Origin of the sequence: Actinomyces sp. oral taxon 171 str. F0337 (assembly GCF_005696555.1) — a bacterium.
GTDB lineage: Bacteria > Actinomycetota > Actinomycetes > Actinomycetales > Actinomycetaceae > Actinomyces > Actinomyces oris_E.
In genome coordinates this window covers 2,526,027-2,756,712 of sequence record NZ_CP040005.1, presented here as the reverse complement: position 1 = coordinate 2,756,712, position 230,686 = coordinate 2,526,027, and the positions used below count along the sequence as shown (strand labels likewise).

172 protein-coding genes, 2 tRNA genes and 3 pseudogenes (2 of these 177 only partly in view) are annotated in these 230,686 nt (G+C 68.4%); 94 read left to right on the top strand and 83 right to left on the bottom strand.

Features of this window, described 5'->3' with window-relative positions; genetic code table 11:
• The 3 genes in view from FBF36_RS11750 to FBF36_RS11740 are tightly spaced (each overlapping or abutting the next) and all read right to left on the bottom strand, a layout consistent with a single transcriptional unit that may run on beyond the window.
• A protein-coding gene (locus tag FBF36_RS11750) for an RDD family protein (RefSeq protein ID WP_138137601.1) crosses the window boundary here: on the bottom strand, nt 1–1,661 show its 5' portion. Its footprint begins 1,495 nt before the window's first position; 1,661 of the gene's 3,156 nt are visible here — the first part of the coding sequence; its start codon is at nt 1,659–1,661; its stop codon lies beyond the left edge, outside the window.
• The gene (locus FBF36_RS11745) at nt 1,658–4,243 is read right to left on the bottom strand and encodes a transglutaminase-like domain-containing protein (RefSeq protein ID WP_138137599.1); all 2,586 of its coding nucleotides are present in this window, start codon (nt 4,241–4,243) and stop codon (nt 1,658–1,660) included. The genes FBF36_RS11750 and FBF36_RS11745 overlap by 4 nt, the downstream gene beginning before the upstream one ends.
• The gene (locus FBF36_RS11740) at nt 4,240–5,370 is read right to left on the bottom strand and encodes a DUF58 domain-containing protein (RefSeq protein WP_225792362.1); all 1,131 of its coding nucleotides are present in this window, start codon (nt 5,368–5,370) and stop codon (nt 4,240–4,242) included. Before FBF36_RS11740 ends, FBF36_RS11745 begins: the two co-directional genes overlap by 4 nt.
• A gap of 1 nt (nt 5,371) precedes the next feature.
• On the opposite strand from FBF36_RS11740, the gene FBF36_RS13565 reads away from it, so the two are divergent.
• Nucleotides 5,372–5,614 carry a hypothetical protein gene (locus FBF36_RS13565; protein ID WP_225792361.1) on the top strand — a complete coding sequence of 81 codons (243 nt, stop codon included), beginning with the start codon at nt 5,372–5,374 and terminating at the stop codon, nt 5,612–5,614.
• A 13-nt stretch (nt 5,615–5,627) separates the two neighbouring features.
• On the opposite strand, the gene FBF36_RS11735 is transcribed toward FBF36_RS13565, so the two are convergent.
• The 4 genes from FBF36_RS11735 to FBF36_RS11720 all read right to left on the bottom strand — a co-directional run bounded on the left by FBF36_RS11735 (nt 5,628) and on the right by FBF36_RS11720 (nt 14,864).
• Entirely contained in the window at nt 5,628–6,593 is a 966-nt protein-coding gene (locus FBF36_RS11735) for an AAA family ATPase (protein WP_034493568.1), read from the bottom strand.
• A gap of 80 nt (nt 6,594–6,673) precedes the next feature.
• Nucleotides 6,674–12,970: a fibronectin type III domain-containing protein gene (locus FBF36_RS11730; RefSeq protein ID WP_009398612.1), complete on the bottom strand. Its 6,297-nt coding sequence runs from the start codon at nt 12,968–12,970 to the stop codon at nt 6,674–6,676.
• Nucleotides 12,967–13,407, bottom strand: a complete 441-nt coding sequence (locus FBF36_RS11725; RefSeq protein WP_009398611.1) for an adenylyltransferase/cytidyltransferase family protein — start codon at nt 13,405–13,407, stop codon at nt 12,967–12,969. Before FBF36_RS11725 ends, FBF36_RS11730 begins: the two co-directional genes overlap by 4 nt.
• Nucleotides 13,407–14,864: a sugar transferase gene (locus FBF36_RS11720; protein WP_009398610.1), complete on the bottom strand. Its 1,458-nt coding sequence runs from the start codon at nt 14,862–14,864 to the stop codon at nt 13,407–13,409. Before FBF36_RS11720 ends, FBF36_RS11725 begins: the two co-directional genes overlap by 1 nt.
• A gap of 710 nt (nt 14,865–15,574) precedes the next feature.
• Between FBF36_RS11720 and FBF36_RS11715 the strand changes: the two genes are divergently transcribed.
• The 3 genes from FBF36_RS11715 (at nt 15,575) to FBF36_RS11705 (ending at nt 18,713) form a co-directional block, all read left to right on the top strand.
• Nucleotides 15,575–16,834 (top strand): oligosaccharide flippase family protein, encoded by a 1,260-nt coding sequence (locus tag FBF36_RS11715; RefSeq protein WP_009398608.1) that lies wholly within the window; start codon nt 15,575–15,577, stop codon nt 16,832–16,834.
• A 168-nt stretch (nt 16,835–17,002) separates the two neighbouring features.
• Nucleotides 17,003–17,737: a CDP-alcohol phosphatidyltransferase family protein gene (locus FBF36_RS11710; protein ID WP_009398607.1), complete on the top strand. Its 735-nt coding sequence runs from the start codon at nt 17,003–17,005 to the stop codon at nt 17,735–17,737.
• Between the two features lie 70 nt (nt 17,738–17,807).
• Complete coding sequence (locus FBF36_RS11705) at nt 17,808–18,713, top strand: NodZ family protein (protein WP_009398606.1); 906 nt, start codon at nt 17,808–17,810, stop codon at nt 18,711–18,713.
• Between the two features lie 170 nt (nt 18,714–18,883).
• Here FBF36_RS11705 and FBF36_RS11700 read toward each other — a convergent pair whose 3' ends face one another.
• Nucleotides 18,884–20,044 (bottom strand): glycosyltransferase family 4 protein, encoded by a 1,161-nt coding sequence (locus FBF36_RS11700; RefSeq protein WP_009398605.1) that lies wholly within the window; start codon nt 20,042–20,044, stop codon nt 18,884–18,886.
• Nucleotides 20,041–21,174, bottom strand: coding sequence for a DUF1972 domain-containing protein (locus FBF36_RS11695; RefSeq protein ID WP_009398604.1), 1,134 nt, complete (start codon nt 21,172–21,174; stop codon nt 20,041–20,043). The genes FBF36_RS11700 and FBF36_RS11695 overlap by 4 nt, the downstream gene beginning before the upstream one ends.
• Before the next feature lie 681 nt (nt 21,175–21,855).
• On the opposite strand from FBF36_RS11695, the gene FBF36_RS11690 reads away from it, so the two are divergent.
• From FBF36_RS11690 to FBF36_RS11675, 4 genes are all read left to right on the top strand, one after another.
• On the top strand, nt 21,856–23,394 hold the full coding sequence (locus tag FBF36_RS11690) for a hypothetical protein (protein WP_034493564.1): 1,539 nt from the start codon (nt 21,856–21,858) through the stop codon (nt 23,392–23,394).
• Nucleotides 23,395–23,534: 140 nt separating this feature from the next.
• Nucleotides 23,535–24,212 (top strand): hypothetical protein, encoded by a 678-nt coding sequence (locus FBF36_RS11685; RefSeq protein ID WP_225792360.1) that lies wholly within the window; start codon nt 23,535–23,537, stop codon nt 24,210–24,212.
• Nucleotides 24,213–24,669: 457 nt separating this feature from the next.
• Complete coding sequence (locus FBF36_RS11680) at nt 24,670–27,705, top strand: LamG domain-containing protein (protein WP_009398599.1); 3,036 nt, start codon at nt 24,670–24,672, stop codon at nt 27,703–27,705.
• A 191-nt stretch (nt 27,706–27,896) separates the two neighbouring features.
• Nucleotides 27,897–28,868: a diaminopimelate dehydrogenase gene (locus FBF36_RS11675; RefSeq protein ID WP_138137595.1), complete on the top strand. Its 972-nt coding sequence runs from the start codon at nt 27,897–27,899 to the stop codon at nt 28,866–28,868.
• 81 nt (nt 28,869–28,949) lie between these two features.
• On the opposite strand, the gene FBF36_RS11670 is transcribed toward FBF36_RS11675, so the two are convergent.
• Nucleotides 28,950–30,029, bottom strand: a complete 1,080-nt coding sequence (locus FBF36_RS11670; protein ID WP_009398596.1) for a glycosyltransferase family 2 protein — start codon at nt 30,027–30,029, stop codon at nt 28,950–28,952.
• A 208-nt stretch (nt 30,030–30,237) separates the two neighbouring features.
• Here FBF36_RS11670 and FBF36_RS11665 point away from each other — a divergent pair, with 208 nt between their 5' ends.
• Both FBF36_RS11665 and FBF36_RS11660 read left to right on the top strand, forming a co-directional pair.
• Nucleotides 30,238–31,293 (top strand): glycosyltransferase family 2 protein, encoded by a 1,056-nt coding sequence (locus FBF36_RS11665; RefSeq protein ID WP_138137593.1) that lies wholly within the window; start codon nt 30,238–30,240, stop codon nt 31,291–31,293.
• Nucleotides 31,290–32,342 (top strand): glycosyltransferase family 2 protein, encoded by a 1,053-nt coding sequence (locus FBF36_RS11660; protein ID WP_138137591.1) that lies wholly within the window; start codon nt 31,290–31,292, stop codon nt 32,340–32,342. The genes FBF36_RS11665 and FBF36_RS11660 overlap by 4 nt, the downstream gene beginning before the upstream one ends.
• A 181-nt stretch (nt 32,343–32,523) precedes the next feature.
• On the opposite strand, the gene FBF36_RS13560 is transcribed toward FBF36_RS11660, so the two are convergent.
• The 7 genes from FBF36_RS13560 to FBF36_RS11625 all read right to left on the bottom strand — a co-directional run bounded on the left by FBF36_RS13560 (nt 32,524) and on the right by FBF36_RS11625 (nt 41,017).
• Nucleotides 32,524–32,718 carry a DUF6301 family protein gene (locus FBF36_RS13560; RefSeq protein WP_232272248.1) on the bottom strand — a complete coding sequence of 65 codons (195 nt, stop codon included), beginning with the start codon at nt 32,716–32,718 and terminating at the stop codon, nt 32,524–32,526.
• A 152-nt stretch (nt 32,719–32,870) separates the two neighbouring features.
• Nucleotides 32,871–33,482, bottom strand: a complete 612-nt coding sequence (locus FBF36_RS11650; protein WP_192574972.1) for an Imm5 family immunity protein — start codon at nt 33,480–33,482, stop codon at nt 32,871–32,873.
• A 28-nt stretch (nt 33,483–33,510) separates the two neighbouring features.
• Complete coding sequence (locus FBF36_RS11645) at nt 33,511–35,691, bottom strand: hypothetical protein (protein ID WP_050792638.1); 2,181 nt, start codon at nt 35,689–35,691, stop codon at nt 33,511–33,513.
• Nucleotides 35,692–36,633: 942 nt separating this feature from the next.
• The gene (locus FBF36_RS11640; protein WP_009394759.1) at nt 36,634–37,983 is read right to left on the bottom strand and encodes a hypothetical protein; all 1,350 of its coding nucleotides are present in this window, start codon (nt 37,981–37,983) and stop codon (nt 36,634–36,636) included.
• 114 nt (nt 37,984–38,097) lie between these two features.
• Nucleotides 38,098–38,757, bottom strand: a complete 660-nt coding sequence (locus FBF36_RS11635; RefSeq protein ID WP_009394758.1) for a chain-length determining protein — start codon at nt 38,755–38,757, stop codon at nt 38,098–38,100.
• Between the two features lie 242 nt (nt 38,758–38,999).
• The gene (locus FBF36_RS11630; RefSeq protein ID WP_138137587.1) at nt 39,000–39,794 is read right to left on the bottom strand and encodes a TetR/AcrR family transcriptional regulator; all 795 of its coding nucleotides are present in this window, start codon (nt 39,792–39,794) and stop codon (nt 39,000–39,002) included.
• 2 nt (nt 39,795–39,796) lie between these two features.
• Nucleotides 39,797–41,017 carry an acyltransferase family protein gene (locus FBF36_RS11625; protein WP_138137585.1) on the bottom strand — a complete coding sequence of 407 codons (1,221 nt, stop codon included), beginning with the start codon at nt 41,015–41,017 and terminating at the stop codon, nt 39,797–39,799.
• 199 nt (nt 41,018–41,216) lie between these two features.
• Between FBF36_RS11625 and FBF36_RS11620 the strand changes: the two genes are divergently transcribed.
• From FBF36_RS11620 to FBF36_RS11605, 4 genes are all read left to right on the top strand, one after another.
• Nucleotides 41,217–41,288, top strand: a tRNA-Gln gene (locus FBF36_RS11620).
• 190 nt (nt 41,289–41,478) lie between these two features.
• On the top strand, nt 41,479–42,471 hold the full coding sequence (locus FBF36_RS11615; RefSeq protein ID WP_087944015.1) for a bifunctional N-acetylglucosamine-1-phosphate uridyltransferase/glucosamine-1-phosphate acetyltransferase: 993 nt from the start codon (nt 41,479–41,481) through the stop codon (nt 42,469–42,471).
• Between the two features lie 146 nt (nt 42,472–42,617).
• A complete protein-coding gene (locus FBF36_RS11610; protein WP_009733989.1) occupies nt 42,618–43,610 on the top strand; it encodes a ribose-phosphate diphosphokinase in 993 nt (330 codons plus the stop codon).
• A gap of 421 nt (nt 43,611–44,031) precedes the next feature.
• Nucleotides 44,032–45,936, top strand: a complete 1,905-nt coding sequence (locus tag FBF36_RS11605; protein WP_009733990.1) for a hypothetical protein — start codon at nt 44,032–44,034, stop codon at nt 45,934–45,936.
• Between the two features lie 121 nt (nt 45,937–46,057).
• Here FBF36_RS11605 and FBF36_RS11600 read toward each other — a convergent pair whose 3' ends face one another.
• Entirely contained in the window at nt 46,058–48,166 is a 2,109-nt protein-coding gene (locus FBF36_RS11600) for a YveK family protein (protein WP_225792359.1), read from the bottom strand.
• 198 nt (nt 48,167–48,364) lie between these two features.
• The gene (locus FBF36_RS11595; RefSeq protein WP_034491823.1) at nt 48,365–48,568 is read right to left on the bottom strand and encodes a hypothetical protein; all 204 of its coding nucleotides are present in this window, start codon (nt 48,566–48,568) and stop codon (nt 48,365–48,367) included.
• A gap of 145 nt (nt 48,569–48,713) precedes the next feature.
• Here FBF36_RS11595 and FBF36_RS11590 point away from each other — a divergent pair, with 145 nt between their 5' ends.
• The 9 genes from FBF36_RS11590 (at nt 48,714) to FBF36_RS11550 (ending at nt 60,741) form a co-directional block, all read left to right on the top strand.
• Nucleotides 48,714–50,087 carry a membrane protein gene (locus tag FBF36_RS11590; RefSeq protein WP_009395261.1) on the top strand — a complete coding sequence of 458 codons (1,374 nt, stop codon included), beginning with the start codon at nt 48,714–48,716 and terminating at the stop codon, nt 50,085–50,087.
• A 10-nt stretch (nt 50,088–50,097) separates the two neighbouring features.
• The gene (gene mfd, locus FBF36_RS11585) at nt 50,098–53,886 is read left to right on the top strand and encodes a transcription-repair coupling factor (RefSeq protein WP_138137581.1); all 3,789 of its coding nucleotides are present in this window, start codon (nt 50,098–50,100) and stop codon (nt 53,884–53,886) included.
• 93 nt (nt 53,887–53,979) lie between these two features.
• Nucleotides 53,980–54,921 carry a hypothetical protein gene (locus FBF36_RS11580; RefSeq protein ID WP_138137579.1) on the top strand — a complete coding sequence of 314 codons (942 nt, stop codon included), beginning with the start codon at nt 53,980–53,982 and terminating at the stop codon, nt 54,919–54,921.
• 212 nt (nt 54,922–55,133) lie between these two features.
• Nucleotides 55,134–56,420 carry a phosphopyruvate hydratase gene (gene eno, locus FBF36_RS11575; RefSeq protein WP_034492810.1) on the top strand — a complete coding sequence of 429 codons (1,287 nt, stop codon included), beginning with the start codon at nt 55,134–55,136 and terminating at the stop codon, nt 56,418–56,420.
• 235 nt (nt 56,421–56,655) lie between these two features.
• Nucleotides 56,656–57,348 carry an FtsB family cell division protein gene (locus FBF36_RS11570; RefSeq protein ID WP_034492805.1) on the top strand — a complete coding sequence of 231 codons (693 nt, stop codon included), beginning with the start codon at nt 56,656–56,658 and terminating at the stop codon, nt 57,346–57,348.
• A complete protein-coding gene (locus FBF36_RS11565; RefSeq protein WP_009397261.1) occupies nt 57,345–57,866 on the top strand; it encodes a DUF501 domain-containing protein in 522 nt (173 codons plus the stop codon). The genes FBF36_RS11570 and FBF36_RS11565 overlap by 4 nt, the downstream gene beginning before the upstream one ends.
• A gap of 55 nt (nt 57,867–57,921) precedes the next feature.
• A complete protein-coding gene (locus tag FBF36_RS11560; protein ID WP_034492813.1) occupies nt 57,922–58,959 on the top strand; it encodes an exopolyphosphatase in 1,038 nt (345 codons plus the stop codon).
• Nucleotides 58,956–59,846 (top strand): type I 3-dehydroquinate dehydratase, encoded by an 891-nt coding sequence (locus FBF36_RS11555; RefSeq protein WP_138137577.1) that lies wholly within the window; start codon nt 58,956–58,958, stop codon nt 59,844–59,846. The genes FBF36_RS11560 and FBF36_RS11555 overlap by 4 nt, the downstream gene beginning before the upstream one ends.
• 301 nt (nt 59,847–60,147) lie before the next feature.
• A complete protein-coding gene (locus tag FBF36_RS11550) occupies nt 60,148–60,741 on the top strand; it encodes a hypothetical protein (protein WP_009394861.1) in 594 nt (197 codons plus the stop codon).
• A gap of 705 nt (nt 60,742–61,446) precedes the next feature.
• Here the strand turns inward: FBF36_RS11550 and FBF36_RS11540 are convergent.
• Nucleotides 61,447–61,809 carry a hypothetical protein gene (locus tag FBF36_RS11540; RefSeq protein ID WP_034491632.1) on the bottom strand — a complete coding sequence of 121 codons (363 nt, stop codon included), beginning with the start codon at nt 61,807–61,809 and terminating at the stop codon, nt 61,447–61,449.
• Nucleotides 61,810–61,865: 56 nt separating this feature from the next.
• On the opposite strand from FBF36_RS11540, the gene FBF36_RS11535 reads away from it, so the two are divergent.
• The 3 genes from FBF36_RS11535 (at nt 61,866) to pth (ending at nt 63,802) form a co-directional block, all read left to right on the top strand.
• Nucleotides 61,866–62,270 carry a helix-turn-helix transcriptional regulator gene (locus FBF36_RS11535; RefSeq protein ID WP_034491616.1) on the top strand — a complete coding sequence of 135 codons (405 nt, stop codon included), beginning with the start codon at nt 61,866–61,868 and terminating at the stop codon, nt 62,268–62,270.
• A gap of 227 nt (nt 62,271–62,497) precedes the next feature.
• A complete protein-coding gene (locus FBF36_RS11530; RefSeq protein WP_009733940.1) occupies nt 62,498–63,109 on the top strand; it encodes a 50S ribosomal protein L25/general stress protein Ctc in 612 nt (203 codons plus the stop codon).
• Nucleotides 63,110–63,199: 90 nt separating this feature from the next.
• Nucleotides 63,200–63,802, top strand: a complete 603-nt coding sequence (gene pth, locus FBF36_RS11525) for an aminoacyl-tRNA hydrolase (protein ID WP_138137573.1) — start codon at nt 63,200–63,202, stop codon at nt 63,800–63,802.
• A gap of 46 nt (nt 63,803–63,848) precedes the next feature.
• Here the strand turns inward: pth and FBF36_RS11520 are convergent, their stop codons facing one another.
• From FBF36_RS11520 to FBF36_RS11505, 4 genes are all read right to left on the bottom strand, one after another.
• Complete coding sequence (locus FBF36_RS11520; protein ID WP_009733942.1) at nt 63,849–64,586, bottom strand: response regulator; 738 nt, start codon at nt 64,584–64,586, stop codon at nt 63,849–63,851.
• Complete coding sequence (locus tag FBF36_RS11515; protein WP_225792358.1) at nt 64,568–66,592, bottom strand: sensor histidine kinase; 2,025 nt, start codon at nt 66,590–66,592, stop codon at nt 64,568–64,570. The genes FBF36_RS11520 and FBF36_RS11515 overlap by 19 nt, the downstream gene beginning before the upstream one ends.
• Before the next feature lie 39 nt (nt 66,593–66,631).
• Nucleotides 66,632–67,534 (bottom strand): ABC transporter permease, encoded by a 903-nt coding sequence (locus FBF36_RS11510; protein ID WP_034491617.1) that lies wholly within the window; start codon nt 67,532–67,534, stop codon nt 66,632–66,634.
• Between the two features lie 71 nt (nt 67,535–67,605).
• Nucleotides 67,606–68,577: an ABC transporter ATP-binding protein gene (locus tag FBF36_RS11505; protein ID WP_009733946.1), complete on the bottom strand. Its 972-nt coding sequence runs from the start codon at nt 68,575–68,577 to the stop codon at nt 67,606–67,608.
• 439 nt (nt 68,578–69,016) lie between these two features.
• Here FBF36_RS11505 and FBF36_RS11500 point away from each other — a divergent pair, with 439 nt between their 5' ends.
• The 8 genes from FBF36_RS11500 to FBF36_RS11465 all read left to right on the top strand — a co-directional run bounded on the left by FBF36_RS11500 (nt 69,017) and on the right by FBF36_RS11465 (nt 78,753).
• Nucleotides 69,017–70,006, top strand: coding sequence for a Bax inhibitor-1/YccA family membrane protein (locus FBF36_RS11500; protein WP_009733948.1), 990 nt, complete (start codon nt 69,017–69,019; stop codon nt 70,004–70,006).
• 171 nt (nt 70,007–70,177) lie between these two features.
• Nucleotides 70,178–70,585: an FKBP-type peptidyl-prolyl cis-trans isomerase gene (locus FBF36_RS11495; RefSeq protein WP_009733949.1), complete on the top strand. Its 408-nt coding sequence runs from the start codon at nt 70,178–70,180 to the stop codon at nt 70,583–70,585.
• A gap of 347 nt (nt 70,586–70,932) precedes the next feature.
• Nucleotides 70,933–71,445 (top strand): YjdF family protein, encoded by a 513-nt coding sequence (locus tag FBF36_RS11490; RefSeq protein ID WP_034491620.1) that lies wholly within the window; start codon nt 70,933–70,935, stop codon nt 71,443–71,445.
• A 246-nt stretch (nt 71,446–71,691) separates the two neighbouring features.
• A complete protein-coding gene (ilvD, locus tag FBF36_RS11485; RefSeq protein WP_034491624.1) occupies nt 71,692–73,578 on the top strand; it encodes a dihydroxy-acid dehydratase in 1,887 nt (628 codons plus the stop codon).
• An 81-nt stretch (nt 73,579–73,659) separates the two neighbouring features.
• Nucleotides 73,660–74,511, top strand: coding sequence for an ATP-binding cassette domain-containing protein (locus tag FBF36_RS11480; RefSeq protein ID WP_009733953.1), 852 nt, complete (start codon nt 73,660–73,662; stop codon nt 74,509–74,511).
• Complete coding sequence (locus FBF36_RS11475) at nt 74,508–75,395, top strand: ABC transporter ATP-binding protein (protein WP_138137569.1); 888 nt, start codon at nt 74,508–74,510, stop codon at nt 75,393–75,395. The genes FBF36_RS11480 and FBF36_RS11475 overlap by 4 nt, the downstream gene beginning before the upstream one ends.
• A 62-nt stretch (nt 75,396–75,457) precedes the next feature.
• Nucleotides 75,458–77,011 (top strand): ABC transporter substrate-binding protein, encoded by a 1,554-nt coding sequence (locus FBF36_RS11470; protein ID WP_009397048.1) that lies wholly within the window; start codon nt 75,458–75,460, stop codon nt 77,009–77,011.
• 5 nt (nt 77,012–77,016) lie between these two features.
• Entirely contained in the window at nt 77,017–78,753 is a 1,737-nt protein-coding gene (locus FBF36_RS11465; RefSeq protein WP_138137567.1) for an ABC transporter permease subunit, read from the top strand.
• A gap of 122 nt (nt 78,754–78,875) precedes the next feature.
• Here the strand turns inward: FBF36_RS11465 and FBF36_RS11460 are convergent, their stop codons facing one another.
• Both FBF36_RS11460 and FBF36_RS11455 read right to left on the bottom strand, forming a co-directional pair.
• Nucleotides 78,876–79,409: a DUF4242 domain-containing protein gene (locus FBF36_RS11460; RefSeq protein WP_009397071.1), complete on the bottom strand. Its 534-nt coding sequence runs from the start codon at nt 79,407–79,409 to the stop codon at nt 78,876–78,878.
• A 175-nt stretch (nt 79,410–79,584) separates the two neighbouring features.
• Nucleotides 79,585–80,634 (bottom strand): aldo/keto reductase, encoded by a 1,050-nt coding sequence (locus FBF36_RS11455; protein ID WP_009397072.1) that lies wholly within the window; start codon nt 80,632–80,634, stop codon nt 79,585–79,587.
• Nucleotides 80,635–80,713: 79 nt separating this feature from the next.
• Here FBF36_RS11455 and FBF36_RS11450 point away from each other — a divergent pair, with 79 nt between their 5' ends.
• The 5 genes from FBF36_RS11450 to FBF36_RS11430 all read left to right on the top strand — a co-directional run bounded on the left by FBF36_RS11450 (nt 80,714) and on the right by FBF36_RS11430 (nt 87,230).
• Nucleotides 80,714–81,604 (top strand): LysR family transcriptional regulator, encoded by an 891-nt coding sequence (locus FBF36_RS11450; protein WP_009397073.1) that lies wholly within the window; start codon nt 80,714–80,716, stop codon nt 81,602–81,604.
• 34 nt (nt 81,605–81,638) lie between these two features.
• On the top strand, nt 81,639–83,204 hold the full coding sequence (gene ilvA / locus FBF36_RS11445) for a threonine ammonia-lyase, biosynthetic (protein ID WP_178387636.1): 1,566 nt from the start codon (nt 81,639–81,641) through the stop codon (nt 83,202–83,204).
• 210 nt (nt 83,205–83,414) lie between these two features.
• Nucleotides 83,415–83,969: an NADPH-dependent FMN reductase gene (locus FBF36_RS11440; protein WP_009397075.1), complete on the top strand. Its 555-nt coding sequence runs from the start codon at nt 83,415–83,417 to the stop codon at nt 83,967–83,969.
• 144 nt (nt 83,970–84,113) lie between these two features.
• The gene (locus FBF36_RS11435) at nt 84,114–86,081 is read left to right on the top strand and encodes an ABC-ATPase domain-containing protein (RefSeq protein ID WP_138137565.1); all 1,968 of its coding nucleotides are present in this window, start codon (nt 84,114–84,116) and stop codon (nt 86,079–86,081) included.
• Between the two features lie 198 nt (nt 86,082–86,279).
• On the top strand, nt 86,280–87,230 hold the full coding sequence (locus FBF36_RS11430) for a hypothetical protein (RefSeq protein ID WP_009393149.1): 951 nt from the start codon (nt 86,280–86,282) through the stop codon (nt 87,228–87,230).
• A gap of 117 nt (nt 87,231–87,347) precedes the next feature.
• Here the strand turns inward: FBF36_RS11430 and FBF36_RS11425 are convergent, their stop codons facing one another.
• The 6 genes from FBF36_RS11425 to trhA form a co-directional block, all read right to left on the bottom strand.
• Nucleotides 87,348–88,076: a hypothetical protein gene (locus tag FBF36_RS11425; protein ID WP_009393150.1), complete on the bottom strand. Its 729-nt coding sequence runs from the start codon at nt 88,074–88,076 to the stop codon at nt 87,348–87,350.
• 151 nt (nt 88,077–88,227) lie between these two features.
• Complete coding sequence (gene msrA, locus FBF36_RS11420; RefSeq protein ID WP_009393151.1) at nt 88,228–88,944, bottom strand: peptide-methionine (S)-S-oxide reductase MsrA; 717 nt, start codon at nt 88,942–88,944, stop codon at nt 88,228–88,230.
• A gap of 92 nt (nt 88,945–89,036) precedes the next feature.
• Entirely contained in the window at nt 89,037–89,600 is a 564-nt protein-coding gene (locus tag FBF36_RS11415) for a hypothetical protein (RefSeq protein ID WP_009393152.1), read from the bottom strand.
• 53 nt (nt 89,601–89,653) lie between these two features.
• The gene (locus tag FBF36_RS11410) at nt 89,654–90,124 is read right to left on the bottom strand and encodes a hypothetical protein (protein WP_009393153.1); all 471 of its coding nucleotides are present in this window, start codon (nt 90,122–90,124) and stop codon (nt 89,654–89,656) included.
• A gap of 135 nt (nt 90,125–90,259) precedes the next feature.
• Complete coding sequence (locus tag FBF36_RS11405; protein WP_009395194.1) at nt 90,260–90,745, bottom strand: GreA/GreB family elongation factor; 486 nt, start codon at nt 90,743–90,745, stop codon at nt 90,260–90,262.
• Between the two features lie 334 nt (nt 90,746–91,079).
• Nucleotides 91,080–91,790: a PAQR family membrane homeostasis protein TrhA gene (gene trhA / locus FBF36_RS11400; protein ID WP_050792644.1), complete on the bottom strand. Its 711-nt coding sequence runs from the start codon at nt 91,788–91,790 to the stop codon at nt 91,080–91,082.
• 368 nt (nt 91,791–92,158) lie between these two features.
• Here trhA and FBF36_RS11395 point away from each other — a divergent pair, with 368 nt between their 5' ends.
• Nucleotides 92,159–92,986: an undecaprenyl diphosphate synthase family protein gene (locus FBF36_RS11395; protein ID WP_009395199.1), complete on the top strand. Its 828-nt coding sequence runs from the start codon at nt 92,159–92,161 to the stop codon at nt 92,984–92,986.
• A 458-nt stretch (nt 92,987–93,444) separates the two neighbouring features.
• Here the strand turns inward: FBF36_RS11395 and FBF36_RS11385 are convergent, their stop codons facing one another.
• Nucleotides 93,445–93,810: a VOC family protein gene (locus tag FBF36_RS11385; RefSeq protein WP_009395203.1), complete on the bottom strand. Its 366-nt coding sequence runs from the start codon at nt 93,808–93,810 to the stop codon at nt 93,445–93,447.
• Between the two features lie 338 nt (nt 93,811–94,148).
• On the opposite strand from FBF36_RS11385, the gene FBF36_RS11380 reads away from it, so the two are divergent.
• From FBF36_RS11380 to FBF36_RS11370, 3 genes are all read left to right on the top strand, one after another.
• Complete coding sequence (locus FBF36_RS11380; RefSeq protein WP_138137563.1) at nt 94,149–95,681, top strand: DEAD/DEAH box helicase; 1,533 nt, start codon at nt 94,149–94,151, stop codon at nt 95,679–95,681.
• 233 nt (nt 95,682–95,914) lie between these two features.
• The gene (locus FBF36_RS11375) at nt 95,915–96,769 is read left to right on the top strand and encodes a hypothetical protein (protein WP_009396316.1); all 855 of its coding nucleotides are present in this window, start codon (nt 95,915–95,917) and stop codon (nt 96,767–96,769) included.
• A gap of 338 nt (nt 96,770–97,107) precedes the next feature.
• A complete protein-coding gene (locus tag FBF36_RS11370; RefSeq protein ID WP_225792357.1) occupies nt 97,108–98,286 on the top strand; it encodes a DUF4041 domain-containing protein in 1,179 nt (392 codons plus the stop codon).
• Nucleotides 98,287–98,798: 512 nt separating this feature from the next.
• On the opposite strand, the gene FBF36_RS13555 is transcribed toward FBF36_RS11370, so the two are convergent.
• On the bottom strand, nt 98,799–99,101 hold the full coding sequence (locus FBF36_RS13555; RefSeq protein ID WP_009396314.1) for a hypothetical protein: 303 nt from the start codon (nt 99,099–99,101) through the stop codon (nt 98,799–98,801).
• 12 nt (nt 99,102–99,113) lie between these two features.
• Nucleotides 99,114–99,302: pseudogene (locus FBF36_RS13845) on the bottom strand (helix-turn-helix domain-containing protein); the annotation flags it as partial.
• Between the two features lie 808 nt (nt 99,303–100,110).
• Between FBF36_RS13845 and FBF36_RS11355 the strand changes: the two are divergent.
• Nucleotides 100,111–100,965, top strand: coding sequence for a hypothetical protein (locus FBF36_RS11355; RefSeq protein ID WP_009396312.1), 855 nt, complete (start codon nt 100,111–100,113; stop codon nt 100,963–100,965).
• A gap of 5 nt (nt 100,966–100,970) precedes the next feature.
• On the opposite strand, the gene FBF36_RS11350 is transcribed toward FBF36_RS11355, so the two are convergent.
• Nucleotides 100,971–101,585, bottom strand: coding sequence for a hypothetical protein (locus tag FBF36_RS11350; protein WP_138137561.1), 615 nt, complete (start codon nt 101,583–101,585; stop codon nt 100,971–100,973).
• Between the two features lie 740 nt (nt 101,586–102,325).
• A tRNA-Lys gene (locus tag FBF36_RS11345) sits at nt 102,326–102,402 on the bottom strand.
• Nucleotides 102,403–102,691: 289 nt separating this feature from the next.
• Between FBF36_RS11345 and FBF36_RS11340 the strand changes: the two genes are divergently transcribed.
• The 7 genes from FBF36_RS11340 (at nt 102,692) to pstB (ending at nt 112,049) form a co-directional block, all read left to right on the top strand.
• Nucleotides 102,692–103,354, top strand: coding sequence for a hypothetical protein (locus FBF36_RS11340; RefSeq protein ID WP_009396309.1), 663 nt, complete (start codon nt 102,692–102,694; stop codon nt 103,352–103,354).
• A gap of 349 nt (nt 103,355–103,703) precedes the next feature.
• Nucleotides 103,704–106,553 carry an RNA degradosome polyphosphate kinase gene (locus FBF36_RS11335; protein WP_138137559.1) on the top strand — a complete coding sequence of 950 codons (2,850 nt, stop codon included), beginning with the start codon at nt 103,704–103,706 and terminating at the stop codon, nt 106,551–106,553.
• 12 nt (nt 106,554–106,565) lie between these two features.
• Entirely contained in the window at nt 106,566–107,594 is a 1,029-nt protein-coding gene (locus tag FBF36_RS11330) for an NUDIX hydrolase (protein WP_009398812.1), read from the top strand.
• 189 nt (nt 107,595–107,783) lie between these two features.
• Nucleotides 107,784–108,857, top strand: coding sequence for a phosphate ABC transporter substrate-binding protein PstS (gene pstS, locus FBF36_RS11325; RefSeq protein WP_138137557.1), 1,074 nt, complete (start codon nt 107,784–107,786; stop codon nt 108,855–108,857).
• 99 nt (nt 108,858–108,956) lie between these two features.
• Nucleotides 108,957–109,973, top strand: coding sequence for a phosphate ABC transporter permease subunit PstC (gene pstC, locus FBF36_RS11320; RefSeq protein ID WP_009398808.1), 1,017 nt, complete (start codon nt 108,957–108,959; stop codon nt 109,971–109,973).
• 1 nt (nt 109,974) lies between these two features.
• Entirely contained in the window at nt 109,975–111,201 is a 1,227-nt protein-coding gene (gene pstA / locus FBF36_RS11315; protein WP_009398807.1) for a phosphate ABC transporter permease PstA, read from the top strand.
• A 68-nt stretch (nt 111,202–111,269) separates the two neighbouring features.
• On the top strand, nt 111,270–112,049 hold the full coding sequence (gene pstB / locus FBF36_RS11310) for a phosphate ABC transporter ATP-binding protein PstB (protein WP_009398804.1): 780 nt from the start codon (nt 111,270–111,272) through the stop codon (nt 112,047–112,049).
• Between the two features lie 238 nt (nt 112,050–112,287).
• On the opposite strand, the gene FBF36_RS11305 is transcribed toward pstB, so the two are convergent.
• Nucleotides 112,288–112,959 (bottom strand): winged helix-turn-helix domain-containing protein, encoded by a 672-nt coding sequence (locus tag FBF36_RS11305; RefSeq protein WP_009398800.1) that lies wholly within the window; start codon nt 112,957–112,959, stop codon nt 112,288–112,290.
• A gap of 186 nt (nt 112,960–113,145) precedes the next feature.
• On the opposite strand from FBF36_RS11305, the gene FBF36_RS11300 reads away from it, so the two are divergent.
• From FBF36_RS11300 to FBF36_RS11270, 7 genes are all read left to right on the top strand, one after another.
• Nucleotides 113,146–114,282, top strand: coding sequence for a hypothetical protein (locus tag FBF36_RS11300; protein WP_138137555.1), 1,137 nt, complete (start codon nt 113,146–113,148; stop codon nt 114,280–114,282).
• Between the two features lie 60 nt (nt 114,283–114,342).
• Entirely contained in the window at nt 114,343–115,101 is a 759-nt protein-coding gene (locus FBF36_RS11295; RefSeq protein WP_138137553.1) for an FABP family protein, read from the top strand.
• Nucleotides 115,101–116,357, top strand: a complete 1,257-nt coding sequence (locus FBF36_RS11290) for a YgfZ/GcvT domain-containing protein (RefSeq protein WP_138137551.1) — start codon at nt 115,101–115,103, stop codon at nt 116,355–116,357. Before FBF36_RS11295 ends, FBF36_RS11290 begins: the two co-directional genes overlap by 1 nt.
• A gap of 125 nt (nt 116,358–116,482) precedes the next feature.
• Complete coding sequence (locus FBF36_RS11285; protein ID WP_075377062.1) at nt 116,483–116,881, top strand: DUF2516 family protein; 399 nt, start codon at nt 116,483–116,485, stop codon at nt 116,879–116,881.
• Nucleotides 116,881–117,309, top strand: a complete 429-nt coding sequence (gene dtd, locus FBF36_RS11280; RefSeq protein WP_075377061.1) for a D-aminoacyl-tRNA deacylase — start codon at nt 116,881–116,883, stop codon at nt 117,307–117,309. Before FBF36_RS11285 ends, dtd begins: the two co-directional genes overlap by 1 nt.
• Nucleotides 117,310–117,339: 30 nt before the next feature.
• A complete protein-coding gene (locus FBF36_RS11275; RefSeq protein ID WP_009393548.1) occupies nt 117,340–117,828 on the top strand; it encodes a DUF3995 domain-containing protein in 489 nt (162 codons plus the stop codon).
• A gap of 176 nt (nt 117,829–118,004) precedes the next feature.
• On the top strand, nt 118,005–118,670 hold the full coding sequence (locus FBF36_RS11270) for a 4'-phosphopantetheinyl transferase family protein (RefSeq protein WP_050792613.1): 666 nt from the start codon (nt 118,005–118,007) through the stop codon (nt 118,668–118,670).
• Nucleotides 118,671–118,681: 11 nt separating this feature from the next.
• Here the strand turns inward: FBF36_RS11270 and FBF36_RS11265 are convergent, their stop codons facing one another.
• The 7 genes from FBF36_RS11265 to FBF36_RS11235 all read right to left on the bottom strand — a co-directional run bounded on the left by FBF36_RS11265 (nt 118,682) and on the right by FBF36_RS11235 (nt 135,532).
• Nucleotides 118,682–120,937, bottom strand: coding sequence for an ABC transporter permease (locus FBF36_RS11265; RefSeq protein ID WP_138137549.1), 2,256 nt, complete (start codon nt 120,935–120,937; stop codon nt 118,682–118,684).
• Nucleotides 120,934–121,632 (bottom strand): ABC transporter ATP-binding protein, encoded by a 699-nt coding sequence (locus FBF36_RS11260; RefSeq protein ID WP_003787414.1) that lies wholly within the window; start codon nt 121,630–121,632, stop codon nt 120,934–120,936. The genes FBF36_RS11265 and FBF36_RS11260 overlap by 4 nt, the downstream gene beginning before the upstream one ends.
• Before the next feature lie 24 nt (nt 121,633–121,656).
• A complete protein-coding gene (locus tag FBF36_RS11255) occupies nt 121,657–122,436 on the bottom strand; it encodes a thioesterase II family protein (RefSeq protein WP_009393537.1) in 780 nt (259 codons plus the stop codon).
• Nucleotides 122,433–123,581: a saccharopine dehydrogenase NADP-binding domain-containing protein gene (locus FBF36_RS11250; protein WP_034491056.1), complete on the bottom strand. Its 1,149-nt coding sequence runs from the start codon at nt 123,579–123,581 to the stop codon at nt 122,433–122,435. The genes FBF36_RS11255 and FBF36_RS11250 overlap by 4 nt, the downstream gene beginning before the upstream one ends.
• Nucleotides 123,578–128,968: a non-ribosomal peptide synthetase gene (locus FBF36_RS11245; protein WP_087943946.1), complete on the bottom strand. Its 5,391-nt coding sequence runs from the start codon at nt 128,966–128,968 to the stop codon at nt 123,578–123,580. The genes FBF36_RS11250 and FBF36_RS11245 overlap by 4 nt, the downstream gene beginning before the upstream one ends.
• Nucleotides 128,965–134,052, bottom strand: coding sequence for a non-ribosomal peptide synthetase (locus FBF36_RS11240; RefSeq protein ID WP_009393522.1), 5,088 nt, complete (start codon nt 134,050–134,052; stop codon nt 128,965–128,967). The genes FBF36_RS11245 and FBF36_RS11240 overlap by 4 nt, the downstream gene beginning before the upstream one ends.
• Before the next feature lie 448 nt (nt 134,053–134,500).
• On the bottom strand, nt 134,501–135,532 hold the full coding sequence (locus tag FBF36_RS11235) for a threonine/serine dehydratase (RefSeq protein WP_138137547.1): 1,032 nt from the start codon (nt 135,530–135,532) through the stop codon (nt 134,501–134,503).
• An 82-nt stretch (nt 135,533–135,614) separates the two neighbouring features.
• Between FBF36_RS11235 and FBF36_RS11230 the strand changes: the two genes are divergently transcribed.
• On the top strand, nt 135,615–136,532 hold the full coding sequence (locus FBF36_RS11230) for a LysR family transcriptional regulator (protein WP_138137545.1): 918 nt from the start codon (nt 135,615–135,617) through the stop codon (nt 136,530–136,532).
• A 53-nt stretch (nt 136,533–136,585) separates the two neighbouring features.
• Complete coding sequence (locus tag FBF36_RS11225) at nt 136,586–137,569, top strand: ribokinase (protein ID WP_034492203.1); 984 nt, start codon at nt 136,586–136,588, stop codon at nt 137,567–137,569.
• Nucleotides 137,570–137,678: 109 nt separating this feature from the next.
• On the opposite strand, the gene FBF36_RS11220 is transcribed toward FBF36_RS11225, so the two are convergent.
• From FBF36_RS11220 to FBF36_RS11145, 16 genes are all read right to left on the bottom strand, one after another.
• Nucleotides 137,679–138,776 (bottom strand): hypothetical protein, encoded by a 1,098-nt coding sequence (locus FBF36_RS11220; protein WP_138137543.1) that lies wholly within the window; start codon nt 138,774–138,776, stop codon nt 137,679–137,681.
• A 131-nt stretch (nt 138,777–138,907) separates the two neighbouring features.
• The gene (locus FBF36_RS11215; protein ID WP_138137541.1) at nt 138,908–141,064 is read right to left on the bottom strand and encodes a hypothetical protein; all 2,157 of its coding nucleotides are present in this window, start codon (nt 141,062–141,064) and stop codon (nt 138,908–138,910) included.
• Between the two features lie 157 nt (nt 141,065–141,221).
• Nucleotides 141,222–142,070, bottom strand: a complete 849-nt coding sequence (locus FBF36_RS11210; RefSeq protein WP_225792355.1) for a hypothetical protein — start codon at nt 142,068–142,070, stop codon at nt 141,222–141,224.
• A gap of 360 nt (nt 142,071–142,430) precedes the next feature.
• Nucleotides 142,431–144,635: a hypothetical protein gene (locus tag FBF36_RS11205; RefSeq protein WP_034492198.1), complete on the bottom strand. Its 2,205-nt coding sequence runs from the start codon at nt 144,633–144,635 to the stop codon at nt 142,431–142,433.
• Between the two features lie 24 nt (nt 144,636–144,659).
• Nucleotides 144,660–145,463: a hypothetical protein gene (locus tag FBF36_RS11200; RefSeq protein WP_009396209.1), complete on the bottom strand. Its 804-nt coding sequence runs from the start codon at nt 145,461–145,463 to the stop codon at nt 144,660–144,662.
• Nucleotides 145,464–145,873: 410 nt separating this feature from the next.
• Nucleotides 145,874–148,009, bottom strand: a complete 2,136-nt coding sequence (locus tag FBF36_RS11195) for an MFS transporter (RefSeq protein WP_225792354.1) — start codon at nt 148,007–148,009, stop codon at nt 145,874–145,876.
• A gap of 150 nt (nt 148,010–148,159) precedes the next feature.
• On the bottom strand, nt 148,160–149,227 hold the full coding sequence (locus FBF36_RS11190; RefSeq protein WP_225792353.1) for a hypothetical protein: 1,068 nt from the start codon (nt 149,225–149,227) through the stop codon (nt 148,160–148,162).
• Between the two features lie 152 nt (nt 149,228–149,379).
• Complete coding sequence (locus tag FBF36_RS11185) at nt 149,380–151,509, bottom strand: hypothetical protein (protein ID WP_009396197.1); 2,130 nt, start codon at nt 151,507–151,509, stop codon at nt 149,380–149,382.
• 101 nt (nt 151,510–151,610) lie between these two features.
• Entirely contained in the window at nt 151,611–152,561 is a 951-nt protein-coding gene (locus FBF36_RS11180) for a hypothetical protein (RefSeq protein ID WP_009396195.1), read from the bottom strand.
• Complete coding sequence (locus FBF36_RS11175; RefSeq protein WP_009396193.1) at nt 152,558–154,666, bottom strand: hypothetical protein; 2,109 nt, start codon at nt 154,664–154,666, stop codon at nt 152,558–152,560. Before FBF36_RS11175 ends, FBF36_RS11180 begins: the two co-directional genes overlap by 4 nt.
• Before the next feature lie 19 nt (nt 154,667–154,685).
• Nucleotides 154,686–155,924: a hypothetical protein gene (locus FBF36_RS11170; protein WP_225792352.1), complete on the bottom strand. Its 1,239-nt coding sequence runs from the start codon at nt 155,922–155,924 to the stop codon at nt 154,686–154,688.
• A 47-nt stretch (nt 155,925–155,971) separates the two neighbouring features.
• Nucleotides 155,972–158,077, bottom strand: a complete 2,106-nt coding sequence (locus FBF36_RS11165) for a hypothetical protein (protein WP_009396187.1) — start codon at nt 158,075–158,077, stop codon at nt 155,972–155,974.
• Between the two features lie 35 nt (nt 158,078–158,112).
• Nucleotides 158,113–158,835, bottom strand: a complete 723-nt coding sequence (locus tag FBF36_RS11160) for a hypothetical protein (RefSeq protein ID WP_138137539.1) — start codon at nt 158,833–158,835, stop codon at nt 158,113–158,115.
• A gap of 452 nt (nt 158,836–159,287) precedes the next feature.
• Nucleotides 159,288–161,333, bottom strand: coding sequence for a hypothetical protein (locus FBF36_RS11155; protein WP_009396184.1), 2,046 nt, complete (start codon nt 161,331–161,333; stop codon nt 159,288–159,290).
• A 36-nt stretch (nt 161,334–161,369) separates the two neighbouring features.
• Nucleotides 161,370–162,200, bottom strand: coding sequence for a hypothetical protein (locus tag FBF36_RS11150; RefSeq protein ID WP_050792663.1), 831 nt, complete (start codon nt 162,198–162,200; stop codon nt 161,370–161,372).
• 371 nt (nt 162,201–162,571) lie between these two features.
• Nucleotides 162,572–164,236, bottom strand: coding sequence for a hypothetical protein (locus FBF36_RS11145; RefSeq protein WP_138137538.1), 1,665 nt, complete (start codon nt 164,234–164,236; stop codon nt 162,572–162,574).
• Between the two features lie 842 nt (nt 164,237–165,078).
• On the opposite strand from FBF36_RS11145, the gene FBF36_RS11140 reads away from it, so the two are divergent.
• The 8 genes from FBF36_RS11140 (at nt 165,079) to ppdK (ending at nt 178,801) form a co-directional block, all read left to right on the top strand.
• Nucleotides 165,079–167,679: an ATP-dependent Clp protease ATP-binding subunit gene (locus FBF36_RS11140; RefSeq protein ID WP_009396175.1), complete on the top strand. Its 2,601-nt coding sequence runs from the start codon at nt 165,079–165,081 to the stop codon at nt 167,677–167,679.
• 624 nt (nt 167,680–168,303) lie between these two features.
• Nucleotides 168,304–169,752, top strand: coding sequence for a hypothetical protein (locus tag FBF36_RS11135; protein ID WP_009396171.1), 1,449 nt, complete (start codon nt 168,304–168,306; stop codon nt 169,750–169,752).
• Nucleotides 169,749–172,175, top strand: a complete 2,427-nt coding sequence (gene pelF / locus FBF36_RS11130; RefSeq protein WP_138137537.1) for a GT4 family glycosyltransferase PelF — start codon at nt 169,749–169,751, stop codon at nt 172,173–172,175. Before FBF36_RS11135 ends, pelF begins: the two co-directional genes overlap by 4 nt.
• Complete coding sequence (locus tag FBF36_RS11125) at nt 172,172–173,281, top strand: putative glycoside hydrolase (protein ID WP_138137536.1); 1,110 nt, start codon at nt 172,172–172,174, stop codon at nt 173,279–173,281. Before pelF ends, FBF36_RS11125 begins: the two co-directional genes overlap by 4 nt.
• 202 nt (nt 173,282–173,483) lie before the next feature.
• A complete protein-coding gene (locus FBF36_RS11115; protein WP_009395377.1) occupies nt 173,484–174,896 on the top strand; it encodes an MFS transporter in 1,413 nt (470 codons plus the stop codon).
• A 28-nt stretch (nt 174,897–174,924) separates the two neighbouring features.
• Nucleotides 174,925–175,371 (top strand): universal stress protein, encoded by a 447-nt coding sequence (locus FBF36_RS11110; RefSeq protein WP_009234307.1) that lies wholly within the window; start codon nt 174,925–174,927, stop codon nt 175,369–175,371.
• 147 nt (nt 175,372–175,518) lie between these two features.
• Entirely contained in the window at nt 175,519–175,956 is a 438-nt protein-coding gene (locus tag FBF36_RS11105) for a putative glycoside hydrolase (protein ID WP_225792351.1), read from the top strand.
• Between the two features lie 139 nt (nt 175,957–176,095).
• Nucleotides 176,096–178,801: a pyruvate, phosphate dikinase gene (ppdK, locus tag FBF36_RS11100; RefSeq protein WP_138137535.1), complete on the top strand. Its 2,706-nt coding sequence runs from the start codon at nt 176,096–176,098 to the stop codon at nt 178,799–178,801.
• Nucleotides 178,802–178,945: 144 nt separating this feature from the next.
• Here ppdK and FBF36_RS11095 read toward each other — a convergent pair whose 3' ends face one another.
• The gene (locus tag FBF36_RS11095; protein WP_009397976.1) at nt 178,946–181,495 is read right to left on the bottom strand and encodes a bifunctional lysylphosphatidylglycerol flippase/synthetase MprF; all 2,550 of its coding nucleotides are present in this window, start codon (nt 181,493–181,495) and stop codon (nt 178,946–178,948) included.
• 412 nt (nt 181,496–181,907) lie between these two features.
• Between FBF36_RS11095 and FBF36_RS13300 the strand changes: the two genes are divergently transcribed.
• Nucleotides 181,908–184,067 carry a hypothetical protein gene (locus FBF36_RS13300; protein WP_192574971.1) on the top strand — a complete coding sequence of 720 codons (2,160 nt, stop codon included), beginning with the start codon at nt 181,908–181,910 and terminating at the stop codon, nt 184,065–184,067.
• A gap of 33 nt (nt 184,068–184,100) precedes the next feature.
• Here FBF36_RS13300 and FBF36_RS11085 read toward each other — a convergent pair whose 3' ends face one another.
• On the bottom strand, nt 184,101–185,171 hold the full coding sequence (locus FBF36_RS11085; protein WP_034492060.1) for an alpha/beta hydrolase: 1,071 nt from the start codon (nt 185,169–185,171) through the stop codon (nt 184,101–184,103).
• A gap of 177 nt (nt 185,172–185,348) precedes the next feature.
• A complete protein-coding gene (locus tag FBF36_RS11080; protein ID WP_009395910.1) occupies nt 185,349–186,308 on the bottom strand; it encodes an alpha/beta fold hydrolase in 960 nt (319 codons plus the stop codon).
• 195 nt (nt 186,309–186,503) lie between these two features.
• On the opposite strand from FBF36_RS11080, the gene FBF36_RS13705 reads away from it, so the two are divergent.
• The 5 genes and pseudogenes from FBF36_RS13705 (at nt 186,504) to FBF36_RS11055 (ending at nt 190,361) form a co-directional block, all read left to right on the top strand.
• Nucleotides 186,504–186,629 (top strand): hypothetical protein, encoded by a 126-nt coding sequence (locus FBF36_RS13705; protein ID WP_009395908.1) that lies wholly within the window; start codon nt 186,504–186,506, stop codon nt 186,627–186,629.
• A 242-nt stretch (nt 186,630–186,871) separates the two neighbouring features.
• Nucleotides 186,872–188,305: a dihydrolipoyl dehydrogenase family protein gene (locus FBF36_RS11070; protein WP_034492064.1), complete on the top strand. Its 1,434-nt coding sequence runs from the start codon at nt 186,872–186,874 to the stop codon at nt 188,303–188,305.
• A gap of 107 nt (nt 188,306–188,412) precedes the next feature.
• Nucleotides 188,413–188,847: pseudogene (locus FBF36_RS11065) on the top strand (RpiB/LacA/LacB family sugar-phosphate isomerase); the annotation flags it as partial.
• 185 nt (nt 188,848–189,032) lie between these two features.
• Nucleotides 189,033–189,857 (top strand): class I SAM-dependent methyltransferase, encoded by an 825-nt coding sequence (locus tag FBF36_RS11060; protein ID WP_009395245.1) that lies wholly within the window; start codon nt 189,033–189,035, stop codon nt 189,855–189,857.
• A 54-nt stretch (nt 189,858–189,911) separates the two neighbouring features.
• A complete protein-coding gene (locus FBF36_RS11055) occupies nt 189,912–190,361 on the top strand; it encodes an RpiB/LacA/LacB family sugar-phosphate isomerase (RefSeq protein ID WP_138137534.1) in 450 nt (149 codons plus the stop codon).
• Nucleotides 190,362–190,382: 21 nt separating this feature from the next.
• Here the strand turns inward: FBF36_RS11055 and FBF36_RS11050 are convergent, their stop codons facing one another.
• On the bottom strand, nt 190,383–191,672 hold the full coding sequence (locus FBF36_RS11050; RefSeq protein WP_138137533.1) for a Fic family protein: 1,290 nt from the start codon (nt 191,670–191,672) through the stop codon (nt 190,383–190,385).
• A gap of 197 nt (nt 191,673–191,869) precedes the next feature.
• Here FBF36_RS11050 and FBF36_RS11045 point away from each other — a divergent pair, with 197 nt between their 5' ends.
• Both FBF36_RS11045 and FBF36_RS11040 read left to right on the top strand, forming a co-directional pair.
• On the top strand, nt 191,870–192,610 hold the full coding sequence (locus FBF36_RS11045; RefSeq protein ID WP_034493284.1) for a TetR/AcrR family transcriptional regulator: 741 nt from the start codon (nt 191,870–191,872) through the stop codon (nt 192,608–192,610).
• Nucleotides 192,611–192,695: 85 nt separating this feature from the next.
• Entirely contained in the window at nt 192,696–194,381 is a 1,686-nt protein-coding gene (locus FBF36_RS11040; RefSeq protein ID WP_138137531.1) for an MDR family MFS transporter, read from the top strand.
• On the opposite strand, the gene FBF36_RS11035 is transcribed toward FBF36_RS11040, so the two are convergent.
• Nucleotides 194,323–196,464, bottom strand: coding sequence for a hypothetical protein (locus FBF36_RS11035; protein WP_009397930.1), 2,142 nt, complete (start codon nt 196,462–196,464; stop codon nt 194,323–194,325). The genes FBF36_RS11040 and FBF36_RS11035 overlap by 59 nt on opposite strands.
• A 1-nt stretch (nt 196,465) precedes the next feature.
• A complete protein-coding gene (locus FBF36_RS11030; RefSeq protein ID WP_009397931.1) occupies nt 196,466–196,813 on the bottom strand; it encodes a PadR family transcriptional regulator in 348 nt (115 codons plus the stop codon).
• 160 nt (nt 196,814–196,973) lie between these two features.
• Here FBF36_RS11030 and FBF36_RS11025 point away from each other — a divergent pair, with 160 nt between their 5' ends.
• Both FBF36_RS11025 and FBF36_RS11020 read left to right on the top strand, forming a co-directional pair.
• The gene (locus FBF36_RS11025; protein ID WP_009397932.1) at nt 196,974–197,456 is read left to right on the top strand and encodes a methyltransferase family protein; all 483 of its coding nucleotides are present in this window, start codon (nt 196,974–196,976) and stop codon (nt 197,454–197,456) included.
• Between the two features lie 87 nt (nt 197,457–197,543).
• Nucleotides 197,544–197,792 (top strand): annotated as a pseudogene (locus tag FBF36_RS11020) (LLM class flavin-dependent oxidoreductase); the annotation flags it as partial.
• A 36-nt stretch (nt 197,793–197,828) separates the two neighbouring features.
• Here FBF36_RS11020 and FBF36_RS11015 read toward each other — a convergent pair.
• From FBF36_RS11015 to FBF36_RS10970, 9 genes are all read right to left on the bottom strand, one after another.
• The gene (locus FBF36_RS11015; RefSeq protein WP_029574305.1) at nt 197,829–199,733 is read right to left on the bottom strand and encodes a heavy metal translocating P-type ATPase; all 1,905 of its coding nucleotides are present in this window, start codon (nt 199,731–199,733) and stop codon (nt 197,829–197,831) included.
• Nucleotides 199,730–200,098: a Cd(II)/Pb(II)-sensing metalloregulatory transcriptional regulator CmtR gene (cmtR, locus tag FBF36_RS11010; protein WP_003780589.1), complete on the bottom strand. Its 369-nt coding sequence runs from the start codon at nt 200,096–200,098 to the stop codon at nt 199,730–199,732. The genes FBF36_RS11015 and cmtR overlap by 4 nt, the downstream gene beginning before the upstream one ends.
• Before the next feature lie 88 nt (nt 200,099–200,186).
• Nucleotides 200,187–200,642 (bottom strand): hypothetical protein, encoded by a 456-nt coding sequence (locus FBF36_RS11005; RefSeq protein WP_017195603.1) that lies wholly within the window; start codon nt 200,640–200,642, stop codon nt 200,187–200,189.
• A 37-nt stretch (nt 200,643–200,679) separates the two neighbouring features.
• Nucleotides 200,680–201,966 (bottom strand): relaxase/mobilization nuclease domain-containing protein, encoded by a 1,287-nt coding sequence (locus FBF36_RS11000; protein ID WP_009397940.1) that lies wholly within the window; start codon nt 201,964–201,966, stop codon nt 200,680–200,682.
• Nucleotides 201,963–202,553, bottom strand: a complete 591-nt coding sequence (locus tag FBF36_RS10995; protein ID WP_009212769.1) for a hypothetical protein — start codon at nt 202,551–202,553, stop codon at nt 201,963–201,965. Before FBF36_RS10995 ends, FBF36_RS11000 begins: the two co-directional genes overlap by 4 nt.
• Nucleotides 202,550–203,971: a Rep family protein gene (locus FBF36_RS10990; protein ID WP_003780580.1), complete on the bottom strand. Its 1,422-nt coding sequence runs from the start codon at nt 203,969–203,971 to the stop codon at nt 202,550–202,552. The genes FBF36_RS10995 and FBF36_RS10990 overlap by 4 nt, the downstream gene beginning before the upstream one ends.
• Before the next feature lie 342 nt (nt 203,972–204,313).
• Nucleotides 204,314–204,562 (bottom strand): hypothetical protein, encoded by a 249-nt coding sequence (locus FBF36_RS10980; RefSeq protein WP_003780556.1) that lies wholly within the window; start codon nt 204,560–204,562, stop codon nt 204,314–204,316.
• Nucleotides 204,562–204,774: a hypothetical protein gene (locus FBF36_RS10975; protein ID WP_003780572.1), complete on the bottom strand. Its 213-nt coding sequence runs from the start codon at nt 204,772–204,774 to the stop codon at nt 204,562–204,564. The genes FBF36_RS10980 and FBF36_RS10975 overlap by 1 nt, the downstream gene beginning before the upstream one ends.
• A gap of 181 nt (nt 204,775–204,955) precedes the next feature.
• On the bottom strand, nt 204,956–205,786 hold the full coding sequence (locus FBF36_RS10970) for a recombinase family protein (RefSeq protein WP_263970038.1): 831 nt from the start codon (nt 205,784–205,786) through the stop codon (nt 204,956–204,958).
• Between FBF36_RS10970 and FBF36_RS13545 the strand changes: the two genes are divergently transcribed.
• The 4 genes from FBF36_RS13545 (at nt 205,769) to FBF36_RS10950 (ending at nt 210,322) form a co-directional block, all read left to right on the top strand.
• Complete coding sequence (locus FBF36_RS13545; protein ID WP_225792511.1) at nt 205,769–206,209, top strand: methyltransferase family protein; 441 nt, start codon at nt 205,769–205,771, stop codon at nt 206,207–206,209. The two genes, FBF36_RS10970 and FBF36_RS13545, sit on opposite strands and share 18 nt — an antisense overlap.
• Before the next feature lie 83 nt (nt 206,210–206,292).
• On the top strand, nt 206,293–207,360 hold the full coding sequence (locus tag FBF36_RS10960) for an LLM class flavin-dependent oxidoreductase (RefSeq protein WP_138137529.1): 1,068 nt from the start codon (nt 206,293–206,295) through the stop codon (nt 207,358–207,360).
• A 48-nt stretch (nt 207,361–207,408) separates the two neighbouring features.
• On the top strand, nt 207,409–208,389 hold the full coding sequence (locus FBF36_RS10955) for an arsenic resistance protein (protein WP_009394965.1): 981 nt from the start codon (nt 207,409–207,411) through the stop codon (nt 208,387–208,389).
• Between the two features lie 574 nt (nt 208,390–208,963).
• Entirely contained in the window at nt 208,964–210,322 is a 1,359-nt protein-coding gene (locus tag FBF36_RS10950; RefSeq protein WP_009394970.1) for a PAS domain-containing protein, read from the top strand.
• 88 nt (nt 210,323–210,410) lie between these two features.
• Here FBF36_RS10950 and FBF36_RS10945 read toward each other — a convergent pair whose 3' ends face one another.
• On the bottom strand, nt 210,411–211,709 hold the full coding sequence (locus tag FBF36_RS10945; RefSeq protein WP_009394972.1) for a M48 family metallopeptidase: 1,299 nt from the start codon (nt 211,707–211,709) through the stop codon (nt 210,411–210,413).
• A gap of 339 nt (nt 211,710–212,048) precedes the next feature.
• On the opposite strand from FBF36_RS10945, the gene FBF36_RS10940 reads away from it, so the two are divergent.
• Nucleotides 212,049–212,768, top strand: coding sequence for a peptidyl-tRNA hydrolase (locus FBF36_RS10940; RefSeq protein ID WP_009394974.1), 720 nt, complete (start codon nt 212,049–212,051; stop codon nt 212,766–212,768).
• A 40-nt stretch (nt 212,769–212,808) separates the two neighbouring features.
• On the opposite strand, the gene FBF36_RS10935 is transcribed toward FBF36_RS10940, so the two are convergent.
• Nucleotides 212,809–213,408, bottom strand: coding sequence for a GtrA family protein (locus FBF36_RS10935; RefSeq protein ID WP_009394975.1), 600 nt, complete (start codon nt 213,406–213,408; stop codon nt 212,809–212,811).
• A 96-nt stretch (nt 213,409–213,504) separates the two neighbouring features.
• Nucleotides 213,505–214,158: an HAD-IA family hydrolase gene (locus tag FBF36_RS10930; RefSeq protein WP_009394977.1), complete on the bottom strand. Its 654-nt coding sequence runs from the start codon at nt 214,156–214,158 to the stop codon at nt 213,505–213,507.
• A gap of 83 nt (nt 214,159–214,241) precedes the next feature.
• On the opposite strand from FBF36_RS10930, the gene FBF36_RS10925 reads away from it, so the two are divergent.
• Nucleotides 214,242–215,618 (top strand): M18 family aminopeptidase, encoded by a 1,377-nt coding sequence (locus tag FBF36_RS10925; protein ID WP_009394979.1) that lies wholly within the window; start codon nt 214,242–214,244, stop codon nt 215,616–215,618.
• Between the two features lie 2 nt (nt 215,619–215,620).
• The gene (locus FBF36_RS10920) at nt 215,621–216,076 is read left to right on the top strand and encodes a YchJ family protein (RefSeq protein WP_009394980.1); all 456 of its coding nucleotides are present in this window, start codon (nt 215,621–215,623) and stop codon (nt 216,074–216,076) included.
• Nucleotides 216,077–216,125: 49 nt separating this feature from the next.
• On the opposite strand, the gene FBF36_RS10915 is transcribed toward FBF36_RS10920, so the two are convergent.
• The 3 genes from FBF36_RS10915 to FBF36_RS10905 all read right to left on the bottom strand — a co-directional run bounded on the left by FBF36_RS10915 (nt 216,126) and on the right by FBF36_RS10905 (nt 219,053).
• Complete coding sequence (locus FBF36_RS10915; protein ID WP_034491692.1) at nt 216,126–217,166, bottom strand: zinc-binding alcohol dehydrogenase family protein; 1,041 nt, start codon at nt 217,164–217,166, stop codon at nt 216,126–216,128.
• 308 nt (nt 217,167–217,474) lie between these two features.
• Complete coding sequence (locus FBF36_RS10910; RefSeq protein WP_009394986.1) at nt 217,475–217,810, bottom strand: winged helix-turn-helix transcriptional regulator; 336 nt, start codon at nt 217,808–217,810, stop codon at nt 217,475–217,477.
• Between the two features lie 136 nt (nt 217,811–217,946).
• Nucleotides 217,947–219,053, bottom strand: coding sequence for an NADH:flavin oxidoreductase/NADH oxidase (locus FBF36_RS10905; protein ID WP_138137527.1), 1,107 nt, complete (start codon nt 219,051–219,053; stop codon nt 217,947–217,949).
• Between the two features lie 88 nt (nt 219,054–219,141).
• Between FBF36_RS10905 and FBF36_RS10900 the strand changes: the two genes are divergently transcribed.
• Nucleotides 219,142–220,077: a patatin family protein gene (locus FBF36_RS10900; protein WP_034491300.1), complete on the top strand. Its 936-nt coding sequence runs from the start codon at nt 219,142–219,144 to the stop codon at nt 220,075–220,077.
• A 2-nt stretch (nt 220,078–220,079) separates the two neighbouring features.
• Here FBF36_RS10900 and FBF36_RS10895 read toward each other — a convergent pair whose 3' ends face one another.
• Nucleotides 220,080–220,646 carry an NUDIX hydrolase gene (locus tag FBF36_RS10895; protein ID WP_009394093.1) on the bottom strand — a complete coding sequence of 189 codons (567 nt, stop codon included), beginning with the start codon at nt 220,644–220,646 and terminating at the stop codon, nt 220,080–220,082.
• Nucleotides 220,647–221,045: 399 nt separating this feature from the next.
• On the opposite strand from FBF36_RS10895, the gene FBF36_RS10890 reads away from it, so the two are divergent.
• The 8 genes from FBF36_RS10890 to FBF36_RS10855 form a co-directional block, all read left to right on the top strand.
• Nucleotides 221,046–222,062 carry an alpha/beta hydrolase gene (locus FBF36_RS10890; protein ID WP_138137525.1) on the top strand — a complete coding sequence of 339 codons (1,017 nt, stop codon included), beginning with the start codon at nt 221,046–221,048 and terminating at the stop codon, nt 222,060–222,062.
• A 140-nt stretch (nt 222,063–222,202) separates the two neighbouring features.
• Nucleotides 222,203–222,811: a biotin transporter BioY gene (locus FBF36_RS10885; protein ID WP_009393990.1), complete on the top strand. Its 609-nt coding sequence runs from the start codon at nt 222,203–222,205 to the stop codon at nt 222,809–222,811.
• 117 nt (nt 222,812–222,928) lie between these two features.
• Nucleotides 222,929–224,044: an LLM class flavin-dependent oxidoreductase gene (locus tag FBF36_RS10880; protein WP_009393992.1), complete on the top strand. Its 1,116-nt coding sequence runs from the start codon at nt 222,929–222,931 to the stop codon at nt 224,042–224,044.
• A gap of 302 nt (nt 224,045–224,346) precedes the next feature.
• Entirely contained in the window at nt 224,347–225,306 is a 960-nt protein-coding gene (locus FBF36_RS10875; RefSeq protein ID WP_009393993.1) for an ABC transporter permease, read from the top strand.
• A gap of 30 nt (nt 225,307–225,336) precedes the next feature.
• Nucleotides 225,337–226,323 (top strand): ABC transporter permease, encoded by a 987-nt coding sequence (locus FBF36_RS10870; protein ID WP_009393994.1) that lies wholly within the window; start codon nt 225,337–225,339, stop codon nt 226,321–226,323.
• The gene (locus FBF36_RS10865) at nt 226,320–228,527 is read left to right on the top strand and encodes an ABC transporter ATP-binding protein (RefSeq protein ID WP_009393995.1); all 2,208 of its coding nucleotides are present in this window, start codon (nt 226,320–226,322) and stop codon (nt 228,525–228,527) included. The genes FBF36_RS10870 and FBF36_RS10865 overlap by 4 nt, the downstream gene beginning before the upstream one ends.
• A 94-nt stretch (nt 228,528–228,621) precedes the next feature.
• A complete protein-coding gene (locus FBF36_RS10860) occupies nt 228,622–230,289 on the top strand; it encodes an ABC transporter family substrate-binding protein (protein WP_009393996.1) in 1,668 nt (555 codons plus the stop codon).
• Nucleotides 230,290–230,362: 73 nt separating this feature from the next.
• A protein-coding gene (locus FBF36_RS10855) for a hypothetical protein (protein WP_225792349.1) crosses the window boundary here: on the top strand, nt 230,363–230,686 show its beginning. Its footprint extends 372 nt past the window's final position; 324 of the gene's 696 nt are visible here — the first part of the coding sequence; it begins with the start codon at nt 230,363–230,365; its stop codon lies beyond the right edge, outside the window.

Below are 230,686 nucleotides of genomic sequence, written 5' to 3'. Positions count from 1 at the left end.
TTCTTGACCTGCTTCTTGATCGGTGTTGCGGAGGTTGGCTCGGGTGATGTCGACGATGCGGTACTGCTCGATGTTGCCTCCGTGTCCTCCTGGGGCGGGGCGGCGGCATCCGCGGGCTCCCTGGGAACAGCTGTGAAGGCATCCTTCTCCGCGGACCCCGCCGCGGGCTTCGAGGGCTTCTCCACCGCCGGTCGGGACACGACCTGGGCTAAGGACATCGCGGTGGATGCCTGAGGGTCCACGGGGGTGGCTGAAGCGGCTGCGACGGCCTCGGCGTCGGCGTCTGAGACCGCCGGGCCGGTGGAGGCCGCCGACTTCGCGGAGGGGGACGATGACACGGTCGCCGCCTTGGCGGCCTTGGCCGTGGTCCACGGTGTGGCCGCGGTTGCTGCGGGATCCATGCTCATGCCGTAGCCCTCGGCAGAGGCCCCTGAGGTGTAGGCGGCGGCGCTGGATGAACCGGCGGCCAGGGCGCGGCCGGCATGGCGCGCGGGGCGACCCGGGCGGGCGGGCCGGGCAGGCCGGGGCCGGCGGATCGAGGAGGAGACCGGATCCGACGTCGTCGGGTGCGTGGTCCTGCCAGAAGAGTCGGTGACGCCGGCATCGGTGGCGCTCTGGGCGCCCGCGGTGGTGACGTGCTCGGCGCCCTGCGCGGCCCCCTGATCGGCCCGTCTGCTCGTCAAGCTCGGACGGGAGCCGCGTTTCCTGGCCTGTGCCGCCTTCCTGGCCTTCTTCTCGGCCTTGCGGCCGGTCCTCTCGAAGGGCTGACGGTGGGAGGCCGACTCGTCCTGCTCTCCAGCGGCCTGTGAGGACGGCGTTGCGGCGGGCTCCTGGCTCGCAGCGCTCTGCTCAGTGGGCGAGGAGGAGAGGGACACGCGCCTGGCGGCGTCCCATGCCTCACCGATGTTCTGGGAGGACGACTGCCGCGGCACTTCGGACACTGCAGCGGCCCGGCGACCAGTGGGGGCCGGCTCGGCCACAGGACGCCTCTCCGGCTGGGTCGCTGAGGGAGTGGGCCGGTTCGGACGCTTCGCCCTACGGGCGCTGAGCAGCACCATCCCGGAGAGCTTGTCGTGCCAGCCACGTCCCTCGGGGTCGGCGGCCGCGGTGCGCATGAGCGCGATGCCGCCCAGGCCGAGAGTGGAGATGCTGACGGCCAGGATGAGATCGGCATGGAGGAAGGACCCCAGCGGTGAGGGGGCCTGGTTGCGGGCCCCCAGCATGCGGATGCTGAGCAGCCGCCCTCCCAGGGACCAGCCGGTGGTCGCGATAGCGAGCCAGCGCGCCCCGACGACCACCCCGAAGGCGATGAGCCCGCTGGTCAGGACCGGGCGGCCGCCCACCTGCCAGATGGCCGAGGTCAGGCCCCCCACCAGAAGCGAACCGATGACGAGGTCGATGACCCCGGCGACGATGCGCGCCTGGAGCGGGGCCGGGGGGAGCTGATGCGGGGACGGCGTGTGCCCAGCTGGTTCGGCCGTGCTGGTCTCTGAGCCCCGGGGGGCCGCTGCTGCACCACCGTGGGGATCACCGGAGGCGGTCGGCGTCATACCGTACGGGCTGACGACGCCGGGGCGCGCCGTCTCATTGGGCAGGTGGGAGGACGTCGGTGGGCCCGCAGCGGTCGAGGCGCTGCCACGGGCGTCAGCAGTGATCGTCATGACCGCAACCTCCTGGGTCGACGTGACCGCCTCCCGGCGGGATGGACAAGGGAGCGCGGGGACAAACGGGCCCATGCCCGTCCCAGGCGCGAGCGCTCCGCCCCCATGGAGCGGACGATCGCATCCGAGGACTCCCACAGCTCCCCTAGAGCGTACGACGGCGGCTCCCCGGAGCTGAAGACCTGGGTATCAACTGCTCCAGCGAATCGAGGCAGATCGACCTGCGGGAAGTGAGGCGCCAGCTGCGCTGCCGCCTCACGCCGAGTGGCTCCCCACCCGGGGGAGCGCCCCAGGTCGCGGGCCCGGTCGAGGATCTCCTCCCAGGCGCCCAGGGCCTTACCGACGCCGGTGCGTGCGCGTCGTCGGCTGCGCCGCCAGGCCTTCCATCCCAGGACGGAGCCCACGATCGTTGCGATCGCCAGGATGGAGCCGCCGACGGCGATGACCGCGGTCGGCAGACCGCCCTTGTCATTGTCCTGAGGGTCGTCGCGCTGAGGGTCCTCGTAGTTGGGCGGCAGCTGGGCCGGGTCCTCGTTGGGCAACGGGGGCTGGAGGACGTTGGGCTCGGGGTTGGAGACCTTCTGGGTGGTCTGCTGCTGGGGAACCTGGTCACGGTCCGGTGTGACGTCGAAGGACACCCAGCCCAGGTCCTCGAAGGGGATCTCCACCCAGGCCTTGACGTCCTCGCCGGTGACGGTCTTGGCGTCGCCGTCAGTGGCTGGGTCGAAGCCCATGACGACGCGGGCCGGGATGTTGAGCGAGCGGCACATGAGCATCATGAGCACCGAGTACTGCTCGTCGTCGCCGACGAGGGAGTCTGCCTCCACCATGGAGGCGATGCGGGCGGCCCCGTGCCCGGGTTGGGAGGGACTCTTGGTGCCGTCGGAGTAGTAGCTCGTGCGCAGGCGCTGCTGGAGCGTCCGGACCTGAGCGATGGGGTTGGACTCGGCCCCGACGATCTCCTTGGCCAGAGAGGCCACCGACGGCGGTACCTGCTCGATCGGTCCCAGTGAGGTCTGCGCCAGGGTCGCCTTGTTGAGAGCGGCCTCGGAGGGCGCGGTGTAGGGGGCGACCCGCTCGGTGAGGACGTCGCCCGATGCCAGGCCGCTGGTGGCGACCCCGGTGGAGGAGAACTTGTCGTAGTACATGCCCTCGCGCAGGGCGGACTGACGTGGCCCGGAGGACTCGATGCGGATCGTCTCGGGCATGGTGGGCACCCAGGGGAAGCTGTAGTCCTCGATGGTCAGGGAGGAGGTCTGCTTGCGCCCGTCGAGCCGGTTGGCCGTCAGCTGGGTCTTGTCGCCGATGCGCTCGAAGCGCGACTGGCCGTTCTCGTTCTGACCGATGTGGGCCGACAGGCCGTCGTAGGAGTCCAGGGCGGCGATGCGGATGCGTCCGCCCGAGGGCAGGTTGGTGGGCTTCATGAGCCGGGTGTGGGCCTTGTCCGTCTCCAGGGTGCGTACCAGGGACAGCGGGCTGGCGTACTCGGTCAGGTCCAGCGGCGGCTGGAACAGGTCGCGCACCACCGTCCGGGAGGCGGGGGCGGTGGGCGTCAGGACCATGGCGGCCAGGGCGGTGACCAGGAGCAGTACGGCGGCGATGACCGTCCCGCGCAGGGCCGCCCGACCGAGGTCGCCGGTGGAGCGGGCGCTCGTGGTGCCCGAGGTCGTGGAGAAGGAGCTCAGGTCCAGGGCCTCAACGACGTGGCTGCGCCGCTGACGAAGGGAGCCGCAGGTCCACAGGGCCAGGATCCCGACGACGAACAGGACGCCCAGCGTGGTGGGGCGCACGGCCTCCTGCCCGCCCCAGCCGATGCCGACGGCGGGCAGGCAGATGAGGGTCAGGCCGGCCAGGACCTCACGACCCGCCAGGATGAGGCGGGTCGCCAGCGCTGAGACCGCCAGCCCGGTCATCCACGGCAGCACCGTCATGCCGCTGAAGGAGCTCAGCGGCATCGGCACGGTCAGGGCGTCGCGCCACACGGTGACCGTGGAGCCCAGCACGGTCCTGATCGCCGCCGTCCCGGAGCCGACGTCGGTCAGCAGCCAGGGGGCCACCAGGACGTGCACCAGCGCCAGGGCCGCCATGCTCGGCAGCACCGACAGGCGCAGGCGTGAGCAGACCAACGCGGTCAGGGTGCCGATGAGCGCGCCGTAGCCGACGGCGAGGCAGCCGACCACGGAGGCGAAGACCGGCAGGAAGGGGACCGCGCCGACGGCGATGATCCCGGCCATCAGGACCAGCTCAAGGGCGGCGGCCGCCGGTGTGGGCGGCTTGGCGCCGCGCCTGGGAGGCAGGAAGCGGCGGGCGGAGAGCGCCGGTCGGGAGGGACGTGCCAGGAGCGGGCCGGCGCCGGTGACCGAGCGGGCTCGACGAGTCGTCTCGTTGCTGGAGAGGCTGCGCGTGCGCGACGACGTCGCCGTCGACCAGGAGGAGGTCGACCCGGTCGAGCCGCCGGAGGGCTCGGCGGTGGCCTGCGAGGGGGCCTCGGCCGGGGAGGGGGCCCCGGCGGGTGAGGCGCCGGAGAGCGGGGAGCTCGCGGTGCGAGGGGAGACGGTGGTGGGGGTCATCGTGGGGGTCATAGTGCTCGCCTCAGGGCGGTGGGAAGCTGCTCAAGACGGTCCATGTCCACGACTGGCATGGTTCCGGCGTGGTGACGCGACAGGCCGTGCTGGCCCGCGCGCAGGGCAACGACCACCATCGGCAGGGGAGCGAAGCCACGAGCCCGGGCCAGGACGGCACGGTCGACCTGCTGACCAGTGACAAGGACGACGATAGAGGCATCGGGGTGCGCCGTGCAGGCGTGTCGCACCAGGAGGTCGCAGCTGATGTCGTCCTCACCGGTGCTCAGAAGGCAGGACGTGTCCAGCATCCGCAGGGCGGAGGAGGTGGGCAGGGCACCGATCTGGGTGATGAAGCGGACCTCGCGCCCGTCCTGGATCGCGTCCATGGCCAGTGAGCAGGCGATGGACACCGCGGTCTCGAAGTCCTCCTCACCGGCGTAGTCGTCCTGACGGGTGGACAGCAGAACGAGCAGGTTGGAGCGACGGGTCTCCTCGAACTGGCGCACCATGAGGCGGCCGGTGCGGGCAGTGGTGCGCCAGTGGACGTTGCGCCGGTCGTCGCCGGGGACGTACTCGCGCAGGGCGTGGAAGGCGACGTCGGAGCTGGACAGGTCCTGGGTGACGGCGCCCTCGATGTCGCGCAGGACGCCGTGCAGGACCGTGCCCAGACGCACGGTGCGCGGGTGGATGTGGATGTCCTGCGCGGGGCTCAGGGAGCGTTCGCGCTGGAGCAGTCCCACCGGATCGCGCTGGACCGCCAGGACCGGCCCCACGGTGACGATGCCGCGACGCTGGGTGGGCAGGACGAAGCCGCGCTCGTGGACGGCCCGAGGGGTCAGAGTCGGGACGACGAAGACGGCCCGCCCCGGCCCCACCGGCATCTCCATGCGCGAGGGCAGCAGCGGTCGGGCGCGGGGGTTGGTGACGGTCAGACGGATGAGAGCGTGGTCGCCCACGGTGACGCGGGGCTCGAGCAGGTCGTGGTGGACCGAGTAGCCGGCGCGGGGAATGAGCCACAGCCAGGCGCTCACCACGACGATGCCGACGGCGGCCGCGGCGCTCCATGCCTCCTGCCAGCCCATGACTGCTCCGGTCAGCCCACAGGCCACGAGCAGCGCCAGACTGCCCCATCCGATCGGGGTCACGATGTGCAGCAGCCAGCGCAGCGGCCGCAGCAGCACCGCGACCGCGTCGGTCAGTCGGGACCGCGCGGGTCTGGCGGTCAGAGCCGTGCTCGTGGAGGTCGACGACGCAGCCGATGCCGTGGACGGCGAGGACGCCGGAGCCCCCGAGGACCTCGGGGGTGATACGGCGGAGGAGGCGGATGCACCGGACTCGCCCGCTGAACCCGGACGGGCCTGGTGGGCAGGCTTCTGCGACGTCGTCTGAGGCGGCATGCGGCTCAATCGCGGGTTGTGGGGGCGGGGACCTGGGCCAGGGCGGCGGTGATGACACCGGCGGCGGTGGCGCCGGTGAACTCGGCGTCGGGGTCCATGACCAGGCGGTGGGCCCACACGACCTCGGCGAGATCCTTGATGTCGTCTGGCAGGACGAAGCTGCGTCCCTGGGAGGCCGCCCACACCCGGGCGGCCCGAGCCATGCCGATGGCACCACGGGTGGACACGCCCATGCGGGTCTCCTCGGCTGTGCGTGTGGCCTCCACCAGGGCCCCGATGTAGTCCAGCACCGAGTTCTCGATGTGGTTGGATGCGGCCAGATCGGCCATGGAGGCCACGACCGAGGAGGCCACGACCGCGGACAGGTCCTTGGAGCGGTCCGGGTGGGCCGAGCTCGACAGGATCTGGGTGAGTGCCTCCCGGCCCGGGTAGCCCACGGAGGCCTTCATGAGGAAGCGGTCGAGCTGGGCCTCGGGCAGGCGGTAGGTGCCGGCCTGCTCGATGGGGTTCTGGGTGGCGATGACCATGAAGGGGCGCTCAGTCGTGTGGCGTACACCGTCGACCGTCACCTGGGACTCCTCCATGACCTCCAGGAGGGCCGACTGGGTCTTGGGGCTGGCCCGGTTGATCTCGTCGGCCAGGACGATCGAGGAGAAGATCGGGCCGGCGTGGAAGTCCCACGTGCCCGTCTTCTGGTCGTAGATCGTCACGCCCGTGATGTCGCTGGGCAGCAGGTCGGGGGTGAACTGGATGCGCGAGTGCGTTCCCTGCACCGAGGCCGCCAGGGCCCGGGCCAGGGCGGTCTTGCCGGTACCGGGGGCGTCCTCGAGCAGGAGGTGGCCCTCGGAGAGCATGGTGGTCAGGGCCAGCTTGATCACGTCTTCCTTGTCGAGCAGCGCCTGACCGACGTTGCTGACAATGGTGGAGAAGGCGTCAGCGAACCATGTCGCGTTCTCGGGGGTCATCGGCATGGAATCAATGATCCTTCGGGTGGAGAGAGGTGAGTGTGTGACTTGTTGCGTGCCGGGCATCGATCCGGTTAATGATCCGGTTACTGCTGGGTGCAGATGATGGACTGGTTCACGTAAGGCGTCCTGTGGGGGAACTTGTGCCGGGCGTACCCGTTCTTATCGAGGGCCACCTCCTCCTCGTTCCAGGCCGGCTGCCCGTTCCAGGTGTCCCAGTACCAGTAGCCACAGGACATGGTGCTATTGGGGTTTCCGGTGATGTCGAAGACCATCTGGTAGCAGGTGCCCCAGGGGCCGAAGGGATGGCACCTCTGCGACTGGTCCACGTAGAACTGCGTCTCGGTGCCGACCGGGAAGGCCTGCTTCTTGTCATCGTCGTCATCGTCATCGTCGTCGTCATCGCCCTGCTTGGACGGCCTGGTGACGGTGCCGCAGCCCCACTCGGAGGTGCCGGCGTTGGTCCTGGACCGCACGCACCAGGTGAGCGACTCACCGCGCTTGAGCTTGCCGTCGTAGGTGTCACCGATCTCGACGCTCTCCACGGACTTGCCGCCGTCATCGGTCTGCTCGTACTCGGTGCTCGCGCCGTTGTTGGCCCCAGGGCTCCAGGAGCAGGAGACCTTCTTCTGCTTCTTGCCGGTGAGCTCACAGCTGACCGAGGGCGCCGACGGCGGACCGTAGGGCGTCACCGGGGAGGAGGCGACGACGTCGGAGTACTGCCCGCCTCCGTTGGCGCGGGCGTAGACGGTGTAGGCCTGCCCATCGGTCAGTCCTCGAATGGTCGAGGAGCTGGTCCAGGTGACCTGATCGACGGAGTACTCCACCGTCAGCTCGCCGACGCTCCAGCCGTTGCCGGCTCGGGGCGAGGCGCTCACGGACAGCTCGCCGCTGTTGCCGGTGGCCTTGACGGCGGGGGTCGACGGTGTCAGCGGGGCCGGCTTGTAGCTGTAGCTGGCCTGGCCCGAGGTCTTGGAGCCGTGACCGTTGTCGGCCTCGACCCAGAAGGTCCAGGTTCCGCGCGAGACCGAGACCGTGGTGGAGGTTGCGCCTCCCACGTCCTTGGAGTCACTGGTGTGCCCGTTGGAGTAGTGCAGCGTGTAGCTCACGGGACTTCCGTTGCCGTTGGCCGCCTGCCAGCTGACGTTGACCGTGTCCCCGTTTGGGGTGATGACGGGGGTCCCAGGGGTTCCGGGCTCACCGTAGGGCGTCACCGAGTTGGACGGGGAGGACCACTCCGAGACCGTCCCCTGACTCGACCTGGCGCGCACCTGAGCGGTGTAGGCGCGTCCCGAGGCGACGTCGAAGGATGCTGATCCTCCGGCGATTCCCGTCTGCACGGTTCCGTCCGACAGGCGCACGTCGTAGGTCGTCGCGCCCCCGAAGGGATCCTCCACCTCGGTCCAGCCGACGGTGAGCCTGCCCGAGCCGGCCGCCAGTGTGGGCGCCGCCGGGGTCTTGGCCGTGGCGTTGTGCTGGTAGGACACCGTCGCGGCCTCGGAGTCGCCGTACTTGTTGGTGGACACGACCTGGATGCTGTAGCTCTGACCGGGCGCCAGACCGTTGATGAGGCAGTTCGAGGTCGAGCAGGTCTGCTCGGCGCCGTCGACACTCACCTTGTAGCCGGTGACGGGGGAGCCGTTGGCGGAGCCGTCGGTCCAGGACACGCGCGCAGAGTCGGCGTCCACGGGGGCCACGCTCACCCCGGAGGGGGCCGCGGGCGCCACCCCACCGACCTGCACGGTGATGGTGCCGGTGACGGCCCGGGACTCGGAGCCAGTGGAGTCCAGCACCTTGTACTGCGCGGTGATGGTGCCGTGGAACCCGCTGTTCGGTGTGATCGTCACGGTCGTTCCGGAGACGCTGATCGCGCCCTGGCCGGCGGTGATCGTCGGGGTGCCCGACAGGGTGATCGGCTTGCCCGGGAAGGGGTTGCTCACCGCCTTGGACACGTCCGCACTGACGGCCTCGCCGTTGCGGGACTCCAGGTTGATCGGGGCCGTGGTCATGAGGGGCTTGTTGGAGGCGCTGACCCGGACGGGCAGGGAGGCGCTCACCGGCGGGTTGACGCCGTCGGAGACCGTGATCGGGATGGAGCCCGTGGTGCCCTCGGTGGTCTTGTCGGAGGCCTTGACCGACAGCGTCGAGCCGCTCAGGGAGATCTCGAATCCTGCGGGGGCGGGACCGGCCTGGAAGGAGAGCTTGTCACCCTGGTCGGGGTCGGTGGCCATGGCCGCCAGGTTGGCCGTCACGGTCCCCTCACCGGGCGCCACCGTCACCTCGGTGGGGGTGAAGGTCGGCGGCCTGTTCGTCGAGGACGCCACGATGATCGGCAGTGTGAGTGTCGAGCTCAGGGCGTCCGAGCCGGTGCCGTCAGCCACGGTGAAGGTCACCGAGGTCTGCCCGGTGAAGCCCGAGTCGGGGGTGAAGGACAGCGCCGACCCGCCCGAGGCGACCTTGGCGTCCTTGGTGCCCTTGGCCATGTGGATGGAGGAGGTGTCCGTGATGACGGGCTTGGTGCCCTCACGGGTGAGGATGTAGGAGGACAGGTTGATGTCCGTGGTCTTGCCAGCCAGCACGCGGGCGGGCACGGCCGAGGGATTGATGCGGGGCCGCAGGGCCGAGCGGGCCGGTACCACGACGACGGCGTGGCCGGTCAGCCCGTCGGCGTCGGTGATCGTGTAGAGCACGAGCCGCTGGGTCTCGCCCACCGTGAGGCTCAGGGAGTCCTTGCCCACCTCGACGTCGGGGTCGGAGGAGGACAGCTTGAGGTCCCACGGCGAACCGTCGGTGTCCTTGTCGTTGTCCAGGACCGGGACGGTGACACGACCGTTGGCGTCGACCTGGTCGACGGTCACGTAGTCGTCCACGCCCACCGGGTTGGCCAGGGGGGCGTTGCTCGAGACCTGGACGGTGACGGTGCCGGTGTCCGTACCGCCTCGACCGTCGGAGACGGTGTAGGTGACCGAGTGGTTGCCCTCCTTCTCGGGCAGATCGAGCACGAGGCGGCCGGCCCGGGTGGACACGCCCAGGGACGGGTCGCTGGAGACCGGGTCGCCCTCCAGGGACAGGCTGTCGCCGTCGGTGTCCAGGTCATTGGACAGGACGTCTACGGCCACGGTGCGCCCGGGCTTGGCCACGACCAGGTCATCGGTGGCCACCGGGGCCACGTTGAGCGGTGAGGCCTGGGCGACGCCCACGCGGACCGTACCGGTGGCCTGGGTGCCGAAGCGGTCCTCGACGACGTAGGTGAAGGTGTCGGTGCCGGTGGCTCCCTCGGAGGGCGTGTAGGTCAGCCACGAGGAGTTGATCTCCACCGAGCCCAGGGAGGGGGCCTGGTTGAGGCCCACGAGACTCACCGAGTCGCCGTCGGGATCGATGCCGTCAAGCGGCACGGTGATGTTCGTGGTCGAGCCGGACAGGGTGCGGGCCTCCAGGTTGCGCGGTGAGGGCGCGGAGTTGTGCTCGGCGTCCTGGGCTCGCACCTCCACGGTGAGGACGCCCGAGGCGTTCTGCCCCTGATCGTCCTTGGCCGTGTAGGCGTAGGAGGTGCGTCCGGGCTGGTTGCCGGCGCGGAAGCGGACGGTGTTCTCACTGACCCAGGCTGTGCCCAGCTCGTCGCCGACGAGGCTGACCTGGGAGTCCACCGACAGGTTGAGACCCGCGGGGGAGGAGTCGTTGTCCAGAACCGGCACGGTGACGACGTCGCCGGCGCGCACGACGGCGGTGTCGTTGGTGACCACCGGCGGCTGGGGCTGTGACTGGGTCACCGGGACGATGGCGACCTTCCCGGTGGCGCTGGAGGTGCCGTTGGTGACGGTGTAGTCCACCGTCAGATTGGCCGGGACGGTGCTGGCAGCGGTGATCTGAAGCAGGGAGTGGTCCACGACCGTGACGGTGACTCCGGAGTCCGGTGGGGCGTTGACCGACTGCAGGACCAGGATCCCCCCGGAGGGGTCGAAGTCGTTGTTGAGCGGGGCGATGGTCGTCGAGCCGCCGTTGCGCAGCAGAGCGGTGTCGTTCTCGGCCTCGGGCGGCACGGTGGCGTCGGCCTTGGGGGTGACGTCCACGCGCACGATGCCCTGCGCCGTGTTGGCCCCGTCCATGACGTCGTAGGTGAGGTAGTAGGTCTGGGCCTGGGCGTTCGCGTCGGTGGAGAAGGTGAAGACACCGGCCTGCTGGTCGACGGTGATCGAGGTCCCGGCCGGGGCCTCCTGCACGGCGGCCAGTCGCAGGGTCCCCCCGGATGGGGAGGTGTCGTTGTCCAGGGGTGAGACGACCGCCTTGGATCCCGCCACGACGCGCACGTGGTCGGCGTTGGCGATCGGCTTGGCCGACTGGGCCGGCTGCACGTCGACCTTGACCACGCCGGAGGTGGTCTTCTGGCCGTCGGAGACGGTGACGGTCAGGTCGCGGGTGCCGGTGCCTGCGCCCAGCTCTCGCACTGTGACGGTGCCCTCGTTGGAGACCTTGGTGTCCAGGCCCTCGCCCTGGGCGGAGACCAGGTAGAGGTCGTCCCCGTCGGGGTCCAGCCAGTGACCCAGCACGTCCAGGGAGCCGGAGGCCTTCTCGGCGACCGTGAGGGTCGGGGTGGTGATCTGCTTCGGCGCGTCGTTGACGTCCCAGCCGTGGACGTCAACAGTGGCGACGGCGGAGTCGCTCATGCCGCGTCCGTCGTCGGCCGTGTAGGGCACGGAGTAGCTGCCGGAGGCGTTGTCCGGGACGTCCATGCGCAGGGCCAGCCCGCCCTGGGCCTTGGTGGCCGTCAGCGACCCGCCGTTGTCCTGGGGAGTGGCGGTGAGGACGTCGCCGTCGGGATCGGAGTCATTGGCCAGTACGGGCAGGAGCGCGGAGCGGCCCGGACGCACGCCGAAGCTGTCGTCGACCGCCTTGGGGGCGTGGTTCTCCTCGGTGCGCTCCGGAGGCGTCTGCGACTCCGAGGTGTTGGCGGAGTCATCCTTCTGATCGGCGTTGTCGTCGGTCTGGGCGGTCTTGTCCGTCCAGTCCTCGATGAGGACGAGGTCCTCGTTGGGCAGCCACACCGAGCCCGTGTCCAGGTCGTTGAGCACGATGGCGTCGCGATTGACCCGGAAGACCGGGGCGGAGGACGCGGCGAGCTTGTCGTTGTGAACGGTGTCGGTGCCGCCGCTGAACAGTCCCGAGCAGCTGCGCACGAACTGGCCCGAGCCGGACCAGGCCGCGTAGACGCACTTGCCCAGGCGCACCGGCTGGGCGGGCACGCCCTCGGGGGTGGGGCCCTCCTTGGCCGACGGCGTCCTGGTGACCTTGCCCCCGTCCAGGGGGATGGAGATGAGCTCGTTGCGGGAGGCGACCAGGACCGAGTCGGCCTCGGGACCGGGCTGCTGGAGTGCCAGGCCGGAGGCTCCCAGGCTGACGGACTTGCCCTCGGGCAGGTGGAGGGTGCCGGTACCGCGCTCAAGGACCACGGGCTGGTCCCCGACGGCGGTGATGGCCAGATCGGTGCCGGCGGTCAGCTTCAGGGAGGTGTTCGTGGCCTCCTTCCAGCCCTTGTCGTCGGTCTCCAGGGAGACCAGTGACTTGCTGGTGGCCGAGACGGCGTGGATGGCGCCGTCCACGCCGATGGCGGCCACGACGTCGGGCATGCCGGTGACCACCGGGGCGGCCGCGGCCAGCGAGCCGGCCGACTTGGTCCTGGCGGCGCGGATGGTGCCCTGCACCTTGTCGACCGCCATGACCCGGTCCCCGCCCTGGGCGATGGTCACGCCCTTGGTGAGCTGGGTGCGTCCGGAGAAGGCGACCTGGGCGGGATCGACCGAGGAGACGGAGGCGTCGCCGGAGTCGGGGACCAGGACGTCCTCGGCGTTCTGGGTGACGTCGAAGGAGGACGAGGAGGTGCGGATCGTGCCGTCGACCTCGCGGGAGGGGTAGTTGAGGCGGGCCACCAGGTGCTTGGAGGTGGAGGTGACCCATACGCCGCCGTCGTTGAGGTGCAGGTCGGCCTGGGCCACGCCGTCGTGGAGCCAGGCGGCCGTTCCCAGGGCGGCGACGCACACGACGGCGGCCAGGGACGACATGCGCTTGCGCAGTCGCACGCGCTGAGCACGCGACTGGGGGATGCGGAAGGTCGCAGCCAGTCGGGAGGTGGTGGTGCCGGAGGTGAGACCCGAGCCGACGTCCTGAACGCCGTCGGACTGGGCGGCCCTGGTCCGCCGCCGGGGGCGCAGGGCGTTCGCGGCGCGGGCGAGCAGACCGGGGCGATCCGTTGCGGACGGTTCGGTCTGAGCGGTGCCGGAGCCGGTTCGGTTGCCTCCGCCGTCACCGGCACCGGGGGCGGCTGCGGCGGAGTCGATGCCGCCCGACGGGTTGTCGGGCGTCTCGAAGTCGCTACGTGAAGTGGTCACTGGGCCCCTTGGGGACTACGGGAGGCGACCTCCTGGACGAGGGTGCGTCGCAGCATCGTTGAGGAGGTGGTGGGGGTGTAGGGCAGGTAGATCACCGAGGCCCCGACCTCGGCCATCTCGGCCTCCAGGCGGCGTCCCTTGTCCGTGCCCTCCCAGTCGGTGCCCTTGAACAGCACGTCGAAGGGAGAGCGCTTCCAGGCCAGGCGCTTGTCCTGGTCGTAGTCGGGAACCACGGAGTCCACCATGCGCAGGGCGGCCACCATGGCCATGCGCTCGGCCAGGGGCACGATCGGGCCGCGTCCCTTCATCCGCTCCAGCGACTCGTCGGTGGCGACCCCCGCGATGAGGTGGTCGCAGCGCTTGGCCGCCTCGGTGAGGATGTTGAGGTGCCCCACGTGCAGCATGTCGAAGCCGCCGGGGACGTAGCCGGTGATCATCAGTAGGCTCCCTTTCCGCCGATAACCGCGCGCAGCGTTCCAGCGAAGATCTTCGCGTCCAGGGCTCCGCCCCGGTTCTCCACGTAGTGACGGTCCAAGGCCACGGTCGAGGCCCAGGACAGGTCCGATCGTCCGGAGATCTGCCACAGGCCGGTCAGCCCGGGCTTGACCAGGAGACGACGCAGCGCCTCGGCGTCGTACTTGGCGACCTCGACGGGAAGCGCCGGACGGGGCCCTACCAGGCTCATGTCTCCGCGCACGACGTTGATGAGCTGGGGCAGCTCGTCGATCGACAGACGGCGGATCCAGCGGCCCACACGGGTGATGCGCGGGTCCTGGCGGTCCTTGAACATGACCTCGTTGCCGGCGTCGCCACCGGCCCTGACCACCGATGCGCGGCGCACGTCGGAGTCGATGTACATGGAACGGAACTTCCACATGGTGAAGGGCTTGCCGTCCTGGCCCACGCGGGTCTGGGTGTAGAAGACCGGGCCGGGGGAGTCGATGCGGATGGCGATCGCGGTGGCCGCCAGCAGCGGCGAGATGAGGGCCAGCCCGATGGCTCCGGCGAGGCGGTCGAACAGGGCCTTGCCGACGGCGCGGGTGCGGCGGGTCTTGACGGCGATGAGGCCGGTCCAGCCGTGGGTGACGGTCAGGGCCCGCATGCGCCCGGGCACGACGTCCTGCAGGCCGGGGGCGATGACGAGCCGCACCTGAGTGTTCTCCAGGCCGCGCATGAGGGTGACCAGGTCCTCGGGGAGGACCGAGCCGACCGTCATGACGGCGTCGATGCGCTCGGCGTGCAGGGTCTGGGCGATGTGCTGGGGGCTGCGCACGGGCTCGGCCGAGTGGAAGGCGCGGTCCTGTCCCGAGGACAGGTAGCCCACGATGAGGAAGCCGTCCATGGGGTGGCGGCGCAGCTGGGTGAGCATGGGCTGGGAACCCGACCCCATGACGATGAGGGTGCGACGCAGGGCGTGCCCCTCGAGGCGGCGGCGGTGCAGCCACCCGGACTCGATGGAGCGACCGGCGACGGCGAGGAGGAGCTGGGCCGCCAGAGTGGCCAGCAGAGTGGTCCGGGCAACTCCGGACAGGTCGGCCAGAAGCAGGGCCACGGGCAGGCTCACGGCGGCGGCGGCGACGAAACGGCCCGTGCCAGGGCCGGCCTGCTCAACGGCGTCGATGCCGAGGGCTCCCAGGAACCAGGCGACGAGCACCATGGTGGTGCCCACAGCGGCTGCGGACCAGACCAGTGGCAGGTGGCCACCCAGGAGGGCGAGCCAGAAGGGAGCGGCGACGGCGAAGAGGTCGGATAGGACGAGCCAGATGACGAGGTCACGGCGCGTGCGCGCCCAGGGGCTGCGCGGAGCGGCTGTGGGGGAGGTGGCGTCGGCTGCTGCTGTCGAGGGACGCCGGTGCTGCTCGCGCTGGGGCAGTGTCAGGGTCGAACTAGACAAGGTGGACTCCGCAGGGATGATCGTGGGTGGGCAATAACTGGTCGGCTAGCAGTGACGGGGCGTCGTGAACAGCAGCGTTTTAGAATGCTACTAACTCTTGCGGACGTTATTTGTGGGAAGTGGCCAAGATCGCAGGGGCAAGATGAGGAGTCGAGGTGTTTCTGAAGTGACTGTATGTTACAGGCGCGCAACGATACAGAGGCCTCAATGTATCTATGAGAGACTTTTCAGGGTTCTCCCAGTGGATGCCGTTTCGGCTGGTCAGGACCGGTTTGCTGGGGTTGTGCCAAGGGGGGTGGGTGGGGGTCGGTCAATGTCACAAGTCGATAAACAAAAGATAGCAGGTTGCCGGTCCTGATGCGGCTACTCTCATGCCTGTCTTCAGGTGTCTTCCCGATACCGGATTGTGATCTTCCTACAACATCCAGGAGTGCGATGTGACCCAGTCGAGTTCTTCGGTGCCTGTGCCGACCCCCGAGTCGGCCGCTGCGGAGGGCGATGCCTCGCCGGGGGCCGCCGACCGCCGGCGATCTGCGGATATCTCAGGCGCCGCAAGTGCCTCGATGGTTGAGGCGGGTGCTGCGACGGCCTCGCCCCGGGCCTCTCGCCGCTCGTCGCTGCCGCGGCTCGGCGGGGTCCTCAAGCGCGGATCGTCGTCGGGTGCCAGCTGGTCGTCTGTGGGAACCACAGCCGTGGCCAAAGTGGTGGTCATGGGGGTGTCCGGCGTCTTCGGGCTGGTCAACACCAGTCTCATCATCAGGCACTTCGGGGCCGACGCCTTCGCCCAGTACAACCTGCTGGCCACCTTCCCCACCCTCATGCCCTTCACCGACCTGGGCATTGGCGCGGTCATCCTCAACACGGTGGCGAGCTCGAGCGACCCGGCCCACGACTCGACCGTGCGACGCACGATCACCACCGCCGTCCGGGTGCTGCTCGGCTCCGCGCTGGCCATCAGCACGATCGGTATCGTCGTCATGCTGCTGGGGGGCTGGCCCTGGCTGCTGGGGGACAAGCTCATGGAGGGCGGCGGGCCCACGGTCACCGTCTGCCTCATCATCTACGCCGCGGCCCTGCCGCTGTCCGTGGGGCAGCGAGTCATCATCGGCCTGGGGCGATCGGCCACGCAGGTCATCAGCCAGGGAGTCGTCTCCCCGGCCATGTCCTGCTTCCTGCTGCTGGCCATCGTCACCGGCCTGGGGCGCGGCAACGCCGTGTCCATCTACTCCTACATCGCCAACGCCCTGGTGTCGGTCATCTGCATCGTCGTCGCCTGGCGCGCCACCCGCCCCCTGTTCAGGGAGGCCCTCAAGGATGTGCCGCATCTGCGCAGCGTGCGAGGGGTTCGCATCGTCAACACCGCGGGCCCTCAGCTCCTCCAGTCCCTGGCCATCCCGATCGCCTTCCAGACCGACCAGCTCCTCCTGTCCCACCTGGGTCAGTCCCAAGCCCTGGCTGAGTACGGCCTGGCCAACAGGCTGTTCAACATGCTGACCCAGACCGTCATGGCGGCCGGCGTCGCCATGTGGCCCATGTTCGCCAAAGCTCGGGCCGACAAACGCATCGAGAGTCCCTTCAAGCCGGCCATCGCCTTCAGCGGGGGCGGCTTCCTCCTGGCTCTTGCCCTCGTCGCCATCACGCCCTGGGCCGCTCGGGTCATGTCCGGAGGCGAGGTCGTTCTGCCCTCTGTACTCGTATGGGCCTTCGCCGCCTACGTCGCCGTCGAGGCCGGTAAGCAGCCGCTGGGCATGTACATGACCGACCCGCGCGGACTGCAGTTCCAGGTCATCCCAGTCCTCGTTCTGGTGCCGATGAACCTCGCCGTCTCCTGGGTCCTCATTGGGCCCTTCGACGCCGCCGGACCTATCCTGGGCTCGGTGATCTCAGTGATCCTGTGCCAGATCCTCCCGTATGCCTGGTGGGTGCGCCGAGACGTGGCCAGGCGCCGTCGAGAGTTGGCGCAGCAGTGACTCCCTCCTCGTCGGCGGGCGGCACCGAGCCGGCTCATGCAGCCCGGGAGTCGGCGCCGCGTCCCGGCACTCGATCGCTGCCCGACGTTCCCTGACTGTCTCATCCGCCGTTCCTTATCTGTCCACGACCCGGCCCGGTTCCCCGGGCCCCACTCAAGGAGAAGCCTCATGAGCTCCCCTGCTGGTTCCCCCACCATCGCCGAGAACATCAGAGCCCTGTCCCGGGCTCAGAAGTCCAAGGCCGGTGCCCCCCTCTACTCCCGCATCATCAACCGCCCCGCGGGCCGGGTCCTGGCCGCGATAGCCCACCGGCTGGGCGCGACCCCGGACCAGGTGACGGTCCTGTCGGCACTGTGCACCTACAGCGGCATCGCTCTCATCGCCCTATGGCGTCCTACGGTCGTGTCCGCTGTGGCGACCGCCCTGCTGCTCATGTTCGGGTACGCCCTCGACGCCGCTGACGGGCAGTTGGCAAGATTGCGCAATGGCGGCTCGAAAGCCGGTGAATGGCTCGACCATGTCGCAGACGTTATTAAGCTCTCGACAATTCATGGAGCCATTGCGATCTCACTGTTCCGATTTGCGGAATTACCGCCCCCGGTTCTGCTTATTCCGCTTGCTTTCGGAGCGGTTCAGAATATTCACTTCTTCAGTTACATTCTGACCTATCAGCTGCGTTATCACGGTGGGACGCCCCTGGCTAAGGACGAGGCCCGTCCCGGCATCATCAAGTCGGTCCTGTCGGCCCCCACGGACTACGGGCTCATGTGCTTCGTGCTCATGACCCGCTTCGCCCCCACGGTCTTCCTGTGGGTGTACGGCATCATGCTCCTGGGGTACGTGGGCTACGTCGCTCTGGCCCTGCCCAAGTGGTACCGCGACCTGCGCAACGACCTCCAGTAGCTCATCGCCTCGCCGGCACTCCCGCCGAGATCGCCACCAATCCTCTCTCAACCTTCTGTTAAGGAATCTCATGTCTCTGCTTACCGGCCGCAAGGCGCTACTGGTCTATACGGGACGCAAGGACGGACTGGGCAACCGTGTGCGCGCGCTGCTGTCCGCCCAGGAGCTCGCCCGGGTCGAGGGCCGCGACCTCTACTACGTGTGGAGCACGGACGAGTACTTCGGCCCCCGGATGGATGAGCTGTGGCGCTTCGAAGGGGGCACGTCGGTGTCGCGTCTGACTTCCCGGGCGCTCCTTCCCCTGGCCCGGTACCGCCAGCCCAAGGGCGTCCGGATCACCGCGGAGCTGCGCCGCCGCCACCTGTGGCAGATCCACTCCCACGGCCTGCCCGTCACCTGGGAGGACCCGGCCTGGAGGGGAGAAGCCGAGAAGGGGGCCACACCCACCGGGCCGCGACCCTGGACCGAGCGGCTGCGCGAGCTCACCCCCGTCGATGAGATCGCCGATGAGGTCCGCTCCATCTATGACACCCACCTGCGGGGGCGCCCCTACGTCGGCATCCAGGTGCGCACCCACGCGGTCTCCCACGCCAAGACCATCGAGTCCTCACCGGTGGAGTGGTTCGCCAACCGGATGCGCCAGATCCGCGCCGACCATCCCGACGTCCCCTTCTTCCTGTCCTGCGACACCCCCGAGGCCCAGGAGCAGCTGGCCGGAGAGTTCGACGGCTGCGTCTTCCTGACCGACAAGGGCGGATACAACACCGTCAAGGGCGTGCGCTCGGGCCTGATCGACCTCTACCTGCTGGCCAGCTCCCAGCACCTCATCGGAGCCTCCTTCTCCAGCTTCGTGGAGATGGCCGTCTTCCTGTGCGACGGCGTCGTCCCCTTCGAGCGGCCCGACCAGCCCCTGGAGGGCGAGCTCAGCCTGTCCCTGGGACTGGCCGAGGACCCGCTGCGCCCCGCCCGACGCTGACGTCGCGCGGCTCGGTCAGCGGGCCCGATGCCCGTCGGTGGGATCGCGGCGGGGTCGGGCGGGATAGGCGCTTGCGGCAACCATCCGCGCCGCCCCCTCCGTGCGGCGTTCCCGTGAGACCCGTCCACGCCTTCGAGCATCCATCCCGCACGCCCCGGTGAACCAGGGTCTCAGCGCTTGAGGAGCTCGTCGACGATCCGGGTCATGGTGGCGCGGTACCCGGCCACGGAGAACCGCTCGGCAGCCTCGCGCTCGCCCTGCTGGGCCAGTCGACCGGCCAGCTCCGGGTCGGCCGCCAGGGATCCGAGGGCATAGGCCAGGGCCTGCGCGTCGTCGGCAGGCACGAGCAGGCCGGTCACCGAGTCGGTGACGACCTCGGCCAGGCCCTGGACCCGAGAGGCCACGAGCGGTCGGGCCGCGTGCATCGCCTCGACCGCGGTGTTCCCGAAGGGCTCGGCCCGGGAGGGCACGACGACGGCGTCGGCCGCCTCCAGCACCGGCCAGGTGGGGTGCACATAGCCCAGCAGCTCGACGTGCCCCGTCAGATCATCCTGACCGGCGCGCTCACGCAGCTCGGCCTCGTACCACTCGTAGCCGGGGAAGACCGAGCCGCACACGCTCAGGGAGGCGTCCACCCCCGAGCGCCGCAGCAGCCCGACGGCATCGAGAGCCACGTCCACACCCTTGCGCGGGGACAGTCGGCCCACCATGGCGATCCGGAAGGAGTCGCCGGGCCGCCGGGTACGCAGCGGCTCCAGAGGCCGGTCCGGTCCGGCGACTCCGTTATGGACCACCTCCGTACGCGAGGCCAGGCGCGGCTGGGCGTCCAGGAGCGCGTCGCGGGCCGCCCCGGAGTTCGCCACGATCCGAGATGCCGCCAGAAGCGGGGCGTTGAGCCCGGCGCGGATGACCCGACGCTGGGTGTCCTCGGCCTCGTGCACATGGGCCAGCACCGGGATGCCTGCCGCGCTCGCGGCCACCGGCCACCAGGGGATCGTCACCGTGTTGGTGAGGACCGCCTCGGCGCGGCTGGCGCGGATGACTGCCCGCAGGCGGGCGATCTCCGGGGCTGCCTGCGCGGACAGCTTCGTCAGACCTGTGGGGCTCAGCAGGGCCTTGCGCAGGACCGTGAAGGGCATGACGGCCACGCGGGCGCCGGCGTCGCGCAGCACCCCGACCAGGGGGCCGTCCTGGGGCAGAGCCACCAGGACCTCGTGACCGGTCTCGATGAGTCCGTGAATGGTCTCCACCAGCTGCCAGTCCGAGCCGTACAGGTCGGGGGAGGGGTGGGCCACGAGAACCCGGGCGCCATCCGCCCGGCCCCGGCTCACCAGCTCACCTTCCCGGTGCGGCGCCCGGAGGGGCGATGGCGGGTGGGGCCCTCGAGTGCCAGACGTCGGGCCAGGGCCTCGTAGCCGGAGGCCACCTCGTCCCAGTCGTAGAGGGCCGCTCGTTCGCGGGACTCGTCGCCGCGCACGGCCTGGGCCTCGACGTCGGACTCGGCGGAGACGACCAGGGCGGCCACCTCATCCGGTGAGGTCCAGTATCGTCCGGCCTCGCCCAGGACCTCGCGGTTGAAGGAGACGTCGAAGGCGTCCACCGCGGCCCCGGCGCCGATGGCTCGCAGGAGCGAGGGATTCGTGCCGCCCACCGAGTGGCCGTGGTAGTAGACCAGCGCTCCGGAGTAGAGGGCGTCGAGCAGCTCCTGGTCCCACAGGCCGCCGAGCAGGCGGACCCTGCCGTCGGCCAGGGACTCGATGCGGGCGGTGTAGTCGTCGGCGTAGGGGGCCGATCCGACGACGACCAGCGGCAGCGTGGCCCCGGAGCGCACGTACCCATCCACGATGACGTCGACGTGGTTCTCCACCTCGAAGCGGGCCACGACCAGGTGGAAGCCCTTGGGAGTCAGGTCCAGCTCGGCCAGGCGCGAGGTGTCGGCGCAGATACGGGGCGCCCCGTAGGAGAGAAGATCGGTGGGGGCGTTGAACTCGTCGGTGTAGTAGTCGGCGATGCCCTGGGCGTCGGCGATGAGTGCGTCGGAGTAGCGCACGGCCAGCGCCTCGGCCGCGCGGTAGTAGCGCTTACCGGTGGGGCCCCACTTGCCGCGGCGCCACTCCAGGCCGTCGACGTGAGTGGCCACCGGAACGCGTGCGGCGCGCATGGCCGGCAGGAAGGGGGCGTTCGCTGCGTTGAAGACGAAGGCCGCGTCCGGGTGGGTGCGGCGCAGCAGGTGCGCCACCGACAGGGCAGTGTGGGACAGGGTCTCCAGGCTGCGGTTCTTGACCGAGGGCAGCTCGACCAGTCGCATCCCCAGGTAGGTGCGGGGAAGCGGGGTGTCCGGCTCAGGGTTTCGGCAGTAGACGAGGACCTGGTGGCCGCGGTCGGCCAGGCGTCGTCCGACCTCCTCGATGGCGGTCTCGAAACCTCCGTAGCGGGCGGGGACGCCTCGCGTCCCGATCATGGCGATTCGGAGCCTGTCCGGGTTCACAGCAGTCAACGGAGTCCTTTCGAAGGGCGGCGGAGCCGGCAAGGGATGGGAACCAATGATCCCGTTCGATGCGGCCACCGGTCACGGCAATGGCGGAGGAACATCGACGAGGGTGACGGGGGAGGCGGTGATGACAGTGATGGCGGTGATGATGAGGCTATGGGGCTCTCATCCCCGAGCTCGCAGGTTCCTGCGGACTCGTTGCGTCGCGAGCGCCCGGCGCACTCGGTCAGGAGTCTAGAGGCAGGTGGCTGCCGGCACGCATCGAATGAGTCATGCCGCTAATACCTCCGGCTCCCTGGAGCGCAGTGTCAGGACGGCGCGCTGGCGATGAGCCGGGTCTACGGTGGGGAGGGCGCGTTCAACTGGTCCACACCACCTGGGTACAGGCTGAGCATTCCGGTCAAGAATCAGGTATGGAACCCAGTGCTGGTTAATGAGAGGCTATCTGTGAGAAAAGTGGGTAGGGGTGCCGCTCCGTGCGATGAGTGATTGATTGCACAGTGGGAGGCGGAACAAAGGTTCTCGGAAGCGTTATCAAAACGTTACCCCTGTAATAACCTCGTGACTGGCGTCGGTCTCGTTGCGGCGGGACCGCCCCGTCATACTGCGCCACCTACCCAGGTTCCCTCACGTCTTAAGAACGGAGCACTCGTGCATCCTTCCCGTGCTGTCTCCAGTGTGGGGGCGATCCTGATCGCCCTCCCCCTCGCTCTTGGTGCGCTCGTCGCCCCCACTATCGCCCCCACGGCTGTTGCTGCGGGGCAGACGGTTCTGGCCTCGCCGCAGCCACTGCCCACCGCTCAGGTCGACGGCATCGTCCTGGATCAGGCGGTTGTGGGCAATACCGTCTACGTCGTCGGGGAGTTCAAGAGCGCTCGTCCGGCCGGTGCTGCCGCCGGTGAGAACGAGTCTCCTCGATACAACGCCATGGCCTTCGACATCACGACCGGCGCGCTGCTGGACTGGGCGCCCCAGGTCAACAGCAGGGTCACCGCGGTCGAGGCCTCGGCCGACGGGTCCACCATCTACCTCGGTGGTAACTTCACCTCCGTCAACGATGAGACGACCTATCGAGTGGCGGCGGTGGACGCTGCCGGCAAGCGCAAGCCGCTGGGGGCGTCGGCCAACGGGTCGGTCTGGGATCTGGAGCTCTCGCCTGACGGCTCCTCCCTGTACATAGCGGGCTCCTTCACTCAGATCAACTCCTCGTCACGTCAGCGTGCTGGTGCGGTGGATCTGAAGACGAACAAGGTGACCGACTTCGCCCCCCAGGTCGATGACTCCCTGGTCCGCGCCATCACGGTGGCGCCCGACGGCTCGGCAGTGGCGATCGGCGGCTCCTTCACCTCGGTGGGCGGGTCCTCCGAGGGGTACGGCATGGCCGTCCTGGAGAAGGACGGATCCCTGCGGCAGACCAACATCTCCAGTGTTATCCGCAACGCGGGGCCGAACTCCGGAATCATGAGCCTCAAATCGGACTCCCGAGGTCTGTACGGCACCGGCTACTCCCAGGAGGGGGCCTTCGAGGGGATGTTCCGTGCCAGCTGGACCACGGGGGACATCGATCTCATGGCCGACTGCCATGGCGATACCTATGACGTGCTGCCCACCAACGACGTCATCTACATCGCCAGCCACACCCATGACTGCAGCAACATCGGTGGTTTCGCTGATCGTTCGAACGAGGGTGTCTACCATCACGCCGTCGGTTTCTCCAGCACGGCGACGGGCACCGTGGGCTCCAACACGGCCAGCGGATACAGCGACTACCAGGGTCAGCCGGCCCCCACGCAGTACAACGGCTTCCTGCCGGGGTTCCAGATCGGCGACTACAGCGGCCTGAGCCAGGCGGTGTGGACTGTTGAGGGCAACAGCCAGTACCTCGTCTACGGCGGTGAGTTCATCGCGGTCAACGGCACCAAGCAGCAGGGCATCGTCCGTTTCTCCATGAGTGGCGGCGACGTCAACGCGGCCCGTCCCGGTGACGTCAACGGCAACAACAACGGCAACGGGGACAATGGCAACGGGGACGACAACGGCAACGACAACGGCAACAACGGGGACGACGACAACGGCAAGGACAAGGACAAGAAGAAGGACAAGAAGAAGCAGGACGACTGGGACAACCAGGACGGTTGGGACCAGGATGACCGGGAGAACAACCAGGGTGGCGGCTGGTGGTGGTGGTGACCATGAGGCCCGTCGGGTCTGTGGATCGTCGTGGCTTATCCCCTGAACGATCCGGTTCTATGGCCGGTGGTGGTGTGCTCCCGAACTCAGTGGTCGCTGAGGGCGGTCTTGCGCACGGTGGAGGTCGTACGCTTCAGCACGTGTCTCGAACCCGAATGCTGATCCTCCCCACCGTCCTGGTGCTGGGCCTGGGGCTGGCCGCCTGCGGAGGCGGAAAGTCCCAGAGCACTGCCAGCCCTTCTGCCGCTGCCTCTGCCAGTGGCTCGGCCTCGGCTCAGGCCGCCCCCTCGAACGTCGCCACGCCCACGGTACAGACCGCGAAGCCGACGGCGGCGCCTCCGTCGCCCTCGGACAATGTCTCCACCCCGGACGCCTCCTCGATCGATCCCAAGGCCGTTGAGACCGGCGACCTGTCGAAGGACGAGTACCCCGAAGTGGGTCTGGACAAATCGGTCCGCGTCGACGGGGACCTGGTGATCTCTCTGGGGCAGATGCAGGCGAAAGACTTCGCCAGCGCGCCCGGTGAGGTGGGGGGCGCCGGTGTCCTGATCCCGGTAACGGTGACGAACAGGTCCAGCCAGGACCTGCCGCTGGCCAGTGTGCTGTCCACCACCGTCAACTACGGCGAGGGTGCTGGTACTCCCGCCAGCGAGATCATCTCGGCCTCGGATGCGGTGCCGTCCTCGCTCGCAGCCGGTGAGACGGTGACCGTGAATCGCGCCTTCGTCATCCCGGCGGAGGGGCGAGGGAATGTCAAGATCGTCGTTGACCTGGGTGCGGGTCGCGGGGCCGCAACCTTCCGGGGATCTGCCGGCTGACTCAGGACGAGTTCCTCTCAGGGCGTTGGCCGCCCTCGTTCTTGTCTGCAATCCAGGCGCCGTCCGTTGCTCACCTTCATGAGCAACGGACGGCGCCCTGGCGTGAGGGGCGACCCGCTCGGGCGACTTGACTGAAAGCTCTCGACCGTTGCTTCGCCGTGACATGAGATGCACCAGCCCTCAAGGCAACCTGATCCGTGTCTATATGGAAGGTGGTTCCGATGGAAGAGGCTTATGGGCGACTCGATTCCTTGAAACGCCTGGATGATGGCGCCATGTGAGCGAAGGGTCGGTGTGCTGCGGGATGGTTCCGTCCTGTGGTGTGCACCAAAAGTGCGGTGAGCAAGTTGTTGACGGTGTACGATAAGCGCGCCCGTCGACCCTGGCCGGGCGCGGAATACCAGCCATTCGTAAGGTTGCGTGTCCGTGATCTGAGTATGTTCTGAATGGAATACCTGTGAAGCTCCCCCGCCGACTCCTGAGCGGCCTGCTGGCCGCGGCTCTTGTTCCCATTGGTGCCGTCACGCTCGCTCCGGCATCTCCCGCCGCCGCGGACCCGGCTCCCGCCGGTGCCGCCGGTACGCCCAGCACCGTTTCCGCCGATGCCCTGCCCACCGCCCAGATCAACGGCATTGTCTGGGACCAGGTCGTGGTCGGGGATATCGTCTACGTCGTCGGAAAGTTCTCCTCGGCGAGGCCGGCAGGATCGCCGGCCGGTCAGAACGAGTCACCGCGCGGCAACGCGATGGCCTACAACATCAACACCGGTGAGATCGTCGACTGGGCACCCACCACTAACGGCACCATCAACACCATTGCCGCCTCCGCCGATGGCCAGACCCTCTACCTGGGTGGCGAGTTCACGACGCTGAATAATCAGACGGCCTGGCGCGTCGGAGCGGTCAGGGCCTCAGACGGTCAGCGCTCTCCGCTGGCCGCCTCGGCCAACGGCAGCGTCAAGGCCCTGAGCGTCTCCCCTGACGGGCAGACGCTGTACATCGGAGGGGCCTTCACCCAGATCAACTCCTCGGCCCGCCAGCGCGTCGCCGCGCTCAACCTGGGCAGCCAGCAGCTGACCAACTTCGCACCGAAGATTGACAACTACTACGTGCGCAGCATCGTCGAAGCCGTTGACGGCTCGGCCGTGGCCATCGGCGGGGCCTTCGAGTCCGTCGAGGGCAGCGACAATCCCGGTCACGGGATCGCCGTCTTCGAGAAGGACGGCAGCCTGCGCAAGAACAACGTCTCCAGCGTGGTCCGCGGCGCCGGCGCCGAGGCCTCCGTCATGAGCGTCAAGGCCGACGAGCAGGGCCTGTACGCGGCGAGCTACTCCCGGCTCGGCACCTTCGAAGGCGTCATGCGCCTGAACTGGACCACCGGGGACATCGACTACATGGCCGACTGCCACGGCGACTCCTACGACGTCCTGCCGGCCGGCGACGTCGTCTACGCCGCCAGCCACTCCCACGACTGCTCCAACATCGGTGGCTTCCCGGACGTCTCCTACCACTACCACAACGCGGTGGCCTACACGAACGCCGCCACCGGAACGGTGAAGGAGAACAGCGCCGCGGGCTACAAGAGCTACGCCGGGCAGAACGCCACCACCAACCTCAACTTCTACCCCGACTTCACGCCGGGCAAGATCTCCGGCGCCATCCAGGCGACCTGGACCGTCGAGGGCAACGACAAGTACGTCGTCTACGGCGGTGAGTTCCTGGCCGTCAACGGCACCGCCCAGCAGGGGCTGGTGCGCTTCGCCCGCCGCGACATCGCCCCGAACAAGCAAGGCCCCATGGACAAGGGCGGAGCCTTCAAGGTCACCGGCTCCTCACCGCGCGCCGGGGTCGTCTCCCTGTCCTTCAAGGCCAACTGGGACAGGGACGACAAGGCCCTGACCTACAACGTCTACCGCGACTCCATGAACGGCCAGCCGGTCACCAGCCAGACGGTGAGCGCCGGCTTCTGGGAGCGCTCCGATCTCAGCGCCACCGACGTCGTCGACCCGGGAACCACCCACCGCTATCGGGTCCAGGTGACTGACCAGTGGGGGGCCTCCACGGTCTCGGACTGGGTGACGGTCAAGGCCGGTGAGGGCCAGGGCCTGAGCAAGTACGGTGCTCGCATCCTGGCCGACGGTGCCGCCCACTACTGGTCCTTCGACGAGACCGACGGCGACAAGGCCGAGGACTTCGTGGCCCAGCGTAATCTGACGATCCGCGGCAAGGCCTACAAGCGCGGAAGCCAGTCCGTCCTGGGCTCGGGAGCCTCGCTGGGCCTGACCTCGGACAGCGCGAACAAGTCGCATGCCGCGACTCGCGTCGCCTCCCAGGCTCCCACCGCGTTCTCCATGGAGACGTGGGTCCGCACGACCTCGACCTCGGGCGGGGAGATCATGGGCTACGGCTCCTCCTCGACCAACCAGTCGTGGAGCCGCGACCGCATGGTGTACATGCGTAATGACGGCACGCTCAGCTTCATGCTCTACCCGGGCAAGCTGACGACCATCACGACTCCCAAGAGCTACAACGACGGGCAGTGGCACCACATCGTGGCCTCCATGAGCCCCACCACTGGCGCCATGCTCTACGTGGACGGCAATCTCGCCGCCTTCGACGGCTCCATGACCGAGGGACAGAGCTACTCCGGCTACTGGCGCATCGGCGGGGACGCCCTCGGCGGGGTCAACGGCCAGCCCTCCAACACCAATATCCAGGCCGATATCGACGAGGCCGCCGTCTACAGCACGCCGCTGTCCGCACGACAGATCGCCGAGCACTACACCGCGGCCACCGGCAAGCAGGTCCAGGCCGACGACAACGGCGGCAAGGACGGTGCCGGCAAGGACAAGGCCGAGGAGGGCAGCGCCCTGCTGGACGACTCCTTCGAGCGCAGCGTGAACGGCGGTTGGGGCAAGGCCAAGGCCGGCGGTGAGTGGAAGACCACCTGGAACGCCGCGGCATTCTCCGCCGACGGCACCAGCGGTCGGATCGCCATGGCCGGTCCGCGCTCCTCGGCGTCCATCATCTCCGATCCGATCAAGTCGACCTCCACTGACGCCGTCGTCGACTTCTCCCTGGACGCGGTGCCCTCCGGGAACGGCGCCTTCATCTCCTACGCCGCCCGCACGACCAAGGCCGGTCAGTACCAGGCCACGGTCCGCATCGGCAGCGCCGGCAACCCGATGATCACGGTCTCGCGCGTGGTCAAGGGCCGTGAGACCTCCCTGGGCTCCTACGTGCTGACGCAGCCCTACACGGCCGGTCAGCCGCTCCACCTGCGCATGGTGGTTGACGGCGCGGAGTCGACCAACATCCAGACCAAGCTCTGGGCCGGTGACTCCGAGCCCGCCGAGTGGGGGATCGAGGTCGTCGACAACGACAAGACCCTCAACGAGGCCGGCACTGTGGGGCTGACCACCTACATGTCCGGGTCGGCCGGACCGGAGACCGTGACCCTGGCGGTCGACAAGGTCACCATCAAGCAGCGCTGACGCCCTCGAGCTCTGCGCGCATGCGGGGCGGGCCGGGAAGGACTCAGGATCTTCCCGGCCCGCCCCGTTCCGGTACGTGCTGTATCCGCGGCCCTGGCGTCCAAGAGGTGGCCAATCCCCGACATGTCACACGGAGGCAACACGGTGCGTCCCTAGGATCGCCCTGTAGTGAGAACCCACCAGGAGGAACCATGATCAGGGTAGCGATCAACGGATACGGCAACCTCGGCCGCGGCGTCGAGCAGGCCATCACCAAGAACGCGGACATGGAGGTCGCCGTCGTCTTCACCCGGCGCGACCCGGCCACCGTCACCACCCAGGGGGCTCCCGTCGCCCACGTCGATGACATGGCCTCCTGGACCGACAAGGTCGATGTCTGCCTGAACTGCGGAGGCTCGGCCACCGACCTGATCGAGCAGACCCCGGCCGCCACGGCCCTGTTCCACACGGTCGACTCCTTCGACACCCACGCCCGCATCCCCGAGCACTTCGCCGCCGTCGACGCCGCCGCCAAGGCCTCCGGCCACGTCGCCCTGATCTCCACCGGTTGGGACCCGGGCCTTTTCTCCATGCTGCGGGTCCTGGGCGAGGCCGTCCTGCCCGACGGCGCCACCACCACGTTCTGGGGGCCCGGCGTCTCCCAGGGGCACTCCGACGCCTTGCGCCGCATTGACGGCGTCGTGGACGCCAAGCAGTACACCCGCCCGGTGGAGGCCACCGTCGCCGCGGTCAAGGCCGGCGACGACGTCGAGCTGACCACCCGTTCCATGCACACGCGCGACTGCTACGTGGTGGCTGAGGAGGGGGCCGACCTGGCCCGCATCGAGCGGGAGATCGTGGAGATGCCCAACTACTTCGCCGACTACGACACCACCGTCACCTTCATCACCGCTGAGGAGCTGGCCACCGAGCACGCCGGAATTCCTCACGGCGGCTCCGTCATCCGCCGCGGTCACACCTCCGAGGACGTCGCCGAGACCGTGAGCTTCGAGCTGCAGCTCGGCTCCAACCCGGAGTTCACCGGCTCGGTCCTGGTCGCCACGGCGCGCGCCGTGGCGAGGCTGGCCGCTCGCGGCGAGTCCGGCGCGCGCACCGTCTTCGACGTGACGCTCGCCGACCTGTCTCCCACGACTCCCGAGGAGCTGCGCGCCCACTACCTGTGAGGCGGGCGGACAGCCAAGGGCGTCCCGCCGTCGGCGCCGAGCCGGCGGCGGGACGACGAGGCACCGGAGGCACCGGCTGAGTCAGTCGCGGATGAGGGGCTCGTCGACGTCGGGCAGCTCGCCGCGACGGGCGGCACGCAGGAGCCTCACCCCGTCACGAGTGGCCTGTGCCGCCGTCAGGAGCGGGCGACGAGTGCTCAGGAGCTGGCGCCTGCCACCGCGCAGGACGATCTCACGGGCGGCTCGGCCCGCCGTGGCCACCCACCGGCGCTGCGTGGCCCGGTCCAGGTGCAGTCCGGCGTACAGCAGCCGGTTGCGCACGTTGTAGTAGTAGTAGATGTCCGACTTGGCCCGATCGGACTGGCCGCTCTCGGAGTGGGTCCCGCCCTCGTCGTGGACGGCGACGGCGTCGCGCACCAGGGCCAGGCTGCCTCCGGCCGCCAGTACCCGGGCCGAGAAGTCCACGTCCTCCCAGTAGAGGAAGTAGCGCGCGTCCAGGCCGCCTGCGGCCTCGAACAGGTCGACGGACAGCGCCAGGCAGGCCCCCGAGAGCCACGGCTGGGTGCCGCCCGGGGGAATCGGACGCGGTGAGCGGCGCGAGCGCATCGAGCCGTCCGCCAGGCACACGACGATCCCGTCGGAGACGATGCGGCCACCGGAGTCCTTGAGCACCGGCGCCACCAGGGCGAGCCGGTCCGCGTGCGCCCTCGCCGCCAGGCGGATGAGATCGGCCCGGGCGATGACGGCGTCGGGATTGAGCAGGACGAGCAGGTCGGCGCCGAGCTCGCGGGCCCGTGCCGCCCCCAGGTTCATGCCACCCCCGAAACCGGTGTTCGTCTCCGGCAGGACCGCCTCCCAGCCCCGTGAGGAGGCCAGTGTCACCAGCTCCTCGCGGGCGGTGGGCGTGGAGTAGTTGTCGACGACGACGATGCGGGCCTCGGGGGAGTCCTCGGCCACGCGCGCCAGCGTGCGCTTCAGCAGCGCCGCCGAGTCGTAGCTGACGACGATGACCGCCGTGCGCGAGAGCAGCTCGCCTCCGGAGAGTCCGCCGGATGCCTCGGTGATCGCGACGACCCTGGCGGGGGCGCTGGTCTCGGGGTCGGTCGGCTCGGCGGCCTCAGTGGAGTCGGTGACCTGGGCGGGGTCAGGGGTGACGGTCATCGGAGCAGGAGCCTTCCGGGTGCGGGGCGGTGTCGGAGCGGTGCTGGTGAGGTCGGGCGCTGTGGACGTCGCACCTCCGATGGGACGGGGTACGACGTCGTGGCTCGGGCGCTCCCGCAGTGGGGCGCACCCGGTTCGTGATAGTACCGTTAGACCTTGATATCACGCCGCGATCCGCCAGTAGGCGGGAGGAAGGACGGGGCTGGACGTGTACCTGACCATCGCGATGCTCACCTACCGCCGCAACGACTACCTCGCGCAGGTGATCCCCGAGCTGCTGGCGCAGGCCGACGACGTCTCCGACGCGCGGACCACGGCGAGCGTACTCATTGTGGACAATGACCCGCAGGCCGGGGCGCGGGCCGTTGTCGAGGCCGCCCGGGTGGCGCTGGGAGGAGAGCAGCCGGAGGCGTCGGAGCCGACCGGGCAGGCTGATCCGGCCGCCGCGGCGGCGACGTCGAGGCTGGTCTACGTCCACGAGCCCGAGCCGGGCATCGTGGCCGGACGCAACCGCGCCCTGAGCCAGGCCCACGGATCCGACGCCCTCGTCTTCATCGACGACGACGAGATCCCCTCACCGGGCTGGCTCAAGGCCCTCGTGAGCACCTGGCGCGCCCAGGGCTGCGCCGCCGTCACCGGCCCCACGCCGCCGACCTTCGAAGTCGCCCCCTCGACGTGGGTCACCGCCTCAGGCGCCTTCGACTCCTGGGAGGCCGCCGACGGCGCCCAGGTCCGCAGCGCCGACACCGGCAACCTGCTCCTGGACCTGGCCGTCGTCGAGGGCCTGGGGCTGCGCTTCGACCCGCGCTACGGGCTCACCGGCGGCGAGGACTCCCTGTTCACCCGCCAGCTCACCCGCGCCGGCGGCGTCATCCGCTTCGCGGCCGGGGCGGTGGTTACCAAGCGCGTGCCCGCGGCCCGCGCCCGGCGCACCTGGGTGCTGGAGCGCTCCCTGCGCTCGGGCTCGTCCTGGGCCCGGGTGCGCATCGACACGGTCGGGCCCGCCGGCGGTGCCTCCGGCAGGCTCGCGCGCCTCAGGCTGCGCCTGGGCTACGGCGCCAAGGGACTGGCCAAGGCCGGTGTCGACGGGGCGCGCGCCGGCGTGGCCCGCATCCGTGGTGACGTGCCCGCTCAGGCCCGCTACGAGGTCTCCTCGCGCGGGGGACTGGGCATGGTCGTGGGCGCCCTGGGCGGCCACGTGCGCGAGTACGGTCGTCCCCGCCGCAGGCGGAGCACGGCGCTGGCCGGCAGGAGGAGCGCATGAACCGGCTGACGATCGCCATCCCCACCTTCCGGCGCCCGCAGGACCTGAAACGGGCCGTCAGCGGGGTCCTGGAGCAGGCCGGTGAGCTGGTCGACGGCCCGAGAGTCGAGGCCTGCGAACCCGAGGGCGATACGGCGGGTGCGGCGGATGCGGACGGGGGCGCTGGTAGGGGCGTCTACGATGTCGAGGTCCTCGTCATCGACAATGACGCCCGGGGCACCGGGCGCGAGGCCGCCCTCACCGCCGCGGCCGACGCCGGGGTGGCCGTGCGTTCCTCAGTGGAGGGGGCGGAAGGACCCGAGGCTGTGGGCCTGCGCTATGTCGTTGAGGAGCGGCCCGGTGTGGCTGCGGTGCGCAACCGCGCCCTCGACGAGACCGGCGGGCGCGACCTGCTCGTCTTCATCGACGACGACGAGGACCCCGAACCCGGCTGGCTCGCCGCCCTCGTGGGGCTGTGGGCCTCGACCGGCTGCCAGGCGGTGGCCGGCCCCGTCATCCCCGTCTACGAGGTCGAGCCGGAGGCGTGGGTGCGTCAGGGCGAGTTCTTCGTGCGCCGGACCTGGCCCACCGGCACGGTCCGCCCGGTGGCGGCCTCCAACTGCCTGCTGCTGGACCTGGGCTTCGTGCGTCGGGCCGGGCTGCGCTTCGACGAGGCCTTCGGTGCCACCGGGGGAGAGGACACGCTCTTCACCCGCCGGCTGAGCGCCGCCGGCGGCGTCATCCGCTGGTGCGACGAGGCGCGCGTGCGCGACCACGTCCCGGCCTCGCGTCTCACCCGTCCCTGGATCCTGCGACGGCAGCGTTCCCACGCCGCCACCTCGGTGCGCGTGGAGCTGGCCCTGGCCGGCGGCGGGGCTCAGCCGGTCATCCGGGCCAGGGCCGCCGCTGGTGGCCTGGTGCGTATCGTCGTCGGCGGCCTGCGGACCGCCGGTGGAACCCTCATCGGCAGCCCTAAGCATGCGGCCAAGGGGGCTCGGCTGCTGGCCCGGGGCCGCGGCATCCTGGCGGCCAGCGTCGGAGGCGGCGTCCACCGCGAGTACGACCACTGAGGCGGTGCCAAGAAGATATCGAGAGGCTGCCACCTGGGTGGTGACGGATCTGACGGCGAGCTTACAGGAGAGTGTCTTAGAGCCTTCCGCCTTCATCGAAGTAGCGCTGCTCGGCCTCAGTCAGATCCAACATCGCAGGAGGCTCGATAACAACATCAACGAACCTGTGGGTGCCTCCGATTCAATGCTGACACGGGAGCGCATATTCCATGTGTTCGACACGCTGACGGCACTTGACAGATCGGTCGTCGGGATCCACGCCAATGCTTCCATCTTCTTCGCCGCTACTGACCGCGGTGATGAAAAAGCGTCCATCATCTGGTGCTGGTTTCCATCCGAATTGGTCTCGTAGGGTGAATGCCTCGTTGATGGTCATGGGCCATCTGTGCTCAGCGATGGCGCGGATAATGGCTACCCCCTCATCGACAGGATAGACACGGAACTGCTGGCACCCAGATGCCGTTATCGACTGTTTCAACTCCAAACACCGCCCGTTTATGACGAGTCGATTTCTTTCACTGAACTTACTCAGCTCCTAAGTGCTGCTGGAATGGCTTCATCGAGATACCACATCCAGAAAGCGCGACGCGCATTAACATCAACCTGATCTACAGGCATCCAGTTCATGCCTCCCGCGGCAGCGCTGGCACACATGTAACTGGTTTCAAAGCTGTCGGGAGCTAGTTCGTCATCATCAATATCATTATCTGCAGTATCATAGTCAGGATTTCGGTAACAAGCGGAAACCACCATTGCAGCGGCCGCGTCAGCCACCATTAATGCTGGGTTGGTAGTAGCATTTGAGCCGAATTTTGCTATCACATTCTGAAGGAAGCGAGAGGCGTCGTTCTCTGCGGCGCCTGGGTCTACGTTTTTCCCCATAAGAGCATGGGTTAGTTGTAGCATCCTATCGATGCTGGAATCTGCTGGAAACACCTGTGTCCATATCGACTTCACCTTATTGACGCACAGCACCTTGAGGTGTGTCCGATTTAAATAGGATGCCTCCGCGTCGGCAAAGTCATTCATTGCAATCCAAATGGTGGTTCGACTTTCCAACGAAAGAATCCCTTTGGGACTTGCGCTTAAATCAATTTTCGCTCGATTGATTGCGCTGCTCACAGCAAGCATGTCGATCATAAGTTAAGTCATTCCTTCCCTTACAAATTTAATATATCTCAGGTATCGGTTGGCCTGAAGACACTTGAAGTCCGGATGATGTGACGACTGACCCATCCGTTCTGAATATCCATGTTCCGTCTGGGTCGGTGACATACCAGTCTCGGCGCTGATACTGAGCTAAACTTCGGAACCATCCTTGACAGTCTGGACACATAGGTTTAGATACGCCAATGCGTGGCCATTTAGCGTTGAGTGCCATCTGTCGTTCGGCATGTGATGCAAAATACTTCCCGGGTACCCCCTGATCTACATAGTGTGAAGTTCTTGGATGTCCCATCTCGTCGGTGACTTGAAGCACCTCCTCGACATTAGGGTCCAGAAACCCTGGAGGGCGATCTTTTGACCAGCCACTGAGTGCATCGTTGTAGCGGTCGGACGAAACAGCTTTGCGTTTATTTCTTTTTGTCGCTGGAAGTTGTTCCTTGACTCGTGCGGCTCGTGTGTGTGCTGCTTGTGATTCTGCGACGTGTTGGGCTTGGGTTCTGGCTGCTGCTGCCTGTCTCATGGCGGCTCGGTTGGCGGCCATGTCCCTGGCGGTGGTGCGGGCGATGGTGTGTGCGCCGGCTCCGAAAACTGAACCTGGGATGAAGGTCAGGGCGAAGTCGAACAGGTCCCAGGCTAACTGGCCGGCGGTGACGTTGCTGAGGTACGAGGAGGTCGCTGCCGCAGGGTCGTGGATGAAGGAGGCCAGGCCGCGTCCGTGGGTCATGGTCCAGGAGGCGGCTCCGGTGACCGCCAGGGCCAAGGCCAGGCTCCATCCCGCGGTCATCAGCAGCATGACGGCGGTGGCGATCATCAGGATCTGGCCAGCAGGGCCCAACTCGTCCCAGAAGGCGGCGAGAGCATCGAGCAGGCCCGCGAAGTAAGAGGAGGTGGAGGCGTCGTCGCCGTAGAACAACTCGGGGCCGATGGCTCGCGCCATAGTGATGCCCTGCCACAGGCACCCCAGTGCCACCAGACTGCTCATCGCCAGGGCCGCGACGGCGAAGCCCCACCGGGCTCCCGGCTCCAGGCCAGGGGTCGTGGCCGACATCGCCTGCCGGCGCACCCCCAGCACCCATGCGGCGGTGGTGTGTCCCCAGACCATTCGCTCGCCGCGGCTCAGGTCCCGCTTCCCATAGGCCCGGGCAATGACCAGCAGGTCACTGAAGGAGAAGACTGCCAGCGCCGTCATCGCCTCGAGAGGAGCGCGCACCATGGATGGGCCGCCCAGAGTCCCCAGCGCAGGGGGGCGAGGAACCTCCGGTCCGGTGATCCCCAGCTCGCCGGCCCTCAGACGTCTGCGGGCATCGACCAGCAGGCACAGCACCAGCAGGCACGCCGAGACGGGGACGGCCGAGCGTCCCTGGCCCAAGGCCTGCCACAGGTCGAGCATCCACTCCGGGAAGCCGTCATGGCCCTGTCCCGCCCAGGCCGCCGACGCCCACGACCTGGCCGAGGCGTTGTAAGCAGCATGATCCGACACCGCCAGCGTCAGCACTGCCGGCACCGGCGCCCACGCCACCAGACGCGCCGCTACCCGCCTGGTGCGCCACAGCGCGATGCCCAGAGCGATCGCCGCGGCCAGCGTCATGGTCCACACCTGGTGCCCCGGAATCATCGGACCAGAGGCATCGGTGTGGTCGAGTATCTGGGTGGTCCAGCCTCCGGAGGACATGGTGAACTCTCCAGAGGTCCACGGATTGAGCGAGTAACTCAACAGTTTCTCACCTATCGCCTGGGCCAGCGGCCCAGGCGGAATGAGACGACGCGCCCCATCCTCGGCCACCGTGAAACCCGCACCCAGTGCGAATCCCAGCAGCACCCAGTCCACCGCCGCGAAGCGTCGTACCCGTCCTGGCGCCACCATCGCCGCAACCACTAGCGGCGCCAACTTGCCCGCCTCCTCGATGAACGCCGCCAAGGCTATCCCTGCACCGTCATCGCTCACCTTTACGCCGGCCCACCCGGCCACCACCCGGGTCAGCAGTGCCACCACCACCGCCCAAGGCACGCCCACTGAGAACATAAGGCTCATTGCGCGCCATGAGACCGTGCGCGTACGCCCCAGCAGCGCCATCACCATCAGGCATCCCAGCATCGCGGCCGCCGGCACCAGCGCCGCTAACAGCCTCGGAACCACTGCCAGAGCCGCCACCATCAGCACGAATGTGATGCGCTGACACACCCGCGTCAGACGGAGCAGTACCCGTGCCAGGCCCTCATGACGCCTCAGCCATCCCTGATAGGCCCACAGCAACCGTTGCCACACCTCAGGCGGCACCTGTGCGGCCGACACCCCTTCCGATACGCCACCAGGCTCGGAAAAACCAACCGCTGACCCGCTCCAGGAACCCACTGGACCCTCTTCACTCTGCCTTCAGCAGGCAAGCGCCCACCGGCACCACCAGGAACATCACAATCCTATAACCAACAAATAAACTGTCACCTGGACAACCATCAACTACTTGATGGTATCTGTTTATGCTACGAATTCGGCCTTGCCGATGACGTACGGGCTGTGAGATCGGGTGACGGCGTGTGGTTCGTGAGGTTGTGTCAGCTGCTGACCGGGCAGCCGATGTTGGCCGCGGTGCTGGTGCTGCTCAGTTCCACTCCTTGCTCGCCAGGTACTGCTCGGGGGGTGAAACCGACGCAGATGTGGACGCCACTGGGCTGTTCCGTTCAGAGCCGGCGGCCTCCGGAGCGGCCAGGACCGGCATGGTATTCGACGGCGCCTGGAGGTGGTGGTCGACGTCGTCGTCACGGGCTCTGTGTCTACGGCAGGGGGAGTGTCGCGAGGCGTCACTGGCCCGAGCCCAAGCCCCAGTTAGTGGCACCGGGCCCTTTGCAGTACCGGCGGGGCGGCATCAGGACCTCATCCGCCACACCTGGACCACCCACCGCTAGGACCAATGCCCCGCCCTCGAGCCCTCACCCAGCGACGACACGATCTCTAAGAGGTCGCGTCATCTGGTCACTGGTCTTCGTTGAGGACACTTCACGCGTGCGGGGACGTTCCTTCACCCGCGGGGACATGCCACGCGTGCGGGGACAGGATTTCTGCACCCACTCACGTCGAAGGCCCCCGTCCGTGCATGACGCCCCCGTGGATGAGGCAACGAGTCACCTATTGACGCAACCTTTTAGTCTCGAGGTGAGCCGGTTGTGGACTCGTGGCAGCTCCCGACTGAGGATGGGACTCGGACGCAGGAGCCGGAGCGGAAACAGACGGGGATGTCTCGCCCGAACCGTCGTCCGATTCATTGCCGGCGTCTTCATGGCCGGCGTCCAATGGGACCGCCTCGCGCAGGGGAGGTTGCAGGACGGCGGCCCCCAGCACGATCGGCAGATAGGCGGGCAGCACCGACCACGGTCCCACGAACACGTTCTGCACCACGGTCAGGGCCGCGAAGAACAGCCAGGGGGTGGCCTTGAGCCGCCCCAGGTCGCGCATCATCGCCGTCAGCGCCATCCCGGCGATGAGCAGCAGCAGCAGCCCGCCTGGGATCGAGGCCGCCGCCCACATGTCCATCACCCCCGAGTGCAGCTCGATGCGGCCGCCGAACATGAAGTTCTCGACGTAGCCGTTCTCCGGGTCGTAGCCCAGGGCGGCCATACCGTCCTTGGCCACCCACAGGTCCTCGAAACGGGGCTTGACGCCGGCGCCGTACCCCCAGGGGCGATTCTGGAACAGGGCCCAGGAGGCCCCCAGCTCGGGGCGTGCGGACAGGAGCAGCCCCGCGGAGCTGGAGGACTGGGCGATGGTCCGGTTCTGGGCGTCCTCGCCCAGAGTCCCGGACTCGGAGGCCATGACGACCCCGGCCATTGCCACAATCCCCACGACCGCCAGAACGATGATCTGGGAGATCGCCAGACGCCTGGGAGTCGGCACGTGCCACCGGGCCCAGGACGCCAGGGCCTGCCAGATGACGGTGCCCAGGATGACGGCGAGGAAGGCCAGGGTGGAGCGCGAGTCTGAGACGAGGAAGACACCACTGAGCCCCAGCAGGGCCACGATCTGCACCAGTCGGCGCCGGTCGGCCACGAGACTGAGGACCATGATCGTCACCGCCGCACCGATTCCGAACTTCCACGGGTTGGAGCTGGTCTGGAGCAGGGGCAGCGAGTCCAGGAACATGCCGAAGCCGACCGCCAGAGCCGCCCGTCTCGTTCCCAGCCGGCGCGCTCCCCACACGAAGACGGCTACTGCGCAGGGAATGGCCAGGAGGCTCAAGGTGGTGACGCGGCGGGCCCAGGCCTCGACGACGAAGCTGCTCTCGGCCAGCAGGGACATGATGTAGGCCGTGCCCGCCGCCAGGATGGACAGCACGAGCAGCAGCGAGAACCGGCGTGCCTTGCGCACGGCAGTCCAGGTGACGGGGATCGCGGCGAGCGCGGCGCAGTCGCCGACGCTGAGGGCGGCCGCCAGCTCGCGGCGCACGCCTACGCAGACCAGGAGGACGACGGCGATCGCCATCTCCGGTCGACGCCATGGTGAACCCTGCTCCCGGCTCGACTCGGGATCAGTCTCCGACGGCGTCTGCGAGCCCTCGTGGGAGGCGGCCGGTAACCAGCTCTGGGCCACGGCCGCTCAGGCGTCTTCTCGAGAGCGGCGACGCCCGATGATGAGCAGCGGGTCCTCGACCTTGTCCTGCGGGTTCTTCTGACTCAGGAAGTACAGCAGGATCGCCATGACGGCACCGGCGGCCAGTCCGATGGCGGTCCCGATGAGAGCGGTGGACACGGCCGACAGGCTCGAGGGCGAGGAGGGGGTCGTGGGGGAGTCGACCACCTTGAGTGTCGCGGTGGTGTTCCCCGCCTGCCCGGAGCTGGACAGGTCACGGGCCACCGAGTCCAGGGCGGTCAGCTCGGCCTCGGCGATCCTGTGAGCGCGCTCGGGATCAGTGCTGGTGGCCCGGATCTCCACCAGGGTGGTACCGGTCTTGCTCGTCACCGAGACGGACTTGCGCAGCTCGTCCTGACTGATCCCCGTGTCCTTGGACACCTCCGCGAAGGTGCTCTCCGAGGTCCCGATCTCCACCAGCGTCGGCATGATGGAGGTCAGGTAGTTGAAGGTGTTGGGGAGGTTGGCCTCACTGTTCTCCACGCCCAGATTCGCGTTGGCGGTGGAGGTGTACTGCGCCGGCGTCAACAGGCCGAAGACAATGCCGATGATGGCGCCCAGCACAACGTGCATGGCCACCAGGACTGCGTTCTTGCGCAGCGCGATGATGAGGGTTTCCGGGTCCATGGGTTCCGTTTCGGTGATTGCGGGAGCAACAGAATAGCGCCCCGTTTGGGGCGTGAGCCGGGCACAGGGAGTGAATCACCTCCTTCCCGGGCACTTCTCAGAACCCGTTGGGTCATTGATGCTCGAAGAATGCTGGCACCCGCAGGCTGATCGACCGGCCGGGTAGTGACGAATGCGACGGGCGTCCGCCGGGTGGAGCGCATTCCATGACGACGCGAGCGTGAGCGGCTCCGGGGCTGCCCTCAGTGGTGCTCAGGGGCGTTCAGCGGTGCTCCCGCAGTGGCCGGGGCCTCGGTGCGGGAGTCGGTTCCCTGCCCCGGGGCGCCGGCGGCTGCGCCGTCGGCGCTGCGTGAGCCGTCCGCGGGGCCCGAGTGGAGCGTGGGCCTGGCCTTCATGCCGCGCAAGCCGTTCCAGGCGAGGTTGACCATGTGAGCGGCCACCTCCTCCTTGCTCATCGACCGGTTCTCCAGCCACCACTGAGCCGGCATGGCCACGATGCCCACCAGCATCTGGGCGTACAGCGGGGCCGTGCGCGGATCGAGGTCGTGGGCGGCGAACTGCGAGGCGAGGATCCCGGAGACCTCGATGGCGACGTCGGCCAGCAGCGTGGAGTAGGTGCCGGCGGCGCGGTCCGAGCCCGCCGAGAGGATGCGGAAACCGTCGGGGGAGTCCTCGATATAGGTCAGCAGGGCCAGGGCGGCCCGCTCGGCGATCCGTGAGGCCGAGCCTGAGGCGTCAGACTCTCCCGGTCCGCGCCGGCCGGCCTCCGGACCCGCTGCGGCGCCTGCTGCGGGGGCTGCGATCGCCGAGGAGATCGCAGCGGAGATCGTGGTGATCTCCCGGTCGACGACGACGGCGTACAGTCCCTCCTTGCCGCCGAAGTGCTCGTAGACCACCGGCTTGGACACCTGGGCGCGGGCCGCCACCTCCTCCACGCTCGTGGCGTCGAAGCCGCGCTCGGCGAACAGCCCACGGGCCACGGCGATCAGCTGCTCGCGCCGCTCACTGGCGCTCATGCGGGTGCGTTTGGTCGCCATGGCTAGGCCCCACTGCTCCGGTCGGCCGGTCGGCCGGAGCGACGGCGCTCGGACCACTGGGCGAAGCGCGCCGAGGCCAGGGCCCCGGTGCGGCGGGCCAGCCGGTGGCTGGGGGCCTCGATGTAGCGCTGGAACAGCCAGGTCAGCGGTGCCGAGACGAGCGGTGCCAGGATGAGCAGCCACCACGGCGAGATCGAGTGCGTCAACAGCCGCAGCGAGACCACGACCGGTTCATGCACAAGGTAGAGGGAGAAGGACATGAGCCCCAGGTACTGCACGGTGCGCGAGCGCAGCAGGCCGCGCAGCGCCCCGGCCCTCACCACGAGGTGGACCAGGTAGGCGGCCGCCGCCAGGGTGACCGCGTTGGCCAGGCGCTGAGCCGTGTGGCTCTCCATCCCCGGCCACCAGGCCAGGGTGATGAGCAGCAGGCACACCAGGGCCTGCGCCGTCGCCCAGGGCCGGGGGCGTTCGGGGACCGGGGCGGGGTTGTGCCCCCAGGCCCAGCCCATGACCGCGCCCACGGTGAAGACCGGCAGGTAGCTGCCCGATCCGGGGCTGGCGGTGATGACGGGCACGGCCAGGGCGGCCGCCACCGGCAGCCAGGAGACCCGCCAGCGGGCGCACAGGGCCACCCCGAGGATCATCAGGGGCAGCACGAAGGAGAAGATCGCCTCGGCGTGCAACGACCACAGGACGGTGTTGCGGTAGGCGTGCTTGGGGATGAGCAGGTACTCCATGAGCATCTGACGCGCCCCGAGCCCTCTGGGATGGGTGACGGTCATCCAGTGCCCCAGCGCCGGATCCTTCGAGCGCGGCACGAGCAGCATCGCGATGACCGCGAAGGTGGTGGAGGCCGCCGCCGGCAGCCACAGGCGCACGAAGCGCCTCGGCGCGTAGTCGACCCAGTCGAAGCGCCGCCCCTGGGCGTGGCGGCGGGCCACCGGGTAGGTCAGGGCCACGCCGGACAGGACGAAGAAGATGAGGACGGCCTCATGGCCCGCCCACAGCAGGTGGAGGGGACTCTGAGTGAGGATCCGGTTGAAGGTGCCGGTGGGCACGGTGCCGGGCCGCGCCCCGACCTCCGCCAGCGCGGGCACGGTCTCCAGGGCGTGGTGGATGAGCACGACGACGGCAGCCAGCCCACGCAGCCCGTCGAGCTCGATGAGGCGCACCGCTGCCGGCTTGCCGGAGGAGGGAGAGGGAGCGGAGGAGGAACTGGACATGCCCCCATCCTGCCCTGTCCTCCCGGCCGACCGCGAAGCCCGACGAGTGTGGCATGCACCCCGCAGATGTGCGAGATCCGGTGCCAGGAGCCTGCGGGGGCGCGCTGAATCGCCGCGAAGGTGCCGAGCGCGACCGGGACGTGAGAGACTGTCCCGGCGTCTCGCCCCTCGCCGCCAGGCCCGGGTCGGGATGTGTCCTTCCGCCCTGGTGTAGCGGCAGCACGCAGGCCTTTGGAGCCTTGAGGTCCGGGTTCGAATCCTGGGGGCGGAGCGGCGTAGCATGAGTGGCGTTGGGGTTCCCTCGCTCTCACGCCCGACGGCGGTCACCGGTCGCCGGTGGGACGCGCGCCAACCGTCCATCCGTACCTGATTTCAGAAACCGTTGGAGTCCGTCCCGTCCTCCGCCCGGTCGCGGCCGGAGACGTCGGGAGCCCGGGCGCGAAACTGTGAGAAGAGGACACGTGACGCCTACCGCACCCGCCGCCGTCATCGTCATGGCCGCAGGCAAGGGAACTCGTATGCGATCGGTCACCCCCAAGGTTCTGCACCGGATCGGCGGTCGCAGCCTGGTTGACCACGCCGTCACCGCAGCCAGGGGGCTCGAGCCCCAGCACCTCGTCGTCGTCGTGCGCCACGAGCGCGATGCCGTCATCGCCCACCTCGCCGAGGTCGCCCCCGACGCCGTCCCGGCCGACCAGGACGAGGTCCCCGGCACCGGGCGGGCCGTCGCCTGCGGGCTGGCCGCCCTGCCCGAGGACCTGGACGGGCCCGTCATCGTCACCAGTGGTGACGTCCCGCTGCTGGACACCGCCACGCTCAAGGAGCTCCTGGCCCAGCACACCCAGCGGGGGGACGCCGTCACCCTGCTGACCACCGAGCTCGACGACCCCACCGGCTACGGGCGCGTCGTGCGCGAGGCCGACGGCACCGTCTCGGCCGTCGTCGAGCAGCGCGACGCCAGCGAGGCCCAGCGCGCCATCCGAGAGATCAACGCCGGTGTCTACGTCTTCGACGCCGCCCACCTGCGCACCGCCCTGGCGACCCTGGGCACGGACAACGACCAGGGCGAGGTCTACCTCACCGATGTCGTCGCCCACGCGCACCGGGCCGGACGGTCCACCAGTGCGCTGGTCGTCGCCGACCACTGGCTCGTCGAGGGCTGCAACGACCGCGCCCAGCTCGCCGAGCTCGGCGCCGAGCTCAACCGCCGTGTCCTCGCCGACTGGATGGCCCAGGGCGTCGGCGTCGTCGACCCGGCCTCCACCTGGGTGGACGTCACCGCTGAGCTCGCCCAGGACGTCACCCTCGAGCAGGGCGTCCTCGTGCGCGGAACCACCCGGATCGGCCAGGGCGCCCGCGTGGGCGCCTACGCGATCCTCACCGACGCCGTGATCCCGGCCGGCTGCGTCGTGACCCCCTTCAGCCAGCTCGACGCCGACGGTGCCCGGGCCTGACGCATGAGCGCAGCGCACCTTCGGCCCCGCCCGGTCAGGCCGTGCTGGTCGTGCTGGCCGTGCCGGCCGTACCGATCACTGACCTTCACCTCCGTCTCCAACAGTCACACCGAGGGCCGCACCGGCCGTGAGAAGGGAACCACGTCATGACGGGCATCATTACCAAGGGTGAGAAACGGCTGGTCGTCGTCTCCGGGCGCGCCCATCCCGAGCTCGCCCAGGACGTGGCCAGCGAGCTCGGCACCGAGGTGCTGTCCTCCACGGCCTACGACTTCGCCAACGGGGAGACCTACGTCCGCTTCAACGAGTCGGTGCGCGGCTGCGACGTGTTCGTCGTCCAGTCCCACGGCGACCGCGTCAACGACTGGCTCATGGAGCAGCTCATCATGGTGGACGCCCTCAAGCGCGCCTCCGCCAAGCGCATCACCGTGGTGGCACCCTTCTTCCCGTACGCCCGTCAGGACAAGAAGCACCTGGGGCGCGAGCCCATCAGCGCCCGCCTCGTGGCGGACCTCTACAAGACCGCCGGCGCCGACCGCCTCATGAGCGTGGACCTTCACACCTCCCAGGAGCAGGGCTTCTTCGACGGCCCCTGGGACCACCTGTGGGCCCAGCCGGTGCTCGTGGACTACGTGCGCACCCGCGTCGACCCGGCCAACGCCGCCGTCGTCTCCCCCGACGCCGGCCGCATCCGGGTGGCCGAGCGCTGGGCCAACCAGCTCGGTGGCGCTCCGCTGGCCTTCGTCCACAAGACCCGTGACGTCACCCGTCCCAACGAGTCGGTGGCCAATCGCGTCGTCGGCGACGTCGAGGGGCGCTCCTGCGTCCTGGTCGACGACATGATCGACACCGGCGGCACCATCGCCAAGGCCGTCCAGGTGCTCCTGGACTCCGGCGCCAAGGACGTCATCGTCGCCGCGACCCACGGGGTGCTCTCCGGTCCGGCCGTGGACCGGCTCTCCACCTGCGGGGCCCGCGAGGTCATCGTCACCGACACCCTGCCGATCCCCGCCGGCAAGCGCTTCGACCAGCTGACGGTCCTGCCGATCGCGCCGCTGCTGGCCCGGGCGATCAAGGCCGTCTTCGATGACGGCTCGGTGGCCTCGCTCTTCGACACCGTCGGCGTCGCCGGCGCCTGAGGCCGGTAGGGTCGAGCGGGCCCCAGGGCCTGCGCGATCCCGCCGCGCCCCTGTCTTCTGACATCGTGCTCCTGCCCTCGCCGGGCCCCATCACCAGGGTCCGGTGAGGGCGTTTCTCATGGGGCGTGCTGCCCATGACGGAGAGTCCGCTCAGAGTGCGGAGTAACCTTGAGATAACAATTTCATTGCAATCCAACCTCATGGTGGCGTAGCGTGACGTTGTCATCGATTCGTTTCTCCTTCGTTCCCTCTTCGTGTTCCGCATGAGCGGAATGTGCTCCCCGAACCAATGCGTGCAACCACTTAGATTAATTGTTGTCACCGCATTCACCAGTGACTTTCACGGGCCTTATACGGCCGGATGTCAACGGTACACCGTGATCCGCTTGCGCGTTGGTTGCCATATGTCCTGGAGGTCTCCATGCGTCGTCTCTCCACCACCCCTCGTCTTTTCATCATCCTGTCCCTCCTGCCGCTCCTGCTCACCTCGATGATCGCCCTGACCCCGGCCGCTCCGGTGGCGACGGCTGAGGAAAAGACTGAGGCCAACGCTGATGCCGACGGTTCCGGCAATGTCGGCGACAACGGGGGTGAGGCCGACGCGGGCGCAGACCCCACCGGTCAGTCGCTTCAGGAGCCCGTGTACACGGCCGCGCCCCTGCCCACGGTGCAGATCGACGGCGTCGCCTGGGGACAGCTCGTCGTCGGCGACGTGGTCTACGTCGTCGGCAGCTTCAACAGCGCCCGACCGGCCGGGGCCCTTGCAGGACAGCAGGAGGTCCCGCGCTCCAACATCCTGGCCTACGACCTCACCACCGGGGAGCTCATCGAGGACTTCGCCCCCACGCTCAACGGTGCGGGACGAAGCCTGGCCCTCTCCGAGGACGGCAAGACCCTCTACGTCGCCGGGGAGTTCGACAGGGTCAACGACGAGTGGCACAGCCGCCTGGCCGCTTTCGACATCTCCCACGGGCACGGCACCCTCATCTCCTCCTTCCAACCCGTGTTCAGCACCACTGTCAAGGACATCGCGGTGGCCGGTGACACCCTCTACGTCGGGGGCTACTTCACCAAGGTGAACAAACAGCAGCGGACCCGACTGGCCGCCCTCAAGGCCTCCACCGGCGAGCTCCTGGACTGGACCGCGTCCGCCGAGGGCCCCAACGCCCAGGTTTACGCGATCGAGGTCTCCCCGGACCACTCCAAGGTCGTTATCGGCGGCTCCTTCTCCTCAGTCAACGGCTCGAGCAGGCCCGGCTACGGGATGGCTCTCCTGGACGCCTCCACCGGTGAGGTGCTGCCCATGCCGGTCAACGACACCGTGCGCACGGCCGGTGAGAAGGCAGCCATCTTCGATATCGCCGTCGACGACGCCGGTTTCTACGCCACGGCATACTCCGCCGTCGGACGCCTCGACGAGGCCAACCTCGAAGGGAGCTTTAAGGCCGACTGGAACGGCAACCTCATCTGGCTCGAGCCCTGCCACGGTGACACCTACGGGATCGCCCCCACCAAGGAGATCGTCTACACGGTGGGGCACGCCCACTCCTGCGAGACCATCTACGGCTTCCCCAACATGCCCGAGGTGCGCAAGGACGGCTCTCATCCCCTCTACGTGCGGGCCATGGCCTTCACCAACAGTCCCGACATCACCATCCGCCAGCAGGGCGTCGCCGACGGCTACCAGGACTGGTCGACCTCGGGTCTCAAGAGCCCCACGATCATCGGCTGGTACCCGGACCTGGAGGCGGGCAAGGTCACGAAGATGTCCCAGGCCGCCTACAAGGTCGACGTCACCGACAAGTACGTCCTCATGGTGGGTGAGTTCATCGAGGCCGACGGCAAGGTCCAGCAGGGGATCGTGCGCTATCCACGGCGCGCCGGTCAGCCCACGCTGCCTCCCGAGGGCAAGGCCGAGAACCTGGCCGCCAGGGCGGAGGTGACGACGTCGGGCTCGGTCAAGGTCTCCTTCACCGCCACCTGGGACCGTGACGACCCGACCCTGACCTACAGCCTCTACCGGGACAACGAGACCACGCCGGTGGCCACCGAGAAGATCAGCGACACCCGCTGGGCGCTCAACGACCACAGTCTGGAGGACACCACCTGCTCGGCCGGCGAGCACACCTACCGCCTGGTGGTCTCCGATCCCAGCGGAAACACCATTACCGCCCAGATGCCGAGCGTCACGGTTCCCAGGAAGGCGGACAACGCGGATCCCGCCAATGCTGACGATGCCGCCAAGAATGCGGACCAGGACGGCAACAACCAGGCCAATGCTGACGACGAGGCCGATGGTTCGCCCGAGGAGAAGGACGGCCACTGAGTGCCCGGGCCGCGGTGATCCTGGTGCCCTGTGACTCACGCGGCCCTGTGTGAGCATGAACAGGGCGGGTCCGATGCCTTGAGCATCGGACCCGCCCTTCACGGTGGTGCCGGCAGCCGGCCTACCAGGAGCGGCCCGTCGACTGTGCTCGGCGGCCGGCCGAGGCCGCGGAGGCCCCTGGGGCGGGGGCTGAGCGCGGAGCCGCGGCGGCCGACGACGCCGAGGCCATCTGCTGGCCGGGTTGGATCGACGGCGGCGGAGGCGGAGGTGGGGCGTCCGGCGGGTCAGGACTGCGGTGGCGGCCACTCGCCGACGTCGGCACCGGCGCGAGATGTCGGGTCTGCTCGATGGAGGACTCCTCGGACAGCGGCGTCACGAGAGTCAGCCGCGGCTTGGACATCCGCCGACGACGAGCGAGGGTCTGCCGGCGCGAGGGCGCCTGCTGACGCATCGACGTCGAAGGGGACGAGGAGGAGGAACCGGTCTCGGAGGCCGAGTCCTGCTTGCGCACCGCGCCACGTGAGGCTTCAGCGGCAACCGGGGGCTCGGGGGCAGAGGGCACCGGCTGGACCCGGCGCCGGCTCGTTGTCGTCGGCAGGGAGGAGGCGTCCTGCCATCCAGTCGCTGCTACCGGGCGGTCCGTTGACGGTGAGGTGATGCGCCGCCGAGTGGGCACGCTCGGTGCGGAGGCGCGCCGACGGCCGGTGGCCGGCGTGGCGGAGGCGGGGGAGCCGGTGGACGAGGATGCCGGGGCCGGTGTCGGAGGGTACTGGTAGGAGGACCCTACCGAGGCGGCGGAGGAGGCCGGGGATGCTGAGGACCCCGAGGACGCTGAGACGGTCTGCCCGGTGGGCAGGGCGGTGCTGCGCCGAGTGGGACCGTCCGGTGCGCCCGGGAAACGATGGCTCCCGGAGGACGGGGTGGTCGTGTAGGGCTGCACCGCGATCGACGGGGAGGCCGGTACCGTCAGGTCGGCGGGGGTGGGCAGAGGCGGGGGCAGCGGCGCGTGCCTGTAGGAGGCGGTGGCATCGGGGGCCGACTGAGACGAAGCGGTCCCGGCCGGGGTGACTGGCGCGGGCTGATAGGCCCGCTGTCGCTGCAGGGCGGAGGTGATGCCGGAGGCGAAGCTGTGTGCGGGGTCCGGAGCGGAGGCCTGAGCAGAGGACTGCGTGGGGGCCGCGGCCCCCGATGCCGACGACAGCGGTGCCGCGCTCATGGAGACGGGGGAGCGGGTCGATGATGTGGCGGGCACTGGTGAGACCGAGGAGGGCGGCGGCGCAGGGGCACGGGCCGGCTCCTGAGCGGAGGGCGCTGGCTGGGCGGCCGAGTAGGCGGAGTCGGAGATCGCGGGCATCGCGGTCGTCTGCTGCTGCGACCGCGGGGTCGAGAAGGACGGCGCCGGGACGGGCGACGGCATTGAGGAGGAGGCTGACTGCGTCGCCATGGCGCCGGGGGCCGGGGCGGCAGGGACCTCGGGGGACGTCGGGGCCGGGATCTGCTGATACTGGTAAGGCGGCTGCGCCTGCACCTGAGGCTGCGCTGGCGGCCGGCTCGGTCGCAGCAGGTCCGAGGTCTTCTGCCTCAGGGCGTTGAGAGCGGCCGCCGTACGCCCGGGAAGGCCCTCGGAACCGCTGTCCCCACTATGGCCGCTGTCCCGACGGTGACGGAACATCGCGTAGGAGACGGAGGCCAGCAGCCCCAGCAGCAGCCCGGAGATCGCCGCGGCCTGGGCGCCGGGGCGCTCCATGGTGGTGTTGGCCGTGGTGGCCGGCGAGGTGGTGCTCGTCGTCATCCCCAGGGCCTGCTTACCCAGGAGCTCGCCGGAGGAGAGCTCCTTGTTGAGCGAGTCGGCCGTCGCCTGGGCCATGTCGACAGCCTCCTGCTTGCTGCCGGCCTTGGCGGTAATGGACAGGACCAGGGTCTCGGGCGGGTTGGTGACCGTCAGCGCATCCGACAGATCGGTGGTCTCCATGTTCAGGTTGGCCGCCGCTGGATCGAGGACCTTCGGGCTCGTGGAGAGCTCCACCAGGGTCGGCATGAGGTCCTTGGCCTGGGTGGAGAAGGACGGGGTCTCCTTGGACTTGGGCTGGATGCCCAGGGTCGTGGTGGCCGCCGCGACCGGCTTCGTCGCCAGGGCCACCCCCAGCCCGGCCAGGATGCATACGAGCAGGATGACGAGGCAGGCGACAAGGTTCCTGCGGATGGCGTGAAGGATCTGCGATGGCTGCACGCTGCTCCTCATCTGGTCTGGGGCTGGTCTGGATCCAGTCGGTTCTGGCGGCCTTTCGGGCACCGTGGGCCTCATGGTGGTCCTCATGGCCCGGCGGATGATGCTGAAAGGCTACGGCCCAACCCTAACTGTAAGATCACGCTTAGGTCTCGGTGACTGTAGTAGCCTTCGCTGCGCCCCCGGCCACGCCTGGAATTCTCAGTCGTGCGGGGGTGGGCGATGTGGTGAGTCTTTCACCGGAACCGTGTGAAGGGCGAGGGTCCTGAGGACTCCTGTCCCAGCAGTGAAGAAGACGTCGGCGTCGACCGAACCGGGGGTGACGTCGGCGGACTTCTTCCGGATCCGCATGACCTCGGTCAGGACCTCGAAGGCTCTCTCAGCATCTTCCCGGGTACTTCTCACAGCGGCCCTGCGGCGGCTCCTCGGCCGTCCAGGCGTCGCCGACGCAGCAGCCCATCCGCCGGTCAGCCGCAGAGTCGGCCGCCGAGTCAACCACCGATCGAACGCCGTGACACTGCCACGGCCATGACAGGACAAGGGAGGAACGATGTCCTTCGCCAGGACCCTGTTCATCGTCCTCCCCATGGTGGCCGCCGCCCTGGCGGCCCTCATCCTCGTGGCCGACCGCATCCACCGCCGCCCCATCGTCGGGGCCGCCCTGGTCATGGGCGCCATCGGCTTCGTGCCGGTGTGGGTGATGATCCCCTTCGAGCCCAACGTGCCTCCGGCCACCCTGGCCTGCTTCCTGGTGGTCGTCGCCCTCCTGCCCGGTTTCTCGTGGCGGCTGACCAGTGGCGACTTCATGGTCACCACCACCTGGTGCCTGGTGGGCCTGTCCGTCGCCGCGGGCTCGCCGCTCAACTACGTCCTGTCCGACGTCGTCTTCGGTGCCCTGCCCGCCTACCTCGCCGGACGGCTGCTCGTGGAGAGGCTCGGGCTGCGGCGCATGGCCGAGGTCCTGGCGGTCGTGTGGATCACGGTGGCGGTGCTGGCGCTCTTCGAGGCCGTCACCACCATCAACCCCTTCAGCTACATCACCGTCCACAACAACCTCTACGAGGAGTGGTCCCCGCCCCTGGCCCGGGGCAGCCTCACCCGCGTCGAGGGCGCCTTCGGTCACCCCATCGCCCTGGGAGTGTGCCTGGCGGCCGGGATCCCGCTCATCCTGGCCACACGGTGGAGGCCCGGCTACCGGATCGCGGCCGGCGCCCTCGTCCTGGGGGCGACCATCCCGACCTTCTCCCGCTCGGCGATCGCCTGCGCCGTCATCGCCGTCATCCTCAGCCTCATGCAGGTGCACACCAATATCCCCGCCCTGTGGCGGATGGGGTTCCTCACGGTGCTGGTCGGCGTGGGCAGCGTCCTGCTGCCCTACGTCCTGGGCGTCTTCGACTCGGCCGGCCGCGAGCAGGAGGACTCGGCCGGCTACCGCGGCGACATCCTCGTCCTGGTGCGTCAGCTCAAGCCGCTGGGGCTGTCCGCGGCCTACCAGAGGTCGGGGAGCTCGGTGGCCTGGGGCGGCTACAGCTCCATCGACAACCACCTGCTCCTGACCGCGCTGCGCTTCGGCTGGGTCCCCGTGACGCTTCTCATGGTGGGTCTCCTGGTGTACGGCGCCAGGGCCTTCGTCCAGCGCTCCAACCCCGCGCAGATCGCCCTGCTCAGCCTCATCCCGGCCTATGGCACAGTCGCCTTCATCACCCAGATCGGCACCGTCGTATGGCTCATCGCCGGCATGGCGGCCTCGGCGCAGGTCTCCGTCCTGCTGGAGAGCCGTAACAACACCACAGGTGGAGGCGTGGGCGTCGTCGCCGGGCAGGACAACCCCTGGAACCGGATCCGCAGCCGGGACTGGTCCCGCCGGGCCTTCACCGGCCGGTCGGTCCGGCCCGCCAGTGGTGCTGGGACGGGGAGTCACTAGACTCGCGGCCGTGCTCCTGACTGCGCTCCTGCCTCCGCTGCTCGCCGACGCCGACATCGCCCGCACCGTTCGCGCCGCCTCCTCCCGCTCGCGCTCCGACCGCAGCCTCGTCGTCGCACCGGGCGCCCGGCCCGCCGTCCTGGCCGCCATGGCCCTGGGCGAGGAGGGCGTCCAGCGGGTCGCCGGCGACGACGCGCAGGCGGCCGGAGCGGCAGAGGCCCCCGGCACGCCCCTGCTGGTCGTCACCGCCACCGGCCGCGAGGCCGAGGAGACCGCCCTGGCCCTGCGCAGCTACCTGCCGGCGGAGGACGTCGCCGTCATGCCCGCCTGGGAGACCCTGCCCCATGAGCGCCTCTCGCCGCGCGCCGACACCGTCGCCCAGCGCCTGTCCGTCCTGCGCCGACTGGCCCACCCCGAGGAGGGCGGGGCGATCCGCGTCCTCATCGTCCCCGTGCGCGCCCTTCTGGCCCCCGTCATCGCCGGGCTCGGCGAGCTCGAGCCCGTCCAGCTGGCCCCCGGTCTTGCCGTCGGCCTGGAGGAGACCGCACGCCGCCTGGAGGCCGCCGCCTACACGCGCGTCGACATGGTCGAGTCCCGAGGCGAGTACGCAGTGCGCGGTGGCATCCTCGACGTCTTCCCGCCCTCCGAGCCCAGACCGGTGCGCGTGGACTTCTTCGGCGACGAGATCGACGAGGTCTCCTCCTTCGCCGTCGCCGACCAGCGCACCATCGAGACGCTGGGCGCCGTGACCGCCACCGCTTGCCGCGAGCTGGTCCTCACCGACGCGGTGCGCGAGCGCGCCGCCGCCCTGGTCGACGCCGTCCCCGGCGCCGCCGACATGCTGGAGAAGATCAGCCAGGGCATCGCCGTGGAGGGCATGGAGTCCCTCGCCCCGGTCCTGGTCGACGCGATGGTCCCGCTGCTCGACCTCGTCGGGGACCGGCTCACGGTGCTGCTGGAGCCCGAGCGGGTGCGCAAGCGCGCCGAGGACCTCACCGCCACCACCACTGAGTTCCTCGCCGCCGCCTGGACCTCGGCGGCTTCCGGCGGCACGGTCCCCGTCGACCTGTCCGCCGCCGCCTTCGCCCACCTGGCCGAGGCCCGGGCCCTGGCCCTGTCCTCCAACCGCGGCTGGTGGTCCTTCACCGCCCTGGCCGCCGGCCCCGAGACCACCCGCCTGGACCTCAGCGACCCGCACACCTACCGCGGCGAGCTCGAGCGGGCCGTCGCCGACCTGGGCCGGCTGGCCCGCCAGGGCTGGACCGTCGTCGTGGCCACCGACGGGCCCGGACCCGGCCGGCGCATGGCCCAGCTCCTGGGCGACGGCGACGTTCCCGCCCGCATCGTCGACCAGCTCTCCGAGGTCACCGAGCTCGGCCGTGACGGCGACTGGACCCCCGCCCCGGCCGCCCCCGCCGATGAGACCGACGGATCGGCCGGCGCCGACGGTGAGACCGACGGTTCGGCCGGCGCCGACGGTGACGCGACGGCCGGCCCGGGCGACGGCGTCGTGCGCGTCACCCAGGCCAGCGCCGGCCACGGCTTCCTCGCCGAGGGGCTGCGCCTGGCCCTCATCGCCGAGTCCGATCTCACCGGGCGTGCCTCGGCCGGCCCCCGCGAGCGCCGCAGCCTGCCGGCCCGCCGCGCCCGCCGCTCCGTGGACCCCCTGTCCCTGCACGCCGGGGACCTCGTGGTCCACGCCCAGCACGGGGTGGGCCGCTTCATCGAGCTGAGCCGGCGCGCCGTGGGCGGGGCCCGCTCGTCGGCCACCCGCGAGTACCTCGTCATCGAGTACGCCCCCTCCAAGCGCGGCCAGCCCGGCGACCGCCTCCTGGTGCCCACCGACGCCCTGGACCAAGTCACCAAGTACGTCGGCGGCGACAGCCCCGCCCTGAGCAAGATGGGCGGCGCCGACTGGGCCAAGACCAAGTCCAAGGCCCGCAAGGCCGTGCGCGAGATCGCCGGGGAGCTCGTGCGCCTCTACGCCGCCCGCGCCGCCACCACCGGCCACGCCTTCAGCCCCGACTCCCCCTGGCAGACCGAGCTGGAGGAGGCCTTCCCCTACACCGAGACCCCCGACCAGCTCTCCACCATCGACGAGGTCAAGGCCGACATGGAGAAGGCCCAGCCGATGGACCGGCTCGTGTGCGGCGACGTCGGCTACGGCAAGACCGAGATCGCCGTACGCGCCGCCTTCAAGGCCGTCCAGGACGGCAAGCAGGTCGCCGTCCTGGTGCCCACGACCCTGCTGGTGAGCCAGCACGCCGAGACCTTCACCGAGCGCTACGCCGGTTTCCCGGTGACCGTGGGGGCCCTGTCCCGATTCCAGGACGCCGCCGAGTCCGCCAAGGTGCTCGAGGGCCTGGAGAAGGGGACGGTGGACGTCGTCGTCGGCACCCACCGTCTCATCACCGGCCAGGTGAGGTTCAAGGACCTGGGCCTGGTCATCATCGACGAGGAGCAGCGCTTCGGGGTGGAGCACAAGGAGACCCTCAAGGCGCTGCGCACCAACGTGGACGTCCTGTCCATGTCCGCCACCCCGATCCCGCGGACCCTGGAGATGGCGGTCACCGGCCTGCGCGAGATGTCCACCCTGGCGACCCCTCCCGAGGACCGCCACCCGATCCTGACCTACGTGGGCGCCTACGAGACCAAGCAGGTCTCCGCCGCGATCCGCCGCGAGCTGCTGCGCGAGGGGCAGGTGTTCTTCGTCCACAACCGGGTCGAGGACATCGACGCCACCGCCGCGCGCCTGGCCGAGCTGGTGCCCGAGGCGCGCGTGGCCACCGCCCACGGGCAGATGAACGAGCACCAGCTCGAGGCCGTCATCGACTCCTTCTGGCGCAAGGAGACCGATGTGCTCGTGTGCACCACGATCGTGGAGACCGGGCTGGACGTGTCCAACGCCAACACCCTCATCGTCGACCGCGCCGACCGCATGGGCCTGTCCCAGCTCCACCAGCTGCGCGGGCGCGTGGGGCGCGGCCGGGAGCGGGCCTACGCCTACTTCCTCTACCCCTCGGACAAGCCACTGACCGAGACGGCCCTGGAGCGGCTGCGCACCATCGCCACCAACACGGATCTCGGGGCCGGGATGCAGGTGGCCATGAAGGACCTGGAGATCCGCGGCTCGGGCAACCTGCTCGGCGGAGAGCAGTCCGGGCACATCGCCGGGGTCGGCTTCGACCTGTACGTGCGGATGGTTTCCGAGGCCGTGGCCGCCTACAAGAAGGCCCTGGCCCGCTCCGGGAAGGCCGGCGCCGACGCGATCGGCTTCGAGGAGGGTGACGACGAGGACGTCGAGCTGCGCATCGAGCTGCCCGTGGACGCCACCGTCCCCGAGGACTACATCCCCCACGAGCGCCTGCGCCTGGAGGCGTACACGAAGTTCGCGGCGGCGCGCTCGGGCGAGCAGGTCGACGACGTCCTGGAGGAGCTGGCCGACCGCTACGGGCCCGTGCCCGAGGCCACCGCCCGCCTGGCGGCGCTGGCGCGCCTGCGTGCCCTGGCCGCCGAGCTGGGGGTGCGGGAGATCGTCGCCCAGGGCAAGTCAGTGCGCTTCGCGCCGGTGGACCTGCCCGAGTCGGCGCGTATGAAGGTCACGCGCCTCTACCCGGGGACTGTGCTGAAGCCCGCCACACGCACCATCGTGGTGCCCGCGCCGGGCACCAACCGCATGGGTGGGGCGGCCCTGTCCGGCGAGGAGGTCGTGCGCTGGGCCGAGGTGCTCCTGCACGCCGTCGTCGAGGGTGACAGCTCCTACGAGACCGAGGCCACCACTTACCGCAAGCGCCGCTGACGGCCGGGGCCGCGCCGGTGGGCAGCGATGCGCCGGCTGCGTGCGTCGTCGCGGGTGGAACGGTAGGGTCGGGGGCGGAAATGCTGTGACACCATGTCGCCCTCCAGCGTCATCCCCCTCCAGGAGCAGACCGTGACCCGAAGCCTTGCCGCACGCACGCGCGTCCTCACCGCCAGCGCTGCACTCCTCCTCGCCGTCGGGGCTCTCGCCGGCTGCTCCGACCATCCCGGTCAGGTGGCCGACATGCACTACACCGGCCTGGACGGGGCCAGCCACTCCGTCGTCGTGAGTGAGAAGGACATCGACGTCGTGGTCAAGGAGATGGCCTCCGTGCCCGGCCAGACGGGTCAGGAGCGTCTGGGTGCGAATCGGTCCGAGATCGCCGGCTCCCTCATCACGGAGCCCATCCTGGCTGAGGTCGGCAAGGCCCACGGCCTGAACGTCACCGATGCACAGATCGTGAAGCTGGCCAAGGAACAGCTGGGCTTCGAGCCCCGCCAGGCTTCAACGCTCACCTACCTGCGGGGGGTGGCCATAAGCAGCCAGCTCGAGAATCTCAGGCAGCAACCGCAGCAGGCTCAAAAGGCTCAGCCCGTCTTCGCCGACCTGAAGAAGGTCTACGACACGCTCGACGGCGATCTCTCCCCGCGCTACTCCACGAAGGGTCAGACCTGGTTGACCCAGACGGATCCCAACCTGGCATCTGCCAACAATCCCCTCGGAGGCGGCCAGCAGCAGGCTCCCCAGCAACCGCAGCAGGCTCCACAACAGGGTGGTGACCAGCAGCCCCAGCAGCAGGCTCCACAACAGGGTGGTGACCAGCAGCCCCAGCAGCAGGCTCCACAACAGGGTGGTGACCAGCAGCCCCAGCAACAGGCCCCACAACAGGGTGGTGACCAGCAGCCCCAGCAGCAGGGCGGTCAGCAGCCCGCCGACTCCGGCCAGACCGATGGGCAGATCGGAACTGGCCAGGGTGGCGGCGACGCGGGCGAGAGCGGCCAGGGCGCCGACCAGTCCGAGACCAACGGCCAGTAGGGGCCGGTCAGGGCCGTGTGGACGACGGCGGAACCGAGGGGCCGCCGTCGTCCAGTGTTTCTCGCCGGGCGTGAACACTGTGCATTCCTCAGGACCATGGCCCTCGTGGTGGGGTTGTCGGCCCGCTAGGCTGATCCTGCATTCGGCAGTCGCGCGCGAGCGTGCCCGACGCCGACGAGCTCATCACGATCCCCCCCAGCAAGGAGCACCAAGTGGCCCTCATCGAGAACGTTCACGCCCGCGAGATCCTCGACTCCCGTGGCAACCCGACCCTCGAGGTCGAGATCCTCCTGGAGGACGGTGCCTCCGCTCGCGCCGCCGTCCCCTCGGGCGCCTCCACCGGTGCCTTCGAGGCCGTTGAGCTGCGCGACGGTGACAAGGACCGCTACAGCGGCAAGGGCGTGGAGAAGGCCGTCGACAACGTCAACGACGTCATCGCCCCCGAGATCATCGGCTTCGACGCCGCCGACCAGCGCGGCCTCGACCAGCTCATGATCGAGCTCGACGGCACCCCCAACAAGGGCAAGCTCGGCGCCAACGCCATCCTCGGCGTCTCCCTGGCCGCCGCCCAGGCCTCCGCCGAGTCCGCCGGCCTGGACCTGTTCCAGTACGTCGGCGGCCCCAACGCCCACGTCCTGCCCGTTCCCATGATGAACATCCTCAACGGCGGCTCCCACGCCGACTCCAACGTGGACATCCAGGAGTTCATGATCGCCCCCATCGGCGCCCCCACCTTCCGTGAGGCCCTGCGCATGGGCGCCGAGGTCTACCACGCCCTCAAGGCGGTCGTGAAGGAGCGCGGCCTGTCCACCGGTCTGGGCGACGAGGGCGGCTTCGCCCCCAACCTCGACTCCAACCGCGAGGCCCTCGAGCTCATCGTCGAGGCCATCGAGAAGGCCGGCTACAAGCCCGGCAAGGACGTCGCCCTGGCCATGGACGTCGCCTCCTCGGAGTTCTTCGACGAGAAGGCCAAGACCTACCAGTTCGAGGGCGAGGCCCGCGACAACGCCTTCATGGTCGACTACTACGAGAAGCTCATCACCGACTTCCCGATCGTCTCCATCGAGGACCCGCTCTCCGAGGACGAGTGGGACGACTGGAAGGCCCTGACCGACAAGATCGGCGACAGGGTCCAGCTCGTCGGCGACGACTTCTTCGTCACCAACCCCGAGCGCCTCAACAAGGGCATCACGCTCGGCGCCGCCAACGCCCTGCTGGTCAAGGTCAACCAGATCGGCTCCCTGACCGAGACCCTCGAGGCCGTCGAGATGGCCCACCGCGCCGGCTACAAGTCCATGACCTCCCACCGCTCCGGTGAGACCGAGGACGTCACCATCGCCGACCTGGCCGTGGCCACCAACTCCGGCCAGATCAAGACCGGCGCCCCCGCCCGCGGCGAGCGCGTCAACAAGTACAACCAGCTCCTGCGCATCGAGGAGGCCCTCGGCGACGCCGCGGTCTACGCCGGCGCCGGCGCCTTCCCCCGCTTCCAGGCCTGAGCCTGACGGCGACCTGCCGACGTCGAGCCGCTGACTGACGCGACGCCTCAGCCACGACTCGACGACGACGCACACCACCGCTTCGGGGCAGACGGGTTCTCCCGCCTGCCCCGAAGCGTCGTCTGAGGAGCGTTGCCGTATGCGCGTCCGCCAGGGGCGATTCATGACCGAAGCGTGAGCAACGCGCCCGGTGGGGTGCGCCGTCTCATGTGCCCTGGTGAGGCAGGATGCCGGTATGACTCCACGCCGCCCCTCCTCCAGCCAGTCCGGGACGCGTCGCGTCGCCGGCGGCGCCCGGCCCCGTCAGGTCCCGGCCGAACGGGCGGCATCCGCGGCCGGATCAGGGGCCGGATCGTCCCGCTCCCGGTCCGGGGCGCTGCCGACGACGGCGCCCGAGCGGGCCCTTCCACCCAGGGTGGTCATCCTGGCGGTCGTGTGCCTGCTCGCCTTCGTCGTCGTCTTCACCTCCCTGCGCGCCTACCTGTCCCAGCAGGCCCAGTACGATGCCGTCGTCGACAGGATCAGGGAGGCCTCCGACACCTCCACCGCCCTGGAGAACGAGCTGGCCCAGTGGAAGGACGACACCTACGTCCGGTCCCAGGTGCGTGAGCGCCTCGGCTATGTCATGCCCGGCGACACCAGCTACGTCGTCGTCGGCGCCGACTCCATGAAGCAGACCAAGGCCGGCGGCGGGGCCAGCGCGGGCTCCCAGGACGGTCCCTGGTACCAGAAGCTCCGGGACTCCTCGCGGGCCGCCGGCCAGTCCGGCAGCACCGCACCGGCAGGATCGAAGGACGGGGCGGACGGCAAGACCCTCAACCCCGGCCAGAAGGAGCTGCCGACCGGGGAGCCCAACCAGACGCCGTCGGATCCGCCCAGGACCACGCCGAAACCGGCCGTCACCCCGCAGACGAAGGAGACCCCGTGAGCCCCACCCCCCAGACGCAGGCGAAGGAGTCGGTCTCGTCGGCCGACCTCGAGGCCCTGGCCGACCAGCTGGGGCGGGTGCCGCGCGGTGTCGTCGCCATCGCGGCCCGCTGCGTGTGCGGGCGCCCCACCGTGGTGCGTACCGCCCCGCGCCTCGACGACGGCACCCCCTTCCCGACCAGCTACTACCTCACCCACCCGGCCGCCGTGAAGGGCTGTTCCACCCTGGAGGCCGAGCACCTCATGGAGACCTTCAACGCCGACCTGGCCGTCGACGCCGAGCTGGCCGCCGCCTACACCGCCGCCCACGCCGACTACCTGGCCCGCCGCGCCGAGCTCGGGCAGGTTGCAGAGATCGAGGGGGTCTCCGCCGGCGGCATGCCCACGCGCGTCAAGTGCCTCCACGCCCTGCTCGGGCACGCCCTGGCCGCTGGGACCGGCGTCAACCCCATCGGTGACCGCACGCTGGAGGCACTGCGCGAGCGCGGACTGTGGGATCCTGAGCGCTGCTTCTGCTGAACGGGCAGGGATGTCCTGCTCTCTCCTTCCCGACCCCGCCCAGGAGGCCGCCACCATGACCCGCGTCGCCGCAATCGACTGCGGTACCAACACCATCCGCCTCCTCATCGCCGAGGCCCACCGCGACAGCTCCGGCCGCCCCCGCCTCGAGGTGCTGCGCCGCCGCAACGAGATCGTGCGCCTGGGGCAGGGCGTGGACCGCACCGGCCTGCTCGACCCCGAGGCCCTGGAGCGCACCCTGGCCGCCGTGGCCTCCTACGCCGCCGACTGCACCGAGCTGGGTGTCGCCCCCGGGAGCGACGTGCGGCGCTTCGTGGCCACCTCCGCCACCCGCGACGCCCGCAACCGTGAGGACTTCGTGGCCGGAGTGAGTCGCCTGCTGGGCATCGAGCCCGAGGTCGTCAGCGGCCAGGAGGAGGCCCGCCTGTCCTTCACCGGCTCGCTCCTGGGCGCTCGCGGGGGAGAGGACGTCGAAGCACCGGGGCAGCTGCGGGGCGAGCGCGCGCCGGCGCCGCGCCTCGTCGTCGACCTCGGGGGCGGATCCACCGAGCTGGTCCTGGGCGTGGACGAGCCCAGCGCCGCCATCAGCCTGGACACCGGCAGCGTGCGCATCACCGAGCGCTTCCTGGCCGGCGGTGTCACCCCCGACTCCGAGGCCGCCGCCCGGGCCGAGGTGCGCGGCCTGCTCGAGGAGGCCGAGCGGGTCGTCGACCTGTCCGCCCCGGGGCGGCTGGTCGGCCTGGCCGGCACCATCACCACCGTCACCGCCCACGCCCTGAACCTTCAGACCTTCGACCCGCAGGCCCTGAACGGCGCCGAGCTGAGCCCGCAGGCCGTCCTGGCCTCCTGCGAGGCGATCATCCACTCCACCGCCGAGCAGCGCGCCTCCTGGGGATACCTGGCCCCCGGTCGCCGCGACGTCATCGCCGCCGGCGCCCTCGTGTGGAGCGAGGTCGTCTCCCGCGTCGTGGAGCGGACCACCGCCGCCGGGCACCCGCTGGAGCGGGTCACCACCAGCCTCTACGACATCCTCGACGGCATCGCCCTGTCGCTCGTGCCCGAGCAGGCGCCGACCGAAGAGGCCCGGGCGTGAGCGCGACGTCGCTGACCTGGGGCGGGCGCCGCGTCCCCGGCCCCGGTGGCCTGCCCGCGGTAGCCGTCTCCCTGACCGGGCCGAACCTCGCCCACGCGCGGGCCCAGGCCCGCAGCGCCATCGGCGCCGGTGCCGACGTCCTCGAGCTGCGCGTCGACCTGCTTGAGGAGGCCGGCGCCCTGGCCGCCTCCGCCGAGGCCACCGGTGCGAAGCCGCCCGCCTCCGACTCGCTGGACACGGCCACGGTCGCGGCCCAGACCCTGGAGTGCCTGCGGGGTGTGGGTGATGCTGTCAACGCTGCCGACGGAGCCCCCCTGGTGCTCACCTGCCGCACCGCCGCCGAGGGGGGCCGGGCCCACCTGGACGACGCAGCCTACGGCGCCCTCTTGCGCTCCGTCCTCGACGGGCTCGCCGACTGGGCGCCCGAGCGCCGCCCGGCCGCCATCGACGTCGAGGTCCAGCGCGGCTGCCTGCGGCGGGTCTGCGAGCATGCCCACACACTGGGCGTCGACATCGTCGCCTCCTTCCACGACTTCGAGGCCACGCCTCCCGATGAGGTCCTGGAGGGGGTCCTCGCCCGCATGGCCGATGAGGGGGCCGACCTGGCCAAGATCGCCGTATGGCCCACCAGCGCCGACGACGTCGCCCGCCTCCTGGGCGTGTGCGCGCGGGCCACGATGGGCACGGGGGAGGGCACCGGCCGGGGTGTGCCCGTGGCCGCCATGTCCATGGGGGCGCTCGGGGCGGTCAGCCGCGTGGCGCCGGCCTTCGGGACGGCGCTGACCTTCGCCGTCGTCCCCGACGAGCAGGGGGAGGCCCGGGCCTCCGCGCCCGGCCAGATGCCGATCCAGGACGTGCGCCGCTGCCTGGAGCTCCTGCGGGCCTGAGAGATGTTCCGTGCCCGCGAGTTCGTAGGGTAGGTCGTGCGTTCGAGGGGTGAAGGGCACGACCGCGACCCCTACGGTACGAACGCGTGGAGCCCGATGGGCTTGGGGCCGTTGTCCTCCGGATGATCTCAGTTCCGTGCTCCTTGCGTGCTCCCGTGGCCAGGACATGGGGACAAGTGCCCGCCGCCGGCCGCCGTGATCGCGGGCCCTTCGTCGCTCGGCGCGAGTAGTCTTCGCTGCACCCGCAGTGCCTTACGACAGGTCGGGTCGCAGGCGGGACCGGGAGCGAAAGGGGGCGAGCATGGCCGAGCACGGGCGGCGCAGCGCCGTCGGCATGGGCCTCGTCGGGGCGGCGGCACTGTCGCTGGGCGGGTGCGCCTCAGCGAAAGAGGACCGGTCACGGTCGGGCGCGACACCGACGCCGACGTCGGACGGCCGTTTCGCGAGCTTCACCGAGTACGTTCCCGTGAAGCTGGAGATCCGGACCGATCTGGGACGCCTCGACAGACGCATGCCGGGCATCACCATCTCCTCGGCCCACTGGGTCATGCAGTACTGGCAGGAGGAACGCGAGCTCCTGCCCCCGCAGGACCGCCCGATATGGATACACGGGGTGATGACGCTCGATCCCGCCGGCACCCGGGCCCTCGCCGAGGCATCGAGCGGAAAAGCCGATCCGCTCCCGGGCATTTATCCTGACCTGCGCCAGTACGTCCCCGAGAGCAAGGTCTTCACCACGGTCCCGAAGGAGAAGGCCGATGAGATCCTCGATGTCAAGCATATGATGCGAGACGATCCGAACGCCCATGGGTCAGACGGTGTCGGGGTGGATCGGGCGGCGGTCTGCGCCGACGCCAACCTCCTGATCCTCATGGCCAACGAGCACATATTCTGAACCCCCGGCCGAGGCGCAGGCCGATGCCTCCGCCCGTTCGTCGGGTAGGTCGCGCGTTCGTACCTTTAACCCTCTGTGCTGTCTCCTCACTTCTGAGACGTATGAGTATCAAGACTGCTGAAGCACTCGTTCGGGCAGGGGCTCGGGGCGGGCTGGTGGTCCTGGAGCGGATGGTGTGCTGAGAGAAGAGGCATGATGGGGCGTTGGTGTCCATGGCGCTGACATCAGCCCTGCACCGACGCCGCACCTCGAAGAGAAACCGCACAATTCCAACGATCCCCGTCGAGAGCTTTGGTGGAGGGCTCGTTGATGTCAGCGCTGTGGACACCGAGTCGCGGGCCTGCTCGACTCCGCGGTGTCTAGGCGGCGGACCGGCCTCGCCTTGCTATGCCTGCCCCCTTCAGGCTCCCGTGCTGGGGCCTGGAGGTCATGGTTCAACACCGGTTCCGGCCCACTCTCGCCCCGAGTCGGTTTACTCCGCGAGGGTCGGGAAATACTGGCCGAAGGGTGTACGTACTGCACGAAGGCCCCAGGCAACCCATCCCACCCCGTCTCATATTTCATAACATCCGAAACTCCCAGAAGTCGTGAGATAACGCAGTACCTTCCACCCTCGAACGCGCGCCCTCAGGGGCGACCGCGCGAGCCGGTCGCTGGCTCTGGTGCAGAGGGGCCAGATCTGGTCGGTGTGTCGTAGCCGGTATGTCAGGTGTCCAGCGGGGTCAGAACGGCGATCTTCCAGCTCTCACTGTCGCGGACGAGTTGGTAGATGAAGTGCTCACTCGGTACGCCGGCGTCGTGGGTCCAGGTGACGTCAGCCCAGATGCTGTGCCCGGTCTCAGCAACGACCTTGATGGTTGCGTGAGTGGTGGAGACGGCCTCGTACTGGCCGAACGCCCCGGAGAAGAACTGCTCGGTCTGTGAGGCCTCGGAGACAGCGATGGGGTGTTCGGGGAACTCGATCAGTGCGGGTACGGCGTAGTGCTCGGCGATGGCCTTGGAGTCTCGGCCAAGCAGGGCGCGGGTGTAGGAGTCGAAGAACTGCTGCACGATAGTGCTGTTGGTCATGGCGTCCACGCTACGCTCAAACCCGGACACGCCCATGTCGCGGTTACGATGAGTCCATGAACTCGCCTGCAGGACGGGCGTCCGCTGCATCACGTGACCCATACCTGACCCTGCGACGGGTGGAGCGTCAGCAGCACCTCATCGAGCGACTGCATGCCAGCCCGAAGCGACTGACGCTCGGTCGTCTCGCCAACGACCTGCACGTGACTGAGCGGACCATTGCCCGCGACCTGGAACGGCTGCGCCACTCCGGCGTGCCGGTCACCGTGATCCCAGGCCGAGGCGGAGGTGCCACCATCGAGCACGCTGGTCCGCCTGGACCTGTTGAGTTGGATCTCCCGGAGATCGCCGCTCTGATGGCCAGCCTCACCGCCCTTGGGCCGACCGCTAGTGACTCCGCCTTCTCCGTCATGCGTAAGCTCACCGCTGCGCTCACGGGGACCTCACCTCAGCGCACTTGACAAGCTGTCACTGCCGCCAGGTGGGGCGCCTCACCGGCTACCTGCCTGTTCGCGCGGCCTGCCAATGTCGTAGTCTTGCCCACGTTGCCCCGGCGAGGGACGCGCCAGCGAGGCGCGCATCCGTGATCGACGTGGTGGTACCTGGCGGTACTGCGCGTCGTCGCGCCCAGCCGGACCACCATCAGCCGCGGGGCACCGGGCCCCGCCTCATCCGCAAGGAGAGCCACATGGCCAACAACGCCATCACCCTCAAGGCCCAGGACCGCACCGAGTTCGGCAAGGGCTCGGCCCGCCAGGCCCGCCGCGCCGGCCAGGTCCCCGTCGTCGTCTACGGCCACGGCACCGAGCCCCGCCACCTCCTGCTCGAGGAGCACGCCACCCGCCTGGCCCTGCGCAGCAACGACAACGCCCTGGTCGAGCTGGTCATCGACGGCGGTGAGACCCTCCTGGTTCTGGGGAAGGACGTGCAGCGCCACCCCATCCGCCCCGGCGTGCAGCACGTCGACTTCCTCCTGGTCGACCGCAACGAGCGCGTCGACGTCGAGGTCCCGGTCACCGTCATCGGCACCGCAGCCCCCGGCACTATGCACATGATCGAGGCCGCCACCATCATGGTCTCCGCCCCGGCCGTCTCCGTCCCCGAGACCATCGAGGTCGACATCACCGACGTCGCCGCCGGTACCGTCCTCACCATCGCCGACATCACCCTGCCCAAGGGTGTCGAGGCCGTCTCCGATGCCGACACCGCCGTGGTCAACGTGGCCGACGAGCACGCCGTCGCCTCCGAGGTCCCCGAGGTCGTCCCCGCCGAGGGTGACGCCGAGACCGAGGCCGAGTGAATCGCGCGTGACTGACATGTCCAGCCACGACGACGCGCCGGCAGGCGCCACCCGTGCCTCCCGCGCCGGGCTCACCCCGGGGCGGGGCGCATGAGTGAGGCCTGGCTCGTCGTCGGGCTGGGGAACCCCGGGCCCCGGTACGCCCGCAACCGCCACAACGTCGGCTACTTGGTGCTCGACGTTCTGGCCGAGCGCACCGGGTCCCGGTTTTCCCAGCACAAGAAGGCCCGCGCCCGCGTGGCCGAGGGGCGACTGGGCATGATGCCCGGCGGAGCCCCCGGCCCCCGCGTCATCCTGGCCGAGCCCTCGGTGCTCATGAACCTCTCCGGCGGCCCCGTGGCCGGGCTCGTCTCCTACTACGGGATCGACCCCGCCAGCCGCTTGCTCGTTGTCCACGACGAGCTCGACCTGCCCGCCCACGATCTGCGCCTCAAGCGCGGCGGCGGCGAGGGTGGTCACAACGGCCTGCGCTCCATCAGCAAGTCCGTCTCCACCAAGGACTACGCGCGCCTGCGCGTGGGCATCGGCCGCCCGCCGGGACGCCAGGATCCCTCCGACTTCGTCCTGTCCGACTTCCCCGGCCGTGAGCGCGCCGACCTCGGCGTCACCCTGGAGCAGGCTGCCGACGCCGTCGAGCAGGTCGTCACGGCCGGCTTCGACGACGCCCAGCAGCGCCTCCACGCGCCCCGCTGACGTGAGGTCGCGCCACCGCGAACCGCCTCAGCGAGGCTGCTGGGGCTCAGGCCATGAGTCCGGTCTCGTAGGCGACGACGACGGCCTGGACCCGGTCGCGCACGTCGAGCTTGGTGAGCACATTGCCCACGTGCGTCTTGACGGTGGTGGCTGAGACGACGAGGTGCGCGGCGATCTCCGCGTTCGACATGCCCTGGCTCATGAGTACGAGGATCTCCTTCTCGCGCGGGGTCAGCGAGTCGATCCGTGGATCCGAGGAGGGCTGGGCCGGCGCGTCCGAGCTCGGTAGCGAGGCGGCGAACATCTCCAGCATCCGCTGGGTGATGCGCGGTGAGACGACTGCCTCCCCGGAGGCCACGGTACGGATCGCCTCGGCGAGCTCGGTGGGCCGGGTGTCCTTGAGCAGGAAGCCGGAGGCCCCGGCGCGCAGCCCGGCGAAGGCGTACTCGTCCAGGTCGAAGGTGGTCAGGATGAGTACGCGCGTGCTCGGGCACTCCCGGGCGATGAGCTCGGTGGCCTCAATGCCGTTCATGCCCGGCATGCGCACGTCCATGAGGATGACGTCGGGGTGCAGGGCCTTGGCCTGGGCCAGGGCGGAGGTCCCGTCGGAGGCCTCGCCGACGACGGTGATGTCCTCCTCGGCCTCCAGCACCATGCGGAAGCCCATGCGCATGAGCGCCTGGTCGTCGGCGAGCACGACGCTGATCGGGCCGCTGACCTCACCGGGGCGCTCCGACCCGTCGGGCCGGACAGGGTCGCCGCTGTTCACAGGGGCGTCTGCCATGAGAAAGTCCCTTCGTCATGCTCGTCCCAGCGCAGGACTGCGCGGACTCGCCAACCCGTGGGCGTCGGGCCGGCCTGTACGGTCCCACCATAGACCGATGCGCGTTCCCGCATGCCGATTAGCCCCTTGCCTGACCCGTGCATCGGACGTGTGCCGGGGGCGGCCTCATTGTCCACGGTGAGAACCACGGTGCCGATGTGCCGCTCGACGTCGACGCTGACGGCCGGTGTTGTCGGGGCGTAGCGCAGCACGTTGGTCAGGGCCTCCTGAGCGATGCGGAACACGGTGAGCTGGAGTGCCTTGTCCTCCGGGAGTGCCGCACCCACCCACCGGTAGCTGACGGGCACCCCCGCAGCCACGAAGCGCTTGACCAGCTCGGTGATGTCGGCCTGCTCGGGGGAAGGAGCCAGGGGCAGGTCGCCCCGGGACCGGTCGCCCGCGCCGTCGGTGGCCCGTTGGCGCAGGCTGGCGATGGGGGCGCTGGGCTCGACCGGTGTCACCGTCCCCAGGGGTGCGAACTCGGGCACCGGCAGGTCTCGGACCTCGCGGTGGCGGGTCGACGCCGGTGGGCTCCCTGAGGGGGCGGGGGGTTCCGGGGACTGCGAGGCCCCCGCCGTTCTCCCCTTCAGGTTCCAGTGGGGGCGGCGGGCGGAGTCGGACTGGTCCGGGAGCGGTGCCGTGTCCTGCGCGCCGGTTGAGGAGGCGGAACCCACCGAGCCATCGGGGACGGAGGCGTGTCCTGCGGTGACCGAGGGATCCTCCCGCAGGACCCCCACCAGGCGGCGGGTGTCGGCCAGGGCGCTGCGCCCGGCCTCGGCCAGGGTCTCCATGGCCTGCTTGGCGGTGGCCGGATTGCGCTCGACTGTGGCGGCGGCGCCATCGGCCATCGTGATCATGACGGCCAGGGAGTGGGCGACGACGTCGTGCATCTCCCGGGCGATGCGACTGCGCTCCTCGGCGGCCGCCAGCAGCGCAGACTGCTCGCTGGCCAGGGCCATCCGGGCCGAGCGGACCTCCATGGCCTTGAACCGCAGGCGGGTGGAGCGGGCATTGAGACCCACCAGAACACCGATGGCCGTGATGAGACCTACAACGAGCAGGCTTTGCCCGAGCTCTGGTAAGGAGAAGGAGCGGGACGGATTGAGGACGAAGTCGTCGCCGGCGCTGATGATGAAGTAGATGGCCCACACCGTCCAGGCGACGGTCGGTCCGCGGTGTGAGGCGATGGTGCCCAGACAGATTGGAACGGCCAGTATCAGAATGAGTACGAGGCCGGCCCACATGGACGCGCGCTGCTGCACGCTGAGGTGATAGACATGGATCTGCGCGAAGGAGTAGATCTCGAGCACTATCGTCAAGGCTGCCCATACCCGTATGGGATAGTGTCGTCGCAGTGCGAGTAGGACTCCACAAAGCCCCAGTGTGGAGAGCGTTATCGGCAGATGCAGGGTGGTGTTGGCATCGGCGTCCGGCCCTTTGAGGGACAGGTACATCATGATCAGGTCCAGCAGAACGATTCCGCCGGCAATGAGAGTGTCAGCGATCATCGGATGGCGGTAGTACCACTGTCTGATCGTGCGCAGCAGGCCCTGGGAATCGGGCTGGAACCCCAGGTCGTCGTCTGTGGGTATGTCGGCGGCTGGACGGCCGGGCTCAGGGGCTGGCAGCTGACTGGACATAGGGGTCAGTGTGTCATTCCACGGGGTCGTGATCGACGTCGACTTGTGCGGCTGGGAGACCCGTTCCCGAGGAGTGGGACTCGTCCTGCCGTTGTCGGGGGCGGGGATCGTGGGATCGGGGGAGGCCGTCGTCGGCACGGAACGGATGAGGGTCCGCAGGAGAGCGGGGTTGCTCAGCGCCGCGGGCAATCCGGTGCCCGCCCGACCCTTCGCGGCCGACGCGGCTGTAGCGCCGGGGGCGTCGGCCGCTGAGGAGGCGGGCGGGGCACCAGTGTCGTCTCGGGGCGAGGTGGGGGAGGAAGCATGAGGAGGCGTGGGGGATGACATGGGTCTTCACCTCCGGCTGATGGTGGGGTACCCGCCGTCTCAGGCGTCGCGCCGGGAGAAGACGAACCAGGCGACGATGAGCGGGATGAGTACCCAGGCGGCGAAGACCGCGATGGCCTGACCGTGGGTGAGGAACTGGGCGCCCTGTCCGCCCCACTCGGTCGTGCGCTGGAACGGGTCGGAGACGGCCTCGGAGACGGTGCTTGGCAGGCAGCCGATGATCTTGTAGATCCAGTCCCACTTGCTGGCCGCGATCTGGAGGGGAGTGGAGATGATGAACAGGAGGGAGACGATCACGGTGATGGTGCCGGCGGTGGAGCGCAGCAGGAAGCCGAGCCCCAGGGCCATCAGGGCGATGACGGCGAAGACCAAGCCCGAGCCCCAGATGTGGCCGGCGTAGTGCGAGTCGGTGAGTGAACCGGCGTGCTCACCGATGAAGGGCTTGGAGATCGCCCAGGACAGGAACACGGACACCGAGCCCAGCAGGAAGGCGACAACGCTGAGGACCACGGCCTTGGCCAGTAGCAGGCGGCCGCGATGTGGGATTGCCGTCAAGGAGGAACGGATCTGTCCCGAGGAGTACTCCCCGGTGATGATGAGGGCCCCTAGGACCGCGACCACGACCTGCCCGAATGTCAGACCGGAGGTGATCATGTTCTTGGCCGTGTCCTGGTAGTGCTCGGACTGTCCGAGGGCGGCGGTGAGGCCGGCGCCGAACAGGACGGTCAGGGCGATGGTGATGAAGGAGGTGATCCACGTCGAGCGCAGGGACCAGAACTTGATCCACTCCGCACGCACGGAGCGAAGGATGGTCTGGCGGCCCTGGATGCGTGGGCCGGCTGGGCGCGGGGTGGAGCTTGAGGGGGCGGTCCCGACGGCGGTGCGCGCCGGGGCCTGGGCTGTGGGGGCGGCAGAGGCGTGTGCTGGAACGTGGGTACTCATGGCTGAGCCTTCCGGAAGTGAGACGGATGGAGCTGCTGATGACGGGCGCGGTGCGGCCGAGGACGTGGGCCTCAGCCCCGGGCGGAGCCCTGCGGTGCGGCCTGGCGCATCTGGGCCTGCTGCATCTGGGCCTGGGACGCGGGGTCGGTGCGGTACTCCACGGAGTCGCTGGTCAGGGTCATGTAGGCCTCTTCGAGGCTGGCGTGGATGGTGGTGAGCTCGTGCAGGACGATGCCGCCCTGGGCGGCCAGCTCACCGATGGTGGCGGCGGTGGTGGCGGTGGTCTCCAGGACGTTGGGGGACACGGGCTGGGCGGCCAGGTTGCGGGAGGCCATGAGCTCGGCGAGCTGGGTGGCCTGAGGGGAGGCCACGCGCACTCGGTCGGTGGTGGCCGAGGCGATGATGTCGTCGACAGGTCCGGCCGTCAGGATCCGGCCGCGGCCGATGACCAGGAGGTGGTCGGCGGTCTGGGCCATCTCGCTCATGAGATGGGAGGAGATGAATACGGTGCGGCCCTCGCCGGCCAGGCGGCGGCAGGTCTCACGCACCCACTTGACGCCCTCGGGGTCCAGGCCGTTGACGGGCTCGTCGAACAGGAGCACGCCGGGGTCGCCCAGCAGGGCTGCCGCGATGCCCAGGCGCTGGCCCATGCCCAGGGAGAAGCCCTTGACGCGCTTCTTAGCCACGGAGGTCAGGCCGGTGATTTCCAGGACCTCGTCGACACGCTTGGCGGGGATGCCGTTGGAGGCGGCCAGCTGGCGCAGGTGGCTGCGGGCGCTGCGTGAGCCGTGCAGGCCCTTGGCGTCCAGCAGGGCACCGACCTCGCACAGGGGGGCCGACAGGTCCCGGTAGGGGCGCCCGTTGATCGTGACCTTGCCGCCGGTGGGCTTGTCCAGGCCCATGATCATACGCATCGTGGTGGACTTGCCCGCCCCGTTGGGGCCCAGGAAGCCGGTGACGGTGCCGGGCTCGACGGTGAAGGAGATGTTGTCCACCGCGGTCTTGCTGCCGTAACGCTTGGTGAGATTGACTGCCTCGATCATGATGTTCTCTCTTCGACGTAGGCCTCTGGTGAAGGCGTGGATGGGTGGGTCGCCGTGGTTCTTTCGGGGGCTTCTCTCAAGGAGCAACCGGATGGCTCCAGCCTAGGAGCGCGCCGTCGTCGGTGAATCGGCCGAGGTAACGAACCTGGGAGCGGCCGGTGCGGGTCCGCCAGGGGGAGGAGGGTCCTCCTGGAGGATGAGAACCGATCGGTCGACGGAGCCGCTGGAGGCCGCCGAGGTGGCGTCGGCGCTCGGTGCACGGGTGGGGAGCTCTCCCCTGAGGGCTACGTTGTGAGGGAAATGGGTTCCCCTGACCGTGCTGGGGATGCGCATAATGTGCGCAGATTCTGGTACCGGCTGTCAACGGCCGGACCGGACTGCGAGCGGCGGCCTCTCCTGGGCCGACGGTCCCAGCCCCCTCAGAGAGGATGAGAGGAACATGTCCAATCCCTTCTTCAGCCGAAGCGCCGCCTTCAAGGCCGGTAGCCCGGCACCCGGCACCGTCCCGGCTCAGACGCCCAACGGCTACCCCACGATGCCCGGCTACCAGGCTGGCCAGTACGGCCAGCAGGCGACCGGCTACGGTCAGCAGTACGGGCAGTACGGCCAGACTGCCAACCCGTACAGCAACCAGTACGGTCAGCAGACGGCCGGCTACGGCCAGGTGAGTCCCGAGCAGATGGCCGGCCTGGAGGCCCAGTACCAGGCGCCGTCGGCCACCAACGCGGACATGCGCCGCATGACCTACGACGACGTCATCATCCGCACCGCCGGCATGTTCGGCGTCATCCTGGTCACGGGCGCCCTGTCCTGGAGCCTGGTGACCAGCACTGATGAGGGGACTATAGGGCTGGGCATCCTGGCGATGTTCGCCGGTGTCATCGGCAGCTTCGTCCTCGGCCTGGTCAACAGCTTCAAGCGGGAGCCCTCCGCGCCACTCATCCTGGCCTACGCGGCCTTCGAGGGACTGATGCTGGGCGGCTTCTCCGGCGTCATGGAGGCCCGCTACGAGGGCATCGTCGTTCAGGCTGTGCTCGCAACACTGGCCACCTTCGGCGTCATGCTCGCGGCCTACTCCTTCGGAGGCTTCCGGGTCCAGGGCAGGTTCCGGCGGGTGGTGGTCGTGGCCACCCTCGGCTACATGATCTTCAGCCTCATCAACTTCGCCCTCGTGATGACCGGTGCGGCCACCGGCGCCTGGGGCCTGCGCTCCCTGACCATCATGGGGATCCCCCTGGGCATTCCGCTGGGGATCCTCGCGGTCATCCTGGCCTCCTTCTTCCTGGCGATCGACTTCGAGTCCATTGAGAACGGGGTCCGTAACGGGCTGCCCCAGCGTTACGCCTGGGCGGGGGCCTTCGGCCTGGTCGTCACCATCGTGTGGCTCTACGTGGAGTTCCTGCGCCTGCTGAGCTACTTCCGCGACTGAGCTCACGGCGCAGGGCCGGGACCGGTGCGTCCGAACCGGCCTCATACCACCACCTCGGCTGGGGCCGGGACGCAGCTGATGCGTCCCGGCCCCAGCTGCGTGCTCGCCGGGTTCGCGCTGGGCCGAGGCCTGCTGCGGCGTCAAACCGGGGCCCTCGCGTAGGCTCGCAGCATGATCAACACCAACATGCCCTCCGTCGAGGGCGCCAAGGGCACGAAGCCCACGCTCACCTTCCCCGGGCCCGAGGCCCCCGAGGGGCTCCAGGTCCAGGTGCTCGACGCCGGCGACGGTCAGGTGGTCGAGGCCGGCGACACGATCGTGGCCAACTACCTGGGCCAGATCTGGGGCGGCGACGTCTTCGACAACTCCTACGACCGCGGCCAGCCGCTGAACTTCCAGGTCGGCGTCGGCATGGTCATCCGCGGCTGGGACGACGGCCTCGTGGGCCAGCGCGTCGGCTCGCGCCTGCTGCTGTCCATCCCCTCCGAGCTCGGCTACGGCGACCGCGGCGTCCCGCAGGCCGGCATCCGCGGCGGCGACACCCTCGTCTTCGTCACGGAGATCCTCGGCGTCATGTGAGCCGAGCTCTCCGCCACTGTCCGCGCGTTCGTACGGTAAGCGCCCAGGAGCACCCCCAAGGTGCGTCCTGGGGCCCTCAGGTGCGAACGCGCGTCTGCGTACGGCGCCCCGGGGCTGCGATCACTACGCTAGCCTGGGTGTGGCGCGCTCGCGCCACACCCGGTAGCACGAACTGCACGGTCCGGAGGAAGTCCGGATGACGCCGTCGGGCCACAGGCCCTGCATGCGCCCCGAACTCGTCGTGGGCAAGCGACAACCAGGCGTTCGTCACCTCGGGATGCCGGTCATCGGCCGTCACGGGGACTCCTGCTGCGCCGGGTGCGATCACTCGCACCCAAAGGAGTCCCATGTCAAACACGCCCACCCCCGACAGGCAGACCGCTGTCCCCGCCAGCATCTCGGCCCAGTTCACCCTCTACTTCGACGGCCGCTTCTGGGTCGGTGTTCTTGAGCTCCACGAACGTCGTCCTGGAGCCGCCTCGAATGACCAAGGAGGCACCGTGCGGGCGGCGCGGCACGTCTTCGGGGCCGAGCCTACCGATGTCGAGCTCTACGACTTCCTCCTGTCCCGCAGTTGCGAGCTCATTGACCGCGCCGCAGAGTCGCCTGCGGTTCCGGCATCCCGGTCGGCGGGCTCGTCGACGGCTCGTCGCCCCAACCCCAAGCGTGCCGCCCGACAGGCTGCCAAGGAGACAAATCGAGCGCGCCCATCTACTGCCGCACAGGCTTCCCTGGCCGCTGCCCGTGAGGAGACCGCGGCCCGTGCCTCCTGTGACCGGAGTCGACGTCGTCGCCAGAAGGCGGATGAGGACTGGGCTCGACGTCGTCAGCGGGCCAAGCGCCGTCACCGAGGCCGGTGACGCAAGCCCGGTGTTCCGCAAATCGTGGTGGTGAGCGAGGCCCTCCTCGGGAGCGGGACGACGGCCCGCGACCGCGCCGGGGCGGCCTTGGAGCGTCTCAGCGCGTCTCAGGGACAGGAAGCGAAGCGGCGCCAGAAGCCAACGAGGGCTACGCTATGGCAACACGGCGTCGTGAAGCGCTGGCCACCCCTGAGGCCGGCTCCTTGCGACGCCGTTCCAGTCCGTCTGCCCGAGAAGGAATCGCTCATGCCGCAGTACCGCAGCGCCACCTCCACCCACGGCCGCAACATGGCGGGCGCCCGTGCACTGTGGCGCGCCACCGGCGTCAAGGACTCCGACTTCGGCAAACCGATCATCGCCATCGCGAACTCCTTCACCCAGTTCGTCCCCGGGCACGTGGGCCTGCGCGACGTCGGACGCCTCGTGGCCACCGAGATCGAGGCCGCCGGCGGCCTGGCCAAGGAGTTCAACACCATCGCCGTCGACGACGGCATCGCCATGGGCCACGACGGCATGCTCTACTCGCTGCCCAGCCGCGACCTCATCGCCGACTCCGTGGAGTACATGGTCAGCGCCCACTGCGCCGACGCCCTCGTGTGCATCTCCAACTGCGACAAGATCACCCCGGGCATGCTCATGGCCGCCATGCGCCTCAACATCCCGGCCATCTTCATCTCCGGCGGCCCCATGGAGTCGGGCAAGATGACCGCCGCCGACGGCACCACCCGCAAGCTCGACCTCATCGACGCCATGATGGACGCCGCCGACCCCACGGTCACCGACGAGACCATCAGCGCCATCGAGCGCCTGGCCTGCCCCACCTGCGGCTCCTGCTCGGGCATGTTCACCGCCAACTCCATGAACTGCCTCACCGAGGCCCTCGGCCTGGCCCTGCCCATGAACGGCACGCTGCTGGCCACCCACGCCGACCGCGGCGAGCTCTTCAAGCGCGTCGGCCACCAGATCGTCGAGATCACCCGGGCCTACTACGAGCACGACGACGACTCCGTCCTGCCGCGCTCCATCGCCACCAAGGCCGCCTTCGAGAACGCCATGAGCCTGGACATCGCCATGGGCGGCTCCACCAACACCGTCCTGCACCTGCTGGCCGCCGCCCAGGAGGCCGAGGTCGACTTCACCATGGCCGACATCGACCGGCTCTCGCGCAAGGTCCCCCACCTGGCCAAGGTCGCGCCGTCGACGAACCTCTACCACATCGAGGACGTCCACCGCGCCGGAGGCATCATCGGCATCCTCGGCGAGCTTGACCGCGGCGGACTGCTGGAGACCTCCACCACCAACGTCCTGCGCACCACCCTGGGCGACGAGCTCGCCGCCTATGACGTCGCCCGCCCCGGCCCCGACGGCGTCCCCGGCTCCCAGGTCGGCGAGGAGATCCGCACCGGCTACCTCGCCGCCCCCGCCGGCGTGCGCACCACCGAGATGTTCTCCCAGGCCTCCCGCTGGGAGTCCCTCGACACCGACCGCGCCGCCGGCTGCATCCGCGACATCGAGCACGCCTACTCCGCCGACGGCGGCCTGGCCGTCCTCTTCGGCAACATCGCCGAGAAGGGTTGCATCGTCAAGACCGCCGGCGTCGACGAGTCGATCCTGACCTTCTCCGGACCCGCCGTCGTCTTCGAGTCCCAGGAGGACGCCGTCGCCGGGATCCTCGGCAAGCGGGTGTCATCCGGCGACGTCGTCATCATCAGCCACGAGGGACCGCGCGGCGGCCCCGGCATGCAGGAGATGCTCTACCCGACCACCTACATCAAGTCCATGCACCTGGGTAAGGAGTGCGCCCTGCTCACCGACGGGCGCTTCTCCGGGGGCACCTCCGGCCTGAGCATCGGTCACGTCTCCCCGGAGGCGGCGGCCGGGGGGCTCATCGGCCTGGTGCGCAGCGGCGACATCATCGACATCGACATCCCGCGCCGCTCCATCTCCGTGCGCCTGAGCGATGAGGAGATCGAGCGCCGCCGGGCCGAGGAGGAGGCCCGCGGTGAGGACGCCTGGACCCCGCACGTGGACCGGCCCCGCAAGGTCTCCGCGGCACTGCGCGCCTACGCGATGCTTGCCACCAGCGCCGACCTGGGCGCCGTGCGCGACCTCAAGCGCCTCGGCGTCAAGTAGCCCAAGCGGGCCATCGGCGACGGCCCGTGCTGACCAACTGCATATTTGAAAATCGTTGTCACTCGCATTTAGGGTTTGCATGTGACAATCGTTCTCAGATCGCTGGTGGTGCGCTCCAGCGGCACGACGCTGGTCAACGGCGTCAGTCTCAGCCTCGCCCCCGGAAGCCGCACCGCCCTGGTCGGTGCCTCCGGGGCCGGCAAGTCCCTCACCTGCGCCGCGCTCGCGGGCACCCTCCCGGCCTCACTGGAGGTCACCGGTTCCCTGACCGTTGAGCCCGACGACGTCGACCCCGACAACGCCCCGCGCGCGAGCTTCGCGGTGGGAGGCGAGGCAGGCGGCGTCAACCTGCTGGGGCTGCCCGCCGCCCGTCGCCCCCGCGACAGCCGCATTGCCCTCGTCGCACAGGACCACTCCACCGCCCTGCACCCGCTCATCGCGGTCGGTCGCCAGATCGCCCTGGCCTCCCAGGCCGCCGGACATCCCCGGGGCGAGGCCGATGAGCGCGCCACCGACTACCTCTACGCCGTCGGGCTCGACGAGTCCTTCGCTGACCGCGTCCCCGGGCGCCTCTCCGGAGGTCAGCGCCAACGCGCCAGCCTGGCCCTGGTCCTGGCCGCCGAACCCGTCCTCATCATCGCCGACGAGCCCACCACCGCCCTCGACGTCGTCGCCCGCGCCGAGATCCTCGGGCTCCTGAGCTCCCTGACCAGCCTGCCCCAGGCCCCCGCCCTGCTCCTCATCACCCACGACCTGCCCGCCACCGCCATCTGCGAGAACATCGCCGTCCTCCACGACGGCGCCATCATCGAGTCGGGCGACACTCGGGCTGCTCTCACCAACCCCGAGCACCCGGTCACGGCCGCCATGTGCGAGGCCGGCGCCGAGGAGACCATCGACGGGGCCCTGGCCGCAGCGGGACCCGCTGCATGAGCGGCCTTGAGGCCCGTGGCCTGAAACGCTCCCACCCGGGGCCGGGTGGCGAGCGGCGCGCGGTGCTGCGCGGCGTGGACCTGAGCCTGGAGCCGGGGAAGAACGTGGCGCTCATCGGGCGCTCGGGATGCGGCAAGACGACGCTGCTGCGGGCCCTGCTGCTGCTCGACTCCCCGGGCCCGGCAGATGCGGGCGAGATCCTGCTCGACGGCCGGCCCGTGCGTCGAGGCGGCGCCCGAGCGTTGCGGGCCTTCCGGCGGGCGGTGCAGTACGTGCCCCAGGACGCCGCCGCCACCCTTCACCCGCGCCGCTCGGTGCTGACGCAGGTGACCACCCCGCTGCGCACCCTGGGGGTGACGCGCGATCGAGAGGAGGCCGTCAGCCGAGCCCGGCAGATGCTGGAGAGCCTCGAGATCCGCCGCGAGAACTGGGAGAGCCGGCCGCACGAGATCTCCGGTGGCCAGGCGCAACGGGTCTCCATCGCTCGGGCGCTGGCCCTGTCCCCGCGCTATCTCCTGCTCGACGAGCCGGTCTCCGGGCTCGACCCGGCCCTGCGCCGCCAGACCCTCGACCTGCTCGCCGCCATCGAGGCCGAGCCCGACGCCGCCACCAGCGATGAGCAGGAGCCCTCCGCCAAGTCCGGCGTGAGTGGCGAGCCGGAGCCCGCCCCGGCTGGTTCTGGCGCCGTGCCCGCCCCGGCCCTGCTGGTGGTGTCGCACGACCTGGCCGCCGTCGCCCGCGTCTGCCGGCGCGCCCTGGTCATGGACGAGGGCGTCGTCGTCGAGGACGCCCCCATGCGCCGCCTCCTGACCGAGCCCACCCACCCGGCCGCCCGCGCCCTGCGCGACGCCGTCCCCACCCTGCCGACCGCCGCCACCGACTGACGACCTCCCGACCGATGACACCCCGACAGCTGACACCCCGACCCAGGCCCGAAGGAGCACCCATGTCCCTGCCCGCCCCCGCCGTCACCCGCCGCCAGGTCCTCGCCGCCCTCGGCGTCGGAGCAGGCGCCGCCGCCATCGCCTCCTGCTCGCGCAGCTCCTCGGGCGACGGTCGCATCCGCCTGGCCATGTTCCACGCCCCCGAGAGCAAGCTCAACCCACTCACCGACGGCCTCAAGCTCACCCGGTGGTCCTGCGCCGAGAGCCTCACCACGCTCAACGCCGACGGCGATGCCCAGGAGCTGCTCGCCACCGCCTGGAAGCGCGAGAGCGAGACCACCTGGCGACTCACCCTGCGCGAGGGCGTCACCTTCCACGACGGCACCGCCCTGAGCGCCGAGAACGCGGCCGCCGCCCTCACCTTCGCCGCCACCGCGGCCAAGCCGCCGCGCGTCCTGGACGGAGTCAAGCTCACCGCGAAGGCCGACGGCAAGGACCTCCTCCTGACGACCGCGGCCCCCGACCCCCTCATGCCGCAGCGCCTCTCCAGCCCCCAGCTCGTCATCCTGTCCCCGGCCGCCTACCCCAGTTCCGCCGACGGCGCCATCGACCCCGTCGGCCACGGCACCGGCGCCTTCATCCTCAAGAAGGCCAACGGCTCCTCCGGCGCCACCCTGGAGCGCAACGACAAGTACTGGGGCAAGAAGGCCACCGCTCCCGGCATCGACGTCACCTACGTTCCCGACGGCGCCGCCCGCGCCAACGCCCTGCGCACCGACACCGCTGACATCGTCGAGGCCGTCCCCGTCGCCCAGGTCGGCAACATCGACAAGAACCTTCTCCACGAGGTAGCCACCCCGCGCACCCCCACCCTCTACCTCAACACCCGCTCCGGCCCCTTCGCCGACCCGGCCCTGCGCGCCGCCGCCCGCAACGCCGTCGACCCCGCCGCCCTCATCAAGACCGTCTTCGAGGGCCACGCCGACTCTCCCGTCGGACTCCTGGGGCCGGCCGTGCCCTGGGCCGCCGACCTGCGCGCCTGGAAGAAGGAGACCTACCCCGGAGCCACGGGCGCGGCCGCCACCGGCAAGGTCCCCGGCGCCACCACCGCCGGAAGCGTCCCCGCCGGAACCTCCATCACTCTGGCGTCCTACACCGACCGCCCCGAGCTCGGCGAGATGGTCCCCCTCCTGGCCCAACAGCTCGAGGCCGCCGGCTTCAAGGTCACCCAGGACGTGCGCGAGTACAACCAGATCGAGTCCGAGGCCCTGGACGGCAAGTTCCACGCCGTCCTCGTGTCGCGCTCCACCGTCCTGGACTCCGGCGACGCCGTCGCCTACATGACCGCCGACTTCTCCTCCTCCGGCTCCTACGCCATGAGCGGCCTGCACGATGAGAAGGTCGATGCCGCCATCTCCAAGGCCGCTGCCACGGAACCCGGCGACGAGCGCCGCAAGGCCGTCATGGCCGCCGAGCAGGCCATTCTCGTCACCGGCGCCGCCATCCCGCTCGCCCACGAGCGCCTCATCCAGGGCGAGGCCTCCGGCGTCACCGGCGCCGAGCGCGACCCCAACGAGCGCACCCTCATCACCTCGACCACGACCGTGAAGAAGTGAACGGCGTGCTCACCCAGGTTGCCGGACGCCTGCGCACGGGCGACCTCGTCACCGGCATCTCGCGCCTGCTCGCCCTGGCCTGCCTCGTCGGCCTGGTGGGCATGCTGCCGTGGCTCTCGGGCAAGGACCCGGCCCTGACGATCCTGCGCGCCACCTCCTCCGACCGGGAGCCCACACCGGAGGTCCTGGAGTCCATCCGCCAGAGCATCGGGATCGACGGCGGCCCCCTCCACGTCATCGGCCACTGGCTGACCGGGGTGGCCCGCGGCGACCTGGGCCGCTCCTGGGTCTCGGGGGCCGACGTCGGACCGGACGCCGTCGACGCCTTCGGGGTCTCCCTGAGCCTCATGGCCGCCGCGCTCGGCGTCGGGGTCGTCGTGGCCGCCGCCCTGGTCCTGCCCGCCCTGCGCGACGGGCTGCGAGGGCGCCCCCGGCCTCGCGGCGGCGCCGCCTCCGCGGTCCTCATCTCCCTGCCCGAGTACCTCCTGGCCCCGATCCTCATGCTCGTCCTGGCTGTCTACCTCAGGATCCTGCCGCCCTTCGGGTGGGGTGGCCCCGAGAAGGTCATCATGCCGGCCCTCAGCCTGGGCCTGCCCACCGGCGGATACCTCGGCGGACTCGTCTCCGACGCCGTCACCGCCACCTTCTCCGAACGCTGGGTGGCCACCTGGTCCACCGCCGGCATCCGCGGCCGGACCCTGGCCGGGGCCATCCTGCGGCGGGCCCTGGCGCCACTGACCGGTCAGGTGGCGCTCGTCGTCGTCGCCCTGACCGGCGGCGCGGTCGCCGTGGAGAAGATCTTCGCCATCCCGGGGCTGGGCCGCGAGCTCCTGGACGCCGCCTCCGCCCAGGACGTGCCGGCGCTCCAGGCCCAGATCCTGCTGCTGCTCGCCCTGGCGCTCGCCGCCGGCGTCATCGCCGGAGCGGCCCGGCGCCTCCTCATGGGGCGGGCCGCCGGGGCGGGCGGACTGACGGCCCCGCCCCCCGTGGAGCACCCGGGGCGGGCCGCCCGCGTCATCGCCGTCAGCGGCGCCGCCCTGCTGGCCCTCATGGCGGCTGTCGGGATCCGCCGCGACCCCTACGCCGTCGTCGCGGACAAGCTCGCGCAGCCCAGCGCCGCCCTCCCGCTGGGCGCCGACTCGCTCGGGCGCGACGTCCTGGCGCGCGTGGCTCACGGGGCCGTGTCCACCGTGAGCGGCGCCGTCGTCGTCACGGTCGTGTGCTTCGTCATCGCCATGCTGGTGGGGCTGGCACCGCGGGCCGCCACGGGGTTCATCGAGGTGGCCAACGCCGCTCCGCCGATCCTGGCCGGGCTCATCGTCGCCGGCGTATCTGGGCCCAGCGCCACGGGCGCCGCCATCGCCGTGGCCTGCGTCGGCTGGGCGCCCCTGGCCTCCCACGCCGCCGGGCTCGTCGCCGAGAACCGGCAACGTCCCGACGTCCTCCTCGCCCCGGTCCTGGGGGAGGGGCGTGTGCGGATCACCCTGACCCGGGTCCTGCCCGCCGTCGTCGGCCCCCTGGCGCGCCACGCGGCCCTGAGGCTGCCCGGCAAGGCCCTCGCCCTGGCGGCCCTGGGATTCCTGGGCCTGGGCGCCCAGAGCCCGGCACCGGAGTGGGGACTGGTCCTGTCCGACGCACTGCCCTACATCGAACGGGCCCCCTGGGCCGTGGCCACGCCCGCCGCCGCCCTCGTGGTCCTGTCGATCACGTCGGTCGCCGCCTCCCGCAGCATGCGGCGCTGAGACCTCGCAGCAGCGGCCCGGCTCCTGCCGGGCGCGAGGAGGCTGCGCCATCAGGCACAGACAACGAGGCGGGCGCCGACCGCGCTATGGGTCGGCGCCCGCTTCATCGGTTGATCGGGACCTCAGCCCTCCAGGGCGTGGAGGCGGTCGATCGGGGTGGAGACGGCCTCACGGGCGCGCACCACGGCGTCCTCGTCGGGGGCGTCGTAGAAGCACAGGCACTTGACCGTGTCCTCACGCACGTAGGTGCGCAGGAAGCTCACCTCCGGCACCTGGGCGTACTTGGGAGAGTTTGCCTTCTTGCGCGCCAGGTAGGTCTCCATGGAGATCTCCTCGGGGATGTCCCACTCCACGAGGTAGTCGGCCTTGCGGGCCAGGGCGCGCACGTCCTCCAGCTCGGCACCCACGAGGCGGACCTCGTCGGGGCCGGTGACCTCGGCGTCGGAGGCGGCGCCCCGGACAGCGGCGGTCAGGCCGTCGACGTCGTCGGAGGCGAGCTCGACGATGGTGAAGATGCGTTCGTGGCTGGCGGTGACCTGCGACTCCAGGACGGAGGCGCCGGCGGCCTCAACGGCCTGAGAGACCTGGGCGATGAGGGCCTCGGCGGCCTCACGTGACGGAGTGGCGGGGACGAGCTCGAAGAGCTGGAGCGACATGGCGGCTCCTTTCCGTAGGGTGTGCGTACCAACCTTGCGGTCCGTCCGAATTATTCCCGCTGGCTCCGGTGAACCAAGGGCGTGCTCGCTTCGTGGACACACCGCGGGGAGAGCGCCGCGTGCGGACGCGTCGCCACTCAGCGCCGTCTCGGGGCGAGGGACGGTGCGCGAGTAGTCACCGTGCGTCCGTATCTCTCGCTTGTCTCTCGTCCCGGTGAGGTGTCGACCGAGCCGTGACGGGGACGGCGAAGGACCTGCGGTCTCCTTCCCACGCGCCGGCCGGAACTGCCGAGTTCAGCATCTCCAGCTCCTCCGCTGTGAGCCGGCAGGACATGGCAGAGGCGTTCTCCCTCACCCGGTCCGCTCTACGCGTTCCGGGGATGGGAACGACGTCGTCGCCCTGGGACAGCAGCCACGCGAGGGCGACCTGGGCCGTTGTCATGTCCCAGGACCTTGCGAGGTGAGTGAGCGCCGCAACCTGACTCAGGTTGGCACTGAGATGATCGCCGTTGAACCTGGGGTCGTTCGCCCGGAAGGGGCTGTCGGCGACGGTGCCGGCATCGATTCGCCCGCTGAGCAGCCCGCGGCCCAGAGGGCTGTACGGCACCAGGCCGACTCCGAGGTCCCGGGCGGCGGGCACGATACTGAGCTCCGGCTCGCGCCACATGAGCGACCACTCCATCTGCACTGCTGCGATGGGGTGAACGGCGTGGGCGCGCCTGAGCTCCTCAGGCGTCACCTCTGACACCCCGAGATGGCGGACCTTGCCTTGAGCGACCAGGTCAGCCATGGCTGCGATGGACTCCTCGATCGGAACCTGCGGGTCCACGCGGTGCAGGTAGTACAGGTCGATGGTCTCCATTCCCAGCCGGCGCAACGATGCGTCGCAGTAGGCGGCGATGCGGCTGGGATGAGCATCCAGCTGGACCCCGCCCTCGCGTCGGACGATGCCGAGCTTCGTGGCGATCTGAAGACTGTCGCGTGCGATGCCGCTGGTGGAGACGGCTCTGCCGACGATCTCCTCATTGTGGCCCTGCCCGTAGCTCATGGCGGTGTCGAGCATCGTGATGCCGGAGTCGAGGGCTGAATGGATGGCGGACAGGGACTCTCCGTCGTCGGCTGGACCGTACCCCTGGGACAGGCCCATGCAGCCGAGTCCCAGGGCGGAGGTTTCCAGGGCGCCCAGATGGTGGATCGTGGTGTCTGCGGATTCGATGAATGTCATACCTGAACGGTAGGTATCTCGACTTCTATACGTCCAAGACTGAGTTCACATGCATCCCATATCGATTTAATATGGTGAGGTGGAACTGCGATATCTGCGGTCATTCGAGTCGATCGTGCGGTGCGGTGGGTTCACCAGGGCGGCTGCCGACCTCCACCTGGCTCAGCCGGTCGTCTCCGCCCACATCAAGCGGTTGGAGCTGGAGCTGGGAGTGACGCTGCTGCACCGCGCTCGACCGGTGTCCCTCAGCGCCGCCGGGGAGTCCTTCCTGCCATACGTGCGTCGAGCCCTGGCGAGTCTTGATGAGGGGGAGCGGGCCGTGCGCGCCTTCCGGTCCGTGTCCGTCGGGCACGTCAGAGTGGCTGCGACGTCGCTCCTGGGCGGGTTCGACCTCGTGAGTACGATCGGCCGGTTCCGGCTGAGGTATCCGGGAGTCACGGTGTCGCTGCGCACCGGGCTCATCGCCGACCTGCTCGACGAGCTCCATCGAGGACGGGTCGACGTCGTCGTCGGTCCTGTAGGGGAGCAGGAAGGATCTCGTCGTACCGAGATCGCGGACGAACGGCTGGTCCTCATCACCCCGCTATCGACTGCTCGGCGGGTGGGCTCATTGGCCGATGTGGTGGACGAACCGTTCGTGTGCCTGTCCTCGGACAGTGGACTGCGACGTTTGCTGAATACAGCATTCAGTGCGATCGATGCGGTGCCGCGGGTGGAGTTTGAGACGCACAGCCCGGCCAGTATCCGTGAGATGGTGGCGGCCGGCCTGGGGTGCGCGCTGATCGCGCAGTCGGCCGTGGACAAGGAGGGGCCGGACGTTCAGGTCCACTGCATCCCGGGGCTTCCTCCGCATCCGCCGATCGCCGCGATATCGGCGTCGGACGCGGCCCCGCCCATCGCCCGATTCGTCGATGAGCTGACAGCTGCGCGTTCTGCCTCGCGTACGGCAGGTGCGCCGCCGCCGGCTTGAGGTTGACGGTCGTGCGCCCGTTACGCTGTCACTCGTGAATGAGCTCGACAGCGTCAGCAGCAACGGAACCCCGGCCTGGGACAGCGCCCGCTACCTGCGGGAGATCCTCAAGGCCCCCGTCTACGAGGCGGCCGAGCACACGCCCCTGCAGGAGATGCCGACCCTGTCGGCCCGCCTGGGCAACACCGTCGAGGTCAAGCGCGAGGACCTCCAGTCGGTCCACTCCTTCAAGATCCGCGGCGCCTACAACGCCATGCGCTCCCTGAGCCCGGCCGAGCGTGAGCGCGGCGTCGTCACCGCCTCGGCCGGCAACCACGCCCAGGGGGTGGCCCGCTCCGCCGCCCTGCTGGGGATGAGCGCCATCATCGTCATGCCCACCGTCACCCCCCAGATCAAGGTCGATGCCGTTCGCGCCCTGGGCGGCGAGGTCCGCCTCCACGGGGACAACTTCGACGCCGCCAAGGCCGAGGCCACCCGTCTGGCCGAGGTCGAGGGCCACTCCTACATCGCCCCCTTCGACGACCCCCGCGTCATTGCCGGCCAGGGCACCATCGGCCTGGAGCTCATCCAGCAGGACGCCCACCTCGACCGCGTCTTCGTGCCCGTGGGCGGCGGCGGTCTGGCGGCCGGCGTCGCCGTCCTCATCAAGCAGCTCATGCCCGGCATCAAGGTCATCGGCGTCGAGCACGAGGAGTCGGCCTGCCTCAAGGCCGCCCTGCTGGGCGGTGAGCCCATCACCCTGCACCATGTGGGCCTGTTCGCCGAAGGGGTGGCCGTGCGCCGCATCGGTGAGGAGACCTTCCGCATGTGCCGGGCCCTGCTCGACGACGTCGTCACCGTCTCCTCCGACGAGACCTCCGCCGCCGTGCGAGACGTCTTCGACGACGTGCGCGCCATCTCCGAGCCCTCCGGGGCCCTGGCCCTGGCGGGCCTCAAGCGCTACGTCGCCGAGCACCACCTGGCCGGCGAGCGCCTCGCCTTCGTCCTGTCCGGCGCCAACCTCAACTTCCACCAGCTGCGCTACATCTCCGAGCGCAGCGAGATCGGTGAGCAGCGTGAGGCCATCCTCGGGGTCACCATCCCCGAGGAGCAGGGCTCCTTCCTGCGCTTCGCCTCGGTCCTGGGGGCCCGCTCGGTCACCGAGTTCAACTACCGCCTCTCCGCGGCCCGCACCGAGACCGACCCCGCCCGCATCTTCGTGGGCGTGCGCATCGCCCGGCGCCAGGAGCGCGCCGAGATCGTGGCGGACCTGGAGGAGGCCGGCTACGACGTCGTCGACCTCACCGACGACGAGCTCGCCAAGGTCCACGTGCGCTCCATGATCGGCGGGCGTGCCACCCCGGGCGTGCCCGAGCGCCTCTTCTCCTTCCTCTTCCCCGAGTCGCCCGGGGCGCTGGCCCACTTCCTGGAGGTGCTGGGCACCCGCTGGAACATCACCCTGTTCCACTACCGCACCGACGGCGCCGACTACGGCCGCATCCTGTGCGCCTTCGCGGCCGGTCCCGACGACGTCGAGCTGACCGAGCACATGGACCGTCTCGGCTACTCCTACAACGAGGAGACCGGCGACCCCGCCTTCCGCTTCTTCCTGGCCCGATGATCCGTGACAAATTCGCGGCTCCGCCCGTCCTCACAGGTGGGGCGCGGACGGGTGGGCCTGTGTTGTGGCAGGCATCATGCAATAAGGGCTCGCTGTTTCTGTTGAAACTCCCATAAGGTTATCGGCACATCATTTGTCGCGGCCGGGCGTGCCATAGGAGTCTCCGCCTGACCCAGCCCCGACCCGGCTCATCTCGACCAGGAGAAAAATATGACCCGTCTTGCCGTCGTCGTCGGTTCCGTCCGCCCCAACCGCGTGGGTGGTCCCATCGCCCAGTGGGTCGTCGACCAGGCCAACACGATCGAGGGCGTCGAGGCCGAGATCGTCGACATCGCCTCCTTCAACCTGCCCCTGTTCGCCGAGGAGATCCCCCCGCGCATGGCCGTCCCCAGCGACCCGGCCGGTGCCGCCTTCGACGAGGCCCTGAAGTCCTTCGACGCGCTGATCTTCGTCACCCCCGAGTACAACTTCTCCATCCCCGGCGCGCTGAAGAACGCCATCGACTTCCTCCAGCCCGGCGCCGTGGCCAACAAGGGCGTGGGCGTGGTCGGCTACTCCTACAGCGTCGGTATCCGTGCCGTCAGCCACCTCCAGCAGATCCTCCAGGGCATGGGCGCCACCGTCGTGGCCTCCAACGTGTTCCTGTCGCTCAACACCGACTTCGCCGACGGCGCCTTCTCGCCGGCCTCCTTCCACGACGCCGAGGTGCCGGCCATGGTGCGCGACGTCGTCGCCCACTCCGACGCCCTGGCCTCCCTGCGCTGAGGGCTCTGAGCTCGGCTGTCCGGCTGAGCCGGAGGATGCCAGTCCACCACGTCGCCGTCGGCGGTACCTGCGGGTGCCCCGGCGGCGACGTTGTTCGTGCGGCGGCTGCCGGGGCGCGGCATGGCGGGTGGGTAGGGTTTCACCATGACTGAGCGCAGCGAGCGAGGCGGTTCCCACCGGGACGACAGAGGCGGACACGGCGAGCGCAGGTACCGGGGAGGCTCCGGCGGTGGTGACAGAGGCGACCGCGGCTACCGTGGTGGCGACCGTGGCGACCGTGGCTATCGGGGCGGCTCCGGTGGCGGCGACCGAGGCCACCGAGGCAGTGACCGCGGCTACCGGGGTCGCGAGCGCGGCCGCTCGCGCCGCGTCTACGACGACGAGCCCCGCGACGGCCTCCTGGCCGACCTCATCGGCCACCTCCACGCCCTCGACGGACGCTCCTACGCCGCCTACAAGGCGATCGTCGGACGGTACCGGGCGCCCGCCGGCTGGTTCCTGCACATCGACCGCGTCCAGTCCGACCCCTACGCCCCGCCCACGCGCATCCACGTGGACGTGCCCACCGACCTGCACGGGCTGGAGCTGCTCGACGAGGCCGACCTACTGGCCGACGTCGACCGGCGCCTGGCCGTGGGCGACTTCCTCACCCGCGAGCTGCACGCCGGATTCCGCGGCACGGCGCTGTCCATCGCCTCCCCGGGCCAGGAGATCCTGCAGCGTTCCAGCATCATTCTGCGCCCTGACGAGAAGAAGGAGGGGGCCGGTTGGATCCTGGAGGCCCGCGCCCGCCTGGCCCTGCCCGCCCAGGGCCGCTCCATCCAGGGGCACGAGGCCTCCCGGATCGTGGGGCGCGACCTCGTGCGCGAGCTGGAGGAGGCCATGGACCTCACCGGCGAGCGGGGCGACCGGCTCGTGCACCACATCGCCACCCTCGAGGACCACCGGGCCCTGACCGCGACGGCAGCCCGCAACGGCTGGGTGTCCTTCCTCGCCGACGGTTCCGTCCTGCCGCGCCGCTCCGGGGTGAGCGACGAGCCCCTGGACGGCGGCGTCCCCCTCGAGGCCCCCGAGTCCATGGCCGCCACGGTGGAGCTCCCGCACGCAGGGACGGTGCGCGGCACCGTCGTCGAGGCGGGCGTCAACGTCATCGTCGGAGGCGGCTACCACGGCAAGTCCACGCTGCTGAGTGCCATCGAGCGCGGCGTGTACCCGCACGTGCCCGGGGACGGGCGCGAGCTCGTCGCCACGGTCCCCGACGCAGTCAAGGTGCGGGCCGCCGACGGGCGCGCCGTGACCGGCGTCGACCTGACCCCCTTCATCTCCCACCTGCCGGCCGGGCGCGACACCGCCTCCTTCACCACCCGCAACGCCTCGGGATCCACCTCCCAGGCCGCCTCCATCATCGAGGCCGTCGAGGCCGGCTCCACCGTGCTGCTGCTGGACGAGGACACCTCCGCCACGAACCTGCTCATCCGCGACTCGCGCATGCGCGAGCTGGTGGCCGCCGACCGCGAGCCCATCACCCCCCTGGTGGACCGCATTACCGCGCTGTTCCGCCGGCGGGGCGTCTCCACGGTCATGGTCATGGGCGGCTCCGGGGACTACCTGGACGTGGCAGACCGGGTCCTGCTCATGGACGCCTACCACCTGCGCGACGTCACCGAGCAGGCCCGCCGGGTCGTGGCCGACCAGCCCCGGCCCCTCACCGAGCTGGAGGACTTCGCCGCGCCTCGGCAGCGCGTCCCCGAGCCCGCCCCGCCGCGCACCCGCCGGGGACCGGTGCGCACTCGCGCCCAGGGCACCTCCACCCTCGTCCTGGACCGGGAGGACATCGACATCTCCGACGTCGGCGGCGTCACCGACCCCGGGCAGGCCGAGGCCATCGCCTACGCCCTGCGGGCCCTGCTGGAGCAGCGCTTCGACGGGGTCTCCCCGCTGCGCGAGTGCCTGGACGACCTTGAGGCCCTGCTCGATGAGGAGGGCCTGGACGCCCTGACCGACGAGCGCGAGCGGCCCGCCTTCCTCGTGCGCCCCCGCATGGTCGACGTCGGCGCGGCCGTCAGCCGCTACCGCAAGCTCGAGCTGGCCGACCGGCGGAGCGAGGACTGACGAGGTGAGCACTGACCGCCGGCCTCCCACCCGCACTTCAACAAAAACTTCACAAACGACGCGGCTCCGGGTCGTTTCTGAAGATTCGGTCGAAGTGATCCACGATGCCGGTGTCCACAACGGCGCCGCCGGCCCCTGTTTCCACAGGAAGGCAAGTGCTCCGGGGGAGCGTCGGGGCGCCGCGGGCAGCATAGGGGGATGACCACCGCGATCTCCTCCCCGCCCCTGTCCGACGGCGGGTCCCTGCGCCCGCTGATGTGGAACGAGACCCGGCTCGACGGCGCCGCGTGCGCGCGCCCGGACCTCAGCCACGACTGGCTGCGTGTCGCCGCTGGTGTCTACGCGCCCCGTGCGGCCTGGCAGGAGGCTGCGTGGATGGAGCGCTACGAGCTGCTGCTCGAGGCGGCGCACCGGAAGTACGGCGAGGAACTGGTGCTGGCGGGCGCCTCCGCTGTCGCCGCCTACGGGCTGCCACTGGTGGGGACGGTTCTGCGCCGGGTGGAGGTCGTGGACGGACACCCCGGCCGGGTGCGGACCTCCTTGCTGAGGCGCCACGTCCGGCGCCCCGGCACTGAGGTCGTCAGAGTGGGCGGGAATCTCGCCGTCGCGTTGCCGGACTCACTCATTGACCTGGCTCGGTGGAACGGCCTCATGGCGGGGGTCGCCGCCATGGATGCGGCCCTGCACAACGGACTGTGCTCCGCGGAGGCCCTGGAGGAGGCGCTGGCGCGTATGCCCGAGACGGCACGTGGCGCCCCTCGTGCTCGGCAGGCCGTGCGCTTGGCCGACGGCCGCTCCGAGTCGCCGGGCGAGTCGATGTCGCGCGTGCGCATGTGGGAGCACCGGCTTCCCAAGCCGGACCTGCAGGTGAGTGTGCGGGTCGGGTCGGAGCTCTACATCCTGGACTTCTACTGGCCGGACTATGGGGTGGCCGGGGAGTTCGACGGTCGGGTCAAGTACCAGTCGGCCTCCTTCGGGCAGGACCCGGAGGATGTCGTGTGGCATGAGAAGCTCCGGGAGGACGCGCTGCGGGCCTCGGGCTTGATGGTGGCCCGCTGGACATGGGCGCAGGCCTGGGGTGATGCCGGGGCGCAGATGCTGCGGCGGCTGTCCGCTGCCGGGGTCAGGCCCACTGGCCGACGCTGGTGAGCCCCTCCTCCTTCTCCCACCCTCACTTCGACCAAAACTTCAGAATCGACCCGGAGCCGCGTCGATTCTGAAGTTTCTGTCGAAGTGAGTGGGCTGGCGGCGGCTGCGCGGCTCGCGCTAGGCGGCTGAACCGGTCCGGTACTCGGTGCGGTACTCGCTGGTGCGGGTGTGGATGAGGCGGGGGATCGAGATGGTCTTGTCGAAGCGGCCGTCGCGGTAGCCGGCCTGGAGATTGAACAGCACCATGAGTCGCAGCGCCATGGGGTTGCTCGTACGGGCCACGCGACGCAGCGTCGAGACGGGCATCTGGCGCAGGATGCTCGCGATCCTGCCGGCGTCGCGCCAGGTGGCCCGCACCGGGGGCACATTGAGGCGGTTGAGGGCCTCGACCTCGCGCAGGAAGAAGTCGGCGCCCTCCCTCTCGGCCGCGCGCCACCAGCCGGCGCGGTAGGTGGCCTCGAGCTGCTTGACGGCGTCGCACAGGGCGTCGTAGTCGACACCGATGACCTCGGTGCGCAGCTCCTCGGCCCGGATCCGCTCCAGGGCGGCGTGCGCCAGCGGCAGGATGACCCGGGCGACGTCATCGACGGCGTTGTTGCGGGTGAGCCGGTCGACCTCCGGCAGGGGCTTGCCATCACGGGGCAGGCGCGCGTCGACCTCTTCCAGGTGCGCGACGGAGGAGCGCAGCTCGCCGGTGAGGCGGGCGGTGGAGCGTGGGACCCCCATGGCGATGAGCAGCTCGGTCGCGGCGCGCCACTGGAAGTCCCTGTCCTCAGACCAGTGGGTCTCCAAGGCCGTCCCTGCCGGAGACCGGTCCGGCGGGGTGCTCGTCTGCTGGCTGCTCATCGGGGTTGAGCCTCCTGTGGTGCGCAGGGAAACGGGTCAGGAAGTCGCGGGCGCTCACAGCTGGGAGTGCTGGCCTGCTGCCTGGAACAGCGTCTCAAGACAATGTGTGAGAACGCTGGTGATTGACCCTTCAAAGGCTGAGGTGGCGCCCTCAGGCCGGTGCGTCTTCCGGGGCCAGGATGTCCGTCTGGGCAGGCAGGTCCGTGATACCGACCGGGCAGGTCACCCCGTTGGGACCGTGGTTGCAGTAGCCGTTCGGGTTCTTGTGCAGGTAGGCCTGGTGGTAGTCCTCGGCCAGGTAGTAGGGGCCGCCGAACTGAGCCGGCGCGTCCGCGGCGTCCTCGATGGTGGTCACGCAGGTACCCAGGCCCAGGCGGGTCAGCTCGCTCTGGAAGGCCTCGCGGATCCGCACGGCCGCCTCGTGCTGGGCGGGCGTCGTCGTCCACACCGCCGAGCGGTACTGGGTGCCGACGTCGTTGCCGTGACGGTTCAGGTGCGTGGAGTCGTGGTTCTCCCAGAAGGCTCGCAGCAGGGTCTCCCCGCCCTCGCCGCAGACAGTCGGGTCGTAGACGACGCGTACCGTCTCGGCGTGACCGGTCGCCCCGGTGCACACCTCCTGGTACGTGGGGTTGGGTGTCTCACCGCCCATGTAGCCGACCGACGTCGAGACGACGCCGTCCTGGCGCCACAGGATCCGCTCCACGCCCCAGAAGCAGCCGGCCGCCAGATAGATGACCCGACTGCCCTCGGGCCACGGTCCGTCCAAGGGCGTGCCCAGCACCGGATGGTCCCCGGGGGCGGTCAGAACCGGCGTCTCGCGGCCGGCCGGCGCCGATCCGCTGAGTGAGTGACGAAGGGCGTTGAACATGAGAACACGGTACTGCGCCCCGCCTCTATTCCCGCACGCGCTTCACTGACCGCGAGGAGAGGTCGGGGCGGAGGTCTGAGGGCAGGTGTCAGTCAGGAGCTCGGTGAGGGCTCCGGCCCGGAACCGTTCAGCTCCAGACGGGTGAAGGCTCGCTCGCGCCAGTCGAGGAAGCTCTGGAACCTACCGGTGAGTAAGGCCTGAAGCTCCTCGCCGCTGTCGACGGCGACGATGTCCTGCCGCTGATCCTCCTCGCTCATACCTTGCGTGATGGCGCGCAGATTCTCAGCGGTGTGGTTCCCTCGCGGGACGATGTAGCTGGGGCCTCCCTGAGGGTTGACGATCATGAAGCCCGCCGAGACGCACAGATCAAAGATGAAGTCGCACTCACCGGCGGTGAGGTGGGCGTGCCCGGTCCCCGCCGTCATCGCCTCATCCTCCTCGAGCACATTGGAGAAGTGGAAGTCCTGAAGCCCATCGACATCGATGTCGGTTCCGTCCTCGTTGAGCAGCGTCGCGGATGATGACCGGTCTGCGCTGGAGGGCGGGAAGACCTTCATGTGCATTCGACGCCGTCGCAAGAACTCCTGCACGCCGTCGCGATCCGGATCGACGAGTCGGTCTCCGTCGATCTTGTACAGATAGAGAGAGAAGCCCATGGGTGGATACGTCCTGTCCGTGGTTGGAGTCCTCGTTTTTACGGAATGAGCGTCTACTCGTACTTTAATGCGGCTTGCATTTCCTGCCAGCTGTTGGCCACAACAATCTCAATCTCACCTCGGTCTGCGTCATCCCTCACCTCTTGCGGCAGCTGGTCGATCCGGTGATTCCCGTCCGGGATCACGAACAGCAGGGGCACGTCCACGTGAACGAGGAGGAAGTTCGTCGAGACGCACAGGTCGTAGAGCAGTTCGCACTCGTCATCGCTGAGATGGGCGTGTGCAATGAAGGCGCTCAGCTCGGAGTCGTGAATGGAGGGGTCGGAGAGGATGAGATCTCGTGGGTAGCCGTCGTCGAATAACAGTACCGACCCGTCGGCGTTCGCCAGGTGTGTGGTGTCGCTGGAGTGTGTGCTGCGCTGAAGGCTCAGCCCTCGGCGCTCAAGAAAGTTCCACAACCCCCGCTTGTCGCCCCCGATGCTGCGTCCATCGCTGAATCTGTAGAAATACATGGCATAACCCATGGGACTCTCCTCGCACCATCTCAGGGGTTGGTTGTTTTCCTGGGCGTCCGTAGAATCCGAGCCGGGCGTTTCTCGCGCAGCCCCACGAATCTCGGTGGGGCTGCGCGAGAAACGCCCGGCTCGGTGGAGGCGGGTTCAGACCCGCTCGACCTTGACGATCTCGGCCTTGATCTTCCGGCCCGTGGGGGCCTCGTAGGAGACGGTGTCGCCCGCACGGTGCCCCATGAGGGCCTGACCCAGTGGGGCGTCGGGGGAGAAGACCTTGACGCCATCGGGCACGTCCTCGGTGATCTCCTGACCGCCCAGGGCGAAGACCTGCTCCTTGCCGGCCACCTTCGCGGTGACGATGGTGCCGGCTGAGACCGAGCCGTCGTCGGCCGCCTCGCCGATCTGTGCGTTCTCCAGGGTCTCCTCGAGCTGGATGATGCGCGCCTCGTTGAGCCCCGCCTCCTCGCGGGCGGCGTGGTAGCCGGCGTTCTCCCGCAGGTCACCCTCCTGGCGGGCCGCCTCCACGCGCTGGGCGATCTCCTTGCGCTCGGCCGTCTTGCGGTGCTCGAGCTCGGTGGACAGTCGGTCGTAGGCCTCCTGGGTGAGCCAGGTGCCCTGTGACTGCTCGGACATGGGTCCTCCTTGGATGACTGGTGCTGGTCGCTCGGCAGCCGGTCGGGTCACCTTGCGACGACGACACCCGGCGGCTCCTCGTAGGGCCGACCGGGTTTGAAGCGCGAGTCTACGCCGCAGCCTGGGGGGATGCTGTGTAGTTGGCGAAAGGTGCTGGAATATTCCGGGTCCGCGGTCGGGTGCCGAGGCGGGTGAATCCTTGCCGGCCCGCCTGATCAGCGGCGTCGCGGGGGTCGGAAGACTCGGTGGGTAAAGCGCTCGGCTCGACGGTGTGGCGGCCCGTGCACCGGGCCTGGCGGCCTCGGGGGTCGCCTCACGGTCGGCTCCGCCCCCTCTAGCGCACAACCGCCAGGAAGCAGGCCACGCACTGGCAGGCCCAAGCGGCCACGGTGCACACGTGGAAGATCTCGTGGAAGCCGAACCAGCGCGGCGAGGGATCGGGCGTCTTGCGCGCGTAGACGACGGCACCCAGCGTGTAGGTCACGCCCCCGGCCACCAGCAGCCACACGATCGCGGGGCCGCCTTCCCGCCAGAACTGCGGCAGGAACCAGACCGCCACCCAGCCCAGGATGATGTAGAGGGCGGTGGTGAACCAGCGCGGGGCGTGCATCCACAACAGGTTCGTGGTCGTGCCGATCGCGGCTCCCGCCCACACGATCCCCAGGACCAGGGTGGCCGTGCGCGTCGGCAGCAGCGCCGCCGACAGGGGCGTGTAGGTGCCGGCGATGAGCAGGTAGATGTTCGCGTGGTCGATCCGCCGCAGCGTGGCCGCCACCTTCGCGGGCCAGTGCCCGGTGCCGATGTGGTAGACGCCGGAGTTGGCGAACAGCAGCAGCGAGCAGGTCAGGTAGACGGCACAGGCCCACTTCAGGCCCGCTCCCGGCGCCAGCACCGTCAGCACGATGCAGGCAGCCAGGGCCAGTGGCGCGGTGCCGGCGTGGATCCACCCGCGCAGCCTCGGCTTGACGGCGGCGATGACGCCCTTGGCGCTCGTGGACGCGGAGCGGCGCGAGGCCGGCGGCGTCGATGGCGATGTCGGTGACATGGGCGTGAGCGTCCTTCTGGGTGGCGTGGGCTGAGCCCGGGACCGGTTCTGAACCTTACGACCCCGTAGGTTACGTGAGCGTAGGTTGTGGTGGTAGCGGTCCGGACGGTGATGTGACGCGGCAGGCACGATCACGTGCCTCGGGAGGTTCCTCGGCCGTCGTCGCCTGAGCCGGTGCGGTCGCGCGTCCTCGCATGACTCCGTTGTGCCCCGGTAACCCTGGATGAACCTGATGACCGGATTTGACCCGGCTGTTAGCCGACTCGTCCAGCACGGGAGGGGCATCGCGCGATAGCGTTGGAGATGGCCCCGAGCCGTCGGGCCCCGTCCCCCCATCAATCCCACCGAGGAGTCCCGAGGAACACGGCATGGCAGGCGACAACCTCCTCTACGACATCTACGAGCGCCGGCTGGCTGCGCGCATCGACCCGGCCACGGTGCCCCACCACGTGGGTGTCATCCTCGACGGCAACCGGCGCTGGGCCAAGTCCATGGGGTTCGGGGCCGCGCAGGGCCACAAGCGAGGCGCGGACAAGATCGAGGAGTTCCTCGGGTGGGCCGAGCAGATGGGGGTCCAGGTCGTCACCCTGTGGCTGCTGAGCACCGACAACCTCTCCCGAGACCCGGCCGAGCTCTCACCCCTGCTGGACATCATCGCCCACGCCGTCGACGAGCTCGCCGAGACCGGCCGCTGGAGCCTGCGTCTCGTGGGCGCCGTCGATCTCCTGCCCGAGCCGCTGGCCGAGCGCCTGCGCGCTGCCGTCGTCCGTTCCCGGCCCGCGAGCGCCGGGGCCTCCGAGTCGGACGGGGCGGCGGGTCATGCGGTCAAGACCGCCGAGGTCGAGGATCGGCGCATGCAGGTCAATATCGCCGTCGGCTACGGGGGCCGCCAGGAGATCGCCGACGCCGTGCGCGAGCTGCTGCGCGAGCGGGCCGCCGCCGGGGCGAGCCTGGAGGAGGTGGCCGCCTCGCTCAGCGAGGAGGACATCACCGAGCACCTCTACACCAAGGGCCAGCCAGACCCCGACCTGGTCATCCGCACCTCGGGCGAGCAGCGGCTCTCCGGATTCCTCCTGTGGCAGTCGGTGCACTCCGAGTACTACTTCTGCGAGGTCAACTGGCCGGCCTTCCGACGCGTGGACTTCCTGCGGGCGCTGCGCGACTTCGCCGGCCGAGAGCGACGCCTGGGCAGGTAGACGGGCCGGGGCGCCGCACCGAGACCGCGGAGGGAGCGCCTGAAAAGGCCGCAGCGCAGGTGACAATACGGGCGTGATGAGCGGTGAATCCCACCCGCCCCGAGGCCTGAGCAGCAGCACAGGCGCAGGTGGTGCGGGCAGTGCGGTGGCGGGAAGGGTCCCGGCGCCGCTGGTCTTCGCCGCCTCCGCCTTCTCCCAGTATCTCGGTGCGGGCTTGGCCGTCTCACTGTTCTCGCTCATGCCATCGACGTCGATACTGGTGGGAGCTGTGGTGCTGGGGCAGCTGCCCAGCGGCTGGAAGGTTGCCGGCCTCGTGCTGGTGTCAGTGGCCGTTGCCCTGGCCGGCGCGGACGGCTGCGCCGGCCAGGGCAACGGCTCCCAGAGTGCCGTTGAGGCACGTAGGTCTCCCGAGAGCGGGTGTGCCCGACATGTGACGCACCCGCATGCCTCAGAACGTGTCAGTCCACGGGGGAGACGCGGATGAGGTTGCCATCAGGATCGGAAATCATGAAGGTTCGGCCAAAGACATCGTTGTGGGGTTCTTCAACAACTGTGACGCCTTTTGCTGTCCATTCCTTGTAGACGGCATCCACAGACTCCAATGATGTTGAAATCATCAGTCCAACCTCGCTGGTTCGTGAGGTGGCAGTGCCGATCGCATCCGCGGCTCCGCTCCACAATGAGAATAGTACGCCTGGGGCGATTTCAAAGGCCACGTAACGGGGAGTGGTCATAATGGGATGGATGTCGAATAAGTCGCTGTAGAACTCGGTGGCTCGCTCGACGTCGGTGACGTAGATCAGGAACAGGTTTGGTGCAGGCATAGTGGTCTCCTCTCACAAATTTCCGGTAGGACTCGTCCGATGCTGGAGATCAAACACGACATCTCATGTCATATATGAGATGTGACATACGTGTTGATTCGTAGCAGTCGGCCGAGAGGCCCTGGGGTGAGTGGAGCCTTGGTACTTGCCGGGATCTCGGGCAGGATGGTTTCCCGGTCCGGGCGCCGCCCGGCCTGGCTGGTGCCCCGGTCCCGGCGCGCGTCGACTCACCGATGCCCTGCGCCGTCGAACCGCGTACGCCGGCACCTCACGCACCGACGCGCACGCTGCCAGCGACACGCGCCGGCGTGCTCGCGGTCCCAAACGACAGGATCCTCGTGGCCGCACACCGCACCCCCGCCTCACACCGCTTCGCCTCCGGGAAGACCCCGGCCGCGGGTGAGGCCACTTTCGCCGACCTCGGCGTGGACTCGGACCTCGCCGCCGACCTCGACGCCCGCGGCTTCACCGCGCCCTTCCCCATCCAGGCCGCCACCCTGCCCGACACCCTCGCCGGGCGCGACGTGCTCGGCCGCGGCCGCACCGGCTCGGGCAAGACCCTGGCCTTCAGCCTGCCGCTGGTCCAGCGCCTGGCGCAGCAGGACAAGGCCCGCCCCGGCCACCCCATCGGGCTGGTCCTGGCACCCACCCGCGAGCTCGCCCTCCAGATCGCCGAGGTCATCGAGCCCCTGGCCCGCGTCGTCGACATGGATGTGACCACCATCTTCGGCGGGGTCTCCGCCAAGCCCCAGGAGAAGGCCCTTAAAGCGGGCGTCGACGTCGTCGTCGCCTGCCCCGGCCGGCTCCTGGACCTCATGGGACAGGGGCTCGTCAGCCTCGACGAGGTCGAGATCACCGTCCTGGACGAGGCCGACCACATGGCCGACCTCGGCTTCCTGCCGGGCGTCCGCCGCATCCTGCGCGCCACCCCGCAGCGCGGCCAGCGCCTGCTGTTCTCCGCCACCCTGGACAACGGCGTGGACACCCTGGTCAAGGAGTTCCTCCACAACCCGCTGCAGCACTCCGTGGACCCCTCGACCTCGCCCGTGGACGCCATGACCCACCGCGTGTGGATGGTCGCGGACAAGACCGCCAAGGACGGCATCGTGCGGCGCCTGGCCTCCGGGGAGGGGCAGCGCATCCTGTTCACCCGCACCAAGCACCTCGCCCGGCGCCTGGCCCGCAAGCTCGTCCAGGCAGGGATCCCCGCCGTCGAGCTGCAGGGCAACATGAGCCAGAAGGCGCGCGAGCGCGCCATGCGGGCCTTCTCCACGGGGCAGGTCCACGTCATGGTCGCCACCGACATCGCCGCCCGGGGGATCGACGTCTCCGGCGTCGAGCTCGTCGTCCACGTCGACCCGCCCGCCGAGCACAAGGCCTACCTGCACCGCTCGGGCCGCACTGCCCGCGCCGGGGCCGCCGGGAGCGTCATCACCCTCGTCCTGCCCGAGCAGAAGCACGATGTTCAGGTCCTGCTCAAGAAGGCGCGGATCCGTGCGGACATCGAGCGCATCCGTCCCGACGACGACGCCGTGTCCGCCCTCGTGGGGCAGGTCGCCGAGGCTGTTGCACCGGAGGACATGCCCGAGGGCGTGGCCATCAAGGGCGGCAGCCCCAGCGGGCGGGCCTCCACCGGGCGGTCGGGACACGGTCACGGAGAAGCGGGACGCAGTCGGTCCGGTCGCGCAGGTCGCGGCGGTCGCGGCGGGGGAGCGCTCGGCGGGAACGGCGGGCGCGGTGCGAAGCGGCGCGGCGGAAGTGGTGAGCGGGGCTCCGGGCAGCCCTCCGGCCGGGGTGGCCGCAGCGGTGGAGCTCGTAGGCACGGATCCCGCGGCCGCGGGGCCAAGGGAGGCCAGGGAAGTCCCGCCTGACGCCTTGCGGTAGACGGCATTCGGCGCGAGGTGCTGGGCGTCGACGATGCCGTGCTTGCGACGAGCCCCCCGTACCCGCAACGGTGAGCGGCGTCGTTGGTGGAGCAAGCCGTTCCTGGCTCGGGCCGGGCGGAAGTGGGGCGTCAGTGCTACCGTCGAGTGGCTGACGGCAATTGGGAGGGTGGCTGGAGAGCGTGGCAGTGCACCTTTCACGGCGAGCTCTGACCGGAGTGATGACGGGTCTCATCCTGGCCGGCTGCGCTCCTCGGGGGCCGCAGCGAGCGGCAGAGCACTCGACTCCGCCGTCGTACCTGCGCTCGCGCGGGGCCGGCGTTGCGCCGAGCCTGCGGCCGACGTCAGCAGAACTGTCGGTTCCTGCTGCGTTCTCCTACACCGACTCCGAGGGCGAGACCTCCGACTGCATCTTCTACGCGGCCACGGACGTGCCGGTCGGACTGGTCGTCTACCTCGACGGCGACGGGCAGTCCTTCCACAGTCAAGGGAACCAGAGCCGGGACGAGAGGTCCCGCGGAGGCCTGGCCGGCGTCGGGGGAGTCGTCGAGGCGGCGAGCGCTCGCGGGTACGACGTGGTCTCGGTGCGATCTCCCGGAGACGACGGAATCTGGTGGCTGGAGGATCAGGACGGCAAGGTCCGCTACCTGGGGGAGGCGCTCGACTACGTGGTCGCCGAGTGCGGTGCCACCATGGATCGGGTCTGGTTCGTGGGCTACTCCGGAGGATCGGAGTTCATCAGCCAGTGGTTCTTCCCGGTCTACGCCGAGAGCATGGCGGGCGGGGGCTTCCTGCTCTTCGGGGGTGGTGATGCGCCCGAGGAGCAGGCGATGTTCTCCGACGGTGCCAAGGAACGGCTCTCGCTGAACTGGGTGACCGGGACGCGCGACGTGCCCGCCAACAGCCTCGACGGATTCGACGGCATCGGGCACGCCAGGAACAGCCTGACCTACTACCGAGCCGCGGGTTTCCGTCACACCTGGAACGAGTGGCCCGACGACGACCACGGCAGCATCACCGAGAAGTTCGGTAGCTACGTCGGCCGTGTGCTCGATGCTGCCGCAAGTGAAAAATGAGAAAAATATATTTTGGAAGTTGTTCGATTGAGGTTGCGCAATTGTGACCTCTGTACTCACCTTGCAGGCAAGGTAACGTTGTAGTCTGCCTTGAGTCACATTCTCCTTGCCGACAAAGAGGTCTCACGGTGTTTGGTGAAAAAAAGCGGAAGATACAATCTCTCGAACAGCAGCTGAGTGCGGGAGCGCAACAGTATAATGCTGCGCTTGCGTCAATCGGGGAGCTTCGTACGCTTCTTGATCGGGTTGGGGGTGGGGATCTGGTTGTCATGCAGGAAGTTGCTGCGCAAATGAGGCGTGAGCAGGCCGAGCTGCAGTCCTCTATGGAGCGACAGAGGTTGGAGATTGCCCAGAGGACCGCCTCAGCGGAGGAGAATCTTCGTATTCTTGAGAGCGATGCCCGCGCAGTTTCTGATCGAATCGACGATCGCAAGCGGGAGCTTGCGCAGCTTGATATGCATCTTTCGGATGCTGTTGTCATGGTCGACAATGGTCTGACAAATTATATGCATCCGGCTGAGTCTTCCCTTGAACTCAGTGGTCGCCTCTCGGAAGTGCGTTCACAGATCAAGGAGATGATTAGAGGGAAGATGGCGATTAAGGCTAGGGATAACTTCATCTTCAATAATTCGGCATCGCAGGGACGTAAGTTCGTTTCCGATATGTCAAAGATGATGTTGCGTGCCTACAACGCAGAGGTTGAGAACTGTGTTCTCACCGTCAAAGCGGGTAATGGTGAGACTGCTCGTAATCGACTTGAGCGTACTCGCGACCAGGTGGAGCGTCTCGGTTCTCTTATTAATCTGAGGATAGATGGTAGATATCATGCTCTCCGCCTTGAAGAGCTCGATTTATCGCTCAGGTATCAGAATGTGAAAAAATCTGAGAAGGAAGCGGAGCGTGAGGAGAAGGCGAGGCTTCGTGAAGAGCGAAAGGCTCAGCAGGAACTTGCTCAACGTCGCGCAAAGCTGGATAAGGAACGTGAGCACTATCATCACGTGCTTCAGTCTCTTGTGGAGCAGGGGCGAACGGATGAGGCGGATGAGATCAGGTCTCAGCTTGAGGGTCTTAATGAGGAGATCGAAAAAGTTGACTTCCGTGCCGCTAATATTCGTGCAGGATATGTGTATGTTATCTCTAATGTCGGAGCGTTCGGTGGTCGGATGGTTAAAATCGGCATGACTCGTCGTCTTGATCCGATGGATCGTGTTCGAGAGCTTGGTGATGCCTCTGTTCCCTTTGGTTTTGATGTCCATGCGCTGTTCTTTTCTGACGATGCTGTCACGGTGGAGGCTGATCTGCATCGACGGTTTGCGGACAGGCGGGTTAATCGCGTCAATACTCGTCGCGAGTTCTTCTATGCGTCTCCAGCTGAGGTCCGCGATGTCCTCTCGGAGGTGGCTGGAAACCTCCTGGAGTTCACTGAGGAGCCAGAGGCCGAGCAGTATCGTCTTAGCCTTCAGATGGCGGAATCGGAGAATGATGGTGTCGCTACCGGTGGAGGAGACCAAGGTTAGGGGGAGGCTGTGGGGTATATCCTTGTGCCGTCGAGGTTGTGCCTTACTCGTCAGTTGTGGGTCTTCGGAGCAGTCCGCGATCCGTAAGGCGCGGTCCTCAGGCCTGGGTACGTCATTGTGGCTGCATGAGCTGTGCTCACATCCGGCCATCTGGGCTGGCGCTGATCGAACCCGGCTCAACATGAGCGTCCTCTCCCGTCCCGCTGGCAGGAGTGTTCACTCCACGTGGATCGGTGTTATCTGAGCTCACCGGATTCCAGCAGCCATCACGCAGCCCGAAACCATATGCCGGCGGGGCAGTGGGACACTGCTTGTGGCCTATTTCAGCGCCCCGTTTCCTATGCTCACCGTGGTCCACGGATCTCGGCGGCAGTCACGCGTGAGGCACCGAGCCCCTTGGCAGGCATCCTTGATGCGACTCGTCGAGATGCAGGCATGACAGAGCAGCACTGGCCATCATGGTGGGTAGTCACCCGGGTGCAACCGGGTGACTACCCCGGTAAGCAATCGGCTCAGCTGAACCAGTTGCTCAGGGCCTCCGCAAGGGCGCTGACGTTCAGAGCCAGGCGGGTAGCGTAGTTGACTACGTCGCCCACCTGCCGGAGCGTTACTTTGCCCTTGCGGGCTTTGATGTGTCGGTCCACCGGCTTGGGCGCGGACTCGCTTTGCCTGTGGGGTCCGGTCGGACGAGATCCTTGTGAGCCGTCGCTGGGGGCGGCCCAGTCGGGCGCAGCGCCCACATGAAGCTGATAGACGTCTTTCATCCGAAGCGTATCGGTCGACTCATCCATCGCCCACCAGTACTCATGCGTCATCAGCCCCAGTCTCTCCAGACGCCCCAGGCAACGACGCAACGCCGATGGCGATGTCCCCACCATGCGGGCAAGTCGATCCTGTGATGACCACACGCGGTTACGATCATCCGCGTACTCTGCTAAGACAAGAAGCAGCAACCTCTCCTGCGGCTTCAGGCCTCGCACCTCGTGAACAGCCCAATGTGCTGCTTTGAGACCCATACCAGTTCTCCCTCCATCAACGCCGGCACTACGCCAGCAGACTTACTGTTGCCTAGTACGACGACCGGGGTGAGCACATGGCGACCCCTCGGCCCAGAAGCAGCACCTCACTGCTCCCACCTACATCTGTGCCGAGGTACGCCACACTCTGTCCGAGCTGACGAGCTCAACATCGAACTCGTGCTCAACACCCCAAGAAACTAGCCTCAAGCGGTCAGTCACGGCTCCACCTCAGAGGGTTGCACCAACATGCGCTCCAGGCCTCAGGCTGAATAATCTCGTTGCTTCTTGCGGCGAGGGGGAGTGGGCGGCGGTTGCCTGCGTCCCCGGGCGTGAAGAAGGCCCCGGTCCCTGGCGGGGTCGAGGTTGATGCGGGGCTCCTGTGAGGCTCGAACCCGCGACCGTCGGAGTGGCAGAGGGCAGTGCCGGCCCTCAGCGCATAGTCGCAGCACGCGGCAGTGTCTCTGTCCTGGAAACCGCCCGGAGGGCTGAAGATCCGGGCTGCCAGTACCACCACGGCCCCGGCTCCAGCGCACGCCAGAAGGACTCAGGCGGGAACGCCATCACGACCACCTTGCATCTCGCTGCAGGAATTCTTGTTGTAGGTCACAGGGATAATTCGGGATGGGTGGGAGGGCACCAGCCCGGGCGCCCTCCCACCCCGGCCAGGCGACGCACTACCGCCACCCGGCCACCAGGACCAGCAGAAACCACCTACCGGCCCCACCGGGGCAACGACGGACCGCCCGTCGTGCCCCAAGGAAGCACCGGCGGAAGGCCCGCCGTGCTCCAAGAAAGGAGCGCCATCATGCGCTACGCACTCAGTCAGGGACGACTGCTCAGCATCAGTGAGTACGTGCAGCACGTGGCCCTTCCCGACCCGCCCCAGGATCTGACCTGCCCCGGTCAGGACACCCACGGCAGACTCTGCCGGGCTCCCGCCGGTCCCAGGGCGCTGAAGTCCAAGCACGTGCGCCCCCACTTCTGGTCCAGGAAGCACATCGCCGGCTGCGACGAGGGAGACGCCGCCGAGCGCGCCGTTAAAGGCCACCGCGACGGCTCCACCACCACCCGCACCCGCCACGAGGGGCCCACGCTGCTTCTCGTCACCACAGGGCCAGGAACCGGCACGGGCACGGCGACGCCCACCAGCCGTACCCAGGCCGCCGGCCGCCCCATGGCCACCGCCCAACCCGGACCTGACAGCAGACGAAACGCCCCCACACGATCCACCACAACGCTGGCATCCCTGCTCACCTGCGCCATGGATGGCCGCCTCGACCCTCACGCGCTCCTTAGGCTGCCCGGTAGGCGCCATGCTGGTTTCGTCAACCAACTCGTGCGGCTCGCCAACACCCTCACGCCCGCTCACAAGGGCCTGCGCGCGTGCTTCTACGGCAAGGTCGCCAACTACGCCGAGAACGCCCCCACCAAGAGCATCTTCCTGCACGTGGTGCCCCAGCCCGGCACCAGACCCAGGGACACCGCCGCCATCATGGTCCGCAACGACCAGGCCCTCAGCGTCCAGGACAACCTCGACGCCAGCATCGGTGACCTTGCCGGCCACCACGTCATCGTCATCGGCACCCTGCGCGTCTCCCCGAAAACTGGCAGCCTCTACATCGCCCTGGCCGATACCAGCCACATCGCCTATCAGCCCTGACCAGCTCACGGCACGCTCCTGACCAGGTCCGCCACCGCGGCGTCGTCCAGGCCCTCGACCCAGGGCTCCCACCCCAGGCGCGCCTCCACCGGCCCGTCGGGGCTCGGCACCAGCACTCTGACCTGCCGCCCCGACGGTGACAGGACAACCAGCTCACACGAGCCGCCCCAGGCATTAACCACCACCGGCAGCCCCGCCAGGTCAGCGCCCACCGTCCGAGCCAGGCCGGCAGCCCGCTCGCACACCTCACGGCAGGCCTCCACCCGCCCCAGGTGACGTCCCCACGCCTCACCCAGTTCCGCGCCGAGGGCATCCGCAGTGGACACGACCCACCGGCCCGGGTCGGACCCGACCCGCCACGCCACCTCACCGCCGTCGAGGCCCCACTCAAGGCCCCAGCGCACGACCGTGGTCTGCGCACAGGTCACGCCCTCTGGAAGCCCGGACACCTCCAGGCCCTCAACCACAGCGCGCACGCCCTCGGGCATGACTCCCACGCCCCGGCCCGCGTCCGGCCCCTCGATGCACCACCACCCGGCAGCCCCAGGACCATCACCCCAGGCACCGGCCCGGTCGCAGCCCGGCACATGCTCCAAGGCCCGCCACACCGGGCGCACCACACCAGATTCCACCCCGCAAACCAGCAGACGCGCCAAGCACCGCCGGCCACCAGCACCCGTCCCTGGGCAGCGCACCACCGGGCGCTGTGTCCCCAACGACAACCACTCAGACACTGGGACAACGTCGACAGCCGTCATCACAACAACGCCTCCTGACCAGGAAGCTCCACAACCTCAATACCGGGCACCGACGACACCGAAGATGCGGACGGACCTAAGAGGGCCTCGATGGTGCTCTGTCGAAACTTCACTCGGCCCGACGGCAGTCGGACCATGTCGATCAACCCTTCACGCCCCCCAGCGCCAAAGCTGCTGCCGGGTGATGCCAGCATCAGGCCAGCGCTCCACAACCTGTCGCGCAGACATCAGTGGATCGCCACGTTTGAAGTCTGACATTTCATTCGTTATGCTAGTTGCATGAGTTCACAAGGACTGTCCGAGGCGTCGCCGACTCTTGCGGGGTTCGATGCCGCAGTTGGGTTCACGGTGCAGCAGCATCTGTTTTCCCGCGGAATCACTCGCGCCCACCTTGGGACACTTCTTGGTGTGCCAGGGCAAAGCGTCTCTAGCCGTCTGCGCGGCAAGGTGCGTTGGACTGCGGGTGATTTGGCCGTGGCCGCTGAACTGTTCGGGGTGGGGGTTGCTGACCTCTATCCCACCCGCAGCGCCGAGGGTTGGGTTCCGGCACCTTACGTTCCGGGCACAAGTAAGGCCTCGGCCCCTTCCGGGGCCGAGGCGGCTGGTACCCCCTGTGGGGCTCGAACCCACGACCTTCGGATTAAAAGTCCGCAGCTCTGACCAACTGAGCTAAGGGGGCGTGCCGACGGCCGGAAGCAGAGTCCAGACGCCATCGGCAGGGGCCAGCATAGCCGGACAACCGACCGCCGTGTCGAACCGGTCTCACCGTCGCCCGCCGCGATCCTGATGGCCGCGCCCGCCCCACGCCGCCCAGGAGCCCATCTCGTCGCCCGCCAGCGCGCCTTTGGCCTTCCTCCACCAACCCCGCCGTCGGCCGGAAGTGAACCCATGGGGGAGCGCCCACGTTCCCGCGAGACAATGGGGCGGCGCGTCGTCGCCGGCGCGTCCGCACCTTGTGAGGAGTCCCCATGGCCCGCCAGTTCCACCGTCCCGCCCGGCTCGACCCCGAGGCCGCCGAACAGATCGAGGGCAGCACCGACACCGCCGTCGCCTCCGAGCTCGCCCACCGCGCCGCCCAGGCCCTCATCGGCGGCTTCCCCGGCACCGAGACCGAGGACGACCCCATCACCCGCTCCGGCGTCGTTGCCGCGGTCGCCACCAACGGCGTCGACGACATCGCCGAGCTGTGGGCCGACTCCCCGGCCACCACCCTGCCCGGCACCCTGTGGCGCCTGTTCCTCGTGCGCGAGTGGATCCGCCGCGACCCCGAGCTCGTCGCCCGCCGCTACGCGACCGTCGTCGACCTCACCGAGGCCGACGACACCACGAACGCCCGCTTCGAGTCCGCCCTCGGCGAGGCGCGCCCCGTGCCCGCTCCCGCCGAGCTGCGCGAGCGTCTCGATGTCGTCCTGGCCGGCGGCGTCGAGGACTCCGTCACCGAGATCGCCCCGCTGCTGACCGCCACCGCAGACTTCCTACGCGCCCTGGCCGCCGGCTCCGACCCCGTGTGGATCGAGGACGACGCCGACGAGCTCGCCGACCGCGTCACCCGCCGCGACTCCGCTCTCCTGGCTACTGCTGATGAGCTCACCGACGCCGCCCGCCGCGCCGCCGCCGGCCTCCTCGACTGAGAGGACCTTGCGCAGGGGCGATCCGGGCGCGGGATGTCCAAATCGGAAACAAAGGCCCGAAGTGAGTGTGTGAAGGTAGATCAGAACCGCATGATTCCGCGGATCTGTTGAAGCCGTCAAGAGTGCGCAAGCTCCTTTGTCTCCGATTTGGACACGATTGGCGAGATCATGCGCGCTTCGTTGGACGAGACGTGGGGGAGCGCGCAGCGGGGGCGCGGTCTCAGGTGGCGGGGTCGCCTATCGGCCGCGAGTCCCGAAGATCGGGCGTGAGCTGCGGCGCCTCGCATATTCGCTGAACTGGGGCGGACCCCCGCCCCACAAGGCTGCTCGGACGTGGGACCATGTGGCCATGACCAACGACGCGCCCCACTCCGCCCCCACGCCGCTCTCCCGCTTCCTGGGCGGGTGGATGCGTCACCCGAGCCCTCAGGAGCCCGAGCAGGTGACCGACGACGCCGAGGCCGCTGAGGCCGCCCAGTCCGCGGCGTCGCCTGAGGCCGCGAGCACCGACGAGCCGGCCGTCTCCGCCGAGGTCGCCGGCTCCGACGCCGAGGCCGAGGTCGCCGCAGCCGCTTCCGGCGGGTCCGCCACCGGCGCAGCGTCCCCGGGAGGGGCAGCCGATCCGCACGACTTCGACGACCCGGCCGACCCTGACGACCCCGAGGGCACTGAGGAGACGGTCGAGGAGGAGCACGTCATCGAGGTCGCCGACCCGCGCGACTTCGCCGACGACTCCGGCCCCCAGTACGAGGACGAGGACTTCGACGACATCGTCGACGGCGAGGCGTCCCCCGCCCCCGGCCCCATCGGCACCGCGACCCCCGCCATCGCCCCCTCCTCCATCACCTCCGCCAGCTCGCAGTCGGCCCCTTCGGCCGCCGAGGCCCTGGCGACACCGTCGACCATGGCGCCAGGAGACCGGGGCCTGTCCGTTCCCGGCAGCGCCACCAGCTCGGGCCATGCCGTCAGTCCCGCCAGCGCCGCCTCCTCGGTCTCCTCGCTGAGCTCGGCTGACGCCGCCGACGCCGCCGACGCCGCGGCCTCGGCCGCCTCCGCCGACACCGCCCAGGTGGACCCCGAGGACCTCCTGCCGCCCCTGAAGTCCTTCACGAACCGCTTCATTGATCGGGAGCTGACCTGGCTGGACTTCAACGAGCGCGTCCTGGAGCAGGCCGAGGACCGCACCCTGCCCCTGCTGGAGCGCGCCTGGTTCCTGTCGATCTTCTCCTCCAACCTGGACGAGTTCTACATGGTGCGCGTCGCCGGCCTCATGCGCCGCATCAAGGCCGGCATCACCCCGGTGCGCGCCTCCGGCCTGGACGCTCACCAGGTCCTGGCCCAGGTCACCAGCCGCACCAAGGAGCTCACCGCCCGCCAGGCCGCCCTCTTCCAGGAGGACATCCGCCCGGCCCTGGCCGAGCGCAACGTGAAGATCCTGGGCTGGGACGAGCTCGACTCCGACCAGCAGGAGCGCCTGACCCGCTACTTCCGCCACCAGATCTATCCGGTCCTCACCCCGCTGGCGGTCGACCCCTCCCACCCCTTCCCCTACATCTCGGGCCTGTCCCTCAACCTCGCCGTCATCCTGCGCAACCCGCGCAGCGGCAAGGAGCACTTCGCCCGCATCAAGGTGCCCGACTCCCTGCCGCGCCTCATCCAGGTCCCCGGCCGAGAGCTCGACGCCGCGGACAAGGCCGCCGGCTGCGCCGTCATCCCCATCGAGATCGTCATCGGCCAGCACCTCGACCACCTCTTCCCGGGCATGGACATCCTGGAGCACCACCTCTTCCGGGTCACCCGCAACGAGGACCTCGAGGTTGAGGAGGACGATGCCGAGAACCTCCTCAAGGCCATGGAGAAGGAGCTCGAGCGGCGCCGCTTCGGCGACTGCGTGCGCCTGGAGGTGGAGGACACCATCTCCTCCTTCACCCGCCGCTACCTGGTGCGCGCCCTGGGCCTCAAGGGCGACGACGTCTTTGAGCTCCCCGCGCCCCTGGACCTGACCTGCCTCAACCAGCTCCACGACCTGGACATCCCCGACCTGAAGTACCCGCGCTTCGTGCCGGTGACGGCCGCGGGCCTGGCCGCCTACGAGTCCTCCTCCGCGCCGGACGTCTTCGCCGCCATGCGCGAGCACGACGTCCTCCTGCACCACCCCTACGACTCCTTCTCCACCTCCGTCCAGGAGTTCGTGGCCCAGGCAGCCGCCGACCCCAAGGTCCTGGCCATCAAGCAGACCCTCTACCGCACCTCCGGCGACTCCCCGATCGTGGACGCCCTCATCGAGGCCGCCGAGGCCGGCAAGCAGGTCGTCGCCATCGTGGAGATCAAGGCCCGCTTCGACGAGGAGGCCAACATCTCCTGGGCCCGCAAGCTCGAGCGTGCCGGCGTCCACGTCGTCTACGGCATGGTCGGCCTCAAGACGCACTGCAAGCTGCTGCTCGTCGTGCGCCAGGAGTCCGACGGCCTGCGCCGCTACTGCCACGTCGGCACCGGCAACTACCACCCCAAGACCGCCCGCGGCTACGAGGACCTGGGGCTGCTGACCTGCGACCGCGACGTGGCCCAGGACCTGACCACCCTGTTCAACCAGCTCTCCGGCTACGCCCCACGCGCCCGCTTCCGCCGCCTGCTCGTGGCCCCCCGCGGCCTGCGCGACGGGCTCGTGAAGCACATCGAGCAGGAGATCGCCAACCGTAAGGCCGGCCTGCCCGCTTGGATCCGCATCAAGGTCAACTCCATCGTCGACGAGACCGTCATCGACGCCCTCTACCGCGCCTCGCGCGCCGGGGTACCGGTCGACATCGTCGTACGCGGCATCTGCGGCCTGCGCGCCGGCGTCGAGGGCCTCAGCGAGAACATCCGCGTGCGCTCGATCCTGGGGCGCTTCCTGGAGCACTCGCGCATCTACGCCTTCGCCGGCGGCGGGCAGACCAAGCTGTTCATCGGATCGGCCGACCTCATGCACCGCAACCTCGACCGCCGCGTCGAGGCCCTGGTGCGCATCACCGACCCCGCCATGGTCGAGGACCTCGAGTGGCTGGTCACCCACTGCGCCTCCGACGACGTCGCCTCCTGGCACCTCCAGCCCGACGGCTCCTGGGAGCGTCACCTCCTCGACGCCGAGGGCAACCGCCTCGAGGACATCCAGGACAGCCTCATGGCCCGGGCGCGCTCGCGCGTCAAGGGCCGGCACTGAGACGGCCGTGCCATGAGTCCGTCCAGCAGGAAGAACGGCTCGCGCGAGACAGTGAAGGCCGCAGGCGCCCTCGTGTGGCGCGAGAACGGCAAGCACCTCGAGGTACTCCTGGTCCACCGTCCCCGCTACGACGACTGGTCCATCCCCAAGGGCAAGGTCGACCCCTGCGAGTCCGTGCGCACCTGCGCCGTGCGCGAGGTCGCCGAGGAGACCGGCGTCCAGGTGATCCTGGGCCAGCCCCTCAGCCGCGTGCACTACAAGATCGCCGACGGCTCCCGCAAGAAGGTGCACTACTGGGCCGCCCGCGTCGCCCCCGGCTCCTCGGCCGCCGTCGCCGCCCGCTGCGCCGTCGAACCCGCCTCGGCCAAGGAGATCGACGCCGTCGAGTGGCTGCGCGTGGGCCAGGCCCGCAAGCGCCTGACCTACCCCTACGACCGTGACCTGCTCGGCGAGCTCGTCGACCTGTGGGAGGACGGCAAGCTCGACACCTGGACCCTGGTCCTCGTGCGCCACGGCCGCGCCGTCAAGCGCTCCGTGTGGAACCGACCCAAGGAGCGGGACAAGGAGACCGACGAGGCCACCCGCCCCCTGACCCACGACCAGGGTGAGACCCGGGCCCGCGCCCTCGTCCCGATCCTGGCCGCCTACGGGGTGGGGCGCGTCCTCACCAGCCCCTGGAAGCGCTGTGTGGACACGGTCGCCCCCTACGCCACGGCCGCGGGCCTGACCCTGGAGATGGCCGGGGCCTTCACCGAGATGGCCCACGCCCAGAACCCCAAGGGCGTGCGCTCCGTGGTCAAGAAGGTTCTGGGCGTGCGCGAGGAGCCGACGGCGCTGTGCACCCACCGCCCCGTCCTGCCCACCATCATGGAGGTCGTCTCCCAGTACGCCCCCGGCAGGCTCCTGCGCTCCGTGCCCGACCGGGACCCCTGGCTCAAGACCGGCGAGATCCTCGTGGTCCACATGGCCCGCCGTCCCCGCGGCAAGATCCGCGCCGTCGCCATCGAGAAGCAGCGCCCCGTCCTGTCGGAGGGACGCTGACCGGGGCGCCGGCCGGACCGCCGCCCGGTGCGCGGAGCCGCCTGGTGATGCTCCTCATAGGGAGTGTTTACCAACCGTTTACCCCGGTCACCCGGAACCTTCATCCGGGGCGCTTATCGTGATCGTTGCCTGACACTCACCCGGTATCCGACTGAACCTCCGCCCCCTCTGACTCAGCGAGGAGAGCCTGTGCTCCTGACCCGTCGCAGCGCCCTGGGCGCCCTGAGCGTGGCCACCCTGACCGCGCTGACCGCCTGCGGGCGCGACGCCGGCGCCGCCGACCCCAACGCCTCCAGCGACCTGGTGGGGCAGATCCGCGGCGCGGGCGCCACCTCCCAGTCCGACGCGCAGGACGCATGGATGAACACCTTCATGGGCGCCAACCTGCGCGCCACCGTCGACTACGCCGGCGGCGGCTCCGGGGCCGGGCGCACCAAGCTCGTCGAGGGCGCCATCGACTTCGCCGGCACCGACACCCCCATGACCGTCGACGAGATCAGCAGGATCGGCGGCGCCGTCGAGCTGCCCCTCTACATCTCCCCGATCGCCGTGGCCTACAACCTGCCCGGCTTCACCGGGGAGTCCCACGTCAACATGACCGGCGAGGTCCTCGCCAAGGTCCTCTCCGGGGCCATCACCCGCTGGAACGACCCGGCCCTGGCCGCCCTCAACCCCGGCGCCGCCCTGCCGGACCAGCGGATCATCGTCGTGGGCCGCTCCGATGACTCGGGCACCACGAAGGCCCTGACCACCTACCTGGCCACCGTCGCCCCCAAGATCTGGCCCCACGAGCCCGAGGAGACCTGGCCGCTGCGCGGCGGCCAGTCCGGTGACGGCACCGCAGGCATGATCCAGACCGTCTCCGCGGCCACCGGCACCATCGGATACGCCGACGCCTCCAAGGTCCCCGCCACCCTGGGCACCGTCGCCGTCGGCAGCCACGGGGCCTACGTGCCCGTCTCCGCCAAGGCCGCAGCCGCCGCCCTCGACGCCGCCACCCTGGGCACCGAGGCCGACGAGGCCCGCCTGCTCTACAACCCCAGCCACGACGCCAAGGGCGCCTACCCCATCGTCCTGGTCTCCTACCTCGCCGCCCGCCTGCGCTACGACGACGCCCAGATCGCCGCCGTCGTCAAGGCCTACCTGCGCTTCGCCGCCTCCACCAGGGGGCAGGACGCCTCCGCCAAGGCCACCGGCTGCGCCCCCATCACCCGCGAGATGCGCGAGAAGATCAACGCCGCCATCGACAAGATCGCCGCCTGAGGCCGCCCGGCCGGCCACCACGACGCCGCACCGAACCGTATGACCAGCCAGCACCCACCCGCCCAGCCGCCGCCCCAGACACCCCGAGGAGGGTCAGCCGTGGCCAGCACCACCGCACCGCCGTCGTCGCCACCCCCAGCGGGCACCGCGACCGCCTCCAGCAGCGCCGACGACGCCATCATCCAGCCCGGCAGGGCCCCCGGTCAGACCGGCAACCGGATCTTCACCGGCCTGTCCTTCGGTGCCGGCACCCTCATCATGGTGGTGCTCGCCCTCGTGGCCGCCTTCCTCATCCGGGAGGCGCTGCCCGCCCTGACGGCCTCGCGCGAGACCCTCGAGTCGGTCTCCTTCATGCGCGACCGCGGCCTGTGGGGCTACGTGGCCCCGCTCGTCTTCGGCACGCTGCTGTCCTCGACCATCGCCCTGGGTGTCGCGGTGCCGCTGAGCATCGGGGTGGCCCTGTTCATCTCCCACTTCGCCCCGCGCCGCCTGGCCCAGGCCCTGGGATACATGGTGGACCTCCTGGCCGCGATCCCCTCCGTGGTCTTCGGCCTGTGGGGCTTCCTGTGGCTGGTGCCCCTGCTCGACCCCGTCAACACCTGGCTGAGCGACCACCTCGGCTTCATCCCGCTGTTCGCCGACTACACGGCCCCGGCCAAGAACATCACCACCGCCTCCCTGGTCCTGGCCGTCATGATCCTGCCGATCATCACCGCCACCATCCGCGAGATCTTCCTCCAGACGCCCACGCTCCAGGAGGAGGCCTCCCTGGCCCTGGGCGCCACCCGCTACGAGATGATCCGCCAGGCCGTCCTGCCCTTCGGCCGCTCCGGCATCATCTCCGCCTCCATGCTGGGGCTCGGACGCGCCCTGGGGGAGACCATGGCCGTCCTCATGATCCTCTCGCCCGGCATGGGTCTGAACCTCCGAGTCCTCCAGGCCGGCCAGCACCAGACCATCGCCGCCAACATCGCCTCGCAGTTCCGCGAGGCCTACGGCCTGAGCGTCAACGTGCTCATCGCCACCGGCCTGGTCCTGTTCATCATCACCTTCGCGGTCAACTCCCTGGCGCGGTGGATCATCGCGCGCCGCTCCGAGTTCTCAGGAGCCAGCTGACATGACGCCCACGAACACACCCGAGCCCACCGACGGCGCCTCCTCCAGCAGCGCGGCCTCTCGCCACGCCCCGGCCACCGGTGCGGCCGGTTCAGCCGGAGAGACCGGTGTCCCCGCGCCCAAGTCCCTCAAGGCCGCGCTCGCGGCCGCCGAGGCCCCGGCCGCTCCTGTCGACCCGCTGGCCGACCCGCCGTCCATCGAGGGCGTGCCCCTGACCTCCTACCGCCTGCCCGACTGGTTCATCTGGGCGGCGCTGGGAGCCGCCTTCGTCGTCGTCGGCGGGATCGGTCTGCTGGCCGGATGGAGCATCGCCGCCGTCGTCACCCTGACCGCCCTGGTGTGGGTGGTGGGCGCCACCGTCGTCTCCTGGGTGCGCGAGGGCGACCGCTGGGGCCGCAACACCCTGGTGACCCTCCTCATCTACCTGTCCTTCGCCGTCGTCATGGTGCCGCTGGTCTCCCTGGTCTGGATGGTCCTGTGCGGCGGCTCGGCCCGCTTCGGCTACGACTTCCTGACCACCAACATGCGCGGCGCCGACGCCTCCAACGGCGGCTTCTACCACGGCATCGTCGGCACCCTCCAGATCACCGGGATCGCCACCCTCATCTCGGTGCCCCTGGGGCTGTTCACCGCCGTCTTCCTCGTGGAGTACAACGGCGGCTGGATCGCCCGGGCCATCACCTTCCTCGTCGACGTCATGACCGGCATCCCCTCGATCGTGGCCGGGCTGTTCGCCTACTCGATCTTCCTCATCGCGGCCGGCCCCCGCTACCAAGCCGGCATCATCGGGGCCGTGGCCCTGAGCGTCCTCATGACACCGGTGGTCATCCGCGGTGTGGAGGAGATGCTCAAGCTCGTCCCCTCCCACCTGCGCGAGGCCTCCTACGCGCTGGGCGTGCCCAAGTGGCTCACCATCGTCAAGGTCGTGCTGCGCACCGCGGTGGCCGGCATCACCACCTCCGTCATGATCGCCATCGCCCGCGTCATCGGTGAGACCGCCCCGCTGCTCATCACCGTGGGCCTGACGATCCGCACCAACACCAACCCGCTGGACGGCTCCATGTCCACCCTGCCGGTGCTCGTCTACGACCAGTACTCCCGCGGGGAGGCCGCCGCCATGGAGCGGGCCTGGGCCGGGGCACTGACCCTCATCATCCTGGTCATGCTGCTCAACCTCGTGGCCCGCCTCATCTCCAAGTACTTCAGCCCCAAGGGCGGCCGGCGCTAACCCGACCGGAGCCGCAGCCCGCAGCGCCCCAGAGCCCTCAGCAGTCCACCTCAGGTAAAGGAACCGACGTGTCCAAGCGCATCGACGTCATCGGCGAGAACATCTACTACGGCGACTTCCTGGCCGTGAAGGACGTCAACGTCGTCATCGAGCCCAAGTCCGTCACCGCCCTCATCGGCCCCTCCGGCTGCGGGAAGTCCACCTTCCTGCGCACCCTCAACCGCATGCACGAGACCATCCCCGGTGCCCGCGTCGAGGGCCAGGTCATCGTCGACGGCGTCAACCTCTACGGCCCCGGCGTCGACGCCGTCCAGGTGCGCCGAGCCATCGGCATGGTCTTCCAGCGGCCCAACCCATTCCCCACGATGTCGATCGCCGAGAACGTCCTGGCCGGCGTGCGCCTCAACAACCGCCGCATCAGGAAGTCCGACGCCGACGACCTGGTGGAGGCCTCCCTGCGCGGAGCCAACCTGTGGGACGAGGTCAAGGACCGCCTGGACCGGCCGGGCCTGGGCCTGTCCGGCGGCCAGCAGCAGCGCCTGTGCATTGCCCGCGCCATCGCGGTCAAGCCCGCCGTCCTGCTCATGGACGAGCCCTGCTCCGCCCTGGACCCCATCTCCACGCTCGCCATCGAGGACCTCATCTCCGAGCTCAAGACGGACTACACGATCGTCATCGTCACCCACAACATGCAGCAGGCCTCCCGCGTGAGCGACATGACCGGCTTCTTCAACCTGGAGGCCACCGGCAAGCCGGGCCACCTCGTCGAGTACGACTCCACCGACAAGATCTTCTCCGCCCCCAGCCAGCAGGCCACCGAGGACTACATCTCCGGCCGCTTCGGCTGAGGGACGAGGAGGGATGAGGACGTCGGGCCGGAGAGCGCCAGTCGGCGCGAATGCCGCTCGCGGCGGCTTGAGTTGGAGCCCGGGGCCCGTCACGGCCCGACGCCGCCCACGAGTCTACAGGTCCGGGCTCCCGGCCGTCCCGGCGTCCACCCAGTGAGTCCACCCGGCGGTCGGGGGAGGCGCCTGGCCTCCCTGGCCCGTCCTGACCTTCGCCGTCCTCCCCGGGGCCGGTGTGCGCTCATGCGTCCTCGGGGGCGTCCAGACGGTAGCCGACGTTGCGCACCGTGCCGATGAGGTTGTCGTGCTCGGTGCCCAGCTTGGCGCGCAGGCGACGGATGTGGACGTCCACCGTGCGCGAGCCACCGATGTAGTCCTCGCCCCACACCTCGTGCAGGAGCGCGTCACGCGTCAGGACCCGCCCCCGGTTGGCGGCCAGGAACCTCAGCAGCTCGAACTCCTTGTAGGTCAGGTCCAGGATCGTGCCGCGCAGTCGGGCCGTGTAGGCGGTGACGTCAATGACAAGATCGCCCACGTCGATGCGGTCGTCGTCGACCTCGTCCACGACCGGGACATGGGCGCGCAGCAGCCGCAACCGGGCCGACAGCTCGGCGGGCTTGGCGCCGGCCATGACGAAGTCGGCCGCGCCCCAGTCGATCTGCACCGCGGCGGCGCCCCCCTCCTCCACGATGAGGATGATGGGCGGGCAGTCCATGGGGCCGGTGAAGAGCTGGCACAGAGCGCGGGCGCGGGTCAGGTCCCCACGGGCGTCGATCATGACGACGTCGGCGCTGTCCACCTCCGCGTAGGAGGAGGGGATCGGGGGGAGGCACTCCACCTGGGAGTCGAGGAAGGCGGTCGCCGGCAGGACGTCAGTGGCGTCACTCTCACGAGTGAACATGATGATCCGCATGGCTGCTCCTTCCACGGCTCTCGACCTGGACTCGCCGGCGCGGTCGAGCGGCGCAGCGGCGATACTGACGGGGATAAGTCAACCACACCTCGTCGCAGGCGAAATCTCCGGAGGCGATGACCGACCGGATACTGACCATCCAGGAGGATGCTGGAGTGGGCGCTGCGGCCGTCCGGGTGTGGGACGATGCGTGCTGTGACTACCCACCACCGACGAGCCCAGCCGGCTGCGCGCGCCCGTGGGGCCTCTCGTGCCTCCCGCGATGACTCCCGTGCCGCAGCCGTTCCGACGGCCGCCGGCGGCGTGGCGGACTGGGCCAGCGTCATCGGCGTAGGCGACTCCGGCGCCTCGGCCAGGCCGACCGGCTCGGAGTCCACCGCGCGCTCGACCGGCCCCGACGCCGCCGGTGAGTCGACCGGTTCCTCCGGTGCTCCGGCGACGGCCCGCTCAGCGGACTCGGGTGACACTGCCGACCTTGCTGAGGACCTGGGCTACGCCACCCGTCGCACCTCCAACCGTCCCAAGGAGCCGGGCCTGGTGGATCCGGCCTGGACCCGGCTCGCCTTCGCGGGCGTCGTGCCTCTGCTGCTGGCGGTCGGCTCGGTGCTGCCCGGCTGGGTGAGGCTGGCCCTCGTGGCCGCCCTGGTGCCGGCCGCCGCGCAGGGCTGGCCCGCGCTCGTGCGCGCCCGGCACGACCTGGGCGGCACGGTCGTCATGACGATTTGTGGGCTGTCGGCCGCCGTCAGTGTCTACCTCCTCGGTGACATGGGGGTGGCCGGCCTGGTCATGGCCTTCTCGATCCTGGTGGCCTTCGTCGGCCAGATGCTGCGGCGCGACGGCCGGCACAACCTGGTCGAGGACCTGTCCGCAACGGTTGCCGGCTGCCTCGTGGCGGTCTCCGGCTCGGCCTGGTGCGCCCTGGAGCCGGGCCTGGCCGATCCGGCCATCGTCGTGCCCACCTGTCTGGCGCTGTTCGTCGGTGCCGTCCTGACCGTCCTCAACGTGCGCGCCCGGATGCTGGAGGCCCTCACCGTCACGGTTCCGGCACTGCTCGCCGGCGGTGCCGGCTACGTGCTGGCCTCGGCCGGCTTCTTCGGCCTGTCCCACATCAGTGCGACAGCGGCGCTGCAAAGCGCCGTGGCCTGCGTGGCCGTCGGCTTCGTGGCGGGGGTTCTCATGGCCGCCGGCAACCGCGTCCTGTGGACCCACCGATGGGTGCCCGGCGGGCGTGCGGCTGTGGCCTCCGCGCTCGTGCCGATCCTGTCGGTCGGCGTGCCGGTCTACGCCATCGCCCGCCTCCTGGGCGGTTTCCTCGCCGGCTGAGCACGGCCCGGGCAGGCGGCGCGCGTGAAGCGGGCAGGGGTGACGTCGTAGGCTGCGGGCATGGCATTCACGCTTCCTGACGACCTGCCCCCCGAGCTCTACCCGCTGGCCTGGCTGGCCGGCACCTGGCGCGGCTACGGCATCCTCACCTACGGCGAGACCGTACCCGAGCAGGCCGTCTACCAGGAGATGACCTTCGACCACGACGGCGGCCCCTACCTGCGCCAAACCACCACCATCTGGACGGTCGACGCCACCCGCTCCAAGAACCTCGACTTCGAGATGCCCGGCCTCCAGGGCGCCTCCCTCCTGGCTCCCGCTCAGATCTGGTCCACCGAGACCGCCTACTGGCGGCCCGTCGGCCAGGAGCAGCCCGACGGCGCCGACGGTGCCGGGACCACCGAGGCCGCCGATGCCCCCTCCGATGCTGAGAGCGCCGGTGGCCCGCTCATCCCCGTCACCCGGCTCGAGCTTGTCTCGGCCGACCCCGCCGGTCACGTCGGCGTCTGGGAGGGCTGGATCCAGGGGCCGCGCGCCCAGGTCGGCACCCAGGCCGTGGGCCGTGCCCGCACGGCCGTCCCGGTGGAGGAGATGACCCGCATGTTCGGGCTCGTGGGCGGCGACCTCATGTGGACCCAGGACATGGCCGCCTTCGGCCAGAGCGAGGTGACCACCTACGCCTCCGGCCGCCTCGGCCGAGTTGACGACGTGGACGACCCCGCCGCCCAGCCCGGCTCAGCCCTCGACCCGACTGAGCCGACCGCGGACTCCTTCGACTCCTCCGCACCCGCCTCCGACGACGCCGAGCCGACCGCCTGATGCGCCCCTCCCCACTGCTGACCAGCCCCGGCGCCGTCGCCTCCGCCCCGGACGACCCCGACCAGGCCGTCCCCGCCCACCTCGGCGACCCCGGCCGCGAGCAGACCGCCCTGGCTGAGGGGCGCGCGGCCTGCGCCCTGGCTCGCGACGTCGTCACCGTCACCGGCCCGGACCGCCTGAGCTGGCTGACCACACTGTCCAGCCAGGTGCTCACCACCCTGGAGCCCGGCGACGGCGGCGCGGAGACGCTGCTCCTCGACGCCCAGGGACACATCACCCACGCGCTCGCGGCTCTCGACGACGGCCTTACGCTCTGGCTCGTCACGGAGGCCGGCAACGGCGAGGACCTGGCGACATTCCTGGACTCCATGCGCTTCATGCTGCGCGTCGAGGTAGCCGAGCGGCCCGATGTCATGGCGCTGGGCGCCCTCGGGGAGGGGCTCGAGGCCCTGGCCCAGGCGGCGCGTGACACGGCGCCGGACTCGCCGACCGACCCCGAGGCCCCCGCCACCTCCCAGGCCGACGCCGCCCAGACCGGCGCCGAGCCTCAGGGCTCGCTCATCGGCCTGTGGCGCGACCCGTGGCCGGGCGTCGTCGAGGGCGGCACGAGCTACGACGTCGGAGAGGACCGACCGCATCCCGGCCAGGGGTACCGGGGCGGTCACGTCCTGGTGCCCGCCCAGAGCGTGAATGCTGTGGTGGAGGCCTTCCTCGCCGCCGGGGAGGGGCGGCGCCTGGCCGGCGCCCTGGCCTGGGAGGCCCTGCGCATTGAGGCCGGCCGACCCCGCCACGCCCGCGAGGCCGACGCCCGCGCTATCCCCCACGAGCTGGACTGGCTGCGCACGGCCGTGCACCTGACGAAGGGCTGCTACCCGGGTCAGGAGACGATCGCGCGCACCCTCAACCTGGGTCGGCCCCCGCGCCGCCTCACCGTGCTTCAGCTCGACGGCCTCGTCGGCGACCTGCCCCGACCCGGGGCGACCGTGCGCATGGGGGAGCGGACCGTGGGCGCCGTGACCTCTGTGGCGCGCCACCACGAGCTCGGCCCCATCGCCCTGGCCCTGCTGCGCCGCGCCGTGCCTGTGGGCGAGCAGCTGACCGTGGAGGTCACCGAGGTCGACGAGACCACCGGTGAGACCGTCCCCGTCGGCCGGGTCGACGCCGCCCAGGAGGTACTGGTCTCCCCCGAGGGGCGCGCCCAGGCCAGCCCGTCCGAGCGCCCCGGCGCCGGACTGCGCAAGGGCCTGCGGCTCTGAGAGGTCCGGTCGAGCGTCCGGTCCAGGGCGCTCCAGGGCCGGCCGCTGCATGAGGAACCAACTGTTCTCGCTGGGCGTGGCCGTCTCACTGGGATCGTTGACCGGCGACCGGTAGCCTGGGGCGTGTGAGCGTCCTCTATGCTGTGTCATTCTTTCTCTCCGAGGCGGTCAGGTGGAGCTGGATCGCCGCCCAGGCCGTCTCCATCGTCATGGGGATCTGGGCGCTGGTCGACTCCCTGATGCGGCCGGCGGAGTACTACGCCGCGGCAGGCAAGAGCACCAAGCGGTTCTGGAACCTGGTCAACGCGGCGGGTACGGCGGTTGTCGGCCTCCTCGGCGCCGCCTCGATGTTCGGCCTGCTGGGCGTTGTGGCCAGTGCCGTCTACCTGGTGGACGTGCGCCCCGCCCTGCAGGCGCTGGCGCCGGTGAAGGTGCGTTCCTCGATCCGCATCCCGGGGCGGGCCTCGCAGCGTCGGCCGGGGCGCGGCGGGCGCGGCCCGCGTGACTGGAGCGCTGGTCGCTGATGCGCGCGGTCATTCAGCGGGTCAACCGGGCGGCTGTCCGGGTCGACGGCGAGGTGGTCGGCGAGATCACCCGGCCCGGCCTCATGGTCCTCGTGGGGGCCACGCACGACGACGGCCCCATGCAGGTGGCCACGGTCGCCCGCAAGATCGCGGACCTGCGGCTCCTGGAGGACGAGCTCTCAGTGACCGACGCCGGAGCACCCGTGCTCGTCGTCTCCCAGTTCACCCTGTACGCCGACACCCGCAAGGGCCGGCGCCCCACCTGGAACAAGGCGGCCCCCGGCGAGGTGGCCGAGCCCCTGGTGGAGGCCGTGGCCGAGGACCTGCGCGGACGCGGCCTGGAGGTGGCCACCGGCCGCTTCGGCGCCGACATGAAGATCGACATGGAAGCCGACGGCCCGGTGACGATCCTGATCGAGGCCGAATAGGCCGAGGAGGCCGCAGAAGGAGGCGCTGAGATGACGGGGCGCTCACGGGCGGTGGTCATCGCCATGATGCTGTGGTGGGCCTTCTTCGGCAGTATCAGCGTGTCCTGGGCGCTGGGCTCCCCGTGGCTGGTCGACACGGTTCTTCAGGGGGAGGGGCTGAGGCTCGCCCAGGAGCGGCCCACCTGGTTCGTCGTGGTCGTCCTCGTCTCCGGGCTGGTGAAGCTGGGGTTCGTCATCTTCGGCCTCGCCCTCCTGCGCCCGGACGTCATCAGGGTGCCGCGCTGGATGCGCCTGGCCTTCGGCTGGGTCTCGGGAGCCCTGCTCATCGCCTACGGGGTGGTCGGCTCGGTGCCGGCGATCCCGACAATCTTGTCGGGGGAACCGCTCTCCCGCTATGGCTGGTGGCGGCTGGTTCTGTGGATGCCTCACTTCTGGGCGGGTGGGATCCTGGTGCTGGCCGCGACGGTCGTATATTTTCGCTGGAGCCGCTCCAGCAGTGTCGAGCCGCGGCGGGTTTGAGGCTCCGGCCCCGACCTGGGACCGCCGGCGTCTCGCGCAGGACGGATCGTTCTGTCCGAGATGGTTTGATAAGGAGGCGCTCCGCCTCGAGGCTACTGTGCGTTCGCCCGGTGCTGGCCAACCTGTGCAGTGCAGAGAGGTAGCCGGAGAGGAATGAGGAGGGGAGGAACGGGGATGTGCCCGAGCAACTGACCGCCTATGACGGGCTCCTGCCCACCGGGGTCGCAGTTGCGGACAGCCGAGTCGATCTCAACGTTCCCCTCTTTCTCGAGGAGGAGGAACGAGCGTCTTCCATGGTTGTCTCGCGTCGCGCCGACTTCGTCACTGTGCGTGCCTGTGCTCGCCTCGCGCTTGGCCGTCTCGGTGTCCCTCCCGTCCCGCTCGTTCCCGGTGAGGCCGGAGAACCGTCCTGGCCCAACGGTATCGTCGGTTCGATGACCCACTGCCGCGGTCTGCGCGCCGCCGCCGTCGCCTTCGCGCATGATGCGGATGCGATCGGCATTGATGCTGAGCCGGACGAACCGCTCCCGGACGGTGTGATCGACATCGTCGCCTCCCCGGCGGAGCGGCGCCGGTTGCGGGCTCTGCCCGTCGGGGGCGTCTCCTGGGACCGTCTCCTGTTCAGCGCCAAGGAGTCCGTGTACAAAGCCTGGTACCCGCGCGAGCGTTCGTGGCTCGGCTTCGAGGACGCGGATGTCGCACTTGGTGACGGTGTTCTGACCGCTGAGATTCATGGCGAGTCGGGGCTCCGATTCACGCTGACCGGGGGCTGGGGCGTGAGCGACGGGATTCTCGTGACTGCCGTCGTTGTCCCCGCAGGCAAGTGGCCTGCGGGGACGTGAGCGATGGGTTGCTACTCGCGATCCTTGAGGATCTCGGTGACATCGACACCGCGCAGGTGCCGCCCGGACAGGAATCGGACGACTCCGTAGGTGGCGAGAACGATGACGACGATGAGGATGACGGACCGGGACGACGTGGTGAATGGGAAGGCCGTCGCCAGACTCGAGATCATGTACTGCCAGGTCGGTCTCATGATGGCGACGGAGAGCGGCAGTCCGACGGTGAGGGAGAGCAGTACGAGGAGGATGTAGTTGCCTAGATACAGGTGACCGACTTTCGCCTCGTCGTAGCCGAGGGCCTTCATGAGGGAGATCGAGTACTGCTCGCGGTCAACCACCATCCTCATAAGGAGGAACATGACGATGATGAACAGGCCGATTGACGCGATGAACAGGACGAGGATCGTGGGGCGCATCGCTTGGGTGAAAGTGTTGACCGAGGTGATCATGTCGGACCGGCTGATGACGGACTGCGCCTGATTATCGAGGTCGTCATTGACGGTGCCGCTCACGATCGCGTTGGACGAGCCTCTGTCGAGGCCGAGCAGGGAGTTAACGTCCTCATGCTCGCCGAAGACTGCCATCTGCGGGTAGTCGACAATCCCGGCGACGACGACCTTGCGGTTGTCCGTGTCCATGGGATCGAGTGTGAACTCATCGCCCACCTCGTAGCCGTACCTCAGGGAAACGGCCTTGGAGATGAGGACGTGGGTCTCGTCGGTGCCGGACAGGTCGACGTCGAAGTACTGGGTGTCCTTGTCGATGCCAATGACTGACAGGCTGGCGCCGGCGCCTTCAGCGCCCACGAGCTTGGCGGACCTCAGCGTCGCTGTCTCGGCGCCGTCCGGACTCGTGGGCGGTGCGCCAAGGAAGACGTAGACGACCTCGAAATCAATGTCCTCGCGCACGTCGTCGGCGTAGGACACGACGGAGTCGTGCATGCCGAAACTGAAGACCATGAGCAGGAGGGACAGGACGACTCCGAGCAGCATGAGCACATAAGTGGTCCAAGCGCGCATGAAGGAGCGCAGACGGAAGCTGAACGCGAAGGGTAGGGACTCGAGCGTCGCCCTCGATGGCGGACGTTGGCCGGTGTCGCGGCGAAGCAGCTGTAGCGGCTCCTTGGCGAGTTTCCTGCGTAGGACGAGGAAGCTGACGAGCGTCACGGTGATGAGCGGTGTGAGGACGCCATAGGCGATGACGCCCGGTGAGACCACTGACCCGAGGGCCGGGATCGAGTAGTAGGTCGTCGCGTTCTGCATGGCCGGTGCAGCCAGGAAACCTCCGACCGTACCGGCGACGGCGCACACTGCGGCCAGGATGACGGGCAGGAGCATGTAATGGGCGATGAGTTCGCGCCTGGTGATGCCGAGTGCGTAGAAGGTGCCGATGACGGGTGACTGGCGGCGAATATTGTCGGCAGTGAGGACAGAGAGCACGTAGGCGATGAGGACTAGCGCTACGAATCCGGCGATGTAAGCGGCCTGGACGGTGACAGTCTGGTCATCGATGACGGTGACGATGCGGGGGTTGTCGTCGTGTTCGAGGTAGGAGGAGACCTGGGCGGTGCCAGCGTGGTCCCTGAGGGCGTTGCTGATCTCGCTGACGATGTCGGTGGCCTCCATATCGGAGTCGCCCAGGAGGTAGACGTAGGTGGTGGTCAGCGTGTTGCCCTGTTTGGCGAGGGACTCCACGGTGCTCACGGCGGTGAAGGCGGTTCCGAACTCGTTGGGATCGGCAGCCGTGTCGGTGGGGCGGGCGACGACAGTCGCGTAATCCGGGGTGGAGCCGATACCGGTGATGGTGAGTCTGGTGCCGTCGAGGTCGAGTGTGTCCCCGACCTTGAGATTGTGGGCCCTGGCGTAAGTCTGCTCGAGTGCGATTTCATCGTTCGCTGTGGGCAGGGCTCCGGACTCCAGGTTGATGCGGTCGATCGTGCTGCGGTTCTCATAGACGCGAACGGTGGAGTTGTCGGCGGCCGGGACGTCGGTGAACTCGGCGCGTTCGAAGGTCAAACCCTTGTTCCGCAATGAGGTGAGTTGATCATTGGTCAACTCGGCCGTGAGTTCGAGGTATCCGTCCTCGACGTTGCCGGTATGCTGTGCATCCTTGGCAGTGTTCAGCGCGGAGCCGTTGCCGGCTGCCATGCCTGCGGACACGACGATGCCGAGGAGGATGAGCAGGGCGGAGGCGAGGTAGCGCGACCACTGGCAGCGCAGATCGCGCAGGAGTTGCATGTTGAGCATTTTCACGGTGCGTCCCTTCACCAGGTCAGGCTCGAGGCAAGCGCAGGGTCTTCCCGGACCTCGACATCGGAGATACGGCCATCGCGGACGGTGATGGTGCGGTGCGCCATCTCAGCGAGCACCTGGTTATGTGTGACGATGACGATGGTCGTACCCAGGTCGTGGTTGATACGTTCAAGAAGGGAGAGCATCTCCTTGCTCGTCTCGTAGTCGAGCGCCCCGGTGGGCTCATCGCACAGAAGCAGCCGTGGACGTTTGATGAGTGCGCGGGCGATGGCGCAGCGCTGCTGCTGTCCGCCGGAGAGCTGGGAGGGGAACTTGTTGCGGTGGTCGGCCAGCCCAAGGTCAGCGAGCAGATCGTCCAGAGGCATGGGGTCGTCGCTCAGGTACTCGCAGACGCCGACGTTTTCACGGGCGGTTAGGGTCGGAACGAGGTTGTAGAACTGGAAGACGAAGCCCACGAGGTCGCGGCGGTAGCGGCCGAGATCCTTACGGCTGAGTGAGGTGATCTCCCGATCCCCGACCAGGATCGTGCCGGAGTCTGGCCGGTCCAGTCCGCCGAGGCAGTTGAGTAGAGTCGATTTACCAGAACCGCTCGCACCGACGATCATGCATATCTCTGACTCGTCAATTGTGCAGGAGACGTCCTTGAGGACGTCGATCTTACCGTCGCCCTGCCCGAAGGACTTGTTGACCGAATCGATGCGGATGTCCATGCGTGGTGCCCTTCTTCATTCGTGCTACTGGTGGTTGGTGGTGCGACGGGACCGGATGAGGTCCGTCAGACAATGGGTGGCGAGAGCTGGGGAATCTGATAGGTAGAAGTGCCCGCCGGGAACGGTCCGTGAATGAAAATCGCTCGTGGTGGAGCGTCTCCAGCCGTCGACGTCGTCTTCAGTGAGGGTATCCGCGTCGCCGTGGATCTCGTGGATGGGGGAGTCGATGGGCCCTTCCAAGGGCGTCCAGGTCTCGAGCAGCTCGTAGTCGGCCCGCAGCGAGGACAGGACGAGTTCTCTTGTTGCGGGGTCCTTGAGGACCTCTGGAGGTGTGCCGCCCAGGGCGAGGAGCTCCTCGCACAGGCTGGCGTCGCTCCGGGTGCGGATCGGGGCGCTCTCGGGCGTGCCCCGGGGAGGCCGACTTGAGGATACGACGAGACCTGAGGGCGCACGGCGTCCCCGGGCCTTCATCTCCTGGCACACCGCGTATCCGACGAGTGCACCCATGGAATGGCCGAAGAGGTACAGATCCATGTCCTCCAGGAAAAGGGTTGCGGAGAGGATCTGTTCAACGAGGTCGCTCATCCGGCGGAAGGGGGCATGGGTGAGACGAGCCTCCCTGCCCGGGTAGCGCAGTGCGAGAAGCTGGGTATCGTGAGGCACGAGCCTCTCCCAGCCGAGGAACAAGCGACAGGTCCCGCCGGCGTGTGGAAGCCCGAGGACCACTGCAGTCGGGGTCTGGACCCGGCCAACGGCGTACAGCAGCGGGTTGTGGAGTGCCGAGGACAGCGCCAAGCAGGTCATAGGATCTCCCCCTCCTCCATGTCGCAGCTCGTCCCGTCCGGAGGGCTCTCCCCGGTCTCGTACCAGGAGTTGCCGGTGATGGTGACACTAGGCAGTGTTCTCAGTCGGGAGAAAACCCAGGTGGGGTCAACGGCCTCGTCAAACGGGAGGACAGCGGAGTCGACTCGTCCCTCGAGGAGGGCGATGGTGGTCAGAGCGGAGACCTCGGCCGTGAGAGTGAAGGGCGCGTCGGTGGTGACGATGAGTTCGTCATCGCCTGCCCAGGCATGCAGCGTGTAGGAGGGATGATGGCTGATGCAATCCACCCGAGCGGCATTCTGGAGCCGGTGGACGGCCTCCTGCATGCGTTCCTCGTCCCCAAGCAGTATGGGTGAGGCCGCGTAGTAGCGTGCCACCTCGGCGACGTGCTCGCCGTTGATGATCTGATACTCGACTGCGTCGGGGATCCTCTGGGCGGAGCAGATCCGGTTGATCTCCTCGGTCAGGATCGGTGTGGCAGTCGCCGTCGGGGGCACATTGGGCGGCAGGTGGCGCCCTCCACCTGAGAACGGGACTACGCGGTGTGCGTGACGACGGGCGTGCGGGGTGCCACCTCCCGTGCTCGTACCGAGGAGGAGGTCCTGGGCGGAACCCTTCGGGATGACGCCCAGGCCTCCGTGCCACAGGCCGACGCTGCGGGGCGTTGAAGAGGCACGGGCGAGGAGAGCGCGCACTATGAGGCCGGTGAGACCGGGCTGCATACCGGCGTCGACGACGACGGCCGAGCGCAGGTCGCCACCGTTCCCGTAGAACCTTCCGAGGTCGCTGCACTCGTGGAGCAGGTCACCTCCTGCGGGGTCGACGAGGGGAACCCCAACGGTGAGGGCCCTGCGGGCCATCGGACCGGACCAACGGGAGGACGGGGCAGCGCAGGATACGACGGCGTCGAGGCCGTCGAGAAAAGAGACAACGGAGTTGTCATCATCAAGATCGACGGTACGGACCTCGATACTGGGACCATCGGGACGAGCCACCTCATTGACAAGGCTATGAACGCGTTCGGGCACCCGTGTACCCAGACACAGGTCGTTCCCCGTGCGAGCGAGAGCGCGGGCCACCCCGCTACCGATAGTGCCGTTGGCTCCAATGATGCCGATGGTGCTCACCGTAGGTCATCCTCGAGAAGCTCCGCGGCGATCCGAGACACGATAGGAGGTTCCATGCAGGAGAAGTGGTTACCAGGAATGTCCACGGTGCGGAAGCGGGCGTTGCTCCGGGAATCCCAGAAGGACTCCATGTCGTCGTCGAGCCCTGGCAGGAGGGCCTGTTCACCGTGCTCGGAGAGAAAGGTCAGATCCGTCTCGCAGACGGTGGGCTCCACTCGCCCCATGACCCTCATCGCCTGACGGAACATCTCGAAGGTGTTGCGGATGTAGCTGGCATCGAAGCTGGGCCCGACGGCGGTGACGAGATTCTTGAGGCGGGCATCGGGTTCCATGCGCAGCAGCGTGCTCAGGTCCGTGAGTCCCGACTCGTCCGCGGCCGCAGCGATCGACTCGTCCGATATCGTGCCGGGGGTCCGTTGGAGGGCGGCTTGCAGGAGCTCCCCCATGACTTCGGGCTTTGCGAAGCCGAGCACGGTCGGGTCGATGCCGACGGAACGAGCGTAGACGTATTCGACGACGAAGCGGGAGGTAACATCGCAGGGCAGCCGGTAGGAGGAGATGACTGTGAGGCCGTTGACACGGATTCCAGCCTCCGGCAGGCGCCGGGCGAGTTCTGCCGCGACCATCCCACCCATGCAGTAGCCGGTGAGACGGACTTCTTCCAGATCGAGGGTGCGTAGGGTCCGGATGTGCTCATCGCAGAGATGATCGAGGACTTCCTCCGGCTCGAGGGTGGTGAGGAACTGCGGGTCAGAGGCCTCGAGACCGATGAGCGGCAGTGGCGACTCGGCCGTTCGGAGCTCATTGATGAGGTTGCGATAGGGGGTGAGCGTGCCCGAGCCGTCATGCACGATGACGCGTGCCGTGCGTCCCGCGCCCGGTCGCAGGACGATCGCGCCAGATGAGGTCGCCCCGTTCGCCTTGTCCGTGCCGTCGATGGCGAGGGCATCGACGAGCGCGGCTACGCCACGGACCGTTGGGTCGGTCATCACCCTGCGCATGACGTCGTCCCATGTCACGGAGTCCGGAACGAGACCACGGTGACGTAGTTCATTGACCATGCGGGCGACGAGCAGGGAGTCCCCGCCGACGTTGAAGAAGTTCTGAGACGGACTGAGCGGTCCAGTCCCGAGGATCTCCTGCCAGATGGCAGCCACGGCCTGCTCGGTGCCAGTGGCCTCCTCGTCGCCGCTCGCGTTGACGGCATGGGTGACGACTCGGAGCTGCTCGCCGAGCGCCTTGCGATCCGTCTTGCCATTCAAGGTTGTCGGCAGAGTATCGAGGACTCGGAGCTCGGCGGGAACCATGTATGGGGGCAGCTTGTCCTCGAGGTACTTGGTGAGTTCTTCTGAAGAGACGGGAGCGAGGCCGTCTTTGACGCGGGCGAGCGCGAGGACCTGCCCGACTGATGCCAAGTCGTCGTCGCCGGGGGTGAATCCCTCGAGGATGAAGCCGTGCCGCTCTAGCAGCTCGCGCCACGTGGAGGCGGGGATGAAGACCTCACCTGTGTCCTGACGGAAATCGACGAACTCCTGCCGAAGCCCGGACTGGAAGTCCATGGAGACCATGAGCGTGTAGTTGTCCCGGGCCTCGTCGAGGAGGACGAGGCGTCCCCGTGGGGCGAGCATCCCGTGGATCCGTTCGAGTGCCGTGTCGATGTCGAGCGCGTTGTGCAGGACGTTCGCAGCCAGGACGACGTCGCAGGAGTTCGGTGCGATGCCCTGTTCAAGGGGATCGTGGTTGATGTCGAGGATCCCATACGTCAGGCCGGGGCGCGGGCCGTAGATCTCCCGCGCTCGGGTGAGGAAGAACGTTGAGACGTCGGTGAACAGGTATTGCGTATCAGTTCCCTCAAGTGACTCAAGAACGGCTGTCGAGGTCCCGCCGACGCCGGCTCCCACCTCGAGGATCCGCAGCGGGGAACCGGTGGGGCGGTCTTCTGCGAGTGAGGAGATTGTGCGGGCGATGATGTCGTTGAAGTAGCGGCTGACAAGGTTGTCCCGGTACGCCCCCAGGGCGACATCGGCCTTTCCCTCCGGGAAGAGGAGCTCGGTGGCCCGGGCGTCGCCGCGCAGCAGGCTGGGCAGAGCAGCCATGCAGTTGCGGATATAGGCGTCGACTTCGTGCCCGTACCCGGTGTGATCCTCCATCTCGCGGATACGGACATCGAGCGCTTCTGCCTCCTGATAGGTCGGCTCGGCGTGCATGCAGTAAGTACCCTCGCTCTCGACAAGGAGACCCTCATGGACGAGAGCGCGGATCCAACGGGTGAGCAGACCATGATGCGACGGTGTGGCGAGGGCTAGCAGTTCCTCGTGTGTGCGCGGACCCGAGTCGAGGCCACCGTCCCACAGGACGCGTGCCATCGAATGGAGCGCCCGTCGGCCGCCGAGAATGGCGACCTGGGCGAGTTCAGCGTTGTCGACGTCGTCCAGGATCGGGCTGGACGCGAGCCCGGCTGCTACAGGTGCGTCGGTGGCGGGGGCGGGGGCGACGAAGCCGACGAGACGCTGGGAGTCCCCGCTACGGTCGACGAGTGCCACAGCTGACGACACCGACGGGTGGGATGCGAGGGCGGACTCGACCTCAGCCAGTTCGATACGGTGTCCGTGGACCTTGACCTGGCCGTCCTCACGGCCGAGGAACTCGACAATGCCCTCGGTGTCCCTACGGCCCCAGTCGCCGGTGCGGTACAGGCGCTCGTTGGTGCGAGGATGGATGAGGAATTGACGTGCGGTGATCTCAGGAGAGGCATGGTATCCCTGAGCCAAGCCTGCGCCGGCGAGATAGAGCTCGCCGTCCACACCGGGGCGGCGTTCACGAAGATCCTCGTCAAGAACGTGGATCGCCTGGTTCGTCAGGGCTCGACCGTAGGGTATGGAGACCCATGTCGGTGCAACCTCGTCGATCTCGTGGAACACTGACCAGATAGAGGCCTCCGTGGCGCCGCCGAGGCTGATGATACGGGCGCTCGGAGCGGCGGTGCGCAGCTGGCCGGGCAACGCCACGGGGATCCAGTCGCCCGACAGCAGGACCGTGCGCAGACTCGCGAGATCATTGTCCCCACCCACGAGGGAATCGAGGACCATCTGCATCTGGGCGGGCACGGAGTTCCATATGGTGATCTTGTGGTGCCGGACGAGACCCGCCCAGGCCACGGGGTCGGTGCGTTGCTGCTCGGTGGGGATGATGAGTGCTCCACCTGCGGCGAGGACACCGAAAACGTCGTAGACGGATAGGTCGAAGCTGGGGGAGGCCAAAGCCATTGCCCGGTCGTGCTCATCGACTCCGAACCTGGTGGAGACGTCCATGATCGTGTTGCCGGCGGCGGCGTGCGTGATGACGACGCCCTTCGGAGCACCAGTGGAGCCCGACGTGTAGATGAGGTAGGCGGGCGCAGACGTGTCCGTCTCCTCGTCGATACCCGCTGTGTCAGCGATGAGGGAGTCGGTGACGGACTCGGCGTTGAGGACCGTGCACCTCCAGTCCTCGGCGGTGTGGTCCCGGTCCGTGATGACGAGGCTCGCTTCGGCGAGCTCGGCGATGCGGACGCGTCGTCCTACCGGATGTGAAACGTCGATGGGCACGTAGGCGGTGCCTGCGCGCAGGGCTCCGACGAGGGCGGACACGAGCTCGAAGCCATGGGGAAGACATACGGCCACATGATTTCCGGGGGCCGCGCCGGCGGCGCGGATCGAGGCGGCGTACGCGGCCGAGCGGTCGAGGAGGTTCTTGTAGGTCCAGGACCTCTCACCGCTGATGACGGCTACGGAGCCGGGGGCGGTCAGCGCACGATCAACAACCGACCGCTCCAATCGGATTGGTCGGCCGGGGACAGGAGTGATCCGGCAGATGGTCGGGTCCGGTTCCATGGGGATGGGGCGGCCATCCGCCAGGGCCAGGAGGAGGTCCCGCATACAGGTGAAGGCATCCTTGTCCCAATCACCGCGCAGGGCTTCGTCACGGACGTCCCAACTCACCTCGAGCTCCCCGTCGAGTTCGAGGACTTGACAGTCGATGAGTACCTGCGGGGTCTGGGTCAGGCCTTGGACGGTCCTGCCGCCAAGACGAGACAGGGAATCGCGGCTGCCGACACCGAGCATGGATGTGAAAACGAAGGGGAGGAGCGCAGCCTTCCAGCCGCGACGGCGGGCGATCTCACGGACGACCTCAACGCCACTGACGTGGTGGTGGTCGAGGTCCTCCCACAGCTGATGGTGTACCCGGCCGATAACCTCCTCAATGCGGTCGGCTCCGCTCGCATCGACGAGCACAGGAATGGTGGAGGTGAAGTCGCCGATGATGCGCTCGAGGTCATCGTGCAGGGGAAGCGGCACGAGCGAGGTGACGTTGAGCGTGAAGCGCGGTCTGCGAGCCCAACGAGCCAGGGTGGAGCCGTAGACGGCGAGTAGGAGACCTGTCGGTGATGCTCCAGCGGAGGCCGCGAAAGTCTTGAGCGCCTTCCAACGGTTGGCGTCCAGACGCAGGACGTGACGGTGGAAAGTCGGTGGGCTCTGGCGCGGTGGAGCGAGGGGGACCTCCGGGGCACCCGGCAGGTCGTTCAACCGCTCCTGCCAGTAGTCCCGGTCCTGAGCGACCCGCTCGGCCCACGGATGGCCCGGCTCCTGGATGGCACGCAGCGCGAGGACGTAGTCGCGGAAAGTGGCATCCAGGGGTTCGAGGTCCTCATGCGGCGCCAAGTACAGGCTCACGAGTTCGTCAATGAGCGTCGTGATGCTGCGCGCATCAGCGATGAGCAGGTCGATGGAGAAATGCAGCCGAGCTCCGCAGTCGTGCCGCGTCACATGCAGCTCGAACAGTGGCCATGACTCGATGTCGTAGACCTGGTGGGCCATCCGCTCACGGGTGGTGTCCAGCACCGTTTGGGCAGCTTCGATGCCCTGCCCGCGGACATCGGTGACCCCGATGCTCACTCGCTCACGCGTCGCAGGTACCTGTTGCCACCCGGCGACGTCAAAGCCGGCACGAAGCATCCCGTGCCGTTCGACGAGTCGATTCCAAGCGTCCTCAAGGCGGACGGGATCCAGATCGGGGAACTCGATCTCCGTGTAGCCGTGGCAGCCGAGACCTCCGTAATCGATTGCGCTGCCACGCCCCACCAGATGAGATGTCTGAATGTCGGTGAGAGGGAAGGGGGCCTCGGCGTCCTCGGGGTGTGCCTTGAGGAGTGGGCGGTCCTTCCGTTGGAGGCGCTCAAGGATCTCGTCGCGGTGCACGGTCAGGCGTTCACGGAGTTCTGGGGTGAGGGCGCCGCGAGGTGCACGGAAGCGTAGACGACCGTCCTCAGCGTGAAGCTCGATACCGGCACGGCGCAGGTCATCAAGCAGGACGGTAAGGGACTGATCATTGGGGGACGTGGGACTCACAGCTCACCCTCCTCGTACTCGTCGTCGGGCGTGGTGGATGAGGGCAGGGCGAGGCCCGACCTCTCCAGGGCACGCGCGGTGCCTGCCAGAGTCGGGTCGAGGAAGAGGTCTCGCAGGGGCAGATCCGCGCCCTCCTCGGAACGTATCCTGGTCGCTATCCGGGTGGCGGTCAGAGAGTCGCCGCCGAGTTCGAAGAAGCTCGCAGCGCGACTTGTCACCGGTACGGAGAGGAACTCCTCCCACAGGGCGGCCACGTACTCCTCATACGGTCCCTCGGGCGGGGCGTCGTTCTCCGTAGACGTTGCACTCAATCCCCTTGTCAACGTTGTGAGGGCTGCGCGGTCGACTTTCCCGTTGCGGGTGAGCGGCAGAGTGGGCAGGACGAGCACGACGGCGGGTACCTCGTAGGCGGGGAGCCGTTCTCGTAACCAGTTCAGCAGCGTGGGCTCGTCCACCGCACCGTTGACCGTTACGGCAGCGGCGAGTTCGTGGCCAGCACCCCGGTGCACGACAACGACCGCGTTGTTGACGTCCGGGTGATTGGCGAGGACGGACTCGATCCCACCGAGCTCGATGCGGTGTCCGCGAACCTTGACCTGGAGGTCGGTGCGACCGAGGAACTCGACACGCCCATCGGGTAGGTATCGTGCCCGGTCACCGGTTCGGTACCAGGAGATGCCGTCCTCATCGCGGCTGAAGGCTGCTGCCGTCAGCGCCGGATTGTTGCGGTAACCGTGGGCCACTCCATCGCCGCCGATCAGCAGATCCCCGGCCACCCAGACGGGGCAGTCGAGCATGTTCGGCGTGACGACGCGCAGCTGTTGATTGGAGAGAGGACGGCCATAGGGGATGGATCGCCACGACGGGTCGACGACGTCGACCTCTTCGTAGTTGGACCATACAGCCGCCTCGGTGGCTCCGCCTAGAGCGACGAAGCGGGCATCGGGGCACAAGGACCGGAGACGTCCGGGCAGGTCGAGACCCACCCAATCGCCGGACTCGAGGACGAGGCGCAGTCCGAGGCTGTCACTGGGCCTTGCCTCCAGCGTCGTGAGGAGCATATCGAGCAGAATGGGGGCAGAGTTCCATACGGTGACTCCCATTGAGGTGACAAGCCGAGACCACTCTTCCGCATCGCGTTGGTCCTCGTCTCGCAGCAGGACGAGGGAGCCTCCTCGACCGAGTAGGCCGAAGATATCGAAGACGGACAGATCGAAATCGAGTGCGGAGACCGCCAGCCCCCGGTCCTCCTGTGTTATGCCGAAGCGGGTGCAAACGTCGTCGAGCGTGTTCCACGCAGAGCGGTGGCTGATCTCGACGCCCTTCGGCTCGCCGGAGGAGCCGGATGTGAAGATGATGTAGGCGGCCTGCTCCGGAGTGATGGGCACCGGTGTGTTGAGGGGCTCGGTGCCCCATGCCTCCTCAAGGGAGTCCACGACAAGGTCCACACCGGCTTGCTGGAAGGCGGCGGTGCGCCGGGCCTGCGGGTGCGTTGTGGACATAGGGACGTAGATGGCTCCTGCGGCAAGGACGCCAAGGACGGCAATGATCTGCTCGGGGCCACGGGGCAGCGTGACCCCGATGACATCGCCGTCCACGACACCGCGCCCACGCAGCCACGCCGCGGTGCGCAGGGCGCCATCGGCGACCTCACCATAGGTGAGTCGGGTGCCGTCACCTGTGAGTAGCGCGGTGCGTCGGGGCTCACGATCGGCGTGCTCGAAGAATGCCTCGTGAAGAAGTCGTGGGGTGATCGGCGAGGCCGTCTCATTGACCGCTTGCCGGATGCCGGCCTGGTCGTCCGGTAGTGGGAGGTGGATCGGGTCGTCCCAGTCATCGTCGACTAGCGAGTTGACGAGGTGAGAGTAGGAATCGAAGGCGGCGTCAAGAAAACCGGAGGGGAAGAGATCCTCAACGGCGTCCCACGACAGCAGCAGTTCCCCGTCCTGCTCCATGACCTGATGGTCGATCCACACTTGCGGCGTCTGGGAGAGGACCTCGACGGGGTACCCCAGCAGGCGGGTGGTTCGCGTGCCGAGGGCGTCGGAGCCGAGACTCGAGGTGAAGACTACAGCGCCGGCGTCCGCTCGGTTCGTATGCGCCAGCTCCCGCAGGACCTGGACACCGCTGTGGTCGGCGTGTTCGAGGCTCTCGATGACTTGTTTCTGCATGGTCCGCGCTGCATCAAGAAAGCCCTGCCCGCTCGTGGGTGTGCAGGCAACGAGAACATTCTCGGTAAAATCGGCGACCATGGTGGCCACATCCGGATGCACCATCTGCCGCTCGAAGGTCGTCAGGTTGATGCTGAACGGCGAAGCGTCACCGCTATATCGGGACATGACTGCCGCGTAGCAGGTGAGCAGGACCGCCGAGGGAGTCAGACCAACGGCCCGGGCGCGGTTGCGCAGCCTTGTCCAACGGGCCTGGCTGAGACGGGTACTGCGGCGAGTGAAACGAGGGGATCCGGTGACTGTGGTGATATCGACGGGCAAAGCGGGAGCCCCGGGCAGGGAGTCCATTCTCTTCTCCCAGTAACGGCGGGCCGCCTCCCGGCGCCGGCTTGCTGCAGGAGCCGTCACCGCCAGGTAGCGGGAGAAGGGGTAGGGGTGCTCCTCGAGTGCGTCGGGGCCCTGGTCATAAGCGATAGCCAGATCCTCGAGAAGGATCGTGATGCTGGTGGCATCAGCGACGAGGAGGTCAATGTCCACGTGGAGCCGCTGTTCGCCGTTGGGCAGGAGAGTCAGTTCCAGCTCCAGGTTCTGTCCCGCCGCGACGTCGAGTACGCGGTGGGATATCGCTGCGCGCACAGCCTTGAGTTCATCCTCGATACGATCCCCAGCGTTGGTCAGGTCGTTGATGGTAACGGTGCGGGCGGCGACTGATTCGAGGACGCGCTGGGTGTTGTCATCGTCAAACACCGCCCGCAGCATGGGATGGCGGCGTAACAGAGCGTTCCACGCCGTGGACAGGCGCGCGGGGTCTAGGTCGTGGGTGCGGAACTCCATGTAGGAGTGGCAGCCGACACCGCCGAGTGGTGCATCGGGGCTGCGGCCGAAAAGATAGGCCTGCTGGATGGGGGTTGTTGGGAACGGTAGCGTCGGGTCGACAGGCCCCGCAACGGCCTCGGGGGCACAACGCTTCTGGGAGAGCAACCTGCTCCATGCCCGCAGATTCGGTGTGGCGAAGAGCTCGCGATACGTGACGTGGTGACCTCCCGCGGTCAGTCCGGCGGCGAGCTCCGCAGCCTGAACGGAGGTCAGTCCGAGAGCGAGAATGTTGGTATCGAGATCCTCCTCGGTGATGGGGGTACCAAGCATCCGGGTGAGCACGGCAATGAGATCATCGAGTGTCTCAATGCCGGAGGTGGGGGCCTGGCCCCGACTCTCGAACAGTATGGGCAGCTCGCCACGCAGATAGGCATCCACAGTCGCTGAGCGACGAACCTTGCCGGAGGTGGTCCACAGGATGGCATGAGGTGCGACGACGACGACATCGTCAACGGGCAGGCCATGGACGTCGAGGATTGCCTGACGGCAGGCAGGGACGATGGCTGCGACGGCGGGGTCGTTGGGCGAGGCGCCGGTGGTGGCCTCGACGATGACGACGGTGCGTTCCACGCCGTTGACAGGACGCTGCGCTATGCAGACGCGTCGTGTAGGCACCTCGGGCAGGGAGCGGAGAGTCTGCTCGACATCCTGCGGGTAGATGTTGACGCCGCGGTGGATGATGAGGTCCTTCGCTCGTCCGGTGATGTAAAGGTGCCCCTCGTGTAGGACGCCGAGGTCTCCGGTGCGCAGATGCTCAGTGTTCGGGTCGCCGACGAGATGAGCGCGGAAGGTCTCTTCAGTGGCGTCCTCGTGCCGCCAGTAGCCGGGCGGGATTCCGGGGCCGGATAGCCAGATCTCGCCGATGACGCCGTCGGGCAGTGCCCGGTGGGTCTCGGGGTCGACGATGGTGACGCCTGTGCGCAGGGTGTACGTGCCGACGCTGACAAGGTGGGTCGCTTCTTCGTCGGCGGTTGCGGGGGTGGCCCGTCCGCGACCGAGCTGGGCGGTGCTGAAGGCTGTGATGGGCTGCGAACCCCGTCGGGGGCCCAGCCCTGGGGCGGCACACACAGCGAGCGACGCCTCGGCCAACCCGTAACAGGGGGTGAGAGCCCGCGGATCGAGGTTGAGACGCTCAGTCGAGAGCTTGCGAAAGCCACCGATAGTGAGAGGGCTGATTGGTTCGGAGCCGTCAATGGCGAACTTTAGGGAGGACAAGTCGGCTCGGAAGTCGGGGGACCGCATGAGCGTCTTGCCGACGAGTCCGTAGCCGAAGTCGGGTGAAGCAGTGTAGTTCGCATGGTACGTCTCCATGCCGGTGACCCAGCGCAACGGGTCGGCGATGAAGGAAGCGGGAAGCATGAGGGTGGTTGTGCCGCTGTTGATAAGAGGCACGAGGGCGCCGTAGATAAGGCCCATGTCGTGGTGGAGGGGGAGCCAGGAGACCATGGATAGCAGCTCCCCGGGCTCGAGGCCGTTGGCGACGAACTCGGCCTGGTAGGCGAGGGCCCGATGGTCGTTGAGGACTCCCTTGGGATGACCGGTGGAGCCGGAGGTGTACTGCAGGAAGGCGGGGGTGTCGGGGCCTGTGGGCACGGGCTCGTCGACGTCGGTCGGCTCGGTGAGCTTGTCTGGGGAGAGGATCTGCGAGGAGGGGGTGAGGGACGCCAGGTCCAGGCTTGTGGCGGTGGTGTCGTCGGCGATGACGACGGTGGGGGAGGAGTCCGTAATGATGTGGTGCAGGCGCTCGGTCTCAGGACCTCGAGTGATGGGGAAGGGGACAGGGATGGGAATCATCCCCCGGTACATGGCGCCGAGGATGAGGATGAGGAGGCGATCATCGCCGGGGATGAGGGGGAGCACCCTGTCGCCGGGTGTGCCTGGAAGGTGGGCGGCAGCGACTGCAATCTCGTCCCACAGCTGACGGTAGGTGTGGCTGCGAACCGTGACGGTTCCGTCTGAATAGTCGAGAAAACGAAGGGCAACACGATTCGGGAACGCGTCGAGTGCGCGCGCAAGAGCATTGATGACGGACGTCATTATGTCAGACCAGGCCTCAAAACGGGAACAAACCGACTCAGCAGACTGTAATGTAAGCCTACCCTAAGGTCAATGTTTCGTTGAGGATCAAGATAAGAGCCCGTGCAGGTAGCTCGGCACCTCGTGCGGTGTCCACTCGTGAAATCTGTGGAGTGTGGCGTTGTCGGGGGAGAATTGTCCGGTGTGTGGTGGGGGTGGGGAGGGCTTGTGACGCCGCGGTTCTCGTAGGAGCGCTTCCCGGGTCTCCTGGACTGGTGGCAGAGCGGTCGATGAGCTCTTCGGCTCGTCCTCGAAAGCGGAGGCGGATCGGCGCCGCCGGAGCACGGGGGAGGGCCGGGTGTGCGCCCCGACCGCGCTTCCCGGCCCCCACTCGAGTGTCACTCGGCTGGCAGGACCGGCTCAACGGGGAGTGGTCCCCAACCGGCCGGCAGGTATGGGTCGGCCGGCTTCAGCGGCTGAGGGTCTCGTCGGTACCGACGGCGGAGCCGGCCGCGGCGGAGATGCCGGCGAGCTCGTGGTCCTCGGCGTTGCCGCCGGTGCAGATGATCGCGCAGCGGCCCTGGCGGGTGGGGTCGGCCATGAGTCCGGCCAGGCCCGCGGCCCCGGCGCCCTCGGCCAGGGTGTGGGCGTGGGTGGCCATGAGGCCGACGGATCCCTGGATCGCGTCGTCGTCGACCAGGATGAAGTCGTTGAGGCCGCGGCCCAGCATCGACTGGGTGAGGGCGAAGCTCGCCCCGACGGCCAGGCCCGCCACGCGCGTGCGGCTGTGGACGGTGGCCGGCTCCCCGGACGTCCAGGCGCGGTGCGCGGCCGGGGCGGCGCTGGACTGGACACCGATAACCCGGCACCCGGGGGCCAGGGCGTCACGCACGAGGCAGGCGCCGGCGGCCCCGGAGCCCGAGCCGACCGGCGCGTAGACGGACTCCAGGCCCGGGTGGCGACGGAAGAGCTCGAGGTAGACGGCGGCGTGCCCGAGGACGATGGCCGGCTCGTCCCCGGGGGAGACCATGCGCATCCCCTCGGTCAGCGAGAGGGCCTCGGCGTGGGCCAGTGAGTCGCACATCGTCTCGCCCTCGACGACGACCCGGGCGCCCAGCGCGCGCACCGCGGCCACCTTGCGGGCCGGCGCGCCCACCGGGACGACGACGGTGACAGGGACCTCGCTGCGGGCGCCGGCCCAGGCCAGGGACTGCGCGTGGTTGCCGGTGGAGGCGGTCACGACGCCGCGGCGCCGCTCCTCGGGGCTGAGCGCCGCCATGAGCGCCACCCCGCCGCGGACCTTGAAGGCGCCGGTGGGCTGGACGTTCTCGTGCTTGACCGTGACCTCCACCCCGGCCTCGGCGTTGAGCAGCGGGTAGGACCAGGCGGGGGTCTCGGGCAGGACGCGCGAGACGGCCTCGTAGGTGCGCAGGACGGCGTCGAAGTCGAGGCCGGACTGGATGGTGGCGGGAGCCTGGGGCAGGGTGTCGGTGGCGGTCATGGCTTCATGATGCGGACGGCCGGAGTATCGGTCCAATGAATCTTTTGACCAATACCCATCGACGCAGGACATAATTAGTGGTGTGATCGATGTGCAGCAGCTGCGGGCCCTCGTGGAGCTCTCCCGCCTCGGCACCGTCTCGGCCGCCGCTGAGTCCCTGGGCTTCAGCCAGTCCACCGTCTCCCACCAGCTCGCCGCCCTGTCGCGCGCGACCGGCGCGGTCCTGCTGACGCGGGCCGGGCGCGGCGTGCGGCTCACCGAGGAGGGTCGGGCGCTGGCGGCCCGGGGCCAGGAGGTCCTCGACCTGCTGGACCGCACCGAGCGCGAGGTCGTCTCCATGGCCCGCGCGGAGGCGGGGCGCGTGCGCCTGGCGGCCTTCCCCTCCGCGGTGGCCTCCCTGGTGCCGGGGGTGCTCGACGTCGTCGGCCAGCGGTACCCGGGCCTGGAGGTCGAGCTCGTCGACGCCGAGCCGCCCGAGGCCCTCGACGCGCTGCGGCGTGGGCGGGTGGACGCGGCCCTGTCCTTCTCCTACATCGACGACGACGCCGGCGAGGGCCTCCAGGCCGAGCACCTGCTCGACGACGTCCTCTACCTCGTCACCCACCCCGGCGGCATCACTCGCATCGCCGACGGCGCCCAGTGCCGGTGGGTGACCGGCTGCGCGCGCTGCCACGAGGAGCTCATCGCCGTGGGGCGGGCCAACGGCTTCACACCCGAGACCGCCTACGCCTCCGACGACTACGTGGCCGTGCAGGCGCTCGTCGCCGCCGGGGTGGGGGCTGCCCTGCTACCCGGGATGGCGCTGAGCGCCTACCGGCACGAGGGGGTCCAGGTGCGGCCGCTGGCCCGCGAGCAGCGGCGCGTCGAGGCGGTCACTCGCGCCGAGCAGCCCCGACCGCTGGCCATTGACGTCCTGGTGGAGGCCTGCCGGACGGCGGCCCGCCGCACGAGCCTGCGCCGGCCCGCGGTCAGGACCGGTGGGAGTACTGCCTCGCGGTGAGGTGTGGTGTGATGGGGCGTGTGTCCGTGCTGCAGCACAGAGAGGAACCGGACATGGGAGCTGGTGTGCGTACTGTCCTGGGCGACGTATCCGGCGAGGTCGCCGTCTTCGGATCGCTCAATGCTGACCTGACGGTCCGAACGGAGCGCTTCCCCAGGCCCGGTGAGACGATCAGCGGGGAGGACCTGGTGATCCTGCCGGGAGGCAAGTCGGCGAACCAGGCGGTTCAGGCCGGCCTTCTCGGCGCTCGTGTCAGGATGATCGGAGCCGTCGGAGCCGACGGTCACGGCGATCTGCTCATCGAGTCCCTCCAGCGCGCCGGCGTGGACACCGCGGCGGTTCAGCGCGAGGACGTGGCCACCGGCACCGCCATCATCACCGTGGACTCCGCGGGGGACAACACCATCGTGGTGTCTCCCGGTGCGAACGGGAGGGTGGACGTCTCGACGGCGCAGCGGCACCAGGACGTCATCCGCGGCGCCCGCGTGCTGGGGCTGTGCATGGAGGTCAGCCCCGACGCGGTCGAGGCCGCGGCCCGTATTGCCCACGACGCCGGCACCCGCGTGGTCTTCAACAACTCCCCGTTCCACCCCATCCTGTCCGCCGGGCTCCTGGAGGCCATTGACGTCCTGGTCGTCAACGAGCATGAGCTCGCCGACATGCTGAAGCCGGGCACGAGCGACACGGCGGCCGAGCCGGAGCGCGAGAGGGCCGACGACGCCACGGACTGGGGCGATTGCGCAAGGAGACTGGCCGCCATGGGGATCCCCTCCGCGGTGGTGACCCTGGGGGGCCGCGGGTCGATGGTGATCGAGGGGGAGGAGATCACCCCGATCGATCCCTTCCCGGCTGATGTCGTGGACACCACCGGTGCCGGCGACTCCTTCCTGGGCACGCTACTGGCGGCGCTCGCCGCAGGCGCCGGGCTCAAGGAGGCGGCAGGTGCGGCCTCGGCCGTCTCCGCCTTCGCGACGACCTCAGTGGGGGCGCAGACCTCCTACGGGGACGTCGCCGCAGTCGAGCAGCACTTCGGATAAGCGCGGCCCGACGAGCGAGGCGAGAGAGCCGAGGCCGCTCGCAGCCACCGCAGAATGCTTGCGAGCCTCGGGGGAGCGGTGACAGGAGATGGGGCCGCAGGCTCGTGCTTCAGTTGCTCTTGAACTGCTCGAGGTTCTCGGTGTGCGGGTGGCCGTCATCGGTCGAGCTGAGCCAAAAAACAGGGGCGTACTTGGCGTTGCCGTCCTCTGAGGGAACCCGCTTGAGCGCAAGGAGACCTGGCCCTGTGGGGAGGCCGACTTCTTTCATCAGGAGATCTGTGATGTCGGTGTGTTGACCTGAATCGGGATCCACGAGTTCCCGCCGAATTCCTGCCAATTGAGTGCGTGCAGTATCACGTTCTTGCTGATCGATACGGCCGTGGGACTGATTAAATAACGATGATGCAGAGGTCGGGTCAGAATATCGCATTATCCAGCCGCCGGAGTAGGTGTAGGTGACTCCAGTGACGATGTCGATCATGCGGCCTTGGCCGTCTATGCGACTCACTGTTCTGGGGGGACAGCTGTTTTCCATGCAGGAACCATTCCACAGGCTGTCGGTCATGAGGAACGACCTGTGGCTGGAGCCAATAATCCACTGCGTCGTGGGTAGAGTGGTTGGAGGTGAGTCCTGTTGCGATAAAGAAAGAATTGTTAATGTGGCGTGTCCGTCCCCTCCGGGGAACGGCTGGTCAGATGTTTCGACAGCAAGATGTGTTTCAGTGAGTGCCACACCAATGATTCTTCGAGTGACATGGGTTGTCTGGACAACTTCTCCGGTGGAGGTGTCGACCACCGCGAAGTATGTGACTGACTTGGATGAACTATTGAGTTCGAATGCTACATACTTCCCGTTGGGGCTCAAAGTCCAGGGGTTGAGAAGATTGGTGGTCTCAATGGTCGACGAACGGTCGCTTGAAGAGCTTGCGTTACTCTCTTCAGTGAGAGACGATGTGAAGTCGTTTGCCGTAATTCGTGTGGCCCATACCAGGGCCTTATCTGAGGATCTCCTTCCAAATACAGAGATCGAAGGAGGTTCAGCTCCGGTGGCCTCGTCTGTATGTTGGCTTACTCCACTAATGTAGTGTCCGTTTGCGGCGATGGAGTTATTTCGCACGGAGAGGTCGGGAGGATTTTCGGAAGAATCCATCTCCTCAGCTTTCGAGAGGTTCAGTGATGTGACAGTAAGTCCAATGTCGGAATCCAAAGAGCGATGGTAATGGCAGGTGCTGGTTGTCAGCATAATTGCGATCGCAAGCGCTAGAGCGGTGAATGCCCTGACGTCTCTACGTAGTTCCTGTTCCATGGGTGAGCGAGATTCGGCAGTGTGTGGGGATGTCATGCGTTCCTCTCTGTGACTCCGTAAAGTCGATAGACTGAGGAGCTGCTATTAGGGCCGCTAGTGTTCAGGGCGATAACGGTGATTCCTGGAGTGCTCGTGAACTTCACGTAAGGTCTCTGTTCGTCGCCTTTGACTGCGATGAATTGATGCTCTTCTTCTGAGAGACTGAGTGGACTGGTGTCAATAGTGTTGCCTCTGACTGGAATAGCAAGTTCCGGCGAGCCGTCTGAAGGGCGTAAAGTGATTGTTGCTGTAACAGATCCGTCGACTGAACGGGACGCGGTTCCTGCATACGCAGAGGCTAGGCCTGGGTAGTGTTCGGCAGGTGTGGGCGTCCTGTTCGTGGGCGTGAATACTGTGGCGACGCGTGGAGTGTGCCAAGCCGCCATGACGTCATATATGGACTTGTCGGAACCGTAGTAAGGGTATGTCGACAAAGTTTGAGATGCGGTGGAGGCGACTTCGTTAATACCTGACGCTGCGCCAAGAGGAATTCTGTCCATGTTGCTGGAATCGCCCTTAGAGGCCTGATCGATGTTGATAGCGTGTGCAGTGGGGTTCCCGTTCTCGTCGCTCTGATTGGTGAACTGGGCGACCCATCCAGAAATGATGACCGGATTTGCTCCCATGTCATCGCTGTGGCTTCGCGACCGTAAGTTATCGACGACCATCGGATCAATGAGGAGGTTGTCGATGCGGGTGCGTGTGGACGGGTTGGTGTCGGGAGCCACAGCGATGCTTGAGGTTCCTGTCCATTTTTCTTCATCTGTGTCCTCATTGTCTTGTTCGAAGGTTGAGACAATGAAGGTACTGTGGCCGGCTGCCCCCATGAACGTGGTATCAATGGAGTCGCTGTCGCTCCACAACTTCATTCCGTCCTTCAAAGAGTATGCGGTATCCCCGTCGAGAAGGGCGGAATCTGTGAGCTGTAAGGTGCCGCCGTGGCTCATGTGCCTTATGACGGGAGCGCCTGTTCGAGTGTCAAATACCAGTGTCGTCTCTGGTGGGTCGGATGCAGACAAATATTCATCAGAATTGATGCCTAGATCATCTGGGATTCTTGCCCTGAGAGCGAGGTAGTCTCTGTTGGGGCTTGTAAAGGCATATAGCGTGTTAAGGGTTGCTCCGTATGTCCATAGGGTGCTGCCGTGGGCTGGCTCTAATGCTGTGATCCCCTCGCTGTTTATCACAATAGGTCCTGCCGAACCGGCGATGACGTGTTCGACTCCCACCATATCTTTGACCCAACTCGTTTTGGTGTTGATTGTTGTTGCGATGGGTGCTGTCTTGTGAGGTGCGGCAGAGGTGCTGTGTATCAAAGGTGTCACGAAATAGTGTGCCGTTGATGTCAGCAATGAGAGTGCGAAGATTGGTGTGAGTGATATGGCAGCAAGTTTTATCTTCGTGAGCGGTTGGAGTTTTAATGATGCTTGCTTGGTTACCTTGACGCTGCTCTCGCCTGGCTGAGGACGTGCCGGGAGATACAGCTTGCGCCAGCGGGCCGGATTGCTGAGCTGCCTAGGGTGCGTGGAAAGTAGGGTTCGTACGCGATGCAGGATGACGCTCGTGCAGATGAGTGTTGTGAAGCCGAGGGTCTCTGCTGCGTGGCACAGGAAAATGGGGATGGAGATTCCTGATCGCTCGTATACTGTCATCCAGTGGTGAATATTGATGCCTGCCGTCGTGGCACCAAGTAGTGCAATGAGGCCGACTGTGATAATTGTTGCCGTCCGTCTCAACTGATTGGCGACGGCGGCGAAGGACCATAAGAGGAGCTGTAGTGCGAAAATTGCGACGGTAGCCTGTACTTCCAAGTCGGAGAAAGGTCGCACTGATTTTATGTGAAGGACGTCGATGTCGATCTTGTAGGTCGAACTCAGTAATTTTGCGATACTCGACGAGGCAAACATCGCTAACACTCCGCCCCAGCGCAGGGCGCGCAGGGTGAGGACACCGCGCGGTGGGAAGGGCTCGCCCTCGCTGTCGGTGGCAGCGGCCTCGCCGGCCTCAGTGGCTTCGCGGTCGGTGCTGGCCTCGGCTTCCCCCGTGTCCGGCTTCTTCAAGGCATCGTTGCCGGAGTCGGCTGTGTCCGGCCGGGTGCCGGGCTGATCGGAGCCGTTGTCGTTGGTGTCGGCGTCGGGCGTGGGAGGCATGAGCCTATTGTGGTGACCCATCCGTGACGATGTCTGGTGTTTGCGCCGTATTCACCCGGTTGAACGGACAAGGGAAGTAGCGATCCAGAGGGCTGGGCTACTGGTGCTGCTTCGGTTGCTCCCAGTGCCGCCCGGTTGGGGCGTCCTGGCCCGCGCCTCAGTTCTTCTTGAACTGCTCGAGGTTCTCGGTGTGGCGGTGACCGTCGTCGGCGGCGCTGAGCCAGAAGCGTGGTGTGCCTGACTCCCGGTATCCCTTGTCGTTGATGACAACCTGGCTGATGAGGAGCCCCGGACCAGTGGGGACTCGTCGCGCCACGGCGTTATCGGTGTCCTCGTTGTAGACCGTGCCCGAGTTGGTGTCGACGACCTCCCAGTGAAGTCGCCCCTCATCGGGAAGATAGGTGCACCGCCTGACCCACCCGCCGAGAAGGATCTCGCTGGAATTGGTGAAGGAGGCCAGGTGCTTGCCGTGAAGATCGACCTGCGTCACCGTGGAGGTCGTGGCGGTGTCGTGGGAGTGGGCAGGCTGTGAGGACAGCAGAAGAGAGTTCTTCCCGGAGCCTGCGAGCCACAGGCTGGTGTTAAAAGACGTCGGAGACGACGTTGTGTCCGTCAGTGAGAAGACGCTGATGCGTCCCTTGCCCGCGCCGGCGGGATAGTAGGCGTCAGCGGTCTCGACGGCGAGTGACTCGCTGGTGAGGGCCTGCCCCAGGACCAGCCCGGAGACCTCCGCCGTGCGCACCGGCTTTCCGGAGCTCGCGTCAAAAACGACAACGGTCGTCCGCTGCTCGGCGGGCATGGCAGGTGTCTGCCGAGCGTGGCGGGGGCTGTCGCTGGCGACCTCCGGTGGACGCAGTACCAGGGAGAGGTACTTCCCGTTCGGGCTCACGGTTGCATAGCCTGCGGTACGGGATCTGAGGACGTCTCCGGCCAGCTCCTGCGCCGGCTGAGCATCCGTGTCGTTCTCGTCACGTCCGTAGGCCGCAATTCTCGGCGTCAGGGACATCGCCCACCGGGGCTCCTTGTCAGAGGCCTCGTACCGTGCGATGAGTGTCGATTCCTGGTCCGCGGCATTGAATGACTGGATGACACATATATCCGCTCCCTGCGCGGGAAGGTAGGAAGGATCTTCAGATTCCGGGTCGCTTATCCAATCGAGCGCTTCGTCTTGGCATTCCTTCATCTGTTCTGCTGTGAGAGACGTTGATGACATGGGTGGCGCCGTGCTCGAGGAAGACGCACGTGAGTTGGAGCGGCAGGCGGTCACCATGAGTGAAAGCAGCAGTAGCAGCGTCAGGAGGCGTACTCCGGGACCTCGTCTCTCCTGGGCGCTCATGGAATGAGATGCTTGTGTGGTCATGTGTGCTCATCCTGGGATGCCGTAGAGCCGAAAGGTCTGTGAAGATCGAAGATATTCTGGTGAATTGTTGAGAATGGCGATAGTGACTCCTGGAGTGCTCAATACGGATATCTCTTTGCGAGATTCCCAGTGAGATGAGATGTCATCCAGCGCGAAATTATATTCGCTCGATCGTGGAGAATAGTAGATGGAACCTGGTTTGACGTCGGAGACTGCGGTAATATTCCCGTCTCCTGTTTTGATGGTGATGCGGCCGTCTCCTGTGGTTGTGATATAGCGGCCGTCTTGGGATTTCTGTGTTGCGGGTGTGCCGCTTTTAAGGCTCATTGCCGTGATCCCCACTGCCGTAACATAGTGCGGAGACTGATCGAGTGGTGCGACCGTCATGGTCGCAGGACTGAAGACCGTTCCGACTCTGCTCGAACCCTCCCACGTCGAAGAGTCTTCAAGGTTACTGAGCTCGGTGGGTTGTCCGTCCGGCGTCGTCGCCGGGAAGACGGAGATTGTGCTGGTGGAGAGCGATGCTGAGACGTTGATCCCCAGTGTTGTTCCCAGGTCGAAAGTGCGGGCGTCTGCCTCAGGTGCCTCACTGAGGGCGTCCAGGTTGACCGCGTGCGCGCGGCGAGCTTTCGCCTCCTCGTCTAGATGGCCCTGCGGGGCGCGGTCGTCGTAGACGCCGATCCACCCTCGGGCGGTGACAACATCTCCCCGTTCCTGCTCGTGAAGAGTTCCTTTGACTCTCCTGGGATGTGAGGGGTTGGTCTGAGAGATGACTCCCAGAGAGTCACGGCCGCCGTCATACCCGAGAATGAAACTGGAGTGGCCCGCTGTGCCAGCATACTCGTTGGCTACTGGGGGTAAAAAGGTATAATCCAGCTTGAAGTCTTTGAGATCCCACATCCGTGAGCCGTCACTCAGGGAGTAGGCGACGGTGCCGTCAAGAAGAGCTGAATCGCTGACCTGAAATGTGTCGTCGTAGTCTCCGGCCTTGCGGGGGTGCTCCACAACGATCTTCCCGGTGACGGCGTCGAACACTAAGGTCGTGACCGGGGACTCGCCTTCGAGTTCTGGCCATTCCGAGCTCATGGATGTGTAGGTGATGGGGTCTATGGCGACCACTGCCACGTATCGCCCGTTCGGGCTGGTGATAAGACCCTGCTTGCCCGACGCGACAGGATCGTTCTTGAGTGGCCAGATGCGGAACTCGGCGCCGGCACGGCGGTACTGCCATCGCGCCGAGCCGTCAGCGGGGTTGATTCCGGTGACCGTGTCCTTGGTGAGGAGGATGGGGCCCGCGGCGCCGCCGGCGATGTCGAGGAAGCCGTCGACATCCTTCACCCACGCCTTCCGTGCTCCGAAGGATGTGGGGTAGGTGGGGAGCTGGGCGGAATCGATCGCGGGTGCCGTGGTCTGCGTGATCGTGGGGGTATTGGCGTGCGTGCTTCTCAACGTGAAGTAGGGGGCGCCGAAGCCGGTCACAAGGCCAATTGCGGGCAGGGCTGCGATGGCAGCCGTGCTGAGACGGCGGAAGGGGTGGCCGTGAAGAGCGCGGAGCCACCTCTGCCTTAACCCAGTGCCCCGAGGGCGGCTGAACCAGAGATCCAGCTCGTCGGGGTACAACTCGCCGCTGTGCGTCTCCTCGGCGGGGAGGGTGACTGAACGGGCCGCCCAGAGTCCGATGTGCGACATCACGATCAGCCCGAACGCGGCGATGCCCATCGCGAAAGCCAGGAGTTCGCCAAGACGGACACCGAAGGTGGAGGACGTCTCCCTCCACAACTGCAGGACCGGAAGGCAGGCGTAGACGGTGCATGTTGCAACCCCGGCCACGGGCAGGAGCTTGAGGGCCGTCATGACACCCGTCCGAATCCTGTTCGCTCCGGAAGCACGGTAGTAAGGCGTGGGCCATACGGAGGCGCCCACGAGCCACAGCACCAGCAGCAGTGCGCATCGTTTCCATGACTGGGTGATCGCTATCTGCCCGACGCCTTTGATGCCACTGTTCCAGGCGAAGAACAGAACGACTGCCGCGATCAGGGCGATGACGCTGCCGGCGAGCAGGGCGCGCATGCATGCCAGCAGGCGTGGGTGATCGCTGAGCGCGGCATCGTCGTGATCCAGGGGTGCCGGAGATACCTCGGTGCCGGTGCTGGCGGTCTCCTCGGCGTCGGAGGGTGAGGGCGAGGTGGGCTGAGAAGATGTGGATTCCATGATGGTGCGTGGATCGTGGTGATGTCAGTGGACGGAGAACTGCTCGAGGTTCTCGGTGTGGGGGTGGCCGTCATCGGTCGAGCTGAGCCAGAAGGCGGGCTTGAGGTCTGTTGAGCCATTCCCGTTGGGGACCTTCTGATCGACGAGCAGTCCGGGGCCGGTCGCCACGCCTTGTTCGACGGCTGTCTTTCCGGTGATGTCGATTGTCTTCTTGATGCTGGGATTGACGAGTTGCTGCTCAACTGCCTCCCGGGAGGGACTGAGTGACTTCTGTTCGTCCTCTGATACCGCCTTTGAACGTTGCTGATAATCGCTGGCTGCTTTGGGGTTTGTGAACCTGCGGATCCAGCCGCCGGGGTAGACGGCAGCAACTCCGGAGATGCTCCCGGCCGTGGTGCCGGCGGCGTTGACGAGGGAGACGGTCATCATTGAGCAGCCGCCAATGCAGTCGTCCGGGAGAAGGTCGGGTGCGAGCACGAGGTTCTCCCGGGTGGCACCCACCAGCCACTTGTCGGTGGGGAAGGAGGAGGGCTGAGCGCTCGCGTCTGTCAGGGAGAAGGTGGTCAGGATTCCCTTCCCGGAGCCGGCCGGGAAGTAGTTCTGGGCGGTTTCGACGGCGAGGGCGCTGTTGGTGAGCGCCTGCCCCAGGACGACCCCGGAGACTGTGGCGTCCCTGACCGTCTTACCGGTCTTTGCCTCCAGGACGACGATATGCGTGCGCAGATCGGCTGCTGTTGCTCCCGTCTGCTGCTCGGCGGGAAGGAGAATCAGCGACAGGTACCGACCGTCAGGACTGATGACGGCGCTCCCCGACGAGGAACGGTCCATGGCGTTATTCATCGCACTTTGGGCGTTGTTTGCGTACTCGGTTCTCTCTTGGTCGGCGACTGCGGGCTTGATGGACACGGCCCACTGGAACTTACCAGTGGAACGTTCCCGGCTCACTACGATGGTCGTCAGTTCTTTGGCAGTGGAGCCTATCCCTCCGGCTACGTATGATGTGCTCATGGTGACGGTGCCGCTGACGGTTGACGATGGTCCGTTGTCAATATGGCTGCTTGAATCCTGCGTCTTGGACGCATCTGCTTCCTGTGCGGTGAGGGAGGAGATGACTGGATCGTCGTTACTCTCCCCAATGCTGCATGAACTGATGGTGAGCGCGAGCGTCGCGGTTGCGGCGAGTGCTGTCAGTCGCCGGAGCGTGGAGGATGTGCGGGGAGTCAGGGGATGTGCGGCTCTCATTTCTGTCCTCCGGTGATGCCGAAGATCCGATATGTGCTGCGGCAGGTCTGGTCTTGGTGATCTGAATCGACACCACAGCTGGTGTACAACGTATCGGTTGCGTTGAGAATGGCAACGACGGCACCAGGAGTCCTGACAGCCTTTGTGCGACTCTCGGGGTTGACGCCCTGAGGGGTGAGTGGCTGGGCTGGAGCATTCTTGGTGTCGGTCAGTTTCTGGGATGGCTGATATGTGGAACCGGGTGTGATGGGGATGGCGGTGCCGGGTGAGCCGTCACCGGGACGAATGACGAGTGCTGCGGAGGATGAGCCGTCTTCGGCTGGTGTCTCAACGATGCCGGTGCGTGCGCTGGCGAGGCTCCGATCCTGGGATACGGGAGTGACCGTACGGGTGACTGGGTCGAAGACTGTCGCGGCTCGTGAGTTCTCTGCGGGGTAGAGGAGGTCCGCGTCCCGACTGATGACGGGATAGGTGACGATGCTGCCTGAGACGCGTGATGCCTCTGCGTTGATCCCCGAGGTCGCTCCTAAGGGGAAGGTGGTGCTGTCGGCGCCGTTGACCTTGGCCAGTGCGTCCAGGCTGATCGTTTCAGCCACAGGGTTACCCGAGGAATCAACCTCACCGGTGTAGCGGGCTGCCCACCCGTTGATGAAGACACTGAGTAGGTAATCGGTCCGGTCTGATTCAAAAGGGGGGTCGGACAGAACATGCTGAACCTCAACCTTGGCGCTAGGGTTGTTCTGTGGGCAGACCGTGATGTTTACCGCTGACTTCATTGAGTTGGATGAGGCGTCCTTGGTGGAGCGGTCCTCAGACATCCTCAGGAGGAATGAGGAGTGCCCGGCCGGACCGGAATAGGGAGCGTCGGCGCTCTCCGGGAGAGTCCACATCTGGGAACCGTCGGTCAGTGAAATGGCGGTGTCGTCGTCGAGGACTGCGGAGTCGGTGAGCTGAAGATAGCCGCCGGAACCCTGATGCTCTACGACGATCCTGCCGGTCAGAGCATCGAAAACCAGGGTGATAGCAGCGTTTTCCCCTTGAGGAGACGCGATGAATGTGGGTAGCTGGACTCGGGCGGCTACGTACTTGCCGTCAGGGCTGGTGACCAGCTCGCCTCGGTCTGAGTTCCAGCCGGCGGGGGCGTAGGTCATGTGCTTGCGGTTGTAGCTCCACAGGACGCTGCCGTCCGTGGGGTTGAGCGCCATGATGCCATCGTCGGTGAGGAGGATGGGGCCGCCGGCGCCCGCAGCGGTGGTCAGCTCGGTGGAGGAGATCTCCTTGCTCCAGGAGGCCTTCGGCGCCAGTGACGTGGGCGGCGCCAGTGAGGAATCGGCGGGGGCCTTGGCGATGACATGGTGGACCGGATTGACCAGTGCCCATGTTCCCGCGACGGCGGAACCAAGCGTCAGTGCCGGGGCAATGACCAGAGCCGCGAGGTAGGCGCGGGTACGGCGAGGTACCCGAATACGCTCGTGGCGGGGGAATCCCTTGTTGGTTTTCTCTCCGGTCTTGCGCTGGAGAGGAGCCCAGCGGCTCGGGTCATCGGGATCGCTGTTACCGACCGCCGTGGAGCGCATGCGCAGGTAGTGCAGCAGTGGGACGACGTTGAGGAAGAGCGTGGTTGAGAGCGCTGCTCCTGCCAGGGCCAGGAGGAACAGGACGGAGAACCCGGTCTCCTGGTAGGTGTCCCACCATGCCAGGGTCAGAGATGCTGACATCGTCGCGCCCAAGGCCGCCATGACCGTGATCATGACCGTCGTCAGGATGGGGCCCTTCTTCCCCCGTAAGGTGAGGCACGGCCAGACCAGCACCCCTCCGACGATCATGCAACTTGTCAGCACTGAGACTTTGCTCGGGATGAGGCTGCTGGGATCCTTGAGTTCTCGGCGCAGCATCAGTGCGGTTGCTGCGAGCACGATGGCGCCGAGGAGTCCGGCCCAGCGCAGGGCGCGCAGTGTCAGGGTGCCGTGCGGCGGGAAGGGCTCGCTCACGCTCTTGCCCTCGGCCTCAGCCGTGTCCGGCTCCGTCGAGGCATCGTCGCCGGAGGCGGCTGTGCCCGGCTGGGTGCCGGGATCGATGCGGGGCTGATCGGTGCCGTTGTCGTCGGTGTCGGCGTCGGGCGTGGGAGGCATGAGCCTATTGTGGTGACCCATCCGTGACTATGTCAGGTGTTTGCGGGGCCATCGCGCGGTTGAACGGACAAGGGAAAGCGCCCCAGGAGGCGGTCTAGCGTTGCTTCGGTCGTTCCCAGTGCTTCCGGTCGGCGTGCCCTGGCCCGCGCCTCAGCTGTTCTCGAACTGCTCGAGGTTCTCGGTGTGGCGGTGACCGTCGTCGGCGGCGCTGAGCCAGAAGGCGGGCTTGCGCTCCATTGAGCCGTTCCCGGTGGTGACGTCCTGGTAGACGACCAGTCCGAGGCCGTTCGGCACGCTGCGTTCATCCACGAACATGTTGGTGATGTCCGTGGTCTGACCGGTGTCGATGTGGACGAGCTGTTCCTGGAGATTTCGGATTGATTCCAGAGTCGAGCCGTCTTTGGCCGGAGACGCATGCATTGTGTGGACAAGACTGGCGGCCGCTTTCGGGTCCCGGTACTGACTCACCCATCCTCCTGGATGAACAGCCGTGACTCCGGGAAGGGTGTCGATAGTGTTGCCATCGGTATCGCGCCGTGTCACGGTGTACGGGGCGCAATACGACGTGCACTCATAGGGCGGCAGGTCCGGAGCCAGAATGAGGTCCTTCCCCGAGGCGCCGATGAGCCACTGATCGGTGGAGAACGAGGATGGCTGAGCGTCGGAGCTCGTGATCGAGAACACTCGGATGGTCCCCTTGCCTGAACCGGCCGGGAAGTAGTTCTGGGCGGTCTCGACGGCGAGGGCGCTGTTGGTGAGGGCCTGCCCCAGGATGATCCCGGGGACCTCGGCGGTTCGGACAGCCTTGCCGGTCTGCGTGTCGAGGACGACGACGTGCGTGTGTCGGTCGGTCGCCGGCACTCCTCTTTGCGACTCATCGGGTGTCAGGACCAGAGACAGGTAACGGCCGTCGGGGCTGACGATCATGTCGCCATCATGTGACTGGCTCGCTGTGCGGTCGTGTTCGTATTCCGAATCCGAGATACTGTTCGGCATCTGGCGGTCGGCGGCTGATGGCGTAATGGACACCGCCCACTGGAACTGATCGGTTGAGGGATCCCGGCTGACGATCCTGGTGACGTCCGCATCCGGTTTCTTGGTGGCTGTGCCAGTGCTGTAGTTGGTGCTGATAAAGAGTTTCCCTGTTTTGGTCGTCAGTTTCCTCAGCGAAGCATCATGCAGTTCCTGCGCCGAAACACCCTGCTTGAGGTCCTCCACGGACTGGGAGGAGAGAGATGTGAGCGCCGGCTCTTGACCGTATGCGCTGATGTTGCATGAGGCTATCGAGAGGGCCAAGGAGACGGATGCGGCCACCGCCAGCATGCGGCGATACGGAGTGTGGTCACGATGCCCTGGAGTGAGTGAGATTCTCATTTGTGCTCCCCCGTGATTCCGTATATCCGATATGTGTTCGGGCATCGTTTGCTCTGGTCGTACTTCCCGTGGGTGCAGTCACTTTCGACGTCGTCGGTGGCATTGAAGATGGCGATGACGGCTCCGGGAGTTCTCATCGCTTGTGCTCGTTCGGCGGTGCCGCCTGGAGTGCTGCTCGCCAGGAGGGTCGGAGGAAGGTCGGTGGAGCCGGGAGTGATGGGGATCGTGGTTCCGGTGGAGCCGTCTCCGGGACGAACAGTGATGGCAGCCGACAGTGAGCCATCGTCTGCTGGTATGTCGACGAGCTCGACCGGCGAGCCGGTGAAGCCCGGGTACTGGGCGATAGAGGTGACAGTGAAGGTGGATGGGTCGAACACCTTCTCCGTGCGTGGCTCTGACGGGAAATCTCGCGGACCGTTGTCCAATCTGATAGGGGAGTAGGTGACGATGCTTCCGGAGCTCAAGGATGCGGCGGTGTTGATCCCTGAGGTGGCCCCCAGGGGGAAGGTCCTTGTGTCGGCGCCGTCGACCTTGGCCAGTGCGTCCAGGCTGATCGCCTCAGCCATAGGGTTACCCGACGAATCGAACTCGCCGGTGTAGCGTGCAGCCCACCCTCGAATGAAATTGACTAGGTTGGTGGGGTCATCGGGGTGATCGGGAGGATTGGCAAGCACATCATCGACCTCTACGGCAGCCGAGAGGTCCTCCTGTGGAGTGACGCGGAGGATGATCGTTGACTTGTAGGACTGGGGGGAATTTTCATGACGTCGATCCTCGCTGTACTGGCCCAGAATGAACGACGAGTGCCCAGCAGTTCCGGAGTAATCGACACGGTCACCATCGGATAGAGTCCAGAGCTTCTTCCCATCGGTCAGGGAGAAGGCGCTGTTGCCGTCGAGGACCGCGGAGTCTGTCAGCTGAAGTGGGCCGCCGGTGCTCAGATTCTTGAAGACGATCCTGCCGGTCAGAGCATCGAAAACCAAGGTGTCGCCGGTGGATTGTACGAACTTGGGTGACAGGACTCTCAGTGCGACGTACTTCCCGTTCGGGCTGGTGACCAGTGGTGCGGTGGCGTTGGTGAAGGCAAGAAAGTTGTGATCGAAGTTCGCGTGCTTACGCTCGTAGTTCCACAGGACGCTGCCGTCCGTGGGGTTGAGCGCCATGATGCCGTCGTCGGTCAGGAGGATGGGGCCGCCGGCGCCCGCAGCGGTGGTCAGCTTGGTGGAGGAGATCTCCTTGCTCCAGGAGGCCGTCGGCGCCAGCGAGGCGGGTGGAGCCAGTGAGGCGTCGGCGGGGGCCTTGGCGATGACATGGTGGACCGGGTTGACCAGTGCCCATGTTCCGGCAATGGCGGAACCGAGCGTCAGCGCCGGGGCAATGACCAGGGCAGCGAGGCAGGCGCGGGTACGGCGGGTCACCCGAATGCTCTCGTAGCGGGGGAGTCCCTCATCGGTCTTCTCTCCGGTCTTGCGCCGGAGGCGGCCCCAGTGGCTCGGGTCATCGTCATCGCCGAGACCTACCGCGGTACTGCGCAGGTGGTGCAGCAGTGGACCGGTGCTCAGGAAGATCGCGGCTGAGAGTGCTGCTCCAGCCAGGGCCAGAAGGAACAGGACGGAGAATCCGGTCTCCTGGTAGATGTCCCACCACGCCAGTGTTAGGGATGCTGAGGTCATCACGCCCAGGGCCGTCATGATCGTGGTCATGATCGTCACCAGGACGGGGCGCTTCTTGTCCCTTAAGTTGAGGAACGGCCAGGCCAGCGCCCCTCCGACGATCATGCAAGTCGTCAGTGCTGAGACCTTGCCCGGGATGAGGTTGCGGGCGTCCACCAAGCCCCGGAGCAGTGCCAGCGCGGTCACTGCGAACACGACGACGCCGAGGAGTCCGCCCCAGCGCAGGGCGCGCAGGGTGAGGGTGCCGTGCGGCGGGAAGGAGTCGCCCTCACTCCCACCTGCGGTCTCGCCCTCGCCGGCCTCAGCGATATTGCCGCCGGGACCTCTCTCGGCCTCCCCCGTGTCCGGCGCTGTCGAGGCCTCATCGCCGGAGTCGGCAGTGCCTGGATGGGTGCCCGGATCGGTGCCGGGCTGATAGGTGCCGTTGTCGTCGGCGTCGGGCGTGGTGGGCATGAATCCTATTGTGGTGACCCATCCGTGACGATGTCAGGTGTTTGCGCGGTATTCGCCCGGTTGAACGGACAAGGGAAGGAGTACTCCGGAGGGCCGGGTTACTAGCGTTGCTTCGGTCGCTCCCAATGCTTCAGGTCGGGTGCGGTGACGCCCTCAATGATGCCGAGCTTTCGCCCCCGGGTATCGACGCGGGTGAGCGTCACCGACATGTCGTCGTGCCGTCCGGTGGCCAGCGACTGAGGGGACAGGAGCAGGGCGCCGTCGTCGATCCCGGTGAGCCACTGGTCGGTGGCGAAGGATGCTGGAGCGGCGGACGTGTCGGTCAGGGAGTAGACGGTGACCGTCCCCTTCCCGTCCCCGGCCGGGTAGTAGGTCCGGGCGGTTTCTACGGCCAGAGAGTCGTTGGTCAGCACCTGCCCCAGGACGAGCCCCGAGACCTCCACGGTGCGGACCGTCTCCCCGGTGGCGGCATCGAGGACGAGGACGTGGGTGCGCTGAGCGGCGACGTCGAGCGGGTTGCGGTCGTCGTCCGAGTCGTGAATCACGGGCCTCATCTGCGGCGGACGCAGGACGAGGGAGACATAGCGGCCATCGGGGCTGACAACGGCGTAGCCGGCCGGCCGCCACGCGAGGAGATCGTGGGCAACGTCCTGGGCAGAGCTGCCGTCGTCGTCGAGCCAGTCGACGACGGCCGGCGTGATCTCACGCGCCCACAGCACCGAGCCGTCGGCGCCGCGGTACCTGGCGACGATGGAGCTGTTCGCCCCCGACCGGTCCTGCCGGTCGCGTTGCGCCTTCTCCTTCTCCGTCAGCTCTGGGGCGGAGACGTGGAGGAAGTCCTCGCCGACGGGTGTGGAGTAGTAGTCGGTGCTGGTGGGAGTCTCCGAGATGCGCTCCTTGACCTGCGAGGCGCTTAGGGCGGTGGTCTCCACCTGCTGCAGCCGCGAGGGGGTCGGGCTGCAGGCGCTTATGGCCCCCGCGAACAGGACAGCCGCAGCCAGGGCCGAGCCGACGATCCGCCGGTGACGGAGGTGAGGGCGTGTGTAGGTCATGACGAGACTCCTGAGATGCCGAAGATGCGGAAGGAATGGGACCCCTTGTCCGGGCCAGTGGCCATGATGACGAGGGTCGTTCCCGGCGTGCTCAGGGTGGTGAGCAGCGGATTCGACGACGGCGAAGGAGCCTCGATGGTCCACACGTGCCGAGTCCCGGGTGGGTAGTAGGTGGAGCCTGCGGGGACGTCCACCGTCGTTGGGGTGCGCTCCCCGCTGCTGACGCTCAGGACGCCGCCACTGCCGGACTCGGCGCGGGCGAGGCCGGCGTAGGACAGGACCCCGGCCTCCTGAGCGGAGTGGGAGACGGTTCGGGTCTGGGGGTCGAAGATCGCGGCGACGGTTGTGCCGCCCTCGAGCTCCTGGGGAGATGTCGGCATGCTGCCGGCTCCGTTACCCACGGTCCGTTGAGGCAGAGTGGTCAGCGTGCCCGTGGCGTGGGAGGCCATGGTGTTGGCTCCGGAGGTCAGGCCCAGGTCGTAGGTGGTCGTGTCGGCGCCGGCGACGCCGGCCATGGCGTCCAGGTTGACGGCCTGCGCCGCCCAACCCGTGGGGGAGGTTTTGAAGTCGATCGGTCGAGGAGTCTCAGTGAAGGCGGCCACCCACCCGCCGACGGCGAGAGGACTGCCCCGGCCGTCGGTGAGGAGTGGGGCGCTCTCACGGCGTACCGAGGGGGCGGTGTCGGGCATGAGTGTGTAGGTTCCGTACAGTCCGTCCCTGGACTCCCTCCCATCGGGGCGTCGTTGCGTGCCGCGCAGGAGGAAGGAGGAGTGACCTGCCGTGCCCGAGTAGGGCCAGGTATCAGGTGACACGGAGACGTCCTCGGCATCGATGGACCACAGTCGGGAGCCGTCGGTGAGCGAGTAGCCGGTGGCACCGTTGAGCAGGACGGAGTCGGTGAGCTGGAGGACGCCTTCCTGCATGAAGCCCTCGTAGGTGACGCGCCCGGTCACCGTATCGAGGACGACCACCAAAGGCTCGATGCTCATGCCCTCTGGCTCCTCGCCGTCGGTGGCATCGAGGGTCATCGCGAGGTGACGGCGGTCCGGGCTCGGGTAGCAGCGAATGAAGCGCGCATGCTTGCGCGGATAGGTCCACCGGGTCGAGCCGTCGGCGGGATTGAGGCCGACGACGCCGTCGCTGCTCAGGACGACCGGCCCGGCAGCACCGGCCACCACCTCCGCCATGTTGTGAATGTCCTGCGACCAGGCCGCCGTCGAGGCGAAGGACCGGGGCAGTGCCGGAAGCGCAGAGGTGTCGATACTCGCAGCGGTCGACGGCGTGACCCGGCTCGCGATCAGGTGCGGGACCGTGGCCGCTGTCCCGAGGGCGAGCGGCGGAATGACGATGAGAATGACCGCGCCGAGGACGGAGCGCCACGAGGGCCGGGGCAGCCGAATCCTCCGCAGGCGATGTAGCTGCTCTGGAAAGCGCCGTTTCCTCGGCGGCGGGAAATAGGTGGCCCGGGTGGCACGAACCAGGAGATCGGTAGCCGCCAGCAGGCCCAGGCCCAGCGCCCCCACCGCCAGCGTCAGCAGCTGGTCGATACTGACCGAGGTACTGCGCAGCTGGACGTACCACAGGCGCAGAAGGACGACGGTGAAGCCACCCGAGAACACCAGCAAGCACAGCGGTTGGAAGAGGACGGTCTTCCTGACGAGCGCTCGCGGTGAGCTGGGATAGCTCTTTAAGGTAAAACGCGCGGTCTCTCTCCACTTGAAGTAGCCGGCGATCCATATGAGCGCGGCCAGGCCGCCGACGAAGCCCCCGGCCGCCTTCATCGTGTGACCGGGATCCCTCAGCCCACTCTGGTAAGCGAGGAACAGCACGGTCATCGCCCCGACCGCCAGGAGCCAGCCGAGGCGCAGGGCCCGCAGAGCCCGCAACGTCGTGAGGACGCGTGGCGGAGGAGGGGGCGCCGATCCGTCCGGGGTTTCGGAGGCCTCTGGGGCATTCTCGGTGCCTGGCCCTGACGACTCAGCCGACTCCGGGCGCTCTGAGGACCCAGCGGGCTGAGCGGCTTCTTCGGTCTCCGCGGTCTTCGCGGACTCGGCGGGCCCAGGGGACTGGGCGTCCTGGGACTGGTTACTGTGTTGATCGGTCATCGTGTTGTCTTCCGGGCCGCTACTTGCTGGTGAACTGCTCGAGGTTCTCGGTGTGGGGGTGGCCGTCGTCGTCGGCGCTGAGCCAGAACTGCTGGGTGTTGCCGTTGCCGTCGGTGGCCTTCTGGCTGATGAGCAGCCCGGGGCCGGTGGGGACGCCGACCGATTCGGCCTTTCCTCCCGTGAGGTCGTGCGTGCTTCCCGAGTTCAGGTCGACGATCTGGGTGGGCAGGGCGTTCCAGGCGGCTCGCGTCTGGTCATCGTCCTTTCCGACAGTGCTGGGGGCGAGTGCGGCCGCAGCGGTCGGATCGCGGAAGCGTTGAAGCCACCCGCCGGGGTAGATCTGGTTGACGCCGGTGATGGTTCTGCGCACTTTGCCGTCCGTACCCATCTGGGTCACCGTGAACGGGCGGAACCGGGTGCTCCAGTCGTTGCCGGCGGTGGGGGAGTACGGGGACAGGAGGAGCGAGTCCCGGGAGGCGCCGATCAGCCAGTGGTCGCTGGAGATGGTCGATGGCTTGCCCGCAAGGTTGCTCAGCGGGTAGACGGAGATGACTCCCCGACCCTCGGCTCCCGGGTAGTAGTTCTGGGCGGTCTGGATGGCCAGGCTGTCATTGGTGAGGACCCGCCCCAGGATCAGTCCGGAGACCTCCACCGAGCCCTCGAGCTTGCCCGTCTCGGCGCTGAGGACGACGACGTAGGTGCGCTGGGCCGAGAAGTCGTTGTCCTGAGCCGTCTGGTGCGGTTGGAGAACGAGTGAGATGTGCTGCCCGTCGGGACTGACGACGCCCACGCCGGAGGACTCCTGCTTGAGAAGATGGAATGTGTTCTTTTGAGTGGTTGACCAGTCATCACTGCTGGACTCGTACTCGTGATCGAATACCGCAGGTTTGATGCGGCTGGCCCACTGCATGCCCTTGATATCCGGTTTGTACCCCGTGCTACCCGGTTTGTAGCTGGTGACGACTCCTGCGCGTTCCAACTTGGCACCGGATGCGACCTGCGAGTTGTCCACCCTGACGGTCCCATAGCGGGTAGGCAGGTCGCCAACGTCAATGACGTCGAAGTGGTTCCGCTCGGACTCCACCTGATCAGGGCTGAGTGATGAGACGGAGAGTCCCGTGGACGGTGTGGTCGCTGCCGTCTTCGGGGCCGAGGAGCCGCAGCCGGACAGTGGCAGTGAGATCAGGAGCGCTGCCACCAGGGCGCGGGTGGCGCGGCTCGCCGCCGAACCGGTGCGGTGACGGGGCATCGAGGGCATGGGGGCGGGCATAGGGTTGGGCTTCGTCGCGTGTGTCGTGTGGCGCATCATCGGGCTTCTCCTCCCACGGCGTAGATGCGAGAGGTGCCGGAATACCGCGTGCCTGTCCGAACCATAATGATGGTGGCGCCGGGAGTACTGATGGCGCTCACTAGATTCTCTTCCGGCTTCACGTCGGCGAGTGCCAGATCCTTGAGCTGAGGGTTGTAGAGCGTGTCTCCCGGCGGAGCGAATGTTGTCCCTGGCGCCAGGGGGATTGATGCGCCTGATGACCCGTCTGCGGGCTTGATGGTGATCCGTCCCTCGACGGCTTCACCCACGGCGGCCTGGGTGATGCCGACGGAGGCGGCGGCGAGTCCCGGCGTCTGTGCCGCCGTCGTCACCGCCAGGGTCCGAGGGTTGAAGACGGAGCCGACAGTGCCGGAGGCCTCCCACAGGTGAAGCTCTAAGTCCACGTCATCCTTTGGCTTCTCCTCTGGGAGGGGCGGGAAGGTCACGAGAGTCTGCGATTTCCTGGAGGCGACCGAGTTGACCTCGGAGGTCATGCCGAGATCGTAGGCCCGAGTATCTGCTCCGGGGACACCGGCCAGGCCGTCGAGGCTGACGGCTTGGACCTCCTTATCCTGTAGGCCCTTCTCGGACCATGACGGTTTGACCTGTTTCCCGCCGGGTTTGTCGACGACTGCCCAGCCGTTGATGACGACGGGGCTGTGGTCGACGTTCGACCCGCGGGTGGTCTGAGGGGATGACCGGGGGGTGAGGTCAGGAAGCTCATGCGTGGTGGTGGGATCCTTCTGGGATACGACGACGTCGTGGTCCCCCGAGGGGAGACTGAGGACGAAGGCCGAGTGACCAGCCGCGCCGAAGTAGGCGGCCTGAGCGGACTGAGAGCCTGAGGCGCCGTCAACGGTGAGCTTTCGAAGGTCCCACATGGTCGACCGGTCCTTCAGCGAGTAGGCGGTGGTGCCGTAGAGGACTGCCGAGTCGGTCATCTGGAGGGTACTGTCGCCGCGCCAGTCGAAAACCGTGGCTCCGGTGATGGTGTCCAGGACGACGGTGGCCTTTGGCGTCGAGGAGTCGAGCTCTCCGGCCGTGTTGGTCAGGGATGTGTAGATGGTCGGCTCATCGAATCTCATCGCCATGTAGCGGCCATCGGGACTGCGGATGACTTTTCCCGCTGTTGAGCCCTTGCGCTGGTAGCTCCAGCGGTTCGAGCCGTCACGGGGGTCGAGCCCGGTGGCTCCATCGGAGGTGAGAACGATGGGGCCGGCAGCGCCGGCGATCACGTCCTGTCCGCTCGCCAGGTTCTTGGTCCACGTCTCCTGCGAGGCGAAGCCGGTGGGGTACGCCGGCAGCTGGGCGGTGCTCATGGACGGGCCCGTGGCTTGTGCGATGGTCGGTCGGTGGGATGCCGTCGGGTGGCCGATGTAGGGGACGGTGAAGGACACGACGAGAGCCACGACGGGAACGAGGGCGAGCAGGGCGCGAGGACTGCGGGTCCGCAGGGTTGAACGCCATGGTTGCTCGCGCAGCTCATGGCGCAGATCGAGCAGCCGTGATGAGATCGGGGTGGATTCGTACAGCGATGTGCTGGCATAAGGCTCGAACAGAGCGCGCGAGGCCCGCAGAAGAATGTCAGTCGACAGCAGGAGGCCGAAGGCGACGATCCCCGTGGAGTAGGCCAGGGCCTCGCCGAGGTTGACCGTATAGGTGGAGAGGACGGACCTCCAGAGCCGGGCAACCGGGATGGCGGCGTACGCGGCCGAGGCCAGGACCAGGACAGCCGGCAGGAGCATGAGTGCTGTTCGGACCGCGGTCAGAATCCTGCTGCGTGTGCTGGGGGTGCCAAGTCGCGGCTCGGGCCAGAGGGCGACGCCGCACACCCACAGGAACGCGCTCAGCGCCAGCCCCTTCCAGGACAGCAGGGGGAGCTTGAGCGTCACCTTGGCGATCCCGCTGCCGCAGATGACGTAGAGGGCGGCCGCGGCCACCATGCCGAGGAGACATCCGAAACGCAGTGATCTCAGGCCCGCCACGATACGCTGATGCCGGCGTCTGCGACGGTCGAGGGCCGTATCGTCCTGGTCGGCGCTGCGGCCGGAAGCGCAGGGGGAGTCGCCGATGGGTGTCTCGACGTCGGCGGTAGGCGGCATGGCGTGAGGGTCCTTCGTTGCGGGGCGGTCGGGCGTTACTTCGTGGTGAACTGCTCGAGGTTCTCGGTGTGGGGGTGGCCATCGTCGGCGGCGCTGAGCCAGAAGACCGGCACCGACGGCGAGCTCTGCTTGTCGGGATCGGGTCTCCTCATCACGAGAAGCCCAGGCCCGGTGGGCAGCCCTGTCTCCTCGGCATGGTCGCCGTTGAGGTCGGTGGCGGCACCGGTGTCGACATCGACCACCTCTCTTGCTGCCTGCGCAGATGCTTCGCCGTCCCCGCCGTCTGGGGCGGGCTCCTTGTACCTCTCGACCCAGCCCCCGCGGTAGACCCTGTCTGCATGCGTGATGGTAGCCAGTTTGTGACCATTCGTGCTGATGCGCGTCAGGGTGAAGGGGCCGCAGGGGCTGCTGCACATTCCGGGGTAACGCGGCTGCGGTGACAGGAGCAGTGAGTCATCGCCGGCTCCCACGAGCCACTGATCGGTGGGAGTCGTGGTGGGGGAGGAGGTTCCATTAAGCGGGAAGGCGGTGATGGTGCCTTTGCCCTCCCCGGCGGGAAAGTAGGCGCGAGCGGTTTCGACGACGAGGTGATCGTTGGTGAGGGCCTGCGCCAGGATGAAACCGGAGACCTCCCGGGTGAGGACGGTCTTCCCGGTCCTGGCATCAAGAACGACGACGTAACCGCGTTGCTGTGAGGCCAGTTCCACAGTGCTCGACTGATCGGTGAGCTGTGGCTCGTCCTCCTGCTTCCGAGTCACCTGTAACGCGAGGGAGACGTAGTTCCCATGGGGGCTCACAACGAGTGCGCCAACTGTTGTGGCACTCAATCGCCCTGTCAGGTCGTGGTCTGAATAGTCCGGCCACGAGATGCTGCTGTCAGGGGCGTTGGTGAGGCTGATGTCGAGAGCCCATTGAGGTGTGTGCTCTGCGGAGTTGATGCTCGCAACCGTGAGGATGTTGTTTTTCAGGGCTGTTGAAACATGCGTCCCACCGTTGGTGGGGGTGGATGGCGTATTGAGCTCATCGATGTTCTTCAGGGTGCGTGAGGTGATCGCGAGAGGCTCGTGAGTGGCTTTTGAGCTGAGAGGGGCACAGGCACTTAAGGAAATTGTCAGGGTGACGGCGATGGCGCACAGTGCGATGAAGAACGTGTGTGGTGTGGCGCCGAAAGGGGGCGTGAACGTAAGTGCGTTGCGAGGGTGCTTGCCCATCATTTCCCTCCCGTGATGCCGTAGATCCTGACGTATCGTGATGCCCCATTTCCTGGAGGTGCGGCGTTCAGAGTGACGAGTGTGACGCCAGGGGTGTTTACTGCCGACAGGTAGGTGCCGCCGGCGTGCGCGACTGCCAAGTCGTTGAGCTGAGAGTTGGAGGAGTCGCCGGTACCTGGCGCGTAGAAAGTCGTCCCAGGGGCGATGGGAAGGGAGACGGAGTGGCCGTCGGGGGTGCGGGCGGTGATCTGACCTCCGGGTTTCCTCTCTGTTGCCGGGGAGGCGATGCCGACGGCGATACCAGAGATTCCTGCCGACTCTCGAGCGGGTTTCACTGCCTTGCTGTGCGGGTCGAAGACCTGCCCGACCGACGGCACTCCGTCCCAGAACTCTCTGAAGTCAGGAAACCTGTCGGCGGTGTTGGGTGGTGGGCTCGATGGCAGCATCGCCAGTGTTCCTGATGCATAGGACGCCAGGGCATTAACGCCCAGCGTGACGCCCAGGTCGTAGGTCTGGGTGTCGGCACCTGGCACGCCGGCCAGGCCGTCGAGGCTCGCCGCGTACGCATGGCCGGTCTCGGTCATAGTTGTGGCCTGTGACCACGCATTGTTGTCGAAGTAGGCGACCCATCCGTCGATGACCACCACCCGACCTAGATGGTTCTCGAGCAGGTTGGGAGCGGCAGTGATCTGGTCCGGGTGTGCCTGCGGGATGAGGCATAGACGGCTGTCGTTGCCGCTTTCGATGAGAAAGGACGCATGCCCGGCCGTGCCGATATAGGCACCTGGTCCGAGGCTTGGTACCTGAAGCCCGGCGCTCCGGAAGTCCCAGAGCTTGGTGTCCTTGTCCAGTGAGTAGACGGTTGTGTCATCGAGCAGGGCGCTGTCCGTGAGCTGGAACGCCCCTCCTGCGCTGACGTGCTCGTGAGTCACTTTGCCGGTGACGGAGTCGAGTACCAGGGAGACGTAAGTCTGGACGTCCTGGCGGTCCGGGCTGCCGTGATTCTGTTTCCCGCCGTTGATGATGAAACCTGGGCCGCTCAGGCGCAGGGCGATATGGCGGTGGTCGGGGCTGGTGATGAGGTAGGTGTCGCCCAAGGATTGCGTGGCACGATCCGAAACCAGTGCGGAGTACACGGCGCCATCACGCTGGTACGTCCAGCGAACGGATCCGTCTTTCGGGTTGAGCCCCATGAGGCCGGAGGTGGTCAGGACCACGGGGCCCGCGGCGCCCCCGACGACGTCGAGCATCCCGTCGACGTCCTTGCTCCAGGCGGCTTGAGAGCCGAGAGTAGAGGGGAGCGACGGCAGCTGCGAGTCGCTGATGGGTGCCGCGGTCGTGTGGTGTACGGGAATGGTCCAGCGGTAGTGCGGGACCGCCGCAATACCCGTCAGGACAACAGATGGCAGAAGGATCAGAGCGCCTGTGGTGGCAACCGCGCGCCGGCTGAGCGCCACCGGCCTGAGCGCCGGAACCCAACGGCGCCGGCCACGGCCTGGATTGTCGGGGACTGATTCACGAGGGCGACATGCTCGGATCCCACGGAGAACGGCATCGCATGTCGCCAACAATCCGGCGGCGGCCAGACCGAGGGCCACGGCCAGCAGCTCGCCGACATGAAAACCGGTGTCCAGGACCTCGCGCCACAGCAGGATGACCCGCCAGACGGCGTAGCCCGCGCAGCCCGCGATGCCTGCCGGCAGGAGGATGAGGGGGAGCTTCGGCGGCTTGGAGGTGCCGACGTTCTGCTCCGCCCACTCACTGAAGCTCTTGGTGCAGATGGCGGCGCAGGCGGCCCAGAGCCCGACGGCGATGAGAACCGGATACTGGCACTGCTTGCGCAGTGGAGTGAACAGGTGGGACAGGCCGACATCCCACAGGAAGTACAGCCCGACGGCCGTGGCCGACGCGAGCAGGAAACCGATCCGAAGCGTGCTCAGAATGCTGGTGAGGCGCTTGGACCATCCGCGACGGCGCTGACCAGAAGGGGCCTTCGCGGCGGCGCCGGTGTCAGCACCGGATGGGGACTCGGCGGTAGGCGGCATGGCGTGAGGGTCCTTCGGTGGGGGGCCGGATGGGCGTTACTTGGTGGAGAACTGCTCGAGGTTCTCGGTGTGGCGGTGGCCGTCGTCGGCGGCGCTGAGCCAGAACTGCGGGGTGGAGGTGGTCTCGCGGTTCTGGCCCTCACCGGTGGTGGTCTCCCGGGAGACGAGGAGCCCTGCAGCAGTCGGCAACGCGACCTCCTCCACCTTGAGTCCCGCCACGTCGGTGGTGACGCCGGAGTCAAGGTGGACCAGCTCAGTGGGGACGGCCCGAGGAGGGCCCGAGGCGCTGTCCTTCGGGGGCGGTGTGCCGGCGTCCCTGACGCGTTCGACCCATCCGCCCCGGTAGACGCCGGTCACGCCAGCGATTGTTCCGACGACGTCGCCGCCCTTGCTCAGGCGGGTGAGAGGCTGAGTGCCGTAACGCCCTTGGCTCATGTTGGACGGCGCCAGCAGCAGGGAGTCCTGGGTGGCCCCGACGAGCCACTTGTCGGTGGGGATCGTGGTCGCCTTGGCCGTCGGCTTGGCCAGGGAGTACGTGGTGATGGTCCCGTGCCCGTTGCCGCCGGGGTAGTAGGCCTGGGAGGTCTCCACGGCCAGGGTGTCATTGGTGAGCACCTGGCCCAGGATCAGCCCCTTGACCTCATCGGTGCGGACAGTCCTTCCGGTCTCTGTCTCGATGACGACGACGTAGGCTCGCTGGTCTGCGATGGTGAAGTCCCTCGTCCTCTTGTCGCCCGGAAGCCTGTTATCGCTCGTCGCGTTGGAGGGGAGGAGAATGAAGGAGGCGTAGTGAGTATCCGGGCTGACAACTGCATAACCACTGGTTGAGGTGAAGAGGAGGCGAACTGCTGCGCTTTGGGGAGTCATGGTCTCGCTCGTGCACACGCCAGAAATCCTGGGAGTGGTTTTCTTGGCCCAGACGATATCGCCCTGGTTGTCATGCTTCACCAGCGCTGAAGGGGCGTCTATGTCGCAGGTGATGTCGAGATGGAGGGGGCCGCTCCTGGTCGGCAGGGGAGAGACGGCTCCTGGGCGGCTGTCGTCGATCTTGATTGCCCTCGCCTCCTCGGCGCTCATGGGGCTGAGCGCTGGCTTTCCGGAGTCGTCCGGGGTGCCGTCCGTGGGGCGGCATGCAGTCAGGGAGGACAGCGTGAGGGCGAGCGCTACCAGTGCGGTGAAGCGACATCGGGGACGTTGTGAGTAACGACTGCCCCTTATGTGCCGATGTTCGGTGATTCTCATGTTGTTGCACCCTCCGTGAGGCCGAAAAGGCGATAGGTGTGGGGGTGGTCGTTGGGTTGCGCCGTGGGGTTGAGGATGATGATGTTGGCGCCTGGGGCGTGAAGCGCGGACACCTCCGAGGAATCGTCGAGCGCGATGGCGATATCCTTCATGTCGGGGTTGTATTCGTCTGATCCCGGTGGGTGGAAAATGCTCCCCGGTGAGATGGGGAAGGAGACCTCCTCTCCGTGGCCCATGGGGGCGACTCGCACTCTTGCCTCGAGGCTGTCGGGTGTGCTCGTAGGTGATACCCCAACCGCTCGGATGAGTCCTGAGGGCTGGTCCATGGGTAGGAGCTTCTGCGTTGAGGGATCGAAGACCGCTGAGACTGTACGAGGTTCCTCCCAGGAACCGAAAGAGTGTTCTGTGAGGGTTTTTTGTGCCGACGATGAGGGTGTTCCTGGAAGCGTGACGATCTTTCCTGTGGTTATTGATGCAGTGTCGTTGATGCCCGCACTTCTCCCCAGGTCATATCTTTGCTGCTGAGAGCCTTCTTCGGAGACGAGGGAGTCCAGGGTGACGGCTTGCATCTCCCAGCCCTGATGGAAGGAACCGTTGGCGTTCGTCGGGGCTCCGTCGCGATAGACCACCGTCCAGCCATCAATGCAGATGGCATTCGGATACTCTGTCGTCAGCGCTGATGGGGGAGAGGTGTGGACCTGCTCGGGATTGTCCTGTGAAACAAGGGATAGGCGGCCGTACTGTGGGTTGCGGTCGCCTTGACCGCTTTCGCTGTCGGCGTCGGCATTGACGATGAAGGTCGAGTGTCCCGCTGTTCCTGAGTATTTCATCCCCTGACTGAAGGGGGTCGAGCCATGTTCATCAAAATCCCATGTCTCGGTGTCGCTGTCAATGGTGTAGATCTTGCTCCCGTCCATGATGGCGGAGTCCGTGATCTGAAGGACGCCATCATCGGAGAGATGGTCAATGGCCACCTGTCCGGTGACGGTGTCCAAGACGATTGTGATTGCCGACTGGTCAATGTCTCGTACGTCTCCTGTCTGCTCTGGGCCGGCCAGGCGGAAGGCGACGTAACGATGGTTGGGGCTGACAGTCAGCGTCCGATGGAATCTGTTGCCTATGAAATTCGGGAGGCGATTGAAAGTCTCAAGGTACGTTGAGCCCGGGCGCTCGTAGCTCCACAGGACGCTGCCGTCTGTGGGCTTGAGGCCCATGACGCCATCGGCTGTGTGGATGACGGGGCCGGCGGCTCCCGCCACGATGTCGAGGACGTTGTCGATATCCTTGACCCAGGCGGGCTTGCCGGCCAGGGAGGTGGGGTAGGCGGGAAGGTTCTCGGCGGCTGATGGTGCAGCCGGCTTCTGGATCACCCTCTTGGGTCGGCTCAGGGGAAGGGCGGCGGCCCCGGCGAGGATGACAGAGGGCGCCAGCACCAGAGTGGCGCGTGCGAGCGTCCGACGTCGCGGGCCCTCGGGGCGTTGAACCGGCCTTCTAGGCCGCCGGAGGCGTGTCCACCATGTCCGCCGGTAGAGTTCCGGAGGCAGTACGGCGGCCCGGATCGTGCGAATGAGAATGTCGGTGATGCTCAGAAGTGCCAGTCCCACTGCGCCCACGGCGATGGCGACGAGTTCCACGGCGTTGATTCCGGTGTGGGAGAGCACGGAGGACCACGTCGACAGGCACTCCCATGTCATCCAAGCGGCGAACACTGCGATCCCACTCATCGCCAGGACGGCGACCGCCGTGCGTATGACGGTGATGCGGGAGCCGTGGGCTGGGTCGCGGAACCGCGAGGGCAGGGGGCGGAGAATAATGGTCATGAACCAGAATGCTGCGATCACGGCGGGAGGCGTGCTCCACAAGGTGAAGGTGTAAACGCCGCTCGGCCAGGCGAAGAAGAGCACGACGGCTCCGATGACACTGAGCAGCGCCCCGGTTCTCATCGCCGGCAGGACGTGCAGGAGACGTTGCGTGATACCGGCCGCCCCTCGCCCGGTCTCCCGCGCTTCGGTGTCAGAGGCCTGGCCGGTGGACGTGTCGATGGGGTCAGTCGATGCCGTGTTGTCGCGACCGGCGTCGGCGGGAGAAGTCACGGGAGGCATGGCCCCCATTGTGATGGGCAGATACGAATCGTGCGGCAGAATTCGTGAGGCAGTTCGTCCTGCGCCTCTTGGGTGCACCCATGCCGTCTCTGCCGTCGCGGTCGTACCTTGGGCCTCGCGTTCAGGGGCAAAGGGTGTGAACGCGAGACCTACCCGACGACCGCGACCGATGGAGGCTGGCCGCGAGGCAGGGACTGGGCCTGTGCAAGCGAACCAGGGCTGAGTCGACCCGGCTCAAGGCCTACTCACGCCTACCGCGAACAGGGGCATGGCCAAGGCATCCGGCTGGTTAGCCTTGTCAGCACGTGCTCTCAGCGCCATCTCTCCGCGGCGCTGCGACATCCCTCGCCACCACCGGACGAGCGGTCCCGCACGGAGCACGTGCCGAGGAGGAATTACTGATGTTTGAACGCTTTACCGACCGTGCCCGCCGCGTCGTCGTGCTCGCGCAGGACGAGGCGCGGGCTCTGAACCACAACTACATCGGCACCGAGCACCTCCTCCTCGGCCTCATTCACGAGGGCGAGGGGGTGGCCGCCAAGGCGCTGGAGTCGATGGACATCTCCCTGGACGCCGTGCGCAGCCAGGTCATCGAGATCATCGGCGAGGGGCAGTCCGCCCCCACCGGCCACATCCCTTTCACGCCGCGCGGCAAGAAGGTCTTCGAGCTCTCCATGCGCGAGGCCCTCCAACTCGGCCACAACTACATCGGCACCGAGCACCTGCTGCTCGGCCTGCTGCGCGAGGGCGAGGGCGTGGCCGCCCAGGTCCTGACCAACCTCGGCGGGGACCTGTCCAGCGTGCGCCAGACCGTCATGCAGATGCTCTCCGGCTACGAGGGCAAGGAGACCGTCAACGCCGGCGGCCCCTCCAAGGAGGGCACCCCCTCGGGCAGCGCCATCCTGGACCAGTTCGGCCGCAACCTCACCGCCGCCGCCCGCGAGGGCAAGCTGGACCCGGTCATCGGCCGCAAGAAGGAGATGGAGAGGGTCATGCAGGTCCTCTCCCGGCGCACCAAGAACAACCCCGTCCTCATCGGGGAGCCGGGCGTGGGCAAGACTGCCGTCGTCGAGGGCCTGAGCCAGGCCATCGTCCACGGCGACGTCCCCGAGACCCTGCGCGACAAGCAGCTCTACTCCCTGGACATGGGCTCGCTCGTGGCCGGATCGCGCTACCGCGGTGACTTCGAGGAGCGCCTCAAGAAGGTCCTCAAGGAGGTGCGCACCCGCGGTGACATCGTCCTGTTCATCGACGAGATCCACACCCTCGTCGGTGCCGGCGCCGCCGAGGGGGCCGTCGACGCCGCCTCCATCCTCAAGCCCATGCTGGCCCGCGGTGAGCTCCAGACCATCGGGGCCACCACCCTGGACGAGTACCGCAAGATCGAGAAGGACGCCGCCCTGGAGCGTCGCTTCCAGCCGGTGACCGTCGACCAGCCCAGCATCGAGGAGACCATTGGGATCCTCACCGGCCTGCGCGACCGCTACGAGGCCTTTCACCGCATCGTCATCACCGACGAGGCCATCGAGGCCGCCGCCAAGCTCGCCGACCGCTACATCAACGACCGTTTCCTGCCGGACAAGGCCATCGACCTGGTCGACGAGGCCGGCGCCCGCCTGCGCATCCGCCGCATGACGGCTCCGCCCGAGCTGCGCGAGATCGACGAGCAGATCGCCCAGGTCAAGCGGGAGAAGGAGTCCGCCATCGACGACCAGGACTTCGAGCGCGCCGCCTCCCTGCGCGACGACGAGCGCCGTCTGGCCGACGAGCGCGCCGCCAAGGAGAAGGCCTGGAAGTCCGGCGACCTCGACCAGGTCGCCGAGGTCGACGAGGCGCTCATCGCCGAGGTCCTGGCCATGTCCACCGGCATCCCGGTGGTCAAGCTGACCGAGGCCGAGTCCGCCAAGCTCCTCAACATGGAGGCCGAGCTCCACAAGCGCATCATCGGCCAGAACAAGGCCATCGAGGCCCTGTCGAAGTCGATCCGCCGCACCCGCGCCGGCCTGAAGGACCCCAAGCGCCCCGGTGGCTCCTTCATCTTCGCCGGTCCCACCGGCGTCGGGAAGACCGAGCTGGCCAAGGCCCTGGCGGAGTTCCTGTTCGACGACGAGGACGCCCTCATCCAGCTCGACATGTCCGAGTTCGCCGAGAAGCACACGGTCTCCCGCCTCTTCGGCGCCCCTCCCGGCTACGTCGGCTACGACGAGGGCGGCCAGCTCACCGAGAAGGTGCGGCGTCGGCCCTTCTCCGTGGTCCTGTTCGACGAGGTCGAGAAGGCCCACCCGGATATCTTCAACTCGCTGCTGCAGATCCTGGAGGACGGGCACCTCTCCGACGCCCAGGGCCGCGTGGTGGACTTCAAGAACACCGTCATCATCATGACCACCAACCTCGGCTCCAAGGACATCGGCAAGTCGGTGGCCACCGGCTTCCAGTCCACCGAGTCCGGTGCCATGGACTACGAGGAGATGAAGGCCCACGTCAACCGTGAGCTCAAGCAGCAGTTCCGGCCCGAGTTCCTCAACCGCGTCGACGACCTCATCGTCTTCCCGCAGCTGACCAAGGAGGAGGTGCGCCAGATCGTCGACCTCATGATCGTGCGGCTCGACAAGCGCCTGGCCGAGCAGCAGATGACCATCGAGCTGACCGAGGCTGCCAAGGACCTCCTGGCCGAGCGCGGATTCGACCCGGTGCTCGGCGCCCGTCCGCTGCGCCGTGCCATCCAGCGCGACATCGAGGACGCCCTGAGCGAGAAGATCCTCTTCGGGGAGATCGAGCGGGGGCAGAAGGTCGTCGTCGACGCCGAGGGCGAGTCCATCCTGGGTGAGTTCATCTTCCGTGGCGAGCCCTGGGAACAGGGTGAGGCGGAGGTCGCCGCGCTGCGCGAGGCAGAGGACGCCGCTGCCGGCGGCAGTGGAGGGGCCTCCAGCCCACTGCGCATCCCCTCGACGCCGATCAGTCGTGACGGCGGCGCCTCACCGGCCGCCGAGCCCGGACGCTGACCTCACTGGGGCTCACTGGACCTCGCCGAGTCCAACGGGGCCCGGGTGTCGCACCGGCGCCGAGTCCCCTTATCAGTTCCATACGATGGGCCGCAACCCCACTGGGGTTGCGGCCCATCGTCGTCGCTACGCGGTGGGAGCCTCAGCCTGCAAGGAGTGTTGGTGTGAATCACAGGGGATGTGGTGGGGCCGCATTGCCTCTGCTTTCATTTTTCCAGGTAGTGGCCATTATCTTGGGTGCAGCACTTTGCGGAACGTAGTTCGGACTTGTGAATATATACGGGCTCTGAGGTTTGCGATGCGGCGAAGCGGGAAACGAAAAATGAATAAAATCTGAGCGAAACAAGAGAATGTTCTGAGAGTTTGGCTTGGGTGTCTCATGTCTGTCCTCTGCCGGATACAGTGGAGTGACGATCCGTCGAAAGTCGTCCCTCGGACATGGCCGGTCGGTGTCGTCACCCCGCACTGCGCGGGGCTGTCTCAACCGTCTTCGCCCTACTCGTCCTCACTGTCCGTACCTGTCCGCCCTCATTCAGGCTGCCGTGGCGCTCCTCGACCACGACGCCTGAGTGTCCGGCTCGGATCGCCCGTGCGTGCTCACGCATTCTTGGTGCCGCTACTCCCATGACCCAACTCAGATACGAACCGCGACATTTCCACCAGCATCGTTTTCCGCGACTGCGGACCGCTAACGCTGCTGCGACCCTGGGGGTCGTCGGCGTGGTGACGGCGGTGCTGCCCTGGATCGGCTGGCCTGTGGAGGTCACCATCGGCGTTCTGGTCGTCACGGTCCTCATCGGTCTGGGGCTGATCACGGCGCCGCCCACCCGGGCGCTCAAGCGCGGTGGCATCGCTCGGGGTGCCCGCTGGCACTGGGGCGCGGCGATGCTCCTGGGAATGTCCCCGGCGATCCTGCTGGGCCTGAGCTTCCCCGTCGTCTCCCAGAAGATGGCCGCCAGCACGGTGAGCGGCAAGGGTCTGCCGGTCATCGTCCTGAGTGTGTCAGTGGCGGTGCCGTGGCTCAGCCAGATCATCGGCACCCCCGTCTACCGGCTCCTGGGTGACTCCATCGGCCGCGGTCCGCGGGCGGTGCTGGAGCGATACTGCTCCATCTGGCCGGCACTGCTCCTGTGGGCGCTCGTGCCCACGGCGCTGGAGATCCTCGTCGTGGCCGCCGTGACCGGCTGGAACCCGCACGTCCTGGGCGTCCATACCGCTCTGCTCCTCCTGCACGTCGTCTTCGTCCAGTCGCTCATCGTCGCCGACGTCGCCGGGCGACGCCGCCTGTGGTCGGTGGGCTGGCTCTGCTACGCCGTCGCACTCGTCGCCGAGCCCACCTGGTGGTACCTGCCCCCGCTGGTGGGAGCCCTCAGTCAGCTCCTGTCCATGGGGCGCTCCCTGGGCAGGATCCTGCGGCCCCGCGGGGTCGCCACCGGCATCCTCGTGCAGGACATGCTTCGGGGTGCGATCCTGGGGGGAGTGCTGTGGTCGGACAAGTTCTTCCTCTTCCTGGGCGCCGGTCGCGACTTCGACGTGGCGCTGGTCTACCTGTGCCTCCAGCCCGCCGTCGTCGCCTACTGCTACTACTTCGCGGTCACCGCGCCGCGGGTCAACACCGAGATCGCCCTGTTTCAGACGGTTCTCAAGCGTGAGGGCATGGCCAGCCTGCGCGACCGGGGGCGCACGCTGCGTCGGCTGCTGGACGCCAGCCTCATTCGTGCCTGCGTCGTCGGGGCCGCCGGTGTCATCATCGTCGTCTGCTCCATGGCGCTCATGTCCCCCGAGCAGGTTCCGCTGGTCCTCGAGGTGTGCCTCTCCTCGACCCTGTTCACGGTGCTGACGCTCCTGAGCTACGAGATCGACCACATCGGTGACTCGACCACTGCCCTGCTCCTGTCCGGCATCCACGTGGTGATCGCCGCGGCCCTGCTGCTGAAGCTGGCCGATGCCGACGCCTACCTGCCGCTGGCCGGCGTCGACCTGGTGCTGTGTGCGCTGGGGCTGCTGCTCTACCGCAAGCGGTGGGCCGCGCCCGAGTACTCCTTCTTCTGGGGAAAGGCCATGTCCTGGTGAGCTCGTCATCCTCCTTCCGCGCCCGCCTGGAGAGCCTTCCGCTGCGCTACTCGGCACCGGCCGGTGGCTACGCCCCGATGCCCAGCCCCGACGACGCGCCCGGCATCGGTGACCGGGGTCAGGAGAACGGCCCCAGGGTCAAGGTCGGCCCCGATGGCTATGGCGTCGTTGTCACCACCGGTGGGGCCAGCGCCCCGAGCGGCCCCTCAGCCGCCACCCCCTCCGCCGGATCGTCCACCATCCTGCCCGCCACGCCGCCGGCCAGTGAGTCGGCCTCCACTCCGGAGGTTCCTGCCTCGCCGATCTTCGGCGTCGTCCAGGCCCCGGCCCCCGCCGGCTACGGCGTGGTCCAGCCGCGTCCCAAGAGCCCGGAGCCATCCTCCTCGGGGAGCCCCGACGTCCTGGACTCCCCGATCTTCGGTGCCGTGAGCTCGGCTGCGTCGGCCGCCTCCGCGTTATCGCCGGTGGAGCCGACCGCACCCCGCTCCGCCGCCTCGCCGGCCCCCGATGCCACCGGCGCCGCCGCCCCGGTACAGTCCGCACCCCCGGTACACGGCAAGCCCTCGGCCCCCGCCGAGTCGATCCCGCAGGAGCCGGACCGACCGGAGCCCCAGCAGCCCCTACACCCTGCGCGGCCCCCCGCCCCCACGGCCATCGCCTGGGAGTCCGTGGCCTCGGCCGCCTCTCACGCCGCCGCGATCCCCCTGTCCCAGCAGGTCGCCGAGGAGGAGACTGACGACGAGGAGGCCCCCGCCGGTGCGGCCGAGCTGCTTCAGCTCTCCGAGGAGCCGGAGCCTGAGGCCGGTGCCCGGGCCCTGCCCGACGGCGTCCCCGAGGACGGCGTGTACGCCGACGTCGACGTCGCCATCGTCATGGAGTCCACCTACCCCTACCTCAAGGGCGGGGTCTCCGCGGTGGTCCACGACATCATCACCGGCAACCCGGACCTCACCTTCGGGATCATCCACATCACCTGGGACTCCCACTCGCCGCTCAAGGACCTCTACGGCATGCCGGACAATGTCGCCTGGGTGAGGGTCCTCTACCTGTCCATGGAGGAGCACCAGGAGGACTTCCTGCGCGCCCGCCCGCGCGACCTGCGCATGAACCGCCGCCAGCGCCGCGAGCTGTCCCGGCGCATCCTGGGCGCCATGCTCTCCCTGGCCCAGGACGGCCAGACCGAGCCGCTGTGGGACATCATCAGCGAGGGCCTGAGCGCCTCACGCCGCTACCCGGTCTGGGCGATCCTGGGCACGCGCGAGTTCATGGAGGCCTACCACGACATGATGCCGGACCTGGGGATGTCGATGACCGACGTCTTCTGGTGCCTGCGCGACTTCTTCTCCCTGGCCTACGCGGTCCTGGCCGAGCCGGTCCCGCGCGCCCAGGTCTACCACGCCCACACCACCGGCTACGCCATGCTGCTCGGCGTCAACGCCGCCCGCGAGCACGGTACCAAGGTGCTGCTGACCGAGCACAACCTCTACGTGCGCGACACCGTCAACACCCTCCTGGAACGCAGGCTGGACCTCAACATCAGGCTCACCGACTACCGCACCTTCGACGTCACCGGCCGCGAGCGCATGTGGATGGCCTGGTGGCTGGAGATGGGGCGCCTGTGCTACCCCTACGCCTACGCCTCCACCTACCTCTACCCGCGGGCCATCACCGAGGCCAATGAGCTCGGCGGCGACGCCGGGCGCGCCATCGTCATCCCCAACGGCATCGTCACCTCGGAGTTCGACGCCTCCTACGTCGCGCGCCTGGCCGCCATCGAGGAGATCAAGAAGGAGGGCGCGGACAAGCACCTGTGGAAGCTGGTGTACATCGCCCGCGTCGTGCCCATCAAGGGCCTGCTGGACATGATCGACTCGGTGCGCCTCATGGTGGACCGGGGCCTGAACATCCACCTGGACGTGTGCGGGCCCACCGAGCACATGCCCTCCTACTTCGAGCAGTGCCTCACCCGCATCGTCGAGCAGGGCCTGGAGAGCGTCATCACCATTCGCGGGACCGTCAAGGTCCGCGAGCTCCTGCCCGAGTTCGACCTGTTCGTCCTGCCCAGCTACAACGAGGGCCTGCCGGTCGTCTCCCTGGAGACCATGGGCGCCGGCATCCCCACGGTGAGTACCGACGTCGGCGCCGTGCGCTCCGTCGTCGAGGACATGATCGTCACCGACGACGGGCAGACCTGGGACCCCTGCGGCATCATCATCGAGCCCGGCGACCCCACCGTCATGGCGGACAAGGTCCAGGAGGTCATCTCCGACGTCGATCTCTACGAGCGTCTGAGCCTCAACGCCCGCGGCCGAGTGGAGGCGGCCTACGACCTGGTCAAGGTCAACGCCTCCTACAACAAGATCTACCGTCAGGGCGGCGCCGGTGAGCAGGCCGGTGCCCGCGCCGACCGAGGAGGAGCATGAGGAGCAGCACTGGCGGCGTCGGAGCCTGGATCCGTTACGGAAACCCGCTCGAGCCCGGGGAGCTGGACTTCGCGATCGCCCACTACCGGGCCGCGATCCTCCAGCCCTGGGAGACCGAGGCAGCAGCCCGCCTCAAGGAGGCGCGACCGGACATGACGGTCCTGGCCTACCGGTGCCTGTCCTCCACGCGAGACTTCGAGCCGGACTCCATGCGCGCCTCCGGGCTGTCCTACCGCGAGGCCCGACGCCGCGGCTGGCTCGCCAGGCGTGACAACGGCGACCTGGTCGAGTGGAACACCTACCCCGGCCACTTCCAGGCCCGCGTGTGGGACCCCGACTACCGCGCCCGCTGGGTGGAGGAGGTCTGCCAGGCCACCGCCGAGACCGCCTTCGACGGCATCATGGCGGACAACGACGTCTTCGACGACTACTACGACCTGAACCTCCCGCTGGAGACCGTCGCCGACACCGCCGCCCTGCGCGCCGAGCTGAACACCTTCGTGGACCAGGTCGGGGCCGGCCTCAACGCCGTCGGCAAGATCCTCATCCCCAACGTCGCCGAGGCCCGCCGGGAACCCGGCCGCTGGGACCGCCACTCCGCCTGGGGCGGCGGCTTCGACGAGTGCTGGCTGGGCTGGGGGGACAACCACCTCTTCGATGAGGCCACGGCCCTGGCCCAGATCCACGAGCTGCGAGGGCCGGGCCTGTCCATCGTGCGCACGCCCGACGGCGGGGGCGGCGGCTCCATGGCCGGCGCCCGCACGTCCCCCGGCCTCTACGGGCTGGCGGCCTTCTGGGTCTTCGGCGGAGGGGAGGGCGCCTACACGGCCACCGGCCATGACGACTACTCGCGCACCCCCTGGTTCCCCGCCCTCGACGCCGACCTGGGTCGGCCGCTCGGCGGGCCCCGGCGCAGTGGGGGCGCCTGGGTGCGCGAGTTCGAGGGCGGCCTGGCCGCCGTCGTGCTCAGCGGGGAGGGAGGCGGCACCGTGCGTCTCCCGGCGGGCCTCAGGTCACCGGGGCCCACCGGGGACCCGGACGGTGAGGCGCTGGCTCTGGAGGTGCGCCTCAGCGCGCATCGTGGGATGATTGCCCTGCGTGCCTGAGTCATGACCCGGTCCGGCTCGTGCGAGATCCGATAATGGGACTAAAGACCTGTCAAACGTTAGTCATGTTGGGTGGATCATTGACCTGCTTGACTTCCTGAGATCCCCGCCGTCCCGTACAGCGTTCTCTCGGGCAGGAAGTGCGGCGTCCGTCTCGGGCGGCGTCCACAGAGTTCCACAGGGCCCAGGACAAGGATGACCTATGGCACAGACTTCCCAGAATAGCGCGGCGGACATCGCGCACAAGCCCATGATGAGCACTGCTCAGATCCTGCTGATGAACGTCGGATTCTTCGGCATCCAGTACTCCTTCGGCATGCAGCAGAACGCCATGTCGCCCATTTACCAGTTCCTCGGGGCTTCCGCTGACGAGATCCCCATCCTCAATCTGGCCGGACCCGTCACCGGCCTGCTCGTCCAGCCGCTCATCGGGGCGCTCTCGGACCGGACCTGGAGCGAGAAGTGGGGACGCCGTAAGCCCTTCTTCCTGATCGGGGCCGTCGGCTGCTCCGTGTTCCTGTTCCTCATGCCCTTCGTCACCGCCGTGTGGATGGCGGTGCTGTGCCTGTGGCTGCTGGACGCCTCGAACAACACGGCCATGGAGCCCTACCGGGCCTTCATCGGCGACCGCCTGCCGTCCAAGCAGCTCGCCAAGGGCTTCCTCGCCCAGTCCCTGTTCATCGGCGCCGGCTCGGCCCTGGCCGCCGGGACCCTCGTCGTTCTGGAGAAGACCCTGGCGGGCGCCACCGCCGCCGGCATCCCCTACTGGGTCTTCGGCGCCTTCATGGTGGGCTCGGTGTGCTCCATCGGCTCGGTGCTCATCTCGGTGCTCTCCACCAAGGAGCTGCCGCCCACGCCGGAGGGCTTGGTCGAGCTCGAGCGCAAGAAGCGGGAGGAGGGCCCTTTCGGCTTCGTCAAGGACATCGGCGTCGCCATCGTCGAGATGCCCCGCGGCCTGAAGAAGATGGCCCTGGTCTACCTCTTCCAGTGGTACGCCATGAACGTCTTCTGGCAGTACCTGGGCCTCATGTGCGCCGTCACCTACTTCGGCGTGAACCTGTCCGACCCGGGGTACGCCAAGACCGAGGCCTTCAACAACGCCTCCGGCTTCGCCACCGGGCTCATGGTCGCCTACTACGTCTCCTGCACGGTCGTCGCCCTCTTCCTGGCGCGACTGTCCAACCGCATCGGCCCCAAGCACGTCCACACCGCGGCGCTGTGCCTCGCCGCCGTCTGCCTGGTCCTGCTCACCCGCATCGGCAGCCCCGGCCACACCGCGGTCCTCTACCTGCCCATGATCGGCATTGGTGTGGCCTGGGCTTCTATTACGGGCGTACCCTACATCATGGCCATTGAGATGATCCGCAAGGAGCGCCGAGGCGTCTACATGGGCGTTATCAATATGATGATCGTCATCCCCCAGTTCATCCAGACCCTCACCTTCGGTCCCATTTACAAGCACCTGCTCGGCGATCACCCGGTCAACGCCATGCTCTTCGTCGCAGTCTTCCTCGTCATCGCCGGTCTGCTCATCGAGTGGATCGACACCGTCAAGGACGCGGACCCGCGGGTGCGCGCCGCCGCCGTGTCCGCCACTGAGACTGCCGTGGCCTGATCGGGTGCCCCACGAAAGGATGTCATCCGTGACCTATACCACCATTGTCGCCGGAGTCGGCGATGTCGAGGCGAACACCCACGTCATCGATCGCGCCTGCGAGATGGCTCGCCTGTGCGACGCCGCTCTTCTCCTCGTCGCCGGCTTCGACCCCGTCTCGGCGCGGGACAAGGCTCGCATCAACGAGTTTGCCCCCGTCGCCGATGTGCGGGTCGGGCTCACCGAGGACCAGGCCTACGCCGTCGTCGAGAAGGCGCGTGATACCGCCGTTGAGCGCGGCGTCGCCCTCGCCCAGGGCGTCGTCGTCGAGGGCACGGCGGTCGATGCCGTCACCCTCGTCACCTTGGAGACCGAGGCGGACCTCGTCATCGTCGGATCCAAAGGCGTCGATTCGCTGTTCGGCCGCATCTTCGGAGCCGTCTCCGTCCAGGTGCTCCGCAAGTCGAAGTGCGACGTCCTCGTCGTCGTTCCCTAGTCGCCGGATAGACGTCGGACGCAGGCGTCGGATCCTGCGCGATCGGACCGGCGGCGGATGCCCGCCACGCGGAAGTGTGGCGGGCATCCGCCGCTATGTTTTGAGGTTCTTCGTGTGTGAGGGCGTGGTCGGGGTGAGCGGGTGCCGGTGGTTCGGCGTCTCGGGGTCCTGCGCGGGCCGGGCCTGTCCATCGTGCGCACCCCCGACGGCGGGGGAGGCGGCTCCATGGCCGGCGCCCGCCGCTCCCCGGGCCTCTACGGACTGGCGGCCTTCTGGGTCTTCGGGGCGGGGGAGGGCGCCTACGCTGCCACCGGTCACGACGACTACTCCCGCACTGCCTGGTTCTCCGCCCTCGACGCCGACCTGGGGCGCCCGCTGGGACGGCCCCGGAGGACCTCAGGAGCCTGGGTGCGCGAGTTCGAGGGCGGCCTGGCCGCCGTCGTGCTCAGCGGGGAGGAGAAGGCGACGCTGGAGCTGCCCGCCGGCCTGGTCCTGCCCGGCCCCACCGGGGCGCCCGACGGCGAGCCCCTGTCCACCCGCATCACCCTGCCGGGACACACCGGCCTGTTGGCGCTGCGCCCTTAAGCCCTCGGGCCGGCCGGCGCAGCCCTGTTCGCGGCTGGATGAGTCACCTGCAACATGGGACCGAAGTCACATAGAGTGCTTCGCGTGCGCCTGCGCGTGCACGGAGTCCCTAGTTCCACAAGAACCGAAAGAGGCAAGGATGCCCAAGTACGTGTACCGCTTCAGCGAGGGTGACAAGGACCAGAAGGACCTCCTGGGAGGCAAGGGAGCGAACCTGGCGGAGATGACCCGGCTGGATCTCCCCGTTCCCCCCGGCTTCACCATCACCACCGACGCCTGCCGCGCCTACCTGGCCGGCGGCGAGGTCCCCGAGGAGCTCTCAGTCCAGGTCACTGCCGCCCTGCGCGGCGTGGAGGAGGAGCTGGGACGCGAGCTCGGCGCCGCCGAGAACCCCTTGCTCGTCTCGGTGCGAAGCGGAGCCAAGTTCTCCATGCCCGGCATGATGGAGACCGTCCTCAACATCGGCCTCAACGACGTCTCCGTCAAGGGCCTGGCCGCCGCCAGCTCCGATGAGCGCTTCGCCTGGGACTCCTACCGCCGCCTCATCCAGATGTTCGGCAAGACCGTCCTGGACATCGACGGCGACCACTTCTCCGACGCCCTGGATGCCAAGAAGGCCGCACGGGGCGTCTCCATGGACTATGAGCTCCCCGTGGACGCCCTCCAGGAGCTGGTGGAGGAGTACAAGGCCATCGTCAAGGAGCACGCGGGCATCGACTTCCCGCAGGATCCCCGCTCCCAGCTGGACATGGCCACGGAGGCCGTCTTCCGCTCCTGGAACACGGAGCGCGCCCACATCTACCGCCGCCGCGAGAAGATCCCCCACGACCTGGGCACCGCGGTCAACGTGTGCACCATGGTGTTCGGCAACATGGGGGAGACCTCCGGCACCGGCGTCTGTTTCACCCGCGACCCCTCCACCGGGCGCACTGGCGTCTACGGCGACTACCTCGTCAACGCCCAGGGCGAGGACGTCGTCGCCGGCATCCGCAACACCCTGTCCCTGGCCGACCTCGAGCGCCTGGATAAGGCCTCCTACGACGAGCTGCGCGCCATCATGCGCCGCCTGGAGACCCACTACCGCGACCTGTGCGACATCGAGTTCACCATCGAGCGCGGCAAGCTGTGGATGCTCCAGACCCGCGTGGGCAAGCGCACGGCCGCAGCCGCCTTCCGCGTGGCCACCCAGCTCGTCGACGAGAAGCTCATCACCATGGACGAGGCCCTCACGCGGGTCTCCGGTGAGCAGCTCACCCAGCTGATGTTCCCCCAGTTCGACGACGACTCCAGCCGTGACCCGCTCACCCGTGCCATGCCCGCCTCCCCGGGCGCCGCCGTGGGCTACATCGCCTTCGACAACGACGAGGCCGTCTCCCGCGCCGAGAAGGGCGACTCCGTCATCCTCGTGCGCCGCGAGACCAACCCCGACGACCTGCCCGGCATGGTCGCGGCCGCCGGCGTGCTCACGGCCCGCGGCGGCAAGACCAGCCACGCCGCCGTCGTCGCCCGTGGAATGGGCAAGACCTGCGTGTGCGGCGCCGAGGCCCTCGAGGTCGACGCCGCCGCCAAGACCCTTCGCGTCGCGGGGCGCGAGGAGGTCCTCACCAGTGAGGACATCATCGCCATCGACGGCACCACCGGCGAGGTCTTCCTCGGCGAGGTGGGCGTCGTCGACTCCCCGGTCATGACCTACCTGCGCCGCGGCCTGACCGAGGCGCTCGACGCGGCCGGCGACGACGACACCCGCGAGCTCGTCACTGCCGTGGACCGCCTCATGCGCCACGCCGATGGGGTCCGCCGCCTCGAGGTGCGCGCCAACGCCGACACCCCCGATGACGCCCGCCACGCCATTCACCGCGGCGCCCAGGGCGTGGGCCTGTGCCGTACCGAGCACATGTTCCTGGGTGAGCGCAAGCAGTTCGTCCAGAACCTCATCCTGGCCTCTTCCGACGCCGAGCGCGAGGCCGCCCTGGCCGCCCTCCTGCCGCTGCAGAAGGGCGACTTCATCACGATGTTCGAGACGATGAACGGCAAGCCCATGACGGTGCGCCTCATCGACCCGCCGCTGCACGAGTTCCTGCCGGACCTGACCGAGCTGAGCGTCAAGGTGGCCCTGGACCGCGAGCGCGGCGAGCTGGACCCGGCCGACGAGGAGCTCCTGGCCGTGGTGCGCAAGAACCACGAGTCCAACCCGATGCTCGGCCTGCGCGGGGTCCGCCTGCTGCTGACCATGCCGGGCCTCATCGAGCTCCAGGTGCGCGCCATCGCCGAGGCCGCTGTCGAACGCCTCAAGGCCGGCGGCGACCCGCACCCCGAGATCATGATCCCGCTCGTCGGGTCGGTGCGTGAGCTCCAGCTGGCGCGCGAGCGCGTGGAGCACGTGCTGCAGGAGGTCTCCCAGGCCTCCGGCTACGCGCTCGAATTCCCGGTGGGCTGCATGATCGAGCTGCCGCGCGCGGCCGTCACCGCCGCCCACGTCGCCGAGGAGGCCGACTTCTTCTCCTTCGGCACCAACGACCTGACCCAGACCACCTGGGGCTTCTCGCGCGACGACGTCGAGGGATCCTTCGTGGGCCGCTACATCGACGACGGCATCTTCGGGGTCTCGCCCTTCGAGACCATCGACGCCGACGGCGTGGGCGGCATGGTGCGCCTGGGCGTCGAGGGCGGTCGCTCCACCAAGCCGACGATGAAGATGGGCGTGTGCGGCGAGCACGGCGGCGACCCCGAGTCCATCGGCTTCTTCCACCGTGCGGGCCTGGACTACGTCTCCTGCTCGCCCTTCCGTGTGCCGGTGGCCCGCCTGGAGGCCGGGCGCGCGGCCGTCGAGGACAAGGCCGACTAGACCCGAGTAGGCCCAGGACGCACTGATCGGGCTGCACCGCCCAGGGGCCGGCCGACTCAACCCGAGGGGGATGAGCCGGCCGGCCCCGGCGTCTGCAGTGCATGGGCCGAGGGCCGGGCGGGGACCTGGGTGTGGAGCCGGCGGTCAGTCGCGGTTCATGAGCACGTGGGCGAAACGCGCCGTCTGGGAGGGCTTGAGGTCGGGCAGGTAGGCCCGGGCGATGGCGATCCCCACCGTGGGCAGGTCCACCAGGTCGGGAACCGCCAGGTACATGGGCACCGCGCGCGGCTTGAACTTGCGCTTGTAGGCGTGCAGGGAGCCGAAGCCGTAGGCCGGCTCCAGCACGGAGGCCAGCAGGTTCAGGAGCGGGTCGAAGGGTGAGGAGGCGCCGCCGTCGGCCGGGGCGGAGCGGGTCAGCGGCGCCCCGGACAGGGACAGGATCTCCAGGCCCTCGGCCTGGGCGTCCTGAGCGGCGCGCCCGATGAGGTACTCCATGACGGGGCGGAAACCGTCCTCACGGCGTCGCATGAAGTCCAGGGTCAGGCCGATGACGCGCCCGTCGCGGTAGACCGGTAGCCAGGAGGTGACGCCCTGGACGGTGCCGTCGGCGTCGACGGCCAGCAGCAGGCGCGTCTCAGCGTCGTCGAGCTCGGCCAGGCCGCCCAGGGTGAAACCCATCTCCGGCAGCGGCTTGTCACTGGCCCAGGCCTGGGAGATGGCCCGGATCTGGTCCCGCCGACCGGCCGGGCAGTCGCGGAAGGTGGTCCATACCGCCTCGATGCCCTCCTTCTTGGCGTGGTTGAGGGCGGTGCGCACGTCCTGGTAGGCCTTGCCGCGGAAGGCCAGGTCCGGCAGGTCCAGGACGGCCTCCTCGGCCACCTGCAGGATCGTCCAGCCCATGGCCCGGGCGGCCTCCATCGCCGGGGCGTGCACCGAGTAGAGGGCCGGGATGAGTCCGGCGTCGGTGGCGAAGTCGGCGAAGTCGCGCACCGCCTGGTCCACATCGGCGTCATTGGCGGCGGGATCCCCGACCGTCAGGGCGACGTCGCGGTTGGGCCGGTAGGAGAAGCCGGCTGTGCCCGCCTCGTTGACCCAGGCCTCGTTGCCCTCCCAGGTGAGCATCCACCCCAGGGTCCCGGCGCCTCGGCTGCGCACCAGGTCGATGAGCTCCTCACGGTCGGAGACCCGGGTGCGGGCGGGAGCGGACTGGGCCAGCCACACCCACAGGATCGTCAGGAGCCACACCAGGACCGGCACCCAGGCGGTGAGCAGGTAGGCCAAGGGGGTCATGGGCTCGACGATCAGGCCCATGATGCCGCCGGTGCTGATGGGCAGCAGGTAGGACACGTAGGTCTCCAGCAGGGCGGACCAGGTCGCGTAGGGGGAGAAGTCCTGGGACATGAGCAGGCCCCCGACGACGGTCAGGACCGCCCCACCGACGAGGGTCAGGACCCAGGCGACGACGGCGCGGCGGATGACGCCGGGGCACGACCCCAGGGTGAAGCGGCTTCTTTTCCACACGACGAGACTGATGACCACGATGTTGAGCAGCAGGGGCACCAGCAGGTGCCCCGAACGCAGCCAGCTGTGCAGGAGCCGGGCCGTGGTGGTGGGAGCGGACTCGGGCAGCTGCTCACCGATCTTCTCCACCAGGGCGAACAGGGCCGCGCAGGCCCCCAGGAACATCTGGAGGGCGATGGTGCCGTGGGCCGCTGAGCGGCGTCCACGGCGCAGTCCGTCGGCCAGGACCAGCTGCAGGAGCGCCGGCATGCACATCAGGAGCTGCTCGACGGGGTAGATGACGGCGTCCTCGGGAAGGATGGCGGGGGTCAGGCCGTAGCGGGCATCGGCCAGGGGGCCGGCGGCGTTGCTCACCACCGCCAGGGCGCAGCTCACGGCCCAGCAGGCCACCAGGAAGGCCACGAGCTCGCGCTCCACGCGCCGGGGCAGCTCCTGGGAGGGGGCCGACTGCTGCCCACGTTCCAGGACGACGCCCATGATGAGGCCGATGATGCCGGCTCCCAGGCGGGCCAGAGCTCCCACGGTTCCGGTCACGGCGGCCGAGACGATGAGGACGGCGAACATCGCCAGGCGCGTGCGCCGCCGCCAGGACGGGCGCATGACGCTGGTGGAGGCCGCCACCAGGCCGGCGGTGGGCAGGCTGATGCCCTGGATCGGGGCGTGAATGAGGTAGGGCGACCAGGCGTCCCACACGCGGCCGATGAGGGGGTAGAGCGCCTGGGCCAGGACGATCCCCCCTGCGGAGGAGACGGCGGCGGTGGCCAGCCACCGTCGCGTGCCCAGGAGCCGCTCCAGCAGCACGCCGATGGACAGCAGCATGAGGCTGCCGGTCACTGGCAGCAGGTGGCCGGGGACGGCCCAGGCGGTCAGCAGGGTCCACACCCGTTGGGGCTGGTGGATGTAGGCGGACAGGGCGATCTGTCCCTGGGGTCCCCAGGGCAGGAGGACGATGCCGATGATGAGGGTCAGTGCGGCGCAGGTGGTCGCGGCCGGTGCCGGGGCCAGCCAGGTGCGTGTGGCCCGCCAGGCTCGACGTGCGTAGGCGCTCAGATGCGAGGGCTGCGGCGCGGGAGCCGGCGACGAGGATGACGGTGATGGGGTGGAGGAGGACGCCGGGGAGGGCACGATCTCGGGTGCGTCCGGTGGAGTCGTGGTGGACGAGACCGACGGCATGAACGCTCCTCAGACGGTAGGTGATGGGAGGCTGGTGATGCGAGAGGGGGTGGGAGGGCTCCCCGGCGGGAGCCGGTCAGCCGACATTCTTATCCACTTGCCCGGGCGTCCTCATCCACCTCGAGGTGGAGGCAACCATGAGACCGGTCTCTCCAAGCATCGGGACAACTCGAGGAGATAACCTTGATCTGGCCGTTTTCCCGCAGTTTTCTCACTGTACACGGGCCGATGTGTTGGGGCGACGGCCCACTCTTCGTTGCCATCATGAGATAGTCTGCCGTGTGCCGGCGGTCGTGACAGGATGGCTGGGCACTGTGTTCGTGGGTGACTCTACTGTGAGCCGCCCATGCGCGTGTCCATCTGTGCTGGGGGCCATCGCGGAGCAGGACGATGAGGAAAGGCGGCCGCATCCATGGCCATGTACGAGCTCGACGGTAACCACCTCCTGCCCGTGCGCCTGGGTCGCTCCGCTGACGCCATCACCCTGTCCCGCAGCCTGGTCGCCATTCAGCGACAGATCGTCGACGTCCTGCGCCGTCCGCTCTTCCCCCTGTCGTGGGAGGAGCTCGACGCCGGAGCGAGCCTGACCGCCCTGGACGCCACCGGGCAGGTCGTCGTCGTCGAGGTCCTGGAGAGCGTCGACTCCGCGGGGCTGCTGGCCGCCATGTCGCGTCTGACCCAGGCTGCCACCGCTGGTCGCCGCGAGATCGCCAGCAGGTACGCGGGCGGGCTGGGGGCCTTCAGCGAGGACTGGAACGAGTTCCGCGAGGCGATGCCCGCCCAGGTCGAGGCCGGACCGCGGCTGACGATCCTGAGTGCCTCCCTGGAGCCCGACGTCGTCGGAGGGCTGGGAGTGCTGGCCTCCTCCGGGCTGGAGATCCACGAGGTGGATGTGCGCATCGTGGACGAGTCCCGCATCGTCGTCGTGGTGGAGAAGATCTCCGGGATGGACGTGGCCGCCGGGGGGCCGCTGCTCGTGGCCCGTGCGCCCCGCCCGGCCCTGGCCGGTTCCGCCGGTCCGGCAGGCACCGCCCCCGCCGCCGGCTCGAGCGGCTCGCGTGCCATCGATGCCGCTGAGCAGGCCGAGCACATGAGCCCGGTCACCGGCCCCATCGAGATCGTCATGTCCCCCGAGCCGGCGCACGCGCCCGACGGCGAGGGCGCCGGTGACGACGGCGCCGCCATTCCGGCCGGAGCCTTCGCCGCGACAGGTGCCGCCGATGCGCTCTCCGAGCTGTTCGAGCCAGTGGCCGTGACCGCCGAGCAGCCCCAGGTGCATGCGCTGTCCTCTCAGGGTGGGGCCGGGGCCCGGCCCGAGGACCCGGGCGAGGCGGGCGGCACTCCGCCTGCCGGGGAGGCGCACCCCGAACCGGGTGAGGGCGTCGCCGACGGCCCCGCCGGCGACCCCCACATCGTCGTTGCCGCGGAGAACCCGGCCACGGGTGCCGACGACGACACCGCGGCCGGTGCCTCCCGCGTCGCCGAGGCCGACCATGAGGCCGCGGAGAGCTACTCTGAGCCAGGCCCGGAGGCCTCCGTCGGCGCTTCTCAGACTCCTGCCGCATCCGGCCCTGCTGACGGTCCCGGCGACTCCGACCACGACACCGGCGACCACGACGTCGCCAGCAGTGCCGGTAGCGCCGGCCATGTCGGACGGGACCTGGCCGGCATTCTCGGTGGGGACACCATGACGGTTCCCGCCGCCCTCGCTCCGGGTGGCGAGCCCGCTCGCGCCGCCGGCCATGGCCGTCACTCCGGCTCCTCCGATGACACCAGTGGCACCGGCGCCGAGGAGCGGGCAGTCGCCGCCCTGGCCGGAGGCGTCGACATCCTCGGCGGGAGAGGCCTGTCCGGGGGGAGCAGTTCAGTGGCGTCGGCCGGCTCAGTGCCTTCCGACGCTCCGCTCGCCGCCGCGGCACCCGGTGGCGCAGCCACCCCTCATACCTTGGCAGGCGACTCCGGGGCGACTGATGCCCAGGGCGAGGGCGACCCCCGTACCCGTATGGGACGGCGCTCGCGGGTGGCTCAGCCCCCGTCTGCGCAGGACGCGGCCTCGGTACCGCCCACCTCGCACGCCGCGACCTCGCCCGCAGAGGAGCCAGGAGCCTCCGAGACCGCCGGGGGCTCTGTCCGGGCCGCGGAGGCCTGGTCCACCGTGGCCCCCAACAAGACCCGCACGGAGGCGCCCACCGGCTCGGTGCCGCTCGTGTCCTGGGAACCACTGCGCGGGTCGGCCGACGCGCTCGACCCGGTGGCCGAGGCACTGGGCGGGGACCCCTCGAAGTCCCTCCTGGTCCAGGAGACCGCTGAGCTGGCGGCCGTGGCGGCCTCGCTCGGCAAGCCGACCCAGCTCATCTGGCAGCGGCTGCGCCGAGGCATCTACCACGAGGCGACCCTGTCGGTGGAGGGAGTCATCACCCTGTCCGACGGTCGCTCCTTCACCGACCCGACATCAGCCGCCAACGCTGCCCAGAACGTCACCGACGCCGACGGCTGGCGCGTGTGGCGCGTAGGGGTGCACGGCGCCCACCTGGGTGACCTGCGCGACAACCTGGCCGACAGCGGCCTCTGAACACCCTGGCCCGGGCAGCTGGCCGGGCGGGGCTCAGCGCAGCACGTAGGCGGCCATCCAGCGGCGCAGGGCGGAGAAGACCTGCTCGCGCACGGGCGGCTCGGACAGGGTGAGGTCGTGGACCCCGCCGGGGAAGCGGGCGATGGTCACCAGCTTGCCGAGCATGACGGCGCGGCGGGCGGTGGCGTCGGCGTCGATGATCGTGTCCGCGCTGCGCGACTCCGGAGTCCACGTCACCCCGAGGCGGGTGGAGGCCGAGCCCATGGACAGCACCGGGCAGCGGATGTCCAGGCCCTGGGCGACGCGGTTGTGGCCCTCCATGACGGCCTGGAGCCAGCCCACGCGCACGGGCGCGGAGGGCTTGATCGACCAGGCGGGGTTGATGTCCCAACCGGTCACGTAGGGGTCCTCGGCCCAGGCGGGATCGGGCAGCTCGCCGTCACGCTCGGGGAGCCAGCCGTCGGTGATGGAGAAGACGCGAGCCGGGTCGACCCAGCCGTCGAGGATCGACATGCGCGGGTCACGCAGCGCCAGGGTGCGCAGAACCGGGTCGCCGACGGTGCGCACGAGCTCGGATCCCTGGAGCGAGAGCCAGGCGGAGTTGAGGACCAGGGCGCGCAGGGCCCCCGGGTGGCGGTCGGCCCACAGGGAGGCGACGAGCCCGCCCGTGGAGTGACCGGACAGGACGAGCTCGGTCTCCCAGCCCTGCTCGGCGCGGATGGCGGACAGGGCCAGCCCCAGGTCCTCGTCGTACTCGGCCAGCGAGGTGCACCAGCCCAGCATCTGGCCCTCGCGCCAGGAGCGGCCGTAGCGGCGCAGGTCCAGTGCGTAGAAGGCGCCGCCCAGGCGGGAGATCTCGCGGGCCAGGTGGGTCTGGAAGAAGTAGTCGTTCCAGCCGTGCAGGTAGAGGTAGATGAAGGAGGGGGAGGAGGGGGTGCTCGGCAGGGCGCCGGGGTCGAGGGCCGGCAGGTGGCGCACCAGGGTGGCGACGGCGCCGTCGTCCTCGTCGTCGGGCAGCAGCTCCAGGGTGCGGGCCTCGAAACCCGGGCCCAGGAAGTCCGGTCCCCAGGCGCCCACCGGAGCGTGCTCGGTCGTTGCGTTCACGCCCCCATGATGGCACCGCTCGCCGTGAGGGGGCGCCGCGACGCCTCCCAGGCTCACCAACCAAAACTTCACAAACAACCCGGAGCCGCGTTGTTTCTGAAGTTTTGGTCGAAGTGAGGGGCGGGCGACGCAAGATGCGGGCGACGTGAGGTCCCGTTGCCGCCGAGGAGACCGGTGTCAGCCGGCGTGCTGGCCGATGAAGCGGCGGATCGCCTCCTCGAGCTGGCGGCCGTGGCCGGTGATGAGGTGACCGCCGGTGGGGAAGATCGACGTCGTCAGGTCCGGGTAGCGGTGCATGGAGGACTGCACGTGCCCCGCCGGGGGAGCGAAGGGCGCTACTCGGTCGTTCCGGGCGTGCAGGAGCAGGACGGGTGGCTTGAGCTCCTCGATCGGATAGTCCTCGAAGTGCACCGCCATGTCCCGGTTGGTGATTGAGGCGTCGATGTCCGCCCCTGTCCTGCGTTCGGACAGAGGGAGCATGCCGTGGATGGTCCGGGGATCCATGCCCAGGACGGGACTGAAGAATGGCGAGAGCAGCCACATGATCCAGTCATGGTTCATGATTGCCGGCGGCCCCATGCGCCCGGGCGGTGTCGCGGGCCGGGACGGCCAGGGCGCGGCCGAGCTCAAGAGAATGAGCCCCGAGACGCGCTCGGGGTGGTCCAGGGCGAAGCGGATGGCAGGGGTGCCGCCGGCCGACGCTCCCAGGACGAAGACTCGTTCGATCCCCAGACGGTCGAGCAATGCGGCGAAGACGGCGGCCTGGGCGGCCGGCGAGCCGTCGCCTCGCACGGCGCTGCCGGGGTAGCCGAAGCGCGACGGCGCGATGACCCGGCAGTGCTCGACCAGGCTCCCGACGCTGTCAAGCGCCTGGTCGTATCCGCCGTACAGCCCGTGAACCGACAGAATCGTCTCGCAGCCGGAGCCGGGGTCGAAGCCGGAGCCTCCTCCCGAGGGCTGCGGTCCACAGTCGACGTAGGCGACCTCGCCGTGACTGAGGGCCATCCTTCGCACCGGATGGGCGAGTAGTCGCGCGCGGGCTGCGGTGCGGGCTCGGCTGAGGCTGAGGGCCCACGCCGCGCTGTAGATGGCGATCCCGGCGCCGAGGAGCCCCGCGGCGGGCAGTGCGCGTCTCATGGCAGACCCCCTCAGGCCTCCGGCGGCGTGTGTGCACTCGTTGCGTTCACGCCCCCATGATGGCACCGTCCGCTGGGAGGGCGTCACGACCGAACTCTCACTCACCAACCAAAACTTCAGAAACGACCCGGAGCCGCGTCGTTTCTGAAGTTTCTGTCGAAGTGAGGTGGGTGGGGTGCAGCTGCGGCGGCATCGATGGTGGGAGGGCTCCTCGGTGGGCCGTTGGCGAGGCGGGCCTCGGCCTCGATCCTGACGACCGCCTTCGGCATCCTCCTCCTGGGCGTCTGCGCCATGACTGCATACAACCTCCTGGCTGCCTGAGCCAGAGGCGGGAGCTTCTCCCACCGAGCCTGCAGTGACCGCGGATACGGCGCTGCGGCTCGGCACTTACTTCGGGGTATCTGCGCAGTTCTGACTGAACCTGCAGACCCAGTATGACCTTGACGTGGCGGAGGACCGTCTTTCGATGCAGATCGATGCCATCACTCCGCTGCGGTTGGCCTGAGGCTCGACATGCCGTACAAGTTGGTCAGCTGGCCGAGATGCGTGGCAGCATCGTTGGCATGAGCAACGAGTCGGTACCTCAGCAGACCAGCACCTACGATGTCGTCGTGATCGGTGGCGGGCCGGCGGGGGAGAACGTCGCCCAGTACGCCATCAAGGGCACCGACCTGACCGCGGTCCTCGTTGAGGGCGAGCTCCTGGGCGGCGAGTGCTCCTACTACGCCTGCATGCCCAGCAAGGCGTTCCTCGTGCCTATCGAGGTCGCGGCGGCGTCCGCCAACCTCAGCGGCCTGCGCCCGGCCGAACTGTCCGTGCTCGATCTGCTCAAGCGTCGTGACGAGTGGGTTTCCCGCTACAACGACGCTGGTCAGGTGCGCTGGGCCGAGGGTGCCGGCCTCGACGTCGTTCGCGGATGGGCTCGCCTCGACGGCGAACGGCGCGTCGCCGTGAGAACCGCTGAGGGGGAGCGGGTCCTTCGCGCCCGCCGCGCCGTCGTTCTCGCCACTGGCGCGCAGCCCGTCATGCCTGCTGCGTTCCAAGGCCTTGAGGCCTGGGACTCGCGTGACGCCACCGGCGTGCAGGAGATCCCGCGGCATCTCATCGTCGTCGGTGGCGGGGTCGTCGCCTGCGAGGCCGCCACGTGGATGTCCGCCCTGGGCTGCGATGTCACCATGCTGGTGCGTGGTCCCCGCCTCCTGTCGGCTGCGGAGTCCTTCGCCTCCCGACTCATCGAGGAGGCTCTCACTGCCCGCGGTGTCACCGTCATGACGGATGCTCGGGTGACTGCCGCCGAGCGATCCCAGGCCAGTGACACCGGGCTCGGTCGTATCCATGGCGGCCCTGTCACGGTCACCTGCGCCGGTCGAACCATCGAGGCCGATGAGATTCTGGTCGCCACCGGCCGTCGCCCGTTCCTGACCGGCATAGGGCTGGAGACCGTCGGCCTGGAGCCCGACGACGTCCTGGCCGGTCGCCTGCCCGACTGGCTCTACGCCGTCGGCGACGCCAGTGGTGAGGCCCAGTTGACCCACATAGGTAAGTACCGAGCACGCGTTGTAGGGGAGAGGATCGCCGCCCATGCGGCGGGCTGCGAGTCCGAACCAGTGCCGGAGAGCATCCCGGTCCCGCAAGTCGTCTTCACCGATCCCCAGCTCGCCTCCAGCGGCCTGACCGAGCAGAGGGCCCGGGCCCTCGACCACGACGTCGTCACCGCCCAGGTCGGTTACACCTCGGCTGCTGGAGCTGCCCTCCTGCGCGACGATGCCCACGGTGAGGCCAAGCTCGTCGTCGACCGGCAGACGGGGGCCGTGCTGGGAGCCACCTTCGTGGGCCCTGGTGCGGGTGAGCTCATCCACGCCGCCACCATCGCTATCACTGCGGGCGTCCCCGTCCATCGGCTGCGTCACGCCGTGCCCGCCTACCCCACCGCCAGTGAGATATGGCTGCGCCTCATCGAATCCCTCCCGAGCGAGTTGCTCCACCCGAAGAGGTGATATGCGGCGGCGCCACGTGGCGTCCATGGGAAGCGGATGAGAGGTCTTCAGCGATATCAGCCTGGAGCAGCCTCGCCTTCCGTGACGAGGCCTGAGAGACTTGGCGCATGCGAATCGCCATCGGTGCCCCGGGCAATGGAGCCCTCCTGAAGGAGGCCATCGAAGAGCGGTTGGTCGAGGATGAGCGCGTGAGCGACGTCGTCGACCTGTCCGCACCGGACATCACCTACCCGGAGGTCTCCTTCCGGGTCGCCAGAGCGGTCGCCGAGGGGCGGGCCGACCGCGGTGTTCTCATCTGCGGCACCGGCGTGGGAACCGCCATCGCCGCCAACAAGGTCCCGGGGGTGCGTGCGGCGACCGCGCACGACCTGCTCACCGTGCGCGGCTCGGTGGAGAACTACGACGCCCAGATCCTGTGCATGGGGCAGAACGTCATCGCGGCCCCCGCCGCCTGGGCGCTCATCGACATCTGGCTCGACCTGCGCCACGACCCCACCAGCAGCTACGGCCCCAAGGTCGGCGAGATCGCCGCCTACGAGGCCGCCACGTGGATGTCCGCCCTGGGCTGCGATGTCACCATGCTGGTGCGTGGTCCCCGCCTCCTGTCGGCTGCGGAGTCCTTCGCCTCCCGACTCATCGAGTCCTTCACCAGCGAGGCCTCCTATGAAGGAGAATGAATGTGATTGTCAGTATCGACATCGGTGGTGCCGTCTCCTAGGATGAGACCATGATCGGCGCAGGGGTTCAGGAGACTCTCTTCTTCCCGCTTCTGGGGCGGGCTCGTGCTGCGCGAAGCTGGCCGAGCTGCTTTCAGGACTCCTGGTCCGAGCGCCTGGTCTCGATGGTCTCCGCCTTCCGCCCTGGCGTCGAGGACATGGATATGGGCGAGATGCCCGCCGCCATCTACGCCTTGCGCCACCTTGCCGCCGTGACGGAGATCCGGCGCTACCTGGACACCCACCCCGAAGCCGCCGTCGTCGATCTCGGCTGCGGACTGGATCGTCTCGTTGACGAGGTCGACAACGGTCGGGCGCTGATCTACAACCTGGACTTCCCCGACGTTCTCGAGTCCCGACGCACCTGGGTCGAGCCCCATGAGCGAGAGCGGGAGCTCCCCTTCTCCTTAACCGATCATCGCTGGATGGATGAAGTCGACGCCAGCGGCGGACTGATTGCCGTGGCCTCCGGGGTCTTCTACTTCCTGGAGACCAGCTCAGTTCGAGACCTCGTCAACGCGATGTCCCACCGCTTTCCCGGCGGCCGTCTGGTCTACGACTCCGAGTCCCCGGAGATGGTCGCGATGAGCGAGCAGGCCGTCCGGGATCGAGGAATCGACGCGGCCCCCATGCCCTTCCGGGTCGTCGACCCCTGCGCCGCACACACCTGGAGTCCCCGCGTCTCCCAGATCAGGGTGAACTTCGACCTGTCCTCCTACGCCGCCGATCCCTCAGCCCTTCCTGCACAGGTACTCGAGGGCTGCGCTCAGATGAGGCAGGGTCGGGCTCTCTATGAGGTCATCGCCGATTTTGCCGTCTCAGGGGAACCCTGCTGACTCATTGACCGGGGCATACTCGCCTTCCGTGACGAGGCCTGAGAGACTTGGCGCATGCGAATCGCCATCGGTGCCCCGGGCAATGGAGCCCTCCTGAAGGAGGCCATCGAAGAGCGGTTGGTCGAGGATGAGCGCGTGAGCGACGTCGTCGACCTGTCCGCACCGGACATCACCTACCCGGAGGTCTCCTTCCGGGTCGCCAGAGCGGTCGCCGAGGGGCGGGCCGACCGCGGTGTTCTCATCTGCGGCACCGGCGTGGGAACCGCCATCGCCGCCAACAAGGTCCCGGGGGTGCGTGCGGCGACCGCGCACGACCTGCTCACCGTGCGCGGCTCGGTGGAGAACTACGACGCCCAGATCCTGTGCATGGGGCAGAACGTCATCGCGGCCCCCGCCGCCTGGGCGCTCATCGACATCTGGCTCGACCTGCGCCACGACCCCACCAGCAGCTACGGCCCCAAGGTCGGCGAGATCGCCGCCTACGAGGCGCGCCTCCACTCCTGAAGGCGGCCCCGCGTGAGCCGCTTAACGCGGCGCGGGCCGTGCGGGAACTGCACGCGCCGGCGCGGAAACTCTGGTGTCGAAGCGTGTGCTGGCCAGACGGCGCTCGGCCCAGGTGATGGTGTCCAGCACTGCGCGGGCCGTGTACGCGCGGCGCTCTGCGCCGATCGACTCCGTCGTGAGGATCCCAGCAGCCCGGAGCGTCTCAAGGCCTCGCGTCGCCGCAGTGCGCGAGACCCCGTAGATCTGCGACGCCGTGGAGATGGTCAGGACTGGAGTGGCGGGCAGTCCCTCAAGAATGCGTGATGTCGCCGAATCACTGCGCGGGCGGCGACCGGTGCTCTCCCGGCTGGCCCATGCCTCAAGCGCGGTTGCCCAGTCGGAGCGCACGTCGTCGAGCTCGGAGGAGATCTGCTCCGCCTGGTCGCAGGCCAGCATAACCGCTTCAAGGAAGAAGGTGATCCACGCCTGTTGACCGGGGGAGGTTTCAGTCTTATCAGCGGCGTCCTCTCCCCGATAAGCGGAGAGCGCCTCGACATACCGATGACTCAGCGTCGACAGGACCAGGCTCGTCGGCAACACCATGCCGGGAAGCAGCCCCCGGCGAGTCAGTACCGTGTGGATGAGTGCCCGGCCCACGCGGCCGTTACCGTCCGTGAACGGGTGAATCGTCTCGAACTGTGCGTGGACGAGTGCCGCCTGAATGAGTGGAGCATGCGTGGCTCCGTTGAGGTACCGCAACAGGTCCTCGACCAGACCAGGAACCAGGTCCGGTGGAGGTGGCACGAAGTCCGCCTCAATGGGGTGATACGAGGATCCTCCCAGCCAGTTCTGAACCGTTCGGATTCCATGATGCTCCGGTGAGTCGGGTAGGAGACTGCGATGCAGAGCCAGTAGCCGCTCAACGTCCACCGGCGCCGTGTCATTCATCTCCTCCACGGCTGCGCGAACAAGTGTCACATTGTTGGCGACGGTGCGTGCCTGAGCGCTGAGCCCCTTGACCTCCTCATACTGGCCGAGCTCTGCCAGCGCGACCTTGTGAGCCGACGGTGCGATCCCCTCGATCCGCGATGAGGCGATCGCCTCGCTGCGTAGGAGAAACCTCGAGACGGCGGTCATGGCGGCAGAGATGGTGAGCGTGCGCACTCGTTGCTCGGCCTGGGCCGCCAGTGCCTCGATGTCAGGACTGAGTCTCAGGCTGGAGCCGCTGAGTGGGTTCGGCACGTAAGCCCGGTACTCGCCTGAGCGGCGGTCACGACGGCTCAGTCCGCTGCTGTGCGGGTTATCCCAGTGACCAATGATCCACTGCCCCACCTATCCTCCTTAACGTGTCATGTCTGAGTTTTTGGTGACACCTTAAGTCTTAAGGTGTCACGAATGGCTTGCTTGTGCAACGTTGGTGGCCGGTTTGCGGTCGCTGGTGGGGTGGGTCGCACAAGGCGCTGCCTTCGTGAGGAACCTCGCGCATACCTGCATTGAGTGCAAAGCTGCACTGGGTGCAGGATGAGTGCGTGACCGGAACCGACTTGCGCGCCACCCAGGCGCAACGCACCCGCGCCGCCATCCGCGCCGCCGCGCTCACCCTGACCCGGGAGCGCGGTTACGCCGCGATGACAGTCGATGATGTCGCCGCCCTCGCCGGAGTCTCCCGGCGCACCGTCTTCAACCACTTCTCCTCCAAGGCCGACCTCCTCGTCGTCGGCCTGGAGCCCCCGGCGCCCTCGGTCGTCGAGGCCTTCGTCAACGGCTCCGGAAGCCTCCTGGAGGACCTTGGCGTCCTGCTGGCCTCCGGTGCCGAGTCCGTCGAGTCCGAGCGCGGCTGGCTCCTGTCCTTCCCGGAGATCGTGCGGGACAACCCGGAGGTGGAGCGTGCCGTTCACGAGCGGCTGCGAATCGTCGCCCAGTCCTTGGCGGAGGCCGCCGCTCGCCGGCTGGGGGGCGAGCCCGACGACCCGCGCCCCCGTGCCGTCGTCGCCCTGGCCATGGCCATCCAGCGCAGCTCTCTGGACCTGTGGTGCGGACGCTCCCACCCCTGGGAGGAACGCCGTGAGGCGGCAGTGCGCCCGGAGGTCCCCGAAGCCTCCAGGACTCCCGGGGTCTCCGAGGCCTCAGGCCAGTGCTCCCAGGCCCGATTGGTCGACGCCGTCCGCGCGATGGCCGAGGCGATCTCCGAGGTCGTCGCCCCACCCCGATCCCAGGCATCAGCCTCCACAGCTCCCGGTGACTCGACGCCGTCGGGCTCGCCGGGATAGTCGCGCATGCGGCTCTCCAAATCCTTCTCACCGGCTCACTGAAGCGATCTTCCATTCCTCGCCCTCAATCGACAAGGCCACACTCATGACTCAACGCACCTCGACGCCGGCCTCCGCCGGCTCAGCCCTCCACGAACCGGGGGCGGACTTCCACCCCGACCGCCGCTTCTGGGCGGTCTACGCCTCGCTCCTGGTGGTCATGTTCCTGTCCGCCATGGACCAGACGATTGTCGGCACGGCCCTGCCCACCATCGTGGGCGACCTCGGCGGCGCCGCCCACATGGCCTGGATCCTGACCGCCTACACCCTGGCCATCACCGTGGCCATGCCGGTCTACGGCAAGCTCGGCGACCTCGTGGGCCGCAAGAACCTCTTCCTGGTGGCCATCGCCCTGTTCCTGATCGGCTCGGCCCTGTGCGGCACCGCCGACTCCATGACCCAGCTCATCATCTACCGCTTCATCCAGGGGCTGGGCGGCGGCGGCCTCATGATCTCCTCCCAGGCGATCACCGGCGACCTCATTCCGCCGCGCGTGCGCGGCACCTACATGGCCCCCATGGGAGCCATGTTCGGCGTCGCCTCCATCCTGGGGCCCATCATCGGCGGCTGGCTCACCGACTCCGTCTCCTGGCGCTGGACCTTCTGGATCAACCTACCGCTGGGCGTCCTCGCCTTCATCGCCATCGCTCTGGTACTGCGCCTGCCCAGCAGCCGCCTGACCAGCCCCATCGACTGGTGGGGGCTCGGATTCATGAACGCCGGTGCGGTCGCCATCGTCCTCATGGCCACCTGGGGCGGCAACCAGTACGCGTGGACCAGCCCGGTCATCATCGGCCTGGGCGTCGTCGGACTGGTCTGCTGGGGGCTGTTCGGCTTCGTTGAGACGCGCGCCGTCGACCCCATCCTGCCCTGGACGATCCTCACCAGCCGCACCTTCATCGTCTCCACGCTCGTCGGCATGCTCGCGATGGGAGGCATGATCGGTGTGCTGAGCTACCTGCCCACCTACCTCCAGATGGTCTACGGCTACTCGGCCACCACCTCCGGCCTGCTCCTGGTGCCGATCACCATCGGGATGCTCCTGTCCTCGATCCTCTCCGGCGTGCTCGTCTCGCGCACCGAACGCTACAAGATCTACCCGGTCCTGGGGCCCCTGGTCGCCGCCGGCGCCTCCTTCTGGCTCTCCCGCCTGTCGACGACGTCGCCCGTCTGGCAGATCTCCGCGGCCACCTTCCTCATGGGGGCGGGCATCGGGCTGTTCTTCCAGCTCCTGGTCACCGTGGTGCAGAACGCTCTGCCGGCCAAGCACCTGGGCACGGCCACCAGTGGCAACAACTTCTTCCGCGAGGTCGGTGTCTCCCTGGGAGCCTCGCTCATCGGCGCGGCCTTCTCCTCCGGTCTGACCTCCAACCTCACGGATCGGATCGGGGCGCTGGCCCGCAGTGCGGACCCGACCGTCCTGGGAGCGCTGACCCAGTTCAAGGACGCCGACACCTCCTCGCTCACTCCCGCCCTGGTCAACAAGCTGCCTGCCGCCCTGCACGACGCCGTGGCCGGCTCCTACGCCGACGCCCTCCTGCCGATCTTCGGGTGGATGATCCCGCTGTTCGTCGCGACCTCCGTCGTCGCCGTCTTCCTGCCCGAGGTGCCCCTGTCCCAGAAGACCGCGATGGAGCAGGTCGCCGAGGCCGAGGGTGCGGCTGAGACTGAGGTCAGCGAACCCACGGCACCGCAGGAGCCGAACTCATCCCATGAGCCGGCGGCGCCGTAGTCGGCGGCCGACGCAGAATGATGAGGCCATAGACGGGGGCCAGCATGGGCACGAAGGCGAAGAGGAAGTAGTCCTTGAGAAGAACCAGGGACAGTGTCATGGCGAGCGCGTAGGACAAACCGGCGCCCACGCCCGCCAGGACTCGCAGGATCCTCCGCCTGGGGAGCCACGTGAATACTGCCCAGGCGAACGCCGCACCACCGCACAGAACTGAGACCTCTGAGAGTGCGAACGCCTTACCCAGCGATGGCCACCACGCCCTCACTGCCAAAGCGAGCATGGACGCCCAGGCCAGGGTCGCCGATCCCCACGTGCTCACGGCCGAGGAGGGGAACCTCCCCGAGGCCCACAGCGCGAGCGCAGTCAGCACGAGGATGAAGGTGAGGCACGCGCTCGCGGAACCAGCCGCCCGGTCCGGGATCGCCCAGGCGATGGCACCCACTCCGAGCACGACGGCGCTCGCCGCCAGGAGCCGTATCCACGTGATTCTGCGCCCTGATAGCGGGTGTGCCGCTCTGGGGCGCGAGCGGGGCGTGGTCGGTGGAGCCGCAGAGTACGGGGCGGGTGCGGGCTTGGTGGTGGCGCCGACGATGATCAGTCCGATCGCGGCGGGGAAGCTGGCCTCCGTCAGCAACAGGGGCAGTCCCCAGAGCAGGGGATAGGTCAGTACCCCGATGAGGAACCCGGCGACGCCACGCAGTCCGGGCTCCATCCTCCGACAGGCGGACAGGCCGTCGAAGAGGGAGCCCACGGCCGCGGCTCCCGAGCCCCAGGCGGTGATGACGAGGACCAATAAGGTCCGGTACATCCAGTGGTTCTGGCTGCCCGAACTGTCAGTGGTCGTGTCGACCATGCTCAGTGCGGCAATGGCGGCGGCGGCCATCAGGGCAAGCGTCAGGAAGAGCGCGGCATATGCGGCGTGCTGTGGACTCACGGCGGCCCGCTCACGCAGAAGGCTGATGACACCGACCATCAGGAACCACACGGCCACACCCTGCAGTGCTCCCATGATGAAGAACGGGGAGTCCGCCTGTCGTCCCGGTAGGTAGTCGGCGGCGAGTATGACGGCCACCGAGCCGATGCAGGTCGCAACCGCCAGCACGCCGCACCACAGAGCCGTTCTGCGGCCGAGTCGGGCCCCGACGCGGTGGCTCATGGGGAGTGCTTCGTCATCGAGAGCATCCTGAGGATAGGAGGCAGGAAGGCTGCCGGGTGTCCGGTTCTCCTCCGGAGGGGTCAGTGGCCCCGGATACTCCCGAACGTCCGTGTGAAGGGAGGGGGTTGTTATCCGTGACGCTGATGATGCCGCCGATCGCGCGGCTCGTTGCTGGTCTCCCTGCTGCCGGAGAACAGTGCGGTACAGGATGAGGAGAACGACGGAGGCGCCGAAGGTCGAGACGGGAACCATCCCCGCCATGGGGAATGCCACTACTGCGGGAATCCCCGTCAAGGTGGCGAGCGCGGCACGCGGCACTGCGCGCATCCGGGTCCTGATGCTCAGCGCGCCGTCGATGATGACCGCCACGGTGAGAGCTCCCATGATGCCGTGGGTCGCCATCAGAGGCTTGCTGAGGCGCCCCAGGAGCGGGACGGCGGCATGGGCGTCGGCGGCCTCGAAGGCGATCACCCACGCGATGTTCGAGACCGTGCCCACCGCACACGTCAGTGCCGCCACCACGGCGCCGATGAAGACGTGAGGCGCAGGCAGCAGTCCGCGCTCGCGCGCCAGTCCGAGATAGCCGGCCACGACGACGCCCCCGGGAAGGGTTGTCGCGGCCGGGTAGGCCCAGCTGAAGATCGTGTCCTTGCCCTGGCCCTCTGCCATGATCGCGATGAGGAAGAGCGCGAGACTCACCAGGCTCAGGAGGAGTCCGGTCGCCGCGCACCACAGGGCGGCCCGCATGCCCAGTCTGGTTCCCGTCCCGTGGAGGAAGGCCGACCACCGCTGTGCGACGGTGGGGCGGCTGCGTCTCGCCGCCTCGGCCTCGTCGAGCATGATGCCCAGCAGGGCCTCGCCGTGATGCGCCCGCCAGCTCCTCGGATACCACCGCAGGAGACGTCGGTAGTACTGCTCTTCCACCATCTCAGGCCACCCCCCAACGCGCGGTGTGCGGCCGGGGGCGCGCGGCGCTCAGGCTAGCCCGAGCGGCTCTCACGGAACGCTCCAGTGCCCGCGTCTCAGCGGTCAGCAGGTCGATGCCGGTCTCGGTGATGCGGTAGTAGCGCCGGGCTCTGCCGTCAACGACCTCCTGGCCGTCGGAGCGGATGAGGTCCTTGCTCTCCAGGCGCTCGAGGGTCGCGTACAGAGTGGTGGGCTTCAGGCGGGCTGCGCCGTCGGACAGCAGCGCCGTCTCCCGCAGGATCTGGTAGCCGTGCCGGCGCCCGTTGGCGAGTGAGGTGAGAATCCAGAAGGCTGATGAGGACAGTGACATGACACCATTATATTACCAAGTTGGTAATATGTCAGGGGAGGGTTAGTGGGGCGGAGGGGTCTGTGTCCTTCCTCGCCGAGGCCACAGGTCCCATGTGCTCGTGTCGGCTGAGTCGGTTCCCTGTCAGGGGGGGCTCAGTAGGTGAGAGGATGGCCTGGTGATGGAACGGATCTTCAAGCGACCGCCTCCGGCAGTGCTGCTGGCGATGGCGGGGCTGGCGCAGCACACCATGACTCGTGGTCGGTCAGTGACGCCGTCATCGATGGCGGCGGCCGCTCCCGTTGCTGGGGGCTCACTGTGTCTGCTCGCCGGAAGTGCGGGCAACTTTCTTCGGCACCGCACCACGGTCGACCCGGTCAGGGTCGAGCGTGCGCAGCACCTCGTCGTGGACGGCCCCAACCGGCTGACGCGCAACCCCATGTACCTGGGCCTGACGGGAGTGCTGCTCTCGCACGCGATCGCGCGCAGGAGCCCGTCCGCGGTGATCCCTCTGGTCGGTTTCGCCTGGCTCATCGACCGCTACCAGATTCCGGCCGAGGAGGCGGCCCTGGAGGCGAGGTTCGGGCAGGACTACCTCGACTACCAGGAGGCTGTTCCCCGCTGGCTGGGTATTCCGGGCGTGTCGACGCGGCCCCGCTCATGAGCCGACGACGCCCGGCGTCTGCGGTGCGGTGATGCGGCTCGCGCGGGCGACCGGAATGATTCGTCGGCACCTGTAGTTGAAAGCTGCATGAAAGCATGCGGGTTCCTCAGCTTCGGACACTACGGACACGGTCGCGGCCCTGGCGACCCCGACGCCGGCCAGGCGCTCAAGGACGCCGTGGAGATCGCCGTCGGCGCTGACGAGATCGGCGTCAACGGCGCCTACTGGCGCGTCCACCACTACGCCCGCCAGGCCGCGGCTCCCATCCCGCTGCTCTCCGCGGCCGGTGCCCGCACCAAGCGCATTGAGGTCGGCACCGGCGTCATCGACATGCGCTAGCGCATGTCTGAGTTATGGCGTTGGACGGAACACCTATTGCTTGCGGGCACGCGCAGCCCGCAGTCCGTTGGCGATGACGACGACTTCGGCGACCTCGTGCACGAGGACGACCGCTGCCAGGCCGAGCACGCCGGTGATCGCCAGCGGCAGCAGCACAGTGATGATCGCCAAGGACAGCACGATGTTCTGGTTGATGATCCTGCCGCCGCGGCGGGCGTGGCGCAGAGCCTGCGGGATGAGGCCGAGGTCGTGGCCGGTGAAGGCGACGTCGGCGGACTCGATCGCGGCGTCGGAGCCGGTCGCGCCCATCGCGATGCCCACGGTCGCCCCGGCCAGGGCGGGCGCGTCGTTGATGCCGTCGCCGATCATCGCGGTCGGCGACGTCTCCGAGAACCCGGCGACGATGCGAGCCTTGTCCTCGGGACGCAGCTCGGCGTGCACGTCGCCGATCCCGGCCAGCTTCGCCAGCGCAGCAGCGGTGCGGGAGTTGTCGCCGGTGAGCATGCTCACCTCGACGCCCTGGTCGCGCAGGCTCCGCACGACCTCGGGGACCTCGGGGCGCAGCTCGTCGCGGACGCCGATCGCCCCGGCCAGGAAGCCGTCGACGGTGACGAGCACGCAGGTCTGCCCCTCGGCCTCCAGGTCCTCGACCCGGGCCTTGAGCGGACCGGCGTCGATCCAGCGCGGACTGCCCACCGCCACCCTGCGGCCGTCGACCAGGCCACCGATGCCGTGCCCGGCCTCCTCGGCCACGTCCTGCGCGGCGGGGGTTCCCCGGCCCGCGGCGGCGATGGCGGCGGCGAGTGGGTGCGTCGAGTGCTGCTCCACGGCGGCAGCCCAAGCAAGCACCTGCGCATCGTCGAACCCATGGGCGGCGACGATGGCGGTTACCTCGGGCCGGTTGCGGGTCAGAGTGCCGGTCTTGTCCACGGCCAGGTGCCGGATGCCGCCGAGGCGCTCGAAGGCGGCCCCGCTCTTGATGACGACGCCGAACTTGGTCGCCGCGCCGATCGCGGAGACCACGGTGACGGGCACCGCGATCGCCAGCGCGCAGGGGCTGGCCGCGACGAGGACGACCAGGGCGCGGGTGATCCAGGTCTCCGGGTCGCCGAGCAGGGACCCGAGCACGCCGACGAGGACGGCGAGGACCATCACGCCGGGCACCAGCGGGCGGGCGATCCGGTCAGCGATCCGGGCTCGGTCGCCCTTCTCGGCCTGGGCCTGCTCTACCAGCTCCACGATCGTGGTCAGCGAGTTGTCGGTGCCCGCGGCGGTCGCCTCGACCTCCAGCACGCCGGCGCTGTTGATCGCGCCCGCCGACACCGCTTCTCCGGGCGCGACCTCGACCGGGATCGATTCACCGGTGATCGCCGAAGTGTCCAGGCTCGACCGGCCCGAGCGGACCAGCCCATCGGTCGCGACCCGCTCGCCAGGGCGGACCAGCAGCACGTCGCCGACGGCGATCTCCCTGGCCGGGACCGAGGCGGAGGTCCCGTCGCGCAGCACGGTCGCGGTCTCCGGCACGAGCTTCAGCAGCGCGCGCAGCCCGCCGCGGGCGCGGTCCATCGCCTTGTCCTCCAGGGCCTCGGCGATCGAGTAGAGGAACGCCAGCGCGGCCGCCTCCTCGACGTAGCCGAGGATCACCGCGCCCACGGCGCTGATCGTCATCAGCAGCGCGATCCCGAGCTTGCGCTTCACAACGAGATTCCGGATCGCACCGGGCACGAACGTGTACGCGCCCAGCAGCAGGCCCGCCCAGAACGCGACCAGCGCCGCGATGTGCAGCCCCGACCACTCCAGCGCCAGGCCGGTGCCGAACGCGACGCCGGAGAGGATCGGCACGACCAGGCCGGGATCACGCCACCACGGGCGCTCTGCCTCCTCTGCCTCGTCCGCGGGGCTGGTCGTCGGCTCGTCGCAGCCGCAGGCGGCGCTCACGAGGCGTCCCCCGAACTGCTCGCGGCGCAGCAGCCCGGCACCGAGCAGGCCGGGTCGATGCACGGCGCGCTCTCGTCTACGGCGAGGGTCACATCGACCAGTGCCGTCAGCGCCGCGGCCAGGTGCGGGTCGGCGATCTCGTAGCGAGTCTGGCGGCCCTCGGGCTCGGCGACCACGATCCCGCAGTCGCGCAGGCAGGTCAGGTGGTTGGACACGTTCGAGCGGGTCAGCCCCAGCTCGCGCGAGAGCACCGCGGGGTGGCTCGGGCTGTCGAGCAGGGACATCAGGATGCGGGAGCGCGTCGGGTCGGCCATGGCCCGGCCGAGCCGGTTCATGACGTCAAGACGCGAAGCAATGGTCAGCATGCACTGAACTATACAGCAACCGCTGACCTAATGTCCAGTTGTCGCGGCTGCCGCACGCGCTGCGCGCGCTTGCCCTCGTGAGGCGTGATCACCTCTTGCGCCAGCGGGGCCACTTCGGCATCCCGCGGCCCTTCCAGGTCTCCACGAGACCCGCAACCCAGCGGACGGACGCGAAGAGCCCGTAGCCGGCCCCGGCGAGGCCAGCGCCGACCACGAGCCACCGGCCGATGCCGAGCCACACGCTCCCGTCCACGTCCAGCGCCCACTGAACACCCGTGATGAGCCCGGCGATGCCCATCCAGAGACCGGCGACGACCACGGCCACCGGCAGGAGAACGAGGCACATCGCGGCGGCGGCGGACCAGAGCTGTCGCGCCTCCAGCTTCGCCGTCGCGGCGATGATCCGCTCCGCCCGCGCGTTCGAGGCGTCGAGGCTCGCGGTCATCGTGGCCGAAGCCTCCCCGGCGACCTGCTCGACAGCCTTCTCGACCCGTTCCTCGGTGCGCTTCTCGATCCGCTGGACCGCGCCGCCGACCTGGCTCACGAGCTTCTGGTTCGCTGTGACCTGCGCCTTCAGACCCTCAATCGCCGAGGCCGTAGCCGCGCGATTCTTCTGCGCCTCCGCGACCAAGCTCCGCGACGCGGCGTTCAAGCTCTCGCCGTTGAGACTCTGCGCGAACTCGCCGAGCGTGCTCGCGATCTCGTTCTGCCTGCTCTCGATACTCGCGATCCTCGCGGACACGTCGCTGGAGGGCGAGGAGGTCGACGCCGGGGCCGTGATCCGCTCCAGCCGCCTCGTCGTCTCCTCGTCCATGACCTTCACGAACCCCGCGAGCTTCTTCTGCTGTTCGGTCAGCGTGGCGATCCTCGTGTTCTGCGCCTCGACGGCGGCGAGGATCGAGGTCAACAGCTCCATCGTCTCCGGACTGCCGAGCTGCTGCTGCGACTGCTCGGGCTCGTTCTGCTGCTTCAGCCTGTCGAGCGCTGCGCTCATGTTCCTTCTCCTTCTGCTGCTGGTGGTAGTCGAAGAACGCCTGCGCGCCCTCCGGGGTGAAGTCCGCCGAGAGGGCGCTCGCGCGCTTGCGGCGCTCGGCGCGGCCGGACTCGCCGCGGCGATCCTCGATGTAGAGCGTCCAGGTCTCTTGCCCGGCGCGCTTGCCCTTCTTGCTGACGGGGCTGTGCAACCGCATCCGCGGCACCCGCTCCCCGTCATCGCCGAGCCGCTGGTTCTGCTCCTCGATCACCGAGACCAGACCGGCCTTGTCCACCGCCCGGGGATCGGCCAGCGCCGCGCTCATCCGGTCGCCCATCTCGCGGTCGAGCGATCCCTCGGCGAAGTCCTCGCGGCGCAGCTCCCAGTCCTTCGGTGCGTGCTCCAGCCGCTTCACGACCGAGAGCCCGTGTTCTCGCATCAGCTGGTCGTTCGCCGACTGGACGCCCCGCTGATTCCCGGCCTTGCGGTCGTGGAACGTGCGATAGTCCGAGAGCGCCTTCCCCGTCCGGTTGTTGTGGTTGATGACCAAGATGTGGTTGTGCGGCTTCTTGCCCCGCCCATCCACATGACTGACTACGAGGCAGTCGGAATCCGGGTGCATCTTCTTCGCGAGCTGATAACCGAGATCGTTCACCCGCTGCACGTCCTCCGGACTCTTCGGGTCGAACTCCTCGTCGCTGAACGACTGGCGGTAATGCACCGCCTCGACCTCGCGCGTCGTGTTCTGCGTGAGCGACCGAGCGCGCGCCGAGAACGCGCCGGGGCCTCCCGGCACATCGCACGTGATCGCGATGCCCCGCTCGTCCTCCTTGCCACGGATATAGCGCTCCGTGTCGGCGGCGCTGGCGCTCGGGCTGTAGTGCGTGGTGCTCATGAGGCCGCCCGATCCCCGAGCAGGGCGCGGACCTCGCGCAGCAACTCGATCAGCTCGGGCACCTCCGCCGACAGCGCCACTGACTCACCAGCCCGCGCCCGGCGGTCGAGGTCGTTGACGTTGATCGCCAGCGGGCGAATCTGCGCGGCCAGCTCGCGAGCATCCGCCGACGCCTGCACCCGCGCCTCGACCCCGAGCAGGTGCGCGGCCACGGCGGCGTCCAACTCCTCGCTCCGAGAGGCGTGGAGGGCATCCCGGACGACGGTCCGCACCCACGTGCTCGGAGCCAGCCCGAGCCGCTTCGCACGAGTGCGAAGCGCCGCGAGCGTCTCCTCTCCGAAGTCGGTATCGAGCTTCGCGCGGCCCCCACGACGACGCTTCGCGCCGCCGTGACTCTGACGCACAGCCTCCGCATCAGCCCGACCGGTGTTCACCTGGGAGTCGGTCTGCTGCTCCACCTGTACGCCAGAGTGGCAAGCAGTAGCCGTGTCGGACATTTCGCTGGCGCTCATGTCCTCCCCGGCTGCTTGCGAGGGGCCTCCGGCCCCCTCGACCCCCTGGAAGAGCGCATCGCGTTCGGTGCTCATGCGGCACCTCCGATCAGCGCCAGCGGCACGTCAGGGCTCCGCACCGCGAGCCCGCCCAGCAGCTCAGCAACCGCGCCCTCAGCGTCATGTTCCGCCGAGGTCTCCGGACCGTAGGTCAGCTCCCGCGACCCGACGTTCTGGTGATACGCGTTGCCGTACATGCCGGGCGTGTGTGCGGCGGTCGGGATGCTGCACTGGTGCCACTCGTAGGGCTCGATCTTCCCAATGTGCTGCACGAGGTAACGATTGATGTCGTCGGCACGATAGACCTTCACGACCGAGGCCAAGCGGCGGATGAACTGGTCCAACGCCTCGTCCACGTTGCCCTTCTGGCGGGCGTAGTAGAAGAACTCGACAGGCTCGATCGTCGCCGTGATGACGATAAGGCGCGGGGCCACCTCGCCCTTGTTCTTGTACCGAGCCTTCGCAGGCGAGGCGTTGTACGGATCAAGCAGCAGCAGCCAGTCGTTCGCATCCATCGCCGAGGCCCGCAGATCGTCCAGCAGCAGCACCTCCTCGCCTCGCCAGTCATCAAGCGGGTTCCCCGTCGCGGCCCGGTAGACCTGCCACCGCTCGCCGTGCGCGTTCGCCGCGTTGATCGCCTCGGTGATGAAGTCCGTGGCGAACCGGGTCTTGCCGATCCCGGCATCCCCATGGACGAACACCACGTGCGTCGAGAACTCACCGGCGCGGAGCTTCGCCGCCGCCCGGTATGCGCGGCGCTGGCCGTAGGCCGACAGCGCGTCGTCGATCTCCCGCTGATGCCGCGAGTAGATGTCGAACAGCTCGTCCGTGAGCATGATCTGATCCCGCGTGAACTCGCCCTGGAGCACGCGCTCGCGCATGTCCTCGAAGTTCTCGGCGACGACCTTCTTCTTCACGTGCGCGCGCCCCTTGAGCCAGGTCTCCCGACGCTGGGCGTCGATCCCGAGGTAGTCAGGCCCACGCACCGTAGCGACCTCCGAAGGCGCGTATTGGTGCTTGTCCGCGTACTTCACGTGCGTCAGATACGACAGCATGTTGTCGTAGGCGTACCGCCCGCGGCCCGGCTTCTCGACGTACTGGGGCTCGACGCCGATGCCGAACGCGAGCCGATCCAGCGGTGCGCTCTTCGCACGGCTGGCGAACTTGATGACCGCGTGCAGGTGATCGGGCTTCGGCTCGATCACCAGAGCCTTCTCCGTGTCGCTCCAGACCTCGCGCTCGTCCTTGTCATGCACGATGCCGTAGGCCTCGACGACCTCGCAGCCGGTGGCCTCGAGCCGCTGCACCACGTAGGCGAGGATCGCCTCGGCTCCCTGCTGGAGCAGCGCGGCCCCGTTCGGGTCCTCGGCAGCCCAGGTCCAGTAAGACGGATCGAGGTACTGCGTGAGCCCGATGCTCGTCGGGTTGTTCTCCTGCTTAGCCACGGCGACCACCCCCGCCGCGGACAGCGCGGAGGGCCTCAGAGAGAGTGCGGCGCCTAAATGACCCCCTATTGACCCCCAAATAAGACCCAAAATGATCCCACGAGGCCACGCGACGGAGCGCGGGCGGAACCGACCGCTGACCAGGCACGTTGTTGCAGGACGCGGCAATCGACAAGCCCTTGCCGCGCCCGTAGGAACGAATGAGGCTCCCGAAACTCTTAGAGTGCGAAGCACGGCTGCGGACCGTCATCACGACGACGGGCAGCCCGCCTTCGGCGGGTGCCAGGCCAGGCCCTCCGGGCGGGGTCAGGTCGGCGGGAGCGGTGCTGAGGTTGCGTGCGTCGGCGCGCATCAGCGACCACCGCCCCGGCCGTAGCGCTTGATGACAGCCTGGTGCGTGACGCCGAGGGCGTCGCCGATCTTCGCCCAGGTCACCCCATCGGCGCGGGCGTCGGCGACGGCGATCTCGACGGACTCCTCCAGCACGGAGCGGAGCACGCCGAGGTCGTAGAGACGTGCCTCGGACTCGGCGAGGGAGGGGTCGCCCTGTCGCCAGCGGAAGCCGTTCACGTGGTCGAAGGCGGCGGAGTTGGCGCTCATCAGTGACCACCGCCCATCACGGCGGCGACCGCGGCGCGCTGTCGCGGGGTCAGGGGCGTGCGAGCCAGGCGTTCACCGGCCAGACGACCAGCAGCACGAGCGGCGGCGATGACGGGATCGAGGCCGTCTGCCTGCGGAGAAGGAGTGGAGCCCTGATCGAGGCCAGGGCGGTCGAGCGCGGATGCGCGGGGAACGTCGATAACGACAGACATCGGAAGTCCTCAGACATGAGTATCTTCCGGTTCCCCGCCACGGTAATTGGGCTGTTTGACCGGCTACTCATCCGGGAGCAGAACCCCGCGCTTCTAAGTCGCGGCCCCGGTGGGATCTTCTTGTCTGCAACCATTCTCCCACGAGTCGACTCACCATTGCAATGACGAGTCGACTCATGAGTCAGTCGCGACGCGGCTCTATCCGAATCAGGTCGGGGTCGAATTTCACGTGACCGGGCGTGATGGGCTCGATGGTCACCGTCACCAGCTCGTCCACGAGCATCCGGCGGCGGTCCACGTCCAACACCTTCCACTTCGCCTCGACCACCTCGCGGCGCTCCGCGGTGCCGACCGGCTCCTCGACGTCCGCGAGCAGCTTCGCCGCCGCCGACACCGAACGGTCGAGCAGCTCCGCGTCGATCTCGTCGATACGGGCCTTCACGTCGTTGATCGCTGCCGTTATCTCCAGGACCGGCTGATGGATGTCGCGCAGCAGCGGGCTCAGCTCCTTCACCCGATCGACCAGGGCGTTCCGCTCCGTCAGCAGCTCCTCGCGATCCGGCCCATCGTCCTCCTGTGGCATCACGAGGTCGTGCACGTCCACCGAGGACAGACGCGTGAGCACCGCCTCGGTGACCATCGCATCGACGGGCTCGCGCTGGCGGGTGAGATGGAACTGCTCGCCGCAGCGGTACGTCGGCTGCTTGCGGCTGTTCGTCCCCGAGACGAGCGTCGCGCCGCACTTCCCGCACAGCCCGATCGTGGACAGGAGATACTTCGGCTGGTTCCCCTGCCTCGCCGACCTCCGCACGTTGTCCTCCAGCTTCGCCACCGCGGCCCGCCACGTCTGCTCGCCGACGATGGGCGGGAACGCCTCGCCCTGAACCGGGTACAGCTCGCCCGACGCGTAGTGCTTGATGTAGCCACAGTAAAGCGGGTTCGCGAGCAGGTAGCGCACAGCATCGACGGAGAACTCCGACCCACGCGCGGTGAAGTGACCGGCGCTGTTCAGGTCCTCGCGGATTCGCCGGATCGACAGGGACGGCTCGCCGAGGAACGCATCGAAGGCCGCCGTACGGCGGCGGCCTCCTCCTCGATCAACTCGCCGTCCCTCGTCCAGCCGAACGCCTTCCAGGCGGACGTGGGGATGCCCTCGGCGCGTCGGCGCTCGTTCGACCTGATTTGTCGCTCGGCCTTGCGTCGTGCCTCGAACCGGGCGAGAGCGGAGAGCATCGTCGCCCGGAACTCCCCGTCCGCGCTGATCCCGCTGGCCGGCTTCGTCTGGCTCATCGACCGCCACCAGATCCCGGCTGAGGAGAAGGCCCTGGAGGAGAGGTTCGGGCAGGACTACCTCGACTACAAGGAGGCCGTTCCCCGCTGGCTGGGTACGCCGTGGTGCACCCAGGGGTGCTGCCGATCCCTCTGCCGGCGCTGAGAGCGTGCGGCGCCTGAGGGCGGGGTGACCCGAATCGCGCGGTCGGACGGAATGATCCGACGGTGCGTGTAGTTGAAGGTTGCATGAAAGCATTCGGGTTCCTCAGCTTCGGACACTATGGACACGGTCGCGGCCCTGGCGACCCCGACGCCCGCCAGGCGCTCAAGGAGGCCGTCGAGATCGCCGTCGGCGCTGACGAGATCGGCGTCAACGGCGCCTACTGGCGCGTCCACCACTACGCCCGCCAGGCCGCCGCGCCCATCCCGCTGCTCTCCGCGGCCGGCGCCCGTACCCAGCGCATCGAGGTCGGCACCGGCGTCATCGACATGCGCTACGAGAACCCGCTCTACCTGGCCGAGGAGGTCGCCGCCCTCGACCTGCTCACCGACCAGCGCATCGCCATCGGCATCTCCCGCGGCTCGCCGGAGCAGGCCCGCCGCGGCTGGGAGACCTTCGGATACACCGGCGGCGTCGACCCGCGCGGAGCCGACGTCGCCCGCGCCCACACCGCCCAGTTCCTCGACGCCGTCCGGGGCGTCCCGCAGGCGGACCTCGACACCAGCGGCGGCATGGCACCCGGTGCGAGCTCCCGCCTGCGCATCGAACCGCACGCCCCCGGCGTGGACCGCCGCCTGTGGTGGGGCGCCGGCTCGCGGGAAACCGCAGAGTGGACCGCCCGCCAGGGCCTGAACCTCATGAGCTCAACCCTCCTGACCGAGGCCACTGGGGAGGGCTTCTCCCACCTTCAGGCCGAGCAGATCCGCCGCTACCGCGAGGCGTGGAAGGAGGCCGGCCACGACTGGACCCCGCGCGTGAGCGTCTCGCGCTCCATCTTCCCGATCGTCTCCGAGGTCGACCGGAAGTTCTTCGCGCTGCGCGGCGAGGACTCCCACGACCAGATCGGCATCATCGACGGCCTGCAGTCGACCTTCGGGCGCACCTATGCCGCCGAGCCCGACGTCCTCATCGAGCAGCTCGCCCAGGACGAGGCGCTCCATGCCGCCGACACCCTCATGCTCACCATCCCCAGCCAGCTCGGCGTCGACTTCAACCTCCACATCCTGCAGGCCTTCGCCGAGCACGTCGCCCCGGCACTGGGCTGGCAGCCCAACACCGCCGGACCGGTGACGGGCCACTCCCTGGAGGCGTAGACCTCCGGCACCGGTCGCCGTCCCGTCCGGTCGCGATACGGTTCCGTCATGGAGGACGCAGGCGATCAGGCCCCGGTGGTCGCGTGGATGGAGCACCACCAGGTGGTCCTGTACCTGGGGGCGCTCGCGGCCGGCGCCGGCCTGGGGCTGACTGCTCCTGCAGCCGGCCGCCTTCTTGAGGCGGCGATCTCCCCGGTGCTGGTCACGTTGCTGTACGCGACCTTTCTCGGCGTCCCCTTCCATCGCCTGCGGGCCGCCTTCGCCGACGCCCGGTTCATGACGGCGCTTCTGGTCATCAACTTCCTGGTGGTGCCGGCGGTGGTCCTGCCTCTGTCCCGACTGGTCGCCGATGAGCCGGGGCTCCTGGTCGGCACCCTCCTGGTACTCCTGGCGCCCTGCGTCGACTACGTCATGGTCTTCACCCGTCTGGGCGGCGGCGCATGGTCGCGCATCCTGGCGGCATCTCCGGCTCTCATGCTCCTCCAGGCCCTCGTCCTGCCACTGTGGCTGGCCGTTGCCGCCGGCTCACCTGGGGCCCAGGGCGGTGGTATCAGCTGGCGACCCTTCGCGCAGGCCTTCATCCTCATGATCGCACTGCCTATGGGGCTGTCGATCCTCACACGGCGCGCCGCACCCCGGGTCCGGTCCGCCGCCCGGCTCGCTTCAGCGACGACGGCGCTCATGGTTCCGCTCATGATGGCGACCCTGGTGCTCGTCGTCGCCTCCCAGGTTCCCCACGTCGCCTCCCGGCCCGACGTCGTCGCCCGGGTGGTTCCCCTCTTCGTAACTTTCGCTCTGGTGATGCCGGTTGTGGGAGACATCGCCGGGCGCATGGCCCGCCAGGGACGTCAGGCGCGCCTGGCGCTCGCCTTCTCCGGGACCACCCGTAACTCGCTGGTGGTTCTGCCGTTGGCTCTGGCGCTGCCCGATTCCATGGGGATGGCACCGATTGCGGTGGTGACTCAGACCCTGGTGGAGCTCGTGGTCATGGCAGTCGGTGTCCGTCTGCTTCCCCGCCTTATTCGATAGAGCGGGGACAGAGGGGTTGTGGAGACGAAACCGCCGCAATGATGTCGATAAATGACGTGGCCTGTGGGTCTCGGACTTCTCCGAGCCCCACAGGCCCCTGTCGTTGAGGGCGGTATCGCCTCTGGATCCCATATTCCAGAGGGGACTCAACCCTCCTTCGCCAGAGCGGCTCACGCCGAGCTCCCTATCAACCCGGGCGGCCTCGAAATCCGATCGGTCATCGGGCTCCCCAACCCTCGCGACCAGTTCCGTCCGGCGGCGGTCACTATGTAACCCACTGCTCCTGTGGGAGCACTTCAATGTACCTGAGAGTCGCCTGGAAACTCGTTCGGGAGGTTTCTTCCGTTTCCCTTTGGGTGGGTACTTTGCTTTTCCGAGGGGGTTAATGACGTTAATCTCTATGTATTTTAAATGCATAGGCGGGCCCTCTGCTTTGAATCCTCTCAGGTCTCGTTCCGGAAATGCGGTGTATCGTTCACCCGTCCAACCGTCAATCAAAGGGTGGAAGGTGGTGTCTTCCGGCTCCGGATGCTGGATGACGCCGTCCCTCGATTTCTCCAAGGAGTAGTTGCCTATGCCGCAGGTCACCGGAGCTGTTCACGAGGTGGGGGTTGACCAGCTCTTCTTCTCCACCACAGACGCGCGTGGCGTCATCCGCCACTCGAACAACATCTTCATTGAGCTCTCTCGCTACCGACGTGACGAGCTCTCCGGCGCCGCGCACAACATCATCCGCCACCCGGAGATGCCCGGTGGCGCCTTCAAGGCCATGTGGGACACCCTCAAAGCCGGCAGCCCCTTCGCCGCCTACGTGCGCAACCTCGCCGCCGACGGCAGTGAGTACGACGTCTTCGCCACCGTCACCCCACTGTCCGACGGCGGCTACCTCTCGGTGCGCACCCGTCCGGTGTGCTCCGACCTGTTCGACACCGCCTGCGCCATCTACAGCGACGCTCGCGCCGTTGAGGATGAGGCCATCCACGCTGGGGCCAACCGTCGGGCGGCGGCGGAGGAGGGCCTCGGCCGCATCGCCGAGCTGCTGGCCGGGGCGGGCCTGTCCTCCTACGAGGAGTTCCAGAATGCAGCCCTGCCGGCGGAGGTGGCGCGTCGTGAGGAGCTCTCCGATGGGATACCGGAGCGTCCCGGCGCCACCGGGGACCTGCACGTCATGCTCGAGGCGGTGACGACCGTCGCCGCCGGGCTCGACTCGTGGATGTCCGGTCAGCAGCAGCTCGCCGAGCTCTCCGCCTCCCTCAAGGCTGCGGGGAAGGGGCTGACCCGAACCCTGGAGGACCCTCGTCTGAGCGCCGAGCGCATCGCCGCCCTGGACCGCTCCGACCCTCGGGTCAAGCCCCTGGCGGATCTGCTGGACCTGTGGGCCCAGATGCAGAGCCTGGTCAGCCCCCTCGTGGCACGGCTCGTCGACACCCTGGCCCAGCTCGACTCCAATGGCGCCCGGACCCGCTTCCGCATCGCCCTGGCCCGTCTGCATGCCACCATCACCTCGCTGTTCACCGTTGAGCTCATCGACGGTGTCGGAGACCCGCAGTACTCTGCGGAGGCCATCCCGGACCTCATCGAGTCGCTCCGTGACGGCATCGCCGAGATGGAGCGTCAGGCTCAGGCCCACAGCACGCTCGCGGCCCAGGCGGTCGCCTACATCGGCGAGGCCAGCCGCATGATGACGATTCCGAACCAGCTCCTCATGCTGTGGACCGGTTCTCCCGCGTCGAGCGACCCGGTGCTGCCCGCCACCGCCGCAGAGCTCTCCGGTGCTGCCTCCGGCGTGGTCGAGTCTGTGAGACGTCGCTTGGCCGAGCTCGATGATCTTGCCGTCCGTTGCCAGGCCATTCATGTCGCCGACAACTCCGCGGACCTGCGGGACTCCCTGGATTCCTTCATGGCGGCGGCCAGCGCCTTTGCCCCGCGCTGAACCTGTCCGGCGCCGGTTGGTGAACGCAGCTGTTCGCCAACCGGCGCCGTCGTGATCCCGGGGGGGGGCGCCTCGACCCCAGTGGGTCTCACCCCTGGCCGGGCCCGTCATCTCGCCACTGCGGAGCAGGGGCGTTGGAGGCGACCGTGTCGGAATCTCCCATGGGCTCGCCCTGCGGCTCGACTGATGGGGAGTAACCGTAAGGTCCGGGCTGGTGCTGCCCGGGCGAGCCGGTCGTGCTGGGGCGCGCTCGGAAGGTGGCCTGCCCAAGAGTCTCAGTCCCCGCCGGAACGGGAACGGGGGAGGCCCAGCGCAGCTCATTGCGAGGGATCTCGTAGCTCACACCCGGGTAGCGACCGAACTGCTCCTCGCCGGGCACGCTCGAGGAGGTGGAGTCCAGCACGGAGCGCATCTGCTCCGGCGTCGGCCAGGAGTCGGACCACCCGCTGCCGCTGGGAGCCGACGGCGGGAACCAGGCGGTGGACTCCGGCGGGCGGAACATGAGCCGTCCCGGCCGGCTGCGGTCGCGCAGGGCGTGAGCGCGCCACGTGTTGATCGGGTGACTGGAGAGCCAGTTGCTCAGGTGGAGCCAGAAACCCTTCTCGCGGGTGGCGCGATCAGCCAGGGCGTGGGTGTTGACCTCGGCCCCCAGGTACTTGCCGCCTGAGAGGACTCCCATGGCTCCGGGGACGCCCTCAGGGGCGTATGCGTAGCCGTGGTTGTCCGCCGTGTACTCCTGGGCCCGCGAGAACGCCTGCCCCAGGAGGGGGACGTAGGCGACCAGCCGGGAGAAGATGAGACGGATGTAGGAGACGTGACCGGCCGCGAGGTGACCGACCTCGTGGCCGATGATGAAGCGCAGCGCCTCGGGGTCGCGGGCCTGCCCGCCGATCTCGAACAGGTCGGAGTAGACGGCCACGAAGCGTCGGAAGCCGTGGCCGGAGGCGAAGGCGTTGATCTGACCATTGCCCAGCACCACGTAGGCGTCCGGGACTCGGCGCAGCCCGAACTCCTGGGCGGCCTCGACGACCATCCGGTACCCCTCCGGGAACTGGGTGGGAGACATCTGCACCGAGCTCGCCCGCAGCTGGGCGTACATGATGGCGCGGATGATCCACACCAGGAGAGGGAGGAGGGGGATGATCAGGATCACCTGTGACAGGGTCCCGCCCTCCATGAGCTGTTTGCGGATCGTGGCGCCCACGCCGGTCGGCTTGGGCACGGAGGCCAGCCAGATGATGACACCGACCCAGCCGATGTACCCCAGGATCGTGGTGATGACGGCGGCGATGAGCAGCGGGATCTCCGCGGGGTGGCGCAGCCAGCGGGTTCCGAGGATGCCATGAACGGTTGCGCCGTTGAACGTCCGTGGGCGAGATGGCGGCACGGCCGACGGTGCCGGGCCAGGAGAACCGGGGACAGCGGACGGAACAGGTGGTTGCATAGTGGCAACTTAAACGACTCGCCGCGAGAATCCTCTCCTGCCGCAGGAGGATCTTCGCACGTCGCTTATCCGCCATGTGGTGGGGAATAGTAAGGGTCGGTCTTTCCTCCGGACCCTCCCATGGCTCCGACGGTCCCCAGGAGGCGGGGCACGGACGGGGCCTGACGCGGTCGATCACGACCCCGTAGGCTCCTACCCGTGCCGCACTCCGCATCGCCGTTCTTACCGTCATCGCCTCTGCCCTCCCTGTCCGGAAACCTGGACCACACCGTGCCCTGGGGCATGCAGATCGCCGTGCGCTACGACAAGGTCCACCCGCCCCGGCGGATCGACGTCGCCGAGGCCGCCGCCCGCGCCGTCGTCTCCCTCCTGGCCTCGCCCGCCTCCGCCCCCGGCGGACCGTGGAACCCGGCCGTCGACTACTGGCGCGACGGGCGCATCCGCAAGCTCGTGCGCCGAGCCCGGGGCAAGCGCTGGGATGAGGTCCAGGACATCGACGGCGTCACCGTCACCCAGGACGGTCCTGCCGGCTGGGGGCGGGCTGCCGCGCGCGCCTTCGTTCCCGGACCGGTGCGCCCCCTGCCCGGAGCCCTGGCCAAGACCCAGGTGGAGGGCACCCACTTCCCGGCCGGTGACGAGCTGCCCCCACCGCCCGCCGAGATCACCGCGCGCATCGCCAAGGACCCGGGAGCGGCCGAGGAGATCGCGCTCACGGCGGCGTCGGCATCCATCGGGGCTCTCGTGACGATCGAGGTCACGCCTCTGCATGAGATGACCTCGGGCAAGCTGGCCGCCCAGTGCGCCCACGCCGCCCAGCTGGCCTGGGAGAGCAGCGCTATGCCGTCCTCCTTGAGGCGGGCCTGGGCCGACGACGGCTACCGGGTACGCGTCGTCGTGCCCAGCCGGGAGCAGTGGGAGACCGTCACGCGGCCCGTCAGCGTCACCGATGCAGGCTTCACCGAGCTCGAGGGCCCCACCGAGACGACTCGCGCCTTCTGGTGAGTGCCGAGCTCCTCGCCGGTCTCGCCTCCGACCGGGGTGCTCAGGCGTCGGCCGGGGAGGCCGAGGGCTCGTGCGTCTGCTCGGGCTCCGGCACCCCGCGGAACACCCACAGCCGGATGAACACGTAGAGGTAGATGCCCTCGCAGCAGGCCGAGATGACGCGCGCCAGCTCGGCGTTGACCCCGAACCAGTGCAGCAGCGAGGACAGGCCCAGGATGAAGATGACGTACTGGCTGATGACTCCGGCCATGTAGCCCGCCCCCTGCTTGACGACGTGCCCGTGCGCCTGGAAGTTCAGCCACCGGTTGAGCAGGAAGGAGTAGACGGCAGCGATGGCGTAGCCGATCGTGACCGCCACCGGGTAGAACCAGTGGAAGTGGTTGTAGAACACCCACAGGCAGGTCATGTCCAGGGAGAAGGCCGAGCCGTTGATGATCGCGTAGCCGATGAAGGTCACCGGCATCCGGCTGCGCACGAAGCCCGGCAGGATGGAGTGGATCGCGGTGATGAGGCGCAGGAAGACCTCCGGGGCACGGCGGGCCGTGGAGGCGGAGGACTCGACGGTGGACTCGACGGTGGACGCAGCGGCTTCAGTGGTGGTGGCCTCGGGGGCCTGCTCGTCCGTCACGGTTCCTGCCATGAGGTGTCCTTCCGTGTGATCGCTCCTGTCAGGGGGAGTCTTCCCCGCGTGCGCCGGATGGGCAAGTTCCGAAAGGAGGAACGGTGGCCCGCCGGCTCATCCTTGCGACGGACTGGCGGCCAGCGTCAAGGCCTGGGCGACCTCACGGCGCAGGAGCTCGCCGCCGGCGTCGACCGGGTGGTGGATAGTGCGCAAGCCCACCTCGCGGGCCGCGGCGATGTTGGTGGCGCTGTCATCGACGAACAGGGCCTGGTCCGCCTCCACCCCTGCGAGCTCCAGCAGCCGGTGGAAGTAGGCGGCTTCCGGCTTGGCCACCCCCAGCGTGCAGGAGTAGCCGTCGATGTCGCACAGGCCGTCATAGCCCAGCTGCTCGCGCATCCAGGCCCGACGCTCCCACTGCTGATTGGTGGCCAGGACCGTTGTGTAACCGGCCTCGCGCAGATCCCCAACCAGCTGCCAGGCCAGAGGGTCGGGTGTGGCCCGGTGCCACATCTCCAGCAGGTCCGATGCGCGCAGCTCCAGCCCCAGATCCTTCACCACCCGCTCCAGCAGCTCGGTGAGGGTCTCCCGGCCTGCCAGGGCGTCGGCCTCACCATCGACCATGGCCTGGGCGAAGGCCGGGCCGCCGCCGCGGGTCAGCGCCTCGCCCCACGGGGTGCCGATGAGCTGCAGAACGCCGTCGGCATCGAGCAGGACGGCGCGCACGGGAGAGGACGAGGCGGGCGGGATGACCGGCTGAGAGATGCTCACGCCCCGATTCTGCCCTACCTCGTGGTGGGTTCCGGCCGGAAGGTCGGTCGGGGAGCGAGGTGCACCGGTGGAAGACTGGGTCCATGACTGATGCCGCCAGCACACCCGCCAGCGTCCCGCCCGGCCGCCGTTCCGGCGCTCTCGCCGCCGACGCCGTCACCGGCGAGACCCTGTGGGACGACGACGCCTACACCGATTCGCTCATCGACTTCGTCACCGCCTCGCCCAGCTCCTACCACGCCGCCACCGAGGTCGCCCGCCGCCTGGACGCGGCCGGCTTCACCCGCGCCGATGAGACCGTCTCCTGGGAGGGCGGCCTCCCGCGCCGCGGCTACGTCATCCGTGACGGCGCCATCGCCGCCTGGGCGCTGCCCGAGGCACTCCCCGCGGGGGCGGGCATGCGCATCGTCGGAGCCCACACCGACTCCCCGGCCCTCAAGCTCAAGCCCTCGGCCGCCGTCGTCCGCTCCGGGTGGCAGCTCATCAACGCCGAGGTCTACGGCGGTCCCCTGCTCGCCTCCTTCCTCGACCGCGAGCTGGGCCTGGCCGGGCGCCTGACCAGCCGCGACGGTGCCGTCCACCTCGTGCGCACCGGCCCCATCGCCCGTGTCTGCCAGATCGCCCCGCACCTGGACCGCGCAGTCAACGACACCCTCCACCTGGACCGCCAGACCCACCTGCTGCCCCTGTGGTCGCTGGCCGGACCCGACGCCGCCCCCGACGCGGTCGAGGCCCACCTGTGCGAGATCGCCGGTATCGATGCGGCCGAGCTCGCCGGCCACGACGTCCTGACCTACCCCACCCAGGCGCCGGCCCGGTTCGGCCGGGACGGAGAGTTCCTGGCCTCCTCCCGCCTGGACAACCTCTCCTCCGTCCACGCCGGACTGGCCGCACTCGAGACGCTCGCGGTCGTCGGGGCCGAACCCATCGAACCCGTCATCCTGGTCGCCTTCGACCACGAGGAGGTCGGCTCGGACACCCGCTCCGGGGCGGGTGGGCCCTTCCTCGAGACCCTGCTGCGGCGCCTGGCCGCGGCCCTGGGGATCAAGGGCGACGCCGTCGATGCCCTCCTGGCCCGCTCGACCTGCGTGAGCGCCGACGCCGGGCACAGCGTCCACCCCGCCTACGCCCACCTGCACGACCCGGTTGTCCAGCCGCTCATCAACCACGGCCCCCTGCTCAAGATCAACGCCCAGCAGCGCTACGCCACCGACGCCGTGGGAGCCGCGATCTGGGCGCGGGCCTGTGCCGCCGCGGGCGTGCCCAGCCAGGAGTTCGTCTCCAACAACGCTGTGCCCTGCGGGTCCACCATCGGCCCTATCACCGCCACCCGCCTCGGTATCACCACGGTCGACGTGGGCGTGCCCCTGCTGAGCATGCACTCGGCCCGCGAGATGTGCGGCGTCAAGGACGGTCCCTGGCTCGCCCAGGCCCTGCACGCCTACTGGCAGGGGGCCTGAGCATGGCGGGGGAGCGAGCGGGTCACAGGGCCCAACAGGACTCGCCGATCCGCGCCGCGGGCGTGCACGGCGCCGCCCCCTGCCCCTGCGGCAGCGGAGGAACCTACGCCCAGTGCTGCGAGCCGTTCCACGACGGTGCCCCGGCGCCCACGGCCCAGGCCCTCATGCGCTCGCGCTACACGGCCTTCGTCGTCGGCGACGAGGACTACCTCTTCCGCACCTGGCACCCGCGCACCCGCCCGGAGGGGCCCTACTGCCACCCCGGGACCCGGTGGACGGGACTGACCATTCACGAGACCGTCGACGGCGGGGCGGACGACGAGGCCGGCATCGTGGAGTTCACCGCCACCTACCGCACCGGCGACGGGCGCGGGGGAGTGGTGGACGACGCCCTGCGCGAGCGCTCCCGCTTCACCCGCCGCGCCGGCCGCTGGCTCTACCTCGACGCCGTCGGGTAGTCCACCGCGTACGGCGATCGAAGCCCGGTTCGGTCCCGATTCGGTCGACTCAGCCGGCGTCGGCCACGACGATCTTCCCCACTGTGCGCCCGCTCTCGATGAGGCGGTGAGCTTCCCGTATCTGGGCAGCATTGCGAGGCGTGAGCGTCTGGGACGCAGTGCCACGGATTCTTCCACTGTCGATGAGCTCGGCGACGGTGGAGAGGATGCGGTGCTGGGTGATGAGGTCGTAGCCGTGCCTGGGCCGGGCGAACATGAACTCCCAGTGCCAGGAGATGGCCTTGTCCTTGAGCGCGTACAGGTCCAGGTCTCGCTCGTCGTCGATGGCGACGATCTCCCCGAAAGGACGAACCACTGTGGTCAGCAGCGGCACGCGCCCTCGGCTCTGCGGGGTGAAGACATAGTCGACGCCATCCGGTGCGATGGCGAGGATCTGCTGGGCAAGGTCCTCGGCGAAGTGGTCCACCACTGCGTCGGCACCCAGCGACCGGACCCAGTCGCGGGACTCCTCACGTGAGGCGGTGGCGATGACGGAGACATCGGTGAGGGCCTTGGTCAGCTGGATCACCATGGATCCCACCCCTCCTGCGGCTCCCAGCACGAGGATCGTGCCTGTGGAGTCCCTGCTCAAGTGGAGCTTGTCGAAAAGCGCCTCCCACGCGGTGAGGGAGGTCAGGGGCAGCGCCGCGGCACTCGCGTAGTCCAACGAGCTCGGCTTCGGTCCGACGATGCGTTCGTCCACGAGCTGCAGCCGTCCGTAGGAGCCGGGACGCTCCAGTGCTCCGGCGTAGTAGACGTCATCGCCCGGTTGGAAGAGAGTGGTCTGCTCACCGACCGCGATGACCGTTCCCGCTGCATCCCATCCCAGGATGCGTTCCTCGCCGCCGGCGTGGTTGAGGGCGGCGCGCACTTTGACGTCAACGGGGTTGACGGACAGTGCCTTAACCTCCACGAGGATGTCGTGGCCAGTGGGGGCCGCCGGGGCGGGGACGGTGGCATCGATCAGGGCATCCGGGGCGTCCACCGAGCCTCCGGATCGAGTGACGACAGCGGTCATGGTACTTCGGGTGTCAGGGCTGCTTGAGGGCATCGATAGCTCCTTGCTCTTTTTGCTCATCGGCTTGTACCAGGTTCGACGGAGGTGCACCGTCAACGGGCACAGACCGTAGTAGGAAGAAAGTGGTTACCCGCAATGACCTCTACTATCAAGAAGATAGTGGAGTGCCGGTGCGCCGGCCGTGATGGCGTCCGGATGCCCAGGGACTCGTGGGTGCGCCGTAGGCCCCGCTGCACCCTCAAAGTCCGAGGTCGAGGACTGAGGCGCGTTCCCGCCGAACTGCGCGCATTGGCGACTCCCCGGGTCATAGCCCCGGGACCGCCTTCACGCCGCAACACGACCTAGGGGATCGACCTCACGTGAGTCAGCGCATGCGCGTATCGGGACTCGGCCCATTCCCGAAGTGCGAATACCGGTTCGACGGCGCTCCGGCCGACCTCCGTCAGGGAGTACTCCACGTGAAGAGGAACCTCCGGGATCACCTCTCGGTGCACGAGCCCGTGGTCCTCCAGCCGGCGCAGCGTGGCGGTCAGTACCTTCGGCGAGATGCCTTGAAGGCGCCGTTGCAGCGCCCCGAAGCGCAACGGCCCCTCGGCCAGTGCGCCGATGGCCAGAGCGGACCACTTGTTGGCCACGACGTCAAGAAGATCGCGGCACGGGCACTGGGAGGAGTACACGTCCCCGCGGTGCCTTTGCGCGCTGGGTGCCGTCGAATGGCTGCTGCCCAAGGATCTACCTCCAGAGGATGGATACGTCGCATGCGACTGAGGACTTCCCAGGAGATAGTAATGGCTGAGGGTGGCCGGGCTCTGCTCAGCGCCAGGTGCCGCGCCAGTACTGGATGGGCCAGGGGGCCTCGTCCCAGGAGCGCGCCCCCAGGTCGGCCGCCCAGCGCAGCGGCAGGTAGGGGTCGCGCAGGGCGGCCCGGCCCACGGCGATCGCGTCGGCCTGCCCGGCGATGAGCGCCTGCTCGGCCTGGGCCGCCTCCTCGATGAGGCCCACGCCCACCACCGGGACGTCGCTGCCGGCGACCGCCTGCTTGACCTGCTCGGCCAGCGGCAGCTGGTAGCCGGGCCCCACCGGGATCTCGGCCGGGACGTTACCGCCGCTGGAGATGTGCAGGACGTCGACACCGGCCTTCACCAGCTCGTGGCTGAATGCGGCGGTCTCCTCACCAGTGACGCCGCCCCCGGCCCAGTCCGAGGCCGACAGCCGGATATCGAGCAGCGTGTCCGGCCCGATGGCCTCGCGCACGGCCCGCACCACCTCGAGCGGGAAGCGCTGACGGTTCTCAACGCTTCCGCCGTAGGAGTCGGTGCGCTGGTTGGACAGGGCAGAGCGGAACTCGTGGATGAGGTAGCCGTGGGCGCCGTGGATCTCGATGACGTCGTACCCGGCCTCGACGGCGCGGCGCGCGGCCGCTGCAAAGGCCTCCACGATCCGGTGGATACCGGCCTCGTCCAGCTCGGCGGGAACCGCGTGCTCCGGAAAGGGGATCGCGCTGGGGGCCAGCAGCTCCCAGCCCTCCAGGGTGCCGGTGCGCGCACCCTCCACCTTGGGTCGCCACGGCCGGGTCCCCGACTTGCGCCCGCCGTGCCCGATCTGAATACCGGCCAGGGCCCCGCCGGCGTGAATCGCCTCCACCAGGCGGCGCTGGCCGGCGACCTGCTCGTCGGACCACAGCCCCAGGTCGTTGGGGGACAGACGCCCCTCAGGGGTGACCGCCGTGGCCTCCACAACGATCGTGCCGAAGCCGCCCACCGCGCGGCTGGCGTAGTGGACCACGTGCCAGTCGGTGACGACGCCGTCCCGCGCCTCGACCGAGTACATGCACATCGGCGGCAGCCACAGGCGGTTGCGGGCAGTCAGCCCGCGCATGGTCATCGGCTCAAGGATGCGCAGCGCGCTGGAGGTAGTCATGACCTCACGCTACTCTCCCGACCGCTCGGCCGACATGGGGCGGGAATCACCCGTGCGATGGCGCCATGGAACCCATAGGCTCCCGGGCGTGAGCCCGCGTCCCGTCCCCGTCTCCGACCACAGTCACCGGCCCGCTCCCGTCACCCACGGCCCCGACGACGTCGCCCTCGTCTTCGAGAGCGGCGGTATGCGCGGGGCCTACACGGCTGGCCTCGTGCGTGTCATGCTGGAGGCCGGGCTCTCCTTCCCCTGGGTCGGTGGCATCTCCGCCGGCTGCACCAACACCTGCAACTTCGTCTCCCGGGACACCTGGCGCACCCGCGAGGCCTACCTGGGGCTGACCACCGACCCCAAGGCCGGCGGCTGGGGCAGCTTCGTGACCGGAAAGGGCTACTTCAACTCCGAGCACATCTACCTGCACACCTCCGCCCCCGACGAGTCCATCCCCTTCGACTGGGAGACCTTCGCCGCCTCACCGGCCACGGTGCGTCTGGGCGCCTTCCGCTGCGACACCGGTGAGGAGGTCTACTGGGGCCTGGAGGACATGCCCACCATGGCGGACCTGCTGGTGCGGGCGCGCGCGTCGTCGTCGATGCCGGTGCTCATGCCCATGGTCGAGGTCGACGGCCTCCCCTACGTGGACGGCGCCGTCGGGCCCACCGGCGGGTTCGCCGTCGACGCCGCCCGCGCCGACGGGTACGACAAGATGCTCGTGGTCATGACCCGCCCCGAGGGCTACCGCAAACCGTTCACGCGACGCCACGAGATCGAGATCCTCCAGCGGCTCTACGCCCGCTACCCGGCCCTGGTCCAGGCCGTCATCGACCGCCCCGAGAACTACAACCGTACCGTCGACGAGCTGGAGCGGCTGCGCAGCCAGGGGAGCGTCTACCTCTTCCGGCCCGAGCGCATGCCCGTCGCCAACGGCGAGCTGCGCTACGACCGCATCGTCACCGCCTTCGAGGCCGGCCTGGCCCAGGCCCGCCGCGAGCTTCCCGCCATCGAGGCCTTCCTGGCGAGCTGAGCTCAGTGCGGCAGGGCGACGCCGTAACAGGCGATGTCCTGGCCCTCGTCGAAGCCGAAGGTGATGACCGGGGGCACTGGACTCCCGCCGTCGAGGGACCCGGCCAGCAGGTCCAGGACATGGCGCTCGTGCGGCGGAACCGCCTCGGGCAGGTCTGTCAGGGAGAACCAGCGCAGGCCCGCGTTCTTGTCCGGCTCACGCACGGCCGGCGTGCCCGTCCAGGTCCGCAGCGTGAAGAACAGGTCGATGCGCTGCTCCAGAGCCGCCCCGCCCAGGTCATTGGTGCGGTGCATCGCCGTCAGCGCCGTCAGGTCCTCCGCCTCGGCACGGATCCCCAGCTCCTCGTCGGTCTCCCGCAGAGCCGTCTCCAGCGCGCTCTCGGCGGCCTCGACGTGACCCGAGGCGCCGCAGGCCCAGTGCCCGTCCATGTAGCCCGTGTTCTGCCGCAGCTGGAGGAGCACCTGGGGCGCGGTGCTCACCGGCTCGGCGTCCCGGTCGGAGGCGCCCGGATGAGGACGCAGCAGGTAGACGTAGACGGCGGGAACGAGGGTGAAGGAGTGGACGGCCATGGCAGCCACCGTAAACCAGGAGCCCGAACCGGAGCGGGTGGGCGGGGATCTATCGGGAGAACTGTCGGGATACGAGCGACTGGGACTCATGAAACCATCAGGAATATAGGTGATGCTCCGGTGCAGTCAGTCATCAGTGGCGGATCAGTGGCCGTCTGTGGCGGCTCCGCAGCGTTCCCGTCCTGGGGCGTCTGAGAATCGCCTCGGCGGTCATGCTGCCGGCTCGGCATCGGGCAACTAGGCTTCTACCTGGGGCGACGGGAGATCTCGGACCCTGCCCGTGACCCCGACGTCACTGCCGATCGTCAGCCGTCGACACGATCAATGATGACCGATGCCGACCTGAGCGTGACCAACGCTCCGTTGACGACGATTGATGATGCTGTCTGAGGAGGACCGATGCAGACCAGCCTTACTCGGCTCACGGCCGATGACGGAACGCGTCTGGTCGTGCACATCTGGCTGCCCGAGTGGCTCATCGACGGCTCCCTCCTGGTGGCCGACGCTCCTGAGGCCGGCGCCCCGGTGCGCCCCGTGGCGGCGCCGCGCCCGCAGGTGCCCGGCGCCGCCCGCCCCCGGGGCATCATCGTCATCGCCCACGGCATGGCCGAGCACGCCTCGCGATACGCCCGCTTCGCCGCCTCAGCGGTGGAGGAGGGCTATGCGGTCCTGGCCGAGGACCACCGAGGCCACGGCGCGACCGCAGCCCCCGGTGCCTTCGGCTTCGTCGCCGAGCGGGGTGGTTGGGAGAGGGTCGTCGCCGACATGGGCGCCGTCCTGGATGCGGCTCGGCGGGCCTGGCCCGGTGTCCCCGTCTTCCTCATGGGCCACTCCTGGGGCTCCTTCCTGGCCCGCGACCTGGCCGCGCGCCGCGGAGGTGAGCTGGCCGGTCTCATCCTGCTGGGGACCGGTGCGGGGAACGGCGCGCTGACCCGGCCCGCCACCGCGATCTGCGCCGGGGAGTCCCGACTGCGCGGACCTCGCCATGCCTCCGGCCTGCTCAATGCGCTCGCATTCGGCCCCTACCAGCGACACTTCGCCCCCAACCGCACCAAGGCCGACTGGATCAGCCGGGACGTCCACGAGGTTGACCGCTACGTCGCCGACCCCTGGTGCGGATTCGTGTGCACCTCCAGCTTCTTCCGCGACCTCGTCGCCGGGCAGAGAGCCGTCAACACGGCCTCCCACGCCGCCGCGGTGCCCGCAGGGCTGCCCGTGCTCCTGGCCTCCGGTGACAGGGACCCGGCCGGCGCCATGGGGCGAGGCGTCCAGCGGGCCGCGACCCTCTACCGCAGCGCCGGCGTGCGAGAGGTCTCCGTCATCCTCTACCCGGGCGGGCGCCACGAGCTGCTCAACGAGACCAACCGGGACCAGGTCACCGGCGACATCCTCACCTGGATCGACGGGCACCTGTGAGAACTGTGAAAACCACCTATCTTGTGCGGTCGGGAGGGGGAGTGACCCTGCATTCTTTGTAGGTTTCCTCCAAATGATGGTGTGGTGCTTCGGCATGATCCGGTCGTTCGCGACGCCGCGTCTGCCCGTAGTGTTGAGGCATGATCACCAAACCCTCCACCCCGGCCGCCGGCTCCGCGGCCCGCTCAGAATCCGTTACCAGCGCCGCCAACCCCGCTCTTGTCCGCGTTCGTGAGGTCGGGCTGATCCTGGCCGGCACCGTCGCCCTGATCCTCATCGGTCAGATCGCGATCCCCCTGCCCTTCACCCCTGTGCCGATCTCCATGGGCACCTTCGCCGCTCTGGGCGTCGGCGCCGTCCTCGGTTCGCGCCGCGGCGCCCTGTCCGCGATGCTCCTCGGCGTCCTGGCCGCCGTCGGCGCCCCGGTCCTGGCCGGCTGGAACGGTGGCGTGGGCGTCACCTTCGGCTACGTCATCGGCTACACCCTCATCGCCGCCATCGCCGGACGCGCCGCCACCGTGTGGTCGCGCCACTCCGGCTCCACGACCGCTCGGGTCGCCACTGGCGTCGCCCTCATGCTGCTGGCCTCGGCCTCGGTCTACGTCCCGGGCCTGATCTGGCTGAAGGTCGCCACCGGCGCCAGCTGGGGCACTACCCTGACCCTGGGTCTGGTGCCCTTCATCGTGGGGGACATCCTCAAGTCAGTGGTCGCCACCGGTCTGCTGCCCGTGCGCAGCCGGATTCGCTGACCATCCCCGAACGGCACGAGTCCGACCCTCCGTGTGCCCCGCCGCGCTCTGTGCTCGGCGGGGCACACGGGCCTCAAGGCCCGCTTCCAGGTGGTCGGTGAGGGTTAGAGTGCCCGTATGAGTCAGCCCGAAAGGCGGGCCGTACCCGTCCTGTCCGTCATGGACATGGTCCCCGTCAGCGCCGGATGCAGCCGCACCGACGCCCTCACCGAGATGATCGCCCTCGCTCGAGCCGCCGACGCCGCCGGCTATGAGCGCTACTGGTTGGCCGAGCACCACGGCTCCGCCACCTACCTCTCCTCAGCGACCATCGTCCTCATGGGGCAGGTCCTGGCCGCTACCGAGCGTCTGGGCGTCGCCTCCGGCGGGATCATGCTGCCCAACCACGCCCCGCTCGTCGTCGCCGAGCAGATCGGGACCCTGGCCACCCTCTACCCGGGCCGGGTCGACCTGGGACTGGGGCGGGCCCCTGGCACCGACCGGCGCACCGCCGCCGCGCTGCGCCGAGGGGCCTCCGATCCGGGCCGCTTCGCCGAGGAGATCCTCGAGATCCTCACCTACCTCGGTGACGAGCCCGTACCGGAACAGGTCCCCGGATCCCTCCTCCTGGGCGCCCCCGGTGTTCTCGACGACGCCGTCCAGGTCTCCGAGCCCGACGGCCCCCGAGTACGGGCCATCCCGGGGGAGGGCACCCACCCGAACGTCTGGGTGCTCGGCTCCTCAGTCAACGGGGCCCGCGTCGCGGGACGGCTCGGACTGCCCTTCGCCGTGGCCTCGCACTTCGCCCCGGTCCAGGCCGAGGCGGCCATCGCCACCTACCGCTCCGTCCTCGAGTCCCGGACGGAAGGCGCCCCAGGCCTCCAAGGCGCTCCGGACGCTCCGCGGGTCGCGGCCGCCGTCAATGTCATGGTGGCTCCCAGCCATGAGGAGGCCCGCCTGCTGTTCAGTACCGCCATGGCTGCCGCCGCCCGCATCGTCGGCAATCGGCCCGGCCCGCTCGATCCGCCCAGTGAGGACCCGCAGGCCTGGCGCGCCTACGCGCCCGGCAGGGAGGACGCCGTCGAGGCGGCCATGTCCCTGTCCTTCGTCGGAACGGCCGACGACGTCGCCGCCCGTCTGCGTGAGCAGGCCGCCCGGTGGGACCTCGACGAGGTCCTCGTGGTCACCCACGCCCACGACCCGGCCCTGCGGCGCCGCTCCTACGAGCTGCTCGCCCAGGCCTGGAACGCATGAACGCGCCAGTTTCTGACCGTTTGACACGTGTTTCACGTGTCGGCCCTGTTTCCTTATCTGATTGAGGGGGATTCCCGCGACGCGGCGGTGGATTCGAGGCCACCGCCGCGTTTTATTTCTCCTCCACTATTAACCATTTGGGCATTTCCTGAATGCTGGAAATGTATCCATCGAGTTTCACGCGGCGGGTATTGTGACCCCATTCATTTGTTCGTACACGGTGTCACCTCCAACGCCGCCAGGTGCGCCTGCTGCGGGCCAGTGGTCCTTGCACCGGTGGGTTGTCCGAAGGAGGAGAACGCATGCTCCCGTACCTGGCGCGCCGGATCGCGAACTACGCGGTCCTGCTATTCATCGCCACGTCGTTGGCCTATCTGTTGGCCTCGGCCTCTCTGGATCCCTCGGCCCTGTGGAACCGTCAGGACCCCTCTCTCAACTGGGACGCCATTCACGCCAACCTCGTCAAGTACAACATCAGCCACGACCTGCCCGTGTGGGACCGCTACGTCACCTGGCTGCGCAACGTCGTCCTCCACTGGGACTGGGGACGCACCCCCAAGGGCGAGCTCATCAACACCCTCATCGGCACCAAGATCCTCGTCTCAGTGCGGCTGGTGTTCCTGGGTGCCGCCATCGGCATGGTCGGGGGAGTGGCACTGGGGGCCTGGACCGCCACGCGCCAGTACCGCTTCTCCGATCGCGCGATCTCCCTGATCTCCATGATCATCATCTCCACCCCCGCCATGGTCATCGCGATCCTCCTGCAGGTCCTGGCCGTGCAGATCAACCGCTCCTCCGGCTACCAGATCCTCGAGTTCACCGGTGAGGGGGAGGGGACCCTCGGTCGCCTCCAGCACCTTCTGCTTCCCACCTTGTCGATGTCGCTGGGCGGAATCGCCTCCTACTCCCGCTTCCAGCGCAACCTCATGCTCGACACCCTGGGGGCCGACTACGTGCGCACCGCCCGAGCCAAGGGCCTCATCAAGCGCAAGGCGCTGACCCGCCACGCGCTGCGCACCGCGCTCATCCCCATGGCCACCTACTTCGCCTTCGCCCTGGCCACCCTGTTCACCGGCGCCGCCATCACCGAGCGGGTCTACGGCTGGCACGGCATGGGCGAGTACTCCATCAGTGCGATCTCCGGCATGGACATCAACGGGGTGACGGCCGTCGTCGCCTTCTCCGGGCTGTGCACCCTCACCGGTGCGCTCCTGTCCGATGTCTTCGTGGCGATCGTCGACCCGAGAGTGAGGGTGAGCTGACCCATGACGCGCAACGCTGAACCCAACGGGATGGCCTCCATCGGCAAGCAGATGACGGTGGGCGGCTACGCCGCCGTCGAGCAGGGCGGGGAGGCCCAGCTGAGCCCCGAGGACCTGGGCGACATCACCAAGCAGACCCCCAGGGACTCCCGGCGCCTGACCCGCAGGCAGATCATCACCCGGCGCTTCTGGCGCAACAAGGGGGCGGTGGTCGGCGCGGTCGGCTTCCTGCTCATGGTGCTCTTCGCACTCTTCGGCGGCGCCGCGACCCACTGGACCTTCACCGACGTCGACTCCGCCGCCTTCCTCCAGGCCCCCAGCGCTGATCACTGGTTCGGCACCACCCAGGGAGGCCGCGACGTCTACGCGATGGTGGTGGAGGGCACCCGCAAGTCCATGATGATCGGCGTCTTCGTCGCCCTGCTCCAGACCGGCGTCGCCGCCGTCATCGGATCCTCGGCCGCCTACTTCGGCGGCTGGTGGGAGAAGATCGCCCTGTGGGCCACCGACCTGCTCCTCGTGGTCCCCTCCTTCCTCATCATCGCGATCCTCTCCCAGCGGGCCGGAGCCGCCAAGGGCTCCATCGTGCTGTTCATCATCCTCCTGGCCGGCTTCGGCTGGATGCTCACGGCCCGCGTGGTGCGCTCCCTGACCCTGAGCGTGAAGAACCTGGAGTACGTCAACGCCGCCCGCTTCATGAACGTGCCCAGTCCCGTCATCATCGCCCGGCACATCCTGCCCAACATCGCCTCCCTGCTCATCGTCGACGCCACCATCAACGTGGCCTACGCCGTCATCAGCGAGACGACGCTGTCCTACTTCGGTTTCGGGGTCCAGTCGCCCAACACCTCCCTGGGCACCCTCATCGCCGAGGGGCAGCGCTCGGCGACCACCTACCCCTGGATCTTCCTGGCCCCGGCAGCCGTGCTCTTCCTCATGCTCCTGTGCGTCAACGTCATGGGTGACGGTCTGCGCGATGCCATCGACCCCTCGTCCAAGTCCGGAGGCAAGGCATGAGTCCCACGAGCAGCCCCAGCACGTCCACCGAGGTCACGAAGAGCGCTGCGGCCGTGCCCGTCGTCGACGTCAGAAGCGCCGACGACGCGCTCCCGGACCCCTCCAGCGCCGCCCCGCTGCTGGAGGTCGCCGACCTGCACGTCTCCTTCCCCTCTGAGGACGGGCGCGTCAACGCCGTGCGCGGAGTCGACCTGTCCGTCGCCCGCGGTGAAGTGCTGGCCCTGGTCGGCGAGTCCGGTTCGGGCAAGTCCGTCACCTCCACGGCTGTCATGGGACTGCTCGACGAGTCCGCCGAGGTCACCGGGTCGGTGCGCCTCCACGGCACCGAGCTGCTGGGGCGGCCCGACGGCTACATGTCCCGCATTCGCGGTTCCCAGATCGCCATGGTCTTCCAGGACCCGCTCAGCGCCCTGACCCCCGTATACACGGTGGGCGCCCAGATCGTCGAGGCCCTGAGGATCCACCATCCCGAGATGAGCGAGGCGGCCGCACACAAGCGCGCCGTCGAGCTGCTCGACCTGGTGGGCATCCCCAACCCGCAGGTGCGTGCCAAGGCCTACCCCCACGAGTTCTCCGGCGGGATGCGCCAGCGGGCCGTCATCGCCATCGCGATCGCCAACGACCCCGATCTCATCATCGCCGACGAGCCCACCACGGCCCTCGACGTCACCATCCAGGCCCAGATCCTCGACGTGCTGCGCACCGCCCAGAAGGAGACCGGTGCCGGCGTCATCATGATCACCCACGACCTGGGGGTCGTGGCCGGCATGGCGGACCGGGTGGCCGTCATGTACGCCGGGCGCATCGTGGAGACCGGCGACGTCGACGACATCTTCTACCGCTCGCGCATGCCCTACACGATCGGCCTGCTCGGCTCCCTGCCCCGTCTGGACGCGCGTAAGGACTCGGCTCTGGCCACCCTGGAGGGCAACCCGCCCTCCCTGCTGGAGCTGCCCCGAGGATGCCCCTTCATCCCCCGTTGCCCCATGGCCCAGGCCGAGTGCGCACGGGAGGAGCCGGCGCTCACCCTCGTGGAGCGCGACGGGACCGACGGCGAGGAGCCCCGCTCCGGCGCACAGTACTCGGCCTGCCACCGTCGCGGCGAGATCGAACGGGACCATCTCGACTACTCCCACATCTACCCCGTCCCGGCTCTCAAGACCCCCGAGACCATGAGCCTGCCGCATGCCGAGCGCCCCGAGGTTCTGCGCGTCACCGACCTCGTCAAGGAGTTCCCCCTCATGAAGGGAGCCGTCTTCAAGAGACGCGTGGGCACCGTCCACGCCGTCGACGGCGTCTCCTTCGACGTCCGCCGGGGCGAGACCCTGGCCCTGGTCGGCGAGTCCGGCTGCGGCAAGACCACCACCCTCTTGGAGGTCCTCTCCCTCCGGGCGCCCCAGGAGGGCAGGATCGTGGTCCTGGGCAAGGACACGGCCGACCTGGGGCGGGCCCAGCGCCGCCAGGTGCGCCGCGACCTGCAGATCGTCTTCCAGGACCCCATGGCCTCCCTGGACCCGCGCCTGCCGATCTTCGACATCATCGCCGAACCGCTGCGGGCCAACGGCTGGAAGAAAACGGACATCGGACCGCGCATCGAGGAGCTCATGGAGCTCGTCGGGCTCGAGCCCAGTCACGCCAACCGCTACCCGCGCAACTTCTCCGGCGGGCAGCGTCAGCGCATCGGCATCGCCCGTGCTCTGGCGCTCGAACCCAGTCTCCTGGTCCTCGATGAGCCGGTCTCCGCCCTGGACGTGTCCATCCAGGCCGGCGTCATCAACCTGCTCGATGAGCTGCGCGCCACCATGGGGCTCAGCTATCTCTTCGTGGCCCACGACCTGTCAGTGGTGCGCCACATCGCCGACCGTGTCGCCGTCATGTACCTGGGGCGGATCGTGGAGATCGGAGACGTCGACACCATCTTCGAGGCCCCGGCCCACCCCTACACCCAGGCCCTGCTCTCGGCGATCCCCATCCCGGACCCGGCCAAGGAACGCGGCCGCAGCCGCATCGTCCTGGAGGGCGACATGCCCAGCCCCGCCAACCCGCCCTCGGGTTGCCGCTTCCGCACCCGCTGCCCGAAGTTCGCCTCAGGACTCACCGACGACGAGCGCTCGGCCTGCCTGGGAGCCATGCCGGACTTCCTCTCCCAGGGCGAGGACCACGAGGTCGCCTGCTACTACCCCGAGCGCACCGCGGTCTTCTGACGTCCCCCGCCCCCGAGTCCACCCATCGCACTGTCCACCGATCCTGCCCACCACCGCGCGCCGACGACGGCGCCCATAGTGAACGGAGATTCCCATGAAGCTCAACCGTCGCATGTTCCTCGCCACGACGGCCTCCGCGGCCGTCCTGACCTCCCTGGCCGCCTGCGCCAAGAACGGCTCCGGCTCCTCGGGCTCCACCGCCGGTGTGCCCACCGCCGCCCCCGACGAGCTCCAGGACGGGGGCACGCTGCGCTTCGGCATCGGCTCGGCGCCGGCGAACTGGAACGCCGTGACCGTGGACGGCAACATCGTCGACATGTGGCTGATCATGAAGTTCGTCTCCCCCTTCACCGTCGACTGGGCCGCGGACGGCAAGGCGACACCGAACCCCGACTTCCTCACCAAGCTCGAGGCTGCGGAGGTCGGCGGCAAGACCGTGGTCACCGTGGCCATCAACGAGAAGGCCACCTGGGGCAATGGGCGCAAGTGGGACTCCGAGGACATCAAGGTGTTCTTCGACCATGTCAAGGACCCCAGCTATTCCTGGGCCACCGTCGAGGGACTCGACAAGGTCGAGAAGGTCGAGATCGTGGACAAGCAGACCGCCAAGGTCACCTTCAACTCGGTCTACCCCGACTGGTCCTACCCTTTGGCCGGCATCACCCCCAGGGAGCTCATGGCCGACGCCAAGACCTTCAACGAGTCGATGGCCGGCGCCACCAAGTTCAACAACGACTACTTCGCCGGCCCCTTCAAGATCAAGAGCTACGACGAGTCCAAGCAGGTCATCACCCTGGAGCGCAACGACAAGTGGTGGGGCGCCACCTCCAAGCTTGAGACCGTCACCCTGCACGTCCTGGATGACTCGGCCTTGGGACAGGCCTTCGCCAACAAGGAGATCGACGTCCTGGACTACATCTTCTCCGCCGACGTCTACCAGCAGGCCAGTGGCCGCGACGACGCCGAGGTCCGCCAGAACACCGGCCTGCAGTGGCGTCACATCATGTTCAACGCCTCCTCCGGTCCTCTGGCGGACAAGGCCGTGCGCCAGGCCATCACTCGGGCCTGCAACCGTGAGGCCATCGCGGCCTCCGACCTGGCGGGTCTGCCCGTGGACGCCAAGAAGGTTCTCCTGGGCAACCGCTTCTTCCTGCCCGTCCAGGAGGGCTACCAGGACAACTCCACCGGCTGGGGCCACGACGTCGAGGCCGCCAAGAAGCTGCTCGACGGTGCCGGCTGGGTGGCCGGCTCCGACGGCGTGCGCGCCAAGGACGGCAAGAAGCTCGAGCTGGTGATCACCATCCCCTCCAACGCCCCGGTGGCCACCAACGAGGCCAACCTCCTCCAGAAGCAGCTGAACGAGGTCGGCATCAAGCTCAGTGTCTCCACGGTCGAGATCGACAAGTACTTCCCGGAGTACATCAACAAGAAGAATTACGCACTGACGGTCTTCACCGGCGAGAAGACCCAGTACCCCCTGGCCAACACGGGTCAGTACTACGCCTCGACCAGCCAGTCGAATTACACCGGACTGTCCGTCCCCGAGGTCGACCAGTACGTCGCCAAGATCGGCTCGACCCCCGACGGCGCCGAGCGCAACAAGCTCGCCAACGAGCTCGACAAGGTCCTGTGGGAGAACGTCTTCAACATCCCGATCTACCAGCGCATGCAGCTGACCGCCGTGCCCAAGACGCTGCGCAACTTCGGCGCCCAGGGACTGGCCTCCTTCCGGCCCGAGCGCATTGGCTACGTCAAGAGCTGAGCCGGTGCCCGCAACCGGACCGGATGACGACGGCGGGGAGCCGGTGCGGCATGATGCGCCCGTGCAAGAAGTCGTGCCCACCACCGTGTCCACCACTGTGCCCCTTGTCATGCCGACCGTCGTCATCCGGTCCCTGCCGGCCCGCCTGGGCACCGCCCTCATCGGTCTGGCTGCAGTGGGGATGTCCCTGACGATCGGCCTGGCCGACGGCGCCGCCCACGGGCTGCGCACCATGGTCTGGGCGGGAGCACTCACCTTCCTCACCTGGCTGCTGTGGTGGGCCCCGCAGATCACCCTGACCCCGCAGGCCCTCACCATCCGCAACGCCTGGCGCACCCACGTGCTGGGCTGGGATGCGTTCGAGCTGTGCCGCACCCGCTGGGGGCTGTCGGTCGTC

What these genes read in the sequence shown, in the direction of transcription:
- FBF36_RS11745 (WP_138137599.1), bottom strand. Translation starts at nt 4,243, where the DNA reads ATGACCCCCACGATGACCCCCACCACCGTCTCCCCTCGCACCGCGAGC.
- FBF36_RS13565 (WP_225792361.1), top strand. Translation starts at nt 5,372, where the DNA reads ATGTGCAGCAGCCAGCGCAGCGGCCGCAGCAGCACCGCGACCGCGTCG.
- FBF36_RS11735 (WP_034493568.1), bottom strand. Translation starts at nt 6,593, where the DNA reads ATGCCGATGACCCCCGAGAACGCGACATGGTTCGCTGACGCCTTCTCC.
- FBF36_RS11725 (WP_009398611.1), bottom strand. Translation starts at nt 13,407, where the DNA reads ATGATCACCGGCTACGTCCCCGGCGGCTTCGACATGCTGCACGTGGGG.
- FBF36_RS11715 (WP_009398608.1), top strand. Translation starts at nt 15,575, where the DNA reads ATGGGGGTGTCCGGCGTCTTCGGGCTGGTCAACACCAGTCTCATCATC.
- FBF36_RS11710 (WP_009398607.1), top strand. Translation starts at nt 17,003, where the DNA reads ATGAGCTCCCCTGCTGGTTCCCCCACCATCGCCGAGAACATCAGAGCC.
- FBF36_RS11705 (WP_009398606.1), top strand. Translation starts at nt 17,808, where the DNA reads ATGTCTCTGCTTACCGGCCGCAAGGCGCTACTGGTCTATACGGGACGC.
- FBF36_RS11695 (WP_009398604.1), bottom strand. Translation starts at nt 21,174, where the DNA reads ATGATCGGGACGCGAGGCGTCCCCGCCCGCTACGGAGGTTTCGAGACC.
- FBF36_RS11675 (WP_138137595.1), top strand. Translation starts at nt 27,897, where the DNA reads ATGATCAGGGTAGCGATCAACGGATACGGCAACCTCGGCCGCGGCGTC.
- FBF36_RS11670 (WP_009398596.1), bottom strand. Translation starts at nt 30,029, where the DNA reads ATGACCGTCACCCCTGACCCCGCCCAGGTCACCGACTCCACTGAGGCC.
- FBF36_RS11660 (WP_138137591.1), top strand. Translation starts at nt 31,290, where the DNA reads ATGAACCGGCTGACGATCGCCATCCCCACCTTCCGGCGCCCGCAGGAC.
- FBF36_RS13560 (WP_232272248.1), bottom strand. Translation starts at nt 32,718, where the DNA reads ATGACCATCAACGAGGCATTCACCCTACGAGACCAATTCGGATGGAAA.
- FBF36_RS11650 (WP_192574972.1), bottom strand. Translation starts at nt 33,482, where the DNA reads ATGATCGACATGCTTGCTGTGAGCAGCGCAATCAATCGAGCGAAAATT.
- FBF36_RS11640 (WP_009394759.1), bottom strand. Translation starts at nt 37,983, where the DNA reads ATGGCGATCGCCGTCGTCCTCCTGGTCTGCGTAGGCGTGCGCCGCGAG.
- FBF36_RS11635 (WP_009394758.1), bottom strand. Translation starts at nt 38,757, where the DNA reads ATGGACCCGGAAACCCTCATCATCGCGCTGCGCAAGAACGCAGTCCTG.
- FBF36_RS11630 (WP_138137587.1), bottom strand. Translation starts at nt 39,794, where the DNA reads ATGGCGACCAAACGCACCCGCATGAGCGCCAGTGAGCGGCGCGAGCAG.
- FBF36_RS11625 (WP_138137585.1), bottom strand. Translation starts at nt 41,017, where the DNA reads ATGTCCAGTTCCTCCTCCGCTCCCTCTCCCTCCTCCGGCAAGCCGGCA.
- FBF36_RS11610 (WP_009733989.1), top strand. Translation starts at nt 42,618, where the DNA reads ATGACGGGCATCATTACCAAGGGTGAGAAACGGCTGGTCGTCGTCTCC.
- FBF36_RS11605 (WP_009733990.1), top strand. Translation starts at nt 44,032, where the DNA reads ATGCGTCGTCTCTCCACCACCCCTCGTCTTTTCATCATCCTGTCCCTC.
- FBF36_RS11590 (WP_009395261.1), top strand. Translation starts at nt 48,714, where the DNA reads ATGTCCTTCGCCAGGACCCTGTTCATCGTCCTCCCCATGGTGGCCGCC.
- FBF36_RS11580 (WP_138137579.1), top strand. Translation starts at nt 53,980, where the DNA reads ATGTCGCCCTCCAGCGTCATCCCCCTCCAGGAGCAGACCGTGACCCGA.
- FBF36_RS11570 (WP_034492805.1), top strand. Translation starts at nt 56,656, where the DNA reads ATGACTCCACGCCGCCCCTCCTCCAGCCAGTCCGGGACGCGTCGCGTC.
- FBF36_RS11560 (WP_034492813.1), top strand. Translation starts at nt 57,922, where the DNA reads ATGACCCGCGTCGCCGCAATCGACTGCGGTACCAACACCATCCGCCTC.
- FBF36_RS11550 (WP_009394861.1), top strand. Translation starts at nt 60,148, where the DNA reads ATGGCCGAGCACGGGCGGCGCAGCGCCGTCGGCATGGGCCTCGTCGGG.
- FBF36_RS11540 (WP_034491632.1), bottom strand. Translation starts at nt 61,809, where the DNA reads ATGACCAACAGCACTATCGTGCAGCAGTTCTTCGACTCCTACACCCGC.
- FBF36_RS11535 (WP_034491616.1), top strand. Translation starts at nt 61,866, where the DNA reads ATGAACTCGCCTGCAGGACGGGCGTCCGCTGCATCACGTGACCCATAC.
- FBF36_RS11530 (WP_009733940.1), top strand. Translation starts at nt 62,498, where the DNA reads ATGGCCAACAACGCCATCACCCTCAAGGCCCAGGACCGCACCGAGTTC.
- pth (WP_138137573.1), top strand. Translation starts at nt 63,200, where the DNA reads ATGAGTGAGGCCTGGCTCGTCGTCGGGCTGGGGAACCCCGGGCCCCGG.
- FBF36_RS11520 (WP_009733942.1), bottom strand. Translation starts at nt 64,586, where the DNA reads ATGGCAGACGCCCCTGTGAACAGCGGCGACCCTGTCCGGCCCGACGGG.
- FBF36_RS11515 (WP_225792358.1), bottom strand. Translation starts at nt 66,592, where the DNA reads ATGTCATCCCCCACGCCTCCTCATGCTTCCTCCCCCACCTCGCCCCGA.
- FBF36_RS11510 (WP_034491617.1), bottom strand. Translation starts at nt 67,534, where the DNA reads ATGAGTACCCACGTTCCAGCACACGCCTCTGCCGCCCCCACAGCCCAG.
- FBF36_RS11505 (WP_009733946.1), bottom strand. Translation starts at nt 68,577, where the DNA reads ATGATCGAGGCAGTCAATCTCACCAAGCGTTACGGCAGCAAGACCGCG.
- FBF36_RS11500 (WP_009733948.1), top strand. Translation starts at nt 69,017, where the DNA reads ATGTCCAATCCCTTCTTCAGCCGAAGCGCCGCCTTCAAGGCCGGTAGC.
- FBF36_RS11495 (WP_009733949.1), top strand. Translation starts at nt 70,178, where the DNA reads ATGATCAACACCAACATGCCCTCCGTCGAGGGCGCCAAGGGCACGAAG.
- FBF36_RS11490 (WP_034491620.1), top strand. Translation starts at nt 70,933, where the DNA reads ATGTCAAACACGCCCACCCCCGACAGGCAGACCGCTGTCCCCGCCAGC.
- ilvD (WP_034491624.1), top strand. Translation starts at nt 71,692, where the DNA reads ATGCCGCAGTACCGCAGCGCCACCTCCACCCACGGCCGCAACATGGCG.
- FBF36_RS11475 (WP_138137569.1), top strand. Translation starts at nt 74,508, where the DNA reads ATGAGCGGCCTTGAGGCCCGTGGCCTGAAACGCTCCCACCCGGGGCCG.
- FBF36_RS11470 (WP_009397048.1), top strand. Translation starts at nt 75,458, where the DNA reads ATGTCCCTGCCCGCCCCCGCCGTCACCCGCCGCCAGGTCCTCGCCGCC.
- FBF36_RS11460 (WP_009397071.1), bottom strand. Translation starts at nt 79,409, where the DNA reads ATGTCGCTCCAGCTCTTCGAGCTCGTCCCCGCCACTCCGTCACGTGAG.
- FBF36_RS11455 (WP_009397072.1), bottom strand. Translation starts at nt 80,634, where the DNA reads ATGACATTCATCGAATCCGCAGACACCACGATCCACCATCTGGGCGCC.
- FBF36_RS11440 (WP_009397075.1), top strand. Translation starts at nt 83,415, where the DNA reads ATGACCCGTCTTGCCGTCGTCGTCGGTTCCGTCCGCCCCAACCGCGTG.
- FBF36_RS11435 (WP_138137565.1), top strand. Translation starts at nt 84,114, where the DNA reads ATGACTGAGCGCAGCGAGCGAGGCGGTTCCCACCGGGACGACAGAGGC.
- FBF36_RS11430 (WP_009393149.1), top strand. Translation starts at nt 86,280, where the DNA reads ATGACCACCGCGATCTCCTCCCCGCCCCTGTCCGACGGCGGGTCCCTG.
- FBF36_RS11425 (WP_009393150.1), bottom strand. Translation starts at nt 88,076, where the DNA reads ATGAGCAGCCAGCAGACGAGCACCCCGCCGGACCGGTCTCCGGCAGGG.
- msrA (WP_009393151.1), bottom strand. Translation starts at nt 88,944, where the DNA reads ATGTTCAACGCCCTTCGTCACTCACTCAGCGGATCGGCGCCGGCCGGC.
- FBF36_RS11415 (WP_009393152.1), bottom strand. Translation starts at nt 89,600, where the DNA reads ATGGGCTTCTCTCTCTATCTGTACAAGATCGACGGAGACCGACTCGTC.
- FBF36_RS11410 (WP_009393153.1), bottom strand. Translation starts at nt 90,124, where the DNA reads ATGGGTTATGCCATGTATTTCTACAGATTCAGCGATGGACGCAGCATC.
- FBF36_RS11405 (WP_009395194.1), bottom strand. Translation starts at nt 90,745, where the DNA reads ATGTCCGAGCAGTCACAGGGCACCTGGCTCACCCAGGAGGCCTACGAC.
- trhA (WP_050792644.1), bottom strand. Translation starts at nt 91,790, where the DNA reads ATGTCACCGACATCGCCATCGACGCCGCCGGCCTCGCGCCGCTCCGCG.
- FBF36_RS11395 (WP_009395199.1), top strand. Translation starts at nt 92,159, where the DNA reads ATGGCAGGCGACAACCTCCTCTACGACATCTACGAGCGCCGGCTGGCT.
- FBF36_RS11385 (WP_009395203.1), bottom strand. Translation starts at nt 93,810, where the DNA reads ATGCCTGCACCAAACCTGTTCCTGATCTACGTCACCGACGTCGAGCGA.
- FBF36_RS11375 (WP_009396316.1), top strand. Translation starts at nt 95,915, where the DNA reads ATGACGGGTCTCATCCTGGCCGGCTGCGCTCCTCGGGGGCCGCAGCGA.
- FBF36_RS13555 (WP_009396314.1), bottom strand. Translation starts at nt 99,101, where the DNA reads ATGACGCATGAGTACTGGTGGGCGATGGATGAGTCGACCGATACGCTT.
- FBF36_RS11355 (WP_009396312.1), top strand. Translation starts at nt 100,111, where the DNA reads ATGCGCTACGCACTCAGTCAGGGACGACTGCTCAGCATCAGTGAGTAC.
- FBF36_RS11340 (WP_009396309.1), top strand. Translation starts at nt 102,692, where the DNA reads ATGGCCCGCCAGTTCCACCGTCCCGCCCGGCTCGACCCCGAGGCCGCC.
- FBF36_RS11335 (WP_138137559.1), top strand. Translation starts at nt 103,704, where the DNA reads ATGACCAACGACGCGCCCCACTCCGCCCCCACGCCGCTCTCCCGCTTC.
- FBF36_RS11330 (WP_009398812.1), top strand. Translation starts at nt 106,566, where the DNA reads ATGAGTCCGTCCAGCAGGAAGAACGGCTCGCGCGAGACAGTGAAGGCC.
- pstA (WP_009398807.1), top strand. Translation starts at nt 109,975, where the DNA reads ATGACGCCCACGAACACACCCGAGCCCACCGACGGCGCCTCCTCCAGC.
- FBF36_RS11305 (WP_009398800.1), bottom strand. Translation starts at nt 112,959, where the DNA reads ATGCGGATCATCATGTTCACTCGTGAGAGTGACGCCACTGACGTCCTG.
- FBF36_RS11300 (WP_138137555.1), top strand. Translation starts at nt 113,146, where the DNA reads ATGCGTGCTGTGACTACCCACCACCGACGAGCCCAGCCGGCTGCGCGC.
- FBF36_RS11295 (WP_138137553.1), top strand. Translation starts at nt 114,343, where the DNA reads ATGGCATTCACGCTTCCTGACGACCTGCCCCCCGAGCTCTACCCGCTG.
- FBF36_RS11290 (WP_138137551.1), top strand. Translation starts at nt 115,101, where the DNA reads ATGCGCCCCTCCCCACTGCTGACCAGCCCCGGCGCCGTCGCCTCCGCC.
- dtd (WP_075377061.1), top strand. Translation starts at nt 116,881, where the DNA reads ATGCGCGCGGTCATTCAGCGGGTCAACCGGGCGGCTGTCCGGGTCGAC.
- FBF36_RS11275 (WP_009393548.1), top strand. Translation starts at nt 117,340, where the DNA reads ATGACGGGGCGCTCACGGGCGGTGGTCATCGCCATGATGCTGTGGTGG.
- FBF36_RS11260 (WP_003787414.1), bottom strand. Translation starts at nt 121,632, where the DNA reads ATGGACATCCGCATCGATTCGGTCAACAAGTCCTTCGGGCAGGGCGAC.
- FBF36_RS11255 (WP_009393537.1), bottom strand. Translation starts at nt 122,436, where the DNA reads ATGACCTGCTTGGCGCTGTCCTCGGCACTCCACAACCCGCTGCTGTAC.
- FBF36_RS11240 (WP_009393522.1), bottom strand. Translation starts at nt 134,052, where the DNA reads ATGACGTCCGTCATCAATGCTCTTGCGCGCGCACTCGACGCGTTCCCG.
- FBF36_RS11235 (WP_138137547.1), bottom strand. Translation starts at nt 135,532, where the DNA reads ATGACCGCCACCGACACCCTGCCCCAGGCTCCCGCCACCATCCAGTCC.
- FBF36_RS11225 (WP_034492203.1), top strand. Translation starts at nt 136,586, where the DNA reads ATGGGAGCTGGTGTGCGTACTGTCCTGGGCGACGTATCCGGCGAGGTC.
- FBF36_RS11215 (WP_138137541.1), bottom strand. Translation starts at nt 141,064, where the DNA reads ATGCCTCCCACGCCCGACGCCGACACCAACGACAACGGCTCCGATCAG.
- FBF36_RS11210 (WP_225792355.1), bottom strand. Translation starts at nt 142,070, where the DNA reads ATGTCCCTGACGCCGAGAATTGCGGCCTACGGACGTGACGAGAACGAC.
- FBF36_RS11205 (WP_034492198.1), bottom strand. Translation starts at nt 144,635, where the DNA reads ATGGAATCCACATCTTCTCAGCCCACCTCGCCCTCACCCTCCGACGCC.
- FBF36_RS11200 (WP_009396209.1), bottom strand. Translation starts at nt 145,463, where the DNA reads ATGGACCGTTCCTCGTCGGGGAGCGCCGTCATCAGTCCTGACGGTCGG.
- FBF36_RS11195 (WP_225792354.1), bottom strand. Translation starts at nt 148,009, where the DNA reads ATGCCTCCCACGCCCGACGCCGACACCGACGACAACGGCACCGATCAG.
- FBF36_RS11185 (WP_009396197.1), bottom strand. Translation starts at nt 151,509, where the DNA reads ATGCCCACCACGCCCGACGCCGACGACAACGGCACCTATCAGCCCGGC.
- FBF36_RS11180 (WP_009396195.1), bottom strand. Translation starts at nt 152,561, where the DNA reads ATGACCTACACACGCCCTCACCTCCGTCACCGGCGGATCGTCGGCTCG.
- FBF36_RS11175 (WP_009396193.1), bottom strand. Translation starts at nt 154,666, where the DNA reads ATGACCGATCAACACAGTAACCAGTCCCAGGACGCCCAGTCCCCTGGG.
- FBF36_RS11170 (WP_225792352.1), bottom strand. Translation starts at nt 155,924, where the DNA reads ATGCCCTCGATGCCCCGTCACCGCACCGGTTCGGCGGCGAGCCGCGCC.
- FBF36_RS11165 (WP_009396187.1), bottom strand. Translation starts at nt 158,077, where the DNA reads ATGCCGCCTACCGCCGACGTCGAGACACCCATCGGCGACTCCCCCTGC.
- FBF36_RS11155 (WP_009396184.1), bottom strand. Translation starts at nt 161,333, where the DNA reads ATGCCGCCTACCGCCGAGTCCCCATCCGGTGCTGACACCGGCGCCGCC.
- FBF36_RS11150 (WP_050792663.1), bottom strand. Translation starts at nt 162,200, where the DNA reads ATGACTCCCCAAAGCGCAGCAGTTCGCCTCCTCTTCACCTCAACCAGT.
- FBF36_RS11140 (WP_009396175.1), top strand. Translation starts at nt 165,079, where the DNA reads ATGTTTGAACGCTTTACCGACCGTGCCCGCCGCGTCGTCGTGCTCGCG.
- FBF36_RS11135 (WP_009396171.1), top strand. Translation starts at nt 168,304, where the DNA reads ATGACCCAACTCAGATACGAACCGCGACATTTCCACCAGCATCGTTTT.
- FBF36_RS11125 (WP_138137536.1), top strand. Translation starts at nt 172,172, where the DNA reads ATGAGGAGCAGCACTGGCGGCGTCGGAGCCTGGATCCGTTACGGAAAC.
- FBF36_RS11115 (WP_009395377.1), top strand. Translation starts at nt 173,484, where the DNA reads ATGGCACAGACTTCCCAGAATAGCGCGGCGGACATCGCGCACAAGCCC.
- ppdK (WP_138137535.1), top strand. Translation starts at nt 176,096, where the DNA reads ATGCCCAAGTACGTGTACCGCTTCAGCGAGGGTGACAAGGACCAGAAG.
- FBF36_RS11095 (WP_009397976.1), bottom strand. Translation starts at nt 181,495, where the DNA reads ATGCCGTCGGTCTCGTCCACCACGACTCCACCGGACGCACCCGAGATC.
- FBF36_RS13300 (WP_192574971.1), top strand. Translation starts at nt 181,908, where the DNA reads ATGGCCATGTACGAGCTCGACGGTAACCACCTCCTGCCCGTGCGCCTG.
- FBF36_RS11080 (WP_009395910.1), bottom strand. Translation starts at nt 186,308, where the DNA reads ATGAGACGCGCACTGCCCGCCGCGGGGCTCCTCGGCGCCGGGATCGCC.
- FBF36_RS13705 (WP_009395908.1), top strand. Translation starts at nt 186,504, where the DNA reads ATGGTGGGAGGGCTCCTCGGTGGGCCGTTGGCGAGGCGGGCCTCGGCC.
- FBF36_RS11070 (WP_034492064.1), top strand. Translation starts at nt 186,872, where the DNA reads ATGAGCAACGAGTCGGTACCTCAGCAGACCAGCACCTACGATGTCGTC.
- FBF36_RS11060 (WP_009395245.1), top strand. Translation starts at nt 189,033, where the DNA reads ATGATCGGCGCAGGGGTTCAGGAGACTCTCTTCTTCCCGCTTCTGGGG.
- FBF36_RS11055 (WP_138137534.1), top strand. Translation starts at nt 189,912, where the DNA reads ATGCGAATCGCCATCGGTGCCCCGGGCAATGGAGCCCTCCTGAAGGAG.
- FBF36_RS11040 (WP_138137531.1), top strand. Translation starts at nt 192,696, where the DNA reads ATGACTCAACGCACCTCGACGCCGGCCTCCGCCGGCTCAGCCCTCCAC.
- FBF36_RS11035 (WP_009397930.1), bottom strand. Translation starts at nt 196,464, where the DNA reads ATGGTGGAAGAGCAGTACTACCGACGTCTCCTGCGGTGGTATCCGAGG.
- FBF36_RS11030 (WP_009397931.1), bottom strand. Translation starts at nt 196,813, where the DNA reads ATGTCACTGTCCTCATCAGCCTTCTGGATTCTCACCTCACTCGCCAAC.
- FBF36_RS11025 (WP_009397932.1), top strand. Translation starts at nt 196,974, where the DNA reads ATGGAACGGATCTTCAAGCGACCGCCTCCGGCAGTGCTGCTGGCGATG.
- cmtR (WP_003780589.1), bottom strand. Translation starts at nt 200,098, where the DNA reads ATGCTGACCATTGCTTCGCGTCTTGACGTCATGAACCGGCTCGGCCGG.
- FBF36_RS11000 (WP_009397940.1), bottom strand. Translation starts at nt 201,966, where the DNA reads ATGAGCACCACGCACTACAGCCCGAGCGCCAGCGCCGCCGACACGGAG.
- FBF36_RS10995 (WP_009212769.1), bottom strand. Translation starts at nt 202,553, where the DNA reads ATGAGCACCGAACGCGATGCGCTCTTCCAGGGGGTCGAGGGGGCCGGA.
- FBF36_RS10980 (WP_003780556.1), bottom strand. Translation starts at nt 204,562, where the DNA reads ATGAGCGCCAACTCCGCCGCCTTCGACCACGTGAACGGCTTCCGCTGG.
- FBF36_RS10975 (WP_003780572.1), bottom strand. Translation starts at nt 204,774, where the DNA reads ATGTCTGTCGTTATCGACGTTCCCCGCGCATCCGCGCTCGACCGCCCT.
- FBF36_RS10960 (WP_138137529.1), top strand. Translation starts at nt 206,293, where the DNA reads ATGAAAGCATTCGGGTTCCTCAGCTTCGGACACTATGGACACGGTCGC.
- FBF36_RS10955 (WP_009394965.1), top strand. Translation starts at nt 207,409, where the DNA reads ATGGAGGACGCAGGCGATCAGGCCCCGGTGGTCGCGTGGATGGAGCAC.
- FBF36_RS10950 (WP_009394970.1), top strand. Translation starts at nt 208,964, where the DNA reads ATGCCGCAGGTCACCGGAGCTGTTCACGAGGTGGGGGTTGACCAGCTC.
- FBF36_RS10940 (WP_009394974.1), top strand. Translation starts at nt 212,049, where the DNA reads ATGCAGATCGCCGTGCGCTACGACAAGGTCCACCCGCCCCGGCGGATC.
- FBF36_RS10935 (WP_009394975.1), bottom strand. Translation starts at nt 213,408, where the DNA reads ATGGCAGGAACCGTGACGGACGAGCAGGCCCCCGAGGCCACCACCACT.
- FBF36_RS10925 (WP_009394979.1), top strand. Translation starts at nt 214,242, where the DNA reads ATGACTGATGCCGCCAGCACACCCGCCAGCGTCCCGCCCGGCCGCCGT.
- FBF36_RS10920 (WP_009394980.1), top strand. Translation starts at nt 215,621, where the DNA reads ATGGCGGGGGAGCGAGCGGGTCACAGGGCCCAACAGGACTCGCCGATC.
- FBF36_RS10915 (WP_034491692.1), bottom strand. Translation starts at nt 217,166, where the DNA reads ATGCCCTCAAGCAGCCCTGACACCCGAAGTACCATGACCGCTGTCGTC.
- FBF36_RS10905 (WP_138137527.1), bottom strand. Translation starts at nt 219,053, where the DNA reads ATGACTACCTCCAGCGCGCTGCGCATCCTTGAGCCGATGACCATGCGC.
- FBF36_RS10895 (WP_009394093.1), bottom strand. Translation starts at nt 220,646, where the DNA reads ATGGCCGTCCACTCCTTCACCCTCGTTCCCGCCGTCTACGTCTACCTG.
- FBF36_RS10890 (WP_138137525.1), top strand. Translation starts at nt 221,046, where the DNA reads ATGCAGACCAGCCTTACTCGGCTCACGGCCGATGACGGAACGCGTCTG.
- FBF36_RS10885 (WP_009393990.1), top strand. Translation starts at nt 222,203, where the DNA reads ATGATCACCAAACCCTCCACCCCGGCCGCCGGCTCCGCGGCCCGCTCA.
- FBF36_RS10880 (WP_009393992.1), top strand. Translation starts at nt 222,929, where the DNA reads ATGAGTCAGCCCGAAAGGCGGGCCGTACCCGTCCTGTCCGTCATGGAC.
- FBF36_RS10875 (WP_009393993.1), top strand. Translation starts at nt 224,347, where the DNA reads ATGCTCCCGTACCTGGCGCGCCGGATCGCGAACTACGCGGTCCTGCTA.
- FBF36_RS10870 (WP_009393994.1), top strand. Translation starts at nt 225,337, where the DNA reads ATGGCCTCCATCGGCAAGCAGATGACGGTGGGCGGCTACGCCGCCGTC.
- FBF36_RS10865 (WP_009393995.1), top strand. Translation starts at nt 226,320, where the DNA reads ATGAGTCCCACGAGCAGCCCCAGCACGTCCACCGAGGTCACGAAGAGC.
- FBF36_RS10860 (WP_009393996.1), top strand. Translation starts at nt 228,622, where the DNA reads ATGAAGCTCAACCGTCGCATGTTCCTCGCCACGACGGCCTCCGCGGCC.